Source organism: Aerococcus sanguinicola, assembly GCF_001543145.1.
GTDB classification, from domain to species: Bacteria; Bacillota; Bacilli; order Lactobacillales; family Aerococcaceae; genus Aerococcus; species Aerococcus sanguinicola.
The window spans coordinates 576,714-807,399 of sequence record NZ_CP014160.1 but is presented as its reverse complement, the minus strand read 5'-3'; the positions used below and the strand labels follow the sequence as shown (position 1 = coordinate 807,399).

General features: G+C 47.3%; 221 protein-coding genes, 3 rRNA genes, 1 CRISPR repeat array and 1 riboswitch. Of the genes, 179 read left to right on the top strand and 45 right to left on the bottom strand.

Annotated features, from left to right (window positions below; genetic code table 11):
* The first annotated feature begins 306 nt into the window (after positions 1-306).
* Positions 307-744 (top strand): HIT family protein, encoded by a 438-nt coding sequence (locus AWM72_RS03670; protein WP_067973340.1) that lies wholly within the window; start codon positions 307-309, stop codon positions 742-744.
* Positions 745-1,089: 345 nt separating this feature from the next.
* On the opposite strand, the gene AWM72_RS03665 is transcribed toward AWM72_RS03670, so the two are convergent.
* Complete coding sequence (locus tag AWM72_RS03665; RefSeq protein ID WP_067973334.1) at positions 1,090-2,373, bottom strand: HlyC/CorC family transporter; 1,284 nt, start codon at positions 2,371-2,373, stop codon at positions 1,090-1,092.
* Positions 2,374-2,639: 266 nt separating this feature from the next.
* On the opposite strand from AWM72_RS03665, the gene AWM72_RS03660 reads away from it, so the two are divergent.
* The 8 genes from AWM72_RS03660 to AWM72_RS03625 all read left to right on the top strand — a co-directional run bounded on the left by AWM72_RS03660 (position 2,640) and on the right by AWM72_RS03625 (position 11,064).
* The gene (locus AWM72_RS03660; protein ID WP_067973331.1) at positions 2,640-3,404 is read left to right on the top strand and encodes a DeoR/GlpR family DNA-binding transcription regulator; all 765 of its coding nucleotides are present in this window, start codon (positions 2,640-2,642) and stop codon (positions 3,402-3,404) included.
* Positions 3,405-3,417: 13 nt separating this feature from the next.
* On the top strand, positions 3,418-4,431 hold the full coding sequence (pdxA, locus tag AWM72_RS03655; protein WP_144435175.1) for a 4-hydroxythreonine-4-phosphate dehydrogenase PdxA: 1,014 nt from the start codon (positions 3,418-3,420) through the stop codon (positions 4,429-4,431).
* 92 nt (positions 4,432-4,523) lie between these two features.
* A complete protein-coding gene (locus tag AWM72_RS03650) occupies positions 4,524-5,852 on the top strand; it encodes a four-carbon acid sugar kinase family protein (protein WP_067973325.1) in 1,329 nt (442 codons plus the stop codon).
* On the top strand, positions 5,842-7,218 hold the full coding sequence (locus AWM72_RS03645) for a GntP family permease (RefSeq protein ID WP_067973320.1): 1,377 nt from the start codon (positions 5,842-5,844) through the stop codon (positions 7,216-7,218). The genes AWM72_RS03650 and AWM72_RS03645 overlap by 11 nt, the downstream gene beginning before the upstream one ends.
* 177 nt (positions 7,219-7,395) lie before the next feature.
* Entirely contained in the window at positions 7,396-8,259 is an 864-nt protein-coding gene (locus tag AWM72_RS03640) for a MetQ/NlpA family ABC transporter substrate-binding protein (RefSeq protein WP_083272334.1), read from the top strand.
* Between the two features lie 149 nt (positions 8,260-8,408).
* On the top strand, positions 8,409-9,173 hold the full coding sequence (locus AWM72_RS03635; RefSeq protein WP_067973310.1) for a response regulator transcription factor: 765 nt from the start codon (positions 8,409-8,411) through the stop codon (positions 9,171-9,173).
* A 100-nt stretch (positions 9,174-9,273) separates the two neighbouring features.
* On the top strand, positions 9,274-10,311 hold the full coding sequence (locus AWM72_RS03630) for an ABC transporter ATP-binding protein (RefSeq protein ID WP_083272335.1): 1,038 nt from the start codon (positions 9,274-9,276) through the stop codon (positions 10,309-10,311).
* The gene (locus AWM72_RS03625; protein ID WP_067973303.1) at positions 10,312-11,064 is read left to right on the top strand and encodes a hypothetical protein; all 753 of its coding nucleotides are present in this window, start codon (positions 10,312-10,314) and stop codon (positions 11,062-11,064) included.
* Positions 11,065-11,132: 68 nt separating this feature from the next.
* Here the strand turns inward: AWM72_RS03625 and AWM72_RS03620 are convergent, their stop codons facing one another.
* Together AWM72_RS03620 and AWM72_RS03615 are read right to left on the bottom strand one after the other, a co-directional pair.
* Entirely contained in the window at positions 11,133-11,999 is an 867-nt protein-coding gene (locus AWM72_RS03620; protein WP_067973299.1) for an ROK family protein, read from the bottom strand.
* Positions 12,000-12,493: 494 nt separating this feature from the next.
* A complete protein-coding gene (locus AWM72_RS03615) occupies positions 12,494-14,476 on the bottom strand; it encodes a sucrose-specific PTS transporter subunit IIBC (protein ID WP_067973294.1) in 1,983 nt (660 codons plus the stop codon).
* A 198-nt stretch (positions 14,477-14,674) separates the two neighbouring features.
* On the opposite strand from AWM72_RS03615, the gene AWM72_RS03610 reads away from it, so the two are divergent.
* The 4 genes from AWM72_RS03610 (at position 14,675) to AWM72_RS03595 (ending at position 21,797) form a co-directional block, all read left to right on the top strand.
* A complete protein-coding gene (locus tag AWM72_RS03610) occupies positions 14,675-16,192 on the top strand; it encodes a sucrose-6-phosphate hydrolase (protein WP_067973290.1) in 1,518 nt (505 codons plus the stop codon).
* 172 nt (positions 16,193-16,364) lie between these two features.
* Complete coding sequence (locus AWM72_RS03605; protein WP_067973287.1) at positions 16,365-17,351, top strand: LacI family DNA-binding transcriptional regulator; 987 nt, start codon at positions 16,365-16,367, stop codon at positions 17,349-17,351.
* A 1,086-nt stretch (positions 17,352-18,437) separates the two neighbouring features.
* Positions 18,438-20,348 carry a purple acid phosphatase family protein gene (locus AWM72_RS03600; RefSeq protein WP_067973285.1) on the top strand — a complete coding sequence of 637 codons (1,911 nt, stop codon included), beginning with the start codon at positions 18,438-18,440 and terminating at the stop codon, positions 20,346-20,348.
* Between the two features lie 123 nt (positions 20,349-20,471).
* Positions 20,472-21,797 (top strand): M18 family aminopeptidase, encoded by a 1,326-nt coding sequence (locus tag AWM72_RS03595; protein ID WP_067973283.1) that lies wholly within the window; start codon positions 20,472-20,474, stop codon positions 21,795-21,797.
* 2 nt (positions 21,798-21,799) lie between these two features.
* On the opposite strand, the gene AWM72_RS03590 is transcribed toward AWM72_RS03595, so the two are convergent.
* Entirely contained in the window at positions 21,800-22,663 is an 864-nt protein-coding gene (locus AWM72_RS03590; protein ID WP_067973280.1) for a Cof-type HAD-IIB family hydrolase, read from the bottom strand.
* Positions 22,664-23,140: 477 nt separating this feature from the next.
* Here AWM72_RS03590 and AWM72_RS03585 point away from each other — a divergent pair, with 477 nt between their 5' ends.
* The 16 genes from AWM72_RS03585 to AWM72_RS03510 all read left to right on the top strand — a co-directional run bounded on the left by AWM72_RS03585 (position 23,141) and on the right by AWM72_RS03510 (position 40,368).
* Positions 23,141-23,830 (top strand): hypothetical protein, encoded by a 690-nt coding sequence (locus AWM72_RS03585; RefSeq protein WP_067973278.1) that lies wholly within the window; start codon positions 23,141-23,143, stop codon positions 23,828-23,830.
* Positions 23,831-23,840: 10 nt separating this feature from the next.
* Positions 23,841-24,062 carry a DUF2829 domain-containing protein gene (locus AWM72_RS03580; protein ID WP_067973273.1) on the top strand — a complete coding sequence of 74 codons (222 nt, stop codon included), beginning with the start codon at positions 23,841-23,843 and terminating at the stop codon, positions 24,060-24,062.
* Position 24,063: 1 nt separating this feature from the next.
* Positions 24,064-24,828 (top strand): 3-oxoacyl-ACP reductase, encoded by a 765-nt coding sequence (locus AWM72_RS03575; protein WP_067973269.1) that lies wholly within the window; start codon positions 24,064-24,066, stop codon positions 24,826-24,828.
* 376 nt (positions 24,829-25,204) lie between these two features.
* The gene (locus AWM72_RS03570; protein WP_067973259.1) at positions 25,205-27,667 is read left to right on the top strand and encodes a heavy metal translocating P-type ATPase; all 2,463 of its coding nucleotides are present in this window, start codon (positions 25,205-25,207) and stop codon (positions 27,665-27,667) included.
* Positions 27,667-27,864, top strand: a complete 198-nt coding sequence (locus AWM72_RS03565) for a heavy-metal-associated domain-containing protein (protein WP_067973256.1) — start codon at positions 27,667-27,669, stop codon at positions 27,862-27,864. Before AWM72_RS03570 ends, AWM72_RS03565 begins: the two co-directional genes overlap by 1 nt.
* Before the next feature lie 575 nt (positions 27,865-28,439).
* Positions 28,440-29,369 carry a TDT family transporter gene (locus AWM72_RS03560; RefSeq protein WP_067973253.1) on the top strand — a complete coding sequence of 310 codons (930 nt, stop codon included), beginning with the start codon at positions 28,440-28,442 and terminating at the stop codon, positions 29,367-29,369.
* 112 nt (positions 29,370-29,481) lie between these two features.
* The gene (locus AWM72_RS03555) at positions 29,482-30,231 is read left to right on the top strand and encodes a PepSY domain-containing protein (RefSeq protein ID WP_067973251.1); all 750 of its coding nucleotides are present in this window, start codon (positions 29,482-29,484) and stop codon (positions 30,229-30,231) included.
* A 63-nt stretch (positions 30,232-30,294) separates the two neighbouring features.
* A complete protein-coding gene (locus AWM72_RS03550; RefSeq protein WP_067973246.1) occupies positions 30,295-31,254 on the top strand; it encodes a nucleoside hydrolase in 960 nt (319 codons plus the stop codon).
* Positions 31,255-31,432: 178 nt separating this feature from the next.
* Positions 31,433-32,581 carry an ArgE/DapE family deacylase gene (locus tag AWM72_RS03545; protein WP_067973244.1) on the top strand — a complete coding sequence of 383 codons (1,149 nt, stop codon included), beginning with the start codon at positions 31,433-31,435 and terminating at the stop codon, positions 32,579-32,581.
* A gap of 156 nt (positions 32,582-32,737) precedes the next feature.
* On the top strand, positions 32,738-33,463 hold the full coding sequence (locus AWM72_RS03540; protein WP_070485757.1) for a DUF5058 family protein: 726 nt from the start codon (positions 32,738-32,740) through the stop codon (positions 33,461-33,463).
* An 11-nt stretch (positions 33,464-33,474) separates the two neighbouring features.
* The gene (locus tag AWM72_RS03535) at positions 33,475-34,176 is read left to right on the top strand and encodes a hypothetical protein (protein ID WP_067973238.1); all 702 of its coding nucleotides are present in this window, start codon (positions 33,475-33,477) and stop codon (positions 34,174-34,176) included.
* Between the two features lie 498 nt (positions 34,177-34,674).
* Complete coding sequence (gene tkt, locus AWM72_RS03530) at positions 34,675-36,681, top strand: transketolase (protein ID WP_067973236.1); 2,007 nt, start codon at positions 34,675-34,677, stop codon at positions 36,679-36,681.
* Positions 36,682-37,094: 413 nt separating this feature from the next.
* Positions 37,095-38,087 carry a PTS sugar transporter subunit IIB gene (locus AWM72_RS03525; RefSeq protein WP_067973231.1) on the top strand — a complete coding sequence of 331 codons (993 nt, stop codon included), beginning with the start codon at positions 37,095-37,097 and terminating at the stop codon, positions 38,085-38,087.
* 28 nt (positions 38,088-38,115) lie between these two features.
* The gene (locus AWM72_RS03520; RefSeq protein ID WP_067973229.1) at positions 38,116-38,928 is read left to right on the top strand and encodes a PTS mannose/fructose/sorbose transporter subunit IIC; all 813 of its coding nucleotides are present in this window, start codon (positions 38,116-38,118) and stop codon (positions 38,926-38,928) included.
* Between the two features lie 17 nt (positions 38,929-38,945).
* Positions 38,946-39,857: a PTS system mannose/fructose/sorbose family transporter subunit IID gene (locus tag AWM72_RS03515; RefSeq protein ID WP_067973227.1), complete on the top strand. Its 912-nt coding sequence runs from the start codon at positions 38,946-38,948 to the stop codon at positions 39,855-39,857.
* A 139-nt stretch (positions 39,858-39,996) separates the two neighbouring features.
* Complete coding sequence (locus AWM72_RS03510; RefSeq protein ID WP_067973217.1) at positions 39,997-40,368, top strand: DUF956 family protein; 372 nt, start codon at positions 39,997-39,999, stop codon at positions 40,366-40,368.
* On the opposite strand, the gene manA is transcribed toward AWM72_RS03510, so the two are convergent.
* Entirely contained in the window at positions 40,365-41,333 is a 969-nt protein-coding gene (manA, locus tag AWM72_RS03505; protein ID WP_067973215.1) for a mannose-6-phosphate isomerase, class I, read from the bottom strand. The two genes, AWM72_RS03510 and manA, sit on opposite strands and share 4 nt — an antisense overlap.
* 110 nt (positions 41,334-41,443) lie before the next feature.
* Here manA and AWM72_RS09660 point away from each other — a divergent pair, with 110 nt between their 5' ends.
* Entirely contained in the window at positions 41,444-41,827 is a 384-nt protein-coding gene (locus AWM72_RS09660) for a DeoR family transcriptional regulator (RefSeq protein WP_335338827.1), read from the top strand.
* A complete protein-coding gene (locus tag AWM72_RS09655) occupies positions 41,824-42,195 on the top strand; it encodes a DeoR/GlpR family DNA-binding transcription regulator (RefSeq protein ID WP_335338826.1) in 372 nt (123 codons plus the stop codon). Before AWM72_RS09660 ends, AWM72_RS09655 begins: the two co-directional genes overlap by 4 nt.
* A 580-nt stretch (positions 42,196-42,775) precedes the next feature.
* Here the strand turns inward: AWM72_RS09655 and AWM72_RS03495 are convergent.
* Positions 42,776-43,558: an alpha/beta hydrolase gene (locus AWM72_RS03495; protein ID WP_067973214.1), complete on the bottom strand. Its 783-nt coding sequence runs from the start codon at positions 43,556-43,558 to the stop codon at positions 42,776-42,778.
* A gap of 584 nt (positions 43,559-44,142) precedes the next feature.
* Between AWM72_RS03495 and AWM72_RS03490 the strand changes: the two genes are divergently transcribed.
* The 6 genes from AWM72_RS03490 to AWM72_RS03465 all read left to right on the top strand — a co-directional run bounded on the left by AWM72_RS03490 (position 44,143) and on the right by AWM72_RS03465 (position 49,782).
* Positions 44,143-44,460, top strand: a complete 318-nt coding sequence (locus tag AWM72_RS03490; RefSeq protein WP_067976547.1) for a metal-sulfur cluster assembly factor — start codon at positions 44,143-44,145, stop codon at positions 44,458-44,460.
* A gap of 711 nt (positions 44,461-45,171) precedes the next feature.
* Complete coding sequence (locus AWM72_RS03485; RefSeq protein WP_067973212.1) at positions 45,172-46,461, top strand: sugar ABC transporter substrate-binding protein; 1,290 nt, start codon at positions 45,172-45,174, stop codon at positions 46,459-46,461.
* Positions 46,462-46,782: 321 nt separating this feature from the next.
* On the top strand, positions 46,783-47,430 hold the full coding sequence (locus AWM72_RS03480; RefSeq protein WP_067973209.1) for an amino acid ABC transporter permease: 648 nt from the start codon (positions 46,783-46,785) through the stop codon (positions 47,428-47,430).
* Positions 47,423-48,109: an amino acid ABC transporter permease gene (locus AWM72_RS03475; RefSeq protein WP_067973206.1), complete on the top strand. Its 687-nt coding sequence runs from the start codon at positions 47,423-47,425 to the stop codon at positions 48,107-48,109. The genes AWM72_RS03480 and AWM72_RS03475 overlap by 8 nt, the downstream gene beginning before the upstream one ends.
* Complete coding sequence (locus tag AWM72_RS03470) at positions 48,109-48,858, top strand: amino acid ABC transporter ATP-binding protein (protein WP_067973202.1); 750 nt, start codon at positions 48,109-48,111, stop codon at positions 48,856-48,858. The genes AWM72_RS03475 and AWM72_RS03470 overlap by 1 nt, the downstream gene beginning before the upstream one ends.
* A gap of 15 nt (positions 48,859-48,873) precedes the next feature.
* A complete protein-coding gene (locus AWM72_RS03465) occupies positions 48,874-49,782 on the top strand; it encodes a cysteine ABC transporter substrate-binding protein (RefSeq protein ID WP_067973199.1) in 909 nt (302 codons plus the stop codon).
* Between the two features lie 99 nt (positions 49,783-49,881).
* Here AWM72_RS03465 and cbpA read toward each other — a convergent pair whose 3' ends face one another.
* Complete coding sequence (gene cbpA, locus AWM72_RS03460) at positions 49,882-50,547, bottom strand: cyclic di-AMP binding protein CbpA (protein WP_067973194.1); 666 nt, start codon at positions 50,545-50,547, stop codon at positions 49,882-49,884.
* Positions 50,548-50,858: 311 nt separating this feature from the next.
* Between cbpA and AWM72_RS03455 the strand changes: the two genes are divergently transcribed.
* From AWM72_RS03455 to AWM72_RS03445, 3 genes are all read left to right on the top strand, one after another.
* Positions 50,859-52,679 carry a glycoside hydrolase family 3 protein gene (locus tag AWM72_RS03455; RefSeq protein WP_067976545.1) on the top strand — a complete coding sequence of 607 codons (1,821 nt, stop codon included), beginning with the start codon at positions 50,859-50,861 and terminating at the stop codon, positions 52,677-52,679.
* Positions 52,680-52,859: 180 nt separating this feature from the next.
* Positions 52,860-54,206 (top strand): hemolysin family protein, encoded by a 1,347-nt coding sequence (locus tag AWM72_RS03450; protein ID WP_067973191.1) that lies wholly within the window; start codon positions 52,860-52,862, stop codon positions 54,204-54,206.
* A 76-nt stretch (positions 54,207-54,282) separates the two neighbouring features.
* The gene (locus AWM72_RS03445) at positions 54,283-54,987 is read left to right on the top strand and encodes an O-methyltransferase (RefSeq protein WP_067973189.1); all 705 of its coding nucleotides are present in this window, start codon (positions 54,283-54,285) and stop codon (positions 54,985-54,987) included.
* Positions 54,988-55,041: 54 nt separating this feature from the next.
* Here the strand turns inward: AWM72_RS03445 and AWM72_RS03440 are convergent, their stop codons facing one another.
* Positions 55,042-55,398, bottom strand: a complete 357-nt coding sequence (locus AWM72_RS03440; protein WP_067973186.1) for a thioesterase family protein — start codon at positions 55,396-55,398, stop codon at positions 55,042-55,044.
* 513 nt (positions 55,399-55,911) lie between these two features.
* Between AWM72_RS03440 and AWM72_RS03435 the strand changes: the two genes are divergently transcribed.
* The 4 genes from AWM72_RS03435 to AWM72_RS03420 all read left to right on the top strand — a co-directional run bounded on the left by AWM72_RS03435 (position 55,912) and on the right by AWM72_RS03420 (position 61,197).
* Positions 55,912-57,461, top strand: a 16S ribosomal RNA gene (locus AWM72_RS03435).
* A gap of 214 nt (positions 57,462-57,675) precedes the next feature.
* Positions 57,676-60,582, top strand: a 23S ribosomal RNA gene (locus AWM72_RS03430).
* 84 nt (positions 60,583-60,666) lie between these two features.
* Positions 60,667-60,782: ribosomal RNA gene (gene rrf / locus AWM72_RS03425) — 5S ribosomal RNA — on the top strand.
* The 16S, 23S and 5S rRNA genes sit together here, the layout of an rRNA operon.
* Before the next feature lie 127 nt (positions 60,783-60,909).
* Positions 60,910-61,197: a YkvA family protein gene (locus tag AWM72_RS03420; RefSeq protein ID WP_067973183.1), complete on the top strand. Its 288-nt coding sequence runs from the start codon at positions 60,910-60,912 to the stop codon at positions 61,195-61,197.
* 76 nt (positions 61,198-61,273) lie between these two features.
* On the opposite strand, the gene AWM72_RS03415 is transcribed toward AWM72_RS03420, so the two are convergent.
* From AWM72_RS03415 to AWM72_RS03405, 3 genes are read right to left on the bottom strand one after another with little or no spacing between them, the layout of a single operon-like run.
* On the bottom strand, positions 61,274-61,798 hold the full coding sequence (locus tag AWM72_RS03415) for a metallophosphoesterase family protein (RefSeq protein ID WP_067973180.1): 525 nt from the start codon (positions 61,796-61,798) through the stop codon (positions 61,274-61,276).
* Positions 61,799-61,837: 39 nt separating this feature from the next.
* Positions 61,838-62,104 carry a metallophosphoesterase gene (locus AWM72_RS03410; RefSeq protein WP_158444734.1) on the bottom strand — a complete coding sequence of 89 codons (267 nt, stop codon included), beginning with the start codon at positions 62,102-62,104 and terminating at the stop codon, positions 61,838-61,840.
* Between the two features lies 1 nt (position 62,105).
* Entirely contained in the window at positions 62,106-63,065 is a 960-nt protein-coding gene (locus AWM72_RS03405; protein ID WP_067973173.1) for a glycosyltransferase family 2 protein, read from the bottom strand.
* A gap of 137 nt (positions 63,066-63,202) precedes the next feature.
* Here AWM72_RS03405 and AWM72_RS03400 point away from each other — a divergent pair, with 137 nt between their 5' ends.
* Both AWM72_RS03400 and AWM72_RS03395 read left to right on the top strand, forming a co-directional pair.
* Positions 63,203-63,556: a DUF6568 family protein gene (locus AWM72_RS03400; protein ID WP_067973172.1), complete on the top strand. Its 354-nt coding sequence runs from the start codon at positions 63,203-63,205 to the stop codon at positions 63,554-63,556.
* A gap of 233 nt (positions 63,557-63,789) precedes the next feature.
* Positions 63,790-64,245 (top strand): hypothetical protein, encoded by a 456-nt coding sequence (locus tag AWM72_RS03395; RefSeq protein ID WP_144435174.1) that lies wholly within the window; start codon positions 63,790-63,792, stop codon positions 64,243-64,245.
* A gap of 192 nt (positions 64,246-64,437) precedes the next feature.
* Here the strand turns inward: AWM72_RS03395 and AWM72_RS03390 are convergent, their stop codons facing one another.
* Positions 64,438-64,812 carry a RidA family protein gene (locus AWM72_RS03390; protein WP_067973168.1) on the bottom strand — a complete coding sequence of 125 codons (375 nt, stop codon included), beginning with the start codon at positions 64,810-64,812 and terminating at the stop codon, positions 64,438-64,440.
* 156 nt (positions 64,813-64,968) lie between these two features.
* Between AWM72_RS03390 and AWM72_RS03385 the strand changes: the two genes are divergently transcribed.
* The 4 genes from AWM72_RS03385 to AWM72_RS03370 all read left to right on the top strand — a co-directional run bounded on the left by AWM72_RS03385 (position 64,969) and on the right by AWM72_RS03370 (position 68,048).
* Complete coding sequence (locus AWM72_RS03385) at positions 64,969-65,481, top strand: ribonuclease domain-containing protein (protein WP_067973166.1); 513 nt, start codon at positions 64,969-64,971, stop codon at positions 65,479-65,481.
* 1 nt (position 65,482) lies between these two features.
* Entirely contained in the window at positions 65,483-65,791 is a 309-nt protein-coding gene (locus AWM72_RS03380) for a barstar family protein (RefSeq protein WP_067973163.1), read from the top strand.
* Positions 65,775-66,581, top strand: coding sequence for a hypothetical protein (locus AWM72_RS03375; protein WP_148130127.1), 807 nt, complete (start codon positions 65,775-65,777; stop codon positions 66,579-66,581). The genes AWM72_RS03380 and AWM72_RS03375 overlap by 17 nt, the downstream gene beginning before the upstream one ends.
* Before the next feature lie 66 nt (positions 66,582-66,647).
* On the top strand, positions 66,648-68,048 hold the full coding sequence (locus tag AWM72_RS03370) for a hypothetical protein (RefSeq protein ID WP_143485090.1): 1,401 nt from the start codon (positions 66,648-66,650) through the stop codon (positions 68,046-68,048).
* A gap of 100 nt (positions 68,049-68,148) precedes the next feature.
* On the opposite strand, the gene uvrC is transcribed toward AWM72_RS03370, so the two are convergent.
* On the bottom strand, positions 68,149-69,978 hold the full coding sequence (uvrC, locus tag AWM72_RS03365; RefSeq protein WP_067973154.1) for an excinuclease ABC subunit UvrC: 1,830 nt from the start codon (positions 69,976-69,978) through the stop codon (positions 68,149-68,151).
* Positions 69,979-70,197: 219 nt separating this feature from the next.
* Between uvrC and AWM72_RS03360 the strand changes: the two genes are divergently transcribed.
* From AWM72_RS03360 to AWM72_RS03340, 5 genes are all read left to right on the top strand, one after another.
* On the top strand, positions 70,198-71,355 hold the full coding sequence (locus AWM72_RS03360) for a metallophosphoesterase (protein WP_067973151.1): 1,158 nt from the start codon (positions 70,198-70,200) through the stop codon (positions 71,353-71,355).
* A gap of 15 nt (positions 71,356-71,370) precedes the next feature.
* Positions 71,371-72,612, top strand: coding sequence for a DEAD/DEAH box helicase (locus AWM72_RS03355; protein ID WP_067973148.1), 1,242 nt, complete (start codon positions 71,371-71,373; stop codon positions 72,610-72,612).
* A 13-nt stretch (positions 72,613-72,625) separates the two neighbouring features.
* A complete protein-coding gene (glmU, locus tag AWM72_RS03350; protein WP_067973142.1) occupies positions 72,626-74,008 on the top strand; it encodes a bifunctional UDP-N-acetylglucosamine diphosphorylase/glucosamine-1-phosphate N-acetyltransferase GlmU in 1,383 nt (460 codons plus the stop codon).
* 71 nt (positions 74,009-74,079) lie between these two features.
* On the top strand, positions 74,080-75,078 hold the full coding sequence (locus AWM72_RS03345) for a ribose-phosphate diphosphokinase (protein ID WP_067973136.1): 999 nt from the start codon (positions 74,080-74,082) through the stop codon (positions 75,076-75,078).
* Between the two features lie 458 nt (positions 75,079-75,536).
* Complete coding sequence (locus AWM72_RS03340; RefSeq protein ID WP_067973134.1) at positions 75,537-76,475, top strand: AEC family transporter; 939 nt, start codon at positions 75,537-75,539, stop codon at positions 76,473-76,475.
* A gap of 606 nt (positions 76,476-77,081) precedes the next feature.
* On the opposite strand, the gene AWM72_RS03335 is transcribed toward AWM72_RS03340, so the two are convergent.
* Positions 77,082-78,044 (bottom strand): L-lactate dehydrogenase, encoded by a 963-nt coding sequence (locus AWM72_RS03335; protein WP_067973132.1) that lies wholly within the window; start codon positions 78,042-78,044, stop codon positions 77,082-77,084.
* Between the two features lie 416 nt (positions 78,045-78,460).
* On the opposite strand from AWM72_RS03335, the gene pth reads away from it, so the two are divergent.
* From pth to lysS, 13 genes are all read left to right on the top strand, one after another.
* Positions 78,461-79,024, top strand: coding sequence for an aminoacyl-tRNA hydrolase (pth, locus tag AWM72_RS03330; RefSeq protein ID WP_067973127.1), 564 nt, complete (start codon positions 78,461-78,463; stop codon positions 79,022-79,024).
* A gap of 33 nt (positions 79,025-79,057) precedes the next feature.
* Positions 79,058-82,579, top strand: coding sequence for a transcription-repair coupling factor (mfd, locus tag AWM72_RS03325; protein WP_067976543.1), 3,522 nt, complete (start codon positions 79,058-79,060; stop codon positions 82,577-82,579).
* Positions 82,580-82,588: 9 nt separating this feature from the next.
* Positions 82,589-84,211 carry a putative polysaccharide biosynthesis protein gene (locus AWM72_RS03320; RefSeq protein ID WP_067973124.1) on the top strand — a complete coding sequence of 541 codons (1,623 nt, stop codon included), beginning with the start codon at positions 82,589-82,591 and terminating at the stop codon, positions 84,209-84,211.
* A gap of 12 nt (positions 84,212-84,223) precedes the next feature.
* Positions 84,224-84,502 (top strand): RNA-binding S4 domain-containing protein, encoded by a 279-nt coding sequence (locus AWM72_RS03315; RefSeq protein WP_067973121.1) that lies wholly within the window; start codon positions 84,224-84,226, stop codon positions 84,500-84,502.
* Positions 84,503-84,638: 136 nt separating this feature from the next.
* Positions 84,639-85,094: an FtsB family cell division protein gene (locus AWM72_RS03310; RefSeq protein WP_067973118.1), complete on the top strand. Its 456-nt coding sequence runs from the start codon at positions 84,639-84,641 to the stop codon at positions 85,092-85,094.
* A gap of 31 nt (positions 85,095-85,125) precedes the next feature.
* The gene (locus AWM72_RS03305; RefSeq protein WP_067973116.1) at positions 85,126-85,569 is read left to right on the top strand and encodes a S1 domain-containing RNA-binding protein; all 444 of its coding nucleotides are present in this window, start codon (positions 85,126-85,128) and stop codon (positions 85,567-85,569) included.
* Positions 85,570-85,908: 339 nt separating this feature from the next.
* The gene (tilS, locus tag AWM72_RS03300) at positions 85,909-87,288 is read left to right on the top strand and encodes a tRNA lysidine(34) synthetase TilS (RefSeq protein ID WP_067973113.1); all 1,380 of its coding nucleotides are present in this window, start codon (positions 85,909-85,911) and stop codon (positions 87,286-87,288) included.
* 136 nt (positions 87,289-87,424) lie between these two features.
* On the top strand, positions 87,425-87,970 hold the full coding sequence (gene hpt, locus AWM72_RS03295) for a hypoxanthine phosphoribosyltransferase (RefSeq protein ID WP_067973109.1): 546 nt from the start codon (positions 87,425-87,427) through the stop codon (positions 87,968-87,970).
* A 45-nt stretch (positions 87,971-88,015) separates the two neighbouring features.
* Positions 88,016-90,157 carry an ATP-dependent zinc metalloprotease FtsH gene (ftsH, locus tag AWM72_RS03290; RefSeq protein ID WP_067973107.1) on the top strand — a complete coding sequence of 714 codons (2,142 nt, stop codon included), beginning with the start codon at positions 88,016-88,018 and terminating at the stop codon, positions 90,155-90,157.
* Positions 90,158-90,340: 183 nt separating this feature from the next.
* Positions 90,341-91,222: an Hsp33 family molecular chaperone HslO gene (gene hslO / locus AWM72_RS03285; RefSeq protein WP_067976541.1), complete on the top strand. Its 882-nt coding sequence runs from the start codon at positions 90,341-90,343 to the stop codon at positions 91,220-91,222.
* A gap of 14 nt (positions 91,223-91,236) precedes the next feature.
* Positions 91,237-92,133, top strand: coding sequence for a pyridoxal-phosphate dependent enzyme (locus AWM72_RS03280; RefSeq protein WP_067973104.1), 897 nt, complete (start codon positions 91,237-91,239; stop codon positions 92,131-92,133).
* 75 nt (positions 92,134-92,208) lie between these two features.
* Positions 92,209-93,204 (top strand): tRNA dihydrouridine synthase DusB, encoded by a 996-nt coding sequence (gene dusB, locus AWM72_RS03275; RefSeq protein WP_067973102.1) that lies wholly within the window; start codon positions 92,209-92,211, stop codon positions 93,202-93,204.
* 88 nt (positions 93,205-93,292) lie between these two features.
* On the top strand, positions 93,293-94,801 hold the full coding sequence (lysS, locus tag AWM72_RS03270; RefSeq protein ID WP_067973099.1) for a lysine--tRNA ligase: 1,509 nt from the start codon (positions 93,293-93,295) through the stop codon (positions 94,799-94,801).
* 163 nt (positions 94,802-94,964) lie between these two features.
* Here lysS and AWM72_RS03265 read toward each other — a convergent pair whose 3' ends face one another.
* Together AWM72_RS03265 and AWM72_RS03260 are read right to left on the bottom strand one after the other, a co-directional pair.
* Positions 94,965-95,660 (bottom strand): ABC transporter permease, encoded by a 696-nt coding sequence (locus tag AWM72_RS03265; RefSeq protein ID WP_067973094.1) that lies wholly within the window; start codon positions 95,658-95,660, stop codon positions 94,965-94,967.
* On the bottom strand, positions 95,653-96,501 hold the full coding sequence (locus AWM72_RS03260) for an ABC transporter ATP-binding protein (protein ID WP_067973091.1): 849 nt from the start codon (positions 96,499-96,501) through the stop codon (positions 95,653-95,655). The genes AWM72_RS03265 and AWM72_RS03260 overlap by 8 nt, the downstream gene beginning before the upstream one ends.
* Positions 96,502-96,782: 281 nt before the next feature.
* Here AWM72_RS03260 and AWM72_RS03255 point away from each other — a divergent pair, with 281 nt between their 5' ends.
* The 47 genes from AWM72_RS03255 to truA all read left to right on the top strand — a co-directional run bounded on the left by AWM72_RS03255 (position 96,783) and on the right by truA (position 132,091).
* The gene (locus AWM72_RS03255) at positions 96,783-99,488 is read left to right on the top strand and encodes a GW dipeptide domain-containing protein (RefSeq protein WP_067973089.1); all 2,706 of its coding nucleotides are present in this window, start codon (positions 96,783-96,785) and stop codon (positions 99,486-99,488) included.
* Between the two features lie 464 nt (positions 99,489-99,952).
* Positions 99,953-100,366, top strand: coding sequence for a 30S ribosomal protein S12 (gene rpsL / locus AWM72_RS03250; RefSeq protein WP_067973086.1), 414 nt, complete (start codon positions 99,953-99,955; stop codon positions 100,364-100,366).
* 24 nt (positions 100,367-100,390) lie between these two features.
* Positions 100,391-100,861, top strand: a complete 471-nt coding sequence (rpsG, locus tag AWM72_RS03245) for a 30S ribosomal protein S7 (protein ID WP_067973083.1) — start codon at positions 100,391-100,393, stop codon at positions 100,859-100,861.
* 208 nt (positions 100,862-101,069) lie between these two features.
* Entirely contained in the window at positions 101,070-103,160 is a 2,091-nt protein-coding gene (fusA, locus tag AWM72_RS03240) for an elongation factor G (protein WP_067973080.1), read from the top strand.
* Between the two features lie 163 nt (positions 103,161-103,323).
* Positions 103,324-104,511 (top strand): elongation factor Tu, encoded by a 1,188-nt coding sequence (tuf, locus tag AWM72_RS03235; protein WP_067973078.1) that lies wholly within the window; start codon positions 103,324-103,326, stop codon positions 104,509-104,511.
* A gap of 561 nt (positions 104,512-105,072) precedes the next feature.
* Positions 105,073-105,465, top strand: coding sequence for an SseB family protein (locus AWM72_RS03230; protein ID WP_067973075.1), 393 nt, complete (start codon positions 105,073-105,075; stop codon positions 105,463-105,465).
* Positions 105,466-105,574: 109 nt separating this feature from the next.
* The gene (locus tag AWM72_RS03225; RefSeq protein ID WP_067973071.1) at positions 105,575-106,255 is read left to right on the top strand and encodes a 2,3-bisphosphoglycerate-dependent phosphoglycerate mutase; all 681 of its coding nucleotides are present in this window, start codon (positions 105,575-105,577) and stop codon (positions 106,253-106,255) included.
* 211 nt (positions 106,256-106,466) lie between these two features.
* A complete protein-coding gene (locus AWM72_RS03220) occupies positions 106,467-107,015 on the top strand; it encodes a carboxymuconolactone decarboxylase family protein (RefSeq protein ID WP_067973067.1) in 549 nt (182 codons plus the stop codon).
* A 12-nt stretch (positions 107,016-107,027) separates the two neighbouring features.
* Entirely contained in the window at positions 107,028-108,092 is a 1,065-nt protein-coding gene (locus tag AWM72_RS03215) for an acyl-CoA dehydrogenase family protein (protein ID WP_067973064.1), read from the top strand.
* A gap of 134 nt (positions 108,093-108,226) precedes the next feature.
* Positions 108,227-108,589 (top strand): YbaN family protein, encoded by a 363-nt coding sequence (locus tag AWM72_RS09185; RefSeq protein ID WP_083272383.1) that lies wholly within the window; start codon positions 108,227-108,229, stop codon positions 108,587-108,589.
* A gap of 44 nt (positions 108,590-108,633) precedes the next feature.
* On the top strand, positions 108,634-109,545 hold the full coding sequence (locus AWM72_RS03210; RefSeq protein ID WP_067976538.1) for an FAD:protein FMN transferase: 912 nt from the start codon (positions 108,634-108,636) through the stop codon (positions 109,543-109,545).
* A 23-nt stretch (positions 109,546-109,568) separates the two neighbouring features.
* Complete coding sequence (locus AWM72_RS03205) at positions 109,569-110,195, top strand: NADPH-dependent FMN reductase (protein ID WP_067973061.1); 627 nt, start codon at positions 109,569-109,571, stop codon at positions 110,193-110,195.
* Positions 110,195-111,478 (top strand): NADPH-dependent oxidoreductase, encoded by a 1,284-nt coding sequence (locus AWM72_RS03200; RefSeq protein WP_067973058.1) that lies wholly within the window; start codon positions 110,195-110,197, stop codon positions 111,476-111,478. The genes AWM72_RS03205 and AWM72_RS03200 overlap by 1 nt, the downstream gene beginning before the upstream one ends.
* Before the next feature lie 344 nt (positions 111,479-111,822).
* Entirely contained in the window at positions 111,823-112,131 is a 309-nt protein-coding gene (gene rpsJ / locus AWM72_RS03195) for a 30S ribosomal protein S10 (RefSeq protein ID WP_067973054.1), read from the top strand.
* Positions 112,132-112,208: 77 nt separating this feature from the next.
* Positions 112,209-112,844, top strand: coding sequence for a 50S ribosomal protein L3 (gene rplC / locus AWM72_RS03190; RefSeq protein ID WP_067973051.1), 636 nt, complete (start codon positions 112,209-112,211; stop codon positions 112,842-112,844).
* Positions 112,845-112,870: 26 nt separating this feature from the next.
* Positions 112,871-113,494, top strand: coding sequence for a 50S ribosomal protein L4 (gene rplD / locus AWM72_RS03185; RefSeq protein ID WP_067973048.1), 624 nt, complete (start codon positions 112,871-112,873; stop codon positions 113,492-113,494).
* The gene (gene rplW, locus AWM72_RS03180; protein WP_067973045.1) at positions 113,494-113,787 is read left to right on the top strand and encodes a 50S ribosomal protein L23; all 294 of its coding nucleotides are present in this window, start codon (positions 113,494-113,496) and stop codon (positions 113,785-113,787) included. Before rplD ends, rplW begins: the two co-directional genes overlap by 1 nt.
* 18 nt (positions 113,788-113,805) lie before the next feature.
* Positions 113,806-114,636: a 50S ribosomal protein L2 gene (rplB, locus tag AWM72_RS03175; RefSeq protein WP_067973042.1), complete on the top strand. Its 831-nt coding sequence runs from the start codon at positions 113,806-113,808 to the stop codon at positions 114,634-114,636.
* A gap of 39 nt (positions 114,637-114,675) precedes the next feature.
* Complete coding sequence (gene rpsS / locus AWM72_RS03170) at positions 114,676-114,954, top strand: 30S ribosomal protein S19 (RefSeq protein WP_067973039.1); 279 nt, start codon at positions 114,676-114,678, stop codon at positions 114,952-114,954.
* 21 nt (positions 114,955-114,975) lie between these two features.
* Positions 114,976-115,329, top strand: coding sequence for a 50S ribosomal protein L22 (gene rplV / locus AWM72_RS03165; RefSeq protein WP_067973036.1), 354 nt, complete (start codon positions 114,976-114,978; stop codon positions 115,327-115,329).
* 3 nt (positions 115,330-115,332) lie between these two features.
* Positions 115,333-115,983, top strand: a complete 651-nt coding sequence (rpsC, locus tag AWM72_RS03160) for a 30S ribosomal protein S3 (protein ID WP_067973033.1) — start codon at positions 115,333-115,335, stop codon at positions 115,981-115,983.
* A gap of 1 nt (position 115,984) precedes the next feature.
* A complete protein-coding gene (rplP, locus tag AWM72_RS03155) occupies positions 115,985-116,413 on the top strand; it encodes a 50S ribosomal protein L16 (protein WP_067973029.1) in 429 nt (142 codons plus the stop codon).
* A complete protein-coding gene (gene rpmC / locus AWM72_RS03150; protein ID WP_067973027.1) occupies positions 116,406-116,603 on the top strand; it encodes a 50S ribosomal protein L29 in 198 nt (65 codons plus the stop codon). Before rplP ends, rpmC begins: the two co-directional genes overlap by 8 nt.
* Before the next feature lie 28 nt (positions 116,604-116,631).
* On the top strand, positions 116,632-116,895 hold the full coding sequence (gene rpsQ / locus AWM72_RS03145; RefSeq protein ID WP_067973024.1) for a 30S ribosomal protein S17: 264 nt from the start codon (positions 116,632-116,634) through the stop codon (positions 116,893-116,895).
* Positions 116,896-116,923: 28 nt separating this feature from the next.
* The gene (gene rplN / locus AWM72_RS03140) at positions 116,924-117,292 is read left to right on the top strand and encodes a 50S ribosomal protein L14 (RefSeq protein WP_067973021.1); all 369 of its coding nucleotides are present in this window, start codon (positions 116,924-116,926) and stop codon (positions 117,290-117,292) included.
* A gap of 29 nt (positions 117,293-117,321) precedes the next feature.
* Complete coding sequence (gene rplX / locus AWM72_RS03135; RefSeq protein ID WP_067973017.1) at positions 117,322-117,630, top strand: 50S ribosomal protein L24; 309 nt, start codon at positions 117,322-117,324, stop codon at positions 117,628-117,630.
* Positions 117,631-117,653: 23 nt separating this feature from the next.
* The gene (rplE, locus tag AWM72_RS03130) at positions 117,654-118,196 is read left to right on the top strand and encodes a 50S ribosomal protein L5 (RefSeq protein WP_067973015.1); all 543 of its coding nucleotides are present in this window, start codon (positions 117,654-117,656) and stop codon (positions 118,194-118,196) included.
* A gap of 18 nt (positions 118,197-118,214) precedes the next feature.
* Complete coding sequence (locus AWM72_RS09180) at positions 118,215-118,400, top strand: type Z 30S ribosomal protein S14 (RefSeq protein WP_083272384.1); 186 nt, start codon at positions 118,215-118,217, stop codon at positions 118,398-118,400.
* Between the two features lie 34 nt (positions 118,401-118,434).
* A complete protein-coding gene (gene rpsH, locus AWM72_RS03125; protein ID WP_067973014.1) occupies positions 118,435-118,833 on the top strand; it encodes a 30S ribosomal protein S8 in 399 nt (132 codons plus the stop codon).
* A 36-nt stretch (positions 118,834-118,869) separates the two neighbouring features.
* Positions 118,870-119,406, top strand: coding sequence for a 50S ribosomal protein L6 (gene rplF / locus AWM72_RS03120; RefSeq protein WP_067973011.1), 537 nt, complete (start codon positions 118,870-118,872; stop codon positions 119,404-119,406).
* Positions 119,407-119,461: 55 nt separating this feature from the next.
* Positions 119,462-119,809, top strand: a complete 348-nt coding sequence (gene rplR, locus AWM72_RS03115; protein WP_067973008.1) for a 50S ribosomal protein L18 — start codon at positions 119,462-119,464, stop codon at positions 119,807-119,809.
* 20 nt (positions 119,810-119,829) lie between these two features.
* On the top strand, positions 119,830-120,336 hold the full coding sequence (gene rpsE, locus AWM72_RS03110; RefSeq protein WP_067973005.1) for a 30S ribosomal protein S5: 507 nt from the start codon (positions 119,830-119,832) through the stop codon (positions 120,334-120,336).
* 13 nt (positions 120,337-120,349) lie between these two features.
* Positions 120,350-120,532 carry a 50S ribosomal protein L30 gene (rpmD, locus tag AWM72_RS03105; protein ID WP_067973002.1) on the top strand — a complete coding sequence of 61 codons (183 nt, stop codon included), beginning with the start codon at positions 120,350-120,352 and terminating at the stop codon, positions 120,530-120,532.
* A gap of 33 nt (positions 120,533-120,565) precedes the next feature.
* Positions 120,566-121,006, top strand: a complete 441-nt coding sequence (gene rplO / locus AWM72_RS03100) for a 50S ribosomal protein L15 (protein WP_067972999.1) — start codon at positions 120,566-120,568, stop codon at positions 121,004-121,006.
* A complete protein-coding gene (gene secY, locus AWM72_RS03095) occupies positions 121,006-122,304 on the top strand; it encodes a preprotein translocase subunit SecY (RefSeq protein WP_067972997.1) in 1,299 nt (432 codons plus the stop codon). Before rplO ends, secY begins: the two co-directional genes overlap by 1 nt.
* A gap of 27 nt (positions 122,305-122,331) precedes the next feature.
* Entirely contained in the window at positions 122,332-122,979 is a 648-nt protein-coding gene (locus tag AWM72_RS03090; protein ID WP_067972994.1) for an adenylate kinase, read from the top strand.
* 120 nt (positions 122,980-123,099) lie between these two features.
* A complete protein-coding gene (gene infA / locus AWM72_RS03085) occupies positions 123,100-123,318 on the top strand; it encodes a translation initiation factor IF-1 (protein WP_067972992.1) in 219 nt (72 codons plus the stop codon).
* Between the two features lie 27 nt (positions 123,319-123,345).
* Entirely contained in the window at positions 123,346-123,459 is a 114-nt protein-coding gene (rpmJ, locus tag AWM72_RS09175) for a 50S ribosomal protein L36 (protein ID WP_083272385.1), read from the top strand.
* Positions 123,460-123,478: 19 nt separating this feature from the next.
* Positions 123,479-123,844 carry a 30S ribosomal protein S13 gene (rpsM, locus tag AWM72_RS03080; protein WP_067972988.1) on the top strand — a complete coding sequence of 122 codons (366 nt, stop codon included), beginning with the start codon at positions 123,479-123,481 and terminating at the stop codon, positions 123,842-123,844.
* A gap of 32 nt (positions 123,845-123,876) precedes the next feature.
* Complete coding sequence (gene rpsK / locus AWM72_RS03075; RefSeq protein ID WP_067972985.1) at positions 123,877-124,269, top strand: 30S ribosomal protein S11; 393 nt, start codon at positions 123,877-123,879, stop codon at positions 124,267-124,269.
* Positions 124,270-124,356: 87 nt separating this feature from the next.
* Complete coding sequence (locus AWM72_RS03070) at positions 124,357-125,301, top strand: DNA-directed RNA polymerase subunit alpha (protein WP_067972982.1); 945 nt, start codon at positions 124,357-124,359, stop codon at positions 125,299-125,301.
* Between the two features lie 26 nt (positions 125,302-125,327).
* Positions 125,328-125,708, top strand: a complete 381-nt coding sequence (rplQ, locus tag AWM72_RS03065; RefSeq protein ID WP_067972980.1) for a 50S ribosomal protein L17 — start codon at positions 125,328-125,330, stop codon at positions 125,706-125,708.
* A 945-nt stretch (positions 125,709-126,653) separates the two neighbouring features.
* Complete coding sequence (locus AWM72_RS03060) at positions 126,654-128,597, top strand: acyltransferase family protein (RefSeq protein ID WP_067972976.1); 1,944 nt, start codon at positions 126,654-126,656, stop codon at positions 128,595-128,597.
* Between the two features lie 185 nt (positions 128,598-128,782).
* The gene (locus AWM72_RS03055; RefSeq protein ID WP_067972973.1) at positions 128,783-129,625 is read left to right on the top strand and encodes an energy-coupling factor ABC transporter ATP-binding protein; all 843 of its coding nucleotides are present in this window, start codon (positions 128,783-128,785) and stop codon (positions 129,623-129,625) included.
* Positions 129,601-130,479 (top strand): energy-coupling factor ABC transporter ATP-binding protein, encoded by an 879-nt coding sequence (locus AWM72_RS03050; protein WP_067972970.1) that lies wholly within the window; start codon positions 129,601-129,603, stop codon positions 130,477-130,479. Before AWM72_RS03055 ends, AWM72_RS03050 begins: the two co-directional genes overlap by 25 nt.
* Positions 130,469-131,263: an energy-coupling factor transporter transmembrane component T family protein gene (locus AWM72_RS03045; RefSeq protein WP_067972967.1), complete on the top strand. Its 795-nt coding sequence runs from the start codon at positions 130,469-130,471 to the stop codon at positions 131,261-131,263. Before AWM72_RS03050 ends, AWM72_RS03045 begins: the two co-directional genes overlap by 11 nt.
* A gap of 12 nt (positions 131,264-131,275) precedes the next feature.
* Positions 131,276-132,091 carry a tRNA pseudouridine(38-40) synthase TruA gene (gene truA, locus AWM72_RS03040; protein WP_067972964.1) on the top strand — a complete coding sequence of 272 codons (816 nt, stop codon included), beginning with the start codon at positions 131,276-131,278 and terminating at the stop codon, positions 132,089-132,091.
* 274 nt (positions 132,092-132,365) lie between these two features.
* Here the strand turns inward: truA and AWM72_RS03035 are convergent, their stop codons facing one another.
* The gene (locus AWM72_RS03035) at positions 132,366-133,718 is read right to left on the bottom strand and encodes an FAD-dependent oxidoreductase (protein WP_067972961.1); all 1,353 of its coding nucleotides are present in this window, start codon (positions 133,716-133,718) and stop codon (positions 132,366-132,368) included.
* A gap of 395 nt (positions 133,719-134,113) precedes the next feature.
* On the opposite strand from AWM72_RS03035, the gene AWM72_RS03030 reads away from it, so the two are divergent.
* The 7 genes from AWM72_RS03030 to AWM72_RS03000 all read left to right on the top strand — a co-directional run bounded on the left by AWM72_RS03030 (position 134,114) and on the right by AWM72_RS03000 (position 139,559).
* Positions 134,114-135,217, top strand: coding sequence for an alcohol dehydrogenase catalytic domain-containing protein (locus tag AWM72_RS03030; protein ID WP_067972958.1), 1,104 nt, complete (start codon positions 134,114-134,116; stop codon positions 135,215-135,217).
* Between the two features lie 11 nt (positions 135,218-135,228).
* Entirely contained in the window at positions 135,229-136,056 is an 828-nt protein-coding gene (fghA, locus tag AWM72_RS03025) for an S-formylglutathione hydrolase (protein ID WP_067972955.1), read from the top strand.
* Between the two features lie 717 nt (positions 136,057-136,773).
* Positions 136,774-137,217, top strand: a complete 444-nt coding sequence (gene rplM, locus AWM72_RS03020; protein ID WP_067972952.1) for a 50S ribosomal protein L13 — start codon at positions 136,774-136,776, stop codon at positions 137,215-137,217.
* A 14-nt stretch (positions 137,218-137,231) separates the two neighbouring features.
* Positions 137,232-137,624 carry a 30S ribosomal protein S9 gene (gene rpsI, locus AWM72_RS03015; protein WP_067972949.1) on the top strand — a complete coding sequence of 131 codons (393 nt, stop codon included), beginning with the start codon at positions 137,232-137,234 and terminating at the stop codon, positions 137,622-137,624.
* A gap of 146 nt (positions 137,625-137,770) precedes the next feature.
* A complete protein-coding gene (locus AWM72_RS03010; RefSeq protein WP_067972946.1) occupies positions 137,771-138,694 on the top strand; it encodes a diacylglycerol/lipid kinase family protein in 924 nt (307 codons plus the stop codon).
* Between the two features lie 166 nt (positions 138,695-138,860).
* Entirely contained in the window at positions 138,861-139,058 is a 198-nt protein-coding gene (locus tag AWM72_RS03005) for a helix-turn-helix transcriptional regulator (RefSeq protein WP_067972943.1), read from the top strand.
* Entirely contained in the window at positions 139,059-139,559 is a 501-nt protein-coding gene (locus tag AWM72_RS03000; protein ID WP_067972941.1) for a DUF3278 domain-containing protein, read from the top strand. It abuts the gene before it with no gap.
* A gap of 143 nt (positions 139,560-139,702) precedes the next feature.
* Here the strand turns inward: AWM72_RS03000 and AWM72_RS02995 are convergent, their stop codons facing one another.
* Both AWM72_RS02995 and AWM72_RS02990 read right to left on the bottom strand, forming a co-directional pair.
* Positions 139,703-141,394, bottom strand: a complete 1,692-nt coding sequence (locus AWM72_RS02995) for a sulfatase family protein (protein ID WP_067972937.1) — start codon at positions 141,392-141,394, stop codon at positions 139,703-139,705.
* A 32-nt stretch (positions 141,395-141,426) separates the two neighbouring features.
* Positions 141,427-142,713: a cation:proton antiporter gene (locus tag AWM72_RS02990; RefSeq protein WP_067972934.1), complete on the bottom strand. Its 1,287-nt coding sequence runs from the start codon at positions 142,711-142,713 to the stop codon at positions 141,427-141,429.
* A 277-nt stretch (positions 142,714-142,990) separates the two neighbouring features.
* On the opposite strand from AWM72_RS02990, the gene AWM72_RS02985 reads away from it, so the two are divergent.
* From AWM72_RS02985 to AWM72_RS02970, 4 genes are all read left to right on the top strand, one after another.
* A complete protein-coding gene (locus tag AWM72_RS02985) occupies positions 142,991-143,995 on the top strand; it encodes an alpha/beta hydrolase (protein ID WP_067972932.1) in 1,005 nt (334 codons plus the stop codon).
* A gap of 156 nt (positions 143,996-144,151) precedes the next feature.
* Positions 144,152-145,081: an ABC transporter ATP-binding protein gene (locus tag AWM72_RS02980; RefSeq protein WP_067972929.1), complete on the top strand. Its 930-nt coding sequence runs from the start codon at positions 144,152-144,154 to the stop codon at positions 145,079-145,081.
* Positions 145,074-145,961: an ABC transporter permease gene (locus AWM72_RS02975; protein ID WP_067972927.1), complete on the top strand. Its 888-nt coding sequence runs from the start codon at positions 145,074-145,076 to the stop codon at positions 145,959-145,961. Before AWM72_RS02980 ends, AWM72_RS02975 begins: the two co-directional genes overlap by 8 nt.
* A gap of 109 nt (positions 145,962-146,070) precedes the next feature.
* Entirely contained in the window at positions 146,071-146,640 is a 570-nt protein-coding gene (locus AWM72_RS02970; protein ID WP_067972924.1) for a YdcF family protein, read from the top strand.
* Positions 146,641-146,717: 77 nt separating this feature from the next.
* Here the strand turns inward: AWM72_RS02970 and AWM72_RS02965 are convergent, their stop codons facing one another.
* Positions 146,718-147,320 (bottom strand): SOS response-associated peptidase, encoded by a 603-nt coding sequence (locus tag AWM72_RS02965; RefSeq protein WP_067972919.1) that lies wholly within the window; start codon positions 147,318-147,320, stop codon positions 146,718-146,720.
* 116 nt (positions 147,321-147,436) lie between these two features.
* Here AWM72_RS02965 and AWM72_RS02960 point away from each other — a divergent pair, with 116 nt between their 5' ends.
* From AWM72_RS02960 to AWM72_RS02930, 7 genes are all read left to right on the top strand, one after another.
* Positions 147,437-147,964, top strand: a complete 528-nt coding sequence (locus tag AWM72_RS02960) for a hypothetical protein (protein WP_067972917.1) — start codon at positions 147,437-147,439, stop codon at positions 147,962-147,964.
* A 279-nt stretch (positions 147,965-148,243) separates the two neighbouring features.
* The gene (locus AWM72_RS02955) at positions 148,244-149,494 is read left to right on the top strand and encodes a YkvI family membrane protein (protein ID WP_067972914.1); all 1,251 of its coding nucleotides are present in this window, start codon (positions 148,244-148,246) and stop codon (positions 149,492-149,494) included.
* Between the two features lie 435 nt (positions 149,495-149,929).
* Positions 149,930-150,775, top strand: coding sequence for a MetQ/NlpA family ABC transporter substrate-binding protein (locus AWM72_RS02950; protein ID WP_067972911.1), 846 nt, complete (start codon positions 149,930-149,932; stop codon positions 150,773-150,775).
* Positions 150,776-151,214: 439 nt separating this feature from the next.
* Positions 151,215-152,051, top strand: a complete 837-nt coding sequence (locus AWM72_RS02945) for a MetQ/NlpA family ABC transporter substrate-binding protein (protein ID WP_067972908.1) — start codon at positions 151,215-151,217, stop codon at positions 152,049-152,051.
* A gap of 27 nt (positions 152,052-152,078) precedes the next feature.
* Positions 152,079-152,915 (top strand): MetQ/NlpA family ABC transporter substrate-binding protein, encoded by an 837-nt coding sequence (locus tag AWM72_RS02940; protein ID WP_067972905.1) that lies wholly within the window; start codon positions 152,079-152,081, stop codon positions 152,913-152,915.
* A 16-nt stretch (positions 152,916-152,931) separates the two neighbouring features.
* The gene (locus tag AWM72_RS02935; protein ID WP_067972903.1) at positions 152,932-154,140 is read left to right on the top strand and encodes a M20 family metallopeptidase; all 1,209 of its coding nucleotides are present in this window, start codon (positions 152,932-152,934) and stop codon (positions 154,138-154,140) included.
* Between the two features lie 12 nt (positions 154,141-154,152).
* Positions 154,153-154,725 (top strand): glycosyltransferase, encoded by a 573-nt coding sequence (locus AWM72_RS02930; RefSeq protein WP_067972900.1) that lies wholly within the window; start codon positions 154,153-154,155, stop codon positions 154,723-154,725.
* Between the two features lie 57 nt (positions 154,726-154,782).
* Here the strand turns inward: AWM72_RS02930 and AWM72_RS02925 are convergent, their stop codons facing one another.
* Positions 154,783-155,931 (bottom strand): M20 family metallopeptidase, encoded by a 1,149-nt coding sequence (locus tag AWM72_RS02925; protein WP_067972897.1) that lies wholly within the window; start codon positions 155,929-155,931, stop codon positions 154,783-154,785.
* Positions 155,932-155,945: 14 nt separating this feature from the next.
* Positions 155,946-156,584, bottom strand: coding sequence for an endonuclease III (gene nth / locus AWM72_RS02920; protein WP_067972892.1), 639 nt, complete (start codon positions 156,582-156,584; stop codon positions 155,946-155,948).
* 115 nt (positions 156,585-156,699) lie between these two features.
* Here nth and AWM72_RS02915 point away from each other — a divergent pair, with 115 nt between their 5' ends.
* Positions 156,700-157,641, top strand: a complete 942-nt coding sequence (locus AWM72_RS02915; protein ID WP_067972889.1) for a CPBP family intramembrane glutamic endopeptidase — start codon at positions 156,700-156,702, stop codon at positions 157,639-157,641.
* A 9-nt stretch (positions 157,642-157,650) separates the two neighbouring features.
* Positions 157,651-158,607, top strand: a complete 957-nt coding sequence (locus AWM72_RS02910) for a nucleoside hydrolase (RefSeq protein WP_067972885.1) — start codon at positions 157,651-157,653, stop codon at positions 158,605-158,607.
* A 348-nt stretch (positions 158,608-158,955) separates the two neighbouring features.
* Here AWM72_RS02910 and AWM72_RS02905 read toward each other — a convergent pair whose 3' ends face one another.
* Complete coding sequence (locus tag AWM72_RS02905; RefSeq protein ID WP_067972882.1) at positions 158,956-159,486, bottom strand: QueT transporter family protein; 531 nt, start codon at positions 159,484-159,486, stop codon at positions 158,956-158,958.
* 280 nt (positions 159,487-159,766) lie between these two features.
* Between AWM72_RS02905 and AWM72_RS02900 the strand changes: the two genes are divergently transcribed.
* Together AWM72_RS02900 and gdhA are read left to right on the top strand one after the other, a co-directional pair.
* The gene (locus tag AWM72_RS02900; protein WP_067972880.1) at positions 159,767-160,375 is read left to right on the top strand and encodes a nitroreductase family protein; all 609 of its coding nucleotides are present in this window, start codon (positions 159,767-159,769) and stop codon (positions 160,373-160,375) included.
* 434 nt (positions 160,376-160,809) lie between these two features.
* Positions 160,810-162,159 carry an NADP-specific glutamate dehydrogenase gene (gene gdhA / locus AWM72_RS02895; protein WP_067972877.1) on the top strand — a complete coding sequence of 450 codons (1,350 nt, stop codon included), beginning with the start codon at positions 160,810-160,812 and terminating at the stop codon, positions 162,157-162,159.
* A 107-nt stretch (positions 162,160-162,266) separates the two neighbouring features.
* On the opposite strand, the gene AWM72_RS02890 is transcribed toward gdhA, so the two are convergent.
* A complete protein-coding gene (locus AWM72_RS02890) occupies positions 162,267-162,989 on the bottom strand; it encodes an RluA family pseudouridine synthase (protein WP_067972874.1) in 723 nt (240 codons plus the stop codon).
* Between the two features lie 121 nt (positions 162,990-163,110).
* Between AWM72_RS02890 and galE the strand changes: the two genes are divergently transcribed.
* The 9 genes from galE to AWM72_RS02850 all read left to right on the top strand — a co-directional run bounded on the left by galE (position 163,111) and on the right by AWM72_RS02850 (position 169,927).
* On the top strand, positions 163,111-164,127 hold the full coding sequence (gene galE / locus AWM72_RS02885) for a UDP-glucose 4-epimerase GalE (protein WP_067972871.1): 1,017 nt from the start codon (positions 163,111-163,113) through the stop codon (positions 164,125-164,127).
* 33 nt (positions 164,128-164,160) lie between these two features.
* Entirely contained in the window at positions 164,161-164,529 is a 369-nt protein-coding gene (locus AWM72_RS02880) for a hypothetical protein (protein ID WP_067972869.1), read from the top strand.
* Positions 164,530-164,653: 124 nt separating this feature from the next.
* Positions 164,654-164,821, top strand: coding sequence for a hypothetical protein (locus tag AWM72_RS09365; RefSeq protein ID WP_158444732.1), 168 nt, complete (start codon positions 164,654-164,656; stop codon positions 164,819-164,821).
* Between the two features lie 3 nt (positions 164,822-164,824).
* On the top strand, positions 164,825-165,322 hold the full coding sequence (locus tag AWM72_RS02875; RefSeq protein WP_067972865.1) for a GNAT family N-acetyltransferase: 498 nt from the start codon (positions 164,825-164,827) through the stop codon (positions 165,320-165,322).
* 177 nt (positions 165,323-165,499) lie between these two features.
* Complete coding sequence (locus AWM72_RS02870; RefSeq protein WP_067972861.1) at positions 165,500-166,438, top strand: metal ABC transporter solute-binding protein, Zn/Mn family; 939 nt, start codon at positions 165,500-165,502, stop codon at positions 166,436-166,438.
* 87 nt (positions 166,439-166,525) lie between these two features.
* Positions 166,526-167,266: a metal ABC transporter ATP-binding protein gene (locus AWM72_RS02865; protein ID WP_067972858.1), complete on the top strand. Its 741-nt coding sequence runs from the start codon at positions 166,526-166,528 to the stop codon at positions 167,264-167,266.
* On the top strand, positions 167,259-168,137 hold the full coding sequence (locus AWM72_RS02860) for a metal ABC transporter permease (protein WP_067972855.1): 879 nt from the start codon (positions 167,259-167,261) through the stop codon (positions 168,135-168,137). Before AWM72_RS02865 ends, AWM72_RS02860 begins: the two co-directional genes overlap by 8 nt.
* Positions 168,137-169,228, top strand: coding sequence for a metal ABC transporter permease (locus AWM72_RS02855; protein ID WP_067972851.1), 1,092 nt, complete (start codon positions 168,137-168,139; stop codon positions 169,226-169,228). The genes AWM72_RS02860 and AWM72_RS02855 overlap by 1 nt, the downstream gene beginning before the upstream one ends.
* Positions 169,229-169,330: 102 nt before the next feature.
* Positions 169,331-169,927, top strand: a complete 597-nt coding sequence (locus AWM72_RS02850) for a DUF4230 domain-containing protein (protein WP_067972848.1) — start codon at positions 169,331-169,333, stop codon at positions 169,925-169,927.
* Positions 169,928-169,999: 72 nt separating this feature from the next.
* On the opposite strand, the gene gcvPB is transcribed toward AWM72_RS02850, so the two are convergent.
* The 6 genes from gcvPB to AWM72_RS02820 form a co-directional block, all read right to left on the bottom strand.
* Positions 170,000-171,490 (bottom strand): aminomethyl-transferring glycine dehydrogenase subunit GcvPB, encoded by a 1,491-nt coding sequence (gene gcvPB / locus AWM72_RS02845; RefSeq protein WP_067972845.1) that lies wholly within the window; start codon positions 171,488-171,490, stop codon positions 170,000-170,002.
* Positions 171,490-172,854, bottom strand: coding sequence for an aminomethyl-transferring glycine dehydrogenase subunit GcvPA (gene gcvPA / locus AWM72_RS02840; RefSeq protein ID WP_083272388.1), 1,365 nt, complete (start codon positions 172,852-172,854; stop codon positions 171,490-171,492). Before gcvPA ends, gcvPB begins: the two co-directional genes overlap by 1 nt.
* An 88-nt stretch (positions 172,855-172,942) precedes the next feature.
* On the bottom strand, positions 172,943-173,308 hold the full coding sequence (gene gcvH, locus AWM72_RS02835) for a glycine cleavage system protein GcvH (RefSeq protein ID WP_067972842.1): 366 nt from the start codon (positions 173,306-173,308) through the stop codon (positions 172,943-172,945).
* Between the two features lie 93 nt (positions 173,309-173,401).
* Complete coding sequence (gene gcvT, locus AWM72_RS02830; protein ID WP_067972839.1) at positions 173,402-174,514, bottom strand: glycine cleavage system aminomethyltransferase GcvT; 1,113 nt, start codon at positions 174,512-174,514, stop codon at positions 173,402-173,404.
* Positions 174,515-174,762: 248 nt separating this feature from the next.
* Positions 174,763-176,055: a putative glycoside hydrolase gene (locus tag AWM72_RS02825; RefSeq protein WP_083505574.1), complete on the bottom strand. Its 1,293-nt coding sequence runs from the start codon at positions 176,053-176,055 to the stop codon at positions 174,763-174,765.
* On the bottom strand, positions 176,045-176,662 hold the full coding sequence (locus AWM72_RS02820; RefSeq protein WP_067972836.1) for a YkyA family protein: 618 nt from the start codon (positions 176,660-176,662) through the stop codon (positions 176,045-176,047). Before AWM72_RS02820 ends, AWM72_RS02825 begins: the two co-directional genes overlap by 11 nt.
* Positions 176,663-176,857: 195 nt before the next feature.
* On the opposite strand from AWM72_RS02820, the gene AWM72_RS02815 reads away from it, so the two are divergent.
* The 3 genes from AWM72_RS02815 to AWM72_RS02805 all read left to right on the top strand — a co-directional run bounded on the left by AWM72_RS02815 (position 176,858) and on the right by AWM72_RS02805 (position 179,348).
* Positions 176,858-177,787, top strand: coding sequence for an alpha/beta hydrolase family protein (locus tag AWM72_RS02815; RefSeq protein ID WP_067972833.1), 930 nt, complete (start codon positions 176,858-176,860; stop codon positions 177,785-177,787).
* 63 nt (positions 177,788-177,850) lie between these two features.
* Positions 177,851-178,546 carry a zinc metallopeptidase gene (locus AWM72_RS02810; RefSeq protein ID WP_067972831.1) on the top strand — a complete coding sequence of 232 codons (696 nt, stop codon included), beginning with the start codon at positions 177,851-177,853 and terminating at the stop codon, positions 178,544-178,546.
* A gap of 85 nt (positions 178,547-178,631) precedes the next feature.
* Positions 178,632-179,348, top strand: a complete 717-nt coding sequence (locus tag AWM72_RS02805) for a DUF975 family protein (RefSeq protein WP_067972828.1) — start codon at positions 178,632-178,634, stop codon at positions 179,346-179,348.
* A gap of 89 nt (positions 179,349-179,437) precedes the next feature.
* Here AWM72_RS02805 and AWM72_RS02800 read toward each other — a convergent pair whose 3' ends face one another.
* On the bottom strand, positions 179,438-180,781 hold the full coding sequence (locus AWM72_RS02800) for a glutamine synthetase family protein (RefSeq protein ID WP_305781704.1): 1,344 nt from the start codon (positions 180,779-180,781) through the stop codon (positions 179,438-179,440).
* Between the two features lie 265 nt (positions 180,782-181,046).
* Here AWM72_RS02800 and AWM72_RS02795 point away from each other — a divergent pair, with 265 nt between their 5' ends.
* Positions 181,047-181,658, top strand: coding sequence for a cyclodeaminase/cyclohydrolase family protein (locus AWM72_RS02795; protein WP_067972822.1), 612 nt, complete (start codon positions 181,047-181,049; stop codon positions 181,656-181,658).
* A 92-nt stretch (positions 181,659-181,750) separates the two neighbouring features.
* On the opposite strand, the gene glnA is transcribed toward AWM72_RS02795, so the two are convergent.
* Entirely contained in the window at positions 181,751-183,091 is a 1,341-nt protein-coding gene (gene glnA / locus AWM72_RS02790; protein WP_067972819.1) for a type I glutamate--ammonia ligase, read from the bottom strand.
* Positions 183,092-183,319: 228 nt separating this feature from the next.
* Positions 183,320-184,486 (bottom strand): pyridoxal phosphate-dependent aminotransferase, encoded by a 1,167-nt coding sequence (locus AWM72_RS02785; RefSeq protein WP_067972816.1) that lies wholly within the window; start codon positions 184,484-184,486, stop codon positions 183,320-183,322.
* A gap of 423 nt (positions 184,487-184,909) precedes the next feature.
* Between AWM72_RS02785 and tyrS the strand changes: the two genes are divergently transcribed.
* The 17 genes from tyrS (at position 184,910) to secA (ending at position 204,333) form a co-directional block, all read left to right on the top strand.
* On the top strand, positions 184,910-186,172 hold the full coding sequence (tyrS, locus tag AWM72_RS02780) for a tyrosine--tRNA ligase (protein WP_067972812.1): 1,263 nt from the start codon (positions 184,910-184,912) through the stop codon (positions 186,170-186,172).
* 170 nt (positions 186,173-186,342) lie between these two features.
* Complete coding sequence (locus AWM72_RS02775) at positions 186,343-186,882, top strand: C40 family peptidase (RefSeq protein WP_067972810.1); 540 nt, start codon at positions 186,343-186,345, stop codon at positions 186,880-186,882.
* A gap of 230 nt (positions 186,883-187,112) precedes the next feature.
* Positions 187,113-189,116, top strand: coding sequence for a methionine--tRNA ligase (gene metG, locus AWM72_RS02770; protein ID WP_067972805.1), 2,004 nt, complete (start codon positions 187,113-187,115; stop codon positions 189,114-189,116).
* A gap of 119 nt (positions 189,117-189,235) precedes the next feature.
* Positions 189,236-190,045, top strand: a complete 810-nt coding sequence (locus AWM72_RS02765; protein WP_067972803.1) for a TatD family hydrolase — start codon at positions 189,236-189,238, stop codon at positions 190,043-190,045.
* A complete protein-coding gene (gene rnmV, locus AWM72_RS02760) occupies positions 190,038-190,622 on the top strand; it encodes a ribonuclease M5 (protein ID WP_067972800.1) in 585 nt (194 codons plus the stop codon). The genes AWM72_RS02765 and rnmV overlap by 8 nt, the downstream gene beginning before the upstream one ends.
* Entirely contained in the window at positions 190,619-191,503 is an 885-nt protein-coding gene (gene rsmA / locus AWM72_RS02755) for a 16S rRNA (adenine(1518)-N(6)/adenine(1519)-N(6))-dimethyltransferase RsmA (protein WP_067972796.1), read from the top strand. The genes rnmV and rsmA overlap by 4 nt, the downstream gene beginning before the upstream one ends.
* A 100-nt stretch (positions 191,504-191,603) precedes the next feature.
* A complete protein-coding gene (gene asnB, locus AWM72_RS02750; protein WP_067972793.1) occupies positions 191,604-193,523 on the top strand; it encodes an asparagine synthase (glutamine-hydrolyzing) in 1,920 nt (639 codons plus the stop codon).
* Between the two features lie 13 nt (positions 193,524-193,536).
* Positions 193,537-194,754, top strand: coding sequence for a carboxylate--amine ligase (locus AWM72_RS02745; protein ID WP_067972790.1), 1,218 nt, complete (start codon positions 193,537-193,539; stop codon positions 194,752-194,754).
* 23 nt (positions 194,755-194,777) lie between these two features.
* The gene (locus AWM72_RS02740) at positions 194,778-195,491 is read left to right on the top strand and encodes an aspartate/glutamate racemase family protein (protein ID WP_067972788.1); all 714 of its coding nucleotides are present in this window, start codon (positions 194,778-194,780) and stop codon (positions 195,489-195,491) included.
* 110 nt (positions 195,492-195,601) lie between these two features.
* Entirely contained in the window at positions 195,602-195,838 is a 237-nt protein-coding gene (locus AWM72_RS02735) for a Veg family protein (protein WP_067972785.1), read from the top strand.
* A 144-nt stretch (positions 195,839-195,982) separates the two neighbouring features.
* Positions 195,983-196,852, top strand: a complete 870-nt coding sequence (gene ispE / locus AWM72_RS02730; protein WP_067972783.1) for a 4-(cytidine 5'-diphospho)-2-C-methyl-D-erythritol kinase — start codon at positions 195,983-195,985, stop codon at positions 196,850-196,852.
* Positions 196,853-196,976: 124 nt separating this feature from the next.
* Positions 196,977-197,969: a metal ABC transporter solute-binding protein, Zn/Mn family gene (locus tag AWM72_RS02725; protein ID WP_067972781.1), complete on the top strand. Its 993-nt coding sequence runs from the start codon at positions 196,977-196,979 to the stop codon at positions 197,967-197,969.
* 11 nt (positions 197,970-197,980) lie between these two features.
* Entirely contained in the window at positions 197,981-198,676 is a 696-nt protein-coding gene (locus AWM72_RS02720) for a metal ABC transporter ATP-binding protein (RefSeq protein ID WP_067972778.1), read from the top strand.
* The gene (locus tag AWM72_RS02715; protein WP_067972775.1) at positions 198,634-199,431 is read left to right on the top strand and encodes a metal ABC transporter permease; all 798 of its coding nucleotides are present in this window, start codon (positions 198,634-198,636) and stop codon (positions 199,429-199,431) included. Before AWM72_RS02720 ends, AWM72_RS02715 begins: the two co-directional genes overlap by 43 nt.
* A gap of 176 nt (positions 199,432-199,607) precedes the next feature.
* Complete coding sequence (locus tag AWM72_RS02710; RefSeq protein ID WP_067972774.1) at positions 199,608-200,648, top strand: YeiH family protein; 1,041 nt, start codon at positions 199,608-199,610, stop codon at positions 200,646-200,648.
* Between the two features lie 732 nt (positions 200,649-201,380).
* On the top strand, positions 201,381-201,662 hold the full coding sequence (locus tag AWM72_RS02705; RefSeq protein WP_067972771.1) for a type II toxin-antitoxin system HicB family antitoxin: 282 nt from the start codon (positions 201,381-201,383) through the stop codon (positions 201,660-201,662).
* Positions 201,663-201,951: 289 nt separating this feature from the next.
* Positions 201,952-204,333, top strand: coding sequence for a preprotein translocase subunit SecA (gene secA, locus AWM72_RS02700; RefSeq protein WP_067972768.1), 2,382 nt, complete (start codon positions 201,952-201,954; stop codon positions 204,331-204,333).
* A 590-nt stretch (positions 204,334-204,923) separates the two neighbouring features.
* On the opposite strand, the gene AWM72_RS02695 is transcribed toward secA, so the two are convergent.
* On the bottom strand, positions 204,924-206,429 hold the full coding sequence (locus AWM72_RS02695; RefSeq protein WP_067972767.1) for an ABC transporter substrate-binding protein/permease: 1,506 nt from the start codon (positions 206,427-206,429) through the stop codon (positions 204,924-204,926).
* A gap of 416 nt (positions 206,430-206,845) precedes the next feature.
* On the opposite strand from AWM72_RS02695, the gene AWM72_RS02690 reads away from it, so the two are divergent.
* Positions 206,846-208,327 carry an aldehyde dehydrogenase family protein gene (locus tag AWM72_RS02690; protein WP_067972763.1) on the top strand — a complete coding sequence of 494 codons (1,482 nt, stop codon included), beginning with the start codon at positions 206,846-206,848 and terminating at the stop codon, positions 208,325-208,327.
* Between the two features lie 134 nt (positions 208,328-208,461).
* Positions 208,462-209,379 (top strand): ribonucleoside hydrolase RihC, encoded by a 918-nt coding sequence (gene rihC, locus AWM72_RS02685; protein WP_067972760.1) that lies wholly within the window; start codon positions 208,462-208,464, stop codon positions 209,377-209,379.
* A 63-nt stretch (positions 209,380-209,442) separates the two neighbouring features.
* Here the strand turns inward: rihC and AWM72_RS02680 are convergent, their stop codons facing one another.
* The 3 genes from AWM72_RS02680 to AWM72_RS02670 form a co-directional block, all read right to left on the bottom strand.
* Positions 209,443-211,203 (bottom strand): hypothetical protein, encoded by a 1,761-nt coding sequence (locus tag AWM72_RS02680; RefSeq protein WP_067972756.1) that lies wholly within the window; start codon positions 211,201-211,203, stop codon positions 209,443-209,445.
* On the bottom strand, positions 211,193-212,266 hold the full coding sequence (locus tag AWM72_RS02675) for a bifunctional glycosyltransferase family 2/GtrA family protein (protein ID WP_070486103.1): 1,074 nt from the start codon (positions 212,264-212,266) through the stop codon (positions 211,193-211,195). The genes AWM72_RS02680 and AWM72_RS02675 overlap by 11 nt, the downstream gene beginning before the upstream one ends.
* 81 nt (positions 212,267-212,347) lie before the next feature.
* On the bottom strand, positions 212,348-214,900 hold the full coding sequence (locus tag AWM72_RS02670) for a YfhO family protein (RefSeq protein ID WP_067972753.1): 2,553 nt from the start codon (positions 214,898-214,900) through the stop codon (positions 212,348-212,350).
* Positions 214,901-215,038: 138 nt separating this feature from the next.
* On the opposite strand from AWM72_RS02670, the gene AWM72_RS02665 reads away from it, so the two are divergent.
* The 4 genes from AWM72_RS02665 (at position 215,039) to thiT (ending at position 218,639) form a co-directional block, all read left to right on the top strand.
* Positions 215,039-215,422, top strand: a complete 384-nt coding sequence (locus AWM72_RS02665; protein WP_067972750.1) for a GtrA family protein — start codon at positions 215,039-215,041, stop codon at positions 215,420-215,422.
* 126 nt (positions 215,423-215,548) lie between these two features.
* A CRISPR array of direct repeats spans positions 215,549-216,860; the repeat unit is 29 nt; unit sequence CTTCTTCCCGCACACGCGGGGGTGATCCC.
* Positions 216,861-217,109: 249 nt separating this feature from the next.
* Entirely contained in the window at positions 217,110-217,274 is a 165-nt protein-coding gene (locus AWM72_RS09725) for a hypothetical protein (protein ID WP_476726639.1), read from the top strand.
* 95 nt (positions 217,275-217,369) lie between these two features.
* Positions 217,370-217,837 (top strand): hypothetical protein, encoded by a 468-nt coding sequence (locus AWM72_RS02655; RefSeq protein ID WP_067972743.1) that lies wholly within the window; start codon positions 217,370-217,372, stop codon positions 217,835-217,837.
* Between the two features lie 37 nt (positions 217,838-217,874).
* A riboswitch (TPP riboswitch) is annotated at positions 217,875-217,971 on the top strand.
* A gap of 107 nt (positions 217,972-218,078) precedes the next feature.
* Positions 218,079-218,639 (top strand): energy-coupled thiamine transporter ThiT, encoded by a 561-nt coding sequence (gene thiT, locus AWM72_RS02650; protein ID WP_067972740.1) that lies wholly within the window; start codon positions 218,079-218,081, stop codon positions 218,637-218,639.
* 134 nt (positions 218,640-218,773) lie between these two features.
* Here the strand turns inward: thiT and AWM72_RS02645 are convergent, their stop codons facing one another.
* The 4 genes from AWM72_RS02645 to AWM72_RS02630 form a co-directional block, all read right to left on the bottom strand.
* Positions 218,774-219,334 carry a threonine/serine exporter family protein gene (locus AWM72_RS02645; RefSeq protein WP_067972737.1) on the bottom strand — a complete coding sequence of 187 codons (561 nt, stop codon included), beginning with the start codon at positions 219,332-219,334 and terminating at the stop codon, positions 218,774-218,776.
* 12 nt (positions 219,335-219,346) lie between these two features.
* Positions 219,347-220,111 carry a threonine/serine exporter family protein gene (locus AWM72_RS02640; protein ID WP_067972734.1) on the bottom strand — a complete coding sequence of 255 codons (765 nt, stop codon included), beginning with the start codon at positions 220,109-220,111 and terminating at the stop codon, positions 219,347-219,349.
* Between the two features lie 25 nt (positions 220,112-220,136).
* A complete protein-coding gene (locus tag AWM72_RS02635; RefSeq protein ID WP_158444728.1) occupies positions 220,137-221,066 on the bottom strand; it encodes an AEC family transporter in 930 nt (309 codons plus the stop codon).
* Between the two features lie 241 nt (positions 221,067-221,307).
* Positions 221,308-222,150, bottom strand: coding sequence for an aldo/keto reductase (locus AWM72_RS02630; protein WP_067972728.1), 843 nt, complete (start codon positions 222,148-222,150; stop codon positions 221,308-221,310).
* A gap of 191 nt (positions 222,151-222,341) precedes the next feature.
* Between AWM72_RS02630 and AWM72_RS02625 the strand changes: the two genes are divergently transcribed.
* The gene (locus tag AWM72_RS02625; protein WP_067972725.1) at positions 222,342-222,824 is read left to right on the top strand and encodes an S-ribosylhomocysteine lyase; all 483 of its coding nucleotides are present in this window, start codon (positions 222,342-222,344) and stop codon (positions 222,822-222,824) included.
* Between the two features lie 81 nt (positions 222,825-222,905).
* Here the strand turns inward: AWM72_RS02625 and AWM72_RS02620 are convergent, their stop codons facing one another.
* Positions 222,906-223,646, bottom strand: a complete 741-nt coding sequence (locus AWM72_RS02620) for an alpha/beta fold hydrolase (protein WP_067972722.1) — start codon at positions 223,644-223,646, stop codon at positions 222,906-222,908.
* A gap of 290 nt (positions 223,647-223,936) precedes the next feature.
* A complete protein-coding gene (locus AWM72_RS02615; protein ID WP_067972719.1) occupies positions 223,937-224,494 on the bottom strand; it encodes a nitroreductase family protein in 558 nt (185 codons plus the stop codon).
* A 180-nt stretch (positions 224,495-224,674) separates the two neighbouring features.
* Here AWM72_RS02615 and rlmD point away from each other — a divergent pair, with 180 nt between their 5' ends.
* The 3 genes from rlmD to AWM72_RS02600 all read left to right on the top strand — a co-directional run bounded on the left by rlmD (position 224,675) and on the right by AWM72_RS02600 (position 227,759).
* Complete coding sequence (gene rlmD / locus AWM72_RS02610; RefSeq protein ID WP_067972717.1) at positions 224,675-226,060, top strand: 23S rRNA (uracil(1939)-C(5))-methyltransferase RlmD; 1,386 nt, start codon at positions 224,675-224,677, stop codon at positions 226,058-226,060.
* A 337-nt stretch (positions 226,061-226,397) separates the two neighbouring features.
* Complete coding sequence (locus tag AWM72_RS02605; protein WP_067972714.1) at positions 226,398-226,697, top strand: hypothetical protein; 300 nt, start codon at positions 226,398-226,400, stop codon at positions 226,695-226,697.
* A gap of 21 nt (positions 226,698-226,718) precedes the next feature.
* The gene (locus AWM72_RS02600; RefSeq protein ID WP_101603718.1) at positions 226,719-227,759 is read left to right on the top strand and encodes a virulence RhuM family protein; all 1,041 of its coding nucleotides are present in this window, start codon (positions 226,719-226,721) and stop codon (positions 227,757-227,759) included.
* A 510-nt stretch (positions 227,760-228,269) separates the two neighbouring features.
* Here the strand turns inward: AWM72_RS02600 and AWM72_RS02595 are convergent.
* Together AWM72_RS02595 and AWM72_RS02590 are read right to left on the bottom strand one after the other, a co-directional pair.
* Entirely contained in the window at positions 228,270-228,584 is a 315-nt protein-coding gene (locus AWM72_RS02595) for a type II toxin-antitoxin system RelE/ParE family toxin (RefSeq protein ID WP_067972708.1), read from the bottom strand.
* A 3-nt stretch (positions 228,585-228,587) separates the two neighbouring features.
* Positions 228,588-228,842, bottom strand: a complete 255-nt coding sequence (locus tag AWM72_RS02590) for a prevent-host-death protein (RefSeq protein ID WP_067972706.1) — start codon at positions 228,840-228,842, stop codon at positions 228,588-228,590.
* A gap of 206 nt (positions 228,843-229,048) precedes the next feature.
* On the opposite strand from AWM72_RS02590, the gene AWM72_RS02585 reads away from it, so the two are divergent.
* Both AWM72_RS02585 and AWM72_RS02580 read left to right on the top strand, forming a co-directional pair.
* The gene (locus tag AWM72_RS02585; RefSeq protein WP_067972702.1) at positions 229,049-230,086 is read left to right on the top strand and encodes an acyl-CoA thioester hydrolase/BAAT C-terminal domain-containing protein; all 1,038 of its coding nucleotides are present in this window, start codon (positions 229,049-229,051) and stop codon (positions 230,084-230,086) included.
* Positions 230,087-230,291: 205 nt separating this feature from the next.
* Positions 230,292-230,597, top strand: coding sequence for a type II toxin-antitoxin system RelB/DinJ family antitoxin (locus AWM72_RS02580; RefSeq protein WP_067972700.1), 306 nt, complete (start codon positions 230,292-230,294; stop codon positions 230,595-230,597).
* The last annotated feature ends 89 nt before the right edge of the window (positions 230,598-230,686 follow it).

Below are 230,686 nucleotides of genomic sequence, written 5' to 3'. Positions count from 1 at the left end.
CGTACGGCTAGCGCCTACGATACGTAATTCGCTTCTAGTCGGGTTCGGTCTGGACCTTGCTTGGTCACGGCTAACGATCACTTTCAAACTCCACTCCTGCTCATGAAACGAATCGCTAAGCAATCCCCCAACGCTATAAGAACGAAAAATACTAAGTGGTGCTTATGAGTATGCGTTCCGGTATTGCTCAAAGTGAGCTGATAGAGTGAGTATTCTTTTTTCTAGTGCCTTTTCCAAAATATATAATTGCTCTATTTTGGGAGAATTAGTGATAAAATAGAGTTAAATTAAAGGAGGATGATTCTTATGACAGAAACTGTTAAAGATCCAAATTGTGGCTACTGTGTCCAAGGCGAGCCGCTCGCTCAATTCGGCTATTTAGTGGGCGAATTGCCCCATAGCCTGGTGATTATCTTCAAGGAGCAGTCCCATCCTGGCCGCTTGATTGTGGCTTACAAGGAACATGTCAGTGAATTGGTGGATATTTCTGATGAAGAGCGTGATGCTTACTTCGCTGAGATTGCCCAAGTGGCTAAGGTTATGCACCAGCTTTACAAGCCAGACAAGATTAACTACGGGGCTTACGGAGATGGTGGGTCCCACCTCCACTTCCACTTGGTGCCTAAGTATGAAGGCGAAGTGGAATGGGGGACGCCATTTGCGATGAACTTGGACCAAAAATACTTGTCAGATGATGAGTATGAGGCGATGGCAGAGGACTTGCGTCAAGCTTTGGCTTTATAAGCTGATTTAGTGCACTAAGACCAAAAGAAGGCAGTGAATGAAGGGATGGCCTTGCATTCACTGCCTATTCTTATATGTATTTTTCGATTGTAATGAGCATACGCTACGCTTTTGAATTTGGTCCTTAAGAGCCATGGCACCGGCTCGAGCCAAGGTCTCTCGCCTAGCGAGACTCAAACGGACCCTACGGCTGACGCCTACGTTCCGTAATTCGCTTCGCTTGCTTGGTCATGGCTAAGGACCAACTTCAATGCTTCGCTCCTGCTCATAATTAGATAGCTAAAGAAAAAGCATTTAATTAGCATTTTTATTAAAAAATAAAGAAACTTAAGTGCTGATGCTCACTTAGTCTTCTTCCTCTTCTTCCGAGTTTTCTTGGTGGATGGCGTCGAGGATGGAGACGCGTTGGCGGTCTTCTTCGAGGACCTTGAATTGCCAGTCGCCGACGCTGAAGCGGTCGCCTTTTTCTGGAAGCTTGCCGATGTGGTGGACCACAAAGCCATTGACGGTATGGAAGAGTTCGGGTTCTTCTAGGGGCAGGTTAAGGATTGGCATAGCCTTGTCGATGGCGCAGCCCCCGCTAAATTGATAGTGTTCTTGGGGGATGAGCACGTCGATGTCATTGAAGACCACGTCATCTTCGTCCCAAATCTCGCCAACTAGTTCTTCCAGGACGTCTTCCATGGTAGCAATCCCCATGACGCCCCCGTGTTCGTCGCGGACAACAGCCATATGAACCTTCTGCTTCTGCATCTTGCGCAGGAGGTTGGCTAATTTAATCGAAGGCGGAATGAAGAGGACATCAGAGAGAATGCTCTGGAGGACCACTTTTTGTCCGCGCTCACGCTTGGCCCGCAGATAGCGGTTGAAGTCCCGCTCGTGGAGGGCACCTAGGACATTATCGATATTCTCGTCATAAATCACCAAGCGCGAATAAGGATGTTCCATGAAGGCCTGGTCAATGCTTTCGTCGCTGTCATGGACGTCCGCGGCAACCAGGTCAATCCGAGGGGTTAGAATAGAAGAAACGGTTCGGTCGTCGAAGTTAATGGCGGCCTTGACCAAGCGCTGTTCATCGTATTCAATCGAGCCACCCACCCGGGCTTCATCCACCAGGGAAAGCAATTCTTCCTCACTGATTCCTTCCTGGCTTTCGATGGGGATGATGCGTTGGACGAGCTTCTGCCAGAGGTTAATCAACCAAACAAGAGGCGTCATTAGCCACATGACCACCCGCAAAATAGGGGTTGAGAACTTGGCAAATTGTTCCGGCATCAATTTGGCAATTAACTTGGGCGTAATCTCTGAGCAGAGCAAGAGGATCACCGTTGTCGCAATGGTCGAAATGGTCGCCCCATAGCGAGGGAACCAGACCAAGAGGACCACCGTTGCGATAGCTGACGCCCCGATGTTCACAATATTATTGCCAATCAAGATTGTCGATAGTAAGGATTCAAAGTCTTCCTGTAAATTGAGGGCTTGTTGGGCACGCTTATCGCCATTCTCTGCCTCATTTTGCAAACGAATGCGATTCAAAGACGTAAAAGCTGTCTCCGAAGCAGAAAAATAAGCGGATAAAATCACACATAAGATAAATAAGGCGATCGACCCGACGTAACTCTCATCCATTCTAAAATTCCTCCTATAAATTGTAAGATAAACACTACCCGAGTCCCAGTCGAAAAGGGGGCTTGGATAGTGTTTGCTTAAGTGTATACTTTCCTAGAATTATTGTATCATGAAATTATGGGAAAACCTATTTATCGAAAGGTAAAGAAATTATAAAATAAATCTAGATGAATAAAGCAAAGATAAAAAATAAATAAAAGAAAACAAAAGAAATAACTTGAAAGTAAATGAACTTTCGTCTACAATATGAATTAGGAGGACAAGAAATGTTAGCACAGGAGCGTTTAGACCGGATAGCTGATTATCTGAAACTGAGCCAATCGGCAACCGTTAAAGAATTATCTCAAGAATTCGGGGTTTCAGAAGTAACTATTCGAAAGGACTTAAACGAACTCGAAAGTAAAGGTTTGATTGAGAAGGTCTTCGGCGGTGCCATCTGGTTGGGGCCTGATCAGTTGATTCGCACCGAGATAAAACCGGATGTGAAGCAAGATACCCGCCAAGAAGATAAAGCCCGCTTAGTGGAAGAAGTTTTAGAAAATATTTCGCTTGGTGACAGTCTCTTCTTAGATAATGGGACAACCAATCGTTTGTTGGTCGCAAAATGTCGCCAGTATTATGATGTTTTAACAATCATTACTTGTGATTTAACCATTGCACTTGAAGCGACCCAAGCCCCTAATTATCGGGTGATTCTATTAGCGGGAGAGTTATCTAACCTATCGAAAACAAGCCGCGATTTTGCTGCAGTCGATCGTTTACGTTCCTACCGTGTAGACACGGCGATTATGGGTTGCGATTCTTTCTCTAAAGAGGGGGTCTATACGACTTCAAATGAGAAGGCGGCACTCAAGTCCTCGGCATTAGAAATCGCCAACCATCGTATCTTACTGGCAACAGGCGAAAAAAGTCGTCGGCGCAGCCTCTTGCGTTATGCGCCTATGACAGACTTCGATAAGTTGTATACCAGTCAGGATGCTGACTTGGATGGTTTGCATGATATCAGTCACTTAGAAATCAAAATTTGTTAAGGAGTGTATGATAATGACTAAAGAATATGTTGTATTGACCATGGGCGACCCAGCAGGTATTGGTCCTGAAATTGTATGTAAGTCTTTTGCCAAAGAGGAGGTCTTCGCTGAGGCTAATGTAGCGGTTGTTGGCGATGCTGATATCCTAAAATTGGCAGATGAAATTTGTCAGACGGGCTTGACCATCCACCCGATTACTTCTTTTGAAGAAGGCAAGTATGAGCCAGGAACCTTAGATGTTTTTGACCTCGATAATGTCAATATGGATACCTTCGAATGGGGTAAAGTATCTGCCGAATGTGGCCAAGCGTCTTACGATTATATCAAGAAAGCCTACGAATTGGCCAAAGATGGGCAAGCAGCCGCTATGGTAACGACAACGATCAATAAGGAGTCATTATCTGAAGCAGGAATTAAACAACTCGGCCATACGGATATCTTGCAGGACCTAACAGGTGTCGAAGAACCCTTAACCATGTTCGAGGTCAAAGGCCTGCGCGTGACCTTCTATTCTAAGCACGTGTCTTTAAAAGAAGTCTGTGACTTAATCTCCAAAGAAGGAATTAAGCATTATACCAAACGAACCATGGATGCCCTTAAAACATTGGGAGTCGAAGATCCTTCCGTTGCGATTGCTGGTTTAAATCCGCACTGTGGGGATGGAGGTCTCTTCGGTAGTGAAGAAATTGAATCCATTATACCTGCTGTGGAAGAGATGCAGGCTGAAGGGATCAAAGTTTATGGCCCAATCGGAGCTGATTCCGTCTTCCACCAAGCCTTAATGGGTAAGTATGATGGGGTTCTTTCTCTCTACCATGACCAAGGCCACATCGCGACGAAGATGGTTGACTTTGACCGGACGATTTCTATTACCCATGGTTTGCCTTTCTTAAGAACTTCAGTTGACCACGGGACGGCTTTTGATATTGCGGGGACAGGTGTGGCTGATGAGATTAGCTTGGATGAAGCGATTCGTCTGGCTTGCCACTATTCTGGACGCTTCAAAGCAGCACATGAAGGTGCATAGACTTGTATAGAGGATGGGCCGCGGTCTTTACCCAGGACCATCCTTTTCTATTCTAATAAAATGTAAACGCTTTAATTATAAGGGGGATATTTATGCGGACTTTAATTATTGCGGACGATATGACGGGGGCTAATGTCTCGAATTCATCGCTCGCTAAAAACGGCTATAAAGTTGGAACAATTAATAATGCTGATTATATTGCAGACTATGAGAACTATGATGCTTTAGGTGTTCATACGGATTCACGAGGCATGGAAGCTGAAGCGGCCTACCAAGCTGTGGTGGACAAGATGGCCTCTGTTAAAGGCCTCCAGGTTGATTTCTACAATAAACGAATTGATTCCACCATGCGTGGGAATTGTGGGGCAGAGCTCGATGCGATCTTAGACCAGCTCGATGAGGATACCCTGGCGATCGTCGTGGCTTCTTATCCCGATTCAGGAAAGATTGTGATCGGGAATTACATGTTAGTGGATGGAGTGCCCTTAGAACTCACGGATGTGCGGAACGATCCGACAGCACCCGTTGACTCTTCCAAAATTTCAACAATCTTTAGGGAACAGACCGACCGTGAAATTGGCGTGATTACGGTTGAAACGATTATGCAGGGTCAAGAAGCAATTACTGATACCATGCTGGCTCTCAAGGACAATGGGGCAGAGATCATTGTCGTCGATGCCTTCACGAATGAAGATATTGAGACCATCGCCCAGGCTACCCTAGCTATGGACCTTCCCTTTGTTGCTGTTGATCCCGGTCCTTTTACTTACTACCTAGTTAAGAACTCCGACCAAACAACGGGGATTAAGACCAAGCAGAAGATGCTCTTTACCATTGGCTCGGTCTCGACCATTGCGATTGCTCAAATTGCGCGTTTCCGGGCGGAGCTGGCGCCCTATGTGGTCAAAATCCAAGCTGAAGACTTGCTCTATGACGGCCCTGATCAAGCAGAAATTGATCGCGTGAAAAACAAAGTCCTCCAACACTTAGATGATAATCAAATGTTTCTCGTGGCTACGATGATGCAAAAAGAAGATAAGTTGAATCTAAAGGAAGCGGCTAAGAAATCCGGATTGACAGTTCGCCAGGCTTCCGAACGCATCAGCGATAAGGTAGCAGAAATTGGGTCCCAAATTGCCCTAGCCATGGGCGACCAGCTCGGGGGCGTCTATACGTCAGGTGGGGACATCACCAAGGCCTTCCTAGAAAAGACGGAAACAACGGGGATTCAAATCAAAGATGAAGTCATTCCCTTAGCAGTCTACGGCACCATCATGGGTGGAGCCCTGGACCACAAGAGCATCATTACCAAGGGTGGTTTAATTGGCGATGAATATACCCTCTATGAATGTGCGGATTTCTTAGCGACCAAGATTGCCAGCAATTACTATGTAGAAGAAGGTGTTCACCATGTCAGCTAGTACACAGATTATCCTCGCCTTAATCTTTGCCATGGTCCTCTTGATCTTCATGCTCACTAAGACCAAGATCCATGTCTTTCTCGCTTTGATTATTACGAGTTTACTCACGGGTATCCTAGGTGGAATGGATCCCATTGAAACAGTGAATACAATTAAGGAAGGTTTCGGGACGACCCTAGGGAACTTAGGGATCCTCATCAGTTTCGGTGTTATGATGGGGAAATTACTAGAAAAATCGGGGGCTGCTGAGCGAATTGCTCGTAGTTTCCTCAAAGTTTTCGGTAATGGTAAGGAAGAAATGGCTGTTAATGTCACGGGTTATATCACCTCCATGTCTATCTTTTGCGTGCCTGGCTTCGTTATTCTCTTCCCCCTACTTAAGGTAATTTCGCGTGCTAAACGTAAGTCTATTGTCTCTTTAGCCATTGCGACAGCAGGTGGCCTTGTTCTCACCCACTCCATTGTGGTTCCCGCGACGGGGCCGATTGGGACAGCGGGAATCTTTGGTGCGGACCTCGCTCAGATGATGTTCTGGGGGATTGTGATTACCATTCCTATGGCTATTGCCCTTGTGATCTACGCCCGCTATATGGGCAAGCAGATTTACCGCTTGCCCGATGAAAGTGGAGAAGGCTGGCTTGAAGGCGACCAAGCCCGTGCTTTAACGGGTCATGACATCGCCGAAGAACAAACGGACCAAGAGGAATTACCTGGCACTCTGGTATCTTTTGCTCCAATTATTGTGCCTATTCTCTTGATTCTCGCTGGCACCTTTGCGACCCAAGCAGAGTCTTCTTCCTTCATCGTTCAAAGTATCGCCTTTCTCGGCCAACCCGTCTGTGCCTTGGGGATTAGCTTACTGATAGCCATTATCTTCCTCAGCCGGTCCATGACCCGGGACCAAGCCTTGGCCTTCATGGACGAAGGCATTGCTGGTGGGGCTAAGATCCTCCTAATAGTGGGAGCTGGGGGCGCTCTAGGAACGATTGTAAATGCTTCTGGCGCTGGTGATGTGATCGCAAATTACATTGCTGGCACAGCCATCCCACCAATTCTCTTGCCGCTAATTATTTCAACCCTGGTCCGTTTCATTCAGGGCTCGGGGAATGTGGCAGCCATGACAGCCGCTTCGATTACGGCCCCTATCATGGCGACACTGGGCGTAAGTCCTGTCTTTGCTGCCTTGGCCGCTTGTGTGGGTTCTATGTTCTTCTCTTACTTCAATGATTCTTACTTCTGGACAATTAATGAATTAATCGGTAATGAGAAGGTTAAGGACCAGATCCGTACTTGGTCTATCCCGACAACCATTTGTTGGGCGATTGGGGCAGTAATGATCCTTGTCCTAAACGCTTTCTTTGGCTAAAGATGCAACCACCTGAGCATGAAAAGTCAGGTGGTTTTTCTTTTCGATGATAATTTTTTATCATTGACGCTACTAGAAAGGAATATTTACCTAATTCTTTGAAAGAGAGGAGGATTCTTCAAGTCTTTCCTACCCATCCCACCCCCTAGTCTATATAATAGGTAGAGAGGTGATAATATGCGAAAGATACGAATGATTCTACTGGCTCTGATCTGCTTGTTGCTCCTCGGGGGCTGTAAATCGGGGCAGAAGGACCAGGAGACTTATAAGATTGGGGTAGCGACGGACCGGGCGGCGGAGATTTTCCGCCATGTGGGAGACCGCCTGGAAGCGGAGGAAGGGATCCGGATTGAGCCGGTGGTTTTCAGCGACTTTGTCCAACCTAATGTGGCCCTGGCGGAGGGAGATATTGCGGCCAATGCCTACCAATATGCGCCCTTCCTGGCAGACTTCAACCAGTCCCACCAGACAGACCTGGTTCCCCTGGGTTATTTGTCCGTTGAACCGATGGGGATCTGGGCCAAGTCAGGGATCGAGAGTCTGGACCAGGTGCCGGAAGGGGCGCGGATTGCGGTGACTAATGATCCCATCAATACGGGCAATGCCCTCATCCAGTTGGAGAAGGCGGGGCTTTTGACCCTCAAAGATTCAGCTGGTCCTGTACCGACTAAGGAAGACATCGCCAGCAATCCCAAAAAGCTAGACTTTGTCGAGATGGACGGGGGCCAGGTGCCGAGAGCTTTAGGCGACACAGAGTTGATCCTGACCGGGATAACCATCGCCAGTGAAGCGGGCTTGGACAAGGAGGCTGCCATCTACTTCGAAGACACCACCAACACGTCCAAGCTCTTCCGTTTGAATTTCGTCGTTCGCCACGAAGACTTAGATGATCCCATCCTAAGAAAGATTCTTGACTACTACCAAACAGAAGATACCGTCCGCTATGCCCAAGAAACTGGCTCAGGCACCTTCTATCCCGGCTGGGGGCCAGGCGAAGATGCGACCAAGGACTATGAAGATTTCGCCCAAGCAAGCTCTTAAATATCAGCCCATTAACGAGGCCTAGCCGCTCTGGCTAGGCCTTTAATAGTAACTGCAAAATATTTTCATTGAGCCCTTACATAAATTTAGTTATTGTTTGAATATAGCTTAATAATATGATAAGTTTTTCTTAAAAGGAGGAAGAAGTCATGCTAAAAATTGCGGTATTTATTAAAGATCCTGTTTTCAGGGAAAAACTTGTTGAGATAATTAAAGGCTATATTATGATTAACGCTTGGGACATCGAAATTACAGTACAAGAAGATGTTATAGAAAATTTTTTAACAAACTGCTCTGAAGAAGCATTATCTTCTTCCCTTTATTTTTTTGATTTAGATGCTGTAGATACTCTATCCGAACAATTGGACTCATTAATAAAAGTTAGAAAACAGGACCCACATGGCTATATTGTCTGTATGGGGGAAGATGATAGTAATCTAGATAAGATCATTAAGCATCATATAGAACCTTTAGATTTTATTTTAAAATCAGGTTCAGAGATAGATGTGAAGCAGTATTATGGATGTTTAGAGAGCTATTATTTGAGGCAATTTGATGGGGAGGATACAGAAAGAGAACCAGTTTACCTAAAAACATTAGATCAAGTCATTTTTTTACACCCCGCACAAGTCTTATTTTTTGAAACCTCAGATCGATCGCGGAAAATCAAGTGTCATTTTATTGAAAATAAAGAAGAAAGAATTGTCGAATTTACAGGAAAATTGAAAGATATTGAAACATGGTCTAAACATTTTTTTCGGACGCATCGGTCTTATGTGGTTAACTTAAATTATATCCACAGTTACCAAGAAGAGGATAAGCTGATTAAGTTAGTAAATGATGTATGGATTCCTATTAGTTATAAAAATCTGGGTCATTTGAAAAATATTTTTGATGATAGGAATATATTATAAAGAGACTAAGTAAACGATCAGTGCATGGGCAAATTTCTAACTGAAAATTTGTCCATGCACTTTTAAGTGACTAGGATAAGGACGCTTTTAAGGAAATTGAATGCAAGTTTTAGGGCTTACGATGCAGTGGGGGGTTATTCCAGCTAGTTCACTGCAGACTAGGTCTATTCACTGCATTTATAAGGATTTGATAAGGATTTATGCTAACATGAAAGTAAAGAAAGCGCTTAATATTTTTGTTGAGAAAGGAGAACTTATGGAAGTCGAAATTAAACATCTGAGTAAGCGTTACAAAGGAAATGATTTCTATTCCCTTAAAGATGTCAACTTATCGATACAGGATGGCGATATCTTAGGTCTCATTGGTAAGAATGGGTCCGGCAAGTCAACCCTCCTTAAGATTTTGGCCAAGGCACTTCGTCCGAGTGAAGGCCAAGTTATATTGGATGGGGAAGATTTATTTGCTCGACATGGACGTTTAGACCGTTGTGGACTCCTGATTGAAACGGTCTTCTACCCCCAACTGACCGTTGAGGAAAATTTGAATTTCTTGATTGAACTTCACCATGATGAGGTCTATCGAAAGAATGTGCGTCCTTTGTTAGAATTGGTTGATTTGTGGGAGCGCCGTGAGGACAAACCCTCGAGTTTTTCTTTTGGGATGAAACAGCGCTTAGCCTTGGTTATGGCCTTGGTGAATGAACCAGACTTTATTATTCTAGATGAACCTTTTGTGGGTTTAGATCCTTTAGGGGTTGAGAAGTTGATTGAAGTCCTACAAAAAGCAGCGATCCAAAAAGAGACAAGTATGATTATTTCCAGCCACCAGCTCAATGAATTGAAGGCCATTTGCAATCGCTATGTTTATATCGATGAGGGTCAATTAACGCAAAGCTTTGGCCAGGAAAGTGATGGCTTGCATTTAATCTTGAATCGAGAAATTGATTTGAATGATTATTTAAGCTCAGAATTGCTGTCGGTAGCAGAGCTTTCGGATGACAGACGAACCCTTACCATTCAGGTCCAGGCGACTGGCGACCAACGCAATGCCATTATCGCACGTTTAGCCCAAGACCAACTGATCCAGGACATGCAGCAAGGAAGCGGCTTAGATTCTTATTTTAAGGAGGGACGCTAAATGGGACACTTAATGAAAGGCCAGGCACATTTATTTGCTAAGGAGAAGGAGACCTGGTTATTTGTTGCTTTTGCAGCTTTCCCTCTGTTATTACTCATTGTCCGACTATTCAATACTAATTTTATGCAACTTTCAGCTGATCCAGGATCGATGGACTTTATGACTTTTTTTGAGGCAGTTGTCTATGTGCAGTATAATTTTGGCCTTCCTACCATCGCTTTGATTTACTTGGTAGCAGTTAATGTCGGGGATGAGATTCGAAATAAGATTCTCTACCTCTATAAGGATATGCCTAAAGGCAAGCTATTATCGGCCAAGCATCTGACTCTAGTCGGTGTCTATGGCCTTTATGTACTCCTCACCTTCCTAGCCTGTCTGATCACTTACTACACGACTTTGATTCGAGAGGACTATGCTAGCGGAGCATTTATTGGAGAGGTTTTTTGGACGGAAGATGCTTTGAATGCGGTAGGGATTTTCTTGATGAGTATTATCATCATCTATCTGGCTAGCTACCTTTCCATTCACTTTGGCAATGGTTTGACGATGACTATCGGTGTGCTTTTCTATCTATTTTCTTTAGTTGCCTCTGGTATTGACTTTACCCGATTTTTCTTTCCTACAGGCTTTGTTGCCTTTTTTGATAAACAGAATGCAGGTTTTGTCCTCCTCTTAATGTTCCTTTGCTTCTTTATTTGGATAGCAATCCTAATATTTTTAGCAGGAAAAGCTTATCGGAAAGCCGAATATTAGTCATAGATAAGATAAAACAACCGCCAAACTCGGTCTTAAGCGATCGAAGTTTAGCGGTTGTTTTGCTTTTATTTGACCAGGTCCTTGGCTAGTTCAAAGCAGCCGATGGTGGCGGCGTTGTCTTCTAAGCCAGGGGTTTGTATGTAGTCTGTGAGGTCTGGGGTTTGTATGTAGTCGTTGACTAAGGTCTTGAAGTGGCGGTGGATGCGGTCAAGGAGGTGGGCTTGTTTCATGACGCCTCCGCCTAGGATAATCTTCTCAGGGCTTAGGATTAGGCTGGTGTTGTAGACGCACTGGGCCAGGTAATAGGCTTCGATTTCCCAGTAGGGGTCATTTTCAGGGATTTCAGACCCTGGTAAGCCAATCCGGTCTTCGATGGCGGGACCGGCTGCCATACCTTCTAAGCAATAGTGGTGGAAGGGGCACTTGCCGGGGTAGGGGTCATCAGCGTGGGACCGGACCAGCATGTGGCCCATTTCGGGATGGCTGAAGCCCTGGATGAAGTGGCCGTCCTGGATGGCCCCTCCGCCGATGCCGGTGCCGATGGTGTAGTAGACCAGGCTTTGGCTGCCTTGGCCTGCGCCGGCCTTGTATTCCCCGTAGGCTGCGGCATTGACGTCCGTGGTCCAAGCGATGGGGAGCTTGAAGTCTTGCTGGATGCGGCCGACGAAGTCATAGTTTTGCCAGGCTAGTTTAGGGGTAGAGCTAATATAGCCGTAAGTGGGCGATTCGGGATGGATATCGATCGGTCCGAACGACCCGATCCCGATGGCTTGGAGGTCCTGGCTATGTGTGTGGAAGAAGTCAGAGACCTGGGCTAGGGTTTCTTCTGGTTCAGTGGTAGGGAAGCTTACCTGGTCTAGGATCTGGCCCTGGTCATCGCCGACTGAGCAGACGAACTTAGTCCCGCCGGCTTCGATTGCTGCATAAGTCATGTCATCGCACCTTTCTCTTCTGGATTAACTTTATTCTAACATTATTTATTTTAAGAGGTATAGATAACAATTCTGCCTCCATATGAAATACGAATTTTTATCGAAACCCGTTGGTGAGCATCCGTTTCGCTTTTGAATTTGGTCCTTAAAGAGCCATGGCATCGGTTCGGGCCAAGGTCCCTCACCTAGCGAGCTTCAAAGGGCTAGTAACGGCTTACGCCGACTATCCCTAATTCACATCGCTTGCTTGTTCATGGCTAAGGACCAACTTCAACGCTCCACTCCTGCTCAAAAATAGTCGGTAAAAGAGAATAACTAGTAATTACTAGACGTGAATACTACGAAGAAAGAGTAGAAATTGCGATTTTTTTAATGCTTTAACAAGCAAAATTAACATTCCCTTTTATGAATTATGCTGAAGTCCTAAAAATCCTCCTTCGTACCTAAGTACTGATTCCTATCTTTTCTTCTATTTGAGATTGATCTGATACTTTTTATTTTTGAATACTAAGTACCTCTTGGTCGAGGGTGATTTTGCCTTCCTTTACCACTTGGATGTCTTGGTAGTCTGCGGTATTAGTAATGATTTCCATAACGGTGGGGTCGTAGCCGGCTGCTTTGATGGCTTCGATGTCGAAGTGGCCGAGTTCTTGACCCTTGCTTACTTGGTCGCCTTGTTCGACTAGGCTTTCGAAGCCTTGGCCTTCTAGGTTGACGGTGTCGATACCGATATGGATGAGGATTTCAACGCCTTCCTGGGTCTTGATGCCGTAAGCGTGCTGGCTGTCATAGGCAACCGTGATTTCCCCATCTGCGGGGGCGTAGACGGTCCCCTTGTCGGCATCAATAGCCAAGCCGTCGCCCATCATTTTCTGTGAGAAGACGGGGTCGTTGACATTCTCTAGGGCAATGAACTGGCCGCTAGCTGCTGGGCCGATACTGATGACAGACGAGCCTTCTTTTGAAGAGCTGTCTTCCTGGCTTTGACTCTCTGCCTCAGTTGCTACTGCGGCTTCTTCTTGGGCGGCGCTTGCGCCCACTGCTGCGGTTTCAGCTGCAGGCTGGGCTAGTTTTTTCCGGCCGTAGAGGTAGGTGAAGGTGAAGGAGAGGACGAGGCTCAGGACCATACCGATGAGGAAGGGACCCCAGGAGTCGGAACGGATGGAGATGAAACCGATCAAGCCGGCAGATCCCATAGCGCTCGCCAGGACATGGAAGAAGCCGATGAAAGCGCTGGCGATCCCTGAAGCGATCATGGCGCAGAAGAAGGGGAAGCGGAGCTTGAGGTTGACTCCGAAGATAGCGGGTTCCGTGATGCCCAACATGGCAGAAACACTGGAAGCTGAGGCCAAGTTTTTCACCTTGTCGTCCTTGGTCATCAACATGACCGCAAAGCAGGCGCCACCTTGAGCTAGGTTAGCCATACAAGCGACGGGGAAGATGAAGGATCCTCCTGTCTGGGCAATGTTGGCGATGAGGGTGGTTTCGATAGCGGGGAAGCTCTGGTGGAGTCCAGTAATGACGATGGGGGAGTAGAAGGTCCCGAAGATTCCTAAGCCGATTGCCCCTGTGGTTTGGTAGAGCCAGACTAGGCCATTAGTTAGGCCGTCCGAAACGGTCCGCATGATGGGGCCGACCAAGACGAAGGTGAGGAAGCCGGTGATGATGAGGGTGAGCATAGGGGTGAAGGTGAAGTCAAAGGCCGCTGGAATCTTCTTATGGAAGAATTTTTCCAATTGAGCGAGGATCCAGGCGACGGCTAGGACGGGAATAACGGATCCCTGGTAGCCAGCTTGGGCCACATTCAGGCCGAAGATATTCCAGAAGGGCATCTCACCTGCTGCAGCTACATTGGCGACGTCATAACCATTGACCAATTGGGGCATGACCATGGCCATCCCCATAGCGGCTCCCAGGTAGCCATTGCCGCCGAAGCGTTTGGTGGCGGAGAAGCCGATCAGGACGGGCAGGAAGGCGAAGGGGGCAGAGGCAATGAGGTTGACCATGTCCACCAAGTCGGCCAGGGCGGGGTAAGTCTCGATAACGGACTTGGCCCCGAAGAGGCCTTCTGCCGTGAGCACATTGTTGAGGGCCATGAGCAGGGCACCACCAACCAGGGCAGGGAGGACCGGGACAAAGATATCCGACAGCACTTTGACGAAGTCCATCAGCGGGTTGGAAGCCCCCTTGTCTTGGGCCACCGCCTTGAGTTCTTCGGTCGAGGTTTCCTTGGCATTAGTTAATTGGGCGAGTTCGGCGTAGACCTTGTCGACATCCCCCGCTCCGATAATAATTTGGTACTGGCCATTGACAGAGAAGGTTCCCTTGACCCCGGGATTATTATCCAGGGCCCCCTGGTCGATTTTATCTTCGTCTTTGAGCACCAAGCGTAGACGGGTAGCACAGTGGGCGGCCGCTTGGATATTATCCGTCCCCAGTGCCTTCACAACATCTTCAGCAACTTTTCTATGGTCCATAAGTAATCTCCTTCCTTGAAAACGTTTTACTTGCCTTATATGATACGCGGAATTTATAAAATGTCAAACGTTTATCATAAAAAAGTTGAATTATTTTAAATGGTTAAAAAAACAGCTTTAAATACTCAATTAGAGTCTGTTAAATGATTGACAGGGTAAGCGATTTCAGCTATGCTTATCTAAAAAAGAAAGCGAGTGATGGGAATGGAATGGATCACAGACTGGACACGAGAATTGCGCTATACCCCTTATGCGGACTGGCCCGAGGGTTACCAAGAGTCCTTGCGCAAGTCCCAAGCGGCTTCGGATTGGCGGGCAGCCTATCATATCCAACCAGCCGGGGGGCTCTTGAATGATCCCAATGGCTTTTCGTATTTTAACGGGCAATGGCAGCTCTTCTACCAATATTACCCCTATGGCCCGGTTCATGGCCTGAAGTCCTGGTACCAGATGACGTCGGATAACTTGGTCGACTGGCAAGACCAGGGCCTGGCCCTGCAACCGGATACGCCATACGATTCCCACGGGGTCTATTCGGGCTCAGCCCTGCCGGTGGGTGACAAGCTCTTCTTAATGTATACCGGCAATGTCCGAGATGTTGATGGGGACCGGGAGACCTATCAGATGGGGGCCTGGCTTGCCCAAGATGGTCAGATTGAAAAGATCGACCAGGTCTTGATCCACCAACCCCAGGGCTACACGGCTGACTTCCGCGATCCTCAAATCTTCCGTCGCGCTGGCCAGTACTGGATCTGTATCGGGGCCCAGACGGTCAACAGAGAAGGCCGAGTCCTCATGTACAAGAGTGATGACCTTCTCAACTGGGAGATGGCTGGGGAATTGGACCTGGGCCAAGCTGACCTGGGCTACATGGTGGAGTGCCCCAACCTAGTCTTTATCGACGACCAGCCTGTTCTTATCTTTTGTCCCCAAGGCCTGGACCAGGAAACGGCGGCTTACGCTAATATCTATCCCAATATGTATATCGTGGGTCGGGCCTTTGACTGGGATAAGCTGGCCTTTGTCGACCCTAGCCCCATGCAGCTAGTTGACCAGGGCTTTGACCTCTATGCTAGCCAGGCCATCCAAGCCCCAGACGGTCGGGTCCTGGCGGTGTCCTGGTTGGGCCTTCCGGATATGCCAGCGGTAACGGCTGAGGAAGGCTGGGCCCATTCCCTGAGCCTGGTTAAGGAGCTGACCCTAGTGGACGGGCGTCTCTACCAGCGACCTGTTGACGAGCTGCATGTCTTGCGCCAAGACTCGAGCGACTTTAGCTTGGATCTGGCGGAAGGCCGCCAGTCCTTGCCGTCTCTATGCGCGGGCCAAGAAGAGATCCAAATCCACCTAGCGCCAGGAAGTAAGGGACGTTTAGAGCTCTTTGCTGCGGCTGATGCTGAGGGAGCGGTCGTCTTAGCTTTTGATTTAGAGGCTGGCCAGTTGACCCTGGAACAAACGGCAGCGGGCGTGCGGATGGCATCTGATTATGGCTACCAACGGGCCCTTGACTTGCCAGCTGGCCAGGCCCTGAATCTGACCCTCTACCTCGACCATTCCTTGCTGGAGATTTTTGTCAACGGCGGGGAAGAGACGCTGACGACTCCGGTCTATCCGCGGTCTAAGGAGGCTGGCCAGACCTATATCCAGGGAAGCGGCCAGGTTTCGGGTCAGGTCTGGGCCTTGCGCGCTATGGAAGAGAGTGTGACAAAAGTCGATTAGGCCTGAATCACTGGAGCGAACTATGTCCAATCGTTGGCCAACGATTGGACATAGTTCGTGAAGTGGATGTCAGGACTGACTTTTGGAACAGGTTTTTGAAAAATGTTCGTTGTTTAAAAAGAGTCTAGAGATTTCGTTCCAACCTCTAATTTAAAGAGAAAGAAGTGACAAGATGGCGGTGAAATTAACAGATGTGGCTGAGCGGGCGGGGGTGTCTGCCACCACAGTTTCGCGGGTGATCAACAATTATGGCTACCTGAGCCAGAAGACTATCGATAAGGTCCACCAAGCCATGGCCGACTTGAACTACCAGCCCAACCAGCTGGCCCGGTCCCTCCAAGGTAAGGGGACCCAGCTGATCGGGGTGATTATGCCCAGCGTGGCTCACCCCTTCTATGGTGACTTGGTGGACCGGATTGAAAACCTCCTATCCCAACGCGACTACCGGATGATTCTCTGCGACAGTGCCGACGACCCCGACAAGGAGAAGGCCTATCTGCGTATGTTGGTCGCTAACCAGGTGGACGGCATTATTGCGGGCGCCCATAACCTGGGCATTGAGGAGTACCAGACCATCCAGGCGCCGGTCGTCTCCTTCGACCGTTACTTGTCCGACCGCATCCCTATTGTAGGGAGCGACAACTACCAAGGGGGCGAATTGGCAAGCCGTCTCTTGGTGGACAAGGGCTGCCAAAAGATCGCCTGTTTGACTGGGTCCCTAGCCTCGGATTCCCCAACCAACGACCGGCTGGCCGCCTATGAAGCCGTGATGGCGGAGGCGGGCCTAGTCAAGCAGGTCTATTCCTTCTTGCCCAGCCAGTCGCCCCTGGTCAAGCGGTCTGAAATCAAGCGCCTGCTTAGTCAAGAGGACTGGGATGGTGTTTTTTGTACCGATGACTTGACCGCGCTCTTGGTCTACCAAGAAGCCCAAGCCCTAGGACTGCGCCTGCCGGCTGACCTGAAGTTGGTCGGCTATGACGGCAGCCGATTGATGCGGGATTATTTCCCCTACCTGACCACCATCGTCCAACCCATCGCCGCCTGTGCGGAACAATTGGTCCACCTAGTTTTGGACCAGCCGGATCGGCATCGGGGAGGTGCGGATACGGTTTCTAATTACAAGTATCCCGTTTCAGTTTGGACTGGGTCAACAGTCTAGCTGGGTATGAGAGTACTAAATTATCAGAAGGCATCAAAACAAGTTGTGAGAGCTTGTTCTGATGCCTTTTCTCTTCTTTATTGGATATCGGCTTGGTGGGGCTTTCGAATGGGGGATAGGTTAGCGAGTAGGTCCGCTGCTAAGTAAGATGATTTTGCTCAGCATAATGAAAAAAGCTAGCGAGGGCCTTGCTAGCTTTTACATTTATCCTATTAAAAATTATTTGGAGATAGTTTTAATGTCGGGTGTCATTAATCCGCATTTGCGGCCTTCGAGTGTGGGTTAGGTAATGTTAAGCTACACCCGGAAGTCTCGAGTGTGGTTTCCTTACTTTTAACTCACAATTGGAGGTCTTAATTGTGGCTTGATCCTTACGAACCTAGACAAGGGGCCTCCAATTGTGGATTGGCCGGTGCTAAGCCACACTCGGAGCTTTTGATTGCAGATTAACCTGATTGTGCAGGGCCTTTCTCACACCCTGTAGTCGGGTTCGAGGATGCAGAAAGGGCTCCTCTTCACAAAAGGACGTCGAAGGCTTACAGCCTTCTCTGGCCTTTTGCCTCCAGAGGTCTATTTCTCCCGCCAGCCCTCACACCCTTCCTAGTCGGGTTCGCAAAGGCAGAAAAGGAGTGACTTCAGCAAAAGGGAACGATCGGCTAAAACCGCTCTTATCCCTTTTGCCTCCAATCATTTAAGTCTGGACGCTCTTGCTCGCCCCCTTCCTAGTTGGGTTCGGCCTGGCAGAAATAGCTCCTCTTCACCAAAAGCCGCCGAAGACTTTCAGTCTTCTCTGGCTTTTGCCTCCAGAGGTCTATTTCTCCCGCCAGCCCTCACACCCTTCCTAGTCGGGTTCGCAAAGGCAGAAAAGGAGTGACTTCAGCAAAAGGGAACGATCGGCTAAAGCCGCTCTTATCCCTTTTGCCTCCAGTCATCCTTTTCTAACCGCCTTTGCTCACACCCTGTATACATTTACTTAATCCTTACCGAATGTTTACAGAGTATTTACATGCTTCTGTTATAGTTAGTCTTAGTTAGGTTTTTAGTAATAATAAAAGACCGATTAATTTGAAGGAGGAATCAGACCAGGTGAATTGGGATAGTAAGTTCAAGAAAGTTGGCCTCTTGCTGACGTCTGTGTTTGTGTTAGGGGCATGTGCCGAATCTGGGAATATTGCAGAGGAAGCGCCGGCTAAGGATGCGGTTGAGGAGAGTGTGGCTTCTAGTGAGTCCGCTTCGTCAGACCAAGCTTCTGAAAGCTCTGCGGCGTCTTCAGAGTCTAAGGAAGGCGAAGAGTCCGAGGAAGTTGATCCTGTCTATGGGGAAGAGAATGGCTTGGATTTAATTGAACTCCAGAATGAGAAGCCAGAAGTGGCCCCTGTTCCTGTCAATAATGAACCCAACCGGATCGCGACCAACCTTTTAGAAGAAACCAACGATGCCATGGGCTTCAACTGGTATACAACAGACCAGATGCCAGATGCTAAGGTCAAGGTATCTAAGTCAGAAGATATGTCCAATCCGCTTGAATTCGCTGCGGAAGCGACGGAAGTAACTTCTGAATATGCGGAACGCGACAAGGATGGCTACTATATCTATGCGGCAGCCACTAAGGATGAAGACGGTAACTTTATTGTCGACGAGAACGGTGAGCCGGAAGAAGTTGAAGGTTACTTCACCGACGAACAAATCACGACCGACAATACCGAATGGACTTCTGAAGGGAGCTCCTTGGGTTACTTGGAACTCCAAGATGTGACCGAATACTCCTACAAGGCTGAAGCGGATGACCTGGAGCCAGATACCCAATACTACTACCAAGTGGGTTCTGACGAGGGTGGCTATTCTAAGGTTGGTTCCTTCAGAACTTCTGGTGAAAAGGGCGAAGCTTTCCAATTTATCCACTATACTGATACCCAGAATGCTTATTGGAATGCCAATGTCAATAATGAGGCCGCTTACGGGGCAGACACCCTTGCCCATGCCCTAGAAGTTGCACCTGACGCTGACTTTGCTCTCCACACTGGGGACTTCGTTGAAGTGGCAGAAGTTGAAGACGAATGGGTAGATAACTTGGATATGTCCCAAGACCAAAACCTCCACTTGCCTCATGCCTACACCCCAGGTAACCACGATGAATATACCGTTCTAGGGGACGAAAAGGACTTAACCGCCTTTAACGAACATACCAATGTGCCGATTACCAATGACGCCATGACCGGGGGCTCCTACTATTCCTACGACTACAACGGCGCTCACTTTGTGGTCTTAAACACTAACGACAACAAGGAATCGGAAGATAATCCTGAACAAGGTGCTATCGGTAAGGAACAGATGGAATGGGCTAAGCAAGACATTCAAGAAGCCCGCGATAATGGGGCTAACTGGATCATCTTGGCCTACCATAAACCCATCTACTCGGCTTCCTACCACGCCCTCCAAGATGAGGACGTTCAAGTGACCCGGGAAGAATTCGCTAAATTAGCGGATGAACTCGATGTCGATGTGGTTCTCCAAGGGCACGACCACAACTTAACCCGGACCAAGTCTCTGGTTTATACTTCCGATAACTTCTCTTACGGTGAAGTTGAAGACACCGAAAAGACAGAAAAAGACGGCGTGGAATACCATGTGAATCCGGAAGGGGTAACCTATATCATCCCGAACACCTCAGGGACTAAGGCTTATGACGCCATCTACATGAAGGGTGCTGACCATGTTCACAAGGTCCGTCCAAAATTAGACTGGATGACCGAAGAAGATGTGGAACTTTGGAACGGCCTCTTCGATGTAGCCAAACAACCAGATGACTCACCTAAATTCGACCACAAACACGAAAACTACCGTCAATCCCAAAACCAAAACTTCGCGGTTTACACCGTCACCGAAGATGAATTTTTGATTGAATTCTATGAAATGAGCGGTAACCTCCACGAAGGGGAAGAACGGACGGTTGAACTGGTTGATTCTTACGGGATTAAGAAAGACCAGAATGCCTAAATTGATGAACTTATAACAAGAAAAGGATGCCGCGATGAACGTGGCATCCTTTTCTACTTTCTTTGCCTGGATGAATGGGGTATGCTAGTAATAATCAAGTTTTGAAATGAAGGAGAGATGGTTATGTCCCTAGATTTGACGGAAGAGTTGATTGATTTTATTGAGAAGTCTCCGACGGCTTTTCATGCGGTGGCGGAGATCCGGCGCCGGCTTTTGGACCAAGGCTTCCAGGAGCTGACGGAGGCAGAGGCTTGGCACTTGGCGCCTGGTCAAACTTACTTCACCACCCGCAACCAGTCCAGCCTGATTGCCTTTAAAGTGGCTGAAGATACGCATGACTATAGCTTTAATCTGGTAGCTTCACACTCAGATTCGCCCCACTACCGTTTGAAGGAGCGGGCAGAGTTGAAGGATGATAAGTATTTGCGCTTAAATACGGAGCCTTACGGAGGGATGATTGCCCAGTCCTGGCTTGACCGCCCCCTGTCTTTGGCGGGCCGTGTCTTGGTCGAGGAAGAGGGAGGAATCAGCAGTCGGCTCTTGGCCTTTGACCGCGACCTGGTCCTTATTCCGAACTTGGCTATCCACATGAACCGGAAGATGAACCAGGGGGTGGCCTTGAATCCGCAAGTGGATATGATCCCCCTCCTCGCTGGTAAGAAAGCGCAAAAGGGTGACCTCAAAGCTCTGGTGGCTGAGGAATTGGACCTGCCAGCTGACGCCATCCTGGATATGGAGCTGAGTCTCTACCACCGGATGCCTGGGCGGATTTGGGGTGCCCACAAGGAATTCTTCTCGGCTCCCCAATTGGATAACTTGGCCTCTGCTTTTACTACTTTGGCTGGTTTTCTCGAGGGGGAAGCTCACCATCCCCAAACAACCAGTGTCTACGCCTGCTTTGATAATGAAGAGGTGGGGAGCGGAACCAAGCAAGGAGCCTTGTCGACCTTCCTTAAAGATGTCCTGCGCCGGATCCACTTTAATCTAGGAGGCGATGAGGTTTCTTACTACCAGCGCTTGGCTTCGAGTTTCCTCATCAGCGCGGACAATGCCCATGCCATCCATCCTAACCACCCTGAAGTGATGGATGAAAGCAATTATCCAGAGCTGAATGCTGGGGTAGTGGTGAAGACCCATGCTGGTCAGAAATATACCTCGGATGGGGTCAGCCGGGCCCTTATCAAAGTCATTGCTAAAGAGGCCGGCGTCCCCCTTCAATTCTTTGCTAATCGTTCGGACCAGGCTGGCGGGTCTACTTTAGGTAACCTGGCCATGCAGCAGGTTTCGGTGAATGCGGTAGATATTGGCCTGGCCCAGCTTGCCATGCATTCGAGCTATGAAAGCGCGGGGGTCGATGATCCAGCCTACATGCGCGATCTCATCGTGGACTTCTTCCAGTACCGCCTCCGCCAAGATGATCAATCTGGCTTTAAACTTGACCGTAAGTAGACTTAGCCAATCCGACCAGCTAAGAGCTCTTGGATCATCCAAGCCGCTCCGTCCTCTTGGTTGCTAGGGGCTAGGGCCCTGGCCTGGGCTTGGACAGCGGGCTCAGCATTGCCCATGGCATAGCTATGTCCCGTGACGGCGAACATGGACAAGTCATTGTAGGAGTCACCGATGCTCAGGACCTCATCTCTTTGGTAACCGGCTTCCTCTAGGTACTTGGTTAAAGCCTGGCCCTTGCTCGCCTTGGCCTGGGTGATTTCTACATTATGGCGGCCTGAAGACGACAGGGTGAGGAGCTTGTCCCCAGCAAAATGCTCGCGGAAGCTTTGGCGGATGTCTTCCTGGTCTGTGAAGAAGATTAGCTTGAGGAAGTCCTGCTGGGGCAGCTCCTTAAGTCTGCCTATGTCTTGGATGAAGGCCTTGGCTTGGTCAATGTCGATAGCAGGTGTTGGGATACCTGCTTGCTGGTGGCTGGCCGCTTGATCTTTGAGAAAGCGGCTGATGCCTGCTTGGTAGCGGTCGGGATCGGTGGTGTAATAGCAATCCTGGCTGACGAGGGAATAGCGAACGCCTGCCTGGTCGAGGAAGTCGCGCATGGCGAGGACCTGGTCCTGGGGCAGGGGCAATTGGCTTAAGGCTTGGCCTTGGGCGGAGGAGACCAGGGCCCCGTTGAGGTTAATCATAGGGACCTGGAGCCCCTGCATGCCGATAATATTCTGGGCCGCCGCATAGCCCCGCCCTGTCACCGGCAAGAATTCGATCCCCTCTGCGATGGCTTGGTGAATAGCCTGGTGGGTTTGGGGACTCATAATACCTTGGTCTGTGAGCAGGGTGCCGTCAATATCAGAAGCAATCAGTTTTATCATCGAATCCTATCCTTTCTGAAGACTGTGTGATAAAGGGATATTTTATTAAGAGTCTGGTCTTCTTTTCCAGTTCTATCTTAAGATAAACTGTCTATCTTGTCAGCAAAAACTACTGGATCCGAGAAAGATTTGAACTTTCTTTCTCGGAACTTTAGGCCTAAACTAGGGGAGACTTGAACGAGGTCTAGGGGGCAAGTGCATACAAGGATAATGATACCTTTTCTCAGTACAAACGACATTCATCAGCTTCCTTAGCCCCTTTGAGATTTTCTTTTTAAGTTAAGCGTTAGTCTAATGGGAGACTGGCAGCTAGTAAGGGAGGCTATGGCCTGCCTTATACGAAAAAGTCGAGTAAGCGCTCGACTTTTTTGTTTTTTGATGGAGGATAAGGGCCTTTGTTTTAACTTTTGTCGGAGGCTTGCTATAATGAAGTTATAAGTAAGCGCTATAGTATTTGTTAGAATAGGAGAGATCATGATGAAAATGACAAAATTTGCTAGCAAGTTACTCTTGGCTTCCAGTGTGTTCCTCTTGGCCGCTTGTAGCCAGGATAGTGCACAGAATAATGAAGCAGGAAGCGTTAGCCAGGCCAATACGACTAGTCAAGCAGGGGAGGCAGCAGCCGATAGCCAAGCCGATGCAGCCAAAAGCCAAGACGGCAAAGATGATGCTTCATCAGCGAGCTCAAAAGATGCTGAGGAGGGGTCGAGCGACCAGTCCAGCCAGGCTTCTGACCAAGAATCTGCAGACGGCGAAGATGTAACAGTTCAAGGTTCTGCCCAGGGGGATGATTATCCTTATGGTGTCTCCGCTGAGAATGTCGGTGCTATCAGCTTTGTGATTCCCCATACCGTAGCCAATGCGCCACAGAATATTAACTTGGATAACAATGAAGGCTATGTGAATATTCCAGGCCAAGGAAATTTTGCTATGCAGATCAAGCAGGTTCCAACCAAGACTATCCAAGTCTTCTCTGCCCAATTGCCTGGTCAAATCCGCGACATTAAGGTGAATACGGTTGTTGAAGTGGATAATGACCAAGCGGACTTCCCTAAAGAATGGTATCTCTATTATAATGAACAAGGTGGTATTTCCTTAGCAGCCCCTAACTTTGCTGGGAACACGACCGCTGACCAAGCCAATACCATGCAAGAATATTTGAATTAGGAGATGTTGAATGACTTTTGAAGCAATTTTACCCCAATTAAAAGACGGCGCCCACATTATCCGTGAGGGCTGGTCGGGGGCCGAAGAGTATGTGTGTTATGTTGCCGGTCAGGAATATGAGGGCCGTCCAGTGACCCCTTATTTCTTGATTGCGGTGGCGGGAGAAGGTTTTAGTGTCTTCCAACCGACTGTTTGCGATCTTTTAGCTGAAGACTGGCGTTTGGTTGACTAAGATGGAATCTTTTCAAGCCTTTAGCCAAAGACAATCACTCAGGCGGCCGCTTAAGGTTCTGGTAACGGGCGCAGCTTCTGGGATTGGCCAGGCCCAAGCCCAGGCCTTTCTTGAAGCTGGCCACCAGGTCCTAGCTGTCGACCGAGCACCGATGGATTGGGCGGAAGGGCAAGACCAAGTGAGAACCTGCCAGCTGGACTTAAGCCAGGCTGAAGCCCAGACAGTTATCGCTGAACTTTTGGCGGACTGGGGGGCTCTGGATGTCCTCTGCAATACGGCGGGCATCTTAGACGACTACCTGCCCCTAGCTGAAAGTAGTCATGAGCTCTGGCAGGAAGTCTTTCGGACTAATGTGGACAGTCTCTTCTATGTGACCCAAGCGGCCCTGCCTTACTTGCTAGCGGCGCCCAGTTCGCGGGTGATCAACATGGCTTCGATTGCAGGTCTGACTGCTGGTGGCGGAGGCATTGCCTATACGGCGGCCAAGCACGCCATCGTGGGTTTCACCAAGCAGCTGGCCTATGATTATGCCAGCCAGGGACTTCGGGCCAATGCTATTGCGCCAGGTGCGGTGGCCACACCGATGAACGCCAAGGACTTCCAAGATGACGCTGAAATGGCCCAGTGGGTAGCGGATCAAACGCCCGTTAAGCGTTGGGCCGGTCCGGAAGAGGTTGCCTCCTTGACCCTGTTCTTAGCCAGTGATGGGGCCGACTATATCCAAGGCGCCGTGCTCCCCGTTGACGGAGGTTGGCTGATTCGCTAGTTTTAGTTTTATGATTTTTACTAAATGATATTGCTGAGCATCCGTTCCGCTTTTGAATTTGGTCGTTGAAGAGCCATGGCACCGGCTCGAGCCAAGGTCTCTCGCCTAGCGAGCTTCAAATGGCTCGTACGGCTAATCGCCTACGATCCATAATTCACATCGCTTGCTTTTTCATGGCTAACGATCAAATTCAAAGTTCCACTGCTGCTCAAAACTAGCTGATATAACAATTGTCAATTAATTACTAGTTATTAACACTAAGAACTAGAGAATTATTTTATGATAAGAAGTGTGAGGGGTTGACAAGTGTAGATCAACCCCTTATACTTTAGATAGATAGTTTACAAATGTAGACAGAAGAAAGGAGCAGGATTGAATGACCAAAACAACTTACCCCATCACGGGCATGTCCTGCGCTTCCTGTGCTCAAACCATTGAGCGGGCAGTCAGCGGGATGGCTGGCGTGGATGAAGCCAATGTCAACCTCGCGACAGAGCAATTGACGGTGACTTATGATGAAGAGCGTTTAAAGCCCCAGGATATCGCAGCAGAGGTGACCGATGCCGGCTATCATTTAGAATTAGCTGAAGACAAGGAGACATTTGCGATTACGGGCATGTCCTGTGCCTCTTGTGCCCAAAGCATTGAAAGGGCGGTGTCGGCCTTAGACGGGGTCGAAGCGGCCAATGTCAACTTAGCCACTGAAGAGATGCAGGTGGTCTATGATAGTGGCCAAGTTTCTTCCCAGGCTATTGTCCAAGCGGTTGAAGAAACCGGCTACCAGGCCCAGACCAAGTCGACCGTTAAGCGGGCAGACAAGCAAGAAGCAAAGGATACCCAAATCCAAGGGCTCTGGCGGCGTTTTATCTGGTCAGCGGTCTTTGCGCTGCCCCTGCTTTATTTAGCTATGGGGGATATGGTCGGCCTACCTGTGCCAAGCTTCCTCGACCCCATGGCCCATCCTTTAGCTTTTGCCTTGACTCAACTCGCCTTAGTGCTGCCAGTTCTGATTTTGAACCGTGAATTCTTTACCACAGGCTTCAAGGCACTCTTTAAGGGCCATCCGAATATGGATTCCTTGGTCGCTTTAGGGACCAGTGCCGCCGTGCTTTACAGTTTGTTTAGCACCTGGCAAATTAGCCAAGGGGACGGTTCTTACGCCATGCGGCTCTACTATGAATCCGCTGGGGTGATCCTTACCCTGATTACCCTGGGCCGCTATTTTGAGAATGTGTCCAAGGGGAAGACTTCCGAAGCCATCCAGAAGCTGATGGACCTAGCACCAGAAACGGCTCGTCTGGTCCGTGATGGTCAAGTCGTTGAAGTCAGTGTTGACCAATTGCAGCCCGGTGATATCTTGCAGGTGCGTCCGGGTGAAAAGATTCCAGTCGATGGTGAGATCATTAAGGGTCAATCAGCGGTGGACGAATCCATGATTACGGGTGAAAGCATGCCAGTCGACAAGCAAGTCGGGGATTCGGTTGTCGGCGCTTCGATTAACAGTAATGGGAGCTTCCAAATGAAGGCCAGCAAGGTCGGCAAAGATACCAGCCTGGCCCAAATTGTTCGCTTAGTCGAAGAAGCTCAGGGCTCTAAAGCGCCAATTGCCCGCCTAGCTGATAAGGTGTCTGGCGTTTTTGTCCCCGTTGTCATTGTTTTGGCGGTGGTTTCAGCCTTGGCTTGGTGGTTAATCGGTGGGGAATCTTGGAACTTCGCCATCACCATCCTAGTGTCTGTTTTGATTATTGCCTGTCCTTGTGCCCTGGGCTTGGCCACGCCAACTGCGATCATGGTCGGTACCGGCAAGGGAGCAGAGAATGGCGTCCTCTTCAAGAGCGGGGATGCCCTGGAAACTGCTCAAGAAGTGACGACGATTGTGTTCGATAAGACGGGGACGATTACGGAAGGCAAGCCGGTCTTGACCGACTTAGAAACTTACAGTGAGCTCAGCCCTGAGGACGTGCTCCGCTTGAGTGCCTCAGCTGAACAAGGCTCGGAGCACCCGCTCGCCCAAGCCATTATTGAAGGGGCTCAGGAAGCGGACCTGACTCTGGAAGAGAGTGACGACTTCGAGGCCTTAAGTGGACGCGGGATCCGTGTTCGCTTGGATGGACAAGCCCTCTACCTGGGTAATGCCCAATTGATGGCAGAGCAGGGCGTTGACACTGAGGCAGCAGCGGAACAAATGGACCGTCTGGCTGCTGAAGGTAAGACTCCCATGCTTTTGGCTCGTAACCAGGAGCTTTTAGGCTTGGTGGCTGTGGCAGATACAGTCAAGGAAGATAGCCAGGCTGCCATCCAAGCCCTCCATGAGATGGGGCTCAAGGTCGTGATGCTGACAGGGGACAACCGTCGAACTGCGGAAGCCATCGGTCGCCAGGTCGGCATTGACCAAGTGATTTCTGAGGTCCTGCCTGAAGATAAGACCCAGCAGGTGGCCAAACTCCAAGGCCAAGACCATAAAGTTGCTATGGTCGGGGACGGGATCAATGACGCCCCCGCCTTGGCCCAAGCGGATGTTGGGATTGCCATTGGTTCGGGGACAGATGTAGCCATCGAATCAGCAGATATTGTGCTCATGCGTTCCAGCCTGCTCGATGTCCCAACCTCTATCGAACTGAGCCGGGCCACCATCAAGAATATCAAGGAGAACCTCTTCTGGGCCTTTGCCTACAATGTTCTAGGCATTCCAGTGGCCATGGGCGTCCTCCATATCTTCGGTGGGCCACTCCTCAACCCGATGATCGCTGGGGCCGCCATGAGCTTTAGTTCCATCTCAGTCCTACTAAATGCCCTTCGTTTGAAAGGCTTTAAACCATCGAGTCAGGAGATGAAATGATGACTAAGACTTACCCTGTCTCTGGGCTCAAGTGCCAAGGATGTAAAGAAAATGTTGAACAAGCACTCAGCCAAGTCTTCGGCGTAGAAAGTGCCGAAGTCGACCTCGACCAAAAACAAGTCACAGTAAGTGGTGACTACGAAGTCGAAGACTTAAAACAAGCCCTAGCTGGGACCAACTACCAGTTGGAAGACTAGTGCCATTAAAAAATAAGCGCCAGACGCTGTTATGATTCCTAAACTTTGGATCCTTCATCCAAACTTTTAGGGGCAGGGCAGTCGTGCTGGTGCTTTTTTGTTGGGCTTGCTGGGGTGGCTTGGCCCAATCATCCTGATGTAGTCGAGGGCGTTCGGGGTGTGGACCCACAATCAGAAGGCTTGTGTGGGGGTTAGTTATCGTCAAGCCACACTCAGGGGACTTGTTTGTGTGTTGCTCATCGTCAAGCCACAATAGGAAGCTCTGTTTGGGTGTTGAATAGCGTCAACTCACAATCGTAACTTTTGATTGAATGTTGATCAATTTAACCGCCAGCCTTCACACTCTGTGTAGTCGGGTTCGAGGGTGCAGAAAGGGCTCCTCTTCATAAAAGCCCGTCGAAGGCTTTCAGCCTTCTCTGGTCTTTTACTCCAGAGGTCCCTTTCTCCCGCATCCTCTCACACCCTGATTCAATTTTCCCATATCCTTTGACCGAAAACTGCTCATTAAAGTTGTCTGCTTCTTTGCTATAATTCAAAAAAAGGCAAGCATGTCTTTAGATTTAGGAGGATAGTTTATGACTTATTTGAAGAGGCAACCTTTTGCTATGTCAGGTTTGATTTTAGCACTGGCGACTTCGGGCAACTTGCTTCAGTCCTATAGCCAGTCCCTGCGCCTTATTCTTGGTGGGCTCGCTTTAGTCTTATGGTTGACTTATACTTTGAATTTACTTGTTAATTATGCAACTTTTAAAAAGGAAATGCAGGATCCTTTGCCAGCTTCTGTTTTTCCAACCTATGCAATGGCCATAATAATCTTGACAACTTACTTAAGGCCACTTCTGGGCCTCCCTCCTGGTCTTGCTGAAGGAATTTGGTACTTGGCCCTTGCTTTTAATTTATATCTTTCTATCCGCTATGCTTTTCGCTATCTTCCGCAGAGGCAGATACAGCAAGTTTTTCCTTCTTGGGGAGTGGTTTTTGTGGGCTTTGTCGTTGCAAGTGTGACGGCTCCAGTATATGGCAACTTGCTCTTAGGACAAATTCTATTTTATCTAGGTTTATTGGGAGGGATTCTGGTGATGCCTTTCATGCTCTACCGGGTCTATGTTTTACATGATCTCTCCCAACCTGCCCAGCTAACAACCGCCATTCTCTGTGCGCCTTTCTCACTCTTAGTCGCTGCCTATGTGAGTAGTTTTCCACATCCTTCACACTTACTCTTGGCCCTTCTTCTGCTAGTTGCTCAGGGTCTCTATGTCAGTATCTTGGTCCAGCTGCCCCGTCTGCTTGCTTTAGGCTTCTTTTCAACGTCGGCCGCTTTGACCTTTCCACTCGTTATTTCTGCTCTTTCCTTAAAATTAGCCCTGCCTGTTCTGACTTGCCAGCTAGGTGCTGCCAGCTTGCTGGTCCATTTGGAAACTTTTATCGCTGTAGCTATACTGGTCGATGTGACTTACGGCTATTTGAAAGATATTTTTCATTCTCGAGAAAGCGCTAGGGCCTAGGTCTTATTTTTCTTTCTTTAGCTTGTCCTGAAGGGCTTTTGAGTGCTTCTTAGAGGCAGATGTGCTAAGCTAAATTTATGACATGTGATATGCTTTTAAGGAGGAATATCGAATGAAAAAATGGATTAAACGGACTTCAACTGTTTTGCTGGCTTCTACTTTCTTGGTGGCCTGCCAGGCTCAACCGAGCGAGGAAGCCAAACGGGTGGATCCTTTAACACAAACAGAAACGAGCCAGGATAGCCAGGACCAAGGCCAAGAGAGCCAGTCTTCAAGCGCATCCAAGGAAAGCAACAAGTCTAGCCGCAATGAAGCTAGTCAAAATGATCAAGAGGATAAAGGCGACCGAGATGACCGAGAAGAAAGCTCTCGTCGGACTTCGTCAGAGTCTAGCCGGTCCCAGTCCGACCGCCGCGGGGCTAAAGTTGACGTTGCAAGAATTAGCGAGGACTTAGAAGAAGCTGTTGCGAGCTTCGAAGACCAGTTCCCAAGTGCTGAATTGACTAGCATTGAAGTGGAAGCGGAAGGCGATTCTCGTTTTGAAATTGAAGGGGAAGATGACGACAAGGATTACAGCTTGACCTTGGCGGATGACTTGGCCATTGTTGAGAAGAAGGAAGAAGTGGGCAGTGCCAATGATCCTAAAGACCGCTTCCAATTAGACCAAGTGATTAGTTTAGAAGAGGCTACTGAAATTGCCCTTAAGGAAGCGCGTGCTGACCAAGCCACGCAATGGGAACTTGAGCGCGACAGCGATGGCAAGTTCTACTGGAAGGTGGACCTCCGCGATGGCCGCCAAAGCAAGGGCGAAGTGAAGATTGATGCTGAATCTGGAGAAGTTGTTGCCTACGACCAAGATTAGTTTAGAGATTTGACCGTCCAGTAAGGCCTCGTGCCGGAACCGTGTGAATAAGGAGTAAGAACCATGACGAAAAAAATTATTCTCGATTTGGATACAGGGATCGATGATGCCCTGGCCATTGCCTACGCTGTTGCTTCAAATGAAGTTGAATTGATCGGCATTACAGGAACTTATGGGAACGTCTTGATGGCGGATGGCCTTCGCAATGCCTTGAAGCTCTTGGATCTTTTTGGTCAGGACCAGGTGCCTGTTTTTCCTGGCCTAGCCCATGCTAGCGACAAGTCTGACTTTGAAGTCTTAGAGGTTTCAGCCCTCATCCATGGTGAGGATGGGATTGGCAATGTCGACTTGGCAGATTCAGCCCGCCAGCCTAGCCAAGAATCCGCTGTTGATTTTATCCTGTCGGCTTGCGACCAGTATGGCGAAGACTTAATCATTGTGGCTACGGGTCCCATGACTAACCTCGATGCGGCCTTGGCCCAAGATGAAGCGACCCTCAAGAAGGCCGGTAAGATTGTCATTATGGGTGGGGCCTTAACGGTCTGCGGCAATGTGACCCCTTATACGGAAGCTAACATCAACCAAGATCCAGCGGCAGCTGACCGCTTGTTCAGAAGTGATGTCCATGTGACCATGGTTGGCTTGGATGTGACCCTCCGCACCCTTCTGACCTATGAGGATACCGCGAAGTGGCGAGCCCTAGGGACAGAAGCCGGCCGGGTTTTGGCTGATATTGTCGACTACTATATCAAAGCCTATGAAATCACCTCACCCCATCTGAAGGGTTGTGCCCTCCACGATCCCCTGGCCGTTGCGGTAGCCGTCCAAGAAGATCTGGTGGACTACCTGCCCCTCAATATGAAGGTGGAAACAGAAGGTGCCAGCCGGGGCCGGACTATTGGCGATAACGAGCGCTTGAATGATCCAGACCCTAGCATGTCAGTTGCCATCCAGGTGGATACGGACCGCTTCCTCGAAGAATTCATGACCCGGATTACCACCATGCTAGCCCAAGAAGCTTAAATATAAGTGACTAAGATCCAGCTTTGTCTGGATCTTTTTTCTTACATTGAACGTTATATAATATAACGCAAAAAGAACTAATAATTGCCAAAAGCACTAAAATCAGATAAAATATAAGTAGCTTTTAATCTTTTTTGACATAATATATGACATTTACTGAGAAGAAAGGTAGATTAGGATGAATAAAGAAGAACGTATCAAAGTCTTACAGGACATTATTCAGATTCCAAGTGAAAATGACCATGAAGAAGAAGTGGCTAAGTATATTGCTGATCTTTTGCAAGAACATGGTATTGACAGTCAATTGGTAGAATATGCCCCAGGACGGAGCAGCTTAGTGGCTGAAATTAAGGGCCAAGAAGAAGGTAAGGTCTTGGTTTATAGTGGCCACCTGGATGTGGTGTCAGCCGGTGACCATGAGGAATGGAGCCATGATCCTTTTGGGGCTGAAATTGTGGACGGCAAGATGTACGGACGCGGGACAACAGATATGAAATCGGGCCTGGCCGCTATCGTGATTGCTCTGATTGAATTGAAGGAAGCCAATGCGGACCTCAAGGGGACCCTGCGCCTAGCCTTAACGGTTGGGGAAGAAATCGGCATGTTAGGTTCGGAACAATTGGTTGATGAAGGTTACCTCGATGATGCTGACGCCTTCTTGATTGCTGAACCGAGCGGGAATGAAGCTATTATTAATGCCCACAAAGGCTCTATCCAGTATGAAGTGATTTCCCATGGGGAGAGTGCCCACAGCTCCATGCCGGAAGAAGGGATCGACGCCATCCAGCTCTTGGTGGACTACATCAATATCATGAATGACAAATTCGACCAAGCCTTTAATACGGATGAAGCCTATAATGACCAACTGGGCCGTTCGCTCAATGTGAACACCGTGATTGAAGCGGGAACCCAGATCAATAGTGTCGCCAGCAAGGCAGTCATGAAGGCTAATACTCGGGTGGTGCCAGAAGCTGGCAATGACTTAGTGGTTAAGATGATGCAAGACACCATGGATGAACTGAACGAGAAGAATGACGGTCGTCTGGAATTGAATCTCTTACAAAACAATCCAGCCGCTGAATCAAGTCCAGACAATGCCTTAGTCAAGGCTATCCAAGCTTCAGCTGATTGGGAAGTGGGGACCCAAACCCTAGCTGGCGCAACCGACGCTTCCAACTTTGGCCGGATTAGTGATGACTATGACTTGGCAGTCTTTGGCCCAGGGGAAACCTCCCGTGCCCACAAGCTCGATGAGTATGTAGAAGTAGCAGACTACTTGAAATTTATTGACCTCTATATAGAAACAGCTAAAACTTACTTAGCCTAAAAATGACGGGCCTCTATCGGAGGATAGCTGGCGATCTGTCGTACTCTTGCTTAAGCGATGAGTCAATCATTAGCTAGCAAGGCAAAAAATCTAAATAACGAAGAGGGGACTGGGATGAGCTCCTAGCCTCCTTTTTTATCAAAGGAGATGAAAATAATGAGTGACTATTTAAAAGTTGCCAATAGTCCGGTGGTCTTTGCTCTCTGTGCCTTGGTTATTGCAATTGTTGTCATCCAATCCCTGCTCTTTATTCGTAAAGCTTGGAAGCGGGGTTTGGAACTTGACATGGAAAAAGAGGTACTGAAACGGGCTATGACCAATAGTGCGCTTCTATCCATTGTGCCTTCTCTTCCTATTATTGTCATGATGCTCGCCCTGTCGGTGCCCCTGGGAAAATATTTCCCATGGTTGCGCTTGTCCATTGTCGGCTCTGCCGTCTACGAGGGGTCAGCGGCTAATATTGCCGCCCAAAGTCAAGGGTTAACGGATATTTCCGACCCGGGCCTAACGCCAAAGGTCTATGTGATTATTATGTTTGTGATGACGATTGGAATTATCTGGGGAATTCTTTTTAACATTCTCTTCATGGGACAATTGGATAAGATGTCTCAGAAAATGCGGGAAAATCCTAAGAGTAAGGCTTTTGTAGGGATCTTCTCTGCAGCCCTCTTTACCGCTATGCTGATTACCCTATCCACGCCTTATGTGGCCAATGTAGCCAATATTTCGTCGATCATAGCTTTTGTGGCGGCTGGCTTGTGTACCCTGGTCCTCAATGCCTTATCCAAACGTTACGACCAGCGGCTCTTGAGTGACTTCTCGATGCCCATTTCCATGATTGTGGGTATGTTGGCCGTCATTATCTACGCTAATGTCTTTTAGGAGGTGCTTGTATGGCAGAGAATAAGAGAAAAATTGAATCCGATACCCAATATAGCCGGGAGATTAACCGCTTGGGGCGGATCACGAGTATTATTGCCTTAATGGGGATGTTCATGGTGCCTCTAGGAACGGCTTACTGGTTAGGTGTCGGTCTTGATTTTGGCAAAGCCCTGGCCGCTGCTTCAGGGCTGATCGCGATCTTCCTTCCCACAGCGGTAGTTGAGAATATTTCCTTCTATCCCATCCTCGGAGCAGGCGCTATGTATCTCAGTTCGATTACCGGGAATATCACAAACTTGAAGATTCCGGTAACTGTTGCCGGTCAAAAGATTGCTGGTGTGGAACCAGGCACGGATAAGGGGAATGTGATCGCCATTATCTGTGTAGGGATTTCTTCCATTGTGACTATAATTATTTTGATCCTAGGGGCCTTCTTGATCGGTTCCTGGTTGGTTCCTATCCTGAACCACCCCTTCCTGAAGCCAGGTTTTGACCAAATCATTCCGGCTCTCTACGGTGCCATTACGGTACCTCAGATCCTCAACCACAAGAAGTTATCCCTAGCTCCTATCTTATTTGCGGTCGGGATCTTCTTAATCCTAGGACCCCAGGGCTTCGCCCAATACCAGTCCTATATTCTCATTTCTTGCATGATCATTTCGGTAGCTACCGCTTACTTCATGTATAAGAAGGGGCATTTAAGTGAATATTAAAGTGTATGTTTGTACTTAAAGTTAGCTAATTCTGAAATACTGGAGTGAAATCCCCCTTGAATAGATTTCAAAAATAAAAATCTATTCAGGGGGGATTTTTATGTCTTTCAATAGAATAATTCTTTTGCGGAACGCTCTTGTGACAGCTGGCCTTGTGAAAGGAGATGTTTTATGACTAATTTTATAAGGATTTCAGACTTTTAATTTAAGCAATCAATGTTCGAATAATATATTTAAAATGAGCAGTAGTGAAGCTTTAATTATGGTTGTTAGCCATGAACAAGCGAGGCAAGGCTGTAAAGGCTAGCGGGAGAAATAGATCTTTGTGAAGTGGTTCAGAGCTTAACGATTTTTGTCGCACTCTCACTTCCTACTTGCTGGAAATCGGATGAAAATTTAATTTAAACATTGCATATCCCGGGCGCTTCTAGGATAATAGAAGTGATAGACTGTAACCGGGTCCAAGGACCTAGAAATAATAATTTAGAGGTGAAGTAATTGTTCGATAAAGTTGATGAGCTCGGCGTAAACACGATTCGTACCCTCAGTATGGACATGATTGAGAAGGCTAATTCTGGCCACCCCGGCTTACCCATGGGTGCAGCGCCAATGGCTTACGTGCTCTGGACGAAACACTTAAAAGTGAACCCTAAAACGTCAACAAACTGGGTTGACCGTGACCGTTTTATTCTTTCTGCTGGTCATGGATCAGCTATGCTTTATTCGCTCTTGCACTTGGCAGGTTATGACGTGACTATTGATGATCTCAAGGCATTCCGCCAATGGGAAAGTCGGACACCAGGCCACCCCGAAGTGAACCATACAGACGGGGTTGAAGCGACCACTGGACCACTCGGCCAAGGGATTGCGATGGCTGTTGGGATGGCCATGGCTGAAGCCCATTTAGCCGCCCGTTATAACCAAGCCGACCACAAGATTGTGGACCACTATACCTATGCCCTTTGCGGGGATGGGGACCTGATGGAAGGGATCTCCCAAGAAGCAGCTTCCTTAGCTGGTCACCTAGGTCTCGGCAAGTTAGTGGTGCTCTACGATTCGAACGATATTTCCCTAGATGGTCCGACCTCTAAGGCCTTCACAGAGAATATCCAGCAACGTTTTGAAGCGAATAATTGGCAGTATCTCCGGGTAGAAGATGGTAACGATATGGCAGCCATTGACCAAGCCATTAAAGAAGCCAAGGCTCACACGGACCAACCGACTCTGATCGAAGTGAAGACAGTGATTGGTTACGGGGCACCTAATGCTGGCAGTTCAGCTGTCCACGGGGCACCCCTAGGTAAGGAAGGCATCCTAGCAGCCAAGGCTATCTACCAGTGGGAAAACGATGATTTCTTCGTTCCTGAAGAAGTTAAGGTTCGCTTCCAGGAAGAAATGGTAGAAGCTGGCGCTCAGGCTGAAGCTGATTGGGAAGCAAGCTTTGAGGCTTACCGCCAAGCTTATCCAGACTTAGCCCGCGACTTTGAGCTGGGCTTCAGCCAAGAATTACCGAGTGACTGGGCAGAAGACCTGCCAGTCTATGATACAGATTCCAAGTTGGCTTCACGCCAATCCAGCCATGAAGTCCTCCAAGCCCTCTCAGAGAAATTGCCTTATCTCTGGGGTGGGGCAGCTGACCTGGCGTCTTCTAATAAGACCATGGTCAATGCCGAAGAAGATTTCACAGCTGACAACTATGCTGGACGCAATGTCTGGTTCGGTGTGCGTGAGTTCGCTATGGCAGCGGCGATGAATGGGATCCAACTCCACGGCGGCAGCAAGGTCTACGGGGGGACCTTCTTCTCCTTTGTTGACTATCTCCGCCCAGCCCTCCGCTTGGCTGCTATTCAAGGGACAGCGCCTGTCTTCGTGATGACTCACGACTCCGTAGCGGTTGGGGAAGATGGCCCAACCCACGAGCCTATCGAACAATTAGCCAGCATCCGCTGCATTCCTAATGTGCAAGTCATCCGTCCAGCAGATGCCAACGAAACTGTTGCGGCTTGGAAGCAAGCGATTGAAAGCCAAGATCAACCAACTGTTCTTGTTCTTAGTCGTCAAGGACTTCCAAGTCTAGAAGCGACTGTTCACGCACCGATTGATAAGGGAGCCTATGTAGTGTCACCCGCTCAAGGAGCCCACGACCAAGCAGCCGGCCTCCTCTTAGCAACTGGCTCAGAAGTTGCCCTAGCTATCCAAGCCCAAGCTAAATTAGCTGAAGATGGGGTGGACGTAGCGGTTGTCTCCATGCCAAGCTGGGACCGTTTTGAAGCCCAAGATGAAGCTTACAAGGAAAGCATCCTCCCAAGCCAAGTCACCGCCCGTCTGGCTGTTGAAATGAGCGCCTCCTTTGGTTGGGAACGTTATACTGGCAGCCAAGGCGCCAGCCTGACTATTGACCAGTTCGGTTTCTCTGCCCCAGGCGACTTGATCCAGGAAAAACTAGGTTTCACTGCTGACAATGTAGCAGACAAGATGCGCCAAGTGATTGATAAGCAAAAATAAATCCATTAAAGGATAAGGCTGTGCCAATTGAAGGCACAGCCTTTTTCTTATTTAGCTTCTTTATTACATGGTCTTGGTGAGCAGACGTTACGCTTTTGAATTTGATTATTAAATATTAATAGAAAGCCTTTAAACACTGACCACTAACATGAAAAATAATAAAACCGTTATTAATTGCTTAGCCTTACTAGAACTCTGTTACACTATATTTAAATAAAAAATAAATAACGAAGGGCCTGCTCACTTGCGGTGTCGATTAAGGATTGTTTCTTTTGTAAGCCAACAGACTTACGAAATCCTGGTAAACGAAAGGGATTTGACCTTGAAAGGAAAGTTTAAAAAAGGTATAATAGATTAGTAATCGTTTTCATTAACTTTTTATATTTATACTAATTGACCAAGGAGGTATTGAGATGGTTGGAATTATCCTCGCCAGTCACGGTGAGTTTGCGAATGGTATTTTGCAATCGGGTGCCATGATCTTTGGCGACCAAGAAGATGTAGCGGCAGTGACTCTGCTTCCTTCTGAAGGCCCCGACGATGTGCGGGCCAAAATGGAAGAAGCTATCGCATCGTTTTCTGATCCTGACCAGGTATTATTTTTAGTTGATTTGTGGGGAGGGACGCCCTTCAACCAGGCCAGCAATCTCTTTGAAGGCCACGAAGACAGCTGGGCCATTGTGTCCGGGATGAACCTGCCTATGGTGATCGAGGCTTACGCTTCACGCTTTTCGATGACAACTGCCCAGGAGATTGCCGGGCATATCCTAGCAACAGCTAAAGAAGGCGTCAAGCCCCTACCGGAAGGCTTGGCGAAAGATGAAGCAGAGACAGAGCAAGTCCAAGCTGAAGAAGCTCCCGCCAGCAGTGGTCAGGTGGGGAGTCCTGGACAGATGGATTTTGTCCTGGCTCGGATCGATTCCCGGCTCTTGCACGGTCAGGTCGCGACAGGCTGGACCCGGGCTACTCATCCCACGCGGATTATTGTAGTATCGGATGCGGTAGCTAAGGATGAGCTGCGCACCCAACTGATCAAGCAGGCGGCCCCATCTGGAATTAAGGCCCACGTGATTCCGATTGACCAGATGATTAAGATCGGTAAAGACCAAGAACACTTCGGTAAGGAACGGGCGCTCTTGCTCTTTGAAAATCCCCAAGATGTCTTGCGGGTAGTTGAAGGCGGCGTCCCACTGGAAGAAATTAATGTGGGTTCTATGGCCCACAGCAAGGGGAAGGTCCAACCCAACAAAGTCTTGGCCTTCAGCCAAGAGGATATTGACACCTTTAAAGCCTTGAAAGAGCAAGGCCTACGTTTCGATGTCCGCAAGGTTCCGGCTGACCAAGGCGACAATATGGACAGTATCTTACAGCAAGCTCAGAAAGAACTCGACAAGCAGAACGCATAGAAATATCGCTTAAGGAGGAAGCAGTCTTATGGATTTAAATATTATCCAAATTATCTTAATTATCTTTATTGCCTTCTTAGCTGGTACCGAGGGGATCTTGGATGCCTGGCATTTTCACCAACCTGTGATTGCCTGCACTTTGATTGGTCTCGTAAGTGGCCAGCTAGGACCCTGTCTGATGCTGGGTGGTTCCTTACAGATGATCGCCTTGGGTTGGGCTAATATTGGGGCAGCGGTTGCTCCGGATGCGGCCCTAGCCGCTGTGGCATCAGCTATTATCTTGGTCTTAGGGGGGCAGGGGCAAGCCGGAATTGGTTCAGCCATTGCCTTGGCCGTCCCTCTAGCTGTGGCGGGTCTACTTTTGACCATTATCTGCCGGACCCTAGCAACTGGGATTGTCCATATTATGGACGGGGCCGCTGCTGAAGGGAACGTTCGTAAGGTAGAAATCTGGCATATGATCGCGATTGTCATGCAAGGGGTGCGGATCGCCATCCCTGCTGCTCTGATCCTAGCTATCGGGGCAGGTCCTGTGCGTGAACTTCTCTTGGCTATGCCCGACTGGTTGACAGATGGTCTGTCCATTGGCGGGGGCATGGTGGTTGCTGTGGGTTATGCCATGGTGATCAATATGATGGCTACCCGGGAAGTTTGGCCTTTCTTTGCCATCGGTTTCGTTCTTGCTACGATCCAGGAGCTGACCTTGATTGGACTTGGGGCAATTGGTATCGCGCTCGCTTTACTTTACCTCCAACTCTCTAAAATGGGCGGGTCGTCGAACGGCCAATCCGGACCTAAACATACCGGGGACCCTGTCGGCGACTTGATTGATGACTATTAAAGAAAGGAGAATTCGTAATGGCAGAAGGCGTTAAACTATCGAAACGTGACCGGATTTCCGTCTGGCTACGTTCCACCTATCTCCAAGGTTCTTGGAACTATGAACGGATGCAGAATGGTGGCTGGGTCTTCTCGATGATCCCAGCTATCCGTAAACTCTATAAGACGAAAGACGAACAAGCAAAAGCCTTACAGCGGCACTTGGAATTCTTTAATACCCACCCTTATGTGGCTTCACCGATCCTTGGGGTAACCCTGGCCTTAGAAGAAGAACGGGCTAATGGGGCACCTGTCGATGATGTCGCTATCCAAGGGGTTAAAGTTGGGATGATGGGTCCTTTAGCAGGGATCGGAGACCCGGTCTTTTGGTTCACTGTGAAGCCGATTATTGGGGCCCTAGCCGCATCACTGGCCATGGGGGGCAATATCCTAGGCCCAATCATTTATTTTGTGGCTTGGAATGCTATTCGTTTGGGCTTCATGTGGTATACCCAAGAGTTTGGCTATAAAGCAGGGTCTAAGATTACCGAAGACTTGTCAGGAGGCCTGCTCCAGGACATTACCAAGGGAGCTTCCATTTTGGGGATGTTTATCCTCGGCTCCCTAGTTAACCGCTGGGTGGCCATCTCCTTCACCCCTGTCGTTTCAGAGGTTCCGCTAGACAAGGGGGCTTACATCGAATGGGATAAACTCCCTGCCGGTGCAGAAGGCATTAAGGTCGCTTTAGAACAACAGGCTCAAGGCCTATCGCTCGATCCGACTAAGGTAACCACCCTCCAAGATAACTTGGATAGCTTGATTCCTGGTTTGGCGGGGCTCTTACTGACCCTCTTCTGTATGTGGTTACTGAATAAGAAGGTCTCACCAATCGTGATTATCCTGGGTCTTTTCGCAGCGGGGGTTATCCTTCATGTGGTTGGGCTCATGTAGTTAAAAAAATTTCAACAGTTAGTCCTGGCCTCCACGCTACAAACTGAGGGCATGCCTTTGCCTGGCTCCTCCTTTGTTTCAGTGATCCAGGGCTTTCTTAATTTTTGTGCCTGCTGTTGAGTATCGGAAAGGAGTTTCTATGGTACAGTCTTTGAACCAAGAGGTCGTCTATGTGACCAAGGCAACATCGTTTTTAGGGATGACAGATTATGGTAAGATTCTCTTAGGTAATGCAGCTTTTGAATTCTATGACGACCGCAATCCTGCCAACTTTATCCAGATTCCCTGGGAGGAGATTGATTATGTGGTGGTTTCCATCCTCTTCTCTGGTCGCTGGATCCCCCGCTTTGCCATTCAGACAAAAAAAGCCGGCAGCTTCAGCTTTGCGGCTAAAGATGCCAAGGCTTTGTTGCGCCAAGTGCGCGAGTATGTACCAGCCGACCGGATTGTCCGCTCGCTTTCTTTCTTTGAAGTGGTTAAGCAGGCTTTGGGCTGGGGGAAGAAATCTTAGTTCTGCTTTGGATTAGGATGCGAGCAGATCAGACTTGCCTCTCCTCGGACTTTAACGCTGTGGATAGCATGCGGGATGATGAAGGACTGGCCGGCTACGATGTCGTAGGTCTTACCATCGGCTTCGATTTGGGCCTGGCCCTGGATGAGGCTGACCAGGCTGTAAGGATGGTTCGACGTGTCGACTTGGATTTCCTCCTTGACTTGCCAGTGGTAGACGGTGAAGTGGGTATTGGCCCAAAGCTCCGTGATTTGTCCGCCTGCCTGGGTTTCTGTGTGGGCTTGGGCCAGGGTATCTTGACTAGGAAAATGTGTCACATCGGCCGCTTGGTCCAGGTGGAGTTGCCGCTTCTGCCCATCCTTATCTTTGCGGTCATAATCATAGACCCGGTAGGTAGTGTCAGAGCTTTGCTGGGTCTCTAAGATAAGGGCCCCGCCTCCGATGGCATGGATGGTTCCGGCTGGTACAGGGAAGAAGTCGCCGGCTTTAATCGGAAGGCGTTTGAGGAGCTTATCCCATTGGCCTTCGCCAGCCATTTGTAGAAATTCTTCACGGCTCTTGGCGCAGTGGCCATAGACAATCTCCGTTCCTTCATCCGCAGCGATGACATACCAACATTCGGTTTTGCCGAGTTCGCCTTCATGGGTCCAGGCGTAGGCGTCATCGGGGTGGACTTGGACAGAGAGGTCCTCCTTGGCATCGAGAATCTTCACCAGGAGGGGGAAGTTAGTATCCTCAGGCTGGCCGAAGCCGAAGAGTTCTGGCTGGTCTTGGTAAAGCTCAGCTAAGGTCATACCAGCATAGGCTTGGGGTGAATGAACACGCGACGGGCCGTGGGGGTGGCCGGAGATAATCCAGGCCTCCCCGGTATGGTCAGAAGGCAGTTGGAAATGATAGATATCTTTTAATTTTTGCCCGCCCCAGATCTTTTCTTGGAGGTAGGCGTCGAGAAATATGAGGTCCATGCTAAGACTCCTTTCAAAGGCTTGTGTCTCCTATTATACGTACTTTAAGGAGGGAATGAAAGGGTGTCTAAGCTGGCAAAATAGAAAAGCGATAGAAGGAGGAAGAAGCAATGAAGAGACAAGATGCGATTGTGGAATGGGTGAGCCAGAAACGCAAGGTATCTGTGAATGAATTAGCAGACCATTTCCAAGTCTCCAAGGTAACCATTCGGAAAGACTTGGATCGTTTGGAAGAGCGGGGGATCCTGAGCCGCCAGCACGGCTATGCGGTGGTCAGCTCTAGCGCGGATATGAATTACCGTCTGGCAGTGAACTATGACCTCAAGCACCGGATCGCCAAGCGGGCAGCGACAGCCATCCACGATGGGGATACCGTGATGATTGAATCGGGAGGCACCTGCGCTCTTCTAGCAGAAATTCTTGCCTTTGAAAACCGCGACATATTACCAACTCGACCTTTATTGCTTCCTTTGTCCGCAAGTCTGCCACTGTGAAGTTGATTCTCCTGGGTGGGGAATACCAGAAGGACTCCCAGGTCTGTGTGGGCCCCTTCCTGCGTGAAATTGCTTCCTACTTTCAGGTCCACCATTTCTTTATGGGCATGGACGGTTTTGATTTAAAGAAAGGCTTTACAGGCGTTGACGTTGCACGAATCGATGCGGCCCGGACCCTGGCTGAGTCTGCCCAAGAGCTTAATGTGCTGATGGATTCCTCTAAATTTACTAACAGCCAAGGCATCCTACAATTTCGCTTGGAGGAGGTTGACCGGGTCTACACGGACACCGGGATCCCCCAAAATATTTCCCAGGCCCTAGACCAGGCCGGGGTAGATTTGGTCCAAGTGCCGGCTGAAGAGGAATAGCTTAGCTAAAATAATAATAAAAAGCAAGAGCTGCCACTTCTAGTCTAAGAAGGGCTAGCTCTTGCTTATTTGTTTTATCTTAGATTGTATTAAAGAACACCATTCCACTTTGATGGTGGTCGTTAAAGAGAGACATGGCATGAGCTCGAGTGGAGCGACTTAGAGATGAAGTTAGAGGCTGTGTTTGCAGCGTTGCTAGCTTCTTCTCATCTAGTAAGATTCTGAGTTAGAGCAGACTTGAAGTGATTTCACCCAATCGGAACGATCGGCTAAAGCCGCTCTTTTCCGTTTGGGCTCCAATCATTCAAGTCTAAGCGCTCTTGCTCACACCCTGCTTTAGTCGGGTTCGCAAGAGCAGCTTTGGAGTGCTTTCGCAAGTCGGGAACGTGCAAGCAGGGCTTGCCCTTATCCCGACTTACTCCAAGCATCCAAATCTAAGCGCTCTTGCTCACACCCTGTAGTCGGGTTCGGTCTGGCAGAAATAGCTCCTCTTCACCAAAATCCGCCGAAGACTTTCAGTCTTCTCTGGCTTTTGGCTCCAGAGGTCTATTTCTCCCGCCAGCCCTCTCACCCTGTTTGTTTAATCGTCTAGGCCCGGGAGCCAGTCGAGGACGTCTTGGATGTGGGTGTCCCAGTAGTCCCAACCGTGGCCGCCGTCTGCTTCTTGGAAGCTGAGTTGGAGTTGGTCTTGGTAGCGGTCTTTGAAATCATGGTTTTGTTCAATGAGTTCATCTTCGCGACCGCAAGTGAGGAAGACCTTAGGCAGGTCGATATCGGCTTCTATAGCTTGGTCCACCAGCTGGTAGATGTCTTTGTCAGTGCCCTTGGGATCTTGGCCGCCGTAGAGGAGGTCGAATTCAAAGGGCGACTTTGGATCAGGACCTTCTTGGTAGCGGGCGGAAAGGTCGGTGACGCCAGATAAGGAGGCCACATAGCCGTATTGCTCGGGATAAGTGAAGGCCGCCTTGAGGGCACCATAACCGCCCATAGAAGCCCCTGCGATGAAGGTGTCCTCCCGCTTGCTGGAAACGTGCAGTAGGTTTTGGATATAGGCAGGTAGTTCCAGGCTGATGAAGTCGCTATAGGCATAGGACTTAGCTGTATTCATGTAGAAGCCGCGGTGGGTAGTCGGCATCACGATCACTAGGTCCAGATCACGGGCATAGCGTTCAAGCGAGGTGAAGCGTAACCAGCCGTCCTCATTGCTGGATAGGCCGTGTAAGAGGTAGAGGACACGGTAAGGGGGACGGCGCTTTTGCCGGATGGCTTCAGGGGTGCGCTCACAGTTTTGCGGGACAAGGATATTGAGGTGCATATCCATGCGTAGGGTATCGGAATAGAAGCTAGCGTGTAGTCGGGTCATATATTTTCCTCCTTTAGTTTGCTTTGACTTCATTATAACAAAATCTATTAGACCGGTCCCTCTCCTTGTTTTTCGCACGCTTTTAGCTTGCTAAATCCATTAAACTATTGTATATTGTTAATAGTATCACTAGATAAGAGTGGGGGTATTTACATGGTTAGGCTATGACTATAGATGAATGACGCTAGTTTAGCAAGCACGTGTAAATGCGCCTTTTTAATGAGCTTTAGGTCTAGGTCTTGAGGCTGTCAGGTTTTTTATGCCTATTTTTAGCCTCGTCTCAAGCCCTTAGAAAAACTAACTCGTATCTACTAAGCGCTCGCATTTGTTTGCGAGCGTTTTTTTCTATCCAACTTGAAAATCTCGCTAAGCTCGCGTAAACTGTCTACTTAGCTGAATAAGAATTGGAGGCGATTCCTTTGACCATCGATAAAGATAAACTAGAAATGGGGAATGAAGAGGCCCTCCCCCTCTCGATTAAGGAAGAAATTGAAGAGCAATTGGCCGAAAACCAGGATTGGAATGAGAACTATGCGGCAGCGACGAATTCGGAACGCTTCGCAGACCCTAACCAGTTCACTGAACTGAGCTTGCGCGACCCTGAGCTCTATGAAGACGTATTGGCTGCTTGCCAGGAAGTGATCGACCCGGAGCTTGGGATTGATATTTATAATTTAGGTTTGATCTATGACTTGCTCTATGACGGGGACGGGCACTTGTGGGTGCGGATGACGCTTACCATGCCAGGCTGTCCCTTAGCTGATGTGATCTTCCAGACCCTGATGGACAAACTCCGAGAGATTGAAGTAATTCAGGATGTTAAAGTGGAATTAGTTTGGCAGCCCATTTGGAGCCCGGATCGTTTAACGCGTTATGCGCGGATTGCACTGGGACTCCGTTAGAGCCAACGACCGAGGTCGTCAGTTCCATTCAGTAAAGAAGCTCTCTAACAGGTACTTGATTACTACCATCACAAATTAAAAGACCGTTTTAGGATGATAAAAGTTTTCTCCAACTTTGATAGTCGATTTCCTTGCGCTTCCTACTTGTTAGCCTGTTCTTTACTGAAAGAGCTGGCGACTGCGCCAGGCCCTCATATCGGATCCCCCCCATTACCGATCCGATTGAGGGCTTTTCTTAACCTAAGATAAGGAAAAGCTAAAGAGAAGAAATGTTTTTATTATGGAGCCGAAATAATACGCTATAATAGGTAACAATAGTTGTTTTTTATTTGGGCTTATGGTAACGTTTGAGTGAATACATTAAAAAGACATGCGAATAAAGAATTGGTCAAAGAAGCCCTTGTTGAGGAGTTCTGAGAGCAAGTCTATAGCTGCATTTGGCTTTTTAATGGGGATATAGAGAGCTTGCTTGTGGGGCGTAGTTAACTGATGATTCATTTGCTTAGCTATGCGAAGGGGCTTTTACGCCGCATCATTCAACAAATTACCGGCGGAGTATCCATTATTCAAAGAGAGCTGGCTACTGCTAGCTCTTTTTTATAACATTAAAACTAGGAAAAGTTAACGAGTGAAGCTTTAAATAGAGTTGAAATGAAGGTTCTGTACGGTTAAACTGTTAATTATGATCATGTAATTTAATGGAGGAAAACGATGGGGAGATTAAAGCAGTATTTAACCTTTATAATGTTGGCCCTTATTTACCTGACGGGATGTTCAAACGCTGGCATGGGAACTGGAGAAGAGACCTCTAGCTCTAGCCAAGAGCCAGAAGCTATCCAAGCTAGCTTGAAAGAAGAAAAACCAGAGATTTCTTTTATAGTTCCTGAAGATTATTGTCCAGATGCGGCATTGCTTGATCAATTCGAAAATGAAACTGGGGTCCGAGTGAAGCTAGTGCCTAGTTCTTGGGACACCATCTACAAAGAAATCTCACAGAAAGCTGTGGGAAAAGAGGCAGGAGCTGATATCTTTGCCATTGACTGGTCCTGGCTAGGGGAATTCAAGACAGCTGGTTGGCTGGCCCCCTTAGAGCTAGACGAAGAGACAATTAAAGATATACCTACAGTTAAGAATTTTCACGTGGGTAATGCCTATTACGCCTTGCCTTATGCCAATGATTACTGGTTGGCCTATTATCAGCCTGAAGCCTTTGCTCAATTAGGTCGGGCACCGCAAAACTGGTCAGAAGTTAGCCAGTTTGCAGAAGCTGTGCAGAGAGAAGCTAGCCAGACTCAACCTCTAGCCCTCCCTCTAAGTGGGGATGAGGCGACGAGTCGCTTTTTCTTTACCATGAATAAGGCATTGACGGGAGAGGTCTTCTCTAAGGACTACCGGCTAAACCGCGACAATGCTCTAGCGACCCTAGAAGTTTTGAATACTCTCAAGCAAAAAGGACTAGTTGAACCAGGCCAGCGGTCCCAAGCTAATCTTTTTGTTGAAAGTTTGAAAGAGGGAACAGCTGCTTATAGTTTGGGGCCAGTTGCACCTTATTTCCAGAGCCAGACCAAAGGACAAAATGAGCCCCGCTTAGCCCTTCTTCCTGGTGATAACCAAGCATCTAAAGCTAGTCTCTTTTTTGGGCCAGGGCTAGCTATTTCTTCTTACAGTGACCATCCAGAAGCGGCTCAATTATTTGTTGAGTGGTATACTTCGGAAGAGAGACAAGTAGCAGCTTTTGAAAAATTTGGGCTTCTACCTACCCGGCAATCAGCTCTCAACCAGGTCTTATCTTCAGGTCAAGTAGTGGGGGCAGATACTATTGGGCGCGTGTCAGAGGGGGCGGGGGCACTCTTTAGCAATGGTGCTCCTAGCTATTATCGTGAACTGAGTCATACCCTTGCTCGAAGTATCCATGAGATGCTAGAAGGAAGGCTCAGTCCAGAAGAGGCTGCTGACCAAATGACAGAAGAGGTCGACGCGATTGTTGAGCGCAACCTTTAATAGTCTGCGCTTTCTATTTGGCCGACGTCTAACATCGAGAAATAGCAGTTTTTTAGTAAGTTCCACACTTGCTAAGAAACTGCTTTTTTGTATTTATATTGTTCTTTTTTTGTTTATATTTTAAGCTTAAGTTTTATCCTTTCCATATCGTTAGTTATCGCCCCTCCCTATCAGCTATCTGAAAAATTCAAGAATATTAAGCTTTCGGGCCATTTTTGTTTTTCTGCTGATTCAGAACGCCTTTGATTTGGAATTGACAGGGGCTGGCTGACCGGCTATGATTTAGCTCGTAAAAAATAAGTGCTTGAAAGGAGTGAGGGAATGGATTGGGAATTCATAGGGGCGGTCTTACCGGAATACCTCAAAGCAGCAGGGCTCACCTTTGCCCTGGGCGGTTTGGGTGTTGTCCTATCGCTGCTTTGTGGTCTAGTTTGTGCTTTGGTCCGCTATTGGCGCCTGCCTGTCCTAACTTACCTCGTCCAAATTTATATCGAACTGTCTCGCAATACCCCTTTGGTCATCCAGCTGTTCTTTTTGTATTATGCCTTACCCAAACTCGGTGTGGTCTGGCCATCTTCAGTCTGTGCTATTGTCGGCTTGACCTTTTTGGGATCCTCTTACATGGCTGAAGCTTTTCGATCAGGTCTCGAGGCGGTTCCTGAGAGTCAGTTGGAAGGGGCCTACAGCCTGGCTTTAACCCGCCAGCAAGCCTTTCGCTATGTTATTTTGCCCCAAGCCTTGGCGACTTCGGTACCGGCCCTCATGACGAATGTGGTCTTTTTGATTAAGGAAACCTCCATGTTCAGTATTGTGGCTCTGGCGGACCTCATGTATGTGGCCAAGGAACATATTGGCCTCTATTACAAGACAGATGAGACCCTCCTACTCCTGGTTCTGGCCTACACCGCCTTGCTCTTGCCGCTCTCGCTTCTGGGACATGCCCTAGAAAGGAGACTCCAGCATGGCTAATTCAGGTCTAGAAATTCTCTTTGAGGGGAATAATTTCCTACGCTTACTAGAAGGACTTTGGGTGACGCTCAAATTGGCCCTGATTTCCATGGGCCTCTCCTTAGTCCTGGGCCTCTTCCTAGGGGTCCTGATGACGAGTCGCTACCGGGTCATCAAAGCCATCTTGCGGGTCTATGTTGAATTTGTCCGCGTGATGCCGCAATTGGTCCTAGTCTTCTTGGTGTATTTTGGAGCGGCTAAGCAGCTGAACTTAAATTTCTCTGCTGAGGGAGCAGCAATCCTCGCTTTTACTTTCTGGGGGACGGCGGAATTGGCAGAACTGGTGCGGTCAGCGATTGAAGCCCTGCCCCGGCAACAGACGGAGAGCGGCTTGGCCCTGGCTTTGAGCCGCAGCCAAGTCTACCGCTATATTATTATGCCGCAGATCATCCGCCGCCTCCTTCCCTCCATCACGAGTCTGATGACCCGGATGATTAAGACGACAGCTATTGTGGTCCTTGTTGGGGTGGTCGAAGTGATCGCAGTGGGTAAGCAGATAATTGATATGAACCGCTTCGACTATCCAGATGGAGCCATCTGGATCTATGGGGCAATCTTTTTCTTATATTTTGCTGCCTGCTATCCTTTCTCAAAGATCAGCCAGTATTTGGAAAAGAAGATGCAAGAAGGAGGTCGCTAATGGCAGACTTATTGATTGAAGTTGATAATTTACACAAATCCTATGACGGACAGACAGAAGTGCTCAAGGGTATCTCCTTAGCTGTTGAGCGGGGTGAGGTGACGGTCATCATTGGCCCTTCAGGCTGTGGCAAGTCGACCTTCCTGCGCTGTCTCAATGCCCTCGAAGCAATCGATGCCGGTGAGATTCGCTTTAATGGCCAGCCCATGGGCCAGTCGGAAAGTGAAATCCGGGCGCTGCGAGAACAGGTGGGGATGGTCTTTCAATCCTATGATCTCTTCCCCCATCTTTCCGTTATTGATAATCTGACCCTGGCTCCTTGCAAGGTCCAGCAGCGTGACCGATTAGAGGCTGAAGCGGAGGCCCGTGAGCTCTTAGCCAAGGTTGGATTGGAGGACAAGGCAGCAGCCTATCCCCGCCAGCTTTCTGGTGGCCAGAAGCAGCGGGTGGCGATTGTCCGAGCTTTGATGATGCATCCCGAGGTGCTTTTGTTGGATGAAATCACCGCTGCCCTGGACCCTGAGCTCGTCCGAGAGGTTTTAGATGTCGTTTTAGAACTCGCCAAAGAGGGGCTAACCATGGTGATTGTGACCCATGAAATGGCCTTTGCCCAAGCAGTGGCTGACCAATTGCTCTTCTTCGATGGGGGAGAGATTGTCGAGCGCAGTCGCGATCCCCAAGCCTTCTTCCAGCTGCCCACGACCCAGCGTGCCCAGCAATTTTTAGACCGTTTAACATTTGACCGATAAAAGGAGAAAAAGAAAATGAAGAAAAAAATATTCGCGCTCTTAGCACTAGTCGCTTTATTCCTTACCGCTTGTCAATCTGGCCAGCAAACCGACAAAGAGCCTGCCGCGACGGCTGGTAAGCAGGCGGCGGCCCGCAGTCTCGCGGAGATTAAAGACTCAGGCAAAATCCGCATCGGTGTCTTTGCGGATAAGATGCCCTTTGGCTATGTCGATGATAAAGGCCAGCCTCAGGGTTATGATATCGAACTCGCTAAGAAAATTGGGGAAGACCTCTTAGGGAGTGCCGACAAGGTAGAATTTGTTCCCATGGATGCAGCTAGCCGGGCTGAATTCTTGAAGTCCGGGAAAGTTGACATTACCCTGGCCAACTTCACGGTGACCGACGAACGCCGCGAGCAAGTGGACTTCGCCCTCCCTTACATGAAGGTAGCTATCGGAGTCGTTTCACCAGAGAAAGCCCTCGTTACCGATATTAACCAGCTTAAGGATAAGAAATTAATCCTGGTCAAGGGCACGACGGCAGAGAACTACTTCCAAAAAGAAGCGCCTGAGATCAAAAATATCGATAAATATGACGCCTACCAAGAGGCTTATGATGCCCTAAGAGATGGCCGGGGTGACGCCTTCTCCACGGATAACACAGAGGTCCTGGCCTGGGCCAATGAAAATCCAGGCTTCAAGGTAGGCATTGAATCCCTAGGTCAAGAAGATACCATTGCCCCAGCCGTTCAAAAGGGAAATCAGGAATTAAAAGATTACTTGGATGACTTGATTGTCCGTTTAGGTCAAGACCACTTCTTCACCAAGGCTTATGACAAGACCTGCCTGCCCGTTTATGGCAAGGATGTTGATCCTAAGCAGATTGTCCTTGAAGGCGATGACCTTAAAGCTTACTATGATGCCTTTAACTACGCTAAAAAATAAAATGCCAAATCAAAAATCCCGCCAGCTTGCTTGCTAGCGGGATTTTTGATGGATAGGCTGGCGGTCAATGATCGACTGTTGTCGCAGGCGCCAGACCTCTTATAGGCTTCCCATTTTATACTCGAAAAGTTTATCTGGTTCTTCAAGGCCAATATTTCTTAAGCCGCGGCGTTTGAGCCGGGCAACAATTTTTTGAAGTTCAGGATAAGAACAAGTATCGGAAAGGAAGAATGTCAGGTGGCAGAGACTGGGGTCTTCGAGATCGGTCAAAGTAATCATGCTATTGATCGAGCAGACCCGGCTAATAATCTTCGTCACCTTGGACATGGTCCCCCTTGATTCTTGAGGAACCGTAACGGTTAAGATATAGCTGCTGTCATTTAACTTCCAAGAATGACTGAGCATGCGCTCGAATTGATGGTGGGTGAGCAAGCCGAAGAAGCGGTTGTCCTGGTCGAGAACTGCGATATAGGGCAAGTCACGGATGTTAAAGAGCACACGGTAGAAGGAACTATCTACACTCACATATTTAGTGGCGTTCTTGAGCAAGAGGGTGACCGGTTCGTCGAGTGATTGGCCCTCCGCTAGCCTTTGATAGAGATGTGAGCGGTAGATATTACCTCTAAAAATCTTCTCATTGTCATCTAGGATGGGAATGCAGCGGAATTGGTGATCTTCTAAAATGATCAAGGCATCACGCATCGTTGTAGATGCCGTAACATAAACCACATCTTTCTTTTGAATGGTAAAAGATGAGATATTCATTGCTAGGATACCATCCTTTCTGTTGACCGTATACAAGTATAACACACCCCCTCAGATAATGAGAAGGATTTAAGTTTTATTGGAGCTAAGAATAGAAAAATTTAATCTAAAACCTCCTTTTTCTTAGTGAAAAACCAAAATTGTACCACAAAATAGACTTTAAAAAGGCTTTTTAAGACTTAGACCCCGATTCAAGTGTTAACCCCTTACATTTTCTAAGAACTTTGCTATAATAAAATAAAGGTCATAAGCCTTTATAATATCATGTGGACTTAATGAAAGGAGAGATGCAATCGATGGCAGAAGTAAAAATGCAAAAAGTCGATTTAACAAAAGCACCCTATAATTTAGATGAAAAAGGTGTTCAATGGGTTGAAGACACCATCAAAAACATGTCAATTGATGAAAAAATTGGCCAATTATTCTTTAATATGGGGGCTAGCGCAGAAGAAGATTACTTAAAGAGCGTCCTTGATACTTATCATATCGCAGGGGTTCGCTATAATAAATCTGATGCGGATACCGTCTACAATCAAAACAAGATTCTCCAAGAAAACTCTAAGATTCCTGTTTTAATCGCAGCGAATACAGAAGCAGGTGGGGACGGCGCTTGTACTGACGGGACCTATGTTGGACATGAAGTGAAGTTAGCCGCTACTAATGATCCAAAATATGGTTATGAAATGGGCCGAATTGCAGGGGACGAAGCAGCAGCTATCGGCTGTAACATGTCATTTGCACCAATCGTTGACTTACAAAGCAACTGGCGCAACCCAATTATCTCTGTTCGTACCTGGTCAAGTGATGTTCAAAAAGTCATTGATTTCTCTCTAAACTATCTCAAGGGAATCTCTGAAAAGGGCATCATTGCAACCGCTAAACACTTCCCAGGGGACGGGAATGACGAACGTGACCACCACTTATCATTTGCAACCAACCATTGTTCAACTGAAGAATGGGATAATTCATATGGTAAGATTTATTCTTCACTCTTTGATGCAGGCCTACCAGCTATTATGGCAGGACACATTGGCTTACCATCTTATGCTAAAGCCATTAACCCTGACATCTCAGAATCAGAAGCAATGTTACCAGCTACCCTATCTCGTGAAATCCTCCTTGGCTTATTGAAAGACAAGATGGGCTTCAACGGGGCAGTTATCACTGACGCTTCTCACATGGTAGCGATGACTGGTGCTTTATCACGTCGCGACATCTTACCAACAGCTATTGCTTCTGGTTGTGACCTCTTCTTATTCTTCAATGATCCAGACGAAGACTTCCAATGGATGAAGGAAGGTTACGAAAACGGAACAATTACTGATGAACGTTTAGAAGATGCCCTTCGTCGTACCCTTGGCTTGAAAGCTTCAATTGGTCTTCACGAAAAAGATCCTAAGAGCTTGTTAGCACCTAAGGAAGAAGCCTTGGCTCATATCAACACTGAAGAAAACCAAGCAATGGCTCGCGAAGTAGCTGACCAAGCCATTACCTTAGTGAAGAACAACCAAGAAGATGTCTTCCCTGTAACACCTGAACGTTACAAGAATGTTCTTCTTGTTATGAATGAAGGCGTTAAAGGCGGCTTCGGTCAATTGATCGCTTCAAAAGAATCCCCAGCTGATATCATGAAAGAAATCATGGAAAAACGTGGCTTCAATGTTGAAGTTTGGGAATCAACTGAAGATAAGATTATGAAGTTACCTAAGGAAGAACGTTCAGCTGCTGTTGCTAACGTTTATGCACAAAAACAACCAATCGCTAACCTTACTGACAAGTATGACTTAGTAATTAACTTAGCTAAGATTGCGGCTGGTACTGTTCAACGTGTAGCGTGGCCAGCTTCTAAGGGGACACCAGATAGCCCATTCTATGTGAATGAAATTCCAACCATTATGGTATCTGTTAACCACCCATTCCACCTTGTTGACGTGCCTCAAGTACAAACTTACATCAACGCTTACGATGATAAGCCATTCAACTTAGAAATCTTGATGGACAAATTACAAGAAGGGCCAGAAGCCTTCAAGGGTGTTGACCCAGTAGATTCATTCTGTGGTAAAGAAGACACTTACTATAATGTCAAAGAGGTTTACGAAAACCGTATCAACCCAGCTAAAACAAAAGCATAGATTCTGCGCAATAAATCGATGCATAAAGAGAGGGAGTTTATTAGCTTCCTCTTTTTTATCTCCGCCTAACTTAGCCCTGGTGCTTGCAATTTATGGAGGCAAAAGCTATACTTGAAAGTAATAGTGAGTATTTTCTCATTAATGAAATTAAAGATATGGAACAAAGGAGTAATGTCATAAATGGAAGGTCCCGGTGCCGAGACGGCAATTGTTAGTCAACTGTTAATTATCTTAGTTTTGACGCTGATCAACGCTTTTTTAGCAGGTGCTGAAATGGCTTTTGTATCAGTCAACCACCAAAAGATTGGTCGCTTAGCTGATGAAGGAAATAAGGCAGCTAAGAGAGTTCAAGCCTTGCTTGATGATTCGGATGCCTTTCTATCAACCATCCAGGTGGGAATAACTTTTGCAGGTTTCTTCTCCTCTGCCCAGGCAGCCACGACTTTTGTGGGCTATATCCGCCCTTATTTGGGCCAATTGCCAGGTGCAGATATTCTGGCTTCAGCCTTGGTGACCCTGGTCCTCTCTTATATTTCCTTGGTTTTTGGTGAACTTTTCCCCAAACAGGTTGCCATTCAATTCCCCGAGAAATATAGCATGATGGCTTCGGGAGCAATTGTTTTCTTGAAGCGCCTCTTTACACCTTTTGTCTGGTTGCTTACGGCCTCGACGAATTTATTGAAACGGATTGTGCCCATTGACTTCACTAAGAAGGATGAGCACTTGACCCGCGAAGAGATGCGCGCTTTGATTGAGAGCAGCCAGACAGACGGGGCTATCGATATGACGGAATTCCGCATGATGCAAGGGGTTCTCTCCTTGGATAGCAAGTTAGCTCGTGAAGTGATGGTACCCCGAACAGATACTTTTATGCTAGATATTGATGACCCAGATTCTTTTAATGTTCAAGAGACACTGAGTTCCCAATATTCACGCGTTCCTGTTTTTGCAGATGATAAGGATGATATTCTAGGCGTCGTCCATGTAAAAGATATCTTGCGCCAGGCCCACAAGAAAGGTTTCGACCAAGTCCGCATTAAAGATGTGATCAAACCGGCCTACTTTGCTCCAGAAACGATTTTTATCGATGACTTGATGCTGCAATTTAAGAAGGACCACCAACATATGGCGATCTTAAAGGATGAGTACGGTGGCGTAGTAGGGATTGTTACCTTAGAAGACCTGCTGGAAGAAATCGTTGGCGAAATTGAAGACGAATATGATGAAGCCAATAGTGAATACCGTCAGTTGGATGAGTCAAATTATGCGATCGACGGCATGCTACCTATCTACAAGTTCAATCAGATTTTCCAAACGGATATTCAATCGGATGAATCGGATACCATAGCCGGCTATATGATCGAACAACTAGGTCATTTCCCTGAAGATGGGGCAGCTGAACATTTACAAATTGAAAACTATGAACTGTTAACTACACTTGTTGAGGAGGGGCGGATCCGCGGCATCCGAGTGACCCGCCTAGCAGAAGACGCTAGCCAAGACAATGAAAACAAAGAAGATGACTAATAAAGAAGGTGGACAAGCGGGCAGGTTGATTGCCCTGACCTTGCCCACTCTCTTTTTTTGGGGAAGGAAGATTGGAATGCACAAGTTAAATGAAATGATGGACCGAGCAATCGTCAAGGAAGAGGTACTTGACTTTATGCGCCAGGGGCAAACGGAATTTCCGGCTCCGCTCAAGGCCATTGAAGAGGATGCCCATGAACGCCGGGTCCCCATCATCCCCCATGAAACAGCTGTCTTTCTTGACTTCTTCCTTAGCGTGAGCCAGGCAAAGGAAATCTTAGAGATTGGTACAGCTATTGCCTTCTCTGCTTCTCTTATGACTTACGGTTATCCCGATCGTCATGTAGATACGATTGATCGTTACGATCTGATGATCCAGGAAGCCCAGCAGAATATTGGCAAACTTGTCCTAGAAGACCAGATCCAAATTCTCCAGGGGGAAGCTGCGGAGATCTTGCCTCAATTAACCAAAAACTATGACTTTATCTTTATGGATTCTGCCAAGTCCAAGTACTATGAATTCTTTCCCTACTGCTTAGACCGGCTCAAACTAGGTGGTGTCCTCATGATCGACGATATTTTCCAAGGAGGAACGATCTTTAAGGACCCCAAAGAAGTACCTCGGCGAAACCGTGGAATGAATGCTAAGCTGAACCGTCTCTTAGAAGCCTGTCTGGGGCGACCGGAATTAAAAACCTCGCTACTTCCCCTAGGTGACGGGGTCCTCATGGTGCAGAAACTCCAAGATACGGACCACTTTGATTATATGAAGGAAGGCTAGTAAAAAGGCGCTGATCTGTTGAAGAGATCAGCGCCTTTTCTATCGATAAGTTTGCTATTTTAATTTGGCCATAAATTTTTCTGTGTTAACAATGGCTCGTTTGTGCTTAGCTTCCCCGACTGTCTGGCCATTTTGGTCACTTGCTTGAATGACTAAACTGATAACATTCTTTTTAATTTTTTTGATATCAGCATCAATAGTAATTTCACTGCCGACAGCAGAGGGGGCTAAGTGTTTGAAGTCAACCTCAATGCCAACGGTCGTTTCGCTGCCTTGGCAATGACTTAAACAAATTTCAGAAGCAACATTTTCCATATAAGCCAAGAGGACAGGGCTAGCAAGAACCTCTAATTCCCCTGAACCAACCTGTTTGGCACTTTGCTCTGGACGTACTGTAAAAACTTTTTTCATAAAATCCTCCCCGATAGACTTGACAATACAACACTTCTCTTGTTATTATATCAAAGTTGCTTGTCGGCGCACAGTCTAAAGGCAACTTAATTATTTTAGTAAAAAGGCTTGACCTTTAAACTGAAATGAGATATACTTGAGATCCGCTTGAGAGAGCGGTGAGAAAAAAGTTAAAAACTTTTTCAAAAAATATGTTGACAAGTCCAAAAGACTTCGTTATAATGAATGAGTCGTTAAGTTAGCGCTTACATAAAGCCAACAAAACGATCGGTCATCAAAAAACTTCCGAAACTTTTTCAAAAAAAGTCTTGACAAGTTTTTGAAAAAGATGATATAATGATCGAGTCGCTCCAATAAGGCGACGAGATAGACCTTTGAAAACTGAACAAAGAAGACGAACCAATTGTGTAGGGCATCAACTTCGAGTTGATGAACCAACAATTCAAACAATAAATAGTTGAGCAAACAACTATAAAAAGTCAGCAATAACGAGCTTATCAAAGCTCATGAATCTTTCATGAGAGTTTGATCCTGGCTCAGGACGAACGCTGGCGGCATGCCTAATACATGCAAGTCGAGCGAACCGACGAAGTGCTTGCACTTCTGACGTTAGCGGCGGACGGGTGAGTAACACGTAAGGAACCTACCTATGAGCGGGGGACAACATCCGGAAACGGGTGCTAATACCGCATAGTAATTTGTCAGGCATCTGACAAATTGGAAAGACGGCTTTTGCTGTCACTCATAGATGGTCTTGCGGTGCATTAGCTAGTTGGTGGGATAAAAGCTTACCAAGGCCATGATGCATAGCCGACCTGAGAGGGTAATCGGCCACACTGGGACTGAGACACGGCCCAGACTCCTACGGGAGGCAGCAGTAGGGAATCTTCCGCAATGGGCGCAAGCCTGACGGAGCAATGCCGCGTGAGTGAAGAAGGTTTTCGGATCGTAAAACTCTGTTGTAAGAGAAGAACAAATTGTAGAGTAACTGCTACAGTCTTGACGGTATCTTACCAGAAAGCCACGGCTAACTACGTGCCAGCAGCCGCGGTAATACGTAGGTGGCAAGCGTTGTCCGGATTTATTGGGCGTAAAGGGAGCGCAGGTGGTTTCTTAAGTCTGATGTGAAAGCCCACGGCTTAACCGTGGAGGGTCATTGGAAACTGGGAAACTTGAGTGCAGAAGAGGAAAGTGGAACTCCATGTGTAGCGGTGGAATGCGTAGATATATGGAAGAACACCAGTGGCGAAGGCGACTTTCTGGTCTGTAACTGACACTGAGGCTCGAAAGCGTGGGTAGCAAACAGGATTAGATACCCTGGTAGTCCACGCCGTAAACGATGAGTGCTAGGTGTTGGAGGGTTTCCGCCCTTCAGTGCCGCAGTTAACGCATTAAGCACTCCGCCTGGGGAGTACGGCCGCAAGGCTGAAACTCAAAGGAATTGACGGGGACCCGCACAAGCGGTGGAGCATGTGGTTTAATTCGAAGCAACGCGAAGAACCTTACCAAGTCTTGACATCCTTTGACCACTCTAGAGATAGAGCTTTCCCTTCGGGGACAAAGTGACAGGTGGTGCATGGTTGTCGTCAGCTCGTGTCGTGAGATGTTGGGTTAAGTCCCGCAACGAGCGCAACCCTTATTGTTAGTTGCCAGCATTTAGTTGGGCACTCTAGCGAGACTGCCGGTGACAAACCGGAGGAAGGCGGGGATGACGTCAAATCATCATGCCCCTTATGACTTGGGCTACACACGTGCTACAATGGATGGTACAACGGGTTGCGAACTCGCGAGAGTCAGCGAATCCCTTAAAGCCATTCTCAGTTCGGATTGCAGGCTGCAACTCGCCTGCATGAAGCCGGAATCGCTAGTAATCGCGGATCAGCACGCCGCGGTGAATACGTTCCCGGGTCTTGTACACACCGCCCGTCACACCACGAGAGTTTGTAACACCCGAAGTCGGTGAGGTAACCTTTTGGAGCCAGCCGCCGAAGGTGGGACAGATGATTGGGGTGAAGTCGTAACAAGGTAGCCGTATCGGAAGGTGCGGCTGGATCACCTCCTTTCTAAGGATATAACGGAATACACAATCGTCACTTTGTTCAGTTTTGAGAGGTCTAACTCTCAAACTTGTTCTTTGAAAACTGAATACTGCAAGTAATAACCATATTTTTAACTGTGACCACCAGGAAGCAGTTAAGGATATAAACCAATTTTACCAAGAGTAAAAAACCGAAAGAGTTTAATTAAACTTTTCGCACATCATACAACTTAACCAACGGTTAAGTGAATAAGGGCGTACGGTGAATGCCTTGGCACTAGGAGCCGATGAAGGACGGGACGAACACCGATATGCTTCGGGGAGCTGTAAGTAAGCTTTGATCCGGAGATTTCCGAATGGGGGAACCCCATCATCTTGATCGATGATGACTTTCAAGTGAATACATAGCTTGTTAGAGGTAGACGCAGGGAACTGAAACATCTCAGTACCTGTAGGAAGAGAAAGAAAAATCGATTTCCTGAGTAGCGGCGAGCGAAACGGAAAGAGCCCAAACCAAAGAGCTTGCTCTTTGGGGTTGTAGGACTGGGACCTATGATTTAGGCGGGTTAGTCGAATGGCATGGGAAGGCCAATCAGAGAAGGTGAGAATCCTGTAGACGAAAACCCAACTAACATTACCAGTATCCTGAGTACGACGGACCACGTGAAATTCCGTCGGAATCCGCCGGGACCATCCGGCAAGGCTAAATACTACCTAGTGACCGATAGTGAACCAGTACCGTGAGGGAAAGGTGAAAAGCACCCCGGGAGGGGAGTGAAAGAGTATCTGAAACCGTATGCCTACAAGCAGTCAGAGCCCGTTAATGGGTGATGGCGTACTTTTTGTAGAACGGACCGGCGAGTTACGATAGCATGCAAGGTTAAGACGAAGAGTCGGAGCCACAGCGAAAGCGAGTCTGAAGTGGGCGTTGAGTATGTTGTCGTAGACCCGAAACCAGGTGATCTACCCATGTCCAGGCTGAAGGTGCGGTAAAACGCACTGGAGGGCCGAACCCACGTCTGTTGAAAAAGGCGGGGATGAGGTGTGGGTAGCGGTGAAATTCCAATCGAACCTGGAGATAGCTGGTTCTCTCCGAAATAGCTTTAGGGCTAGCCTCGGATGATGAATATTGGAGGTAGAGCACTGTTTGTTCTAGGGGTCCAACAAGGATTACCGAAAACTGATAAACTCCGAATGCCAAATATTTTAATCCGGGAGTCACACTGCGAGTGATAAGATCCGTAGTGGAAAGGGAAACAGCCCAGACCACCAGCTAAGGTCCCAAAGTTTCAGTTAAGTGGAAAAGGATGTGGGGTTGCACAGACAACTAGGATGTTGGCTTAGAAGCAGCCATCATTCAAAGAGTGCGTAATAGCTCACTAGTCGAGTGACCCTGCGCCGAAAATGTACCGGGGCTAAACTGAACACCGAAGCTGTGGATGTCTAAGGACATGGTAGGAGAGCGTTCTAAGGACGGCGAAGCATGATCGTGAGGACATGTGGAGTGCTTAGAAGTGAGAATGCCGGTATGAGTAGCGAAAGACGGGTGAGAATCCCGTCCACCGAATAACTAAGGTTTCCTGGGGAAGGCTCGTCCTCCCAGGGTTAGTCGGGACCTAAGCCGAGACCGAAAGGTGTAGGCGATGGCCAACAGGTTGAGATTCCTGTACTTGTCTGATTTGTTTGAGCAATGGAAGGACACAGGAGGCTAAGCAGAGCGCGGAGATGGAAAAACGCGTCCAAGCAACAAGTCTGATGTTGAGTAAAAGGCTTAACATCCTAAGGATGAGTTGTGACGGGGAGGGAAGTTTAGTACCGAAGCTGCTGATGTCACACTGTCAAGAAAAGTTTCTAGTGAGAATCAGACAACCCGTACCGCAAACCGACACAGGTAGTTGAGGAGAGAATCCTAAGGTGAGCGAGCGAACTCTCGTTAAGGAACTCGGCAAAATGACCCCGTAACTTCGGGAGAAGGGGTGCTGGCCGCAAGGCCAGCCGCAGTGAATAGGCCCAAGCGACTGTTTATCAAAAACATAGGTCTCTGCCAAATCGAAAGATGACGTATAGAGGCTGACGCCTGCCCGGTGCTGGAAGGTTAAGAGGAAGGGTTAGCGTATGCGAAGCTCTGAATTGAAGCCCCAGTAAACGGCGGCCGTAACTATAACGGTCCTAAGGTAGCGAAATTCCTTGTCAGGTAAGTTCTGACCCGCACGAAAGGCGTAACGATTTGGGCACTGTCTCAACGAGAGACTCGGTGAAATTGTAGTACCAGTGAAGATGCTGGTTACCCGCGACAGGACGGAAAGACCCCATGGAGCTTCACTGCAGGTTGATATTGAGTGTTTGTGTGACATGTACAGGATAGGTAGGAGCCATTGAAACCGGGACGCTAGTCTCGGTGGAGGCACAAGTGGGATACTACCCTTGTGACATGACCACTCTAACCCGCGACCATAGATCTGGTCGGGAGACAGTGTCAGTCGGGCAGTTTGACTGGGGCGGTCGCCTCCTAAAGTGTAACGGAGGCGCCCAAAGGTTCCCTCAGAATGGTTGGAAATCATTCGCAGAGTGTAAAGGCAGAAGGGAGCTTGACTGCGAGACCTACAAGTCGAGCAGGGACGAAAGTCGGGCTTAGTGATCCGGTGGTTCCGCATGGAAGGGCCATCGCTCAACGGATAAAAGCTACCCTGGGGATAACAGGCTTATCTCCCCCAAGAGTTCACATCGACGGGGAGGTTTGGCACCTCGATGTCGGCTCATCGCATCCTGGGGCTGAAGTCGGTCCCAAGGGTTGGGCTGTTCGCCCATTAAAGCGGTACGCGAGCTGGGTTCAGAACGTCGTGAGACAGTTCGGTCCCTATCCGTCGCGGGCGTTGGAAATTTGAGAGGAGCTGTCCTTAGTACGAGAGGACCGGGATGGACGCACCGCTGGTGTACCAGTTGTTCCACCAGGAGCAGAGCTGGGTAGCTATGTGCGGCAGGGATAAGCGCTGAAAGCATCTAAGCGTGAAGCCCCCCTCGAGATGAGATTTCCCATACTTTTAAAGTAGTAAGACCCCTGAGAGATGATCAGGTAGATAGGCTGGAAGTGGAAGTATAGCGATATATGGAGCGGACCAGTACTAATCGGTCGAGGACTTATCCAAAGGATAAGATTGTATGAGTGGTTGGGTCATTACGAGCAGATTCAGTTTTGAGAGAACAAGCTTTTCTCAATTAAATAGAAATTGTGCGGTGGTAATGGCAAGAAGGTCACACCTGTTCCCATGCCGAACACAGCAGTTAAGCTTCTTAGCGCCGAATGTAGTTGGGGGTTGCCCCCTGTGAGACTAGGACGCTGCCGTGCAAATGAAAAAGCGATCCTTTTGGGTCGCTTTTTTGTATTCCAGATTGGAAATTGTAGAATCCGTCTAAGGTAGGATGTCTTGGGCGAAGACTCCTCCTATAATAAGGGTGTATAGGAGGATGATGGAATGAAAAAGAATGCATTAACTAATTCCAAAACAACCCTGGCACAGTTCGTACGTGCCCTCTTTAAAAAAGAAACCCCTACCCACATCAAAGTTATTATGGGCATCGCTATCGCTTATGCGGTCATTCCAACAGATCTGTTACCAGACATCTTTGGACCGATTGGCTTTGCCGATGATGCGGTGATTGTATCTGTCTTAACGACTCTAGCAATGTCTTTACTGTCTAAAAATGATGAAGTCAACGACTCTAAACCTGAAATAAAGGAAGCAGAAAAGGTTGAGGCCTAGGCGAAGTTTGCTTGCTAACATAAACAAATAAAAATTCCTCCTCCCGGCTTACTTAAAAAGTCGAGAGGAGGAATTTTTATCTTTCGTCCAGATCAAGGATAAAACAAGCTGATCGGAGTTCTTGGTCGAGCTGGTCTGTTCGCCATTCTTTGGGATAGCCTAGTGAATTCGCAATAAAATGCGTGCCATTTTTGTAAATTTGGTAGCGGATATGGACATGGCCCATGATGCTGTAACGGATAGGAAAATTCTGGTAGAGGCTGTTGAGATCATCCGTTGCTAGAAAGGCGTTGAAAAAGTCGAAAGCTGGATGGGGCATAGGTACTGTGAATTCAGGGATGGTTAGGATATGACTGACAAAGATGTAGTTAGGACTTGGCGCCTGCTGGAAGTCGGTCCAGATTTCTTGGCTAAAGGCTTGCGATACTTCGCGGTCGGTCATGTCCCAGTCGATAAATTTCTTATCTTGCCAGGTCGCTAACTTGAAGCGCCCTCTTTCGATTTGTTCAGGACTAAAACGCTCATCATGGACAGCATGGTTGTACCAGGCAGGGTGGCCAATGATCCGCCAATTGGCTAAGGGCTGCAGGGCTTTACCCATGAGGCACTGGGGATGCTGGCGAAATAGTTGGTGGATTGCCTAAGGGTCTGTTTTGGGAGCTTGGCGTTGCCAGTAATCATGGTTGCCGGGGATAAAGTAAATAGCTGCTGGTGAGGAGGTTTGGAGTTCTTCAACAAAGGCGAGGCTTGTTTGCCAGTTATTGCTGATGTCGCCTCCAATGATGAAGTAATCGATGTGGTCTTGGGTAATTAATGCTTGGCAAGCCTCTAAATAGTCTTGACTTGACCAGGTCTGGCTATGGTCGATATGAAGGTCAGACACAAAGGCTAAGCGGCAGCTTGTCATCTTAGCGTTCATCGGGGATAGGGGCCAGGTCTTGGTCCGTTTCCTTAATGATGTATTGGGGCCGGTGTTTGACTTCTAGGAAGGTCTTGCCCACATACTTGCCGACCACACCCAGGCAGAGCAATTGGAGACCACCCATAGCCAGGATAATCACGCTTAAAGAGGTCCAGCCGGATGTGGGATTACCAAAGATCAGGGTTCGTCCGGCAAAGAAGATCGCCAGCAGGATAGCAGCTAGAAAGGAGAAAAAGCCTAGGATAGAAATAATATCGAGCGGTACTTCGGAGAAGGCGACAATCCCATCAATGGAATAGGTAAAGAGGCTCCAAAAACTCCAACTCGTCTGGCCCGCACTGCGTTCGATATTTTCATATTCTAGATACTTGGTCTTAAAGCCTACCCAAGCAAAAATCCCCTTGGAAAAGCGATTATATTCGGTCATTTCAAGAATGGCATTGACCATCTGCCGGGTCATCAAACGAAAGTCTCTAGCTCCACTGACAATTTCAGTCTTGGAGATGTGTTGCATAAGTCGGTAGTAAAGGTTGGCAAAGAAAGAACGGATAGGGGGCTCCCCCTCGCGACTTACCCGGCGCGTTCCTACACAATCATAAGCTTGGTCTTGGATAATAGTGTACATTTCAGGGAGGAGCTCGGGGGGATCTTGGAGGTCAACATCCATAATAGCAACATAGTCTCCCTTGGCGTGTTGGAGGCCCGCATAGATACCCGCTTCCTTGCCGAAGTTGCGTGAAAAAGATAGGTAGTGGACCCGTTGATCCTGGCGGGCTAGGTCAGCAAGGATATCCCGGGTATGGTCGGAAGAACCGTCATCAACAAAGACATATTCTAGTTCAATATAGTTTGGAAATTGGGGACGGACGTCTTCAACCGCTTGATAAAAAAGATTAATTGCTTCTTCTTCGTTAAAACAAGGAACAATAAGTGAAATAGTTTCCATAAAATCCTCCTTGTATCGATGGAAATTCATAATATCATTATACTATACTTTCCTTATCTAACCCTTAAATTCTCCTAAAACAATCTATTTGCTTTAAGCTTTAGCTTTCGCTAAGATAGCCTTGAGAGGGTGATTCGATGACAGACTATACATTTCAAGATTTTGTAGATCGAGCGGAGGAGTGGCAAGCGGGACAAGCCCTCGATGCTATTCATAGCGATCAAAGCTATTATGTTTTCTTAGGGCGGCCCACTTGCGGTTTTTGCCGGCGTTTTGTGCCTAAGTTGACGGCTGCTATGGAAAGGACGGGACAGGCTGTTTACTATGTGGACTCTTCTAATGGCCTAGATCCAGCCCTCAGGAACTTGCGCGAACGTGGGGAAGTTTATACGGTTCCTAGCCTGGTCAAATTAGGGCAGGGGCAGATCTATAATTTCCGTGCAGATTCCTCGGATAGCCAAGAGAGTATTGAAGGCTATTTAGAGTCTTAAAAATTAAATTATCTTAAAATTACTCTGAAATACCGACTAAAACTTGTTATCAGCCGTTATTGTGACTATAATAAGACTAGCAATGAAGGGTGGGAGAAATAAAATGAAAAAGAAAGTATATGCAGCCTTAGCCGTTGTGGCAACATTAGGTGTGGGGAGTCTCACATGGAATTACTTGCCAACTGAGGCCAAAGAAGCCAGTGTCGGCTTATTCCAACCAGCCAAAGAAGACAATGGTAAGTCAGCTGAAGCTGACAGTAAATCTGCTCCAGAAGGTCAAAAAGAAGCTAAAGTGGTTTCCGAAGACCAAGGAGGAGATAAAGAAGCGACGCAAACAAGCCGTACAAAAAAAATCAGCACGTGTTGTCGAAGATAATTCACCCCAAGAAGAAACTGACAAGGCTCAAGCTAAATCAGCATCAAGTAAACAAGCTCTTGCTGACCAAGCAGAAGCCCCTCAAGCTAGCCAAGCTGAAACAACAACCAAGGAACCAGCATCAAAGACCCCTGTAACTATTACAGATCCAGTTCAAGCACGTCAAATTATCATTGATGTGATGGGATTAGATGCGCATGCCTTAGATGGTTACACTGATGAACAAATCCTTGAATCAGTCGCAGCAGCTGAAGAGTTAGGTTCAGACCCCGGTTACTCTTACCGTTACCTGCAAGAACACTTCGGCAAGTAAAGTTGAATTAAGTTGATAATAAAAAGGCGGGAGCAAGTATTGCTTCCGCTTTTTTTCTTTGTTCCTTCACGTTTTAGTTGGGTTCAGGCTAGCAGAAATAGCTCTTCTTCACCAAAATCCGTCGAAGACTTATAGCCTTCTCTGGCTTTTGGCTCCAGAGGTCTATTTCTCCCGCATCCTCTCACACCCTGATTATTTTACTGCGATGGCGTCGACTTCGATTTGAACGCCTTTTGGTAGGGCGGCGACTTGGACACAGCTTCTTGATGGGAAAGGTTCCTCTAGGAAAGAGCCATAGATCTCATTGACCGCTTGGAAATTAGCCAAATCCGTTAAGAAGATGGTGCAGCGAACGATATCGCTCACTTGGTAGCCGGCTTCTTCAATAATAGCTTTCAAGTTGGTCATGGATTGTTTGGCTTGGCTTTCAATATCTTCAGCAATTTCACCAGTGCTTGGGTCGACAGGAATTTGCCCAGAGACATAGAGGCTATTATTAATCTCTACAGCTTGGGAATAAGGACCGATAGCAGCTGGGGCTTGCTTAGTTTCAATGACTTTTTTCATATGAGAAAACTCCTTTCAAAAAATAAAGCGTTTCAACTAGCTTTATTATAGCAGAAAAATGAGGAATAGCTAGTTTTAGCTGGCAGTGAATCAGGCCAAACCATGACCCCTTTCCTAAAATCAGTTATAATAAGGGTAAAAGGATGGAGGATAAGGATGAAGGGATTAAAGAATAATAAACTACTGCAAAGCTTGCTCGCCTTGCTTGTCCTAGGCCTAGCGCTGTGGACGGGTCAAGATTTGGGTCAAGGAGGTCTAGAGACGGGGCCGGATGAGCCGGCTACTAGCCAATCAAGCGCTACTTCTCAGTCTTCTCCAGCCGTCGTTGAAGGCGAGGCCTACTCAAGTCCAGAAGAGGTGGCGGCCTATATCGATCAATTCGGTGACCTGCCTAAGAATTATATCAGCAAGGCTGAGGCCAAGGCGGCTGGCTGGATTCCTGAAGAGGGTAATCTTTGGGAAGTGACCGACCATAAATCGATTGGCGGCGATCGTTTTGGTAATTACGAGGGACAGCTGCCGGAAGATGAGGCTTACCGGGAAGCCGATGTCAATTACCAGGGTGGACCGCGGGGGCCAGAGCGCCTGGTTTATTCTGAAGATGGGGATAAAATCTACTACACCAAGGACCACTATGATAGCTTTAAAGCATTAAAGGAGGCGAATTAGGGTGCAAGACCAAGTACATGATCCAATCCAGATTGACTGCCGACACTTAGCGAAATCAGCTGAGGCTTATGCCTATCTTTATGAGCAGATTTTGGCTGGGAGACCGACCCAAGCCTCCTATAATCTCGATGCCTTGTATGATGTCTTGAGCCAGCTGCCTCCTGGCCAACCAATTGTTGTCAGCCATTATGCTGACCTCCAAGCTCGGGAAGGGCGCTGGGCTAAGCGTTGGCGGCGGGTATTGGTTGAAGCTGCGAGAGACTGGGCCTTGGACTTAACTTGGGAGGAGAACGATGATGCCAAGCATTAGTGTCTTACAATTAGCTTGCGGGGATTTGTCTATCAATGATCCGCTCTGGCTCACGGCCCAAGCTTTTGTCCGCGAATGGTTTAAACCAGGCTTGCTTATGAGCCCACCGTCGGGAGACTTGATATTTAAACATTCTGCCGCTGCCTTCTTGGCCTACCGGATTTTCAACCAGCTGCTTTTTCCCCTGCGTGTGGATGGGGGGATCGGCCTGGCGAGTGTGACAGAAGACCTGTCCTTGGACCAGGAGCGCGCACGGGCCTATGCCGAAACGGTCCTAGAACAGAGCCAGCGTTTTGCTTCGTCGACGGTCCTCTATAATGCGGATTTCTTGGAAGATGCCATCGTCAATACCCAGCTTCTCCACTGGGCAGACCTCAAGGCCAATCAGTCGGAGATCCAGGCTTTGTTGACCTTGCTATATGAACTCCACTATCCCCTCTACCTGGCAGAGGATATGCAGGAAGAAAAACATTTGGTGCGGGGGATCCAGCGCATCTGGCAAGCCAAGAGTAAGTACCTAGTCCAGGATGAGAAACTAGCGGCTTACCAGATCCTCGACCTTTCTGCTCCTAAGGCTGTTCGCTACCGGGATATCCATGAAGAACTGGACCGGTCACACTATTATGTGACTGGCTTCTTTAAGAAGGGTTATGCAGCATCTATCGCTCGAATCGCCCAAACTAGCCGGCAAAATATTGATTATCATTTGCAGAATGGCCGCTTTGCCTGGGAGCGGGACACGGCCGCGGCTTTAGTCTTGCAGCTGGCGCGCGAAGAAGCGGCCCTTTAATTTTTTACAAGAGGGCGCGAGATGCGGTATAATAGGAAACAAGATGCCTAGTGAATGGAGGAGAAGATGATGAAATACAAATTGAGTGTCGCGAACCGTGATATTCGCGAGCAGGCTGGCTACGCCCAGAGAGGCAACAGCTGGCGAATTATCCTAGCCTTTGTCTTAGCTGTGATTATTCTCAGTGCCATGGGGATTCTCGGGACAACAGGCCTGATTTATCTGAGCCAGCAAGAAGTGGCGGGATGGATTCTAGGACTTGTGGGCCTTGTTTTTGTTTTAATTTATTTATATGTCATTATTCAAATGATGGTGTTCGGCTTCCCCTGGTCTTTCTTGGATATGGTGGATACCGGCCGCTACCAGATTAAGACGATCTTCCGTCCCTTTAGACGGCGGCCAGGACGGAATGTGCTTACCTATATTTTCTTTGAACTGCTTTTAGCCTTGGTTAGTCTCTTGCTGAGCTTGGTGTCAGGCGTTCTCTTTGGCTTGACCAGCTATAATCTCTTACCTAATCAAGCTTGGAGCCTGACTGCCCAAATGCCCGATCTGGCAGCAGGTCAAGAATTGACCCAGGGACTTCTGGCAGGGGACACGCGCCTCTTGATCTTAGCAGGGATTAGCTTCGCTCTATGGCTGGTTCTGACTTTGATTTATTTAGTCTTTATCTATGGCTTTGCTTTTACCCCCTTCCTGCCCTATGATAGTGAAACGGCCTCAGCCTCAGCTCTCTTGGGGATTAGCCGGCAGATGATGCGGGGGAATAAGTTCAAACTCTTCCGTATCCACTTCTTCTATATGGTGGTTCCCTATCTCTTGGCCTTTCTCTTTGGCCTCGTGCTGATGGCAACGAGCTTGCTCTTCAATCTCGATGCGGGTCTCTTTGGTCTCCTGGCAGGGGTGATTGCCTTTATCTTGGTGGTTGTTTATGTGGTCTTTGGCCTCCGTGCCTTCACCGCAACAGCCGTTTTCTACCGGAACTATATTAAGCAATACCGCTTGGAATTGAATGAGGCTTTCCCTGAATTGAACCTCACAACTTGGGGGCAAGGCAGCGAGACGGAGATTTACCAACAAGAGGACCGTCCCCAAGTGCCTGAAGAAACCATGGCCTTCGCTGTTCCAGATGAGCTGAAGGGGGACGAAGCAAGCGAGGAAGACCTGAGTCCAAGTGAACGTGCGGGGGCTGCAGCAGTCTTTACCGAAGCAGAGTCAAGGTCAGATGCAGATCCTAGCGTAGAAGAGGACCTGCCTGAGACGACCCAAGTGGTGGATCCCCAACATGATCCGGAACTCTTTGACCACATGGACCAATCTTTCTCCGATGATATTCGCGGGGAGGATGAAGAGGCCCAGGCTATCTTTGATCCTGAAGATGACTTGACCTATGACGAGAAGACCCAATTGCGTGATAATCCGACCCTCTATGTGGACCAGTCGGATGATCAATCGTCCAAGGACTAGGCAAGCGAGTCTAAGGATTCGTCAGTAGCTCATTCAAAAATAAAAAGCCTCCGCCCAACTGCCAATCTTAGGAGATGCAGTGGGCGGGGGCTTTTTGTTTTTATTCGGATTTTTGAGCCTTTGCTTCCTTTTGGTAAGGATTATCCGGCTGGCCTTCCCAGGCGGCTTTGTGGATTTCCAGGGCGACTTGGGCGGGGATGGAGAGTTCCTGGATGTCTTCTGGGCTGGCGGCGCGAATATTCTTTAGCGTCTTGAAATGGCGCATGACCTTGGTCCGTGTCTTGGGCCCAACCCCTTTAATGGCATCTAGGCGTGAGGTAAAGGAGTTCTTGCTATGGACATTGCGGTGGAAGCTCTTGGCATAGCGGTCGACCTCGGTTTGGATGCGTTGGATCAGGTGGAAGGCTTGGGACTTGGGGTCCAAGTCCACAATTTCAGGGGGCTGGCCATAGATCAGGTGGGCCGTCCGGTGTTTATCGTCCTTAACCATGCCAGCTACGGGCAGGTCCTCTAAGCCGAGCTCATTATCCAGGACATCGCGGGCGGCATTGACTTCAATAATCCCACCGTCCATGAGAATAATATTGGGTAGGGGCTGGCCTTCCTTGAGCAAGCGCGAATAGCGGCGGCGGATGACCTCCTGGCTGGAAGCATATTCGTCAGCGCCTTCGAAGCTTTTGATCCGGTACTTCCGGTATTTCTTCTTGTTGGGCTTGCCATCTTCATAGCAGACCATCCCCGACACATTGTCTGCTCCTTGGTGGTTGGAATGGTCGAAGCTTTCAATAACCCGCAAGTAGGGCAGCTTGAGGGCTTGGCTGAGTTCTTCTACTGCTCCCGTGGTCTTTTGTTCATTCATGGCTAGGAGGCGGAATTTTTGTTGGTGGGCCAGTTCGGCATTGGACCTGGCCAAGTCGAGCATCTTGCGCTTGTCCCCGCGCTGGGGTGTGGCAACGGAGATGCCTAGGGTCTCTTCCAATAAGTTATTATCCAGGCCTTTTGGCACCAGGATTTCTTTGGGCAGGGTGTGGTTCTTATCTTGGTAGAATTGGACAATATAGGAGGTGAGCTCCTCTTCCGGTTCCGTGTAGCAGGGAAAAAGAGCCGAGTCCCGCTTAATAATGGAGAACTGGCGGAGCATGAAGGTTTGGATGCTGATCCAGCCCTTATCCATGTAGAAGGCGAAGACGTCTCGGTTGTTGTATTGCTTACTCATGACATTCTGCGGTTCGACGGTTTGCTCGATATAGTAGATTTGGTCCCGGTAGTCCGCGGCCCGCTCGTAGTGCATATTTTCCGCTGCCTGGGCCATCTTCTTTTTCAAGTCGTTTTTGATTTTTTTGACATTGCCGTTGAGGAAGCGGGTGATATTTCGGATTTGCTTGTCATAAGTTTCTTTACTGACAGGGTGGTCACAACAACCGATGCACTGGCCCAGGTGGTAGTAGAAGCAGGCCCGCTTTTCGTTTTTGCCACAGCGACGCAAAGGATAGGTCTTCTGCAGGAGGTCGCGGGTGGCATTGGCAGCATTAACGTTAGGGTAGGGGCCGAAGTAGTGCCCACCGTCATTTTCAACTACTGAACTGATGATTAATTGGGGGTCTTTTTCATTGGTGATCTTGAGATAAGGGTACATGGTGCCTTGCTTGAGTTTGATATTATAGTGAGGCTGGTACTTTTGGATCAGGTTGATCTCTAAGAGCAGGCTTTCCTTATCGGTCGTCGTGATGATGATTTCGAAATCGTGGATTTCACTGACTAATTGGGCCGTCTTTCCGGTATGAGAGCTCTTGAAATAGGAGCGAACCCGGTTTTTAAGATTTTTTGCCTTGCCAATATAAATAATATGGTTATTGCGGTCCCGCATAATATAGCAGCCGGGATCGTTAGGCAGTAATTTTAATTTATTTTCAATTAATTCGCTCGCCATAAAAAGGCTCCTTTCTAGCTTCTTGAATTCAATTCTTTATTATAACACGCAGAGTAGGAAAGCGATAAAGAATTGCCCCTTAAGTCCTTATCCTTTAAATTTTCTTTGGACTCGGTCAAAATTTCTCAAAGCCCGGTACATTATGATAAAATAGGAGTAAATGATTAAGAAAGACCCCAGTAAGACCGACCAGGGGCAACAGAATGAGGAGGCTTTCCTATGACTCAATCCCATTTTAAAAAAATACTCTGGCGGGGGGGCTGCTTAGCGGCTCTCGCGCTCTATACATATGTCCAAAATTACCGCTTAAAACGCCAAGATTATCTCTTAGAGAGTCCGCGTTATGGGGGTGCCTTAGATGGTTTTTCCATTGCCGTCTTGTCTGATTTGAACTTCCCCAAGCACCGGGTGGACCTAAAAGATCTCTTGAAGCAGACCAAGGCTAGCCAGGTGGATATGATTGCGCTCACGGGGAATATTCTCAACCAGGAAGGGAGCCTTAACCTGAGCGAGCTAGCGGCTTTTGCCCGTGAACTGACGACCCTTGCACCGACCTTTGCGGTTTATGGCCCTAACGAATTAAAACATCCCCAGGCACCGCAAATGGAGCGGCTCTTCCGCGAATATGGCGTCCAATTCTTGCACGACCAAGCCGTCGACTTGACCTATAAAGGCCAGGCTATTACCATCATGGGCCTTATGGAGAAGGGCAACCGCTCTTTCCTCAAAGGAGACGCCTTACGCCATGTGGACCTGACGCCTAAGCAGACCCAGCAGGTTAAGATTTTGTTGGCCAGCCATCCGGAAGCTTTCCTGCGTTACCATGAAGACCTCAGCAAGTCACCAGACCTGGTCCTCTCAGGCTTGGCTACTGGGGGCAGCATCCATTTAGGACCGCTGGGTGGTCTCTATGCACCAAGCCAGGGCTACCTGCCTAAGTATACGGAGGGTATCTTCCGCCTGCCCGGTAACCCTTACAAGTCTCTCTTGATTTCGCGGGGGATTGGCCGGGCCAGTCTGGGCGTCCGGGTGAATAACCGGCCTGAATTGGTCCGTGTCCAATTGACGGCCTCACGCGAGGACCAGCTCAAGGATTGGGCCTGCGATCTAGGGGAGGAGACGGACCAGTCAGAATATAGCCAGCCTGGCCCAGATAGACAGGAAAACTTAAACGAAGGGATTATGGTTTATGATGACCGGCCTAGTCAACACTACAGCCAGCCTGACCATGTCCTCATCCAGGACCAGGGTGGAGACTATCTGTTAGAGCCTTTACCGGAAGAGAAAGTAGGGGCTGAGGACCTGCCCTTAGCAGTCGATCCCAGCCATCCTGCTAGTCCGATCCGGCCCCTGCCAGACCTTGAAGAAGACAATTAGCGAGGAGCAAGACCTGTGTGGAATAATTTATCAGAAGAAGTCCGTGACTTAGTGGAAGCAGCCGGCTTCCAAGCGCCCACTGAGGTGCAAAAGGCAGCCTGGGAGCCCATGCTTGCGGGAGAAAATTTTTATATGGTTTCTCCTACTGGGACGGGCAAAACCCTGGCCTATCTCTTACCGCTATTAGAAAAACTTGAGGCCAATGGGCAAGTGCAAGCTGTGATTCTTGCCCCTTCTCAGGACCTGGCCGCTCAGATTGCGGACGTGGCTAGGCATTGGGCCAAGGCCAAGGGCATCAAAGTCCAGTCCTTAGTTGGCGGGGCAAATATTAAACGTCAAATTGAAAAATTAAAAAGAAAACCAGAGCTGGTGATTGGGACGGCTGGCCGCTTAAATGAATTGGCTCAGAGCCGCAAGCTCAAGCTCCACCAAGTGAACCGCCTGGTCTTGGATGAGTGCGACCGCCTCTTTAGCCAGGAGCAAGCGGCAACAACCCAAGCCTTCATCGACCGGGTCCAACAATCGGTAAGTCTGGCTGCCTTTTCAGCAACGGCTAATGCGGAAGCTTGGGCCCAGTTCGAAGGCTTGCGCGAAGAGGTTTTCTTCCTCGATTGCAGCCAGGCTTCCCAAGCATTGACGGCTAAGCGCCAACACCTCTACTTGCAAGTATCTAGCCGTAAGCGGGATGATGCCCTGCGACGCTTGGCCCAGGTGGAGGGGATGCAGGCCTTGGTTTTTGTCCGGAGTATTGCCGAACTTGACCGGCTCAAGGAGAAGTTGACCTATCGCCAGGTGCCGGTGGCTGTTCTCCATAGTGAGATGACCAGCCAGGACCGGCAAAATGCCCTGCAAGGCTTCCGCCAGGGGCGCTATGTCTATCTTTTAACCACGGATGTGGCGGCACGGGGGATGGATATTCCAGATTTGCCCTATGTGATTCAGTATGACCAGGCAGAAGACCGGGCCACTTATACCCATCGCAGCGGACGGACTGGCCGGATGGGAGCTGAGGGGAGTGTGCTAAGCTTTGTGACTGATCGCAGCTTACGCGAGCTTAAGAAGCAGGTCCCCGACCAAGCTAAGCTGGAAGAAGTCTTTCTCAGCCAGGGGCAAGTCAGCAAAGAAGCCCCTGTCCACCGCGACCAAGGGACAAGCAAGTCAAAGCGGGGCCAATCGCAAACACAGAAATCAAAAAACAAAAATAAAAAGCGCAAGCGCCAACAGAAGAACAAGGGCGCACGTCGCCAGAAGAAGTAAACTGGAGGGAACTATGGGAAAGAAATTTGCAATTATCCTAGCAGCAGGTAAGGGAACACGGATGAAGTCCAAGCTCTACAAGGTCTTGCACCCGGTCGCTGGTAAGTCCATGGTAGAACATGTGGTGGATAATATCAGCCAGGCAGGCTTTGATGAGAAGATTACCGTGGTTGGTCATGGGGCAGACCAGGTGAAGGAACGCCTCGGTGACCGGTCCCTCTACTGCTTACAAGAAGAACAATTGGGAACGGCTCATGCGGTCATGCAGGCAGAATCCCTATTAGCTGATAAGGAAGGCCTTACCTTGGTCGTAGCCGGGGACACCCCTTTAATCCGCGCTGAAACCTTTGAAGCGCTAGTTGACTACCATGAAGCGGAAGGCGCTAAGGCAACGATCCTCACAGCCCATGCCGATAATCCTTATGGCTATGGACGAATTATCCGCCGAGCTGATGGGGCGGTAGACCGCAGTGTCGAAGAGAAGGATGCCACAGAGGAAGAACGCCAGGTCCAAGAAATTAACACAGGGACCTATGTTTTCGACAACCAATGGCTCTTCAAGATGCTCCATGAGGTCAACAATGACAATGCCCAGGGTGAGTATTACTTGCCAGATGTTCTCGAATTGCTCAAGGACCGGGGCCAGCATATTGCTGCCTACCAGATTTCCGATATGTCAGAGGCTCTAGGTGTTAATGACCGCCTGGCTTTGGCGGAAGCTAACCGTCTCTTCTTTAAGCGGCAAAATGAACAATTCATGCGCCAAGGGGTCAGCTTCGTCGATCCGACCACGGTCTATATTGAAGCAGGGGTATCGATAGCTAGCGATACCCTGATTGAAGCCAATGTCCAGCTCAAGGGCCAGACCAGCATTGGTCACGATTGTGTCATCGGTAGCCAGACCTGCATTCGTGATAGCCAGATCGGTGATGGGGTTAAGATCCGATCTTCAGAAATTGAAGAAGCTGAAGTGGGCTCCAAATCAGATATTGGCCCCCATGCCCACCTGCGCCCCAAGGCTAAGCTGGCTAGCCATGTCCACATTGGTAACTATGTTGAAGTGAAGAACGCGACTATCGGCCAAGGGACCAAGGTTGGTCACTTGACCTATATTGGCGATGCTGACCTGGGAGCGGATATTAATGTCAGCTGTGGTGTTATTTTCTGTAACTATGATGGAGTCAATAAGGCCCGGTCGGTGGTCGGTGACCATAGCTTTATTGGTTCCAATGTGAATATCGTAGCCCCCGTTCAAGTTGCTGCCAATGCCTTCCTAGCAGCAGGGTCCACTATTACCGATGATGTGCCTGAAAAGAGCTTAGCCATTGCCCGGGCTCGGCAGTCTAATAAAGAAAACTATTGGGATAAGCTGGCAATTGGCAAAAAGAATCACTAGTTTGTAAAAAATATGTTAAGATATGTGTGTAGCAAATTTTAAATGACCAATAGTAGGAGGAATATCAGGAAATGTCTCAACATAAGCCGAATAATCTTAAGGTGTTTTCTCTCAATTCGAACCCAGAATTAGCTGAAAAGATCGCTAAAGCTATGGATAGTGAACTAGGGGAATGTTCTGTTACTCACTTTAGCGACGGCGAAATCTATATCAGTATCGATGAATCAATTCGTGGGGATGATGTTTATATTGTGCAATCAACATCAGAACCTGTTAACGACCACCTCATGGAACTCTTAATTATGATTGATGCCTGCCGCCGGGCGAGTGCGGCGACGATTACAGTTGTGATTCCTTACTTCGGCTATGCCCGTCAAGACCGTAAAGCCAAACCGCGTGAACCCATCACAGCTAAGCTTGTTTCAAACATGATTGAAAAGACTGGTGCTGACCGAGTGGTAGCCCTTGACTTGCACGCTGCCCAAATCCAAGGTTTCTTCGATATTCCAGTGGACCACCTGCTTGGCTCTCCTCTCCTGGCTAACTATTTCATCGAAAACCCAGACTATAGTTTGGAAGATGTTGTAGTTGTTTCACCAGACCACGGTGGGGTGACCCGGGCACGTAAATTGGCGGAGTTCTTGAAGGCACCAATTGCTATTATTGACAAACGTCGGCCTAAAGCCAACGTGGCAGAAGTGATGAATATTGTCGGTAATGTTGAAGGCAAGCACGCCCTGATCATTGACGATATGATCGATACTGCAGGGACAATTACGGCAGCGGCTAAAGCCTTGGGCGAAGCAGGCGCTATTTCGGTAGCGGTTTGCTGTACCCACCCTGTTCTTTCAGGCCCAGCAGTTGAACGTCTGGCTAACTCCAACATCTCAGAAGTTGTCGTCACAGACTCCATCTACCTGCCAGAAGAAAAACGGATCGATAAGATCAAGCAAGTGACCGTTTCTGAACTGATTGCAGAAGCTATCCTCCGTATCCACGACAAGCGTTCGGTAAGTCCTTTATTTGTTGAAGAATTCAAGGGCATGGATAATGGCCATAACGAGGACTAGAAGAAAAAATTTAGCAAATTGTGTTGATGAGCATTCGTTTCACTTTTGAATTTGCCCCTTAAAGAGCCATGGCACCGGTTCGGGCCAAGGTCCCTCACCTAGCGAGCTTCAAACGTCTAGTACGGCTATCGCCTACTAGACGTAATTCACATCGCTTGCTTGTTCATGGCTAAGGGTCAACTTCAAAGCTCTACTCCTGCTCGGAACTAATCGCTATAATTTTTTTGATGACTAGTCATTAAGACTAAAAAGTAGAGAGGCTTAAAAATTAAGACTGGGATGAGCTTTCCAGTCTTTTTTAGTGTTTAATTTTTTAGCATAGGCGATCATCTCATTCAGCTTTATCTGGAGCTTCGGACCAGGAGAGTCAAAAGGCTGAGCCAGTCTCTTGCTCGAACGGTTGACGGCAGGAGGGATTTATGCTTGAATACTTCTATCAGAAAGTGAGGAATGGATGAATGACGAATTTTATGATTGGCTTCAATGCGGTAATGCCTGTCCTGCTCTATATCTTGATCGGACAGCTGATCCACCGCATTGGTTGGATGTCCCGCAAGTCCCTTAGCGAGATGAATAAGGCGCTCTTTGCCTTTTTCCTGCCCTTGAACTTATTTAACAATGTCTATCACATGGATCTGGATAAGAACTTTAATCCCCGGACCCTGGCCTTTGTGATTATCTATGCGATTGCTATTTTTATTGTCTATGCCCTGATTATTCCTATTTTTCAGAAACGTAATGACCGACGAGGAGTAATGCTCCAAGGATCCATTCGTTCGAACGCCATTCTTTTTGGCTTACCTCTGGGGACAGCCTTGCTCGGTAAAGAAAACTTGGGCATGGTCAGCATTGCCCTAGCGATTATTGTGCCGGTGAATAATATCCTGTCGGTAATTGCTCTGTCTATTTATACGGATGAAGACTTCTCCTTCAAGGATTTGATGCACAAAATCATCAGCAATCCCATGGTGATCGCTACGGCTTCGGGGATTGTGGTAGCTGCCCTCGGTTTGCGCTTGCCCCAGTCCGTAGAAGTAGCCTTTGATAACCTGAGTGCCATGACCTCGCCCCTGGCCCTCACCGTGATGGGCGGTCTCTTTAAATTTGATAAGATTAAAGATGCCGATTGGTCGCTCTACTTTACGGTAATCAATAAGCTCCTGGTGAATCCTGCCATTGCTCTAAGCTTGGCTGTCATCTTCGGCCTTCGTGATGACAATATTATCAGTGTCCTGATTGCGACTGCTGGACCGACCGCCGTTTCTTCCTATGCCCAAGCCGTGATGGCAGGGGGCGATGAGGACTTGGCCAATCAGATTGTCGTCTTCACCACTTGCTTTGCCATGTTTACCCTGGTTTTTTGGATCTGGCTTTTGAAGAGCCTAGCTCTCTTCTAAAAATCGGACTGACCGCTAAGCAATATATTTGAACTCAAAAAAGCCGCTTGCCTCTAATGCTTGCCCACTAGGCAAACGGCTTTCCTTGAGATTTCGTACGATTCAGTGCTGGTGGCTCCCAATTAAAGTATAATGTTCATACCGTCTACTTGTGAGCAGTAGTGGAGCTTTGAATTTGATCGTTAGCCATGAACAAGCAAGCGATGTGAATTATGGATAGTCGGCGTAAGCCGTTACTAGCCAAAACCTGCTCCAAAAGTCAGCTCTGACTCCACTTCACAAAGGCTGGCCGAGCCTCCGCAAAGCTCTTCTAGCCTTTGCTCCAGTGGTTCAGAGCTTAACGACTTTTGTCGCACTCTAACTTTGAAGCTCGCTAGGCGAGAGACCGAGGCTCGAACCGGTGCTGCTTTAGCCGTAGGAACGAAGCGACGTACGGATAAAGTACAAGACGGCGCTAGCCGTTCTTGAACCTTTGAAATTCAACGATCAAATTCAAAAGTGCAACGGATGCTCACCAATACAACTTGTTAAAGACACATTAAAAAAGCCGTCCCAGCTAGCGCATGAGCGTTAGCTGGGACGGCAATTTTTATGACTTTAGAGAGCTTATTTATTTTCTAATTCAGCAAAGGCTGAATCAATAACTTCTTTCATTTGACCAGCAGACTTGTCCATTAAGTTTTGTTCGTGGTCGCTGAGTGGTAATTCGATGACGCTACGAACGCCTTCGCTGGTTAGGACAGCAGGGGCACCGATATAGATGTCCTCTTGATTGTACTCACCATCAAGGTAAACAGAGATAGGGAGGATGGCTCCTTCATTGTTGAGGATAGCCTTCACGATCCGGGCTAGGGAAGCAGCGATACCGTAGAATGTTGCACCCTTGTTTTCGATAATGCGGTAAGCTTTATCGCGAACATCGTAATAGATTTCTGTCAAGCGTTCTTCATTGATTTCGGGGTGAACCTTAACCCAGTCTTCCATTGGGAGTCCCCCAATATTAGCGTGAGACCAGACGGCAAATTCACTGTCGCCGTGTTCCCCCATGATGAGGGCGTGGACACTACGGGAGTCAACATTGGTTAAAGCACCAATTTCTTGGCGGAAACGAGCACTGTCGAGGGCAGTCCCTGAACCGATAACCCGGGAAGATGGGAAGCCAGAGAATTTCCATGTGGCATAGGTCAGGATGTCTACAGGGTTGGTGGCTACCAGGAAGATCCCGTCGAAACCACTAGCGACAACTTGGTCAACCATGTCTTTGAAGATTACCAAGTTCTTGCTGACAAGGTCGAGACGCGTTTCACCTTCTTTTTGAGCCATGCCTGCGCAGAGAACCACGATGTCGGCATCCTTACAATCGCTATATTCAGCAGCAAAAATCTTCTTAGGGCTAGAATAAACTAGGGCGTCTTTTAAGTCTTCGACGTCACCAATCACACGTTTTTTATTAATATCAATGATACCAAGTTCGTGGCCGATGCCTTGCAATACAGTAGAGAAAGCGAAGCTAGAGCCAACTGCACCATCACCAATTAAAATAATTTTATGTGTTTTATCTTTTGCCATCAATAAGACCTCTCATTTCTATTGTATCAATATGCTTATACTAGCCATTATAGTGATTAGCTAGGGGGATTTCAATGCTTTCCTAGAAATTGTGAAATGATAAACGAAGTTAGAAAAAAACAGCAAGCGTTATCATATGTGATTTAACAAAAAAGGAAAGAAATTTAAGGGGATGAAATAAATACAAAAAATGTATTCGATAGATAATTGTGATTGTTTTTACAATTATGATAGCTAAGATTTAAGCCTTAAAAGATAGTCTTGGTCCTAGTTTAACTGCAAGCTGAGAACTTGTTTGCGCTGGGGGTCTAAGGTACAATAAGTATGATTAGAAGCTACTTGCGCTTCGCAATCAGAGCAGCAGTATAGGATGCTTAGAAGAGAAGGGCTCCGCCCTTAAATAAAGGAGTATGACGATGAAATTAGTAGCAGGCTTGGGAAATCCAGGCCCTAAATATGAACGATCCCGCCACAATATTGGTTTTATTACTTTGGATGAATGGGCTTACCAGCACCATCTGACCTTTGACCAGGAGAAATTCAAGGCCAAATATGTGGAATACCGTATCCAAGGGGAGAAGGTTTTCTTTATCAAGCCACAGACTTTTATGAACCTATCGGGTGAGAGTTTGATTGGCTTTGTGAATTATTTCGATATTGAATTAGAGGACCTCCTAGTGATCTATGATGATATGGATATGGATGTGGGTCGCTTGCGTATGCGGCGCAAGGGCAGTTCTGGTGGCCATAATGGGATGAAGAGTATTATCCAACACTTAGGGACTGACCAAGTCCAACGTTTAAAACTAGGCGTGGGCCGGCCACAAGCAGGCGTGAGTGTGGTGAACCATGTCTTAGGGAACTTCCCCAAAGAAGACCATACCGCCATGCTCGAGAGCACTCGCCAGGCGGTAGCAGCCATTGATTATTGGCTAGCCGGCCATTCTTTTGAAGAAACCATGACCAAGTATAACCATTAGAGAGCAGGTGTTTTCTTGCAATTAGATCAATATATGACTGAAGCGCTCGATACGGATGCCCGTCAAGCTCTGGCTGAAGGGCAGAGCGTTCTCTTTCTAGGCTTACAGGGCTTATCCAAGGCCTATATCGCCCAACTCGCCTACAAGCAGGCGGTGGGTCAAAAATATTTAATTGTGACTAATAATTTACTTGAAGCTGAACGCTATTTGGATGATTTAGCCAACTTCATTCCCGAAGACCGGCTCTATCTCTTTAATACCGCAGAGAGTGTGGCAGCCGACCTAGCTGTAGCCAGTCCAGAAGCCTTGGCTGACCGCTTGGCTGTGATGAAATTCTTAAGAGAAAGTGAAGAAGGGGGAATTATTCTTGCCCCGCTTTTTGCTTTGAAGAAGCGTCTGATGCCTGCTGCACTCTGGGACAGTCTGCACTTAGAATTAAGCTTGGGGGATGACTTGCCTGCCCCCCAACTGGCCAAGGACCTCTTAGCGCGGGGCTATAAGAGGCGGCCAATTGTCGCAAGTCCGGGTGAGATGAGTTTACGGGGAGATATTGTGGATTGCTTTCCTCTTGACCGGGACCAGCCCGTCCGCTTCTCTCTGGCCTTTGATGAACTGGAACGGATTTCAAGCTTTGATCCAGACAATCAGAAAAGTCTAGAGGACCTAGACCAAGTCCAGATCATCCCGGCTGATGACTTCCTCTTTCAGCCTGAACAAATGAAAGCCCAAGCGGACCGGCTCCAAGAAGCAGTCAAGCAAGAAGTTGGGGGCATGGCGGATGCTGACTTAGCCCAAGAAATCAAGGGAAATATGGCAGAAGAGGTCAACTTATGGCGGACCGGGGAGAGTTCGGAACTGACCGCTTACTTTAGCCAATACCTCTATGAGAGTGAGGACAACTTGCTCAGTTACTTAGGGGATGAGAGTCTTCTAATAATCGATGACTATCCTCGCCTCCAAGAATCTGCTGCTAGCATTGACGAGAATGCAGCAGCCTTCCTCCAAGCTAAAACGGAGCAAGGCCAGCTCCCGCCGCAAATCGCTTATTATACTTCCTTTAAGGAGAGTTTAGAGGCCTACAAGGGGCGGTGCTTGTACTTGGGCATCTTCCAGAGGGGCTATGGCCAGATGAAGTTTGACTATCTCCATGAATTCCAAACCCGGCCGGTCGTTCAATTTTATGAACAGATGGACGCCCTCAAGATGGAGATCCAGGCCTGGCAGAAGACCAAGCGCCAAGTGGTTATTGCCCTGTCGACCGCTGACCGCCGGCGCAAATTAGAGGAAATCCTCCAAGCTGAAGGCCTGGCGGTGGTGTCTTCGGACTTAGGCCGGCTCCAAGAAGATGCCGTGAACTTAGTTTTGGCTAATTTCACGTCTGGGATTGAGTTCGTCAATGAGCGCTTGGTCCTAGTCTCGGAGGCAGATATCTACCAGCAGGTCAAGAAGAAGAAACGCCCTAAAGCTAACAAGCAGCTCTCGAATGCGGAGCGCCTTAAGAACTACCAGCAATTAGAGGTGGGCGATTATGTCGTTCATATCAACCATGGGATTGGGCAATTCACAGGGATTGAGACCATTGAAGTGGCCGGGTCGCACCGGGACTATTTGACCATTGTCTATGCCGACCAGGCCGCTATCCATGTGCCTGTGGAGCAGATTGACTTGGTACAAAAATATGTCTCTAGTGAAGGCAAGACACCTAAGCTCAATAAGATGGGCGGCAGCGAATGGGCTAAGACTAAGCGTAAGGTGAGCGGGCAGATCGAGGATATCGCAGATGACCTGATCGAAATCTATGCCAACCGGGAAGCCCAGGAAGGCTATGCTTTCGGCCCCGATACCCCGGAACAAGCAGACTTTGAAGCAGCCTTTCCTTACAGTGAAACGGAAGACCAGTTGCGATCCATTGACGAGATTAAGACGGATATGGAGAAGTCCAAAGCGATGGACCGTTTACTCGTGGGAGATGTCGGCTTTGGGAAGACGGAAGTTGCCATGCGGGCTATTTTTAAGGCGCTAATGGAAGGGAAACAGGCTGCCTTCCTAGTGCCCACTACCGTGCTCGCCCAGCAGCATTATGAAACGCTCCTGGAACGTTTCCAAGACTGGCCCTTTGAAATTGCTCTCTTGAGTCGTTTTAGGACTAAGGCCCAGCAGGATGAAACCATTGAGGGCCTCGCTTCTGGCAGGGTCAACTTAGTTGTTGGTACCCACCGACTCTTGTCCAAGGATGTCAGTTTCCTAGACCTGGGCCTCCTCGTTGTCGATGAGGAGCAGCGCTTCGGGGTCAAGGCCAAGGAACGACTCAAGCAGCTCAAGGCCAATGTAGATGTGCTGACCCTGACGGCGACACCGATTCCACGGACCCTCCACCTATCGATTTTAGGGGCCCGCGACTTGAGTGTGATTGAGACGCCACCAGCCAACCGCTATCCAGTTCAGACTTATATTCTCGAGCAGAATCCGGAAGCTATCCGCGAAGCTATTGAGCGCGAGCTCGGCCGGTCGGGTCAAGTTTTTTATCTCTTTAATAATGTGCAAAAAATCGAAGAGAAGGCCTTGGCTATCTCGGGTCTGGTACCCGAAGCCCGGGTTGGGATTGCCCATGGTCAGATGTCGGTGAACCAGCTGGAAGAGGTCTTGATGGCCTTTATCGAGGGGGACTACGATGTCCTCGTAACGACCACGATCATTGAGACAGGCGTGGATATTCCTAATGTCAATACCCTTCTCGTTGAATCGGCTGACCGCATGGGGCTCTCAACCCTCTACCAATTGCGCGGCCGGGTAGGGCGGAGCAACCGGGTAGCCTATGCCTACTTCATGTACCAGCCGGACAAGATGCTCAGTGAAGTCTCTGAAAAACGCTTGGCGGCCTTGCGTGATTTCACTGACTTGGGCAGCGGCTTCAAGATTGCCATGCGAGACTTGGCCATCCGGGGTGCCGGTAATCTCTTAGGCAAGCAGCAGCACGGCTTCGTGAATTCGGTCGGCTTCGACCTCTATTCGCAAATGCTCAGTGAAGCGGTGGCTAAGAAGCGGGGCCAAGCGCCAAGCCAACCTGAAGAGCCGGTCGAACTCGAGATGAATATCAATGCCTATATTCCTTCGACTTATATTGCTGATGAGAAGCAGAAGTTGGAAATTTATAAGCGGATCAACCTATTAGAAGATACGGAAGCCATGTGGGACTTGGACGAAGAATTGATGGACCGTTTCGGCGAACCGCCGCTTGAAGTCCAACTCCTCTTGAATGTGGGTGCGCTTAAGGCCAATGCTAAGAAAGTTGGCATCAACCATATCCAGACTCGAAATAATGGGGTAGAGTTACACTTCCATGCCAGTCTGGACCAGCAGACGGCTGTACCTAAGATATTTGAGGCCTTGGATAAGATTCCTATGCGCCTACAAATGAAAGAAGACAAGGAAGGCCAACTTACCCTCTTCCTGCAGATTGGAAAGTTAGAGCCAGTAGAATGGCTCGACTACTTGCTCCAATTTGTGAGTCAACTCGCTGACCAGATCGATAGCCCGTCTGATGAGGAGAGCTAGGAGGCTAAAATGAAAGACCCAAGGAAAAATATTGCCAAAGGAGCCTTCCTCTTGACCCTAGCCGGTATCATTGCCAAGATTTTGAGTGCAGTCTACCGGGTGCCCTTCCAAAATATTGTGGGCGACGAGGGCTTCTATGTTTACCAGCAAGTCTATCCCATCTATGGGATAGGCATGACCTTTAGCCTGTCCGGTTTGCCTAATTTTATTGGCCGGCAGATTGCCTTCCAAGCCAAGCTGAGTCAGCGGCGTCTCTTTGTTCAACGTTACAGTCTGATGATGTTGGTTTTTGCTGGCTTATGTTTTGGCCTGACTTACTTTGGGGCTGGAGTCTTGGCCCAGGCCATGGGTGATCCCCTCTTGGCACCGGTCATCCGCTCGGTTAGCTTTATGTTCCTCTTTATGCCGGTGCTGATGATCTTACGGGGAAGTTTTCAAGCTTATCAAGTGATGCTACCCGTCGCCCTCTCCCAGATCATTGAACAAGTAGTCCGGGTAGGGGTGATTCTCCTAGCCGCCTTCCATTTTGTCAGCCTGAGTGCTGAAGGAAGAAATTATTACCAAATGGGAGCCCAGGCCATGCAGGGGGCTTGGCTTGCGGCCCTGGCTGCTAGTCTTGTCCTAGTTTGGGCCTTGGCTCAGAGCCGGAGCTTGCGCCGTTTTATTACCTGGCCGAAGCCCCAGCAGCAGGTAGAAAAGACCCCCTACCATCTGCGCTGGTCATATCTCATTAAGGAATTTCTCAGCGAAGGCCTGCTCTTGTGCTGCTTTGCCTCGCTCTTGGTCTTCTTCCAATTGGTGGATTCTTTCACCCTCTATGAGGCTCTGCTAGGGAGCGGTTGGTCGGATTTAAGCGCCAAGTTGGCTAAGGGGGTCTATGATCGAGGCCAGCCCCTCGTTCAACTGGGCATGGTCCTAGCCGTTGCTTTCTCCAGCTCCTATTTACCGGCCTTGACCCGGTCCTATATCCGTCGGCAAGAATCTGCCTTTATCCAGAATAGCCGGGTCTACCTCCGCCTGACCACTTTCGTTAGTCTGTTAGTGACGGCGGGTCTAATTAGCATCATGCCCCAGATCAACCACCTGCTCTTTAGCGACCGGGAAGGGGCTCTGGTTCTGGCCCAATATGTCCTGATGATTATCTTCGCCAGCCTGGTGACAGGTTTAGCCAACATCTACCAGGCCCAGGGGCGGAGCCTCTACGTTGCCTTTAGCTTTATCCTAGGTATTACGATCAAGATGGCGGTCAACTCCCTCCTGGTAAGCTGGGCGGGGAGTCAGGGGGCCGTCTGGGCGAGCTTGCTGGCCCTAGCTGCCATGCTGACCTCGCTCTATAGCCTCTTAAAGGCCAAGATTCGGTGCAAGCTAGGACTTGCTGATTTGGTGTTAAGGACCCTGCCTCTCTGCTTGCTCATGCTTAGCATCAATTATTTCGCCCTGACCAGCTTTGAAGCAATCTTCGGCGCTAGCCGCTTCTTGGATAGCCTAGCTGTCCTCCTGGGCGTGGGGATGGGCCTTCTTGTAACAGCGGTCTACATGCACCAAGTGGCCGTTCTCAGTGAAGAGGAGCTTTTAAGCTTGCCTCTAGGTCGGGCTCTGTTAAAATGGATAAAAGTAAGAAAAACACAGTAAAGGAGTGCTCTTATGCGTTTAGATAAGTTTCTCAAAGTCTCCCGGGTGATTAAACGGCGGACGGTTGCTAAGGACATTGCCGACAAGGGGCGGATCCAAGTGAATGGGAATCCAGCTAAGTCGGGGACCAAACTCAAGATTGGGGATGAAGTCAGCATTGAATTTGGTAATAAGACACTGAAAATCCGTGTCGACGACCTCAAAGAATCGACCCGTAAAGCAGATGCGACCTCCATGTATACGATTCTGGAAGAAGACTTCAAGTCGCGCGACCTACCTGAATTTTATTAAAAAATAATAAAAATGGCGCTATACTTTCTGACTTAAGATGGGTATACTGTATTAATAAGCTATCAGATAGAAGTTATGCTATAATAGATGCTGATAGATAAGAGCTGGGAATTTAGGCGGCTTTTAATCCTAGGTGATGAAGGTAGGTGTCAGTGTGCGGCCTAAGAAACGAAATAAAAAAGTAACCCCCCTCTATGCAAAAAGCTCCTCAAAGAAGCGTCCCCATCATTCTAAGCAGTCTGCCCGCCAGTGGTTAGTGCGGGGTCTCTTAGTAATTATGGGAGTGATTTGCTTGACGAGTCTCTTCCAGATCCGGCGCACCCAGCAAGCGACTGCTTCGGTTAAGGAAGAAATGAAGGCAGCGGAGGCTGCCTTGCTTAGTGAGGAGAATAATCTGGCTTACTTGAAGGACCAGGAGACCCTGCTTGAGAATGAAGACTATGTGGCTAAGCTAGCCCGCAGCCGCTTCTACTTAAGCAAGGACGATGAGATTATCTTTAGCCTGCCTGAAGATAATGATTCCAAACAAGCTAAAGCCTTCAATAAAGCCTATCTTAAGGAACAAGAGAATGCACAAAATCAAAAACAATAAGTAAGAGCTGAAGGGAGAAAGAAATTAGTTCATGGCAATTGAAATCGGAAGCAAACTGACTGGCAAGGTCACAGGCATTACAAATTTTGGTGCCTTTGTTGACCTTGGAGACGGTAAGAGCGGATTAGTACATATTTCTGAAATTTCAAATGAATATGTCAAAAATATTAATGACTTTTTAAGTGTAGGGGATGAGGTGAAAGTCCTCGTTACCAATATTGATCAATCAGGTAAGATTGCCTTGTCAATGCGGAAGGCGGAAGATTCTGCCCCAGCAAAAGCCCCTAAGGCAGCGCGTGACAACAAACCACGCCGGTCCAAACCCGCCCCTAATTTTAAGCGGCAACAAAGTTCGCGGAGTTCGGATTTCGATACCATGATGAGTAATTTCTTGAAAGACAGTGATGACCGCTTAGCATCGCTGAAGAAGAATACAGAAGGTAAGCGCGGTGGCCGTGGAGGTCGTCGTAGCTAGCAAGTGATGGAGAAGAGGCCTAGGAAGTAATTTCAAGCCTCTTTTTTCGTCGTTAATCGACATTTTACCAAATAGCGGCAGCATCCGTTCCACTTTTGAATTTGATCGTTGAAGAGCCGTGGCACCGGTTCGGGCCAAGGCCCCTCACCTAGCGAGCTTCAAAGGGCTAGTAACGGCTGACGCCGACTATCCCTAATTCACATCGCTTGCTTAGTCACGGCTAACGATCAAATTCAAAGCTCCACTGCTGCTCAAAAGAAGCTGATGTATCCGATATAAAACTATTTGTGACTAGCTATCAATATTAAAAATAGAGAACTGTTAAAGCAGGAGGTTGTGATGTTATTTAAAGAACTGGTTGAGCAAGTGGAAGCGTTTTTGCGACGGGAGGCGGCGGAAGTTTTTGAAGAGGGGGCGCCCTTATTGCTGGCGGTTTCTTATGGGGTGGACTCTATGGTTTTGCTGCGGGTGGCTGAGTATTTAGGGAAAACAAGGGGATTGAAATTTGCGGTGGCCCATATTAACCACCGCTTGCGTTCTGAGTCAGATGCTGAGCAGGAAGCGCTAGTGGCCTACTGCCAGAACCGGGATATTCCAATCTCTGTTCGCATCTGGGCCCATCCAGATTTTGGCCAAGCTTCTTATGAGGAGGCGGCCCGGCACTTTCGCTATGCCAATTTTGGTCAAATTTTGGAGCAGAAAGGCTGGTCCTACTTGCTGACTGCCCACCATCTAAATGACCAGGCGGAGACGGTACTCATGCGGCTCATCCAAGGCAGCCAGCTCCAAGCCCTAGCAGGCATGCGGCCAGTCAGCGCACTATATAGCTATTCTGAGGCCCAAGTCCTCCGTCCCTTCTTGGATGTTCCTAAGGCAGATCTCTATGCCATCGCCCAGGAAGAGGGACTTCCTTATGCGGAGGACGCCTCTAACCAAGAGCGAGCGGCTCTGAGAAACCGCTTGCGCTTAGACTATTTGCCCGCCTTAGAGGAGCTCAATCCTAATGTTCAGGACCAGCTAGCTACTTTTGCTAAGGACCTGGGAGCGGGTTGGCAATTGATGGAAGAGGCCCTAGAAGCGAAGACAAGGGGCCTCATGACAGGGTCAAAGGACCACTGGCAGTTAGCTATCGACCAGCTTGACCACTTGCCTAGGAACCAGCGCCTTTTGGCCTTGCAGTACGCTTTTCAAGGAAGTCGGGTGGAAGCCTTGGCTGCCTTCCCTCGCCAGGGCCTAGAGAAGCTGCTGGATTTTTTATTAGAAGGCAAGGCTCAGGGCCTGTGGAGCTTACCGGGTGGCTACCAATTAGCTAAGGTCTACCGCCAAGCTTACATCTACCCTGCTGGTCAAGAAAAGCTCAGTCCTAGTCTCAGCCTGACTTACTCGCTAAAGATCGGCCAGTCTTTAACTTTGGAAGATGGAAGTCAAATCAGTCTAAAAGTACAAAATTACGGCTACGGCTTCTTGCCTCGATCAGCTAGCCGTGACGCGCTCCAAGTGCGCCACCGTCAGGCTGGAGATTATCTGCTTTTGAGCCAAGGCCAGCATAAGAAAATTCGGCGCTGGTTTATTGATCAAAAACTTCCTCAAGCGGACCGCGACCGGGCCTGGCTGGTCGCTTTAGCCGACCAACATATCCTAGCCATCTTCTTAGATGGCGACTTTCTCTACCTGGAACGGCACGAGAACAGCCCCTTCCATTTGTTTCTTGAAAAATAAGCATTAAATTTTATATAATTAAGCGGCAATTGGTTTTAAATTATTAAAGTTATGATAGAATGAAGGAGTTCAGAATATTTGCTGATTCTGTAATTATTTTGTTAGAATAGAAAGCGTGTGGAGGATTATTAAAGCTATGACACATCCTAATGATGATATCCAAGAAGTGCTGCTGTCTCAGGAAGAAATTGCCGAGACAGTTGATCGCTTAGGGCAAGAACTAACTGAGGACTACCGGGGGAAGAATCCCCTTGTAATTGGTATCCTCAAGGGTTCTGTCGTATTTATGACGGACCTGGTACGCCGTATGGACTGTCCTTTAGAGATGGACTTTATGTCTGTTTCCAGCTACGGCTCAGGTACGGAATCCTCCGGTCAGGTTAAGATACTCAAAGACCTAGACCAAAGCGTTGAAGGGCGTCACATCTTAATTGTCGAAGATATTATCGATACAGGACGCACCCTCAAGAAGGTCTGTGAACTGATGGCCCACCGCAAGGCAGCCTCCGTTAAGGTCTGCGCCTTGCTGAACAAGCCTGAGCGCCGGGTGGTGGACATGACTTGCGACTATACTGGCCGTGATGTTCCAGATGAATTCGTAGTCGGCTATGGCCTCGACTATAACGAGAAGTACCGCGCCTTACCTTATATAGGTATCCTTAAGGCTGAGGTTTACAGTTAATCAGCATAACTATCAGATCAAAATTAAGCAGATAGGAGAAACTACATGCAGAGAAAAGGACCAAATAAGAGTTTTCTGACAAGTGGTCTTCTTTGGATTATTATCTTCTTCGCCCTAATTGGCTTGGTCAATTATATTGCAGGTGGTGGAGATGATGGATCAACCGAAGAAATCACGCAAACGGAATTTATGCAGGAATTATCGGATGAAAATCTGCAAAATATCGCCATTCAACCGCAAGCTGGAGCCTATCAGATAACTGGGGACTATCGGGCCTCGCGGGACAAGCAAGAGAGCCAGAGTGAAAACAACCTGCCTATCTTTAACAATGCTAAAACAGGCCAGGCTAAGAAGTTCTTCACGCGTGTCCTCCCCAACAATGACACCCTAGCTAAGATTAGCCAGACAGCTGAAGAGACCGATACCTCGCTCAAGGCTCTCAAGGAAGATAGCTCCGGGGTCTGGGTTAACCTCCTCTTCAGTGCCTTGCCATTAGTTATCTTTATTGGTTTTATGTACTTTATGACCCAGCGTGCCCAAGGCGGTGGCCGGGGGAACCCCATGTCTATGGGCAAGTCCAACGCCAAGGACCAATCCCAACAGTCTAAGGTACGCTTTGCCGATGTAGCTGGAGCCGATGAGGAAAAGCAAGAACTTGTTGAAGTGGTTGAATTCCTCAAAGACCCACGCAAGTACCACCAATTAGGGGCACGGATTCCTAAAGGGGTCCTCCTCGAAGGCCCTCCAGGGACCGGGAAGACCTTGCTAGCTAAGGCCGTAGCTGGGGAAGCCCAGGTGCCTTTCTACTCGATTTCAGGGTCTGAATTCGTTGAGATGTTCGTTGGGGTCGGTGCTAGCCGGGTCCGCGACCTCTTCGATACCGCCAAGAAGAATTCACCGGCTATTATCTTCATCGATGAAATCGATGCGGTCGGACGTAAGCGTGGATCTGGTATGGGTGGCGGCCACGATGAACGGGAGCAAACCCTCAACCAATTGCTGGTTGAATTAGACGGCTTTACCGAGCAGGATAATGTGATCGTTATTGCGGCAACCAACCGTTCCGATGTACTCGACCCAGCCTTGCTCCGTCCAGGTCGTTTTGACCGTCAAATCTTAGTTGGTCGCCCTGACGTTAAGGGCCGGGAAGCCATCCTCAAGGTCCATGCCCGCAATAAGAAGTTAGGGCCTGATGTGGATCTTAAGGTTTTAGCCCGTCAGACCCCAGGCTTTACGGGGGCAGAACTTGAGAATGTCTTGAATGAAGCAGCACTCTTAGCAGCCCGCTTGGACAAGGCAGCTATCGACATGGTGGATGTGGATGAAGCCCAAGACCGGGTGATTGCTGGGCCAGCTAAGCCAGACCGGCAAGTGAGTGAGAAAGAAAGACGGGTCACAGCCTTCCACGAAGCGGGCCATACCGTCTGTGGTCTGGTCCTCAATGAAGCTCGGATTGTCCATAAGGTGACCATCGTTCCCCGGGGCAAGGCTGGCGGTTATGCTATTATGCTGCCACGCGAAGACCAGAACATGTACAATGCTAAGGACTTGCGCGAACAGATTGTTGGCTTACTCGGGGGTCGGGCAGCTGAAGAAGTCTTCTTCAATACCCAAACCTCTGGGGCTTCCAACGACTTTGAACAAGCTACCTCACTAGGACGCAGCATGATCACCGAATATGGGATGAGCAAAACTTTGGGCCCTATCTCTTATGAAGGGAACCACAGCATGCGGGGCGCACAAAGTTATGGTGAGAAGACCTACTCTGCTCAAACGGCAGCCAAGATTGACCAAGAACTCCTCCAATTGATGGAAGACTGCTTGGCTGAAGCTAAACAAATTCTCAGCGACCACCGTGAACAAGTGACGATTATCGCTGAAAAACTCTTGGAACTTGAAACCTTGGATGCCCGCACCATCAAGAGTCTCTTTGAAACAGGTGAAATGCCGGCTGAAACTGTAACAGAAGTCGAAGAAGAAGCCCGTCCTAAGACTTATGATGAAGTCAAAGAGAAGATGCAGCGCGAAGGTCAAAAGAAACAGGAAGAATCTAAAGAACAGTTAGAAGAACGCCAAGGTCTAGACGCTTCTGAATCTGATTCAGAAGACCAAGAACCTGGTCGGCGAAATGAACATATTCAAGAAGAAATTGCTCAACGCCGGCAGGACGAAAAGGATGAGGACTAAGGCTCATCACTGGCTTGAAGATTAAGCAGGGAGCGCTTCGGCGCCCTGCTTTTCTGCTTTTTAATTTACTTATATCATTAAATCGTATTGGGGAGCATGCCTTCCGCTTTTGAAGCAAATTATTTGGCAAGGCCAAGAAAACAACGTAATCTGTAAGAAAAGATGAAAAAAGGACGTGAAGAAGTGACAGATCAATTAGTTAAAGCCACAGCCTTCGACGGGCAGATCCGTGTACGTGCAGTAGATGCTAGCCAGGTGGTTGCTAGCGCCCAAGAAAAACACGATTCTTGGAGCGCTTCTAGTGCAGCTCTGGGACGAACCCTTGCAGGAACCCTTCTCCTAGCTGCGGATATTAAAGACGATGCCAAGATGACGGTGCAAATCGCCGGAAATGGACCAGCGGGTAAGATTGTTGTGTCTGCAGATGGCCAAGGCCATGTTAAGGGCTATATTGACCAGCCCCATGTCAGCCTCGATTCCAATGCCCAAGGCAAGATTGATGTCCGCGGGGCAGTTGGAAGGGAAGGAACTTTTTCTGTCATCAAAGATCTCGGTTTAAAAGAACCTTTCCAGGGTCAAGTGCCCCTGGTTTCGGGCGAGATTGCCGAAGACTTCACCTATTATTTAACAGTTTCTGAACAGGTGCCTTCTGCTGTTGGACTGGGCGTTCTTGTGAACCCAGATGAGTCGATTGCTTGTGCGGGCGGCTGGATGATTCAAGTTTTGCCAGGCTGCTCCGAAGAAGTTATCGATCAACTTGAGGCAAGTATCGCTGACATGCCCCAAGTGACGGACTTGCTCAGCCAGGGCTTGACGCCAGAAGAGATGATTTATCGCTTGCTGGGTCAAGACCAGGTCAAGATCTTGAGTCAGGAAGAAGTCAGCTTTAAGTGTGACTGTTCCAAGGAACGTTTTGCCCAAGGCCTAGCTGCAATCGGCAGTCAAGAATTAGAAACGATTATTGAAGAAGATGGTGGCGCTGAAACGGTCTGCCACTTCTGTAACAAAACCTATGAATTTACGGCGGATGAACTGAGAGCCATTGCGGCCCAGGCACGAGCCTAGAAGAGGAGGAGAGCATGTCAGCTGTAGAGCGAGATTTGAGTCAATTAATTATGGGGACGCCCTTGGTTAAATTGCAGCGGTCGACCCCCTACCGTGCAGCGGATGTCTATGTCAAACTTGAAAACCGCAATTTGACAGGCAGCGGGCGCGACCGGGCAGCCTTGAACATGCTGGAGGTCAAAGAAGCGGAAGGAGCCTTCGATGAGAAACGTGCCTTCGTTGCTATCGATGATGGTTACTTTGGTCTCAGCCTGGCTAGCCTGGCTGCCATCCGTGGCTTCGATGCGGTAATCTTTCGCAGTCAGGCTTGGCGGCCGGAAGTGACAGAAAAGATTCAGGCCCTAGGTGCCCAGGTTGAGAGTCTGGATGGTCAGCTAAGTTTCAGCGAGCAAGTGGAAGCTGCTAGGACCTATGCTCTGGCCCATGACCTGCCTTTCCTAGATCCCTTCTCTGACCTAGCAAATCCAAGCATCCATGCAGTAACGACAGGTCCTGAGATTATTGAAGCCCTGGGCCGGGTACCGGATGCCTTTGTGGCGGGGGTCGGAACGGGTGGTACCCTGACTGGAGTTGCCCAGGCCTTGTGTGAGCAGAAGGAAGATGTTGGTATTTATGCTGTGGAACCCGCTCAAGCCGCTGTCCTATCGGGGGAAAGCGCCGGCCAACATCACTTATCGGGGATTGGCTACGGCTTTATCCCTGCTAGCCTGGACCGGACCTGCTTCGACCAGACTATCGTCGTGGACGAGGTCAAAGCTTTGCACTGCCAGCGTTCCTTAGCCATTAACGAAGGCTTGATCGTAGACTCTGGAAGTGGAGCAGCCGTCGCTGGAGCCCTCGCCCTAGCTGAACGCTTAGGCCAGGACCGTCAAGTAGTGGTAAGTGTGACTGCTGTTTATGAGGCTGTGTAGGCATAAATATGAGTAGAAGCTGGGGGATGCCCGGCTTCTTTGCACGAAGAAACGAATCGAGAAAAAGGTGACTGAATGATAAAAATAGGAAATATTGACATCTCCAATCCGATCGCTGTTGCCCCCATGGCTGGTATTTCGAATGCGGCTTTCCGGGTGATGGTGAAGGAGATGGGCGCGGGACTGGTGGTTTGTGAGATGATCTCCGACCAAGGCATCCACTACCGCAATAAAAAGACCCTGTCCATGCTCCATATTGAAGAGAGCGAATGGCCTCTCTCTGTTCAGATCTTCGGTGGGTCTGAAGAGTCTCTAGCTGAGGCCGCTCGCTTTGTCCAAGACAATACCCAGGCAGCGATCATTGACATTAATATGGGCTGCCCCGTCAATAAGGTTGTGAAGACTGATGCGGGCGCCCGCTGCCTCTTGGATCCTGAAGAAGTCCACTGCCGGATTAAGGCAGTCGTCGATGCAGTCGACCTGCCTGTTTCGGTGAAGATGCGGACAGGCTGGGACGCCGACCACATTCTGGCCAAGGAGAATGCTCGAGCTGCCGAGGAAGCAGGCGTCTCTATGATTGCCATGCACGGCCGGACCCGCGAGCAGATGTACCGTGGCCATGCCGACTGGGACATTATTGCTGAAGTTGCCCAGGAATTGACCGTACCTTTCTACGGCAATGGCGATATCCGGACCCCTGAAGAAGCCAAGGCGGCCCTAGATAATTATGGCGTCGACGGCGTCATGGTCGGCCGGGCCTGTCTGGGGGATCCTTTCATCATCCAACGCATGGTCCACTACTTAGAGACTGGTGAACTCCTGCCAGAGAAGAAGGGATCTGAACGAATCGATGAGGCCCTAGACCACTTGCGACGCCTAGTTAATCTCAAGGGAGAAGTCATCGGTGTCAAAGAATTCCGTGGCCTGGTGAGCTACTATCTCAAAGGAATTTCCCGGGCCTCTAAGGTGAAACTAGCCTGCACCCAAGCGGACACTTATGACGAAGTGCTGGGCCTACTCAGCCAGTTCCAAGAACAAGTCTTAGAACGCGAAGCAAAAGAAGGGCGCTAGGCCCAAATAGACCTTGCAATTTCGGCTAGAAATTGGCAAGATAGTAGGAGATAATAGAAATAGCGATAAAAGTATGGGAGTGAGAAGTTTGACGAAGGAAAATGTCAACCAAACAGCAGAATCGAGCACTGACCAATTGCAGGTTCGCCGTGCCAAAGTTGATGAATTAAGAGAGCATGGGATTAACCCCTTCGCTTCAGGTTATCAACGCGAAAACACAGCAGGTGAATTGCACGAGGGCTACGAAGCCTTCGACAAGGAAGAGCTTGCTGAGAAGGACTTAGATGTTGCCATTGCGGGGCGTTTGATGACCAAACGCGGCAAGGGGAAAGTTGGTTTTGGTCATGTCCAAGACATGAGCGGCCAAATCCAAATCTATGTCCGTAAAGACGAAATCGGAGAAGAAGCCTATAATACGATTTGGAAGAAGTCAGACCTGGGGGATATTCTAGGCATCCGCGGAAAATTAATGCGGACCAATACCGGTGAATTATCCGTTCAAGCCAAGGAATTGATCCACCTAACCAAGGCCCTCCGTCCCCTACCGGACAAGTACCATGGCTTACAAGACAAGGAACAGATCTACCGCCAACGCCACCTGGATTTAATTACCAATCCAGAAAGCATGGATCGCTTTGTCAAACGGTCTAAGATTGTCCGTGAAGTTCGTCGCTTCTTGGATGACCAAGGCTATTTGGAAGTGGAAACACCAACCCTCCATAACTTGGCTGGGGGAGCGAGCGCACGTCCCTTTATCACCCACCACAATGCCTTAGATATTGACCTCTACCTCCGCATCGCCCTGGAACTCCACCTCAAACGTTTAGTAGTTGGGGGCTTTGAGAAGGTTTACGAGGTGGGCCGGGTCTTCCGTAATGAGGGGATTGACCATACCCACAACCCAGAATTTACCCTACTTGAAGTCTACACAGCCTTTAGTGATATGGCGGGCGTGATGGACTTGGTGGAAGGCCTCTACCAACATGTGGCCCAGGAAGTACTGGGAACCACCCAGGTCACTTATGGCGACTATGAATTAGAGTTCGGTGGCAAATGGGCCCGCATCCATATGGTAGACGCCATTAAAGAGGCCTGCGGTGTGGACTTCTGGCAAGAAATGTCTGACCAAGAAGCTCGCGACCTGGCTAAAGAACATGGGGTTCCCGTGGAAGATAATCATACGGTAGGTCATGTGATCAATGAATTCTTCGAACACTTTGTTGAAGATACCTTGATTCAGCCAACCTTTGTCTATGGCCATCCTAAGGCCATCTCCCCATTGGCTCGGACCAATGAAGAAGATCCTCGCTTCACCGACCGCTTCGAAGCCTTCATTGCAGGAGCTGAAGCTGGGAATGCCTTTACCGAGTTAACCGATCCAATCGACCAGCGCGAACGCTTCGCGGCCCAAGCGGCTGAGAAGGAAGCGGGCAACGATGAAGCCCATCCTTATGATGAAGACTTTATCGAAGCTCTGGAAAGCGGGATGCCACCAACAGGGGGATTGGGTATCGGGATCGACCGGATGGTAATGATCATGACCAATGCCTCATCCATCCGCGACGTCTTGCTCTTCCCAACCATGCGGAATAAGTAATTGATAGTAAAGAAAAAGACCAGCACGCCTTTTGCGCGGCTGGTCTTTTTTGATTGAGGGAGATGGTGCGGGGGATTATTCGTTGTTTCGAATAAAAATCTCTGCTGAGCCCACTTGGTTAGAAAAGTTGTGAGCTACATGTTGTACACCCGGAAGTTTATAGCTAAGCTTTCTTCCGATAGAAGAAGATATTGGCAATAAACAGGCTGATGATCCAAATGACTAAGCCAATGAAACTACTATCAGCTATTTGGACTTGTTTTTGTTCGGACAAGAGCTGGGTTAAGGCCGCCATGAAGGAATATTCATTGATAGATTGTAAAGTTTCATTCATTTGGGAGAACATGGGAACGAGAGTAATCAGGACCATGGCCAAGATACTATTGATCTGCCCTTGAGACTGAGTGGATGAAAGCCAGGCAATCAGGAAATAGAATAGGATACAGGCTAGGGCAGTGAGGGCGCTGATGACGAAGTAGTTAAGCGACATCTCTCTCAAATTGCAACCGTCAATTAAGACGGGATATAAGATAATCGCTAAAAGACTAATTACACTAGGATAAAAGATAGTAGCTAATATATATTCACTACTCTTAACACCAATTAAGCGTAAGGAACGCAAACTGTTTTTCTCTTTTTCTTCCCCGATTGTGCTAGTAATCAGAGTTCCGATCGAGAGGCCAAAAGTAAAGGTCAAGCTAATAAAGAGGATTTCACTGCCATTTTCTCCATTATTATTTAACATCCCGTTATAAAGCAGAGAAAAGCCGAGGGGCATTAGAAGAAGGACAAGTGTATTTGGTGTTTTAACAATTAATTTTGATCTAAGTTTAATGAGAGACGAAATGGTATTAATCATATAAAGATTCTCCTGTCACTTGAATAAAGATGTCTTCGAGAGTCGGTTCACATGAATGGATAGCGACGACGTTCTGCTTGGTCAGATTCGGATCACAGTCATCGAAGGATAATTGTTGACTGCTTTTATCGGCATAAGTTAAACGAACTTGGCGGTCTGTCGTGTGCGCCATAATAATATCTTTCGGGGCACCCTCTTCAACAATCTCTCCCTTGTTCAATAAGACTAGGTTGTCGCATAACTTTTCAGCTTCGTCCATATCATGGGTGGTAAAGAAGATACTCGTTCCTTGGTCTTTTAAGCGGGCAAGTAAGCGGTGGACTTTCCTTGAAGTGCTAGGGTCTAAGCCGCTAGTGGGTTCATCAAGGAAGAGCAAGTCTGGCTTATTCAGAAGGGCGCGGATGAGCAACATTCTTTTTTTCATCCCTGTCGATAATTTCTCAGCTGGCTTATCGCGGTCTTCATAGAGGTCTAGTTCCTTCAATAGCGAATCAACATAGCTGTAGTCAGCCTTTAAGATATCCGCATAAGTTCTCAGGTTATCCAATAGGGAAAGCTTTTCATAGTAACCACTGGTGTCACTCATAATGCCAATATTCTTGAAATCATTAGAACTTAAGTGTTCAACAGGCTTGCCTAGGATGTAGATATCTCCCTGGTCTGGCGCCAGTTGCTTGGTGAGGATATTGATAGTTGTTGTCTTGCCTGAACCGGAAGGCCCTAGGAAACCTAAGATTTCGCCTTCCTGGATAGAAAAACTAATCTGGTCAAGAGCCACTGTATCCTTAAAGCGCTTGGATAGGTTTTTAACACTTATAATGTTGTCTTTTTTTGATGTCATAACTGTCCCTTCTAGAGGCTAAATGCCGATAGGTTTTTAAAATTTTATTAAGTAAATCCATAGTAACATAAGTCGTTTTCATTTGTCTAGTTTAAGCATTATATACTTTAAAGCTATGGAAATGTGCGAAAATCATTTTCCGTAAGTAGCGTAAACTTCTTTAAAATTGTCAAGAAAAGATTACAATTTGTTAACAAATACTTTAATAGCCCTAATCTTCTTTCGAATTCGATATAATAAGTGTACGCAAGAATATTAATAAGAATTAGGAGAGTTAAAGTATGAAGAAAAGATCCTATTTATTTTTAGCGTCACACCTGGCCCTAGCCAGCTTTATTGTGACCGCTCAAAATGTTCAGGCGGAAGAAGTGCCGGCTGAAGAGGGAAGCAATGCCTTAGAAGTTAAGGCGCCTGTAGAAGAAAACACCCAAGTCAATGAAGAAACACCTGCAGTAGAAGCAGCTGCCCAAGACCAAGACCAGGTCAAGGCGACCTACCAAGCGGGGAAGACGGATCAAGGCCCTAAAGTTGTTTATGAGGAACCCGGCCAAGCTTCTGAAACTACTAAGACTGAAGAAAGCCAGCCTAAAAATGAAGCAAACAAGGGCGATGCCTACACGGTTGAACCCCACAAAGTATCTTATGATGGCACTATTGTCCGTACCCAACATACCTTAGATACCAAGCCATGGGGCGTGCAAGGCTTTGAAACAATTCTGAATAATTTGAAATCCTATGATGGTCAAGCCGCCAAGGTAGATGCTGAAGCAGCGACCAAGCGGGCAGACTGGATCCGCGTGTCCTTTGCTGATGGCCAAGAAGGCTGGACCGATCGTCGGGCCCTCCGCAAGGGTGAGCGTTACACCAGCCCTGTTAAGGAAGTGAATGAAAGCATGACCCTGGCCAGTGGGAACCATACCCTGGACAGCCTACCTTGGGGGACTGCTGGTTTCAAGACTTTGAAGACCAACTTGAATGACCGCCAAGGCGAAGTGGTAAGGGTCAGCAAACTCGTTTCAACTGAACGGGCGAACTGGGCCTATGTGACCTTCCAGGATAGCTTAGCTGGTTGGGTGGACCGCAATGCCCTATCTAAGAAATTACCTGGGGACAAGTATCTGACGGAACCTGAATCGCTTAAGGCTTATGGCCGGATCACAGGTAAGAGCCACACCATCGACTCCAAGCCATGGGGGATTTACGGCTATCAGACTCTAGTGACCCGTCAACAATACCCGAACTACCGCAACAAAGCGGTCAAGATTGACCAAGCTGTCTCAACGACACGCGGGGACTGGCTCCATATTGAAGCAGTCGATGGGTCGGTTTCCGGTTGGATTGATCGCAAGGGGATTACTTTCTCTGGCGATGCCTACACTAGCCCAATTAAAGAAGTCAACTATACTGCCCATATTAAGAATGGCAACCACACCTTAGACTCCAAACCATGGGGTGCTCCTGGTTATGAAACCTTACGCAGCCGTGGTCAGATGAAGGCTTACCAAGGTCAGGATGTGAAGGTCACCAAGGAAGTGTCAACCACACGGGCTGACTGGGTCTATGTGAACTTCGCAGATGGTTTAGCCGGTTGGTTCGACAAGGCTGGTATTCAGTCAGGGGCTAACCCAGCGCCTAAGCAAAAGGGCGACCGCTATACCACAGCTGAAAGACAGGTCAACTATACGGCAACCATCGTCCAAGGGAACCATACCCTCGATTCGAAACCATGGGGGATTGATGGCTTCGAGACTTTAAGAAGCCGTCAACAAATGAAAGGCCACCAAGGCGAGTACGTTAAGGTCACTAAGGAAGTTTCCACCAACCGTGCCAACTGGGCCTACATTACTTTAGCGGATGGGACCAGCGGCTGGTTCGACCGGGCAGGCCTCGTTATCGGTAAGGAAGATGCCTACACCAGTCCGATGAAGGATGTTAACTACACCGCCTATATTAAGAACGGCAACCATACCGTGGACTCTAAGCCATGGGGGATCCCAGGCTACCAAACCATCAAGAGCCGTCAAGAGACTAAGGCTTACCAAGGTCAATCTGTTCAAGTAGACAAGGAAGTTTCTACCAACCGTGCCGACTGGGCCCATGTTCGCTTCAATGATGGGACCAAGGGCTGGATTGATGCAGCAGCCTTGACCCGTCAAGCCCCTCAAACCAAGCAAAAGCCAAGCACTTCCAAGGGTGTTAAAGTGCGTGATGTGGCCTATGCGGTCCAACACGGGGATACCTTGAATTCCATTGCTCGTGACTTCGGTATTAGTGTGGAAGCCCTTCAAAACTATAATAAGCATGTTTCGCCAAGTAATCTCTACTCAGGCCAACGCATCTGGATCCCCGAAGCCGTGGCTCAGCCAATGGACCTCGCCCGCTCACGTGATGGGCGCAAGGTCATCTACCTAGATGCTGGACACGGTGGGGCAGAGACAGGGGCCGCAGCTTATGGTTACTTAGAGAAGAACCTGAACCTCAACTTCACCAACCAATTAGCAACTGACCTCCGCCAACGCGGCTATGAATTGATCCTCAGCCGGACGGGCGACCAGTATGTGTCACTCACTGGCCGGTCAGCCGATGCCAACCAATCCAATGCGGACCTCTTCCTATCTATCCACCACAATGCGTCAGCTAACGGGGCCCAAAGCGGGATCGAAACCTTCTATTATGAATACACAACAGGTTACCCATCCACCATTAATGGTAACTACCACAATGATGCCCAACGCCTGACCAACAGCCGCTATATTGCTGGCTTGGTTCAAAACAACTTGATCAATGCCACAGGGGCTATTAACCGTGGGGTAAAACGGAACACCTTCGCTGTCGTTCGTGAAACTATGGTGCCAGCCGTCTTAATTGAACTCGGCTTCATTGATAACTATAACGAACTCCAAAAAGTCGCTACGCCTTCCTACCAACAAAAGATGGTCAAAGCCATCGGTAGCGCCGTAGACACCTACTTCAAGACCCTTTATTAAAGAAGAGTGCGCCAAAAGTCGCTTAGGCCTGCTTACACTGGAGTAAAGGCTAGGAGAGCCTTGCTAGAGGCTCGGATATCGTTTATGAAGTGGAAGCCTGGACTGACTTTTGAAGCAGGTTTCCAGTAGAGTGCGACAGAAGTCTTTAAGGCTTATTTGATTTATCTAAAGAGACCGGGACATAGCTTCCGGTCTCTTTTTATCTATATGAAACTTCAAAAGAAAATCTTGCGAAAAAGTTTGACAATGAAATGGCAACGTGGTATTCTATCAAAGGTGCTTTTTGTATACAGATTCCTGTTATTAGTGATACAGTCGTGCTGACTGCCATACATTAATGCACAGAAGTAGGAAAGTTAATCGATCATGGATCGGTTATTTCTTTTTTACAGTAAAATGACACACCAGGGTGTGTGGACTTAAAAAGAATCTCCCAATTATTGGGAAAGGAGGAGCAGTAGTAAATGCCTACTATTAATCAGCTAGTACGTAAACCACGTAAATCAAGCACAGAAAAATCAAAATCTCCTGCTTTAGGACGTGGTTATAACTCAATGAAGAAGAAACCAACACATAACAACTCTCCACAAAAACGTGGGGTATGTACCCGTGTTGGGACAATGACACCTAAGAAACCTAACTCCGCTTTACGTAAGTATGCGCGTGTTCGTCTTTCTAACCTTATCGAAGTAACTGCCTACATCCCAGGTATCGGCCACAACCTACAAGAACACAGCGTTGTGCTTATTCGTGGGGGCCGGGTAAAAGACTTACCAGGGGTTCGTTACCACATCGTTCGTGGCGCACTCGACACTGCCGGTGTTGACGGTCGTCGCCAAAGCCGTTCTAAATACGGTACGAAGAAACCTAAGGAATAAGAAAAGGCGAAAGGAGGAGTTTAAATGGCACGTAAAGGACATATCGCAAAACGTGATGTATTACCAGATCCAATTTACAATTCAAAAGTAGTAACTCGCTTGATCAACCGTTTGATGATCGATGGTAAACGGGGTAAAGCAGCTTCTATCTTATACAAAGCATTCGACAGCATTAAAGAACAAACTGGTCGTGAAGCAATGGAAGTCTTCGAAGAAGCACTTGAAAACATCAAACCATTGCTTGAAGTTAAAGCTCGCCGTATCGGTGGGGCTAACTACCAAGTTCCAGTTGAAGTGCGCCCAGACCGTGGACAAACTTTAGCTCTACGTTGGTTAGTTGGTGCAGCTCGCGACCGTGGTGAAGGTACCATGGAAGTTCGTTTAGCGCGTGAAATCATGGACGCTGCTAACAACACAGGGGCTGCTGTTCGTAAACGCGAAACTGCCCACAACATGGCAGAAGCCAACAAGGCCTTCGCACACTTCCGCTGGTAAGAGAGGAGCGAGTGGGGCCTGCCTCCACTTGGCTGCTTTATTTATTGGCTATATCATCAGCATTCACTCAATGCTCCGTAACTTTTATACGGAAATGCAAAAAGTGGTAGATTTTCAAGTCTGACGCTATCACTTTAGTATAATTAACGTTATAATATAAGTAGCAGAGCCAGCCTCTGTTGACTAAATTGAAAAGGAGTTAGAATAAATGGCTAAAAGAGAATTCCCTCTTGAGAAAACAAGAAATATCGGAATCATGGCCCATATCGATGCTGGTAAGACCACAACGACTGAACGTATCTTGTACTATACTGGTAAGATCCATAAAATCGGTGAAACTCACGAAGGGGCTTCACAAATGGACTGGATGGAACAAGAACAAGAACGTGGGATTACCATCACCTCAGCGGCTACAACCGCTCAATGGAAGGGTTACCGTGTAAACATCATCGATACGCCAGGGCACGTGGACTTCACAGTTGAAGTTGAACGTTCTCTACGTGTATTGGACGGTGCGGTAACAGTACTTGACGCGCAATCAGGGGTAGAACCTCAAACTGAAACTGTATGGCGTCAAGCAGATACTTACCATGTTCCACGTATCGTTTTCGCTAACAAGATGGATAAGCTAGGCGCAGACTTCTTATATGCTGTAAGCACAATTAGAGACCGCCTAGGTGCAAATGCACACCCTATCCAATTACCAATTGGTGCTGAAGATAACTTCACTGGCATCATTGACTTGGTAACCATGAAGGCTGAAATCTACAAAGATGACCTTGGTACTGAAATTGAAGAAACTGAAATTCCAGAAGAATACCAAGAACAAGCCGAAGAATGGCGTACAGACCTCGTTGAAGCTATCGCTGATACAGATGAAGATTTAATGATGGCTTACCTCGAAGGCGAAGAAATCTCTGAAGACCAATTAAAGGCTGCTATCCGTAAAGCAACCTTAGCTTTAGACTTCTTCCCAGTAATGTGTGGGTCTGCCTTCAAGAACAAGGGTGTTCAAATGATGTTGGATGCGGTAATTGACTACTTACCAGCACCAACTGATGTACCACCAATCGAAGCAGAAATGGCTAATGATCCAGAACATACCTTCGAAGTTCGTGCAAATGATGACGCACCATTCTCAGCCTTAGCTTTCAAGGTCATGACTGACCCTTATGTTGGTCGTCTAACTTTCTTCCGCGTGTACTCAGGTACGCTTGAAGCTGGTTCTTACGTTCTAAACGCGACATCAGACACACGTGAACGTGTTGGTCGTATCCTCTTCATGCACGCTAACTCACGTTCTGAAGTTGATGAAGTCTTCTCTGGTGATATCGCAGCAGCTGTTGGTTTGAAGAATACGACGACGGGGGATACTTTGTGTGATACTAAGACACCAATTATTCTCGAACGTATGGAATTCCCAGAACCTGTTATCGAAGTTGCGATTGAACCAAATACCAAGGCTGACCAAGATAAGATGCAATTAGCGCTTGCTAAGTTAGCTGAAGAAGACCCTACCTTCCGTGCGACAACTGACCAAGAAACTGGTCAGACCATTATCGCCGGGATGGGTGAATTGCACTTGGACATCATCGTTGACCGTTTGAAACGTGAATTCAACGTTGAAGCTTCTGTAGGTGCACCACAAGTTTCTTACCGTGAAACCTTCACTAAAGAAACTAAGGCTCAAGGTAAGTTCGTACGTCAGTCTGGTGGTAAAGGTCAATACGGTGATGTATGGATCGAATTCACACCTAATGAAGAAGGCGCTGGCTTCGAATTCGAAGACGCTATCGTCGGTGGGGTTGTTCCTCGTGAATACATCCCTTCAGTTGAAGCTGGTTTGAAAGACGCTATGGAAAATGGTGTTCTTGCAGGCTTCCCATTAGTTGACGTGAAGGCGAAACTTTACGATGGTTCTTACCACGATGTCGACTCTAGTGAGTCTGCCTTCAAGGTTGCTGCTTCTCTTGCATTACGTAATGCAGCTAAAGACGCTGGGGCCGTTATCCTTGAACCAATGATGAAGGTTGACGTGGTTGTTCCTGATGAATACCTAGGGGATGTTATGGGACACGTTTCTGCTCGTCGTGGCCGTATTGAAGGTCAAGAACCACGCGGAAACGCTATCCAAATTCACTCCATGGTACCACTTTCAGAAATGTTCGGTTATGCAACAACCCTACGTTCTGCAACTCAAGGTCGCGGTACCTTCACTATGGCTTTTGACCACTATGAACCAGTTCCTAAATCCGTTGGTGACGAAATTGTCGCTAAATACGGTAAGGGCGGCGAATAGTCTTAAAGCCTAAGACTTAACCCTTGACAAAGTAAGAGTTGACGGGGCAAATTGAGCAAGTTTTCTTGACTTTAGCCCCTGTCCCTCTTATAATATAATCATTCAATCTATAGTAGATTATTATGGATAATATTGCTTAAATTCTGAGGAGGAAATTTAAAAAATGGCAAAAGAACATTTTGATCGTTCAAAACCACACGTTAATATCGGTACTATTGGTCACGTTGACCACGGTAAAACTACTTTATCAGCAGCTATCGCTACTGTATTAGCTAAAAAAGGCTTTGGTGAAGCTAAAGACTACGCTGCAATCGATAACGCTCCAGAAGAGCAAGAACGTGGTATTACAATCAATACTTCACACATCGAATACGAAACAGCTAACCGTCACTATGCTCACGTTGACTGCCCAGGGCACGCGGACTACGTTAAGAACATGATCACTGGTGCTGCTCAAATGGACGGCGCGATTTTAGTAGTTGCTGCAACTGACGGCCCAATGGCTCAAACTCGTGAACACATCTTGTTAGCTCGTCAAGTAGGGGTTCCTTACATCGTTGTATTCTTAAACAAATGCGACATGGTTGACGACGAAGAATTACTAGAATTAGTAGAACTTGAAGTTCGTGACCTCTTATCAGAATACGACTTCCCAGGTGACGATACACCAATCATCGCTGGTTCTGCTCTTAAAGCCCTTGAAGGCGACGAAAAATACGAAGACAAGATCATGGAATTAATGGATGCTGTTGATGAATACATCCCAACTCCAGAACGTGACACTGATAAACCATTCATGATGCCAGTTGAAGACGTGTTCTCAATCACTGGTCGTGGTACAGTTGCTACTGGCCGTGTTGAACGTGGTAAAGTTGAAGTTGGTAACGAAGTTGAAATCGTTGGTATCAACCCAGATATCACTAAGACAACTGTTACTGGTCTTGAAATGTTCCGTAAGACTCTTGACTACGCAGAAGCTGGTGACAACGTTGGTGCCTTACTACGTGGGGTAACTCGTGAAAACATCGAACGTGGTCAAGTATTAGCTGCACCAGGAACTATCACACCACATACTAAGTTCGAAGCAGAAGTATACGTGTTGACTAAAGAAGAAGGTGGCCGTCATACGCCATTCCTATCTAACTACCGTCCACAATTCTACTTCCGTACAACAGACATCACTGGTGTTATCACTCTTCCAGAAGATACACCAATGGTTATGCCTGGTGACAACGTTACAATGTCAGTTGAATTGATCAACCCAGTTGCGATCGAAGAAGGTACAAACTTCTCTATTCGTGAAGGTGGCCACACTGTTGGTGCCGGCGTTGTATCAAAAATTGATGCTTAATTAAAGTATTCATTTCCTGACACTTAAGTTAAATATGATCAGACGAAAAAGGGGGCTTCGGCCCTCTTTTTATTTATTCTTTGAGATCTTTACCACACTTTGTTCGTGAGCATCCGTTTTGCTTTTGAATTTAATCGTTAAATATTTAGAGGATCAACACTGGCTAAAGCCGTCTTGTACTTTATCCGTAAGTCGCTAAAGCTCCAACGGCTAAAGCATGGCATCGGTTCGAGCCTTGGTCTCTCGCCTAGCGAGCTTCAAAGGGCTAGTAAGGCTAAAGCCAACTATCCCTAATTCACATCGCTTGCTTGTTCATGGCTAACGATTAAATTCAAAGCTCCACTCCTGCTCATAAATAAAAAGCAAATTTTAATCTCAATGAATTAAAAATTAAATCCAAATATATAAGCGCTGTAAGCATTTTTAAAATTCGCTAATATTCTTTAAATTCTATAGATAATTTAAAGAAAATAAAGGCTTATCTTGACGATAACCCCTTTAAATATTTGTCCTCGCTAGTAAATCATGCTATATTTTATGGAGAGAAAAGGGGGCCTATTGATGACAAAGGATATTGAAGCTGTAATTGATCGCTATAAGGAAGAGAAGACGGGGGCTAATACCCTAGCCTTACTCCAAGCTGTTCAAAAAAGTCAGTTCCAGGTTCTGCTTGCCAAAGACCAAGATGGCGCACGAGCTGGAGAACAAGAACGTTTGATTACGGTGAAGAGCCCAGATGCTTTAACCTACTTGGCGGTTTTTACACCGCGCGGTTTGGAAGCGGTCTTGGCTGATTTGGGTCCTTTAAACACTAAAGACCTCGCTTACGCTGACCTAGCCGCCATGTTTATGGATGAGAAAGATAATCCCCAACTGGCAGGCTTTATGATCAATAATAATACAGACCATATCAAATTTACCCGCGAGCTGATTCAAAAGATTGCCCGGACTTAGCTTCCTTCCAGCGGTCCTTTTCAGGCCAATTGGATTGGTGTAAAATAAAGGCTAAGGGGCTAGCCCTGGCAATGAAGGGTTGGCTTGATTTTAAACAAGATGAGGGATTATGATGAAACTAATCTTAATACGACATGGGCAGAGTGAAGCCAACCTAGCGAATCTCTTTACTGGTTGGTATGATTCGCCCTTAACCGACCAAGGCAAGGCAGATGCCTACCAAGCCGGCTGCCTCCTAAAAGCAGCGAATATACACGTGGATGTGGCTTACAGTTCCTTACTCAGCCGGGCTATCCAGACCAGCTACTTTGTCCTATCTGCTATGGACCAGCTCTATGTGCCCTACCAGAAGAACTGGCGGCTGAATGGTCGACATTATGGGGCTTTGGAAGGCCACAATAAAAGCGCGATGAAAGAAAAATACGGGGAAGACCAGGTCCATGCCTGGCGTCGGACTTACGATGTGCGCCCACCAGTCGATCCGGCGGGCATCCAAGACCCACGCTACGCCCACTTGGACCAAGGATCGCTCCGGGCAGGGGAATCGCTCAAGGATACCTTAGAGCGCCTTGCTCCCTACTGGCAGGATGAGCTGGCTCCAGCCCTTAAATCAGGGAAAAATGTCCTGATTGTCGGTCACGGCAACGGCTTGCGGGCCCTGGTTAAATATATCGAAAATATTTCGGACGATGCCATTGAAGGTGTTGAAATACCCAACGCCCAACCTATCGTCTATGATCTAAACTCCGATTTAGAAATTCGATCACGCCAGATCTTGAAATCAGAATAAACTAATAAATCCAATAAAAGCAGCCTTTAGGGGCTGTTTTTATTGTTGCTTTAGCTGGCACCAGCTTATAAATAGTAAGGAAAATGATTAGCCTTGATCGTTAATTCATCATTTTCAATAGGCGATCAGTTTTGAGCTAAAGACAGTATTATCCAAGAGCAAGTCACTATGATAAAGTAAGTATAATCCAAAGAGAAAGAGTGTGATTTGCATGTCAGAATTTACCATCCATACCATTGAAAGTGCTCCAGAAAAATCGAAAAAAGTTTTAGAAACGGTCTATAAGGAAAACAAAGGCTATATTCCTAACTTGATTGGACTCTTAGCGAATGCTCCAGCTAGTTTGGAAGCCTACCGTAAAGTAGGGGCCATTAATCACAAGACCAGCCTATCTCCCCTGGAACGCGAAGTGGTACAGATTACAGCCGCCCGCCGCAACGGTTGCGATTTTTGTGTGGCAGGTCACACTGCCCTTGCAGTTAAGCAGCTAGATATTGATCCGAAGCTCCTAAAAGAATTAAAAGACCAAAGTCCCATTGTGAGTGACCAGAAGTTAGACGCCTTGGCTAACTTTACGCGGGCCCTTATCCAAGATCGGGGCAAGGTGAGCGACCAAGACTTGGCCAATTTTTTTGCAGCTGGCTATGACCAACAAGCTGCCTTAGAAGTCGTATTAGGGGTCAGTTTGGCTACACTCTGCAATTATGCGAATAATCTGGCGAAGACACCGATTAATCCAGAACTTCAGGAATACGCTTAAGGAGGGCTTGTCATGTCATTTTTCTCAGATGAATTCATTAGCTATTTAGACGCGCACGCTGATCTTATTGACCAGGAATCTGGACGCTACGGCGATGACCTCTTGGAACGCATTGCGGCTGAAGGGGCCTTCCGGGTTGGGGTTCCTGAAGCATTCGGCGGGACTGGGGGCAAGCTCCAAGACGTGGTTGAAGTGCTAGCTGAATTAGCTCAACATTCCTTAACCGCAGCCTTTATCTCCTGGGGCCACCGCACCTTCATTGACAATATCCTCCATAGTGACAATGCCTTCTTCCGCGATCGCTATTTAGACCGTCTGTTGACAGGAGAATATGCAGGGGCTACGGCCTTATCCAATGCGGTTAAACATCTATCAGAATTAGAAGACCTGAACGTGACCATTCGTAAGGAAGGGGAGGCTTACAAGCTATACGGCCGTCTGCCCTGGGTCACCAATGCCCGTGCCCGCGACTTTATTACGATTTTCGTGGCTGGCTTTGAAGAGGAAGAACGGTCGCCGATTGTCCTGGCCATTCCATCCAATGCAGCTAACTTCCACCGGTCGCGGGACTTAGAATTTGTTTCCCTCCAAGGCTCCAATACGGCAGCCTTGACCTTCGACGGCGTGGTTTTGGATAAGAACTGGGTCCTTGCGGATGATGCTGGTGACTTTCTTAAAGAGAACCGTCCGGCCTTCCTTGGCTTCCAATTTGGACTAGCATTTGGCTTAGCTGAGAAGTCCCTGTCTGAAGTGGAAGACAATCTCGACCGGCGCTGGGTGCTTGAAGAGGAATACCATGACGCCTTGTCTGAGCTCAACCGCATTAAAGATGAGCTTTACCAAGGCCTAGAGAATCCCCATTACTTTGTTGAGCGGCCGCGTGAACTCTTCCAATTGCGGATTGATATTGTGGATGTGGTCGCCCAAAGCCTCTTGCTCGAACTTCAAGCGGGCGGTGGAGCAACTTATTTCAAAGCAGCCGAGTCAGGTTTTATCCGCCGTTGGAATGAGGGGGCCTTCCTACCCATTGTTTCTCCAAGTGCGGTGCAATTGCGCCATATCCTCCAAGTCAATTAATTAGTCAAATAGAACCTTCGATAGACGGGAGTTTCCACTCTCGTCTTTTTTGCTTGGCTTCTCAGTAGGTTAAGTTCCCGTCTTATGATAAACTAGGGATAAAGACCAAAATTATATAGAGAGGAGAGGATCGCATTAAAAGAAGACTTTATATCGTTCTGGGTTTTCTTTCCTTCATAATTGGAGCCATCGGAGTCGTCCTGCCAGTCCTGCCGACAACGCCCCTCTTGCTGCTTTCAGCCTGGTTCTTTGCCAGAAGTTCTGAGCGTTTTCGTGCATGGTTGGAGAGCACCCGGCTTTACCAGATTTATGTGGGAGAATATCAGCGAACGGGTGGAATTCGCTGGCGGAAGAAATGGCAGATTCTAATCTTTACTTACTTGGTCATGGGAATTTCGATTTACTTCGTTCCCCTGTGGCCAGTACGGGTTTTCATCATCATCTGTGGCTTGTGTTTTGGCTACTTCCTCTTCTTCCGTATTAAGACCATTCGTTAAGAGGAGGGATAACAGTGAAAGAAGAGAAGACAAGGATTCGCCTGATGGGTACCTGGATTGATCTCTATGTCCGCCATGACCAAGCTAAGGCTCTTCTAGCGCGGGCGGTCCAAAAGCTCTATGATTATAATGAGCGTTTCTCGGCCAATGATCCCAATTCACAATTGATGCAGGTCAACCAGAGGGCAGGCCGCTCTGCTCGGGCAGTCGATCCAGATCTCTTTGAATTGATTAAGCTAGGTAAGGCAGAGAGCATTGCTTCTAAGGGCCGCTTAAATATTGCCATTGGCCCCTTAGTCAAGCTTTGGGGGATAGGTTTTGAAGGAGCTCATAAGCCTAGTCACCAAGCAATCGAAGCTTGTTTGGAAAGGATTGACCCCAGGCAAATTGCGTTGAATGAGGCCAGCCATGAAGTTTACCTCGCTAGGCAAGGGATGGAGATCGACCTAGGGGCACTGGCCAAGGGCTATTTTGCGGACCAGATTATGGACGATTTTATCCAAGCTGGTGCCCAGTCGGCCATGATTAACCTGGGAGGCAATGTCAAGGTTTATGGCCCTCCACCCAAACGGCCGGAGCTTAGGGATTGGCGGATTGGCATCCAAGACCCCCGCAAGCCAAGAGGTCAGAACTGTGCTGTCCTCCAGGTCCACAACCAATCTGTGGTCACTTCAGGAGGCTATGAGCGCAAGTTGGACGTCGATGGCCATTCTTACCAGCATATTTTTGACAGCCGGACGGGTTACCCCGTGGAGAATGAACTGGCGAGTGTGAGTGTGCTGGCTGACCAGTCGGTGATGGCAGAGGTTTGGACCACCCGGCTCTACCCACTAAGCTTGACCGAAATCCAAGCAGAATTAGCCCAAGCCAAAGACTATCAGGCCCTCGTTATCGATAAGCAAGGTCGTCTCCTTGCTAGCCGCGGCCTCTTAGATCATTTACAAGTTTTGAAATAAGCTATATAGAAAGGAAGGCAGTTATGAAAAAAATTGCAGCCATTGTTGGCACTAATTCGAAGCAATCAACCAACCGGGATCTTTTAAACTATATGAAGGACCACTTCAAAGACCAGGCCCAATTCGATATCATTGAGATCGATGGTCTGCCCCTCTTTGCTAAAAATGAGGAGGGCAAGGTGCCAGAACTCGCCCTTAAGATTGGCGAGCGAATCGACCAAGCCGATGGGGTGGTCATCAGTACGCCGGAGTATAATCATTCGATTACCTCAGCCCTAACCAATGCCTTGCACTGGTTGTCCTACCACCAATACCCACTGGCTGATAAACCGGTGATGATCACTGGCGCTTCATATGGTCGATTGGGCTCTTCCCGGGCTCAGATGCACCTGCGTCAGATCCTGGATTCGCCAGATATTCGGTCGCGTGTTATGCCGAATGAAGAATTCTTACTTGGTTTCTCCTTGCAAGCCTTCGATGAAGATGGCGCTTTGAAGGATCCTGGGGAGGTTAAGCAGCTGGAAGAGATGTTTGATTCTTTCCTTAGATATATTGATAATACGAATGAATTTGTAGCGAATAATGCAGATGTTAAGGCAGAAGTGAAGAACTTCTCCTGGCAAGATGAAGCAGAGAAAGGAGACGCCTAATGAGAATAGTAGGAATTGTTGGATCAGCAGGTGATAAGTCATATAATCGCCAATTACTTCATTATATTCAATCCGAATTTGATGACCTATTTGATTTGGAAATTGTAGAGATTAAACACCTCCCCCTCTTCAACCAAGACCATCCAGAACTTATGGTGGAAGGCCCTCTGCACACTATCAATCGTAAAATTCTCCAAGCAGATGGGGTAATTATCGCAGTGCCAGAGCATAACCATACCATCCCTGGGCCCTTGAAGAGCTTATTGGAATGGCTATCCTTTACCGTTCATCCGCTTAAGAATAAGCCGGTTAAGATTGTGGGGGCCTCTTATTTAGACCAGGGGACTTCTCGGTCTCAGCTCCACCTCCGTCAAATTTTAGAAGCGCCAGGCATCGACGCCCTGGTTATGCCGGGTCAAGAATTCCTCTTGGGGAATTGCCAAACAGCTTTTGATGCCGAAGGACGCTTGAAGGACCAAGAAACGGCTAATTTCCTTCGTGAATCCTTAAAGAAATTTATCAAGTATGTCGATGCCCTCAAACCACTGGAATACACCCACAGCTTCCCAGATGAGGACCTAACCGCTCAGAAGGGAACGGATACAACAATTGAGGGGGTCGATATGACCGACCCAGAATGGGTGGAGAAAGCAGCGGAGAAAGTGGGCGCAGTGTCAGGGGACACCTATGTGAAATTAGACCGCGGTCTACTGACAGTCGACCAACTCAATTGGTTCCTGAAAACCATCCCTCTAGAATTAACCTATGCGGATGAAAATAACCAATACCTCTATTACAACCGGAACAAGCCAGGTGAAGAGATGTTCGCCTCTCGCTTTGAACCGGATGTTGGGAAACCTCTAGGCAACGTTCACCCGCCACGGACCTATAAGAATGTTTCCTGGGTCATCTCCCAACTCCGTTCAGGGAACCTGGATGGGGTCCATGTCCATGTGCCAATCCACAAAGATCATTATGTGGTCCACAACTATGTGGCCATGCATGACGAAGACGGCAAGTATCGGGGGATCAACGAACACGTCCTCGACTTACAACCTGTGATTGATTGGTACTTAGAACAAACTGGCCAAGAGCTAGTGGGTTCAACTGATGCAGATTCTGGTGCTTCCATGGGTGGTGCTTGGGGCACAGACGACGCAAAAGATTCAGATGCCGATAGTGGAGCTAGTGACAGTGAAGAGACAACCGATCTTTCTTCAGGTGCTAGTGAAGCACAAGCAAGTGGTGAAACGGATATTGATTCTGGTGCTTCAGAAGTATAAGCATATCATCGGGCTAAGCCTCCCTGGGAAACTGGGGAGGTTTTTTCTTATTTAGATCACTCAAAAGTCATTGCGACTCACTAGGTAGCGTTGCCTACAAATACTTGGTTTTTAAGTCTTAGAAAGAAATATAAAAAAATCGCGAAAAAGCTTGAAATATCCATTAAGTATCTGTATAATATTACGAGTGCCCACCAGAAAGGGCGCAAACCCATATAAATCAATGGGTTGAGGAGCTTTGATGCGTAAGGTTGCGACACGCCCGGACGCTTTGCCATAGAGGGCGGGCCGGTCATTTACGCGGAGCAAGTCAATTTATAAAAACTGACGAGGAGGAAACAAACATGGCAAAACAAAAAATTCGTATCCGCTTAAAAGCTTACGAACACCGTGCACTTGATCAATCAGCACAAAAAATCGTAGAAACAGCAAAACGTACAGGGGCAGAGGTTGCTGGACCAGTTCCACTTCCAACTGAACGTTCATTATTCACCGTAATCCGTGCGACTCACAAGTACAAAGATTCCCGTGAACAATTCGAACTACGTACCCACAAACGTTTAGTGGATATCGTAAACCCAACACCTAAGACGGTTGATGCGCTAATGAAATTAGACTTACCGTCAGGCGTTAACATTGAAATTAAACTTTAATTCCATTATCCTAGAGAAGTTGTATAACTTCGCATTCATATAGTTATCAAAATTAAAAAAATTACGGAGGTGTAATCATGACTAAAGGAATCTTAGGTAAAAAAGTAGGGATGACGCAATACTTCACTGAGTCAGGTGAATTAGTTCCTGTAACTGTTGTCGAAGTAACTCCTAACGTTGTGTTGCAAGTAAAATCTAATGAAACAGATGGTTACGAAGCAGTGCAATTAGGTTTCGACGATAAACGTGAAGTATTAGCTAACAAACCTGAAAAAGGTCATGTAGCAAAAGCAGAAACTACTCCTAAGCGCTTCATTCGCGAATTTCGTAATGTTGAGCTTGGAGAGTACGAAGTAGGTAAAGAAGTAACGGTGGATATCTTCCAAGCAGGCGACATTGTCGATGTAACCGGAACCTCTAAAGGTAAAGGTTTCCAAGGCGCGATCAAACGTCATGGTCAACAACGTGGTCCAATGTCACACGGTTCACATTACCACCGCGCAGCTGGTTCAATGGGTATGGCTTCTGATGCTTCTAAAGTATTCAAAGGCAAAGCTCTTCCAGGCCGCATGGGTGGCAACACCGTAACAATCCAAAACCTAGAAATCGTTAAAGTCTTAGTTGACCAAAACGCTATCTTAATTAAAGGTAACGTACCAGGTGCTAAGAAATCATTAGTAGAAATCAAAACTGCTAACAGCGCACAAGCCTAATAATTGAGGAAGGGAGGAATTTCAGAATGGCTAATGTAACAGTATTTAAACAAGATGGTTCACAAGCAGGCGAAATCACATTAAACGACAACGTGTTCGCAATTGAACCTAACGAAAACGCAATCTATGATGTTGTAATTATGCAACAAGCTTCTTTACGCCAAGGGACCCACGATGTGAAATCACGTGGTGAAGTAAGCGGCGGTGGCCGTAAACCATGGCGTCAAAAAGGGACTGGCCGTGCACGTCAAGGCTCAATCCGTTCTCCTCAATGGGTAGGCGGTGGCCGCGCATTCGGACCAACTCCACGCTCTTACCAATATAAATTACCTCGCAAGGTACGTCGTTTAGCACTTAAATCTGTGTTATCACAAAAAGTTGCTGAAGGTAATTTAATCGTTGTGGACGCTTTAAACTTCGAACAAGCGAAAACTAAAGAATTCAAAGCCGTATTAAACAACTTAAATGTTGACAGCAAAGTGCTTGCCGTAATCGATGCCGACAACCAAGAAGCAGCTCGTGCTGCCCGTAACTTGGCTAAGGTAACCGTTGTAGACGAAAAGAACGTGAACGTTTATGACCTCGTAAATAACGAAAAAGTTATCATTACGCAATCTGCACTTTCTGATCTAGAGGAGGTACTTGCATAATGACAGCACATGACATTATCAAACGTCCAGTCATCACTGAAGCATCTATGGATGCCATGGACGAAAACAAATATACCTTCGAAGTTGATGTAAACGCCAATAAAGCAGCAGTTAAACATGCCATCGAAGAAATCTTTGACGTAACTGTTGTTAAAGTAAACATCATGAACGTGAAAGGTAAATTAAAACGTATGGGTCGTTACGCTGGTTACACGCGTAAAACCCGTAAAGCAATCGTAACTTTAGCTGAAGGCGACGCAATCGAAATCTTCGGCGCAGAAGACGCAGAATAAGAATAGGAGGAAACGAACGTGGCGATTAAAAAATATAAAGCTACTTCTAATGGTCGTCGTAACATGTCAGGTTATGACTTCTCAGAAATCACCAAATCGACTCCTGAGAAAACACTCTTAGAAAAACAAAGCAAGCGCGCAGGTCGTAACAACCGTGGTAGCATCACAGTTCGTCACCACGGAGGCGGCCACAAGCAAGCTTACCGTATTATCGACTTCAAACGTAATAAAGATGATATCGAAGGTGTAGTTAAAGCAATCGAATACGATCCAAACCGTTCAGCAAACATTGCTTTAATCCACTACACTGACGGTGTGAAAGCCTACATCATTGCACCTAAGGGCCTTAAAGTAGGGACCCGCATCATGTCTGGTGAAAATGCCGACATCAAAGTAGGTAACGCACTTCCATTACGCTCTATCCCAGTGGGTACTGTTATCCACAACATCGAAACTAAGCCAGGTAAAGGTGGCCAATTAGTTCGTGCAGCTGGGACTAGCGCTCAAGTATTGGGTAAAGAAGACAAATACGTATTAGTTAAATTAAGCTCAGGCGAAGTTCGTATGATCTTAGGCACTTGCCGGGCAACAGTTGGTTCAGTTGGTAATGAACAACACGAACTAGTAACTGTTGGTAAAGCAGGTCGCTCACGCTGGTTAGGCAAACGCCCAACTGTTCGTGGTTCTGTAATGAACCCTAACGATCACCCTCACGGTGGTGGTGAAGGTCGTGCACCAATCGGACGTAAGGTTCAAATGACACCTTGGGGCAAACCTGCTCGTGGGATCAAGACTCGTGATAAGAACGCACGCAGCAATAAACTTATTGTTCGTCGTCGCAACAAATAGCACTTCCATTAAATAGGAGATACGAAAGGAGCCAAATATATGAGCCGTAGTATTAAGAAAGGGCCTTTCTGTGACGACCATTTAATGAAAAAAGTGGAAGCACAGCAAGATGCCGATAAAAAATCAGTAATCAAAACCTGGTCACGTCGTTCAACAATTTTCCCTAACTTCATCGGGTTAACCATCGCTGTTTATGATGGACGCAAACACGTACCAGTTTACATTCAAGAAGACATGGTTGGCCACAAATTAGGTGAATTTGTACCAACACGTACTTATCGTGGACATGCGAAAGACGATAAAGCAACACGTCGTTAAGATGAGGGGAGGAAATAAATAATGGCAGAACAAACAACTGCAAAAGCAACTGCAAGAACAGTTCGCATCTCTGCTCGCAAAGCACGCTTAGTTATTGATTTAATCCGTAACAAGACAGTCGGCGAAGCAATTGCTATTCTAAAGAACACTCCTCGTGCAGCATCGCCTGTAATCGAGAAAGTGTTGAACTCTGCAATCGCAAATGCAGAACACAACTATGACTTAGATGTTAGCAAATTATTTATCAGTGAAGCATATGTGAACGAAGGGCCTACAATGAAACGTTTCCGCCCTCGTGCAAAAGGTGGCGCATCAAGAATTAACAAGCGTACTAGTCACATCACTGTTGTGGTAAAAGAAGCAGGGGAGGAATAATTAGTGGGTCAAAAAATTAATCCTACCGGTTTGCGTATCGGAGTTATCAAAGACTGGGACGCACGCTGGTATGCAGAAAAAGATTACGCAGATACTTTGCATGAAGACTTAAGCATCCGTGAATACATCGACAAAGCCCTTAGCGAAGCTTCAGTTTCCAACGTAGAAATCGAACGTGCAGCTAACAAGGTTAACGTGAACATCCACACTGCTAAACCAGGTATGGTTATCGGTAAAGGTGGTTCAGAAGTTGATGCTTTACGTAAGAGCTTAAATAACTTAACAGGTAAACGTGTACACATCAATGTGGTTGAAATCAAGAACCCAGACTTAGATGCACGCTTAGTTGCTAAGAATATTTGCGAACAACTTGAAAACCGTGTGGCCTTCCGCCGTGCGCAAAAACAAGCTGTTCAACGTACAATGAAAGCTGGCGCTCAAGGGATCAAAGTTATGGTTTCCGGCCGTTTAAACGGTGCAGATATGGCGCGTTCAGAAACAACTGACGAAGGAACTGTTCCATTACATACTTTACGTGCAGATATTGACTATGCATGGGAAGAAGCAGATACAACTTACGGTAAGATCGGTGTCAAAGTATGGATTTGTCGTGGTGAAGTCCTTCCTACAGTAAATAATCAAGAGGAGGAATAGCATGTTAGTACCAAAACGTGTAAAACATAGACGTGAATTCCGCGGTAAAATGCGCGGCGAAGCTAAAGGCGGAAAAGAAATTGCTTACGGCGAATACGGTCTACAAGCCTTAGATTCAAAATGGATTACTAACCGTCAAATTGAATCTGCGCGTATCGCCATGACACGTTTCATGAAACGTGGCGGGAAAGTTTGGATCAAAATCTTCCCTCATAAATCATATACCGCAAAAGCTATTGGTGTTCGGATGGGTTCTGGTAAAGGTGCTCCTGAAGGATGGGTTGCTCCCGTTAAACGTGGGAAAATCATGTTCGAAGTAGGTGGCGTTCCTGAAGAAGTAGCAAAAGAAGCGCTTCGTTTAGCAATGCATAAATTACCAGTTCGTTGCAAAATCGTAAAACGTGAAATTGGTGGTGAACTGAATGACTAAATTTGAAGAAATTAAAAATTTATCCGCTGCTGAACTTGAAGCAAAGGAAAAAGAATACAGACAAGAGTTGTTCAATCTCAGATTCCAATTGGCAACAGGTCAGTTAGAAAATACAGCACGCATCAAACAAGTGCGCAAAGAAATTGCTCGTATTAAAACTGCTCTACGCCAGGAAGAATTAGCTAAGTAATCATCAGTGAAGGAGGGAACCCAGTAGTATGGCAGAACGTAAAAATCGTAAAGTATACCAAGGACGTGTCGTTTCTGACAAAATGGAAAAGACCATTGTTGTCCAAGTAGATACTTTTAAATTCCATCCAACTTATGGAAAACGTATTAAATACTCTAAGAAATATAAAGCACATGATGAAAACAATTCAGCAAAAATGGGTGATATTGTACGAATTATGGAAACACGTCCATTATCCAAAGATAAGCACTTCCGTCTTGTTGAAATCGTTGAAGAATCAGTTATCATTTAACAATTAACTGGAAGGAGGATACTTTAGGATGATTCAAACAGAAACTCGTATGAAAGTGGCTGATAACTCAGGCGCTCGTGAAGTTTTAACTATTAGTGTACTCGGCGGATCAGGCCGTAAAACCGCTAATATTGGTGACGTCGTAGTTTGTTCAGTGAAGAACGCTACACCAGGTGGCGTTGTTAAGAAGGGTGACGTTGTCAAAGCTGTTATCGTTCGTAGCAAGAGCGGGGCTCGCCGTGCAGATGGTTCATACATCAAGTTTGACGAAAATGCATGCGTGATTATCCGCGACGACAAGACACCTCGTGGTACACGTATCTTTGGCCCAGTTGCTCGGGAATTGCGCGAAAACAATTTCATGAAGATTGTTTCCCTAGCTCCGGAAGTATTATAATAAATAGATCAAAAAGGAGGTGCCCATCGATGCGTATTAAAACAGGTGATACTGTAATTGTGATTGCAGGTAAAGATAAAGGAACGCAAGCAACTGTTAAGCAAACTTTACCAAAACAAGATAAAGTCATTGTCGAAGGCGTAAACATTGTTAAGAAACACCAAAAACCTTCACAAGTTAACCCACAAGGCGGTATTGTGGAAGAAGAAGCGCCAATCCATGTTTCTAACGTTCAATTAGTAGATCCAAAAACGGGCGAAAAAACACGCGTAGGTATCGAAGAAAAAGATGGCAAACGTGTACGTGTAGCTCGTAAATCTGGCGAAGTAATTGACTAATACGGGAAGGAGGACAATAGAACATGACTAATCGTTTAAAAGAAAAATACTCAAACGAGATCGTACCAGCATTAATTGAAAAATTTAATTATAGCTCTCCAATGCAAACCCCTAAGATTGACAAAATTGTGATCAACATGGGTGTTGGTGACGCTGTAACCAACTCTAAGAACTTAGACAAAGCAGTTGAAGAGTTAACTTTAATTTCAGGTCAAAAACCAGTTATTACTCACGCTAAGAAATCAATCGCTGGCTTCCGCTTACGTGAAGGAATGCCTATCGGTGCAAAAGTAACCCTACGTGGTGAACGCATGTATGACTTCTTAGACAAGTTAATCACTGTTTCATTGCCACGTGTACGTGACTTCCGCGGGATCAGCAAACGTTCATTCGATGGCCGTGGGAACTACACTTTAGGTATCCGTGAACAATTAATCTTCCCTGAAATCGACTTTGACAACGTTGACAAAGTACGCGGGATGGATATCGTTATCGTTACAACTGCGAACACTGATGAAGAATCAAAAGAGTTATTAACTCAAATTGGAATGCCGTTCCAAAAATAATAGGAGGAGGGAATCGATTTGGCTAAAAAATCAATGATTGCGAAAAATAAACGCAAAGCAAAATATTCAACACAAGAATACACACGCTGCGAACGCTGCGGCCGTCCACACTCTGTTTACCGTAAATTCAAGTTATGCCGTATCTGCCTCCGTGAACTTGCCTATAAAGGACAAATTCCTGGTGTCAGAAAAGCTAGTTGGTAATCGAGAGTAATAAGTAAAGGAGGGTGAACAGGTAATGGTCATGACAGATCCAATCGCTGATTTCTTAACACGCGTGCGTAACGCTAATATGGTACGCCACGAGTCTTTTGAAGTTCCAGCATCAGCAATGAAAGTTGCAATCACAAAGATTCTTAAAGAAGAAGGTTACATCAAAGATTTCGAAGTCATTGAAGATGACAAGCAAGGTATCATCCGTGTCTTCATGAAATATGGTAAGAATAACGAACGTGTTATCACAAACTTAAAACGTATTTCTAAACCAGGTTTACGTGTATATGCGAAAACTGATGAAGTCCCTAAAGTCTTGAACGGTTTAGGAATTGCCATCATTTCAACTTCTGAAGGTGTTATCACTGATAAAGAAGCTCGCGCTAAAAACGTTGGTGGCGAAGTCTTAGCTTACGTATGGTAGGCCCTAAAAAATAAAATTGAAAGAGGTGCAGTCTAGATGAGTCGTGTTGGTAATAAACCAGTAACAATTCCTAGTAACGTAACCATCGATGTACAAGACCACACTTTAACCGTTAAAGGCCCTAAAGGTGAACTAACTCGTACATTCGATCCACAAATTACAATCAATGTAGAAGAAAACGAAATCACTTTCGAACGTCCTAACAACCAAAAGAATGTTCGCGCTTTACACGGGACAACTCGTGCTTTAGTTAATAACATGGTTCTAGGGGTTAGCGAAGGTTTCAAGAAAACCTTACTCTTACAAGGGGTAGGTTACCGTGCACAAGCCCAAGGTAACAAATTAACGCTGAGCGTTGGTCTTTCCCACCCAGCAGAGTTTGACATTCCTGAAGGCATCGAAGTTGATTTACCATCAAATACTGAAATTAACATTTCAGGTGCAGATAAAGACTTAGTAGGCCAATTCGCCGCTAACGTTCGTGAAATTCGTCGTCCAGAACCTTACAAAGGTAAAGGGGTACGTTACTCTGACGAACACATTATCCGCAAAGAAGGTAAAACCGGTAAATAATCTTAGGATTATCCTTACCTATCAAATTAAAGTAGAAAATAAGAGGTGAACCATTTTGATTAGCAAACCAGATAAAAATGTCTTACGTAAAAAACGTCACGCACGTGTACGTCGTCACATTTCTGGAACAGCAGAGTGCCCACGCTTGAGCGTTTTCCGCTCAAATAAACACATCTACGCTCAATTAATTGATGACGTAGCGGGTGTTACGCTTGCAAGTGCCTCTGATGGTGAAGAAACTGGGACAAAAGTTGAAAAAGCTGCAGCCGTTGGTAAGAAAATTGCCCAAGCTGCATCTGAACAAAATGTCAAAACCGTTGTCTTTGACCGTGGCGGTTACCAATATCATGGCCGCGTACAAGCTTTAGCTGACGCTGCACGTGAAAACGGACTAGAATTTTAGGAAAAGGAGGAAGCCATAACATGACAAACAAATTTGTACAAGTTAACGACCGTGAAATCGAAGATCGCGTTGTTGCTATCAATCGTGTCACTAAAGTAGTTAAAGGTGGCCGTCGCATGAACTTCTCCGCGCTTGTAGTAGTAGGCGACAAAGATGGACACGTTGGATTCGGTACAGGTAAGGCTGCTGAAGTTCCTGAAGCAATCCGTAAAGCGGTTGAAGCTGCTAAGAAGAACATGATCGAAGTTCCTCGCGCAGGAACCACTATCCCTCATGAAGTATTAGGTATTTTTAACGGGGGCAAAGTCCTCTTGAAACCAGCTAAGAATGGTTCGGGGGTTGCTGCTGGTGGTCCAGTTCGTGCCGTTGTCGAATTAGCAGGTATTGCAGATATCACTTCTAAGTCACTCGGATCAAACACTCCAATTAACATTGTGCGTGCAACCATCCAAGGGCTTAAAGAATTGAAATCTCCTGAAGAAATCGCTGAATTACGTGGTAAGTCAGTCGAAGAAATTTTAGGTTAAGGAGGCTTACAACATGGCAAAAGTTCAAATAACTTTAAAACGCAGTGTTATCGGTCGTCCAGTTGACCAAATCAAAACCTGTGAAGCACTGGGCCTAACCCGGACTGGTCGCACAGTTGAAAAAGAAACAAATGCAGCAATCGACGGAATGATCAAGAAGATTGCCCATTTAGTTGAAGTTAAAGAAGTAAAATAATACAATAAGAAATAAGGAGGTGCCTTGAAGATTATGAAATTACACGAGTTAAAAGCAAGTGAAGGATCACGTCATGTCCGTAACCGTTTAGGACGTGGGTCTGGATCAGGTAACGGTAAGACTTCAGGTCGCGGCCAAAAAGGTCAAAAAGCTCGTTCAGGCGGTAAAGTACGTTTAGGTTTTGAAGGTGGGCAAACCCCATTGTACCGTCGTATCCCTAAACGTGGTTTTACAAACATTAACCGCAAAGAATACGCCATCGTTAATATCGACGATTTAAACGTTTTTGAAGATGGGGCTGAAGTAACGCCAGAAGCTTTAGTTGAAGCTGGTCTTGTTAAGAATACCAAGAAAGCTATTAAAGTTTTAGGTGCTGGTGAATTAGAACGCAAACTAACCGTTAAAGCAGCTAAATTCTCAGCTACAGCTAAAGAAGCAATTGAAGCAGCTGGGGGCACAATCGAGGTGATCTAATGTTCACTACTCTGAAAGCTGTATTTCAGGATAAAGACGTTAGAAGTCGCATCCTCTTTACTTTGGGAATGTTAATTGTGTTCCGTCTCGGGACACATATAACAGTTCCAGGTGTGAATGCACAAGCGATAAATACGCTCGTTAATTCAGGGCTCTTTGGTCTGTTGAATACCTTTGGCGGCGGGGCCTTGCACAACTACTCAATCTTTTCCTTAGGGGTCTCCCCTTATATCACGGCTCAGATTGTGGTACAGCTTTTGCAGATGGACATTGTGCCAGCCTTTACAGAATGGTCGAAACAAGGTGAAGTGGGACGGCGTAAGCTGAATAAGTGGACACGCTATCTCTCTGTTCTTGTTTCTTTCTTCCAAGCCATTGCGATTTCGGTTGGCTTTAACTCCCTCTCGCAATTCGGCCTGATCAAGGATCCAGGAATGCTCACTTACTGCATTATTGCCTTGGTCATGACAGCTGGGTCCATGCTCGTTGTATGGATCGGGGAGCAAATCACCCAATTCGGTATCGGGAATGGGGTTTCTCTGATTATCTTCTCGGGGATTGTTGCTCGGATTCCCGGCGAAGTCCTCACCGCTGTTAAGAAAGGCTTAATTGATGTGACTGACCAAGCTCAGCTCACTCAAAATGCCATCTTTGGGGGTATTTTTGCCCTTGTTGCATTACTTCTAATTATCTTAGTTGTTTACGTCAACCAAGCTGAACGGCGTATTCCGGTACGCTATTCCAAACGGGCGAGCACAGTAGTGGAACAATCCCATATGCCGCTGAAGATTAACTCAGCCGGGGTTATTCCAGTTATCTTTGCCAGCTCCATCATCATGGTGCCACAAACGGTTCTCAGCCTCTTGTCGGCCCAGTTCTCAGATGCCGCTTGGTTCAAAACAGCAGAGACAGTCTTTAATCTCGAACAACCAATCGGGATGACCATATATGCGGTAACGATTGTACTCTTTACATTCTTCTATGCGCATATCCAAATTAATCCTGAACGCGTTGCCGAGAACTTCCAAAAATCAGGCGCTTATATCCCTAGTGTGCGTCCTGGTTTACCAACAGAACGTTATATTTCCAAGATGCTCAATCGTTTAAGCAGTGTGGGCTCATTATTCTTAATGATGATTGCCATCCTACCTCTAATGGGGTCCTATTTCTTTGATCTTCCACGAACGATTGGTCTTGGAGGGACAAGTTTACTCATCGTTGTCGGTGTCGCACTCGATACAGCTAAACAAATTGAAGGTCGCTTAATCAAGCGTCGCTATGTAGGCTTTATTCGCTAGTCAAGAATTGAAGTTCGGAGGATGGAAATGAATATTATTTTGATGGGGCTGCCAGGTGCTGGTAAGGGTACCCAAGCAGAAAAAATTGTGGCAACTTATGACATTCCACATATTTCAACAGGAGATATGTTCCGTCAAGCCATCAAAGACCAAACCCCACTCGGTAAAGAAGCTAAATCATACATGGACAAGGGTGGCCTTGTGCCAGATGAAGTAACGAATGGGATTGTTAAAGAACGTTTACAACAAGCAGACACAGAAGCTAAGGGTTTCATGTTAGATGGCTTCCCACGGACGCTCAACCAAGCTAAGGCCTTGGAAGAAATCCTGGAAGACATTAACAAGACCATTGATGCTGTCATTTATATCGATGTTGATCCTGAAGTCCTAGAAAAACGCCTAAGTGGTCGGATTATCTGTGGCAATTGTGGGGCAACCTTCAATGTCAACTTTAACCCTCCGAAAGAAGAAGGCGTCTGTGATCGCTGTGGGGCAGAAGAATTCTATACCCGCGACGATGATAAGGCTGAAGTGGTTAAGAATCGGATCGAAGTTAACCAAGAGCAACAAGCCCCAATCCTCGACTTCTACGAAAGTCAAGGTAAGGTTTACCGGGTGCCTGGTGACATCGGAATCGATAATGTCTTTAACGAAATCAAAAAGATCATTGAATAAAGTCTTGCATTAGATGTTCTTTAATGGTATAATGTTCAGGTTAATCCTATTGAGAACTTTTGAGATGAGTTTTTCTTCATGTTGTCGTGTCGCACATATGTGTAACGAGGAGGAAATATAGTGTCTAAAGAAGATATGATCGAAGTAGAAGGTACAGTCACTGAGACTTTACCTAATGCAATGTTCAAAGTCGAACTTGAAAACGGCGTAGAGATTCTTGCCCATGTGTCTGGGAAGATTCGTGTGAATTATATTCGAATTCTACCGGGTGACCGTGTAAAAGTCGAAATGTCTCCATATGATCTGACCAAGGGACGGATTACATATCGTTTCAAGTAATTTCTAAATGATATAAGGAGGTCAATCGTGAAAGTTAGAGCGTCTGTTAAACCAATTTGCGACAAATGCAAAGTGATTCGTCGTAATGGCAAAGTCATGGTAATTTGCCAAAACCCTAAACATAAACAACGCCAAGGTTAATAAAGGAGGTGCCAATCGAATGGCTCGTATTGCAGGTGTAGATATTCCACGTAACAAACGTATTGTCATTGCCTTAACTTACATTTATGGGATCGGGAACACAACAGCTAAAAAGATCTTAGCTGATGCTGGCGTTTCTGAAGATATCCGTGTGAATGATTTAAGCAATGATGAATTAGATAAGATTCGTGCAGAAGTTGATAAGATCAAGGTTGAAGGTGACTTACGTCGTGATGTCAACATGGACATCAAACGTTTACAAGAAATCGGTTCCTACCGTGGTATGCGTCACCGTCGTAACCTACCAGTTCGCGGTCAAAATACTAAGAACAATGCTCGTACCCGTAAAGGTCGCGGTGTAGCGATCCCAGGTAAGAAGAAATAATTAATTTAAAGTAAAGGAGGCAAGTTAATCAAATGGCTAAAGCAAAACGTCAAACACGTAAACGTCGCGTGAAAAAGAATGTTGAAGTTGGTGTTGCTCATATCCACTCAACTTTCAATAATACTATTGTTATGATTACTGATGAACATGGTAATGCAATTTCATGGTCATCCGCAGGTGCACTTGGTTTCAAGGGTTCCCGTAAATCAACACCTTATGCTGCCCAAATGGCTTCAGAAGCTGCTTCTAAGACTGCTATGGACCAAGGCATGAAGACTGTTGAAGTATCTGTTAAAGGCCCAGGACCTGGTCGTGAATCTGCAATTCGTGCTTTACAAGCTGCTGGTTTGGAAGTTACCTCAATTCGTGACGTAACCCCAATCCCACACAACGGTTGCCGTCCTCCAAAACGTCGTCGTGTATAGTACTGTTTTTCAAACAGCTTGCCGAAAACTTTTTGGAAGCAGTAGTGGTGCAAAATTCACGTTTTGAAAGGGGAATACTTGTAGATTATGATCGAAATTGAAAAACCAACTATTGAAACGATTGAGATCAGCGATGATAACAAATTTGGTAAATTTGCGATTGAACCATTAGAACGTGGTTACGGAACAACCTTAGGCAATTCCCTGCGTCGTATTTTACTCTCATCATTGCCTGGTACAGCGGTAACATCAGTTCAGATTGATGATGTTTTACATGAATATTCTACAATCCCAGGTGTCCGCGAAGATGTCACTCAAATTGTATTGAACATCAAGAAGCTTTCCTTGAAACTTTATGATGTTGAAGAAAAACAAGTCGAAATTGATGTAGTTGGCCCAGCAGAGGTCACTGCAGCGGATATTACGGCCGATGCTGATTTTGATATCATGAATCCAGACTTGCACATTTGCAGCCTCGAAGATGGAGCCCGTTTCCATATGCTGATGAATGTTCAAAATGGTCGTGGTTTTGTTCGCTCTGAACATAACAAATCAGAAAATATGCCAATTGGCGTAATTCCAGTAGATTCAATCTACACACCAATCGAAAAAGTTAACTACCAAGTTGAAAATATCCGTATTGGTGAAATTAACCAGTTCGATAAGTTGACTTATGATATCTGGACTGACGGGACGATAGCCCCTCATGAAGCGTTGAGTTTAGCTGCTAAGATTCTAACGGAACACTTGGCGATCTTCGTTGATATGACCAATGAAGCAAAATCTGCTGAAATCATGGTCGAAAAAGAAGAAACTCAGAAAGAAAAAATGCTCGAAATGTCAATCGAAGAATTGGATCTTTCTGTTCGCTCATACAACTGTTTGAAACGTGCAGGTATCAATACTGTGGATGAATTAACTGACCGAACTGAACAAGAAATGATGAAAGTTCGTAACTTAGGCCGTAAGTCACTCGATGAAGTCAAGAATAAGTTGGCTGCCCTCGATTTAAGCTTGCGCCAAGAAGATTAATTATAAAGTGAAGGAGGAATTCTCTGATGAGTTACCGTAAATTAGGTCGCACCAGCTCACAACGTAAAGCTCTATTACGTGATTTGACGACTGATTTAATTATCAATGAACGTATCGAAACTACCGAATCTCGTGCTAAAGAAATCCGTAAATCTACTGAAAAAATGATTACTTTAGGCAAGAAAGGTGACCTTAGCGCACGTCGTCAAGCTGCTAAATTTGTTCGTAACGAAATCGCTGATGTTCGTGCGGAAGATGATGACATCGTTATTGAAACAGCCTTACAAAAATTATTCAACGAGTTAGGCCCTCGCTATGCTGATCGTCAAGGCGGCTATACCCGTATTCTTAAGACTGAACCTCGTCGTGGTGACGGTTCTAAGATGGCGATTATTGAATTAGTGTAAGCCAGATGTATGTAGAGCGTTATGATGATGGGGTAACCCAAGTCTAGCTCTTTCACTTCCGGGGCAGGTGCTCCGGAAGTGAAAATATATCCTAATTCCAAAACACGAGCATCCATGTTATTGCATGAATGCTTTTTTTGTTATCAGGGTGTGAGCAGTTGCGTCCAGACTTGAATGACTGGAGCCCAAACGGAAAAGAGCGGCTTTAGCCGTTCGTTCCGATTGGGTGAAGTCACTTCAAGTCTGCAACTGCGAACCCGACTATATCAGGGTGTGAGCAAAGGCGGTTAGAAAAGGATGACTGGAGGCAAAAGGGATAAGAGCGGCTTCAGCCGGTCGTTTCCTTTTGCTGAAGTCACTCCTTTTCTGCCTTTGCAAGCCCGACTATACCAGGGTGTGAGAGGATGCGGGAGAAAGGGACCTCTGGAGTAAAAAGACAGAGAAGGCTGCAAGCCTTCGACGTCCTTTTACGAAGAGGAGCCCTTTCTGCATCCTCGAACCCGACTACAGGGTGTGAGGGCTGGCGAGAGTACAATAGCAGCTAGTTCTTGTCTATGTTCTCGCCCTAGCCATAGTCAAGCACGACGAGTGTGGCTTAATCAAGGTGAAGCCACAATAAAAGGTTAGGAATGTGTGTAAATCCTTGCCAAGCCACAAGCAAGTACTGCGAATGTGGGTGACTGAGTTCTAGCCCACAATCGAGAAGGGCAACTGTGGCTTAACAGGAAGCCAGCCACAGTTAAGTCCCCTAAGTGTGGCTGGCAGCGTCTTAGTTCGATCTGGAGGGGAAGTCAATACGCCTTGCCGCTTTTTAAGCTAACTTGAATGTGTCATAAGTTCAACTGGTCGCTTATTTATAAAATTAAGGAAAATAATCTGGAATTTTGAAGACAGTCAGGCGCTTTAGTGCTATTATTGGATTATTATCGATGAGGAGGGGCAACTTTGTCCAAACGTAAATATTTTAGACCCTTTGATAGCCTACGCTTTCTGTCGATGCTGGCTATTATTTTCTATCATTATACAAAACACCTCCTACCAGGGGGCTTTTTAGCTGTAGACATCTTCTTTATCCTCTCGGCCTTCTTAATTAGCGGGCGGATGGAGAAGGGCTATCAGATGACGGGAGAATTCCCGCGTTTTTGGTCGACTTTTTTCAGGCGGCTGGGACGACTCTTCCGGCCCATGCTCTTCGTCCTGGTGGTGGGGACTTGCTATCTCTTGGTCTTTCGTTTTGACCTCTTGACTAATCTGCCACGCATGTTCTTCTCCAGCTTGGTCTTTGTCAATAACTGGTCGCAGATCCTAGCGGGAGGGTCGTATTTTGCTGATTTCGCTCATCCTTCGATCTTCACCCATCTCTGGTACTTGAGCATGTATGCCCAGTTTCTCTTCTTGTGGCCGGCCCTGGTTCGTTTGGTCAGGCCCCATTTAAAGTCTGCCAAAGAGGCTTCCTTTTTGTACTTCATCCTAGCTGTTCTGAGTGCTATTCTGATGGCGGTACTTTTTGATCCGGGGAAGGACCCGAGTCGCGTCTATTACGGGACGGATACCCGACTCTTCAGTTTTGCCTTAGGGGCCGCAGCTGGAACAATGATGCAGACGGATAAATTCCGTCAGATCATCAAGAAGGGGGCCACTTGGTTGACTTCGCTCTTGACCTTGGGCATCGGGGGCCTCATTTTCTTCATGATGCGCTATTTAACGGATTCCTGGAGTCTGACCTACTATGGCGGGATGTTTGTCTTTGACCTCTTAGTGCTTGCCTTTCTGGTCCTCTTAACCCTGCCAGGCAACTTGATCACTAGGGTCTTGCGCTTCCGTCCCTTATCTTGGTTAGGTCAGATGACTTATGGGATGTATCTCTTCTACTATCCTGTCTTTATCATCTTCCGTTCAGCGCCTAAGTCGTCTAACTTCTTCGTCTCTTCGATTGCTTGGCAGCTGGCTCTCATTATTCTGCTTGGGGCCCTGACCCATATTGTGGTGGTCCACCGGAAGGCCTATGTTCCTATCTTCAACCGGCCTAAGGGAGTCCCCCTCCAGTTAAAATCAGGCTTCAGAGCGGCCTTGTCCTCTCAGACTCCTCTAGCTAGCCGGATCGCCTTCTGGGCCTATCTCGCGATGCTAGTGGGGACTGGAGTCGCGCTCGCCCTGGCACCGATTGAACATGAAACGGCCGACCAGATCCGCCAGGCCGAAGAGCAAAAGGCTGCGCTGAAGAAGCAAAACCAAGCTATCGCCCAGGGTAATGTATCGGATCCGGCCAGCGAAGAAGAAATAAAAGCCTATATCGACCAATTGCCAGCCGACCAACAGGGCTTCCTCTCCTCGCTTCCTAAAGAACAGGTGCAGATGGCCCATAACCTCCAGGCGACTTTTATCGGCGATTCCTTGCTCTTAGGAGCTTCTGAAGTCCTGTCGATTACTTATCCTAATTCCTATATCAGTGCGGAAGTGGGCCGGCAAGTCTATGCCATTGCGCCGGTGATTGAACAGCTTAAAGCCAACCAGGCCCTCTTTAATCCAGTGGTCATTAACTTGGGAGCTAATGGCGGCTTTTCCAGCCAGCAAATCGTGGATATGGTGGAACAGATCGGCAAGGACCGGACGATTTACTTGGTCAATACCCATGTTAACCGGCCTTGGTGCGACGAGGTGAATGCCAATCTCAAGACTGCCGCTGATCAATTAGGGGATAAGGTTCACTACCTGGATTGGAATGCCTACTTCAATAGTCAGGAGGCCGCACCGAGCTGGCTAGGCGACGATGGGGTCCACTTCAATGATGAAGGCCGTAAGCAGTGGGTGGCCTTTGTGACCCGGGCTATCTATGAATCGGAGCACCAAGAACTACCTGAAGATAAGGAAAAGAAGAGCCAAGATTGACCCTCGCTTCATAAGTTTATGATTGCAGTCTTAAGCATTTTAGCGTAAACTGTAAGTATCACCTTAATATGTGGCAGGGTTGACCATTCAGCCTTTAGAGGCGGTTTGGCAACTCAACTGATTAAACAAAGAATAATGGACTCTGCCGGACTTGCGGTAGGGTCCTTTTAATTAAGGAGGCAGCTATGGAAGATACGATCGTTCGTGTCGAGGACTTAATCTTTGCCTATCAAGAAGACCAAGAAAGGCCCACTATCCAGGGAGTATCCTTTGAAATTAAACGGGGCGATTGGCTAGCCGTTATTGGCCATAATGGGTCAGGGAAATCGACCTTGGCTAAGCTCATCGATGGGCTCCTGGAGGCCCAATCCGGCCATATTTATGTGGACGGTCAAGAACTTTCCGAAGAGACGGTGTGGGAGATCCGCCAAAAGATTGGCTTTGTCTTCCAGAATCCGGATAACCAGTTTGTCGGGGCGACAGTAGAAGACGATGTGGCCTTTGCTTTAGAGAATGCAGGCATTCCTAGAGACGAGATGGTTGAACGGGTCAATCGGGCCTTAGACCAGGTCAATATGACCCAGTACAAGGACCGGGAGCCTTCTAGCCTATCTGGTGGACAGAAGCAGCGGGTGGCTATTGCGGGCGTCCTCGCCTTACAACCAGAAGTGATTATCTTGGATGAAGCGACGGCCATGCTAGATCCAGAAGGCCGACATGAGGTCGTCTCTTTGATGCAGGACATTAAGGAGAGTCAGGAGATGACGGTCCTATCCATTACTCACGACCTCAATGAAGCTGCTATGGCAGATCAAATCTTTGTCGTGAACCGGGGGCAAATCGTCAAAAAGGGCCGCCCGGAAGAAATCTTTAAGGAAGGCCAGGCCCTGGTTGAGATGGGCTTGGATGTTCCCTTTGCCGAACAATTAAAGGAGGCCCTCCAAGCACGGGGGCTTGACATGCCAGAAGCTTATTTAACGGAAGAAGGGTTGGTGGACTATCTATGCAAATTGAATTCGACCAGGTAGGCTTTGCTTATGGCGCAGGGACAGCCTTTGAGATGCAGGCCCTGCATGATGTCAGCTTAACCATCCCAGATAAGAGCTTTACAGCCTTGGTTGGCCATACAGGTTCAGGCAAGTCGACAGTGATCCAACATCTCAATGCCTTGCTCCTTCCTAGCTCTGGAGAGGTCCGTTTGGGCCATTTTGTTCTAAACTCGGAAAGTAAGGGTAAGGGATTGAAGGACTTGCGTGCTAAAGTCGGCATGGTCTTTCAATTTCCGGAATCCCAACTCTTTGAAGAAACCCTTTTGGCCGACGTTATGTTCGGGCCTAAGAACTATGGTGCTAGCGAAGAAGAGGCTCGGGAACGGGCCTTGGAAGCCTTAGATTTAGTGGGCATTGCTCCTGAGCTCCATGACCGGTCTCCCTTTGAATTATCGGGCGGCCAGATGCGCCGGGTGGCTATTGCCGGGATCCTCGCCATGCAACCGGAAGTGCTCGTCTTGGATGAGCCGACTGCCGGTCTGGACCCTAAAGGCCAAAAAGAAATGCTGGAAATGTTCTACCAGCTCTACCAGGACAAGGGCTTGACAGTGGTTTTGGTCTCCCACCATATGAATGACGTGGCTAAGTATGCCAACCATGTCATCGTTATGGAGGGCGGTACTTGTATCCGCTCAGGTCGTCCTGAAGAGATTTTTCAGGATCCTGACTGGCTCCACCAGCACCAGTTGGACTTGCCGGATAGCCTGCACTTTGCCCGGACTTATGAAGCTCAAACGGGCAGGGCCTTAAGCGGGACAGCTCTGACAGTGGACCACTTAGCCGATGCTATCCTGACAGATTTAGGAAGGGGGCTAGACTCCAATGAAGGATAAATTTATCCTAGGGCGTTATTTACCGGGGAATTCCTTCATCCACCGCTTAGACCCGCGTGCTAAGTTGCTGGCTATGGTTCTTCTCCTGATCTTTATTTTCTTTGCTAATAATGTTTGGTCCTATGCCCTCTTATTTGCCTTTGTCATGTTTATGGTGGCTTTGACGAATATTTCCCTGTCGGTCTTTATCAAGGGCTTACGTCCCATGGTGGTCTTGATTCTCTTTACGGTGATCTTGCAGCTCTTCTTCACCCGGACAGGGGAGGTTATTTGGCAGTGGGGCTTCCTAGTTTTGACCAAGGATGGCTTGATGAATGCGGCCTTTATCTTCTTGCGCTTTGTCTTGATTATCTTTATTTCAACCTTGCTCACCCTGACCACCCAGCCCTTAGCCATAACCGACGCTCTCGAAAGTTTATTTTCACCTTTCCGTAAGGTCTTACCTGTCCACGAGATGGCGCTTATGCTCTCCATCGCTCTGCGCTTCGTTCCGACCTTAATTGATGAGACGGATAAAATTATGAATGCCCAGCGCGCACGGGGCGTGGACTTTAATGAAGGCAATCTTTTTGAACGGGTGAAAGCCTTTATTCCAATCTTAATCCCGCTCTTTGTCAATGCCTTTAACCGGGCTTATGACCTAGCTACGGCTATGGAGGCGCGGGGCTATCGCGGGGCAGAAGGACGAACCAAGTACCGGGAATTGACCTGGCAGGGCCGAGATACCCTATCGCTTGTCGTGGTAGGTCTGGTCTGCCTAGGGCTTCTTTTCCTTAAAGATTAAGGAGGCGATTCTTTGCAACGTTACAAGGTGACTTTGGCCTATGATGGCAGTCCCTATGTCGGCTTTCAAGTGCAGCCCAATGGACCTAGTGTCCAGGGGGAGCTACAGCGGGCTTTAAAATTGATGACCAAGGGCCAGGCGATTAATGTTCATGGCTCTGGACGGACAGATTCTGGGGTCCATGCTTATGGTCAGGTGGTCCACTTCGATTACCCAACGCCGATAGCTGAAGAGGCGCTCCTGCGTGCCCTGAATAGTATCTGTGACGATAGCATCTGTATTCAAAAGGTCGAAGCGGTGGAAGACACTTTCCACGCTCGCTACCATACCTCGGGCAAGCGCTATATTTACCGGGTGGAAGGGGCGCCTTTCATGTCCCCCTTCAAGCGCCACTATGCCCTCCACCATCCCTATCGGACAGACCTTGACCGTATGGCCCAAGCCTTGAGCTATGTTAAGGGCCAGCATGATTTTGAAAGCTTTTGTTCAACTCATACCGATAAGACGAATTTTGTGCGTACCATTTACCGGGCAGAAGTACATCCAGGAGCAGACCCTTCTAGCTATTACTTCCTCTTTGAGGGGGATGGCTTCTTGTACAATATGGTCCGTATCTTGGTGGGCACCCTGCTCCAAATCGGCGACGGGCTTAAACCGATTGAGGAGATGCCCCGTTTGCTTGAAGTCCGAGACCGCAATGAAGCGGGCCCCACTGCAGCCGCTCATGGCCTCTACCTGGATGAAGTTTTCTATTTATCAGCAGAAGACCGGGCTCAAAAGACCGCCCAGTGGTTGAACTTTAAGAAGGAAGCAGATTTTGATGCATAGGAAGAGGAGGCGTTTGTTCTGTTACTTGTTATTTTTCTTGGCATTGTGGTGTCACTCTTGCTGGTAGGATCGTCCTTTTATTTATACAAACGGTCGCGCAATAAGTGGTACTTGCTCTTTATTGGCATTGGCCTCTTCTTTTGGGTCTTTGCGACGGCCATGCTCTTTATGACGATCTCTGCTTAGTATCATGTTTTATAGGCTTAAATCAACTTTGGAAGGCAAAAAAACTCCCAGCCACAGATGGACTGGGAGTTTTTTCTTATCCTGTGAATTATTCAGCTAACTTAGCTTCTTGGTCTAGGGCCGCTTGGGCTAGGATGTTGAGATAGTGCCATGGGCGGTCAAAGTGAGGTTGGAAGAGGAAGTCGACATAGGCTAAATCTTCAATGGTCATATGGTTTTGGATGGCCAAGGAGAGGGTGTTGGCGGATTGGGTGATGTCATACTTGGACATTAATTGGCCCCCAACGATCCGACCGGTGCCCACTTCGTAAACAAGTTTCATATGAACGACTTCATTGGTTGGCATGAATTCGGGACGGTAGAAGTCCTTGACATAGACAGAACGAGTGTCTAGGCCGAATGATTCAGCTGAGCCATCGTTAACCCCTGTCGAGCCAATGTTCCAGCCAAAGAGTTTCAAGCCAGAAGTAGATTGGGTACCACGATATTCGACACGGTCCTCTTTAATGTTCTTACCTACTAAGTTCCCCATACGAACGGCATTAGTAGCCAATGGAATGTAGGCATGGCCGTCATTAGGGTTGTAGTTCACGGCGCAAGAGTCGCCACAAGCGTAAATATCTGGGTCAGAGGTATGCATGAAGTCATCGACGATTAAGGCACCGTTGTCGAAGGTCTTGAGGTCGCCGAAGAGTTCATTGTTAGGTTTGAAGCCGACACATAGGATGGCCATGTCACATTCATATTCACCCTTATTGGTCCGAACAGCTTTGACAGCACCATTTTCATCTGCAACGAAGCCATCAGCAAGTTCTGACATGTGGATTTCAACCCCATGTTCTTGGATGGTTTCTTCTAAGATATCGGTCATTTCGCTATCGAGATACTTGCTCAGTGGGTGAGGCATGCCGTCGATGAGGACAACTTCCTTGCCGGTTTCAGCGAAGGCTTCAACAAGTTCAATCCCGATATAACCCCCACCAACAACAGCTACCCGTTTCTTATCGTCTTTCTTAGCGATAATTTCTTGGGCATGGTTAAAGTTCTTGCAGAGAAGAACATTGTCAAGGTCTAAGCCATCAATTGGAGGAATAATTGGCCAAGAACCTGAAGAAAGCACTAACTTATCATAGCTATCTTCAAAGACTTCGCCTGTCTTCAAGTCTTTCACTTGAACTTTCTTGTTGGCTTGGTCAAGTTCTAAGACATCGTGTTCCATCTTCACATTGGCGCCGAGTTCAGCTAAGGCATCTGGGCTAGAGTAGAAGAGGCCGTCAACATCCTTAACAACGCCACCAACATAGAGGGCAATCCCACATGAGAGGAAGGATACATTATCGTTCCGTTCATAAATGGTAACATCGATGTCATCATTTTCATTTAACATAGTGGTTACTGCAGCAGTTCCGGCATGGGTACAGCCAATTACAATAACTTTCATTTGACATTCTCCTTTATTATTAAAGTAAAATTTATTACTAACTCTTTCACAATCTTATTATACATGATGATACCGATTTCACAAGCTATTAACTTTCAAAAATATACAAAAAATGTTCTATTAATAGAACTATCATTAAATTTATATCTTGTTAAGAAGGCTAAAAAGCTACTATGAAAGCCTTATTATATCCTTTTTTGCCTTTTTCAGGTCTCCTTATTCTAAGAAAAAACTAATCAAATTTCGCTTTATAATAAACAATAAATGTATTTGTCTTCTAGCTCTTGCTCAATAATTATGAAAGGGCTTTTAATTGTAGTTTGGATGGCTTTATGTCATGATAGAATCAGTAATAATGGCGCAAACTAGCAAGCGATAACAGAAAGAGGGATAGCATGAAAAGCAAAGCAGCAGTGGCTTTTGGGCCCAATGATTTAAGAATGGTTGAAGTAGATGTTGAGGATCCGCATCCAGGTGAGGTAATGGTTAAGATTGCCCACACCTCGGTTTGTCATACGGATATTTATAGCTTATCAGGTGATGACCCATCGGCTATTTTCCCTTGTATCTTGGGGCATGAGGCCGCGGGGGAAGTGGTAAAAGTTGGGGAGGGCGTTGAGAGCGTTGAAGTAGGCGACCATGTGATCCCCCTCTGGAAGCCAGAATGTGGGAAATGTGACTATTGCCAGAAAGGCTTGAACTTCTGCTCGGCGATCAGTGAAACCCAGGGCCAAGGCGTGATGCCCGATGGAACGCCGCGCTTCTCTTATGAAGGTAAGCCAATCTATCATTTCATGGGGACTTCAACTTTCAGTGAATATACCGTCCTACCTGAGATTGCCTTGACTAAGATTGATCCCGAAGTGCCCATGGATGAAGTCTGCCTCTTAGGCTGTGGGGTAACCACTGGAATTGGGGCTGTCCGCAATGATGCTGCCGTTTATGAGAAGGCAACTGCGGCTGTCTTTGGTATCGGGACGCTGGGTCTAGCTGCCATCCAAGAACTCAAGCGGACGCAAGCCGAACGCATTATTGCAGTCGATATCGATTCCAACAAAGAAGAAGTAGCCCGCGACTTCGGGGCGACGGACTTCATCAATTCGAGCGAATTGGACCGCCCTGTTCAGGAAGAAATTATCGAATTGACCGATGGCGGGGTTGACTTCAGCTTTGTTTGTGTGGGCAATACCGACGTGATGAATGCCGGTCTTGAAGCTACGCACAAGGGCTGGGGTGAAAGTGTCATCATGGGCGTTGCTGCCGGCAATGACAAGATCTCAACCCGTCCCTTCCAATTGATTACCGGTCGGACCTGGCTAGGAACTTCCTTTGGTGGGGTCACTGGACGTACGGGACTCAGCGAATTAGTGGAAGAATACTCTGAGGGTGGCATTGACCTCAAGCCCTTCATCAGTCACCGCATTGCCTTTGACGATATTGAACAAGCCATTGAATGGCAAGAGAACGGTGAATCCCTGCGAGATATTCTGACTTTCTAGGAGGTTTAACCATGGAATTAATTGAAAGTAAGAAAATTTTTGGCGGAGACCAGGTCCGCTACAAGCACGACTCCAAGGTCCTTGGTTGTGAGATGGTCTTTAGCCTCTTTCTGCCAAAAGAAGCCCAGGAGCATCCGGTACCCCTGGTCTGGTTCTTGTCGGGGCTGACCTGCGATGACCAGAACTTTTCCACCAAGTCAGGCTTCCAGCGCTATGCAGCAGACTTGGGATTAGCGGTCTTAATTCCGGATACCTCTCCACGCGGATCAGAAGTCGCCGATGACGAGGCCTATGACCTGGGCCAAGGCGCTGGCTTCTACCTCAATGCCAGCCAGGAACCCTGGGCTAGCCACTATCGGATGTATGATTATCTATTGGAAGAGCTCGCTGAGCTCGTTGAAGACTGCCTCCCTCATGGCTCTAGCCAACAAGCCATCATGGGGCATTCCATGGGCGGTTACGGCGCTTTGATGATGGGGCTTAAAAATCCCCAACGCTTCCAAAGCATCTCGGCCTTTGCTCCCATTTCAAATCCGACCCAAGTGCCTTGGGGACAGAAAGCCTTCAGTGCCTATCTCGGACCTGACGAAAGTGCTTGGGCTGACTGGGATCCTGTCCACTTGATCAAGGAAGCCAAAGATGAAATTCCTATCTTCATTAGCCAAGGCACAGCAGATGAATTTTACCCTGAGCAATTGGCTGAAAGTGCCTTCCTGGAAGCAGCAGAGGGCGCTGACTACCCCGTCCGCTATCAAAAGGAAGAAGGCTATGACCATTCCTATTACACCATTTCAACCTTTATTGGCAAGCACTTGAAATTTCATAAAGGGTATTTATAAGATCTGAGTGATTGCGTTTAGATTTAAATAGGACCACAAAAAAAGAAACTGGGCCTTGTTTCCAGTTTCTTTTCGTTTATAGTCAATTATTTTAGTTTTCTATTTCTTATTAATTAGTCATTGAGTAAGATATAGTTTCAATATCAGCTAGTTTTCGAGCAGGAGTGGAGCTTTGAATTTGATCGTTAGCCATGAATAAGCAAGCGAAGCGAATTATGGAGCGTAGGCTTTAGCCGTACGGTCCGTTTGAGTCTCGCTAGGCGAGAGACCTTGGCTCGAGCCGGTGCTATGCTTTAGCCGTTGAAGCTTCAGCGACTTACGGATAAAGTACAAGACGGCTTCAGCCGTTGTTGATCCTCTGAATATTCAACGATCAAATTCAAAAGTGAAACGGATGCTCCACCACACCATTTGTTAAAGAAACATTATTCTGCAGACGACTCCTTATCTTTCTTGCGGAAAAGATGGGAGAGAACTAGGCCGGTAAGGGTCAGGATCGGGATGCCTTCGACGAGGAAGGCTAGAGCGTTAGTTTTTTTCATAGGGCACCTCCTTACTGATATTATAACAAGATTTCCAAAGAAAATTAAGCTTAGGGATTGACTTCTCTTGACGGATAAGGTATGATATTAAACGGTATTGTTTGCCCCACGATTGCCCCGGAAATCAATTGTGAATTGCAACAATCAGTCAAGAAAAACGGAGGAAAAGTAGATAATGCGTACAACATATATGGCAAAAGCTAACGAAGTTGAACGCCAATGGGTTATCTTAGACGCAACAGATATTCCATTAGGTCGTCTTTCAACAGTTGCAGCATCAATGCTGCGCGGTAAAAACAAAGCAACTTTCACCCCTAACGTAGACACTGGTGACCAAGTAATTATCATCAACGCTGAAAAAGTTAAATTAACTGGTAAAAAAGCATCTGATAAGAAATACTACCACCACTCAGGTTACCCAGGTGGCATCTACGAAACAACTGCAGGGACTTTACGTGCGGAAAAACCAGAACGTTTAATTGAATTATCAATTAAAGGCATGCTTCCTAAGAACAAATTAGGTCGTCAACAATTCACGCACTTACATGTTTATGCTGGCGCGGAACATCCACACCAAGCACAACAACCTGAAACTGTAGACATCAAGGACTTAATTTAAGGAGGGAACAGCTAGTGGCACAAGCACAATATCAAGCAACTGGACGTCGTAAGAACTCATCTGCCCGTGTACGCTTAGTACCTGGTAATGGGAAGATCGTCTTCAACGGCAAAGAAATGGAAGACTACCTTCCATACGCATCTCTATTCGTTATCGTAAAACAACCTTTAGCAGTTACTCAAACTGAAGGTCAATACGATGTATACATTAACGTTCACGGCGGCGGTTATGCTGGTCAATCAGGTGCAGCTCGTCACGGTATCGCCCGTGCCTTACTGCAAGTTGATCCAGACTTCCGTAAACCATTAAAAGACGCTGGCTTGCTCACACGTGACCCACGTATGAAAGAACGTAAAAAACCAGGTCTTAAGAAAGCTCGTAAAGCGCCTCAATTCTCAAAACGTTAAGAATTGGCGACCAAGAACTTTTCCAGCACTTGCCCATGGCAGGTGCTTTTTTTATGCTTGTTTTAGCTTATCAATTTGATAAAATAGGACAAATGGTTCAGATTCTAAATCTGGAGAAGTAAAGGAGTTAATGGCTTGTGGAATGCATGCATATTATCTGTAATCCGAAGTCTGGGATGGGCAAGGGAAGGAAACGCTTGAATGAAGTCACCAGCTATTTAGAGAGTTGGGGAACGGATTATCAGATTTACCTGACCCAGTACCCTGGCCATATGGGAGAGCTCTTAGTAAGTTGCTTGTCCCAATTTAAAGAAGAGGATCGGTTAATCCTGGTTGGTGGGGATGGGAGCCTGCATGAATTGGTGAATCTTTTGGCCGATCGGGGCCTCGACCTGCCTCTTGCCTTTGTTTCAGCCGGGACGGGCAATGATTTTAGCCGCTACTACCAAGCGGACAAAGAGAGCATAGAAGACCTGCTTGCTCCCATGTTTAAAGGCCAGGTTCGCCGGCTTAAAATTGGCCGGGTTGGTCCAACTTTAGATAAGGCTGGAGGCGTCTTTGTCAATAGCCTAGGCTTTGGCTTCGATGGCCAGGTGATCCATGAGAGCGAGACCCTAAAAGCAAAGGGCGGTTTTTGGCAAGTGCCCGGGGCAAACCAGGTCCGCTATCTGGTGAGTCTTTTCCGGTCCTTGCGCCGGGTTCCTAAGTTTGCCCTTGATGTAAAGCTAGGCGACCACAGCCAACATTTTTCTGATGTTAGCTTGGTGGCAGTCATGTTGAATCCTTACTTTGGTGGGGGCATCCAGCTCGATCCCCGGATAGCCGAACTAGAGGACGACCTGGCCCTTGTAGTGATCCATGACCTGGATTGGCAGGCGATTCCAGGCTTGCTCTACCAGATTCTATGGCGTAAGGGCCAGGGTGATTCCAAACACCTGGCCTTCTACAGGGGCCCGAGCTGTAACCTAAGCCTGACGCCAGCTATTCCAGGTCAGGTGGATGGGGAAGCGATTTTTTCACCCGCTAGGTCTTTTAGCTGCCGGCTTGGCCAACAAGCCTTTTATCTTTAACCCTGGTTGATCGATATGTTCGTTTATAGCGAAAGGGAAGCTTAGCTTAGGCTAGCTGGTCCTTTCGCCTTTCTTTTTTTGAATATGTCATTTATATTTGACACTTCTTCGACTTTAAGTTAGACTGGGAGTGTGTCATATATAGATGACAGAAGGAGGGGAGGCCATGAACCATGTGCGATCTTACCGTCAGAAGCTAGGCATTTCTCAGGCGGAACTCGCTCGGCGGGTGGAGGTGGCTCGGCAGACCATTAATTTAATTGAGAATGATAAGTATAATCCGTCGCTCGACCTTTGTCTGCGCTTAGCCCATGCTTTGGGAACTGATTTAAACCAATTGTTTTGGAATGAGGAGGAATCTTAAATGAAAAAACGTATTATCCAACACTACCTCGGCTTCATCGGCCACCGTGATGAATACCAAGAGAAGAAGCTCAATGAAGTCCTGGCCTTTGCCAATATCGTGACCCAGTATGCCATTTCCATCTTGATTTTAATCAGCTTGCTTTGGGACCTCAACCAGGGACAGGTCAGCTTGGGGACCATCTTTCTCTTTCTTCTCTTGATGGGCAATTCCCTCTATATCCTGGCCAAGACGCGCAAGTACCGGCTGGCCGATACCGAATTCTATGATGCCAAAGATTATAAAAAAGCCGTCCGCCAACTCCGCCAGCAAATGCTCCGCGCTGGTCTTTTGTGGACCCTAGGCATGATCTTCTGGATGGAAGTGGTCTTTCCTTATATGGACGGCCGGGCTTTGGAATTCAGTGGGGCCAAACTAGCCATCTATCTTGTCGGAGGTCTGGCCTTTACAGTTACAACGTATCTCATCACCAAGTCCAAACTCCACCTGGTCAAAGATTAAAGCTAGCGTCTCCATTTATTAATCAGTAAATAAAGAACTAAAAAAGCAGCCTAGGGCATCGATTATGATGTGACCGACTAGGCTGCTTTTATCTATTTATCTCTAAACTTGCCAATTACAGCTAGTGAGCTACTCTAACTGACTTAGTCTTCTTTCTTAAATGCAGAGTTCTTATCGAGCTCTTCCTGGCTGATTTGGCCAGCTTCAACGGCGGCTTGGTTGAGGCCTTGGACATAGTCTTCGTAGTCTGGCATAAAGGCAACTTGTTCCCAGTCACCTGTTGGCAGGTCGGCTTGGTTGGCTTGGGCTTGGCCAGGGGTTGATCGGCCTTCTTTAATGTAGTCGACCAAGACTTGGCTTAATTCATCAACCACATCGGGATGGTCTGTAATGACATTGTGGCTTTCGGAGAGGTCATCACGCAGGTCATAGAGTTCCGTTGCTTGGAAGGTTTCCTTATAGCTGTCGACGTTACGCTCATAGCCGCCTAGGCCGCCATCCTTAACCATGATGAGCTTCCAGAAGTCGCGGCGGATGGAGAAGCCCCCGTTACCGGCAGAGTGGATGATGTCTTCGCGGACAGCCTGGTCCTTGCCCTGCCAGAGGGGAAGGTTGGAGTAGCTATCTTCAGCCACGTCATCGCGTTTCTCTTCGCCCAGGATATCGGCGATGGTATTGTAGAAGTCGGAGTGGGAGACCATGTGATTAGAGACGGTATTGGCTTCAATCAGTCGTGGATAGCTGACGATGGTAGGTTCCCGGTGACCGCCTTCCCAGATGTGCATCTTATGGCCGCGGAGCCCATTGCTTGGGTCGTGGTCTTCTTCTTCCTTCAAGCGGTCAATATCAACGATTGGTGAAGCGCCGTTATCTGAAGTAAAGATGAAGAGGGTATCCTCATAGATGCCGGCTTCCTTGAGCTTATTGGCAATTTCACCCACATAGGAGTCAAGCTGGAGCACGAAGTCACCGTAGTCACCGATTCCTGATTTACCGCGGAAACGTTCTTGGGGGATAATCGGACCGTGGACGAGGTGGTTAGGGTAGTAGAGGAAGAAGGGGTCATCCGCTTCAATCATCTCGTCTAAAACCTCGAGCGCCTTGGCCTGCATTTGGTCTGGGACATGGTAGGGGCTGTGCTCAGGAGCCATCACGCCGGCTTCAATTGAGCGGTTGGTATCCGACTTGATCCGAGAGATATTGTGGTCACCGGCCATGTATTCAGGTTGGTAGAGGGCTCGGTCATTTTCGATAATGGTGAAGGGAGCTTGGTCCAGGCTGGCTGCTGTCCCATAGAAGTAGTCGAAGCCATAGTTGAGAGGGCCGAATTTAATCGGTTGGCTGTAGTCGATGTCGGTGCCCCGGAAGATCGGTTCATCCGTCGTATTCCCAAAATAAGGCCGGCCTTTTTGGTAGTTGGCTTCTTGGTCGCGGTACTTGTCCCCGTCAACCCCGTAGCGTTCATAGTCCTTGTGGTCCTTTAGGGTCCATTCCATCCCCAAATGCCATTTACCGATAGCAGCGGTTTGGTAGCCATGGTCTTTAAGCATTTGTGGGAGGGTACGCCGGTCTTTCTCGATCAAGGTCTGAGAGTCTCCAGGGATGACTGAGCTTTTAAGCCGGGACCGCCAATTATAACGGCCAGTTAAGAGGCCGTAGCGGGAAGGGGTGCAGAGGGCACTGGTGGCGTGGGAATCTGTGAAACGCATCCCGTCCTTGGCTAGGGCATCGATATGTTCCGTATGGATTTTGGATTCGGGGTTAAAGGCAGAAACGTCGCCCATCCCCAAGTCGTCTGCAAAAATTAAAACAATATTTGGTTTCTTTTGACTCATTAAGAAGTCCTCCTTTAAATTAAATGTCAGTGCTAATTATTGTAGTAGCGGGCATCCCGGCTCTGAGTGGCATAGGATGTGTCTTGGTTCACATAGTCATCGTCATCATCAGCTTGGCCAATTTCACCGGCCCATTCGTAGGCCTTCTTGGCGATAAGAACGGCGATGATCTCATTGATGAGAGCGGCTGCCGGAATGATGATCTGGATGCTGGCGCCGAGGTCACTTGCAACAAGACCGATGACCTGGGCAGCCATGGAAGAGAAGACCAGGGAGATCCCGGAGTGGGGCATCATGGTGAAGGCCAAGTATTTTTGGACTGTGGAGTCGGCCCCGATGCGTTTGCCTCCGAGATTAGACCCGATAAAGCTCCCTAGTAAACGGAAGGCGATATAGGCGAGACTCCAGATACCAGCTTGGACCAGCAAGCTAGGGTCGAGAGGAGCAGCCAGATTCAAGATGATGAGCAGGAGCCCAGCCGATTGTACCGGACTAAAGCCATCGCTCAGCGCCTCACGCTGGTCGTCTGAAATCACATTGACCAGGGCAGCTGAGAAGGTAGCCCCTAGGATAATGTAATTGGCCATGGGAGTAGGATAAAGCCAATAGTCAACAGCTAACATAATGGCAGTCGTTAAGACAATACTGGTGAGGAAACGTCCCAAGCCACTCCCTTCAGCGTTTTCGATGAAGCGGCCAGCCAGGTATCCGAGTCCGACCCCAATCAAGATAGGGACGACCATCATGAGCCCGAGATTGACCAGGGCAGAAGTGGATGCCTCGCTGAATTGGGATTGGAGGACGGAGATGAAGAGGTAGAAGATAATATTCACCAAGAGGGTATTCATCACCGTCATGGACACCGTCGCCCGCGAGAGCGGACCATCTGTCTTGTATTCGTTAATCACCGATAAGACAGGGGCTGGTGCCGTTGCCATGGCAATGACAGCGAAGATGATCGCAATCAGGAAAGGAACATCCAACCAAGCAAAGATCAGGCCAAAAGCCAGAGTCACGGTGAGGAAGATTCCGAGCATCTGCCAGATGGCGAGTTCGAAGATGGAGCTACCGACCTTCTTGATCTTAGACACAATCAAGTTGGAACCAATCATGATCCCCACGATCACTTGGGCGAGCGTGGCCAGTAATTGGAAGGCGGGATGGCCTGTGATCCCTTCATGGAAGAGATTGAGCATGTTGGGCCCAACCAGCATGCCGCACAGGAGCCAGCCGAGAATCGCAGGCAGTTTCACTTTTTGGATCAGGCGTCCTGCCGCGTAGACGAGGGCAATGGCTAACACAAATTGTATGAAAGGCATACAAAACCTCCTTTTTCGATTTAAATTTTAAAAATAGCCTATCTTAACTCTAACATTAATCTCATGAAAATTCTGACATGACCCCTTGATAATTAGCGATTCTTTCTAATACTGCTAGGCAAGTCATCCTGCGCTTTGTGACGAGTTGGGCAACGTCTGATGCCGGCCTGGCAGAACTCCGGGAGGTCCTAAAGCAAGTAGGTGTCCATAAAAAGCTTGAAGCGCGCGCCTTGATTGTTTAAAATATAGGTTATTAAACAATATAAGGAGTAGTCAGGTGAAGCAAAAAAGGAAGAAGGGCTGTTTGTACGGCCTCATTATATTGCTAGTTTTCTTTGGCTTAGTGAGTTATGGTGTCGGCTCTTATTTCGTGAATTATGCCCTCGTTCCCCAACAAGGAGCAGAAAAGCGAGAGGCAGCTGTTGATGTCTCAGCAGACCAGCTCGCGATTGACCAGGCTAGGGCCAAGGAAGAACAGGCCAGGCAGGATTGGTTGGCTGGACTGGGGGACCGGCGTCAAGCGTTAAGTATCCAGTCAACAGACGGCTTGAAGCTCTATGGCCACCAGATTAAGCAGTACCGCCCGAGCCATCGCTGGGTAATTATCGTCCACGGTTATCAGTCCAGTGAAGACGAATCCAATCTCTTAGCCAGGCATTTCGCTGAGGCTGGCTACAATGTCTTGACCTACAGTCAACGTGCCCACGCACCCAGCCAAGGCAAGTATATTGGGATGGGCTACTTTGAAAAGGATGACCTCCTAGCTTGGACCAAGTGGCTGGTCAAAGAAGACCCGAAAGCGGAGGTTGTCTACCATGGCACCTCCATGGGTGGGGCCACCGTCCTGATGGCATCAGGTCTGGACCTGCCCAAGCAAGTAAAGGCCATTATCTCAGACTGTGCCTATAGCTCAACTTGGGATATCTTTGCTTCAGAATTGAAATGGCGCTTTAATCTTCCAGCCTTCCCCGTTCTCTATATGGCAGAAGGCGTGGGCCGCTTGCAGGCGGGTTACGATATCCGCTGGGCGGAGCCAAAGAATGAAGTCGCCAAAACTGACTTACCCATCCTCTTTATCCATACCGAAAAGGATGATTTCGTCCCCGTTGACATGGCCCGCGAACTCTATGCCAGTAAAAAGCAGGGACCCAAGGAACTGTTCCTCTTGCCCAATGGTGGGCACGCCGAAGCCAAATACCAGCCGGGCTACTATGAGCGGATTGCGGATTTCTTGACTGATTATCTAAGTTCAAGTGGTATTAAGAAGGCCTTGGAGAGCTGAAAAGTAAAACAACATTATTTTTAATACTACCTAGCTAACAAATAGTTTTCTAGTCTCTACATATTCAGTAGAAAGAGTCTATAATATTGACAGAAGGGGAGCGTTGTTGATTATAATGCTCCTCTTTTTTATAAAGAAGGATGCTGGTCTCAGAAAATGAAAATAAAATTACAGAATATTCGCAAAAGCTACGGCTCTTTTGAGGCCCTTAAAGGGATTGATTTAGTTTTTGAAGAGGGAAAATTTTATGGTTTACTTGGCCCTAATGGAGCTGGGAAAACGACTCTCTTTAACCTTTTGATTAAAAATTTCAAGCCAAATTCAGGTGAAATATCTTGGGAAATTGAGGGTAAAGCTTTAAGCGACAGGGAATTGTATCGACATATTGGTATTGTTTTTCAAAGTAATCGCTTGGATAATAATTTGACGGTGGAAGAGAATTTGATTGCTAGAGCTGCTTTGTATAACTTGTCAAAAGCACAGGTTCGAAAACGCCTCGAAGACTTACAAGACTATTTGAATCTTTGTGAAATTAAAAAGAAAAAATATGGGCAATTATCAGGCGGGCAGAAGCGTAAAGTAGACATTGCACGCGCCCTGTTATCTAATCCTTCTTTGCTTTTACTGGATGAGCCCACAACTGGTTTAGATCCCCAAACAAGACGTGATTTGTGGGAAGCGATTAAGCATTTAAATAAGGAAGCTCATATGACAGTTATTTTGATCACGCATTATCTTGAAGAGATGGCAAGCTGTGATGTTTTGAATGTCTTAATTGCTGGAAAACTTTATTATTCAGGAAATGTTTCAGGTTTTATCAAAGAACATTCAACAACCAATCTCCAAATATTGTTAAAAGAAAGCTATTCAGTCCAAGCGTTAGAAATTGCTCCATTTATAAATAAAAGTACGGTTGTTAGTAATAGAGAAATTTTAATTTCTGATGTCACAGTAGATGAGATCATGCAGATTATTTCTGATAATCATGAAAAATCAATAATCGAAAGTTTTAACGTAGCTTATTCTAATTTGGAAACAGCCTATCTAAATTTGCTTAAGGAAAAAGATGGAGAGAGTAATGTTTGAATTCATTTCTAGAAATTTTAAGGTTTATACGCGTGATCGTATGGCTTTCTTGATGTCATTTTTATCGATCATTATTCTTATTTTGATTTACCAAATCTTCTTGGGAGAAATTCAGGTTGATGCCATCAAGTTAGCTCTCAACAGTAAGACGGCTTCGACAGATACGATTCAAATGGTTAATTATTGGTTGATTGCAGGATTAACGACTATTATTTCAATGACGGGGACCTTGGGTGCTTTTGGGGTTATGGTAGCAGACCGTGAAAATAAATTGACTGAGGATTTTAAAGTTAGTCCGACTTCTCCCATACTGATTGAATTATCTTACGCGATCTTTGCTATTCTTTTTGGCATTACTTTAACCCTATTTTCTTGTATTTTTGCTATTGGAATTTTTAATGGCTTTTCTTCTATATTTGATTTTACAGCCATGGATTATGTCAAGATATTCGGTATTGTTTGTCTAGCTACAATTTTGTCGGCAACGATTATTCTACCCATTTTGACTTTTATTCAGTCAAGCTCAGCTTTTACAAGCCTAAGTACAATTGTAGGAACTTTTATCGGATTTATTTCAGGAGTCTATTTGTCAATTGGCTCAGTTGGGAAGACTTTGCAACAAATCATGACTTGGTTTCCTTTAACGCAAATTAATTCCCTATTAAAGCAGGTCTTGATGAAATCTTCAATGGATAGGGTGTTTGCTCAGGCAGATAGTGCTGTGATGACTGATTACAAGCAAGCCTATGGAGTGATTTTAAAAAATGCTGATGAAATCGTTTTGACGAATCGCTTTATATTGATTTATTGTTCGGGCCTTGTTTTGTCTTTTCTTTTGCTTCATCTTGTCATTAGAAAGCTCAAAAATTCTGGTAGATAATCCATTAAAAATCATCAATCGTAGGGATTAAGAGGCCCTTGGAGAGCTAAAGCAAGCAAAGTCTCCGGAAACTTGCTAGAATAGGGCAAGTGCTGAAAGGAGGGCTTACATGTTTTATCTCGGGCTTGGGCTTGTGGCAATTCTTTTGCTTCTCGCTCGTCTGATCTATCTTTATTATCATCTGGACACCGGCCAGGCGCCCCAGCTGGCTGATATTATCCTAGTGGCTGAAGGGCCGGCTCCGGAACGTAGTGACCAGGCTGTGGCTCTCTTAGAGGCGGGCTATAGTCAGACGGGCTATCTCTTGGTGGCGCCCCGCCCTGCCCACAAAGATTGGGATATCTTTCCGACTTATGTGAAGAAGGGGGCACCGCCTCAGAGTCTAGTGGCTGAAGACCAGGCCACTTCGACCTGGACCAATGCGGTGAACAGCCTAGCTATTATGGCCGAGCGGGGCTGGACCAGTGCCAATGTTGTGACCAGCGATTATCACATGCGCCGGACCATGCTCACCTTCCGCCGGGCCAACCGCCAGTACGGCTTTGACCTGACTTTCGTAAGTGCCCACCGGGATGGTCACGGCTACCGGGCCACCCCCAATGGACGTCGCATGGCTCGGATGGAGGTCCTGAAGTGGATCGGTTACCGGCTTTATCTTTACCATTGGATTGATTGGTAGGCAATGTGAAGCATTAATAATAAGAAAAGCAACTGGGGTCATCAGTCCAGTTGCTTTTTGTGATTACTTATTTTCTCTTATTCTAAGTCCAGGGTGACCAAGTGGCTGAGCCGGTCGGGACTGTCCTTTTGCATGGCAAGTTCAGGCGCCTGGCCCTGGTAGTTGGAGGCGTAGTGCCAGTCGCTAAGCCAGTTGCGGAGGTCTTCTTTGTGGACGAAATAAGGCATGCGCTGGTGAACGCGGCCGACGACCTGGTCAGCAGCCCGAGTCATGAGGACAGCCTGGGCTTGGCTTTGGCCGTCTGCTTGCACAGTGACCTGGTAGCAGCCACCGACGAAGAGGACCTGGCTGGCTGAGAAGAGGAAGCGGGTCTTGTCGGCCGACCACTCGTAGAAGGCGGACATGGGGAAGATGCAACGGCGGTAGCGGAAGGACTGGGCAAAGGCCAGCTTATCGTTGATGCTTTCCGACCGGGCATTGATTAGGTATTGCTTCTTCTTGAAACCGTCAAAACCCCAGCGCATACTGGCTACCCGGACCTTGGCGTTTGGGTCTAAGCCCAAGCAGACCACCTCTTGGCCAGGATAGATGGTGCCGCTAGCCGCCTTGTTTTGGCCCAATTTGCGGTAGAAGTGGGCCAAGAGGGGGTCCTTGAGCTGGTATTCATAGCGTCCGCACATGGAATCGCTCCTTTCCTTTTATCCTAATGATAACACAGCTTTTCTTTTACATAATAATTAACAAAATGTTACAAGTGTGTTACAATAAAGGTAAGAAGGACAGAGGAGGGATCCCCATGAAAAAGAGTGTTATTGCCAGTGTTGGACTCGCCGCTTTACTGGTGGCCCTCAATGCGCCAAGTGCAACGGCTAGTCAATCGCTTGTAGAAATGAATCCGAACGAAGCCAGTCAAGCCTTCATTAAAGAAATTCCAGCCATCAATCAGTTGACTGCAGCTCCACACATTGTAGATATTCGAACCAGTGTCCAAGATGTCGCACCGGTTCAAGCCCGTCAAAAGCAGGAGACTACAGCTATCCAAGCAAGAAGAGCTCCTGAAGAAGACCTACAGCCCAATAAACAATCCCCAGCAGGTCAAAGGGAAGCTGAGCCGATGGAAGAACAAGCTCCAGCAAGTCAAAAGAGCTACCTGATGGGCCCAAGCCAAGATCCTGAGACCGGACGGACCCAGTACGACTACCGGGTCGATAGCCCCGATGGTCGGGTCGCCCATCTCGATGCCCTCTACCAAGTAGACGAGGCAACAGGTCAAGTCTATCAGATGGACATGCTCACTGGACAATGGGTATTGCTTGGGGAATAGGATTAGCTCTGCTAGATTGAAAGGTTAGGGACTCAAGATTAAAAGCTCATTTTTTTGAAATTTAGATCGATAACTAAGGATTTGACTAATAACGGTTAATTAAGGAGTACAATGATTGTACTCCTTTTTATTTTGGGCAAGGCTTAAGATAAGCTTAATAATAGGCTTTATTATTCCCTTATAAGCTCAAATCGCATTTGACTATCAATAAAAAACATAAAACATGCATCCTTATTATTTTTCCTTATAATGGAAGACAGTGTAAGGAAAGGAAGGAATATGAATACATTTAAAAGTATGGTAAAAATTGGTCTCGCCTATCTCGGCGTGATCATCGGAGCAGGTTTTGCTAGTGGGCAAGAAATGTTCCAGTATTTTGTAAGTTTTGGTAAAATGGGGATTTGGGGTTTGGTTATCTCCTCCATTCTCTTTATTGTCGGAGGAATCGTCCTCTTGCAATTCGGGAGCTACTACAAGGTCCAGGAGCACAGTGAGGTATTTAACCACATCTCATCACCATTTATTTCCAAAGTGATTGATTTCTTAATCAATATGACACTCTTTTGTACCGGTTTTATTATGATTGCTGGGGCAGGGACCAACCTCAACCAGCAATTCAACTGGCCAATCTGGGCCGGGGCGCTCCTAGTCTCAGCCCTGGTTATTGTGACTGGTTTTATGGATGTGGATAAGGTGACAGGTTTAATTGGGATGGTGACGCCCTTCGTCATTGTTTTCTTGATCGGGATCTTCATTCATACCCTTAACACCATGCCTATCCCTTATGAAGAAGCCATGGCGACAGCGGCAGCCCAAACGACAACCCTGCCCAACTGGTTGATCTCTACTTTGAACTATACCAGCTTGGCTCTGATGCTAGCCATTTCTATGGCTGTGGTCATTGGGGGCGAGGAATATAGTCCTAAGCAAGCAGGGCTCGGTGGCCTCTTTGGTGGGGTCCTCGTCGGCGGCTTACTTTTTGCTTCTTTCTTCTCAATCAGTTTGAATATCGACGGGGTCCTCGGCTCTTCCATGCCGCTACTCACTCTCTTCGATAATTTAGATCCAAGATTGGGCGTTGCTATGGCCATTATCATCTTCGGGATGATCTACAATACGGCTATCGGGATGTACTACGCCTTAGCCAAACGGGTTTCCCGGTCCAAGCCAGAAAACTTCAGTCGGAATATGATTATCTTGGTTGGAATCGGCTTCGTGCTTTCCTTCGCTGGTTTCGATACCTTGGTGGCTTATCTCTACCCCTTCATCGGCTATTGCGGTTTCTTCGTGATTGCCCTCCTGATTATCCAGTGGGCCATTCGTTACCGTCATATCCACCGGGAAATCCAGGTGCGTGATGAGTTGATCAAGATGGAAGTGAATCGCCAAGATGACGATTATGAATTTGGTCGTGAGGAGGCTGCAGATATGCGGGCCCTCTATGACGAGTCAAGGGTAGATAATAAGGAACTCTATGATGAAGTGACCGAACTCGGTCAGACGATGACAGATGACGCAGAGGATAACTAATACTTACACGCAAGAGAAGTCCCAGTGTGGGCTTCTTTTTGTTTATTATTGATTTAATTTATATACTGCTATATTAAATTGTGCTGGTGAGCATCCGTTTCGCTTTTGAATTTGGCCCTTAAAGAGCCATGGCATCGGCTCGAGCCAAGGTCTCTCGCCTAGCGAGCTTCAAACGTCTAGTACGGCTATCGCCTACTATACGTAATTCACATCGCTTGCTTGGTCATGGCTAAGGGCCAACTTCAACGCTCCACTCCTGCTCAAAAAATAAATAGTTATTAAGAATTGTATAAGTATTCTTCACTAGTCATGAAGTTAGAGGAATAGTGGGGGTAGGCTATCTTGTTCCCAGGGCCTGGTCGTGCTAAGATATTCCTAGCAAAATGCGCTGTCTAGCCTAAAGAAGGGGCTGGGGAGTTAATGAGGAGGAAGACAATGAAGGGGTATAAAGCACTCTTGATGCTGTTTCTGCTTGCTTTAATCACTTTGACCGGCTGTAGAAGTCTGAACCTGGAAAGCGGGGAGCAGTCGTCCAGCTCTGCTGAGGATGACCAGACAAGGATTCGCCTAGGGATCATGGGGGATGATACCCGCTTGTGGGAGCCCGTCCAAAAGCGTCTCAAGGCGGAAGGGATTGAGCTCGACCTGGTTAAGATAATGACCTATGACCAAGCCAACAAGGACCTATTAGCTGGCCGTATCGATGCGAATGCTAGTCAAACGCTAGCCTATCTGGAAGACTTTAATGGGAACCGCAAGTCCAAACTGGTTCCTATTGCCCATACGATGATCAGCCCCCTTGGCCTCTATTCCCACGAGGTCGACAACTTGGATGATCTCAGGGACAAGGCGCGGATTGTTATTCCCAAGGACCCGACCAATGCCGGGAGGGCTCTGAACTTGTTGGAAGCTGCTGGTTTAATTACCCTCAAGGAGACCGTAGAAACTTATCCTACTTTAAAAGACATCCAGGACAACCCTAAGGCATTCAAGATTGAACAAGTAGAAGCTTCGAAGACACCGCCTAAATTGACCGATGCCGATGCGGTAGTCATTAATACTAACTTCGCCTTGGATGCCAAGATGGACCCAGTTAAAGAGGCCTTGGTCCGTGAAGACCTCGACGAAGAAGAGGCGGCAGCCTATGTCCAGGTCCTCGCCGTCAAGGAGGAAGATGCCGACGATCCAATCTATCAAAAGCTGGTGGACGCCTTCCAAGCCCCTGATATGAAAGCCTTGATTAAAGAGACCAGCAAGGGAGCAAGCCAAGCCGCCTGGTAAATGGACTTAAGACGGGGTGTCCGATCTAGGGGATTACTAACAGCCTGATATCGGAATAAGCGATCACTGCTGATGATATTTTAGTATCGTGGCCGGTCTTGTCCCGACTTAAAAGCTTATGTTAGACTAAGGCTATCATCAATAAAAAGATCTCGTTGATAAGGAGAGTAGATCTTTCGAACTTTGTAGAGAGGCCTTGGGGGTGGAAGGGGCTAAGTGGCGAAAGATTGAAGATGGCCTTGGAGAGAGGAAGTGCAATCGGAGTTCTTCCCGGCTTGGCTCAGTCGTTACTTGGAGCACCATTCACTGATTCGAGTGGCTGGGTTAAGGGAGCTAAGGCTCTGAATTAAAGGTGGTAACACGATACGTCGTCCTTTGTCTGGTGAGAACCGGGCAGGGGACTTTTTTTATTATAAAGACAAGAGAAGGAGCGATTCGCATGAAGAAATGGACAAAAGCACTGGTGATTGGGGCAACTGCCCTCCTCGGACTGACCGCTTGCGGCAACGAAAGCCAAAGCGCGCAGAAGGAAACAGAGACGGTCAAATTAGGCCTGGTCGGCGACGATACCAGAGAGTGGGATGTTGCCAAGGACAAGTTGGCTGACCAAGGGATTAAGCTGGAGTACGTGAAATTCTCAGACTATAACCAACCCAACCAGGCTCTGGCCCAGGGGGAAGTGGACCTCAACGCCTTCCAGACCAAGGTTTACTTGAATAACTTCAATGAGCAATATGGGGCTGACCTAGTTGGAATCGGGAATACGGTGGTCACCCCACTGGCTATCTATTCCGACAAGTATGACAAGGTTGAGGACCTCCCGGATGGGGCCAAGGTGTCGATCCCTAACGATGTGACCATGGGCGGTCGGTCACTCATCCTCCTCGAATCAGCGGGTCTGATCGAAGTGGATGATGCAGCCGGGATTACGCCAACCCTCAGTGACATCACCAAGAATGACAAAAACCTTCAGATCGAAGAGATGGATGCCTCACAGACCCCACGCTCTTTAGGGGATGTGGATATTGCCCTGATTAATTCCAACTATGCCGTCGAAGCAGGGCTCAATCCTAAGATCGACGGGATTTTCACGGAGCCGATCAATGATAAGTCAGAGCCCTATGTCAATGTGGTCGCAGCTCGCAAGGAAGACGCGGATAACACAACCTATGCCAAGGTCGTGGACGCCTACCAAACCGATGAAGTCGCCAAAGTCATCGATGAAATTGGGAAGGGCGTTAATATTGCGGCCTGGAAAGAATTCGGTAGAAAATAAAGGATGAAGAAAAAGGAGTGTTTCGCTATGAAAAAATGGACAAAAACTATCGTTCTGGGCCTAGTTGCCCTCTTAGGCCTGACTGCTTGTGGCAATAACAGCCAAGAGGCAGAGAAGGAGACGCAAACCGTCAAATTAGGAGTGATTGGTGACGATACCAGAGACTGGGACAGTGTGCGCGACCGACTAGAGAATGAAGGCATTAAGTTGGAATACGTCAAGTTCTCCGACTATAACCAACCTAACCAGGCTCTAGCTCAAGGTGAGATTGACCTCAATGCCTTCCAGCACCAAGTCTTCCTCGATAAATTCAATGAACAATTTGGGACCGACCTCGTTTCTATCGGGAATACAGTGGTAGCCCCTCTCGCTATCTATTCCGATAAGATCGATAAGCTAGAGGACTTGCCAGATGGGGCCAAGGTGGCCATCCCTAATGACGTGACTAATGGCGGCCGGGCAATTATTCTCCTCGAATCCGCTGGCTTGATTGAAGTGGATGATGCAGCCGGCATTACCCCAACTCCTAAAGATATCACTAAGAATGACAAGAACTTACAGATCGAAGAAATGGATGCTTCACAGACAGCCCGTGCCCTGGGTGATGTAGACATTGCCCTAGTCAATTCAGGCTTTGCGGTGGACGCTGGTTTAGATCCAAAAACGGATGCGCTTTTCACAGAGCCTGTTGATGAACGGTCCAAACCCTACGTCAATATTGTAGCGGCTCGCAAGGAAGACGAAGATAATCCAGTCTATGCCAAGGTTGTCGATGCCTATCAAACAGATGAAACCAAGCGAATTATTGATGAGAAGAGTAAGGGTGCCAACCAGCCAGCTTGGGAACAATTCGGCAAGAAATAAGAAAGGAGCCTAGCAGATGTCAGTCGAAACATTGAAAGAAGAAATTGTAAATTTTGTTGACCAGAACTTAAGTACTTACCAGGAGAATGCCCTGCGTATCCATAGCCAGCCGGAGACTTCTAACCACGAATACTTTGCCCAGGATGTCTTGACTAAGCAGCTAGAAGCAGAAGGCTTTACGGTGAAGCGGGATGTGGCCGGCCATCCCACCGGTTTCGATGCCCGCTACAAGGCAGACAAGGAAGGCCCCGTTTTGGCTTTCCTTGCCGAATTCGATGCCTTAGAGGGCTTGGGACACGGTTGTGGGCACAATCTTTTTGGCAACTATTCCAGCCTAGCCGCTGCTGCTCTTAAGTCGGTCATTGACCAAGTCGGCGGTGAGATCCGCGTCTATGGGACCCCAGGGGAAGAAGGCGGTGAGAATGGGTCCGCCAAGGAAAGCTTTGTTCGCGAAGGCTTCTTTGACGATGTGGATGCAGCTCTCTGCGCCCACCCAGGATCGGGCAAGCATATCCCTACCAGCCATCTCTTAGCCAACGACCCGGTGGATATTGAGTTCTTCGGCAAGTCTTCCCACGCGACCGCTGCACCGGAAGAGGGGATCTCTGCCCTGACGCCCTTGATCCAGACCTTTGTCGGTATTGATGCCCTCCGCTTCCACCTGCCCAAGGATGTCAGTATCCACGGGGTGATCCTAGATGGTGGCCAGGCGGCTAATGTGGTGCCGGACTATAGCCGGGGTCGCTTTTACATCCGGGCTAAGAACCGGAAGACCCTGGATGAAGTCCGTGAGAAGGTGAAACGGATTGCGGAAGGCGCTGCCCATGGTACAGGAGCCGAGCTCAAGTTCGGCCTCTTCCAGAACAAGGTGGACGATATGATCATCACGGAGAGCTTCGACCAGCTCTTCTTCAAGCAGATTGACTGGGCTGGACTGACAGCAGACGAGATCGGAGAAGCCGACAGCCAGGCTCATGGTTCGTCTGACGTGGGCAATGTCAGCTATGCCGTCCCAACCATCCAACCCTTCCTTGCTATCTCCAAAGAAAACATTCCTGGACATTCCCAAGCTCTGGTGGATGCTGCAGGATCGGAAGAAGGCCTGGACTCCATCCGTATTGCGGCCATCCTCCTCGCCTGCACTGCCCTCGATTTAATCCTTGAACCAGATACCCTAGCCCAAATCCAAGCCGACCACCAGGAAAGCTTGGCACGGGGCAATTAAGACCTGTCATTAGTGGATCAATATGTCGTCCAGGAAATGTGGGACCATCCGATTGATTTAGACCTAGATCGTCCAGACTTTATTCGCCAATTTCATTTTGCAGGCGATGTGAATAAGTTTAGTTTTGCTAAGAATTGGCAAAGTGATCTTCCATTACGGGTCTACTCGAGAGAAGCTGAGACTGCTTTACCAGATCAAGTGATTCCTTGTGGTTTTATGCGAGATACAGAATTAATCGTTAACCTCGCTAAGGGAGGTTTCGGATTAGTTTGGGCAGATGGGGACCAGATTAATGACTATTTCAAATTATGTATTACGCATAAATTGGGGACCTACCTTGCAGCTGGGATTCCTGTAGTGGTCCCTAAACACCTCTCCAATCATAATATTATTGAAGCTAATCACTTAGGCTTTGTGGCAGACTCCCTTGAAGAAGCTCAAGACTATGTCGCAAACATTTCAGCAGAGGACTATGAAGACTTGGTCGATCACGTCGCCCGCTACCGTCCTTTAATTACCCAAGGCTTTTACACCAAACGTGTTCTTACAGAAGCAATTTTCAAGTGTTTGGATGTGAGGAGCTAGTTATATTAGCAAAAAAGCGTTAGCTCCTACAGCTCGTAGGAAAGCTAACGCTTATTTTTATTTGAGATAGCTCCCAATCACCTCCTCAAAGAAGGCGATGGTCTGGTAAAAGTCATCCAGGGCTAGGTGTTCGTCAACCTGGTGCTGGGTCTTGCCGGGGCCAAAGATGACCACTTCTAGGCCGGGATTCTGGCTAGCGATGTCGACACAGTCTGTGCCCCCGAAGAAGGGAGAGAGTTCAGCAGCTTGGCCGAAAGTTTTCTGGTAGGCAGCCTGGCAGGCTTGGATGATTGGGGCTGATTTTGAGGTCTGGAGGGCTGCCATATTGGCAGTGACAGTGAATTGGGCTTTGAATTGGGGGTCTTTGCTGTGGAAGTGCTCGATCATGGTTTGGTAGCTGTTGAGAATGTGTTCATTGTTTTCCTGGGGCAGGGTCCGCCGGTCGACGGTCATCCAAGCGTAGTCAGGGACGAGGTTGGCTTTTTCCCCGGCGTGGAGGCAGGAGATCTGAAGTGAGGGCTGGCCCAGGATGGGATGGGCCAGGTCAGCTGCCTCTGCTTGGAAGTCTTGGCGGATGGCCTGGGCGAGGTCTAACATTTGGTTGAGGGCATTTTGGCTGGGTTGGGCGGTGGCGGCATGTCCAGCTTGGCCGAAGCTTTCGAACTTGAGGGAGAGGCCGCCGCGGTGGCCGGTGCAGACTTTGAGATCGGTGGGCTCGGCGCAGATGAGGGCGTCAAGTTTTGGGATAAGACCAGCCTGGGCCAGGGCTTCGGCTCCCTTGCCGCCCGACTCTTCATCGGCTGTAATGATGAAGTAGAGGCTGCCAGAGGAGAGCGTTTGGGCTTGGATGAGCCGGCTAGCGGCGGCGATGAGGGCAACGAGGCCACCCTTCATGTCGGAGGCGCCCCGCCCATAAATCTGGCCGTCAACGACTTGCCCTTCAAAGGGAGGATAGGTCCAAGTGTCTTCTTGGCCAGTAGGGACCACATCCAAGTGGCCCGTGAGTCCGAGTTGGGGGCCCGACTTGCCTGAGGACCAGGAGGCGATTAATTGGTCGCGACCGGGCGCATAGGAAGTGGTCTGGCAGTCGAAGCCTAGGCCTTCAAGGTAGGGAATAAGAAGCTCTAAGGCTTGGTCTTCCTGACCTTCGACGGTGTTGGTTTGGATCAGTTCTTGGAGAAGTTTAAGGGCGTCTTCAGATGTCATGCTTGCTTTCCTTTCTAATGTGTGGGGATCTGGTCAGCGCAGGCCCAGAGTTCGGGGATGTTTTTACATTTAGGATTTTTAGGGGTACAAATTTCGCGACCGAATGCCCCCATGGCTTGGTGGGCATGGAGCCAGTCGCTCTCGGGGAGGAGTTGGGTGACCCGGTCTTCAATTTCTAGGGTAGAGGCTGTAGGAGCGACAATTTCGTGGCGCTTGCAGATCCGGATGACATGGGTATCCACTGCGAAGGCAGGAATTTGGAAGGCGTTAGAGAGGACAACATTGGCGCATTTACGGCCAATGCCAGGGAGGCTTTCCAATTCTTTTTGCGTCTGGGGCACCTGGCCATCGAAGTCTTTGAGGAGTTTTTGAGCACAAGCAATCATATACTTGGACCGATTATTATAGAGACCCAGACTTTTGATATAGGGAATGACCTCTTCTTGGCTGGCTCGGGCTAGGGCTTGGGTCTCAGGGAAGGCTGCGAAGAGGTCGGGTGTGATGTCATTCACCTTGGCGTCGGTCGTTTGGGCGCTCAGCATGGCGGCGATGAGGAGTTGGTAGGGAGTGTCGAAGTTGAGGGCAGATTGGGTATGGGGGTAGAGTGCCATGATCACATCAATCACTTGGCGGGCACATTGGTCAGATAGCATGGTAATTTCCTCCTTAAGCTATATCTTCTAAAAAACTTCTATGCTAAAATTATAGCTAAAGTTCACCGCTAAAGCACGGAAATCCCTCGCTTAGGGGGATCAAGGAGGAAAACATTTGAAGGAAAAACACCTTAGCGTCAGAGAAAATATGGTCCGAAGTATCGGTGTCGCCTTTGCTTATTCTGCCATGATGTTTATTGGCGTCTTTATTTATATGATTCTCTATCTCTTGGTCAGAGCCTGGCTGATTGGCGACTTTAGCGTCGACCAAGCCACCACGGATACCATGGAAACAGGCTGGCCCTATCTCATCGCTTGCGGCTTGAGCTTCTTGCTTCTGACTTATCTCCACCGCAAGCAACCCATTGTCTGGAAGCGAGCCGATGCGCCTCAAATGACGGGCAAACGTTTTGGCCAATTGTTGGCTGTCTTTATGATGGGGCAGTTGGTCTTTACGGCCTTGGCTAATCTAGGGGAGTCCCTAGCCAATGTCCTGGGCTATACCATCCTGCCTGAAGTTGAGATGGCATCAGCTGGTAGCCCAAGCCTGTCCATGTTCTTCTATGCGAGTTTCGTTGGTCCTATCTTAGAAGAGATGGCCTTCCGGGGGACCATCATGCCTTATTTGGTCAAGCACGGCCGTCTCTTTGCGATTACAATTTCGGCCTTTTTCTTCGGTTTAATGCACTTGAATATCATCCAGTCTCCTTTCGCCTTCCTCATTGGCCTAGTGCTCGGCTATGTCAGCTTGACTTACGGGCTCTTCTGGGCGGTGGTCCTCCATATCGTGAACAACTTTGTCTTCGGCGACTTACTTTTCCAACTGTTGTCGCCATTCTCGCCAGCTGTCCAAGATGGGGTCAACCAAGCCATTTCGGTGGTTTTCTTCATTCTGGGGGCCTGGGTCCTCTACCAGCACCGGGAGGCGATTAAGGACTACCTGCAGACTTATCGGACAGCTCCTGGGACTTACCGCCGGGCCCTTGACTACTGGCCCTTCATACTCTACACGGCTTTAGCCCTCTTCCAAATGATAACGAGTTTACAGCAAATTTAGGAGGTTACGATGGCAAGAAAGATTATTTTAGACCTTGATCCTGGGATTGATGATAGTCTAGCCTTGATCTATACGGCCCTCAATTCAGACTGTGATATCTTAGGGGTTACGACAGTCTCTGGCAATGTCGACGCCAACCAGGGCGCCCGAAATGCCAGCTATCTCTGTGATTTTCTGGGTATGGACCAGGTGCCTATCTATGAGGGGGCAGGACAGCCGCTCCAACGCCCCTACCGTGATGCCCGGGATACCCATGGTGAGGATGGGCTAGGCGAAGCCGTTTGGGCTAAGGAAAAGCGGGTCCAGGACCAGTCTGCTCTTGACTTCATCCAGGCAGCCCTCGAAAACTATCCAGGAGAGCTTGAGATCCTTGCGCTAGGGCCCTTGACCAACCTGGCCCAAGTGGAAGAGGCCCGGCCCGGTCTTTTAAGCCAAGCTAAGGCCCTGCGCATCATGGGCGGGGCCTACCAGGTCCAAGGTAACTGTTCGCCCTATGCGGAGTATAATTTCTGGTGCGATCCAGAGGCTGCTCGCCTGGTCTTTAATAGTGACTTGCCAGAGACCTACCTCTACCCCCTGGATGTGACCTATCAGATCCTGATGACGCCCAATTGCCGGGAGTTGATCCGGCAATTCGATACGGAAGTCGGGCGCTTGGTCTATGCCATCACCCGTTTCTATGTGGACTTCCACTGGCAGGCCGAGCGGACCCTAGGCTGTGTGATCAATGATCCCCTGGTTCCGGTCGATATGCTGGCCGGGATTTGTGATTTTATCCAAGCAGATATTGAGATTGTGACTAGCGGCGAACGGGATGCCCAGTCTGTTGTTAAAGCCCGTCCAGACGGCAAAGTAGCTGTCGCCCAAGCTGTCGATGCCAAGGCTTTCTTTAAGCTCTTCTTAGGGCAAATCTTCCCCGACCAGAAACAAGAAATCCAACGTGCCCAAGACAAGGGCTGGCTGTAATAGGAATTTAATACAGAAACACAAAAACGCACGCTAAGTAAGTTTGTACAAACTTACTTAGCGTGCGTACTTTATTTAAATATAAATTATTAATTTCTTATTGCTAATAATTAAGTTAATTGTTCAATCATGGTTATTTAATTGTGAGCAGGAGTGAAGCGTTGAAGTTGGCCCTTAGCCATGAAGCAGCAAGTAAAGCGAATTACGGAGCGTAGGCTTTAGCCGTACGGTCCGTTTGAGATTTGCTAGGCGAGAGACCTTGGCTCGAGCCGGTGCCATGGCTGTTGAAGGGCCAAATTCAAAAGCGAAACGGATGCTCCTCATACAAATTGTCGTTGATAAGCTTGATTAGTCATAGAAATTAATCCGCTTGCTGATGGGGTAGATGATAAAGCCACCTACGATCATAGCTAAGGCTTCCGTTCCTGCCATGTTAAGGTAGAGCGGCCAAATTGGACCGTCAAAACCTAGGAAGACCACCGAGAAAGTAATTGTGAACATGGATAGGGAGAAGACAATGGTCAAAACGATGTATTTAATAATCATCGGGTCGATCTTGAAATTGCTGTGTTTAACCAGCTGTTCACCGAGCCAGCGCCCAACCCAGAGGAAGATAAAGGTAGAAATACTGCCTACAATCATATCCCAGATCCCATAACTAAAGTAGTTGACAATGAAGACACCTACTGTGATAGCGTAGATATAACGCTTATGGTAGAGGCCTAGAAAGTTGAGCCCCTCCGATAAGCGGATCCCAATTGGCCCAAAAGTTAAGGGTGCGAGTAATAAGGACATGGCCACATAGAGGGCGGCAATGATGGCAGCCTTGGTCAGGTCTAAAGTGCGGGCCGAGGAAGCCCCGTGTGTATTTTTTTGCATGATATCGTCTCCTTTATAGTGGCGGCAAACCGCCCTAGTGATAACTACGACCAAAGGACAAAGAGTAGCTGAATCTACTGAAGAATCGTAGTGTTGGCTTTCCTCAAAGCCAACAGACTTATTCTAGCGAAGATTATTTTAAAAGACAATATAAAAATGCTTTTTATGGGTTAAAAGCAAGAAATTTAATAGCTGAGACTTATTGCTTTACAATGGTAAGTGAACAATTTAAGATGGCATTAAGGAATAAATAATATTAACACTTAAGGAGGACGTTTGTATGCAATCTACATTTAATGATTTAATTCAAAAACGCCGCTCAATTTATGGTCTAGGTAAGGACGTTGAGGCATCGAACGAGGAAATTACAGCCCTCGTTAAAGATATTATCCAACACAGCCCTTCTGCCTTCAATAACCAAACAACCCGCGCGGTCGTTTTATTTGAAGGTTCCCATGATAAATTATGGGAAATTGTTTGGGACCATGTGAAGGACGCTAACCCTAACGCAACAGAAGAAGATGTAGAAAATACCCGCCAAAAGATTGCTTCTTTCCAAGCAGCTTACGGGACCATCTTGTTCTTTGAAGACCAAGAAATTGTGCGTGAGTATGAGGAACAATTCGCACTCTATGCGGACAACTTCCAACCTTGGTCTGAACAAGCCAATGGGGCGGCAACCATGAATGTGTGGACTGCCTTAGCTGAACAAGGGATTGGAGCTTCTCTCCAACATTACAATCCCCTTATTGATGAAGACGTTCGTCAAACTTGGGACTTACCAGAAACCTGGAAGCTGAGAAGCCAAATGCCATTCGGTTCGATTGAAGCAGCTCCTGGCGACAAGGACTTCTATCCAATCGATGCACGGGTACTGGCTTTCAACTAATAGGCAATGAGCAAAGAGACTGGGAGATAACTCCTAGTCTCTTTTTTAGCAGGCTATCCTCATGAGCCTAGCTTCTTCTAAAGACCGAGTTTCGCCCCCCTTTAGTTGGGTTCGCAAGAGCAGCTTTGGCGTGCTTTCGCAAGTTGGAAACGTGCAAGCCTTGCTTGCCCTTATTCCAACTTACTCCAAGCAACCAAAGCTAAGCGCTCTTGCTCTCATCCTTATTAGTCGGGTTCGGTCGCGCAGCTTCCTCTCACCCTTATTCCCTATAATGATTATAGTTAAGAAGTATCGTGCTTGGGTGGAAAACTTATGTGCAATTATGACAAGTTCATGAGAAACTGTTATAATAAAAAGTAGAGAATATTCGTTCAGAAGATAGGGCGAACTAATTACTCAATTGAAAATCATAAACATGAATGGAGTGGAATGTTATGTCAGAATACATTGATCGTGTACTCAAAGAGACAGAAGAGAAAAATAGCCACGAACCAGAATTTATTCAGGCTGTGGAAGAATTACTATCAACAATCGAGCCTGTGATTGAGGCCCATCCTGAATATGAAGCGAATGGTATCCTTGAGCGTATGGTGGAACCAGACCGTGTCATTGAATTCCGTGTTTCTTGGGTAGACGACGAAGGCAAGGTCCAAGTCAACCGGGGTTACCGTGTCCAATTCAACAGTGCGATTGGGCCTTACAAAGGTGGCCTACGCTTCCATCCATCCGTGAACTTATCTGTGGTTAAGTTCTTAGGTTTTGAACAAACCTTCAAGAACTCTCTAACAACCTTAGCCCTAGGTGGGGGTAAGGGGGGATCAGACTTTGACCCACGCGGCAAGTCCGATACCGAAATTATGCGTTTCTGCCAAGCCTTCATGACTGAGTTATACCGTCACATTGGTCCAAACACAGACGTTCCTGCCGGGGATATCGGTGTTGGGGGTCGTGAAATTGGTTACCTCTTTGGCCAATACAAACGCATCGTTGGCGCCTTTGAAAATGGTGTCCTAACAGGCAAAGGCCTGGAATACGGCGGGAGCTTGATCCGTCCTGAAGCAACTGGTTTCGGTGCGGTTTACTTCGCTAATGAAATCTTCAAACACCAAGGCGAAAGCATTGAAGGCAAGACCTTCCTTGTTTCTGGTTTCGGTAACGTGGCTTGGGGGACCTGTACCAAGGTCGCTGAACTCGGCGGTAAGGTTGTGACCCTATCTGGCCCTGATGGCTACATCTACGACGAAGATGGGATCAATACCCAAGAAAAATTAGACTTCATGCTTGAAATGCGTAATAGCGGGAATGACCGTGTCCAAGACTATGCGGATAAGTTCGGTGTACCATTCTACGCTGGTGAAAAACCATGGGGCGTGAAAGCTGACGTTGCCATGCCATGTGCCACTCAAAATGATATTGACCTAGAAGAAGCTAAGCAATTAGCTGAAAACAATGTGAAATATCTGATTGAAGTCGCCAACATGCCATCTACCAAGGCAGCTATTGACTATCTCAAGGAAAATACCGATACCATTATTGCACCATCTAAGGCAGTTAATGCAGGTGGGGTAGCTGTGTCTGGTCTTGAAATGGCTCAAAATAGTGCCAAACGTGCTTGGAAGGCTGAAGAAGTGGATGCGGAATTACACCGTATTATGGAAAATATCCACCATGCGGCAGCAAGCGCAGCTGAAGAAGCAGGCTTAGGCTATGACTTGATTGCTGGGGCTAACATCGCTGGCTTCAAGAAAGTTGCTTCTGCCATGATGCAAGAAGGCGTCTACTAAAAATAAAATATAGTGATTCTAAAAGGCCTCTCTATCGCTTGAATAGGGAGGCCTTTATTAATTTTACTATTGTTAATGTTGGTAACTTAGTTATTGAAGAGTAAATTTTAAATCTTACTGAGGTCAAATTGTGTCCAAATCCCATTTGAAGGTGGGAGGGCTTGGATGCTGAGAGGCTCTTTTTTGACGGGGTGGATGAATTGGACTTGGTAGGCCCAGAGTGCGATCTGTTGGCCCACTTGGTTGACAGCCGCCCCGTATTTTTGGTCACCGTAGAGGGGGTGGCCCAGGTGCTGCATCTGGACGCGGATCTGGTGGGACCGCCCCGTCTGTAGCTGGATGCGTACTAGGCTGAAGTCTCGGCTCTGGTCGAGGACCTGGTAGTTGAGTTGGGCTTTCTTGGCTTGTTTGTGTTGGGGGGAGACGACATAGGATTGGTTCTTCTTCTTATCCTTCCACAAGTAATCGGTCAATTGCCCGGAATCTTTCCTGGGATGGCCATGAACGACAGCGAGGTAAGACCGGTCGATAGCTCGGCGTCTGAGGGCGTCCGATAGTCGACTGGCCGCTTTGGAAGTCTTAGCGAAGATAATCAGTCCTGCTACCGGCCGGTCCAAGCGGTGGACTAAGCCTAGGTAGACGTTGCCCGGTTTCTCATCTCTTTCTTTGATAAATTGTTTGTAGAAGGTCAGTAAGTCGAGGTCTTGGCTGTTATCTGCCTGGACGGGCATATTGGCGGGCTTCTCCACAATGAGTAGGTGGTTATCTTCGTAGTAAATTTTGGCTTGCACACGCGTTCTCCTTTCTTGACATTTATTCCATTGTACCATTAGCTTCCTGTAAAAAGCTAAGGGCAAGTCCTTGATAGGAAATGAAAAGCTTAGGGCTTCTTTAAAGCTGTCATGTGTTATACTTACTAGTAAGAATAAGCGATAAGGAGTGACGAATAAGATGGCAATCTTAGTGACAGGTGGGACAGGCTATATCGGGTCTCACACCAGTATTGAATTGATCCAAGCGGGTTATGAGGTCGTAATTGTTGATGACTATTCCAATTCCAAGCCAACTGTCTTGGACCGGATTGAGGCTTTAGCTGGTCAGCGCCCAAGTTTTTATCGCATTAATGTCTTAGACCAGGAAGCTTTGAATCAGGTTTTTGACCAGCATGAGATTGAGGCAGTGATTCACTTTGCAGCCTTTAAGGCGGTTGGGGAGTCTGTAGCTAAACCACTGGAATACTATGAGAATAACCTGGGTGGCCTGCTATCGGTACTTCAAGTGATGCGCCAACACGATGTGAAGCGGATTGTCTTTTCTTCCAGTGCGACCGTTTACGGGATGACCAATCCTTCGCCTCTAACAGAGGACCTGCCCGTTTCTGCCACTAATCCCTATGGCTATACCAAGGTCATGAATGAGCAAATCTTGAGTGACCTCTATACGTCTGATGCCGAGTGGTCGATCCTCCGCCTGCGCTACTTCAATCCCATCGGTGCCCACGAGTCGGGTATGATTGGGGAAGATCCTCAAGGGGTGCCTAATAATATCATGCCTTATATCACCCAAGTGGCCATTGGAAAATTAGACCAAGTCCATGTCTTCGGTGATGATTATGATACCCCAGATGGGACAGGCGTCCGCGACTATATCCATGTGGTGGACCTGGCTAAGGGACACGTTGCAGCCGTTGCCTATGCCCTGGGCCATACTGGCTTGGAGACCGTCAACTTAGGCCGGGGACAGGGTTATTCCGTGCTGGATTTGATCCATACCTTCAAAGAGGTCAACCAAGTCGATATTCCTTATACGATTGATGAACGCCGCCCTGGCGATGTGGCGACCTGCTACGCTGATGCGAGCTATGCCAAGGAGCTCTTTAATTGGGTAGCAGAGAAGGACTTGGCAGATATGTGTCGGGACTCTTGGCGCTGGCAAGAAAAGAATCCCCAAGGTTTTGGTCAAGATTAAAGCGGAAGTTTGTGATAGAAAGTAGGCCGGCTGATGTCAGAAGAAAATTCCCCTAAAAAGAAGACCTTGCTTTACCTAGGCGGGTCCCTGCTGGCTTTGCTTGGTCTGTATCTTTTCTTCCAAGGGACAACGCCTGACCTGACTTCTGATCCCGGTAACCCCTTGGGCCTGACCAAGGGAGCGGATGCCATTAAGCCTCGGTCAAGTTATTCAGCCGCGCCTATCATCGATCCCTCAGCCCTGACGCCTGAACTCGACCTCAAGCAGTTGGACCCAGACCAGGCGGATCAGCAAGAAGAAGCCGCCATCCCTCCTGAGCTTCCGCCGACGATTGATCAGCTTGATAAGCCTAATTTAGACCAATTAGAAGCAGACTATGAAGCCAAATTTGGTCAGTTTTGATTGAAAACTTGTTAATCCGCTTCCAATGTGGTCAAATCAATCAAATAAGGTATTGTTTTGCCATAAAAATTTTGTCAGTTTGTGATTTTGTTGGTAAAATATAAGTAGAAAAGGAGATGATTAGATGTCAACTGATCAAGAAAAGAAGTATGAAGAAATGCCAATCGAAGAACCGGATAAACAGGAAGGTTTAGAGTGTGGCGTTTGTGCAGATACTAAGTACCAGGCAGTGACGAGTGAGGAAGATTTCCAAGCTTTGCTCAAGGCCTTAAATGTCGATAAGGACGCCTAAGTCATGTCCGACATACAGATCCGTCCAGCTTGCCTAGCAGATTGTGAACGTTTGGCGGCTATCTATCGTCCCTATGTCGAAGAGACGACTATCAGCTTTGAATATGAGGCACCTGATAAGGAAGAAATGATTCGGCGTTATCAGGCCATCAAAGCAGCTGACTATCCTTATTTGGTTGCTGAGTATGAGGGTAAAATTTGGGGCTATGCCTATGCCCACCAGTTAGGAGAGCGTGAGGCTTTCAAGCACAGTGCGGAATTGAGTATTTATGCGGACCGTCAAGCTCCTATTAAAGGGCTTGGCTACCGCTTATATCAGGTGCTTGAAGCGACCCTTAAGGAGAAAGGAATTGTGAGCTTAGTGGCTGTCATTACGGCTTCTAATAAGCGGAGCCTGGCCTTCCATGAACGCCAGGGCTTCCGCCAGGTAGGCCTCTTGCCCAAAGTAGGCTACAAGTTCCAAGAGTGGTTAGATACAGCATATTTATATAAGGAACTCTAAGCTTAGAGTTCAGTGAAACAGGCTCAATAATGGGCCTGTTTTTTTGTCTGATCGGTTGAATCTCTTTTCATGTATTTATCCGCAAAAAGAGCTTGACAATTAATCTCAATTACATTATAATGTTCCTATAAACTTTATTTTAGATTAACCTAAAAATATAAAAAGGGGGACTTTATTTTGTCTAAATGGTTAAAAACACTGGGGCTCCTAGTGGTCGGTGTCTTTGTCTTAAGCGCTTGCTCCAAGGGCTCAGACCAGCAAAAGAGCCAGGCTGAAGATGGCAAGTTGAATGTTGTCGTCACCACATCTTTCTTAAATGATATGGTCCAGCAATTAGCCGGGGACTATGTGTCGAGCGATATGATTATCCCAGCTGGGGAGGACCCACACTTGTATGAGGCTAAACCGCAAGACTTAGAGAAGCTCAAAGGAGCAGAACTCTTGATCTACCATGGCTTACACTTTGAAGGGAAGATGGTGGATGTCTTAGAGCAACGCGGCAAAGCAGTGACTGCTGACTTCGATGAGAAGGCCTTAGGGAATATGGACCAGGATGGCGAAACCATTGTTGACCCACACTTCTGGTTCGATATTGACCTATACAAGCAGGCCACAGAGAAATGCTCGGCCTATCTAATCGAAGCCCTACCTGAACATAAGGAAGCCATCGAAAAGAATACCGCGGCTTATCTCAAACAATTGGATGACTTAGATCAAGAAAACAAGGAAAAAATTGCGGGAATTCCAGAATCGCAACGCTATTTAATTACACCGCATGATGCCTTTAACTACTTCTCCCGCCGCTACAATATCCCAGTGAAAGCGCCACAGGGTGTGTCAACGGATACTGAAGTGGCCAATAAGGATATCGAAGATACGGTGAACTTCATTGTGGACCATAAGATTAAGGCTATTTTCTCGGAATCAACGACGGACCCTGCCCGGATGAAGAAACTACAGGAAGCCTGCAAGGCGAAGGGCTTTGATGTGAAGGTAGTCAGCGGCGAAGGCCAAGAGCTCTTCTCTGACTCATTGGCACCAGTCGGTCAGACCGGCGATAACTTCATCGATATGTACCGCCATAATGTCGATTTAATTACTAATAACCTAAAATAAAACCACTAAAGGCTGGAAATAGGAGAATGTTAAGTTTCTCCTCAAACTCCAGCCTTTTTATCCAAGGATATATGAGGAGGAATTTGAATGAGTCAAGCAATTATAAGTGTTAACCACCTAACCATGGCCTACCATGAGAAGCCGGTGCTATGGGATGTCAACCTAGATATTATGGAAAATTCAATTACAGCCATCATTGGGCCGAACGGGGCTGGTAAGTCGACTTTGATTAAAGGTATCTTGGACTTAGAGAAAACCTTGTCAGGTCAGGTGAAGATTATGGGCCAGGACTTCAAGGATGTCCACAAAAAAATCGCTTATATCCCGCAGACCTCTTCCGTCAACTGGGACTTTCCAACAACTGTTGAGGATGTGGTCTTGATGGGGCGCTATGTCCACCTGGGCTGGTTAAAACGGCCAAGCCAAGCGGACCGCAAAAAAGCTGACCAAGCTCTGGCTATGATAGGACTATCAGACTATAAGAAACGGCAGATCTCCCAGTTATCGGGCGGCCAGCGTCAGCGGGTCTTTATCGCCCGGGCCATTGCCCAGGATGCGGATATTTACTTTATGGATGAACCTTTAGCAGGAGTCGACAAGCGGACGGAAAAAATTATTATTGATTTCCTCCGGGATGCCCAGAGCCAAGGTAAGACCAGTATCGTTGTCCACCATGACCTGAATACCATCCGTGACTACTTCGACCACCTGGTTATTTTAAACAAGAAAGTGATTGCCCAAGGGCCAGTTGACAGCAGCTTTACGGCGGAGAACTTAGTCAAGGCAGACATGTTGGCTAGGGAAGTGGCAGGTGTTTACCATGCTTAATTGGGAAATTTTAAGCTCTTATTCTTTCTTGCTAATTGCGACGGGAACTTTCTTGCTAGCTAGTGCCGCTGGTGTTGTCGGCTCCATCTCTGTACTCAAGGGCCAATCCCTGATTGGGGATGCTATTGGCCACGCTGCCTATCCGGGTATTGTCCTCGCCTTTATGATCTTTATGGTGCGCGACCCTCTAATCCTTCTCTTAGGGGCGATGGGGACAGGAATTTTAGCCTTTGTTTTAATCCAATTGGTTAACCGCCAGTCCAAATTGCGTCTGGATGCCGCCCTGGCCGTCACCTTGTCCTCTTTCTTTGGCTTGGGCATGGTCTTAAAGAGTTATATCCAAGGTCATCCCGAGTATGCCTCGGCTTCCCAGGCGGGCTTGAAGAATTATATCTTCGGCCAGGCCGCCTATATCATGGAAGATGACATCAAGTTGATCTTGGTGATTGCCATTTTATCTCTCCTCCTTTTTGCCCTCTTTTATAAGGAAATCAAAGTCTTTATTTTTGATGAGGTCTATGCTAAGACGATCGGCTACCGGACTTCGCTTATGTATGGGGTGATTATGGTGATGACTATGTCGATTATTGGGGTAGGGCTCAAGTTAGTGGGGACGATTCTGATTGCCTCTCTCTTAATTATTCCGACCATTACCGCCACCATGTGGTCTGACCGCTTCCATGTTGTCCTCCTTTTAGCGGGTTTCTTTGGGGGCTTGTCGGCTGTGGTGGGGACCTATTTCTCAACCCTCTACAACGGATTGTCGACCGGTCCAACCATCATTGTGGTCATGACCTTATTTTCCATGTTCTCGATGGTTTTTGGCCGGAAGGGAATGCTACGTCAAGCCATTGAAAGGAGTAAATATTAATGTCCAGTCTTGAAAACTTTATCTCCCTATTGCTGGCTAATCAGGCCAGTCTCTGGGTTCTAATTGTTACAGCAGTGGCCTGTGCCTTGATTGGTGCTTTCCTCGTTTTAAGACAGTTATCCATGGTCTCAGACGCCATTTCCCACTCGGTGCTCTTAGGGATTGTCTTGGCCTTCTTTATTACCGGAGATCTCCGGTCCCCACTCTTAATTGTAGGAGCGGCTAGCTTCGGCCTCCTCATGGTCTGGTTAACGGAGCTCTTGGCCCAGTCACCCTACATCAAGGGGGATGATGCGGTAGGGATCATCTATCCTTTCTTCTTCGCACTCGCTGTTATTTTGATCACTCGTTATGCGGGCAATGTCCACTTGGATACCGATATGGTCTTGATGGGTGAGGTGATCCTAGCCCCCCTCAATACCATTTCAGTTTTTAATTTCGAAATGCCCAAAGCCTTGTTCGAAATGGGCATCCTTATCGTCCTCAACCTGGCCTTTATTGTCATCTTCTTCAAGGAGTTAAAAATCACGACTTTCGACAAGCAGTTTGCCCATATTGCAGGTTTTTCAGCGGGTATACTGTCTTATAGTCTCATGGCCCTGTGCTCCTTGACAACAGTTGTGGCCTTTGACGCAGTAGGGGCTATCCTAGTGGTTTCCTTCCTGATTGCACCTGGTGCTTCGGCCTATCTGATTGCTAAGGATCTCAAGGTGATGCTAGCCCTGTCAGCAGGCTATGGGGTTATGAACGCTGTCTTGGGTTATGTCCTATCGCTCTACTTCAATGTCTCTATGTCTGGGATGACGGCGACTGTTGCCGGCTTAACCTTCCTCCTGACCTTCTTACTGAATCGAAAGGGTCTGATCACCTCTTTGGTCTTAGCTTACAGCCAACGAAAGGAAATCAAGCGGGCCATCCTCTTACAGGGGGTCAAGAGCTCTCAGTCCATTAATCCCGCCTTGCCGACTGAACAAGTGGATTACCTGGTTCAAGCCGGTTATATCACTGCAGAAGCGGGTGGTAAGTATCGGCTTAAAGGCCAAGGACGGGACTATCTGGCTGACTTAGAAAGAAAATATGGAATCAGCTAGGTCCTAGGACTGATTTTTACTGGAATGAGGATTTTTTGCTTGGGCCAGCTCTAAAAAGAGTGATAGAATGAATGCAAAACTATCAAGCAAAAGAGGTGGCATATGCGCTTAAGCAAAAAAACGATAGGAGCTTCCCTCCTTGCGGTGCTTGTCTTGCTAGGGCTAGCTTTTGGCCTAGGTCGGCACTTTAGTGTAGCCGGGGATGAAGATATTACGTCTGAACTTGTCGGCAACCGCTTAGAGGAAGCCAAAGAGCTAACGACTAGTAAATATTTCTATACCAATACGGGTGCTTATGAGAATGACCGTGAATTTTACGGCCTAAAACTTCCTTTTACCAATAAGAAATTTATTGTTTCTTATGATGGGATTATCCATGCTGGGGTGGACTTAGCGGAAGCGGATATTTCTATCAATGGAGATAAAATTCAAGTCAAACTGCCCAAGGCTAAAATCCTGTCTCATGAAATTGACTCGGATTCGGTCAAGGTCTTTGACGAGGAAGCGAGCATCTTCAACCAAGTTAAGGTCGAAGACTACAGCAAGTTCTCCAATGAACAAAAGAAAACAGCCGAGAAAAAGGCTGTTGACAAGGGCTTACTTGAGGAAGCAGAAAAGCAGGCTCAACAGGCCGTTGAAGACTTGCTCAATATGGATCCTGAAATTCATGAAAATTACCAAGTAGAAGTTCGCTTTTAAAATGAAAAGTCAATAAAAAGGAGCCTGGCCTAAGCCAAGCTCCTTTTTTCGATGGTCATTTGCTCATCGTCTTTATTTATCTTCTGTTTCTAATTGGTCGAAATCGTAAGTCACGACAATCTTCCGGGCTGCCAGCGCTTCGTCTAAACGGGCAACAGGGGTATTGTGTGGGGCAGTGTTTACAATTTCAGCGTCTTCTTCAACTTCCTTAGCAATCTTAATCATGACGTCGCAGAAGTGATCGAGTGATTCCTTGTGTTCGGTTTCGGTTGGTTCGATCATTAAGCACTCATGAACGATTAATGGGAAGTAAGTCGTTGGGGCGTGGATGTTGTGGTCTAAGAGACGTTTGGCAACATCTTTCGCATTGGCGCCCAATTTCTTCTGAGGTGTACAGTCAATAACGAATTCGTGCTTACAATGCTGTTTGAAAGGTACATAGTAGTAATCTTCCAGACGGGCTTTCAGATAGTTGGCGTTGAGCACCGCATCTTCCGAAACTTGGGTTAAGCCCTCGCCGCCGTAAGATAGGATATAGGCCCAAGCCTTCAAGTTAACACCGAAGTTACCGAAGTAGGCTTTCAAGCGGCCATAGGAATCTGGACAGTTACTGTTAAGCACATATTGGTCGCCTTCTTTTTCGATCCGAGGAACGGGCAGGAAGGGAGCCAATTCTTTCTTAACCCCGATTGGGCCAGAACCTGGACCACCGCCCCCGTGAGGACCTGAGAAGGTCTTGTGGAGGTTTAAGTGGACAATATCGAAGTTCATATCTCCTGGACGGGTATGGCCTAAGATGGCGTTAGAGTTGGCGCCATCATAATAGAGTAGGCCGCCAGCTTCATGGATAATTTCTGCGATTTCAAGAATATCGTGTTCAAATAAACCAGCGGTACTTGGGTTAGTAATCATCATCCCAGCGGTATCTGGTCCCACTGCAGCTCGTACAGCATCGACGTCAATGGTCCCTTCAGGATTTGATTTAACTTCAATCACGTTGAAGCCGCCAATCGCAGCTGTAGCAGGGTTGGTCCCGTGGGCAGAGTCAGGGATTAAGATATTGCGGCGCTGCTCCAATTCGCCATTATGGTCATGATAGGCCTTGATGGTTAACATCCCAGCCCATTCGCCGTGGGCACCGGCACAAGGTTGCATGGTCACTTCATCCATACCAGTGATGAGCTTGATCATTTCTTGGAGTTGATAAAGGACTTCAAGAGAACCTTGGGCAGTTTCACTTGGCTGGAGTGGGTGGACTTGTGCAAAACCTGGTAAAGCGGCAAGAACTTCATTAATCTTGGGGTTGTATTTCATAGTACAAGAGCCCAGTGGATAGAAACCAGTTTCCAGACCAAAGTTACGGTTAGAAAGTAGGGTGTAGTGTCGTAATAATTGGAGTTCTGAAACTTCAGGTAAGCGTGCTGCTTCTTTACGGACGAGATGGTCAGGAATATCCTGGCTTAAATCATAGTCCTCAACGTCATTTTTAGGGAGGCTGATGGCCCGACGTCCTGGACGAGAAATTTCAAAAATAGTTTGATTGTATTCAGTAGATGCAGTCATTATTTCGTCACCTCCACGAGAGCTTCAACAAAAGCATCGATCTCTTCTTTTGTTCTCTTTTCAGTAGCGCATAGAAGGACGGTATTATCTTGGCCGTAAACGTCAGAGACGTCATAGCCCCCAACAAAACCTTTGTCTAGGAGGGCCTTATTGACTTCTGCAACGGGTTGTTTTAAGTCAACAATGAACTCATTAAAGAATGCGCTTTCATTTAAAACGTCAAAACCCTTTTCTTTGAGTGCTTTAGCCAGATAGTGAGCTTTGTTGATATTACGTTTGGCCATTTCGATAATGCCTTCCTTACCGACAGCTGACATGAAGACTGCTGAAGTGAGGGCCATAAGACCTTGGTTAGAAGACATGTTAGAAGTAGCTTTTTCACGGCGGATATGTTGCTCGCGTGTCTGCATGGTCATGGCATAACCGCGTTGACCATTGGCATCAACTGTTTGACCAATGATCCGGCTTGGCAATTTACGCATGTATTTTTTAGTAGTTGCAATGTAACCGGCATGGGGACCACCAAAGGACATTGGAATCCCGAATGGTTGGGTATCTCCAACTACGATGTCTGCTCCAAGAGCGCCTGGGCTTTCTAATACACCTAGAGCTAAGGGATTAGCAGAAACAATCAAGAGGGCTTTAGAACCTTCCATAAGATCTTTAATGGCTTTAAGGTCTTCGATTGAGCCGAGGAAGTTTGGATATTGGACAACAATAGCACCCACTTCGTCAGCAGAGAAGGCTTCTTTTAACTTATCGAAGTCAGTCACATCGCCCTTAAGCGGGATGTCTTCAACTTCGTAATCCATACCGTAGCCGTATGTGTGAAGGACTTCACGACCTTGGGGGTGGACGCCCATGGAAAGTAAGACTTTATTGCGCTTAGATTGTTTGGTTGCTAAGTTACAAGCTTCACCTAAGGAAACAAAGCCATCATAGGTAGAGTCATTGGTGACATACATTCCGGTAAGTTCAGCCAGCATGGTTTGGTATTCAAAGAGCGCTTGGAGCTCCCCTTGACTAGCTTCTGGTTGGTAGGGAGTGTAGGCGGTTAAGAATTCTTGGCGCTGTGTAATCGAGCTAACAACAGCAGGAATGAAATGGTCATAAACGCCTGCACCGAGGAAGTAAGCATAGTCATCAGCGTTCACATTTTTAGCGGCAATTTCTACTGCGTGTTTCTTTAATTCACTTTCAGTGAGCGCTTCTGGTAATTGCTTAAAAGCTTCTTTGACAGAATCTCTAACGGAGGCTGGAATATCGTCAAAAAGCTCATCAACGCTCTGAACGCCGATGGTTTCAAGCATTTCTTTCCGGTCCTCTTCGGTAACCGGTAAGTAGCGGTGTTTGTAATCTGACACTAGATTCACATCCTTTGTTTATAAATTATAGCTTTTTATTTAAGAAAACGGGCTCAGAAACGCTGAACCCGTTAGCTTTTAAAGGGGCTTATTCAGCAGAAAATTCTTTATAGGCTGCTTCATCCATGAAGTCAGAAGGATCAATTTCTTCTTCTGTTTCAATAACAGCAATCCAAGCATCTGCTGGTGATTCATTCATAAATTCAGGTTCATCTTCTAAGCGTTCATTCACTTCGACGATTTTACCATCTGCAGGAGCATAAACTTCTGAGGTTGATTTAACAGATTCTACAGATGAGAAGTCTTCTTCAGCTTCAACTTCATCATCAACATCAGGAAGTTCCACGTAAACAATTTCCCCTAATTGTTCAACAGCATAGTCGGTTAAACCAATGCGAACTTTCTTACCATCAACTTCAATCCATTCGTGTTCTTCAGTGAAATATTTAGCCATTTTCCTTGCCTCTTTCTATAATTTATTTGTCACAAATTAGGTGACATTTATATTGTATAATAAAATTCTAATCTTCTCAATAAAACGCTTTAATTAGCGACGTAACCAGTCTTTCTTGCAGACAAGAGCAGGGACTTGCTTCTTACGCACTTGGATGAGTACTTCGTCTCCGAATTCAGTGGCGCCTTTGTCGACAATCATATAGCCGATAGCCTTGCCGAAAGTAGGTGACTTGGTACCAGATGTCACAAAGCCAATTTCTTCGCCGTCTTTGTTATATACTTTGTAGCCTTCACGGGCAATCCCTTTACCTGTTAATTCGAAGCCGCGTGATTGACGTTTTTGTTCGCCTTCTTTTTGGGCTTTCAGGTAGTCTTGACCGATGAAGGGAACTTCTTTATCTACTTTAACAGCGAAGCCGATACCACCTTCAAGAGGGTTGATATCTTCTGTTAGGTCTTGGCCATACAAGCACATGCCACCTTCTAAGCGAAGGGTATCCCGGGCACCGAGGCCGCATTCTTGAATGCCATATTCTTCACCGGCTTCAAGTAAGGCCTTCCAGAGGTCAGCTGTGTCTTCCCATTTGAGGTAAAGTTCAAAACCGTCTTCCCCTGTATAACCTGTTCGTGAAATCATGACATGGTCAATTCCAGCAACTGTTTGATCATCTAAGAAGTGGAAAGGTTTAATGCTATCGAGGTCTGTATCAGTTAGTTTTTCTAATACAGCTTGCGCTTTTGGACCTTGGATAGGAATCAAACCGACTTGATCAGAAATATCAGTGATTTCAACTTGACCGTCATTGTGTTCGTTTAACCAAGCTAGGATTTTTTCCTTGTTGGCACCGTTAGGAGTGACCATGAATTCATCTTCAGCTTTACGATAGTTAATGAGGTCGTCTAGGGTGCCCCCATCTTCCTTAACCACAGCTGTATATTGGGCTTGGTTTACCGCACACTTGCTGATATCATTTGTGATCAGGGAATTGAGGAAGTTTTCTGCTTCTTCACCCTTGACGATGATTTCTCCCATGTGTGAGGTTTCAAATAAGCCAACCTTATTCCGTACAGCGTGGTGTTCATCGATTTGGGAGGTAAATTGGATAGGCAAAGCCCAACCCCCAAAATCGGTGAGGTTTAACCCTTTTTCCACATAATAATCGAAGAGTGGACTATGTTTAAGTCCTTCTAAATTAACGCTCACTATACGTTTCCCTCCTTAAATTTATTAACCAATTAAAAGTTACAAGCTAATACTATCATAAAATAAAACGCTTTCAAAGCTTTTTGTCCTGAAAGATGAGAAAGTAATTAATAGCAAATGTGAGAAAAGACTGAGCCTACAAGCTTTTCCCTTTCAAATTTATTTGAAAAAAGAAATGAAAATACTCCAGTCATTCTTGGAAAAGAAGTTTGACTGGAGCATTTTCATTGTTTCGATTTCTTAGTTGCCTATTTATAATCGACATTAGGATTATATTCGTTAGCAGCATTCCAGAAGAGGTATTCATTGACCCCGTGTTTGGCAAGGGCGTCGATTTGGTCTTGGTAAGCTTGAGCGTCGTATTCTTTATAATTGCCTGAACCTAGGTAGGAAGCGGTAAAGGCTTGCAGCCATGGACGGACAATTGGTTTATCTTGGACAGCTTCCAATTGGTCCAATTCTGCTTGGGTATAGATGTCTACGACCTTATAGGGTTCTAAGTCAGGAGCAGCTAGACCGAAGTCGCCATTGTTCCAGTGGCTGGGATAAATCATAGCCGAGATTGCATCGACTTGTTCGGCAATATCGTGGTAGTTTTGACCGATACCTGGGGCACTCCCAGTGGTTGTTACATAGCCAAAGATATCAGCTGATACATTGACGCCATAAGGTTGGAGGGCGTCATGAGCATAGGCTAGGAAGTCTGTGATGGCCTTTTGCCGGGCTTCAATACTGTCCTTGCCGTATTCCGCATAGTCCCCCATATCGTATTCTAATGAGGTGCCAAATGTTTCAAAGCCTTCAGGGAAGCGAACATAGTCGAATTGGATGTCCTTGAAGCCAGCCTTGGCTGCGGCCTGAGCGACATCCACAATGTAGTCCCAGGTTTCCTTATTGTAAGGGTTCAGGAAGGTTTGCCCGCTGGCGTCCTTCCAAATCTCACCGTTAGATCGTTTGAAACTCCATTCAGGGTGTTCTTCAGCTGCAAAGGTGTCCTTGAAGGTGGTGATCCGAGCAATGGGATAGATTTGCTTCTCTTCAAAAATTTTCATCATTTCTTTGACATCGAAGGTTTGGTCAAGGAATTTACCAATCAAAGGATTATCGGATTCCAGAGGGGTTGTGATTGAGCCCCAGTCTGATTTGACATCAATAACGACGGAATTTAAACCGCTATTGTCGATTAAGTTAATATTGTCTTGGAGGAGCTGGGGCGTCCCCATGCCAGTTGCTGACAGGTAGATCCCTTTCACCCCTTCTTTAGGATAGGCAATGTCAACGCCACTATCCACATAGAAACGGGAGGGGAGGGTAGCTGGACGTCCAATCAGCTTTTGGTCATAAATTTCTAGATCAGTTGTGCTGACATCTGCCTTCTGATAGTCGGTGTTACCAGCAGAGGAGAAGACATTGCGGAAGAAAAAGATCCCTAAGAGGGCGACGACAACCAGTCCTAAAAGACCAGCTGTGATGATCTTCCAGGTGCTGCTTTTGCTTTTTCTGACTTGTTTTTTCTTATTTTGTGGGCCTCTATTTGCCATTGTCGGCCTCCTTTCTTTGTTCGCTTAATTGGTTGAGGGCTTCTAAGGCATCTTCGCTAGCCCTTAGCTTGTCTTGGGCCTGGCTGTGGAATTGATTAATTTCCTTCATTCCGCCCTGGAAGGTCTCAAAATTGGCGTCTTCAGATTTTAGCGACTGGTAATAGTCCGTCTCCTTATCGAGCATCTGCCGGTAGCTGTCGAGATAGGCGGATAGGTTGTCAATGACAGTCTGGGCAGGTTCGGCCACATCGGTATGGGCATAGGCCGCCTCATCAGATGAATTCTTGCCTTCTTCTAAGGCCTGCATGCTTTGGCTAAAATCATCGAAGGCTGCTTTCAATTGCTCATAGTTTTTCTCCCGATAGGCTAGGTTTTGTTGAGTCTCACTTCCACGCTGGCTTAGTGTTTTTAGACTTTCATCAGCTGCAATATCATGGTCGAAGGCTTCCTGCAACTTGTCTTCACCTACTTGGAGATGGTTAAGCGAGCTAGTCATTTCACCTGCTGAATCGTACAGTTTTTCAACGCTTGCTTCTGGGCTGTTGGAGCAAGCACCTAAGAAGAAGAGGCTAGAAGCTGCTAGCACCCATTTCAATCGTTTCTTCAAAATCTTCACCTCATTAAAATTTTATAAAAATGCATATCAGTTATTAAGTATATAAGAAATTCCAGTCATTTAAAAGTGAAAAGTGTATTCTGCTAGCTTTCTCCTGTTCGATACTCAAAAATCCGTCTTAGGACGGTAGAAGGTGATAGAAAAGATCCTTATAATTGAGTCAAAATATGCAAAGGAGTTAAAATTATGGGAAAACAGTCAGCCAATCAAAAACGTTTGTGGCGTCTGGCCTATGCCGCAGCTTTGGCGGGCCTCGGTTATGCCTACCATGCTCTGAGTCAAGGGCGGAGTGTGCGCAGTAAATTGCTGCATGATGGCCATAAGCTTGCCCAGCTTAAAGATTATTGGCAGGATGGCGACCAAATTAAAGAAGAGCTCATCCGAGAGGCTAAGGCCTTAGGGGCTGGCCTGCTAAGTTCAGACCAAGCGGCGCGTTACAATATGGACCTGAAGCAGACGTCGGCTGGGGCTTATTATGAAATGATTAGTCCAGCTAGGCAAAAGGGCCCTGCCCTTATCTATTGGCACGGTGGAAAGCGGGTCCAGGCTGTTTCTGATCGGGAGTGGTATTTCTTAAAGCAGCTGGTTGATCGCTTGCAAGTGCCCTGCTATATTCCAGTCATCCAGCCTCTGACACTAAGCACATTGGACGAAGAGGCAGACCGCTTGGCGGACCTCGTCCAGGAAATCTTAGTGAACGAAGACTTGCCCTCTTTTAACTTTCTTGCCAGCGATTCTGGTGCCCTTTTCTCGCTAGCTCTGGCTCCACGCTTTAGGGGCTCCTTACAAGGTCAGGTCCTCTTGTCTCCTTGGCTAGCGGGTCCCAGTGAGAGCCCAGAAGAAAGTCTAGAGAACCAGGCAATCAAATCCCTCTTCGAAACACAAGCAGCGAGTCTTCTCCTTGACCAGACCGATTTCAGCCAAGTCGCACCAACGCGTTTTATTGTAGGCACAGCGGATAGTGAGCAAGCGAGCAGTCTGAAGACCTACCAGCGTTTGCGGGCTAAAGCTGTGCCAAGTCAGTTCTACCGTTTTGACTTGATGGCGGCCGATTTCTATCTTTATCCCATGCCTGAACAGGAGGAAGTCATGGAATTGCTAGAAGAGAGTTTGTAAGAGTCGTTATATGGCTCAAAATTCGTTATACTAGTAGAGAGATTGATGAAGGAGTGATTGCGGATGTTTTTTCCATTTTTTGACCGAACGATTATTCTTGTCCTGATTGGGATGGGGATTGCAGCTTTAGCCAGCGCTAATGTGAATCGGACTTTTCGTAAGTACAGCAAGTATCAGAATGAACGGGGCTTTACAGGACGTGAAGTTGCAGAGTATATTCTCCAAGAGTCAGGGATCCAGGATGTCCAAGTCGAAGGGGTGGCTGGAGAACTGACAGACCACTATGATCCGAGAGGCAAGGTGCTTCGCTTGTCAGAACCGGTCTATAATCAAAGCTCGGTGACGGCTATCGGGGTTGCCGCCCATGAATGTGGCCATGCTGTCCAGGACGCCAAGGATTATGGCTTCATGCGTTTTAGGGAGCGCTTAGTCCCAGTGGTTAATTTTGGTTCGAGCGCTTCCTTTCCCATTCTGATGTTAGGTGTCCTATTTGGGATGAATGGCTTTTTGATTAAATTAGGGATAGCGCTCTTTGCTTTGACCTTGGTCTTCCACCTGGTGACCCTACCTGTTGAGTTCAATGCCTCTAACCGGGCTTTGACTATCTTAGAGGAGGGGCAGATTCTGTCGTCAGCTGAGTTGCCTTATGTGAAGAAGACCCTTCGTGCCGCAGCTTATACCTATGTAGCTGCGACCCTGGCCAGTGCCCTCTCCCTCTTACGGGTGGTTCTCTTATTCGGGGGCAGCCGCGATGATTAGGAATGTTTAGTCTTAGAAATAAGCCTTAAGGCGGAAGCCATCAGGGGGTGAATTTGCTATAGTAAGTTAAAAAGGAGGTTCTAGAGTGGAAACAGCTGATATTAAAGACCAGGCTAAAGCGATTATGCAGGCGGACTGGCCGCGTTATGTCATGATTACCATCGCCTATATGCTCTTGACAACTTTTTTAAGTTCAGCCCCTGCTATTTTTTGGCCCTTTGGCTTAATTTTTTCATTTTTCTTATACTTGCTGGTTCAAGCATCTTCCATCGTCTACCGGCAGATTTTTTTAAATGATTGGCGAGATGAGGAGATTAAGCTAGGGCAGACCCTATTGAATCCCTTGATTCAGAATTTTTGGCGGTACGGGATGACCAAACTCTTACAGTATATGTATATCTTTTTCTGGTCTTGCTTACTGGTCTTGCCTGGGATTTACAAGGCCCTTTCTTACAGTATGGTGACCTTTGTTTTGACGGACCAGGCTGATCTCGCTTATAATGATGCCATTCGCGAAAGTGAGCGGCTGATGCAAGGGCATAAGTGGGCTTATCTATGCCTGAATTTGCGCTTTTTAGGCTGGGATGTGGCTAACCTTCTCTGTGCGGGTTTGCTGACGGTTTATGTGCTGCCTTATCGCAGCTTGGCCCAGAGCCAATTCTATTTGACTTTAGTTGAAGTTAAGGGGCGGACGGGGCAAGCAGATCGTGCGCAATTTGCTAAGGCAGCTGATCCAGATTCAGGCCCTAGCTTTCGCTCGAGAGCTAACAGGGTGCACGAAGAGGACTGGGACGATTTTTAAAAACTAAAAGAGTACAATGAAAAGCCATCAACACTGGGGAACAGTCCCTTTTGTTGATGGCTTTTTACGAGTTTTAAAATTTCTGAGCTCTAATAGGCTTGGAAGTAGTGGTCCAATTCCCACTGCGAAACTTGCATGGCATATTCGTTACATTCCAAGCGTTTGCTAGAAATAAAATTATCGGTAATGTGCTGGCCAAGTGAAGCCTTAACCACGTCATCGATTTCCAGTTCATCAAGGGCATAGTCGAGGGTCATCGGTAGTTGCTCGATACCTGCTTCAGCTAGTTCGCTCTCGGTCATGCTGTAGATGTTGCGGTCGGTTGGAGCGTCAGGTTGGAGTTCGCGGTCAATTCCGTCCAGTCCTGCCCCAATTAAGCTGGCCATGATTAAGTAAGGGTTGGCTGAGGGGTCAACTGACCGTAATTCAATCCGGGTAGAATTTCCACGAGCGGATGGGATGCGGACTAGGGGGGAGCGATTTTGCTGGGACCAAGCGATGTAGACAGGCGCTTCATAGCCAGGAACCAAGCGTTTATAGGAGTTAACGATAGGGTTGCCTACCGCCGTAATGGCTTTGGCGTGGTCGAGGATACCGGCCATAAATTGGTAGGCCGTCTCTGAAAGACCAAGTTCATCGTTGGCATCATAGAAGGCATTGCCCTGGTCGTTAAAAAGAGACATGTTGCAGTGCATACCTGACCCCGCGATGTTAGCAACTGGTTTAGGCATAAAAGTTGCATGCATATTGTGTTTGCGAGCGATACTCTTAACGATTAGTTTGAACATTTGGATCCGGTCACAGGCTGTTACCACGCTGTCGTACATAAAGTCGATTTCATGTTGACCGATCGCTCCTTCATGGTGGGAGGCTTCTACTTCAAAGCCCATTTCTTCAAGGGTTAGAACAATATCGCGCCGGCAATTCTCGCCAAGGTCGACGGGAGCTAGGTCGAAGTAGCCGCCATGGTCGTTGACCTGGGTAATCGGTAGGCCGTTTTCGTCGCGCTTAAAGAGGAAAAACTCAGCTTCTGGGCCCAGGTTGAAGTCGGTAAAGCCCTTAGCGTTCATCTTAGCTACCATGCGTTTTAAGTTGCCGCGTGGATCACCGGGGAAGGGGCTGCCATCGGGGAGGAAGATGTCACAGATTAAGATGCCGATGTGCTTACCCGATTCGGTGGTCCAAGGAAAGATCATCCAGGTATCCAGGTCAGGAATCAGGTACATGTCGGACTCCTCGATACGGACAAAACCCTCAATGGAAGACCCATCGAACATCATCTTGTTACTCAAGACCTTCTCTAACTGGCTGATTGGGACTTCAACGTTTTTTAAGACGCCGTTGACATCGGAGAAGGCGAGGCGGAGGAAGTGCACATCTTTTGCTTCGGCTTCTTCACGAATTTGGTCAGCTGTAATCTTTGCCATAAAAATACTCCTATCTCTTGTTTGTTCCTTTTTACCACTAACAATAAACTCATTATGAAAGATAAGAGAAAAGAATGCAATGGATAATTTACATATTTTGTTAGGAAATATTACATGCGAGGAGTACTAAAATAACTTTTAATTTATAAATCTTTTTTGGCAAACTTAAATGCATTAAATGTAATATAAAGTAACAAATAATTAGAGTTGTAAGAAAGCGCTTTTATGGTAAAATGAGTGTAAGTTGATTATAAGAAAGGGGTTCGTTTTTATGGATTTAAATACTTATATTGCTGATGTGGCTTCATCCAAGTCTGCGCCTGGAGGAGGCTCTGTCATTCCCTTGACGGGGGCTTTAGGAACCGCTTTGGGGTGTATGGTCCTCGAAATTACAAAAGAAAAGGTAAAAGATGCGGATCTTGACCGGATAGATCAAATCTTAAGTCAAGGCCATGCCTACATTGACCAGTTGAAGGACTTGAGCCAAAAAGACGCTGAAGTTTCTGGTAAGATGTTTGCCCAATATGCCTTGCCCCGGGAGACAGAAGAGGAGAAAGCAAGGCGGACAGCTGCCATCCAAGAGGCGCTGCTGGGAGCAACTGAAGTTCCTTTGCAAGTGATGGAAACTAGCCTCAAAGCCATGCGCTTGCTTGAGGAAATTGCGGAAATTGGTCGGAAATCAGTCCTAGCTGACGTCGAGGTTGGGGTCCAGCACCTCTATACAGCCTTGCAGTGTGCCAAATACAATGTTCTTGAGAATGTCAAGCTGATTAAGGATGAAGAAAAAGCCCAGGCCTACCAGGACCGGGCAGATCAAGCGCTCCGAGGGTCGGAAGAGGTTAAAACTGCTGTATTAGCTGCTGTCGATAACCGTCGTAGCTAGAATTGAGATGAGTCGCCTAACCTGTTAGCAAATCAAAAGAAAAGCTCCGAATGAGTCATCAGACTCATTCGGAGCTTTCTTAATGCTACTTGTTAATAGCTTCTAAAATAATGGTCGAGTTCCCACTGGGAGATCTGTAAGGCGTACTCATTACATTCCAAACGCTTGCTAGAGATGAAGTTTTCTGTAATATGGTGACCAAGCGCTTCTTGGATTTTACTATCTTGTTCAAATTCATCTAGAGCATGGTCGAGTGAATTTGGTAATTGTTCAATACCCGCTTGGCGCAGTTCATTTTCTGTCATGCTGTAGATGTTGCGGTCGGTCGCCTTAGCTGGTTGGAGTTCTTTTTCAATGCCTTCCAGGCCAGCGCCAATCAAGGCCGCCATAATAAGATAAGGATTAGCAGAGGGGTCTACTGACCGCAGCTCAATCCGGGTCGAGTTCCCACGGGCAGAGGGGATCCGAATGAGAGGTGAGCGGTTTTGGGCTGACCAAGCGATATAGACAGGCGCTTCATAGCCGGGTACGAGACGCTTGTAAGAGTTAACCAGGGGATTACCGATGGCGGTAAGGGCCTTGGCGTGTTTGAGAATGCCGGCCATGAATTGATAGGCAGTCGTTGAAAGACCAGTCGGACTATCAGCTTCATAGAAGGCATTGCCTTCTGCGGTGAAGAGGGACATGTTGCAGTGCATGCCAGAGCCTGCGATATTGGCAACGGGTTTAGGCATGAAGGTGGCGTGGAGATTGTGCTTGCGGGCGATACTCTTAACGATCAGTTTGAACATTTGGATGCGGTCACAGGCGGTTACCACGTCATCATATTTGAAGTCGATCTCATGTTGGCCGATCGCACATTCATGGTGGGAGGCTTCCACTTCAAAGCCTAACTTTTCAAGGGTTAAGACGATGTCGCGTCGGCAGTTTTCTCCCAGGTCGACGGGGGCTAAGTCGAAGTAGCCCCCATGGTCGTTAACTTGAGTTGTTGGCTGGCCGTTCTCGTCGCGCTTGAAAAGGAAGAATTCAGCTTCGGGTCCAAGGTTGAAGGCGGTAAAGCCTTTAGCATTCATCTTGGCTACCATGCGTTTCAAGTTACCGCGGGGATCTCCAGGGAAGGGGTCGCCATTAGGTAAGAAAATATCACAAATTAAGATGGCAATGCGCTTGCCTTCGTCCGCAGTCCAAGGAAAAATCATCCAGGTATCGAGATCAGGGACCAGGTACATATCGGACTCTTCAATGCGGACAAAACCTTCAATAGAAGAGCCATCGAACATCATTTTATTGTCGAGCACCTTATCGAGCTGACTGATAGGGACCTCAACGTTTTTTAGGATGCCGTTGACATCAGAGAAGGCTAGGCGTAAGAAGTGGACATCTTTATCGACAACCTCTTGGCGAATGAATTCAGCGGTTATTTGATTAGCCATGTGTGGTTCCTCTTTCTAATTCCGAGTCATTTGATGTTTTCATTATGACTTAAGGCAAAGATAAAAACAAAAAAATCTTCACGCAAGGTGTCATATTATATAACTTACATAATAGCGCTTACATTGCCTTTTGATTAAGCTTCCATTCAAAAAGAGCAAAAATAAGCAAAGAAAAATCGTCATTTTAATCCAAAATGACGATAATATTTGAAACCTATGTCAATAAATCTAACTCATATGCCGTTTGGAAAAGGATCGAAGACCGGTTAGAAGTTTTTCTAATTTAGTCTGGCTGGCAGCGAAGGAGATGCGGATAAAACCCTCTCCGGCTGATCCAAAACTTGAACCAGGAATGACGGCCAAGCCCTCTTCGGCAATGAGCTGGGTGACGAATTCCCAGGATGTGAAAGGAAATTCAGAGACGTCAGCAAAGGCATAGAAGGCGCCCTGGGTGTCGGCGCAATGGATGCCCTTGATTTGGTTGAGCTGGGGGATCAGATACTGGCGTCTCTGATCATAGGCCTGGCGCATGTCTTCAGTGACGGCTTGGCCTTCCTCGAGGGCGGCCTGACAAGCGTCTTGGATAAATTGAGGAACAGCAAAGCCGATGCCTTCCTTGAATTCAGCCATTACCTGGGCCATTGCGGGATCGGGGCAGAGGGCAAAACCGCAGCGGTAGCCCGTCATGGAGAAAGACTTGGAGAAACTATCGACGACGATGGTTTGGTCTGCGTTGGGCAAGTCAGGGTTGGCGAAACTGCTATGGGCGGCTTGAGGATAGGTAAGGGTGTGGTAAACTTCATCAGCTAGGATGAAGAGGTCGTGGTCGAGGGCGACTTGACTGATGGCTTGAACCTTGTCTGCATCGATGACTGTGCCCAAGGGATTATTCGGGGTGTTTACAATAATAAGTTTTGTCCGCTCGGTGATCGCCGCTTCCAAGGCTTCGATTTGAGGCTGGAAGTGGTAACGGGCTTCTAAGGGAACGAGGACCGTCTTAGCCCGCATAGCTTCCACTTGGCCCAGGTAATTGGGGTAGTGGGGAGTGAAGATAATGACTTCATCTCCGGGATTGAGAGTCGCCATGATGGTCAGTAGGCAGGCCTCTGTTGCACCAAAGGAGACCACAACTTGCTCGGCCTGGTAGTGGCTGTGGTAGTGATGGTTATAATAGCTAGCGATAGCTTCCTGGAGGCCGGGCTCGCCGATATTGGGGCCGTAGTAGGTCCGGTTGGCGTCAATTTGTTTCTTAGCGGTTTCTTTAACCAAGTGGGGGGGAGGGAAGTCTGGCTCGCCCATGGTGAAATAGTCAACATCTGGGAATTGTTGAGCATAGCGAGCTAGCTTCCGAATCGTTGATGCGGGGTAATTTTGTGCAAGATATGATAGGTCCATGGAATCCTCCTTTTTCTTCAAGCTTACTACAGGGTCCGGCTTTTGACAAAGGCTTTTAAAGCAGGAGCTAAAATATTTTTATTTGGTTTGACTTTTCCGACTTGGTCGCTTATACTAGGCCCACATAGATAAAATATCGAATTGCAGTAGCCTTGACAGACGCGATAGTAGAGAGCTAGTGGTTGGTGAAAATTAGCCCGTTGTCAAGTGTGAATTACGGTTCCTCAGTCTAAGATATTAGGTTCATGCCCTTTAACGCATGTCGAGTGGCTAGTGTTCTAGCAAACTGGGTGGTAACACGGCAAGGTCGTCCCTAGGCTTCACAAGGAGTGAGGCTTAGGGGCTTTTTTGTTACTTTAGGGTCTTAGGCGGGGCTAATCGATGAATATTGCCTGCATATGAATCAACTTAAGGAGGTTTATCATGAATATTATTGATGAATTGGAATGGCGGGGAGCTATTAACCAGCAGACGGATGAAGAGGGCTTAAGAGATTATGTTGAAAACCATAAGATCAGTCTCTATTGTGGGGTCGATCCAACGGGGGACTCCTTGCATATTGGCCACTTAATTCCTTTTATTATGCTGAAACGTTTCCAACTGGCTGGGCATCGACCAGTGATCTTGATTGGTGGGGCGACCGGGACAATTGGGGATCCTTCAGGTAAGTCTGAAGAACGTCAGCTCCAATCTCTTGACAAAGTAAATGAAAATGCGCGTAAGTTGAGCGAACAGATGAAGAAGCTCTTCCTCAAGGACCCAGATGCTGATTTCCGCATGGTCAATAACTATGACTGGACCAAGGACATTAGCTTACTTGACTTCTTGCGGACGGCCGGCAAGCGCTTCAATGTCAATACCATGTTGGCTAAGGATATCGTTGCTTCTCGCCTAGAAGTTGGGATTTCCTTTACTGAATTTGCCTACCAAATTCTTCAATCCATGGACTTCCTCCATCTCTACCAAGAAGAGGACGTTCGCCTGCAAATTGGTGGGGCCGACCAATGGGGGAATATTACCTCAGGCTTGGACTACATCCGCAAGGTGGAAGGACCGGAAGCCCAAGCCTTTGGACTAACCATTCCTTTAATGCTGAAAGCTGACGGCACCAAATTCGGTAAGACTGCTGGTGGGGCTGTTTGGTTAGATCCTGAGAAAACCTCGCCATATGAATTCTACCAATTCTGGGTCAACCAACAAGATGCCGACGTCATTAAATACCTCAAATACTTCACTTTCTTGACTCAAGAAGAGATCGCAGACTATGCTGAAAAAGTTGCTAATGAACCTGAAAAGCGTGAAGCTCAGAAGGCCTTAGCAGAGGAAATGACCCGCTTCGTCCATGGCGAAGAAGGCTTGCAAGATGCTTTAGCCATTACGGACGCCTTATTCAAAGGCGATATCAAACAGCTGACTGCCCAACAAATCGAGCAGGGCTTTGGCAAGATGCCAGGTAAAACCATGCCTAAGGAAGCTGCTAACCTAGCCGTTTGGTTGGTGGATGCGGAGGTTGAGAAGTCTCGCCGCCAATCCCGCGAAGATATCCAAAATGGCGCAATTTATATTAACGGTGAACGGGTTCAAGATTTGGATTATGAAATTTCTGAAGCCGATGCCATTGAAGGTCGTTATATTGTCGTGCGCCGGGGCAAGAAGAAATATTTCTTGATTACATTGGCCGACTAGTCATTCAAATATCTAGGAGAAAAGTTCCCAGTCATGACACCACGCTTATGACTGGGGACTTTTAATTATAGGCAAAATATTCTTTACAAGACTTTTACAGGAATTTAATATGCTTGTGTTAAACTGAATATGGTTCAGGGTGGAATACTTAAGAAGTGAGGATTTCATCCATGAAGAAAATAATTAGTGTTGTTTTTGTTGCGTTAACGATCTTTTTCTACCAAAGCCAGACCGTTCATGCGGGGCAGCTTCCGGCAAAGGCAGTGGGCCAGGATTTTGAACCCTGTCCTCGACCTTGTTGCCAGCTAGGGGATCCGATCAATTGGGAGAATGATCTGAGCCGAGACTTACCGACTTCCGAGCTCGGCGCGGAAATTATTGCTTCAGCTGAGGCCTATTTAGGCGTGCCCTATGTTTGGGGAGGGGCGACACCGGCAGGCTTTGATTGTTCTGGCTTGGTCCACCAGGTTTACTTGGAGAACGGTCTCCAGATTGGCCGGACGACTTATGCCCAGGAATTAATTGGCCCGCACGAAGCAGTTGAAGCGGCAAGACCTGGTGGCCTTTATTTTTGGGAGGGAGCCGGTGGGGCTTACCATGTAGCGATTGCTTTGGGGGATGGGACTTATATCCATGCCCCTCAGCCCGGTCAGACGGTGACTTACGGCCATGTGGACCACTTCCGTCCTTCCTTTGTGATTAACCTATAGCTATTGGTATGATTTAGAGGTTAGGGATTTTCCCTAGCCTTTTTCTGCATCCGCCTTTCAAATTATCGTTTACTTTGGATTCGGGTTCACTCAGGCCCGGTTTTTATGTTTCTTCGGTGTTTGTCCAGGTCGAACAGGGGCGATCATTTATCCAGTCACTTACTTTAAAGTCAGGGCTTATCTATGCTATACTATTAAGGAAAATCAATTAAATTAGGAGGCACTCATTCGTGGCTGAAGAAAAGAAAACATTTTATTTAACAACTCCCATCTACTATCCAAGTGGGAAATTACATATCGGCAATTCCTATTCAACCATCGTGGCGGATACACTGGCCCGTTATAAGCGTTTGATGGGATTTGACGTTTTCTTCCTGACAGGGTCTGATGAGCACGGCTTAAAGATCCAACAAAAGGCGGAAGAAGAAGGGATTAGTCCCCAAGCCTATGTGGACCGGATGGCCCAAGGTATGCAAGATTTATGGAAGCGTCTGGATATTTCTAATGATAAGTTTATCCGTACAACAGATGACTACCATGAAAAAGCCATCCAAAAAATCTTCGAGCGCTTACTTGAACAAGGCGATATCTACCTAGGTGAATATGAAGGTTGGTATTCGGTTTCTGACGAAGAGTACTTTACCGAAACGCAATTGGCTGAAGTTTATCGCGATGATGAAGGCAAGGTAATCGGCGGTAAGGCTCCTTCAGGCCATGAAGTCGAATTGGTTAAGGAAGAATCTTACTTCTTCAAGATGAGCAAGTATGCGGACCGTCTACTCCAATACTATGAAGACCACCCAGACTTCATCCAACCGGAGTCACGGAAGAATGAAATGATTAATAACTTCATCAAACCAGGTCTAGAAGACTTGGCGGTGACACGGACCTCCTTTGACTGGGGGATTGAAGTCCCTTCCAATCCTAAGCACGTGGTCTATGTTTGGATCGATGCGCTAGCCAACTACATTACAGCTCTGGGTTATGGGACAGATGATGATGGCAACTTCCAGAAGTATTGGCCTGCTGACATCCATATCGTAGGTAAGGAAATTGTTCGTTTCCACACGATTTATTGGCCAATTATGTTGATGGCTTTGGACCTGCCACTGCCTAAGAAGGTCTTCGGCCACGGCTGGCTCTTGATGCAAGACGGGAAGATGTCTAAGTCCAAGGGTAATGTGGTTTATCCCGATATGTTAGTAGACCGCTATGGCCTCGATGCCCTGCGCTATTACCTCATGCGCGAAGTTCATTTTGGCTCAGATGGGGTCTTCACACCAGAAAACTTCATCAATCGGATTAATTATGACTTAGCCAATGACTTAGGTAATCTTTTGAACCGGACAATTTCTATGGTTAATAAATACTTGGATGGCCAAGTCGGTTCTTATCCAGGCCACGTGACGGTTTACGATGAAGCCCTTGAAGAAACCATCAAGAAGGGGATCGCCAGCTACCACGACAATATGGACCATTTGAAATTTAGCGTTGCTTTAGATAATGTCTGGGAAATCATCTCCCGTACCAATAAGTACATTGATGAAACCATGCCATGGCTCCTCGCTAAAGAAGAAGCTAAGGCAGATGAGCTCCAATCGGTGATGTACCACTTGGTGGATACCCTGCGGATGATCGCGATCCTGATTCAACCAGTGATGACACGGACGCCTGCTAAGATCTTTGACCAATTAGGTATCTCTGAGGAAAACCACCAGTATGATGCGCTAGAAATTGGTGGCTATCCTGAAACCGCCCGCGTTGTGGCTAAGGGTGAACCTATCTTCCCACGCTTGGATAAAGATGAAGAAGTGGCTTATATCCAGTCGCAAATGTCGACGACCGGTTCAGATGAAGAAGAGGATTGGGATCCTGAAGAAGTGACCTTGACGTCAGCCAAGGATAAGGCCATTAAATTTGACCAGTTTGACCGGGTGGAATTAAAGGTAGCTGAAGTCATTGCTTGCGACTTTGTTGAAGGGGCCGATAAGTTACTCAAGTTCCGTCTGGATGCTGGCGATGAAGGCCACCGGCAAATCCTATCGGGTATCCGGGAATTCTATCCTGATCCCCAAGCCTTAGTCGGTAAAAAAGTCATCATTGTGGCTAACTTGAAGGCTCGTAAGATGCGCGGTGAGATTTCGCAAGGTATGATTCTTTCGGCCGAACACGATGGCGACTTGTCCCTTGTTTTTGTGTCTGATCATATCCCAAATGGCAGTTTAATTGGCTAGTTCCCAGGCTGCGTAATGATTGAGAAAAAATAAAGGTTGGGCTTTGGTCTCCAACCTTTATTTATTACTTGGACGGGAAAGGCGTATTTTTGTAAGCTTGAGAGAAAGAAGGAAAAGAGATGCTATTTGATTCGCATACCCACTTGAATGCGAGTGAATTTGATGAGGACCGCGACCAGGCCTTAGCTAAGGCTAGAGCGGCAGGTGTCAAGGGGATGACCTTGATTGGCTCGGACAGGGAAAGTATTGACCGGGCGAATGAGATGCTGGTCCAAAACGATGACCTATTGGCAGTCTTTGGCTGGCACCCTGTGGATGCGATTGACTTTGGCCCAGAGGAGGAAGCCCTCCTGCGCCAACAGTTGACCCATCCCAAGGCAGTCGGTGTGGGCGAAATTGGCCTGGACTTTCATTGGGACAAGAGCCCTCGAAAGGTCCAAGAGCGTGTCCTCCGCCAGCAATTAGCCATAGCCCGTGAATATGAACTGCCAGTAGTTATCCATTCGCGCGATGCCCAGGAAGCCACTTACCAAATTCTTAAAGAAGAAAAGATTGGTGAAATTGGTGGGGTCATCCATAACTTTGGAGATGGCCCAGACCTGGCTCAGGCTTACCTAGACCTAGGCATGTACCTTTCTTTCAGTGGCGTTTCGACCTTCAAGAAGTCGAAAGAAGTGCGAGAAGCGGTGCGCCTCTGCCCTAAAGAGCGCATCCTAATTGAAACGGATTCGCCCTATCTAACGCCTGAACCTAAGCGCGGGCAAAAGAATGGCAGTCACTTGGTGCGCTATGTCTGCAACCGGCTAGCTGATGAATTAGATATGTCTTATGAAGACTTTGCTCAGTTGACCTTTGACAATGCTTGCCGCTTCTTTAATCGGACTTATGATGGCCAAACTTTCCAGAAGAAAGGGCAAGCAGATGGCTAAGGACAAGATAAAAGAAGTGATCGTGGTCGAGGGCCGCGATGATACGCGGCGGCTCCAAGAAATTTTTGATGTCTATACGATTGAGACAGGAGGCTCGGCCCTCAATGAGACCATCCTCGATCAGATCCGCCAGGCTCAAGCGGTCAAGGGGGTTATTGTCTTTACAGACCCGGATATTTCGGGAACGAAAATCCGTCAGGCCATTCAGACGGCTGTGCCGGGCGTCCAACATGCCTTTATTTCAAGAGAAGATGCTCGGTCGTCATCGCTTCGGGCCAGCCTGGGGGTTGAGCATGCTTCTGAAGCAGCCATCCGCCAGGCCCTAGACCGGGTTTACACGGTGGTGGACCAAGACGCAGGCGTCCAGGCGGTTGACCGCTCAGCCCTCCTTGACCTGGGTCTGTTAGGAGGGAAGGACGCCCAGCAGCGCCGGGACTATCTGGCCGAACAACTCTATATCGGCCACAGCAATGGTAAACAATTAGCCAAACGCTTGCAGATGTTCCAGATTCCCATTGAACGTGTCAAAGAAGTCATGGCCGACTATGAAGCGGACCAAGCTGAGGAGGACCTATGAAAAAGAAATTAATCGCAACACCTTCGCGTACTAATGAAATACTCAAACGCTACCACTTGGAAGCCAAGAAGAGCCTGGGGCAAAACTTCCTAATGGAGCCCCAAGTCTTAGCGGATATGGTAGCCACAGGAGAAATTGACAAAGCAACGAATGTGATCGAGATCGGTCCCGGTATCGGGGCTTTAACAGAGGTCCTGGCCCAGGAAGGCAAAGAAGTTCTGGCCTTCGAATTGGACCAACGCTTGCTGCCGGTTTTGGCTAATGAGCTGAGCGACTATGACAATATCCATGTCCTTCACGCTGATATCTTGGAAGTGGATATTGCAGAGACGGTCAGTCAGTATTTCTCAGCAGATGACCGCTTGCTAGTAGTGGCCAACCTGCCTTACTACATCACGACGCCAATTATCTTTAAGCTCTTAGAATCCGGCCTGCGTTTTGACGGATTTGTCCTTATGATGCAAAAAGAAGTAGCGGAACGATTGACCGCTGCCCCGCATTCCAAGGCTTACGGGTCCTTAACGATCGCTATCGATTATTACTGCGAGGCTGAGATTGCCTTCACAGTGCCCCGTACGGTCTTTAAACCGCGTCCGAATGTGGACTCGGCCATTCTCTACCTGAAGCGCCGTCCTCAAGCCAAGGTCTCTGTCCAAGATGAAGACTTCTTCTTCCGCCTGGTGCGGGCCAGCTTCAAGCAGCGGCGTAAGACCTTGTGGAATAATCTTCGTCAATTCTTTGGCAAGGATCCTCAAGTCTTGGGCCGGGTAGAGGAAGCCTTGGCACAGGCTGAAATTGATCCCAAGCGCCGGGCTGAGACTCTGAGTATTGAAGAGTTTGCTCGCTTGAGTGATGCTTTGAATGAAGCGGGATGTTCTTAATTTTTACAAATCTTTTAGACTTAAAGGACCGAGCATTCGTTATAATAAAGAGATAGAAGATAGAGAAATGCGAAAAAATTAAAAAAATGAGGTAATAATTATGTGTGGTTTTGTCGGATATATCTATGGTGCCGACCGTAAACTTGAAAATGATAAAGAAATACTAGATGCCATGATGGAACGAATTGTCCACCGGGGGCCTAATAGTGCAGGTGTCTACACAGATGATGATATCTCCCTAGGCTTTCGTCGCTTGTCGATTATTGACCTGAGCGATTGTGGGAACCAACCTTTCTACAGCAGAGATGGCCGTTACGTCATGGTCTTTAATGGTGAAATCTATAACTACAAGACCTTGCGCAAGGACCTTAAGGCAAAAGGTTATGAATTTATTTCAGAGACAGATAGTGAAGTCATTATCCGTGGTTTTGAAGAATACGGCGAAGATATTGTGGGTAAATTACGGGGGATGTTCGCCTTCTGTATCTGGGATACCCAAGAAAAACGTGCCCTCTTAGCCCGTGACGGTTTTGGGATTAAGCCCCTCTACTATACGGACTATACAACAGATGGCAGCTTGCTCTTCGGCTCCGAAATCAAGAGCTTCCTCGACCATCCGAACTTCATCAAGGCCTTGAATAAGGAAGCCATCCAACCTTTCTTGACCTTCCAGTACAATCCTTTAGATGAAACTTTCTTTAAGGGGGTCTACAAGTTAGAACCCGCCCACTATATGCTCTACCAAAATGGCAAAATGAAGACTGTGAAATATTGGGACAAGGCCTTCCATGATGAAACGAGTGAGCCTGCCCAAGAAGATATCGATTACTATGTGGAAAAAATCAAGGCATCGATCGATGAATCAGTGGAACTCCATGCTATGTCCGATGTTAAAGTGGGCTCCTTCCTATCCGGTGGGGTAGACTCAAGCTTGGTTACCGCCTTACTTGAGCCCCAACAGTCCTTCTCAGTGGGCTTTAAAGAATATGAAGATATGTTTAATGAAACCGTCCATGCCCAAAAATTATCAGAACAACTCGGAATCGAAAACAAGAGCCGCTATATCTCAGGACAACAAGCCTTCGACAACTTGGAAGATATCATCTACTACTTGGATGAACCAGATGCCAACTACTCTATTGTTCCCCTCTACTTCCTCAATCAATTAGCTGCTGAAAATGTGACCGTTGTCCTATCTGGTGAGGGAGCCGATGAACTCTTTGGGGGCTATGAATGGTACCAACCTTCCCATATTGAGAAGGATTACTACAACAAACTGCCTCTAGGCATGCGCCGCTTCATCAACCGCCTCCTACCATCGGGGCAAAAACCTTCCCGTCTCAAACAATTGGCGGAACGGTCAGTGACTCCAGTGGAAGAGAAATTTATCGGCCAGGCCCTGGTCTTCCCAGATGCCCAAGCCCATGCTATCCTCAATGAAAAATACCGGTCCAATCAGACCTCGACGGACATCTGTGCCCCTTACTATGCCCAAGTGGCGGGCCAAAGTGACCTACAAAAGATGCAGTATCTGGACTTGAATGTTTGGATGCCAGGCGATATCTTGCTCAAGGCAGACAAGATGAGTATGGCCCATTCCCTCGAACTCCGCGTGCCTTTCTTGGATAAGGAAGTCATGGAGATGGCTAAGGGAATTCCAGACGAATACCGGACAACGGCTAAGCAAACCAAGGTCGCCCTTCGTAAAGCAGCTGAAGATGTCTTGCCTGAAGAATGGGCCAAACGGAAGAAACTCGGCTTCCCAACCCCTATCCGTCACTGGTTACGGGAAGAACCTTTCTATTCCAATATTAAGGCTATGTTTGAAAGTGACTTAGCGGCTGAATTCTTTGACCAAGAAACCCTCCTCCAATTACTCGAGGACCACCGCCAAGAGAAGGCTGACTTAGGCCACCAAATTTATGCGGTCTATGTCTTCCTCTTATGGTATACCATCTACTTCATCAAAGATCAGGGGGCTTGCAAGACCCTGGCCCCTGAAACAGCCGATATCGCGTAAAAGGAGCCAAGCTATGTCCAATTTACCAGCATTTGTTCCTGTTCTCTTCTTGGGGAATAAGGGAGCCTATAGCATTGCACGGGCCTTCCATGAGCAGTACGGGATCAAAACAGAATTGAATGTGACCATGGATGCCGGCCCCGTTGCCCATTCCAAAATTGTCAACAAGCATATTTATCCTGATTTAACCGATAATTTGCGCGAGCATTTCATTGAAATTAGAGACCGGGTAGACCGGGACTATCCAGAAGCGGCTAAGATTGTTCTGGCTTCTGAAGATACCTTCACGGAGCATTTGATTAGCCACCGCGATATTTTTGAGGAAGCCGGCTGGACCGTTCCTTATGTCGACCTGGCAACCCTGGAAGAAGCAACTGATAAAGCCAAATTCTATGCCAAGTGTGAGGAAGTAGGAGTCCCTTACCCCCATACTTGGCAAGTTGCTGACGACCAAGTGCCGGCTGCAGCGAGTGGGAAGTTAGTGGTTAAACCAGCAATCACTCCAAGCTACCAGGTCCTGCATTTTGAAGGGAAGCGGAAGATTTATTTCTGCGATAATCCCGAGGAAGCCCAGACAGCCATCCAGCTCATGCGCCAGGGAGGCTATCCAGACCCTATCATTGTCCAAGACTTCATCGAAGGGGCAGATACCGATCAAGCTGTGGTGACCGCCTACCGCTCACCTCATGATAAGCAGATTAAGCTGACAGCTTTTGGACGGGTCATGGTTGAAGACCGGTCGGCCAGCGCAGCGGGGAACCATCTGGCTATTCTGAGTGAGAATGGACATGAGGAGGTTTACCGCCATGTGGAGGCCTTAATGACAGCCTATGATTTTACAGGTTATGCTAATTTCGACTTAATCTACGATCATGACCGGGAGGCTTTTGTCTTCTTTGAATTGAATCCACGCTTGGGCCTGTCCAATTATTATGTGACGGCAGGTGGGCAAAACCCTGTCTACTATTACATTGAAGACTATCTCTTTGGGCGACCAGTGCCTGATAGTTTCGAGGCGACACCGGCCTTATTTACGGTCCTGCCTCGGGGCTTGGTTAAGCGCCGCCTCTTAGGCACAGCATATGCTGACCAGGTGAAGGGCCTCTACCAAGAGAGACAGGTCTTTAATCCCCTAGCTTATCCTTATGACAACCACTGGCGGCGCAAGCTCTATGTGAAAGCATCGGAGCTCAATTACTACCGCAAATTTAAAGAAACAGGCCAGCTTTAACCGGCTCTGTAGAGGGAGGTACTATGAAACATTTCTTTGGCATTATAGGAGGGATGGGGACTGTTGCGACCACGAACTTTTTAGAAGAAATGAATAAGCTATATCGTCCAGAAAGCGACCAGGCTTATTTGAACTATATCCTCTTTAACCATGCAACGGTTCCCGATCGGACCGCCTATATCTTAGACCACGACCAGGCGAGCCCTGTTGAGCCTCTAATAGAAGATATTAAACAAATCGAAAGTTTAGGGCCAGATTTCTTGGCTATCCCTTGTAATACGGCCCATTATTTCTTCGATGACCTGCAGGCAGCAACAGAACTGCCTATTATAAATATGTTGACACTCGTTGAAGAAGCTTTGGCTGACCACCAAGGGGAGAAAATTGGTATCTGTGCGACCAAGGGGACGAGCCAGAGCGGACTCTACCACCGGACCATTGAGCGAGCAGGTTGCCAGCCCTTGGCCCCAGACGAAGCCCTGCAAGAGAAGATCATGACCTTGATTTATGACCAGGTCAAGAACCAAGCGCTTGCTGACCTTAGTCTCTATGAGGAAATTCTTTCTGATTTTATGGACCAGGGCGCATCAGCCGTAATCCTGGGTTGTACGGAAGTTTCCTATGTCAATAGTCATGATCCGAAGAAGGCTTTTCCCATCATTGATGCGGAGAAATTATTAGTGGCTGAAGTCGTCCGCCAGGGTATTCAAAGTCAGGGGAAAGAAGTTAATAGCTAAGTAAAAAATAGCTAAGAAAATAAGGTCAAGTCTTGACTCTATCGCTCATTTGTGCTATTGCATAAAGTCAACGTATGTGTTATAATAGTTAACATTAGAGGAGTGATAGAATGTCAGGGAACTTAGCAGCGATCAAAGCAGCTTTGGATGAGAAGCTTGGGCGCCGTATCCAGGTCACTCAACAAACTGGACGTAAACGGATTACCGTTCGCGAAGGGATTTTGAGTGACACTTTTCCAGCTGTTTTTGTTGTTGAACTTGACCAGGATCAAAATCAATTTGAACGTGTCTGTTACAGTTACACGGATGTCTTAACAGAAAGCGTTGAAATTGAATTTAATAATTAGAGAAGTTGAGGCTAGGCATGGTGTCCTAGCCTTTTTCTCATTGGAGGATTAAAGGTCTTGGAGAAAAGCGGCTTTGCTTTATTTAAAGGGCAGGTCATGCTAAAATTCAAGATAATAAGTAAACTATAATGAGGGGGTGGCAGTGTGTCGATTATTGAGAAAGCAGCAGCCAAGATTAACCTATCCCAGGACTTGATCTACCAGGCGGATAAGGGGCAGTGGCACTATGACATGGTGATGGCCTCGGTTGATCTTTCGGACCGTCTGACCATCCAAGAACGCTCCGACCAAGAAATTGTGGTGCGGACTAGCCGGAGCTTCCTCCCTAATGATGCCAGGAACCATGCTTATCGTGCGGCGGACTTGATTAAGGAAGCTAGCCAAGTAGACCGTGGCTTAGATATTATTATTGAGAAACGGATTCCCGTCTCTGCTGGCCTGGGCGGAGGAAGTTCCGATGCAGCAGCTGTTTTGCGGGCTGTTAATAAACTCTGGGACTTGCATTATTCGACAGATGAGCTCTTGCAATTGGCTTTGCAGATTGATGCGGATGCACCTTATTGTTTGCTCGGCGGCATCCAACATGTGACAGGGCAGGGAGATCAGCTCCAGGCCCTTCCAGCTCTTCCAGCTTCTTGGTTAGTCCTAGCCAAGCCACCGCTTTCTGTATCAACAGATAAGATCTTACAAGACCTGGATCCTAATGACTTGCCGGATCAAGGAAATACACCGGCAGTCCTTCAAGCCATTCATAAGCAATCTTACCAAGACTTAGTCCAAGCGACAGGAAATATGCTCGAAGATTTGGTCTTTTGGAATTATCCGATTTTGAATAAGTTAAAGGCCAAGATGCAGAAATTTGGGGCGGAGGGCGTGACCATGACCGGAACAGGCTCGACGGTGATTGGTTTTGCCCCAACATCGAACCGGGCTAAACATGTGTATAATGCCTTGCGTGGCTTCTGCAAAGAAGTCTATGTGGTCCCTGTCTTGCAGCAGGGGACCGGGCTTTAAGGCTTGGAGAAAGGAAAAGTTGAGGAAACTCAACTTTTTTTATTGCAGCGACTTAAGTTTTGTGCTATCTTATAATGTATTAAATCGTAACAATTCCGACTAACCTTGATGAAAGGAGTCAGCTATGAAGAAAAAATATATTTACCTCTTGCTTTTGCCCCTGGCCTTCCTGGTCTCTGCCTGCCAATCGCCCCAGCAAAGTGCCGGGTCGGGGGATAAGTTGCAAGTAATGACGAGTTTTTACCCCATCCAGGCCTTGACCCAGGAGGTGGCGGGGGACCATGCAGACGTTCAGGTCATGATTGCTAATGGTCAAGAAGTCCATGACTACGAGCCTAGCGCTAAAAATTTAGCCGATTTAGAGCAAGCGGACCTCTTTGTCTATAACAGTAAGGAGATGGAGACCTGGGTTCCTGCCATGCTCGATAGCCTCAACCAAGACCAGGTTGCAGTCCATGAGGCGGCGGGTCAGCTGGATCTGATGGACGGTCAGGTGACAACCATCGATGGGGTCCACCACCAAGGCCATGACCACGACCATGAGGAAGAAGGGGAAGATGCCCACGACCACGCAGAGGGCGACCTCCATGTCCATGCCAAGGATCCACATACTTGGTTGGACCCAGTCCTCGCCCAGCAAGAAGTTCAGGGCATTGCCGATGCCCTGTCAGACCGTGACCCGGACCACCGAGCAGACTACCAGGCCAATGCCAAGGCTTTTATCGAAGAATTGGACCAGTTGGACCAGGACTTTAACCAGGCCTTAGCTGATAAAAAAGACCGGCACTTTGTGGTTGACCACGCGGCCTTTAATTACCTGGCTTCCCGCTATGACTTGGAGCAGATTGCCTTGACCAGTGTCGATTCAACAGCTAGCCTGTCTCCTGCGAAATTAGCTCAATTGGAAGACTTCATCCGCCAGCGTGGCATCGAAGTGATCTTCTTCCAGCAGGGCGGCTCTTCTAAATTAGCCGATACCATTGCCCACGATACAGGCATTGAAACCAGCAGCCTGACTTCGATGGAGTCTCCTGATGCGTCAGTAGAAGCTAATGGCAAAGGCTATCTCAGCTTGATGCGGCAGAATTTAAGCAATCTTGAGGCCGGACTGAAGTAAAGGAGTGGATTATGCATTATATTGAAGTAGATGACTTGCGCTTCTCTTACAATGAGGAGCCAGTCTTAAATAATATTAGTTTTACCGTGGATCCCGGCGAATTTGTCATTTTAACTGGGGAAAATGGGGCGGCTAAGACCACCTTGTTGAAGAATATCCTGGGCCTACTCGAACCCGAAAAAGGCCATTGCCGGATTGCCAAGACGAATTTTCAAGGCAAAAAATTACAAGTCGGCTATGTGCCCCAAAGTATTTCTTCCTTCAATGCGGGCTTTCCGTCGACGGTCTATGAATTTGTACAGTCCGGGCGCTACCAACAGAATCGTTGGTTTAAGCGCCTCGACCAGGAGGATGAAGACCATATCCGCCGCGCCTTTGACTCCGTTGGCATGTGGGAACAGCGCAATGAGCGGATCGGCGACTTGTCAGGCGGGCAGAAGCAGCGAATCTGCCTGGCCCGGGTTTTTGCAACGGATCCCGATCTCTTCATCCTGGATGAACCGACAACAGGGATGGATATTGAGTCGCGCAAGAATTTCTATGACTTGCTCCGCCACAATACCCGCAACCACGCTAAGGCAATCCTTATGGTAACCCATGAGGACCTATCCCTAAAAGATTACTTCGACAAACAGATTCACTTAGTCAGAGAGGAGGGCACCCCATGGAGATGCTTCAGTATGACTTCATGCAAAGAGCCGTCATAGCCTGTCTAGCTATGGCACTCTTCACGCCAATTTTAGGGCTCTTCTTAATCCTCCGTAAGCAGTCTCTAATGGCGGATACCTTGGCCCATATTTCCCTAGCTGGCGTGGCCTTGGGTTATTTGCTTGGCTTGGAACCGACTTTGACCACGATTGCTTTGGTTATCCTGGCTGCCTTGTTGTTAGAATACCTCAGACGGGTCTACAGTAATTATTCAGATATCTCGATCGCTATGCTGATGTCAGGCGGTATGGCCTTGGCCCTACTCCTTTTGTCCCGGGTCGATTCGGCAGCCAGTATCGAATCCTATCTCTTCGGTTCAATTGTTGCTATCTCCCCCTTGCAGATTGGCTTATTGATTGGCCTAGCTGTTATTGTTGGTCTGGCCTACCTGGTCAACCAGCGGATCTTGTATGTCCTATCTTTTGATGAGGACACCGCCTATACGGCAGGCCTGCCTACCCGCTTAATTTCTGTTCTTTTCTCTGTGGTGACAGGGATAGCCATTTCCATTATGATGCCGATTGCGGGCTCCCTCTTGGTTTCTGCTATTATCATCATGCCAGCAGCGATTGCTATGCGGATAGCCCGCCACTTCAACCAGGTGATTTACCTGGCGGTTATCCTGTCCCTCATTGGCATGCTGGGTGGGTTGACGGTATCCTATTACTTCGACACCCCACCTGGCGCTACAATTGCCGCTTTATTCATTGTGATCTTCATGGCCCAAAGCCTTTACCTCAAGCTTAAAGATTAGACCAAGCGAGCCCTCCTTCGACAGAAGAGGGCTTTTTATATGACTTGGCGGATAAAATAAGTACTAGTGATCATTAGGAAAATAAAATTGATTGGAAAAAAGGGCCGTCCTGTGATTTAATGAGAAAAAAGTGACGGTTTTAGACCGTCCTTTATGATTTAGAAAGAAGGCATCTTATGAAAATTAATCGTCAATTGTTGCCAGGGCTGATTTTATCTTTAGCTATTGCAGTCCCAGCACATTTTTTGGGACAGGCTTTTCCTATCATTGGGGGACCTGTTTTTGCTATTTTAATGGGAATGATTATAGCTCTATTTTGGACTGCTGGAGCAGCTTTTCAACCAGGAATTCGTTTTTCGAGTAAGGTCTTATTACAAGCTGCTGTTGTCTTACTAGGTTTTGGCCTTAATCTTTCGGTGGTGATTGAAACCGGCTTGAGCTCCTTACCCATTATTCTCTCAACAATTTCAATTGCCCTCTTGGTAGCCTTTATTTTTAGCTGTTATTTGAATATTGATACGAAGACGGCTACCTTGGTTGGGGTAGGGTCGTCTATTTGTGGCGGGTCAGCCATAGCTGCAACCGCACCTGTCATCGAAGCCGAAGAAGAGGAAGTCGCCCAGGCGATTTCCGTGATTTTCTTCTTCAACGTCCTAGCAGCCTTGATTTTTCCAAGTCTAGGTCAATGGCTGGGCTTCGATACCACGACTGGGGAAGCCTTTGGTATCTTTGCAGGGACAGCGGTCAATGATACCTCATCTGTGACAGCGGCGGCTTCCACCTGGGATAGCCTCTTTAACTTAGGGACCGAAACCCTAGACAAGGCTATTACTGTGAAATTGACTCGGACCCTGGCCATTATTCCAATCACGCTCGGTCTGAGTTTCTGGCGCAGCCGTCACGGGGAAGAAACGCCTACTAACTTGACCTGGGGCCAAAAAATTAAAGCCAGCCTCCCTCAATTTATTATTTATTTCGTTCTGGCTTCGCTCCTCACAACCATCTGCCTGGCTATCGGCTTACCAGAAAGTCTTTTCGCTCCCTTCAAATGGGCCAGTAAGTTTCTGATCGTTTGGGCCATGGCAGCCATTGGTTTGAATACCGACTTGGTCAAGCTCTTACGCTCGGGTGCTAGTGCCCTGGGTTTAGGGGCCGCTTGTTGGATTGCTATTACTCTGGTGAGCTTAGGGCTCCAATATGTGCTAGGCTTCTGGTAGGATGGTGGAGGAATACTGCTATCGAGCAGGGGGATTGCTTGTCGACTAGCTTGTGGTAAGTGAGGCTGGTATCTACATGCCCTGTCCCAATACTGTTTAAAAAATCAAAAAAGCATTTGCCTTTTTCTGTGGACTGGGCAGATGCTTTTTTATATTAGAAATTCTTGGCCGACTCCAATGGCCATATTGTACCAGATCGAGTATTTTCAGTTCTTAGAGTGGAGGAACGACTTATGCAATACGGGTTTGAATAAGCTGAGGTGCCCGTCGATTCAAGCTAAAGATTAAGAGTGTCCATTAGTAACTTTTCGTCTCCACCTATGTTTTCAATTCTATTGCTGTCGAAAAAGGAGACAGCTACTGTTAAATGTTGGCCTGTATTTCTACTTATGTTATCATTAGATTGCGTTATACGAAGTTATCCTTTCATTACTTGGGCTAAGTAAATGATATTATGAAACTTACATGGCATTATTTTTGCCTATCTAGGTGCCTAGCTTAATTCTAAAATGTACTGTATCAAAAATATGGGGGCTTATACTATGTCAGCGACTACATGTGTCTTGTTAATCTTATTGACTGTAACTACCATTGTCGGTTTAGGCTTGACGGTCTACACAACGGTAAAAGATGAACAAAAATATGGGAAGAAATAAAACTTTCGCATCTTCTCACGATAGAAAAGCTGGTTTTTGCTAGTCCAGCACATTTAGAGAGAAAGGACATGTACGGATGTATTTGTACTATGCTATTTTTACTCCATCAGCTGGCCAGTTTGCTATTGAATTTCCTGACTTGGAGGGTGCCTTTTCGTGCGGCGAGGATATGGACGAGGCCTTATATATGGCTAAAGATCTCCTCGAAGGCTGGTTAATTACCGCTGAAGAAGAAGGAGACCCTATCCCCGCACCCTCCTTGCCTGATGATTTATTAGTTCCTGAAGATGCCCTACTTCTTCCGATTGAAGTCGACCTCGACCAGGCCAAAGAGAAGCATTTTCTATCAGGCGAGTGAGTTTGACTCTTTCTTGAACAGGACAAGTACATACTTAGCATTTAACCAACAGTGACTCTTCCAAGTAAGAGTCATTTTTTAATTTTTCCCTATTTTAACAGGGCATTTTTCACTATCTTCCATTTAAGGCGCTAACTGTGTTAAAATAGAAATAAGTGTGCCTTTGCCCTTTATAAGCGGGCTCTAAGGTTCAATTTTAGGATAAAGCATGATAAAATAATGAGATATATGAAGATAATCAATTGGGTTAACAAGCGATAGCCGCAATTGACCAGATAAGGAGAATAGAATGGCTAGCTTTTTGAAATCAATATTTGAAAATGACCGGAAAGAATTGCGTCGCTTCAACAAACAAGCGAAGAAAGTTGAGGCCTTAGGGGATAAGTTCGCTGAGTATTCAGATGACCAGCTCCGGGCAAAGACGGAATCCTTTAAGGAACGTTTGCAGAACGGTGAGACCGAGGAAGATGTGCTGGTTGAAGCCTTCGCAACCGTCCGCGAAGGGGCGCGTCGGGTGCTCGGACTCTACCCTTTCCATGTCCAAATTATGGGCGGGCTTGCCCTACACTATGGGAACATTGCCGAAATGAAGACTGGGGAAGGTAAGACCTTGACGGAAACCATGCCTGTCTATCTGAATGCCTTATCAGGCAAGGGCGTCCATGTGGTAACGGTTAATGATTATTTGGCGCGCCGGGACTCAGTTGAGATGGGTGAGCTTTACGAATTCTTAGGGCTAACAGTTGGTTTGAATACCAATGACATGTCTTCCGACCAAAAACGTGAAGCCTATAACTGTGACATTACCTATTCGACCAATAATGAATTGGGCTTTGACTACCTCCGCGATAACATGGTGGTCTACAAGAGTCAAATGGTCCAACGTCCGCTCCACTACGCGGTTGTCGATGAGGTAGACTCCATCTTGATCGATGAGGCGCGGACACCTTTGATTATTTCTGGCCAAGCTGAACAGTCTACGGCGCTCTACCAACGGGCGGACTACTTTGTGAAGAGCCTGCAAGAAGATGAAGACTATGTGATCGATGTCAGTTCCAAGACGATCAGCCTGACTGAAGAGGGGATTGAGAAGGCAGAAGATGTCTTCCACTTGGATAATCTCTATGATGTGGAGAATGGGCGTTTGATCCACCATATCGATACGGCCTTACGTGCTAACTATATTATGCTTCTGGATATTGACTATGTGGTCCAAGAGGGTGAAGTTAAGATCGTTGACGGCTTTACCGGTCGGATTATGGATGGCCGTCGTTATTCGGATGGTCTCCACCAAGCCATTGAAGCTAAAGAAAATGTCGAAATTCAAAACGAATCGAAGACTATGGCAACGATCACCTTCCAGAATTATTTCCGGATGTACGATAAATTAGCGGGGATGACCGGTACTGCTAAGACGGAGGAAGAAGAATTCCGTGAAATCTACAATATGAACGTGATTCAGATTCCAACCAACCGCCCTGTGCAACGGATCGATGCCCCAGATATTATTTACCCTAACTTGGAATCTAAGTTTGAAGCGGTTGCCGATGAAATCCAAGAACGCTACCAAGATGGCCAACCTGTCCTGGTCGGGACGGTAGCGGTCGAAACCTCGGAATTACTCTCCAATCTTCTCAGCAAACGTGGGGTGCCACACAATATCTTGAATGCGAAGAACCACGCTAAAGAAGCTGAAATCGTCGCCCAAGCCGGCCAAAAAGGGGCCGTAACGATCGCAACCAATATGGCCGGCCGGGGGACTGACATTAAGTTGGGGCCCGGGGTTAAGGAAGCTGGCGGCTTAGCGGTTATCGGGACCGAACGCCATGAATCGCGGCGGATCGATGACCAGTTGCGTGGACGGTCAGGCCGTCAAGGGGACCCTGGTTATTCACGATTCTACCTGTCCCTAGAGGATGACCTCATGCGCCGCTTCGGTTCAGACCGGGTTAAAGCGGTTTGGGAAAGTTTAAATATTGATGGCGACGGCGAAGATGATGTTGCCATTGAAAGCCGGATGATCTCCAAACAAGTGGAATCTGCCCAAAAACGTGTGGAAGGGAACAACTACGATACCCGGAAGAACGTACTGGAATACGATGAAGTGATGCGTGAACAACGGGAGATTATCTATGACCAGCGTCAACAAATTATCGAGGAAGAAGATTCCCTCGATGACATTATGTGGCAAATGATTGACCGAACCATTGACCGTGTCGTTGACCAATATACAGCTGGCGATGAATCGGATTGGAATTACGAAGCCCTAACCGACTTCGTTCAAACCGTTCTCTTGACAGAAAATGACATGTCCCAACGTGACTTGGAAGACTTGGACCCTGATGAGATGAAAGAAGAACTCAAAGACCGGGCCCAGGACCGCTTCCAAAGTAAGTTAAACGACATCTCAAACCCAGACCTGATCTTGGAATTTGAGAAAGTGGTTATTCTACGCGCTGTTGACAGCCGCTGGACCGACCATATCGATGCCATGGACCAATTGCGCCAAGGGGTAGGTTTACGTGCATATGCTCAAAACAACCCACTCGTCGAATACCAAACAGAAGGCTTTGAACGCTTCAACGAAATGGTAGCAGGCATCGAATACGACGCCAGCCTCCTCTTCATGAACTCACAAATCCGCCAAAACCTCCAACGCCAACAAGTATAATAAGGGTGTGAGACTTGGCGCTTAGACTCGGATGATTGGAGCAAGTTAGAATAAGAGTGAGGCATTCGCTCGTTTCTGACTTGTGAAATCACTCCGAGTCTGCCAAGTCGAACCCGACTAGACAGGGTGTGAGCAAGAGTATTTAGCTTTGGATGCTTGGAGTAAGTCGGCATAAGGGCAAGCACCGCTTGCACGTTTCCGACTTGCGAAAGCACTCCAAAGCTGCTCTTGTGAACCCGACTAATAAGGGTGTGAGGGCTGATGCTTAGCTTTCCTTCACTGGAGCAAGTCAGCAGAGCCAGTCTGAAAGACTGCATCGGAGACTTGTGAAGTGACAGGAAAGCTGCCAGCCTGAACCCGACTATAGGGTGTGAGGGCTAGCGGGAGAAATAGACCTCTGGAGGCAAAAGTCAGAGAAGACTGAAAGTCTTCGGCGACTTTTGGTGAAGAGGAGCTATTTCTGCTAGCCTGAACCCAACTAGGGTGTGAGCAAGCAGCTAGCTTTACCCACTCTTATGATTAAATAGACAATACCAAAAAAGCGTCTCCAACCGATGAGGGTTGGGGACGCTTTTTGTGTCGCATAAAATTTAATACTTAGCCTGCATTTTCTTTTCATAATAGTTGAGCAGCTTACTGAGGGCAAAGGTGAGGATAAAGTAGATCACCATGGAGATAAAGAGGGGGATGATGCCTTGGTAAGTTTGACTGGTGACGGCCCGGGTTTGGAAGGTCAGTTCAGCTACCCCAATGGTTGAGACAATGGAAGATTCCTTGATCAGGGTGATGAATTCATTGCCCAGTGATGGCCAGATTGCTCGCAAGGATTGGGGGAAGATGACTTTTTTCATGGTGGTACCATAGCTTAGGCCGAGGGAACGAGCGGCTTCCATTTGCCCCTTGGGAACCGATTGGAGTCCACCCCGGATGATTTCGCAAATATAGGCACCAGAGTTGAGAGAGACAGCAATCAGACCGGCTGCTAGGGGCCCAATACCTAAGAGGCCACCGATCCCTAAGAAGATAAAGAGGACTTGAATCATGAGCGGAGTCCCCCGGAGAAATTCGACATAGGCGGTTGCTAGCGAATTCAAGACCGCAAAGTTGGAAATCCGCATTAGGGCAAGTATGGCACCCAAAATCAGACCACAGACAATCGCAACAGCTGAGATTAAGAGGGTGAGCTTGATACCATCCCAGTAGAAGGGCCAGTAAGATAACCAGTTAATGGATTCCCCTTCAATAAGGAGAGGAGCCAGTTCATCTGTCCATTTTTCTACTAAGTTTTGGTCTTTGACTTCAGCGACGCTTTGGTTGATGGCTTTTTGTAGACTGGGTTGTCTTTCAGGAATGACGACCGCCTTGCCATCCTTATCTCCACTTGGTAAGCCGGCGTCCACGTAAGAGATATCGGCTTGGGCATTGGCATGGCTGTAGGCAACTAATTCATCGACTAGGATGCCGTCAATCTGCTTAGTGGTCAGGGCACCGAGCAGGTCAGGTACCCGTTGCATGGTCAGCATCTTGGCTTGGGGCATGAATTCTTTGGCTAGGTCCTCTTGGTAGGTCGCTTGTTGGACACCAATCGTCATCTGATCGGTGAAGCTATCCTTATCCTTAATCTTTCCCTCGTCTTCTTTCCGGAACATGATGGCTTGCCGGTCATTCTCATAAGGGTCAGAGAAATCTACCGACTTGTCCCGTTCTTCCGTATAGGTCATCCCTGAAATGATCATATCAATATTGCCGGCCTCGAGCGAGGACATGAGGCTGGTAAATTCCATGTTGACCACTTCGAGTTTAACGCCAAGGTCCTCGGCAATCTTCTCGCCTAGGGAGATATCGACCCCAACCGTTTTGTTTTGGCCATTTTCCCGGGTTAAGAACTCAAAAGGCGGGTAGTGGGGGTTGACGCCCATTCGAATCACGCCACGTTCCTTGATTTCTTTGAGCAGTTGGTCATCTCCAACAGTGCTGGTTTGCGTTTGGCTGGCTTGAACCGGACTCACTTTTGGGGCAAAGACTGGAGCCATTAAAATTAAGAGCATCAGACAGACTTTAAGGCTCCATTTGAGCCAATGACTTCTTTCCTTCATTATTCCTTCCTCCTAACACATTAAAAAATCCGCCTCTCAAAAAAAGAGGCGGAGCTAATCCACGGTACCACTCTATTGACCAAGCCAGGGCCTGGTCAGCTTAAACAGATAACGCTCTGAGGCGGGCCCTTTATCTTATGAGCCAATAATTTCAGGCGCGTTCAGCCTTCTTAAGGACAGGACTTCCACCAACTCCTGCTCGCTTGAACCTCTAAAAGACTTACTCTCCCTAAAATGATAAAATAATTAGAAATTTTATATTTTTTAATATTATAGGGGCAGATTTCTAATTTGTCAATCCCAACTGGCAAGAAATTGGGGATAAATCTCCCTCTAGGCATTTAGATTGAAAGGAAAGCGTTTTTATTTTATACTAAATTTAGCTTGTTACTTAAATTTGAAGATGGAGGTAGCCAATGGAAATTAAAGATTTAAACTTAGAAAAAGATTACAGTTTACTCATTAATGGCGAATGGACGAAGGGGGCAGGCTCGGATCGGATCGATGTGATTAGCCCTGCTAACGGGGAACATCTTGCGACCATCACGGATGCAGTCAATGAAGACGTTGACCGTGCTGTAGAGGCTGCCCAAGAAGCCTTTAAGACTTGGGGGCAAACAGATGTTAAAGAACGGGCATCTATCTTGAATCAAATTGCGGATTTAATTGATGAAAATGCTGAGCGTTTAGCCCTGATTGAAACCCTGGATAATGGGAAACCAATCCGTGAAACCTCTGGCGCTGATATCCCGCTCGCAGCTGACCACTTCCGTTACTTTGCTTCAGTTATCCGGAGCGAAGAAGACCAAGTGAAATTCCTGACCCATGACACCATGTCAATGATTATCCGCGAACCAATTGGGGTTGTTGGTCAAATTATTCCTTGGAACTTCCCCTTCTTGATGGCTGCTTGGAAACTAGCCCCTGCCTTAGCCGCAGGTTGTGTGGTTGTCATCAAACCGGCTTCTGATACCTCGCTTAGCTTACTAGAATTGGCCAAGTTAATTAACCCGATCTTGCCTAAGGGTGTCTTAAATGTTATTACTGGGCGCGGCTCTAAGGCTGGCGACTATCTCAAACACCACAAGGGCTTGGATAAATTAGCCTTCACAGGGTCAACCGCTGTTGGTCGTGATATTGGGATTGCAGCCGCGGAAAATCTTATCCCAGCTACCCTTGAACTCGGCGGGAAGTCTGCGAATATCTTCTTTGAGGACATGGATATGGAACAAGCCTTGGAAGGGGCTCAATTGGGTATTCTCTTCAACCAGGGTGAAGTTTGCTCAGCAGGGTCACGGATCCTTGTCCAAGAAAGCATTTACGACGAATTTATTGAACGCTTGATTGAAGAGTTCAAACAAGTTAAGATTGGTCTGCCATGGGACAAGGAAACTCAACTCGGCGCCCAAGCTAATCCTTCCCAACACAAGAAAGTCGATGAGTGTGTTCAAATCGGTCTAGATGAAGGGGCAGAACTCTTAACCGGTGGCCAGGCTGTGACTTCTGGTGACTTAGACAAGGGTTACTACTACGAGCCAACCCTCTTATTGGCCAAGAATGACATGCGGGTTGCTCAAGAAGAAATCTTCGGGCCAGTTGCCACAGTGATTAAATTTAAGGATGTGGACGAAGCCATCCAAATTGCTAACGAATCAGACTATGGCTTAGGGGGCGGCGTTTTCACCACTAATTTGAATACGGCCTTTAAGGTAGCTCGCGGTGTCCGGACCGGTCGGGTTTGGATTAACACCTACAACTCCTTTGAAGCAGGGGCGCCATTTGGTGGCTACAAGGATTCCGGTATTGGCCGTGAAACCCATAAGATGATCCTCAATGCCTATACCCAAGCTAAGAATATCTATGTTAACCTGGGTCAAGGACGGACTGGCATGTTCTAGAAATTAATTCAAAACGAATAAAGCAAAAAGCAGCTAAACTTTATTTGGAGTTTGGCTGCTTTTTATAGGCTAAGGGTGAAAGCGCTTCTATTTTGGGTTATAATGGGACTGAAATAAGTTAGAGGAGGTTTATCATGGTGAAACATGTGATTTTTGATACAGATCCGGGCATTGATGATGCCATTGCCTTGTCTATTTTACTCAATGCTGAGGAGGTCGAGGTGGACCTGATCACAACGGTGGGTGGTAATGTTGCTTGGGAGAAGACAGCTCGCAATGCCCTGAAATTGCTTCATTTCTTTGACCGGCAGATTCCCGTTGCAGCTGGTAATAAGGGGCCTTTGTTGACGGCCTTTAGTGATGCTTCTGAAGTCCACGGGGAATCGGGGATGGACGGTTACGATTTCCCTGAGGTAAGCTTGGATGAGCTAGTAGAGGGGCATGCGGTCCTGGCCATGCGCGACTGCTTATTGGCAGCTGAAGAACCTATGACCATTGTGGCAGTGGGTCCCCAGACCAATATGGCCCTGCTTTTGACGATGTTCCCTGAAGTCCGTGAAAAGATTGCCGAATTGATTATCATGGGCGGGTCTTTCACCCGAGGGAACAAGCATGTTATGGATGAATTCAATATTGGGACCGACCCTGAGGCGGCTCAGATTGTCTTCAATGCGCCGATCAAAAAGACTATGGTTGGTTTAGACATTGGCTATATCGCAACTATTGGGGTGGCAGAAGCCGAAGAATTAGCCCAGGTCAATGAAACCGGTCGGATGGTCTATGGCATGCTAAAAGCCTACCGGTCGCAGGAACGGGATGGCGAGTTGGCCATGTACGACCCAACCGCAGTGGCTTACCTACTCCAACCGGATATGTTTAAGACCGTAGACTGTAATGTGGAAGTGGAACTAGGAAGTTCGCTAACCTACGGACAGACTGTGGTGGACTTGGACCATAAGACGGACCGCCCCGTGAACTGCACGGTCCCTACCTGGATTGACCGCGACCGCTTCAAAGCTTGGTTCAAGGACAGCATTCGCGCTTGTCGTTAGCGAAGGCACAGACAATCAAAAAAGCATCTGCCTTTTTCTGTAGAAATGGCAGATGCTTTTCTTTTAGGTATTTTGGCGGGCTTGGATAAGTTCTTGACGGTTGTAGATCTGAGCTTTGGGTTGGAAACCGTAGACCTTGGTGAATTTTTCGCCAAAATGATCGGGGTCCGTGAGATAGATGACAGCTTCTGGCTCTTCAACCATTTGGATAAAGCTGGCTTCGTGGTCGGGATAGTCATAGGGCCGGCTAATTCCAGTTTGATTGCAGTAGAGATAGTAAGAGGTCATCAATTGTAAGTAGGTGGTGTCCTGCCGGTCATCAACTAGGAGGTAGTCGCCCTCGTGGTAGTGGCTTCCTTGGCCGACTACAGCAACCGTATCCGATACAAGCTGGTCGTCAAAGTCATAGATTTCTTTGAGTTTGTGGCCATGACTTAGGAGGGCTAGGAGGACTAGGATTAAACCCAGGCTTTTTGTGACAGGCTTGGCTAAAAGCTGGGGGTCTTGGTCCCATGTCGTTAGGACGCTGAAGCAGAGGAGGCCATAGAGGAAGCATAGGATGGTCCCCATATAGCGGTGGATACTGGCCAGGCGTATGGCTTCGGCTAGGGGCATAGAGAAGAGGTACATGGCATAGAGGCTGATGATATAAAAGATAAGGATTGCCAGCATAATCCCTACTGTCCGTTGCCTAGGCGTCCGCTTCAACCAGCCGAGCAAGATCCCCAGGGCGCAGAGGGCCAGGAAGAGATAGAGGGCTTGGTTGCTGGCGACTTCACTCTTTAAGAAGAAACGGAGGAAGCGGTTTGTAATGGCTTGGATATCAGTTAAGCTCTTCTCTCCAAGAATCTCTTCATAGGCGGCTAAATTGACGCTGTGCTTACTGACTTGGCTGAAGGTCTGGCCCACATAATGGTTCCATAAGCCGAGATGGAGGAAGGGGCAGAGGCAGGCAAGGAGTCCAAGTTTAAAGCGGGCCCGGTGCCTTGTCCAAACGAGGTAAGCATAGTAGAGGATAATGAGAATCACAAAGAAGATGCCGCTGTTTTTAATCAGGATAAGAAAACTGGTCATCGCAGCCGTAATCAGGCTCAATTGGCCAAAATGTTGGCGGTGGCGGTAAAGACTGGTCACAGCAGCCAAGGCCACTAGGGGAAGGAGGAAGTCCACCAAGAGGGAGGTATATAGGATATGGCCAGCGCCTCGGTCTAAGATATTCAAAAGGGCAATAAAAACTAGAGCTATACCGCTCGCAAGTCCCTGTTTTTTCTGAAAACCACTTGCCAGGCCGACCAGGGGCCAAACGCAGGCAAAATTGATCAGGTTTTGGCCGATGAGCATGAGGTCGTCACGGAGCGGGAGACCTTGCATCCAATAGCCCAGGTAGAGGGCGCTGCCAGGCGGATAGGAGGTGAAGCTGATGAACTGGTCCCCATCTTGAACTAGGCGCCCCTCTAAAGTAATAAATTTAACGATCCGTGCCCAGTGAGAGAAATTATCATAATGGGTAAAATGCGTTCCGACTAGGGCAAGGCTATAAATAAGAAAAAGCCCCCAAAAGATAAGCTGTGGGGCCCGGAGCCTCGGCCAAGTGATGGTTGGTTGGCGGAGATACTGGATCAGGTGAACCAGTAAAGCGAGGCAGCCGAGGATGCTGACCAGGTAGAAGCCGAGACTGAGCGCCTGGCAGAGAGCAAAGAGGAAGAACAGGCAGGTCTCCAAACTAACGGTTAAAATCAGCGTGCTTTCAAGGGCGAAGCCTGCCCAGCGTTTTAAACTGAGGCAGATCCCCACAGTCGCTAGGATAAAGAAACTAAAGACCATTCACGTCCTCCTTTGCAGGGAAAATAAAGTGCTTTTGGATGTGGTAATTAAGGATAAAGAGGAAAGAGTCCACAAAGACCTTAATTAACGTTGCTGGTAGGGCGGGGAGCCAGTCATTAAAGGTTGTTACTAGTAGACTAGACGACAGCATTTGGACGATGACGAGGAGGCCGTACTTAAGCAGACTCTGCCTTGAATTGGCTCGAAAAACTACTAACCGGTTCATCAAATAATTAGCTAGAGCGGAGATGCACCGGGCAATAACGGTCGCTGTTGTAATAGCGGTGAAATCCTGGTGTCCGATGACAGTCAAACAGAGCGCGAAGCAAGCCAGGTCAATCACAAAGGAGACCAGGGAAGCCGCAATATACTTCAAGAAAACAGAATAGATGGCAAAGGAATCCCTGAGCACCTTGAAGTGGGAGGAAGCATTGTCATCTAAATAAATGGTTGAAATGCCCACCTCGATAATAGTAATTTGGTGTTTCTTGGCGAAGAGAATCATATTCATTTCATATTCGAAGCGGTCGCCCTCCACATCGAGCAGCGGCTCAAAATACTGGCTAGGGATGACCCGAAGGCCAGTTTGGGTATCCTCTAGATTCATCCCTGTTAAAAAGCGGAGCAGTTTACGGGTCATAATATTACCAAATTTGCTTCTTAAGGGCACATCTTCACCAAAGTGACGGGCACCAAAAATAAAGGCTTCCGGGTGCTTTTGGGCCTCTTCTAGGCAAGCCATCATATCCTCAAAGGTGTGTTGACCGTCTGAATCAATCGTCACTGCGGAAGAGATTTGACTCTGCTCATCCAACAAGTAACGAAAGGCTGTCTTAAGGGCCCGACCTTTTCCGTAATTTTGCTCATGCTTTAAAACTTTAAGGCGGGGATAGTCCTTGAGCTGGTCAAAGTAGATGTCATAGGTGGCATCGCTTCCATCATTGACAATGACAATAAAGAGCTGGCTATCGTGGCCTTGGCGAATATTTGTGACCAAGTCTAATAAACGTTGGTCCGGATCAAGTGAGGGAATGATAATGGCTTGCTCGTGAGCATTTACCATGAATAAATCTCCTTCCATAAATACATTAAGCTTATTCTATTATACAATGAATGACTAGGATGAGTTAGTCATTTGATGTTTTTAATTTTTATTTTTCCCATGCAGGGTTTTCAAGAAGATCAGGAAGCTGACCAAGCTGCTGGTGGCACCTAAAATAAGGCCTCTCGGGATAAAAATCAGCTGCACGTCCTTGGAGCCTGCCGGCAGGTCGACACCTAAGAAGTAATGGGCTTCCTGGTGGACTGGTGTATAGCGGCCGTCGACAAAGGCATGCCAACCTTTATCAAAGGGAATACTGAGGAAGAGGCGGGAGCCTTCGTCTGAGTTTTTCCTTCGACCTCGGATGGCAGTGGGCGAAAAGGATTCAATTTCTAGTGCTCGACCTTGGGCAAGTTGGGCCATGGCTGCTGTGTTTTGCCGGCTAGAAAGATAAAAGTCAGGTTTAGGATCTGTAATTTGATCATCGTTGAAGCTGACTGTGATGACCACGTTGGTTGTTTCCTGGTCATAAGTGTGGAGCGTATGATTTTTCTTATCTAGGTTGATGTGGCTAAAGCTTCGGTCATGGTAGACTTCAAGGCCTTGGCCAGATTTACCCTTGAATTTGTAGTTCACCATTTGATCAGGGGTCTTGGTGATTTGGTAGTGGATCTTGCCGGGTTTATGAGAATTAATCCGGGAGTAGCTGACTTGGCCGTTTGCTTCAACAGCGTGTGCATTCTCCAAACGCACAGTCAATTGGCTGCCTGCTAAGGGTTGATAGTAGTCCTTAATTCCAGTGGTATAGGAAAAAAGCTCATTCTGAAAGGCGAAGGGTTGGCTCTGATTATGGAAAGTTCTTTGCTGATCGATTTCGTAAGCGAGAGGGAAGGCCTGAGGATTTTTATAGATAAGAATCTGGTCTAACTCTTTTCCCTGGCCTAGACTGGGCAAGGGGTAGTCGCTCAGTAAATAGCGCAAGCCTATCCACTGGTTAGCCGCCAAAGTTGAACCGTAAGCAAAACGAGCCCAGTTGCCGTTATCGTGGAAGCCAAGCTTACCCATGAGCTCGATAACCTCAGCTGTTTCATTGGAACTATAGTGGGAAAGGCCAGGATAATTGAGCAGGAGGGGATCATTGTTAGCATAGTGTTGGTTCTTTTCTAGGCGGTAAAGGCCGGTGTCCTGGGACTGAATGTATTGAATGGGCTCTTGATAGCGAGAAACAAAACGACTAAAACCCTGGACATCTTGGTAGGCCATCTTATTGAGTGTGTAATAACCATTACTGAAAGACTCATAAGCAACGAGCAGGACCAGCCCAAAACTGAAGAATAACTGACCTGGTTGGTAGCGCAGCCAAGCTTGACCTGAGAGAAGGACTAGTCCTATTCCTAGGCAGGTTAAGCTTGTTAAGATATCGCTCGGCTCTAGATAAGCGTAGCCCTGGCGGCTAATAAGAAGCCCAAGTCCAAGAAGGATGGTTGAGCTAGCGCCATAGCGTCGCCAAGAAAAGTTGCTGGCTTTAATTTCTTCAGCTGCCATTAAGATCAGGAGGCCAGTGAAGAGGAAGCTGTAGCGGAAGGGAAACCAAGTCGGCTCATTGAAGCCGTGCCAGATTAAGTTTAGATTGAAATATTTCATGGATAGGTAGAGGATGACGAGCAGGAGACTTCCTCTGGCTTTTTTAGAGCGGGCAATGGCCGGATTAAATAGTCCAGCTAAACCGACTAAGAGAATGAGGCTAGCTAGGAAAACATTGGCCAAGCCAGTCTTAGTATCGCCAGCTTGGAAAGCCCCGATAAAGAACTTGCTAGCAAAGTCTAAAAAAGAAAACTGACTATGAAAATCGAGCAGTTGACTAGGGTCTAGTCCTGCCTTACCTCCTTGGAGGGAGAAAAAACTCGGAATAAGTGTTAGACAGGATAAGCCGCCAGCTAGGAGAGAGGCTGATAAGAAAGCTTTAAAACGGACCTTGACTTCCTGCCAGCTTCCGAAGAAAGCAAGGTCGCTCAAAACGCGACAAATAAAATATAGGAGAGAAAAAAGGCAGAGCATGGCCCCCATATAATAGTTGTTTAGGATGGCCAGGGCTAAAATCAGAGCATAAAAGTGCCACTTGCCTTGCCTGAACAAACGGTCTAGACCATCAATTAATAGAGGGAAAAGGATGCAAGCCTCAAGCCACATAATATTTTGTTGGTAGACAATGAGGTAGCCCGATAGACTGTAAGCTAACCCTAAAGCAATAGCAGCCCAGGTTTGGAGCTTGCGCTTTGCCATCAGCCAAGTCATCGAGGCGCTAGCTGTCGCCATTTTTAAGCTCGTAATAAGAGTGATTGCCAGGGGAAAGCTCTTGAGCGGAAAGAGGAGGAAGAGGAGGTTGAACGGACTGAGCAGATAGTAATTAGTCAGACCAATCATATTGCCGGACATGGTCTTAGAGAAAGAATAGAGGAGGCTATCCTGGCCTAGTAAAGCATTCTTCAGATAGGCAAAATAAGCAATATACTGGCCATTCATATCCGTCACCAAGAGTGATTTATCACCAAAAGGCGTGATACCTAGACGGTAGTAAATCGCAAGTTGAACCAGCAAAGCCAAAGTAAAACTTAGGATGAGAGCTCTATGCTTTTTGAAAAAGGAAAGTATCATAAAAATCCTGCCTCCAACTTAATCTATAAGTTTAAGTATAACAAAATTTCCCTTAAGACTTTGGTAAATGTCATAAGAAATCAGAAACGATATGCTAAAATAATTCTATTGTAAAAGTTTGAGAAAAGAGGAGCTAACGTGCAAAAAATTATCCAACAAATCATTCGCTTTGGCTTGATCGGAGTCCTTGCCACAGTGATTGACTTCGCTCTATTAACGGCCCTCACCGAATGGGGCTATGTTCACTACCTATTATCAGCGGGAATTGCTTTTGTTGTCGCTACGATTTTTAATTATCTTGCTAGCATGCGCTATGTTTTCGTGAGTCGTTTCTCTAAAGAAGAGCGGCTTCAGGAATTACTCCTGTTTGTTAGCCTGTCAGTGGTAGGTTTGATTCTCAACCAGTTCTTTATGTGGGCCTTCGTCGAGAAACTTGGCATCTATTATCTCCTAGCCAAAGTCCTAGCTACCTTCCTTGTGATGGCGTGGAACTTTATCTCAAGAAAATTATGGATTGAATAAGGCATGAGGTTATCACTGGTTAAAGTGACCGAGATGGCTTATAGTAGCTATAGGGGATTTTTTTAAAGTGAATGAAAATGGCCGAGGGATCAAAAAAGAAGCCTGATTTGATGGGATTTCTTTAGTCTTCTTCCCGCACACGCGGGGGTGATCCCGCACGGAGAACGTCAAATAAAGAGGGGCTTATCTTCTTCCCGCACACGCGGGGGTGATCCTCACAGTGGAATGCCGTGTAAGGAACGCCACAGCTTCTTCCCGCACACGCGGGGGTGATCCTCCGGTCATCAAGGACATCGAACCCGTAGACAACTTCTTCCCGCACACGCGGGGGTGATCCTGTGGCAAGTGGATATTACAGGGGTGACAAAGGCTTCTTCCCGCACACGCGGGGGTGATCCTGGCTACGGCAATTTCAAAGATGGCCCGTAACGCTTCTTCCCGCACACGCGGGGGTGATCCTCAGCTAGACGAGACCACGCAACAATTAAAAGACTTCTTCCCGCACACGCGGGGGTGATCCTGGCTTTTTTTTGTTTTATGGATTTCAAATCCACTTCTTCCCGCACACGCGGGGGTGATCCCCTCATCTTCCACTTGTCCTAAAACTTCGAAAGCTTCTTCCCGCACACGCGGGGGTGATCCTACTGGTATTTTTCTTTCTTTCCGGTCTCTTTGCTTCTTCCCGCACACGCGGGGGTGATCCCACACGTTATAATGTATATAGAAAGTTAAAGAACTTCTTCCCGCACACGCGGGGGTGATCCCGCTCAAAAAGTTAGCCGAAGCACTGGACGCAGCTTCTTCCCGCACACGCGGGGGTGATCCTAAATGTTGTAAGCGGAAAGGAAAACCTTGCTACTTCTTCCCGCACACGCGGGGGTGATCCTGATGTCTTCGCTATCGTCAAAGATTTCTGATTCTTCTTCCCGCACACGCGGGGGTGATCCTGTAGGAGATAATCCATCTTTGGAATAGACTCTCTTCTTCCCGCACACGCGGGGGTGATCCCCGTTTGGCCCCACTGGTCGACATGATGTTCGCCTTCTTCCCGCACACGCGGGGGTGATCCCTGTTTGTATCATCTTCGGTCACCCATTTAATCCTTCTTCCCGCACACGCGGGGGTGATCCCCGATTACGAAAATGAACGAAGGAGTTAAGGAGCTTCTTCCCGCACACGCGGGGGTGATCCCATACCCTTGAACCTTATTTGGTTCTAAATCCTCTTCTTCCCGCACACGCGGGGGTGATCCCCAACTTATTTTTTGAACGTTCTACCACATCTACTTCTTCCCGCACACGCGGGGGTGATCTTGCTGAGTAGATAGTTAAAGGTAATCTGAACAGAACTTCTTCCCGCACACGCGGGGGTGATCCCTGTTATGCGCGGTATACAAAGAAGGATACTACCTTCTTCCCGCACACGCGGGGGTGATCCTATGCTAGCCGCCTACCCAGCCTTATTTTATTTCTTCTTCCCGCACACGCAGAGGTTCCTTTACTCAGTTAGAAAATCAAGGACATAATTATTACTAACTCTTTTCCGCCTAGACGGATACTTTTACTTCAGCCCAGATGAAAGCAATATTCCTTTTTTGATAATATTTCCCGATATCCCGAGGGCTATCACTCAGGGGAAGGATATAGTCGACGCGCTTTATATGGCCAGTGATTGTCTGGGGATCCATTTGGCAGATGCTTTAGAGCGTGGGCAAGCTTTGCCTGAGCCAAGTTCGATGTCTTCCTTGTCTTTAGATGATTTCCTTCCAGATGATGATGATTTCCATTTTGAGCGCAACCAATCCTTTATTTCTATGGTTTTAGTCGATCTCGATGATTATACCAGCAATTAAATCAGCTTTTCTAATCAGAAGCGAAGAGCTTTTATTTTAAAGCGTCCAAACTTTTGATACAATAAGATTAAAATAAGTAAGTGAAGGATGATATTATGGCCGGAAAAGTACGTGCAGCTTTGACCCATGCTCAAAATACCCAACTCCAAGAGTTAGATGTGCCGTTCGCTAAGAATGATGTGAATGAAGTGATGACGACCCTGCAAAATTTTGTTGACCAGTATGAAGCTTATTTTGAAGAAGGTTCTTTGAATATTTTTGCTTTGGAGGCTTATCCTAATCGGCGGACCAAGACGGCCCAAACGGCTTTCGCCCTGGTCAATATGACAGGCAAGACCATTACCGAGCTCAAGGCCAAATTGCAACTTAAGGTTTCTGACTTCAATGTGAACTTTGAGCCGATTGAATGGGAAGTCGACAGCGATTTTTTAGGCAATTGGGCGAATGATATTGCCATTATGATTGTCGATGAAGTCCCTATGGAAGGCATGGCAACCAAGCCATCTTATACTTTGAATGATTTAGAGCTTGAAGTCAGTGATGTAACCGTAATGGAGTACTAGACTTGCATTTTTGATAAAAAAACGTTAAGATGAACGCCTAGAACACTAGGGGAACCAAAAGGTTGAGATACGTCAGTAGACCCTTAAAACTTGATCTAGTTAAGACTAGCGTAAGGAAGTGTATAAGCAAGGCAGCTTTTTAGATTGCCAGCTGTTTATCTTACCGAATACAAGTTTTAAGCCCGTTTGTGTGATGCAAACGGGTTTTGTTTCTTTCTTAGTAAAGAAAGGAAAATGTTAAATGGCACAACGTCAGCAATTATTAGGGATGATCGAGGCTGCTTTAATGGCTGTCTTGGCTTTTGTTTTTGCCCTGATCCCTTTAGATGTCGGGAATATCTTTGAGATTGAGCTCGGGATGATTCCTATTATGATCTTTTCTTTCCGTAGGGGGCCTAAGCTAGGGATTCTAGCGGGTTTCCTCTGGGGGATTCTCAAGCTCGTTTCAGGGGATATTGTGGTGCTTTCCTTCCTCCAAGTTTTTGTGGAATATGTTTTTGCCTTTGCGGTGACAGGCCTGGCTGGCTTCGGCGCCCGAACCATCCAACAGAAGCTTGCCCAAAAGGAGAGCCTTTATGGGACCATCGCCTGGAGTGTTGCTCTAGCGGTCTTTGTTAAGTACTTTATCCACTTCATTGCAGGGGTGGTATATTGGTCGAGCTATGCGCCAGATGGGATGAATATTTATTGGTATTCCTTCCTGGTCAATGGCTCGAGCGCTTTGGCGACACTTATTGTTGATGGGCTTATTGTTGCCCTGATCTGCCGGGCTGCTCCCCACCTGTTACGGGTTAAGGAATAAGGACAGGGCGGCTTCCTCGTTTCCCCTAGCCCTCAACTGGGAAGCGGGGGAAGGCTCTCCCTCTCTAGAGCCTTAACTGTCCATCAAAAAAATACGCTCGATTCGGCTTAACTTGGCCGAAACGAGCGTATTTTTTAATCTTTGGAAGTCCTGTTCTTGATTTTGAATTTGGGTGTCTTGGGAAGGGGCAGGCGTTTCTTGCTTTGTTCATGTTGGGCAGCTTTGGCGGCTTTTTTCTTGAGCTGGCGGCGGGCACGTTCTTGGCGCTGGCGGCGGATCTGTTGCTCGGCCAAGCTGATGAACATGAAGCCAAAGACGATGGCCCCCGACACTTTGAAGACGGTCATGAGGTGCTGGACGCTAGCTACATAGTCACCTTCAACGGCATAGCGGACGAAGAGATAGGCCGCATTTCCTGGTACTAGGGGCAGGATAGCTGGGGTGTTTAAGATAATGACCGGAATCCTCAGACGGCGAGAGAGCTGCATGTAGAGGATCCCGATCACAATGGCAGCCATGAAGTTAGCCACAATTATTTCGTTGAAGAGGTACATGAAGAATTTATAGGTCATCCAACCACTGGTACCTGTCAAACCACAATAGATTAAGGCGCGCTTGGGAACGTTTAGGATGGTTGAGAAGGCCACGGTTCCGAAGAAACTTAAGCAAGCTTGTTCAAGGATACTAAGCAACATACTTCCTCCTTCCTAGCCCAACCACTGCAGGGTAAGGGCAATCCCGATACCGAGGACAATGGCAATCAGAATGGCATTCACAGCCTCCACCATGCCCGAGACTAATTGCCGGGCGAAGAGGTCGCGGAGGGCACCTGTGATGGCTAGGCCGGGGAGGAGGGGCATGATACAGCCCGTGATCATGGAGTCCAGGTGGCTGACCCAGCCCAAGCGATTGAAGGAGAGGGCGAGAACACCGATAACAGTTGAAGCAAAGAAATCACTGAGGAAGATTACCTCAAACTTTTCCTTGCATAATTCGGAGACGGAGAAGCCGATGGTCGCAATGATGAAAGCAAGCAGGATATCCCGGTAATTATTATTGTCTAGAAGCAACATGAAGGCGGCACTCGCAAAGCCAGCTGCTATGACCTGGATGGGGAAGCTAAAGTTCTTGGGTTCCTTGTCGACCCGCTGGAGTTCGCTTTTGAGTCCGGCCAGGTCTAACTTCCCAGCTTCATAGGCCCGGGAGAGTTCATTGGTTTCATCGATCTTGGCTAAATTAGTGGACAGTTTGCGGACCTGGGTCATTTGGGTTTTGGATCGTTGGTTCAGGCTCATAAAGATAGCAGTGTTGGTGACATAGGCTTCGGTGTCGAAGCGATGAGTATTTTGGGCAATCCGCTGCATGGTGTCCTCAACCCGGTAAGACTCGGACCCTGATTCCATCATGATCCGCCCGGCCAAAAGACAGGTTGACAGTAAAAGGTGATTTTGTTCTTCTTCGGTCATTGACATCTAATGCCTCCTTTTAATCACTGGGTTAACCGGCTAAATTAAGTAGGGAAATAATCAGTGGGATAATCAATACGGAAAAGAGTGTGGAAACAAAGACATAGCGAGTGGCCAAGGTAACATCCCCGTCAAAGATTGTGGCATAAGCCGTCGCTGAGGAGGGACCAGGCATAGCTGCTGTGACCACCAGGACGCTGATGATAATCGGATGGCTGAGGAAAGAGCCAAATAAATAATAAATGATGATGGGCAAGAGGACCATCTTAATCAGCATTAAGAGATAGATCCGCCAATCGTTGAAGCAGTCTCTGAACTTAATCTCTGTCATGGACATGCCGATCACGATCATGGCCAAGGGAGTGGTCATATTCCCTACTAAACTGAGAAAAGTTTCCGCGGCTTGGGGGATCTTCCAATCAAGAATAAAGAAGGCGAGGGCGATGAGCGAAGCCAGAAAGCCGGGAGACAAGAAGATCTTGCGCAAGCTCAACTGCCCCTCTTCCTTCTGGCTGTAGCGACTCATGACCCAGACCCCGAAGGAATAGACCAGGATATTGGAGGGCACATTCATCAGCGAGGCATAGAACATGGCCCCGGCCCCGTAGAGGGCTTGAATCACCGGGATGCCCATAAAGCCATTGTTCTGGAAGGTCATCAAGAATTGTAGGGTGCCTTCAGATTCCTTGGCAACAGGGATGAATTTAGGGACAATAAAAGAAAAGGCCATGTAAAAGAAATAAATAATGAAAGCGATGGCCAAAAAAGTCAGGGCCTCGTCCTTGGTCCCCAATTCTCCCGCACTATTGATAGTGGATAGGATCAGGGCAGGCGAGGAGATATAGGTAATCATGGTTGAAAAATCATACTGGGCAGATTTGGTAAAGAGTTTGACTTTCTGGCCCCAATAGCCTAGAAAAAGGGTGGCCAGTAAGATGAGCATGGGTATAATAGCTGACAATAGAATCCCTCCATCATGTGTACTTGTCCTCATTATAACATGAATTGGGGGAAGGGCAGCTTGACCGGCTGGCTAGCCCTTGCTTACTCAAATAAAGGCATGAATAGAGCGCATCTGCTGACTAGTTCAGTCAAGATGCGCTTGATTCTTATCAAATGGCGTTTTGAAATAAAAGTCTAGCTTCTGTAGAGGCTCAACTATTCCAGTGTTTTAGAGCTTTTGATTTTTCTTCCGCTCGCTGCTAGAAATCTTTAGTGTCCGGATCAGGAGCCTCTGTTAGGTCCTTGATTTGGTCGATTTGTTGAATTTCTTCTGGGCTGAGTTCGATATCAAAGACCTGGTAGTTGGCCAGGATATGCTCGGGGGACTTGGAGCGTGGAAGGGGGAGGAAGTCGTGGGCTAAGGACCAGGCCAGGGCAATTTGAGCGACGGAAGACGCATGCTTGTCGGCAATGGCTTGGAGTTCTTGGTTGTCAAAAATTTCCCCGCTCCCTAAAGGACTATAGGCTTCCAAGAGAATATCATGGTTCCGGCAATAGGCGACCAGGTCGTCCTGGCTCAGTCCAGGGGCGAGTTTGATTTGGTTGACTAGGGGTTTGATTTCAGCGGTTTGGAACAAGACGTCTAGATGTTTTTCCAGGAAGTTTGAGACACCAATCGCCTTGGCCTTGCCTTCGCGGTAGAGGGTCTCCAGAGCCCGCCAGACTTCGCGGTTACGCGCTTCGAAACCTGGCTCTTGGCGGAAAGCTTTTGGATTGGGCCAGTGGATGAGTAAGAGGTCCACATAGTTCGTTTGTAATTTATTGAGCGATTCTTCAAAGGAGGCCAGGGTATCTTCATAGCCGCCCTTGTCGTTCCAAATCTTAGTGGTGAGGAAGATCTCTTCGCGGGGGACATCGCTCTCTTGAATAGCTTGACCAACGCCTGCTTCATTGCCGTAAGTTTGGGCGGTATCGATGTGACGGTAGCCTGCGTTGAGGGCATTCTTGACGGCTCGGATGACTGGCTCGCCATCTTCTAGCTGCCAGGTACCGAAGCCGATTTTAGGGATAGATCGACCGTTTGCTAATTGATAAGTTTCCATTAGGGGTCACTCCTCTTCTGTCAGTATAAGCCTATGATAACAAGAAGACCCAGCTAAGGGTAGTGAAAGCCCTTCAAAACTTCTTGGCTAAGCTTGATCGCTTTTAGTCGAGGGCCTAAGCATTGAGTCTCTTCTCCAAATGTGGGATAATGGCTAGTGACGATAATGTATTTCGACAAGGAGGAAAGAAAATGGCAAAAGTTGAAAGTTTTGAACTCGACCATGATGCAGTCAAGGCCCCTTATGTCCGCCTCGCTGGACGGGAAGAAGGGGCCAAGGGAGATGTCATCACTAAATTTGATATCCGCTTGACCCAACCTAACCACGAAGCCGTACCAACCGCGGCCCTACACACTATTGAACACATGTCGGCAGGTCTCATCCGCGACTATGTAGACGGGGTGATCGACCTCTCGCCAATGGGGTGCCGGACAGGCTTCTACCTACTCGTTTGGGGGGGAAAGACGCCTGAAGAGATTGCGGTGGCCTTCACCAAGGTCCTCAGAGACATCGTGGATTCCACATGGGATGATGTCCAAGGGGTCGAACGTAAAGGCTGTGGCAACTACAAGGACCATTCCTTGTTCGGAGCTCAAGAATGGGCCAAGCATATCCTTGACCAAGGTTTCTCTAAGGATCCCTTTGAACGTCAAGTGGTTGAAGTGACCGAATAAAAGTGAGACGCTTTGCATTTGATCGTTAAAAAAGTCTGAAAGCCAGTATCTTAGGGCTTTCAGACTTTTCTTATGTGTGGATTAAAGGGGGAAATGGTCGGTAAAGAAGTTGACCATGCTTTTGATGGTTTCGACGCGAACGAGATGGCCTTCATCTTCGGCTTGGAAGTGCAGCTTTAATTGGGGGTTGGCTTGGACGAAAGTTGCTGCTTCCTGGAAGGGAATCCGGTCGTCTTGCCGGCCGTGCCAGATGAAGAGAGGGCGGTTGCCCAGCTGGTTGGCTTGGATGGACAGATCATAATCCTCGAGCCAGCCGAGTAAGGTCTTGGCGTCTTTGGGGAAATAGCGCCCAGCTTCCCTGGCATGGCGGGCAATGCCTTGGGCGTAGTGGACAGGCATGGGGCTTCCCATCAAGCAGGCAGCGGCTTGGATCTCGGGGTGCTGGCAGAGGAGGGCGCAGGTCGTGATGCCGCCCATGGAAACGCCGGCTACTGCTAAGCGGTCGTCAGCCAGCCCCAGCTGTTGGAAGTGGTCCACAATGAAGCCAAATTCAAAGAGGTTAGCCTGGATACTCTGCCAGAAGGTCATGGAGGGGATCTTGGAGTACTTACGGTAGCGTTCCCCGTGGTTCTCGGCGTCAGGCAAGAGAGCCCGGTAACCCGCTTTGGCCAGGCGCCGGCCAGCTGTCAGGTTGAGCTCTTTACGCGATTGCCAGCCGTGGTAGTAGACCACTAGGGGCAGGCAGTCGTTTTTGCGGTCTTCTTGGACGAGTTCTAGGAGGGGCACCTGGCCCAGGAGCCGACGTCGGATGGTAATCTTCACTAATATCGGTCCTTTCTATCGATTAGATGATTGACATGATGGAAGTAACAAAAAATTCATAAAGAAATAGAAAATAATGATGAGAAGTCATAAAAAAGTAACAATTAGGCGTTACAATATAGCCATACCCAAAAGGTTAGTTGAACTAACCATATTCTTCATACCTCTCCTTCTTATAAAACGAGAAGAGATGGAAAAAGTGCCGCATTTGCAGGCACTTTTTTTATTGAGTTCTGTAATTAACCATAATTGAAGAGCATCCGTTTCGCTTGTGAATTTGGACGCTAATCTTATTGGTAAACGCTGAAGCCTTTTTTGTCGTAAAGGCTGTCTTTGTCTTCGGAAACGCTGTCTTGGCCCTTGCCGAAGACTAAGGCACCCTTGAAGGTCCAGTGGTCTGGGATGGCCCACTTGCTGGTGTCTTGTTGGCGTGGGTGGTGGAGGCTAGCGTCTAAGCCGAGATCAGTCAGAGCAAGCCAGCTCAATACGGCAGCAATGCCATGGTTTTCACCGGAATAGCGGTCAGCTAAGGATTCGTCGATGGCATACTTATCGGTCAGGCTGTAGACATGGTTGCGGTCTTCGAAGAAGAGTACGGTGCCCTTAGCCTGGCCCAATTTTTCGTAGCGGTCGGCATAGTCAGGATTCAGGCGGGTGACAGCTTCCCAATAGGATTGGCTTTCCCCATCGAGGAGGACAGCGACACGAGGCGTCTGTTCGCCAAAAGCCATAGGAGCTTCGTCCAGGGCTGTCTTCAGGGCTTGGCTGATTTCATCGTTTGATACGTCAACATCCGCACTGAGTTCACGGTGGGAACGACGCTTGTGAAGTAAGTCTTGGTAAGTCATCTTAAAACATCCTTTCTCATCTGCAATATGAATTACCTTCATTGTAGCAAGGGGAAGGCAAAGAAGCAAAATTTAGGCCTTCATATTTTTTGATAAAAAACGCCCAAGCTTGTGAGTTCTAGGCGAAATTATGCTATGATGGGGTGGATTATTCCAATACTAGGAAGAAAGGAATCGATTATGGCTAAAGTAAAGCGACAAGCACCTGTCAAAAAGAATGCCAACTATGATTTAACCATTGAAGACTTGACCTATGAAGGCCTAGGAGTGGCTAAGGTCGATGGCTACCCCGTCTTCGTCCATGATGCCTTGCCTGGCGAAAAATGCTCAGCTCGGATTGTCAAGGTCCTTAAGAAATTCGCCTTTGCGATTGTGAAAGATCGCTACCAGACCTCTCCCGACCGCGTGCCCCTGCGCGATAAGGATGGCTTGCGGACGGGGACCATGCCCCTCCAACACCTGGCCTACCCTGCCCAACTGGCCTTCAAGCGCCAACAGGTCATTAACTCCCTCCATAAATTTGGCCTCGACCAAGGCCTCGAGGTGAAAGAAACTCTTGGGATGGAAGAGCCCTGGGCCTATCGCAATAAGGCTCAAGTCCCCGTAGCAGGCGAGCCAGGCCAGCTCTATACCGGCTTCTACAAACGCCGGTCCCATGAGATTGTGCCGATTAAGGATTATCAGATCCAACTCAAGGGGATTGATGAGACCCTGCAGGCCGTCATTCAGATCCTTAACCGCTATCAGATTACTGCCTACGACGAAAAAGCCCACCGTGGCCTCCTCCGCTTCCTGGGTGTCCGCCAGGGCGAGCATACGGGTGAAATCATGGTTATCCTCATTGTCAATGGCCAGTCCTTGCCCCATGAAGAAGCGATTGTCGAAGATATCCGCCGGGAAGTTCCCCACTTGGTTAGCCTAGTCCTCAACAGCAATCAAGAGCGCACCAATGTTATTATGGGGAAGGAGAGTCGAGTCCTCTATGGTGAAGACCGCTACCACGACCAGATCTTGGGCTTAGACTTTGCCATTTCTAGCCAGAGTTTCTTCCAGGTCAACACTAGCCAGGCCGAGAAACTCTACCAAGCCGCTCTTGATGCCGCCGAACTCCAGGGGGACGAACAGGTCATGGATGCCTATTGCGGGATTGGCTCCATCTCCCTCTGCCTCGCCCAAAAGGCCCAGCATGTCTATGGGGTCGAAATTGTTGAAGACGCGATCACCATGGCCCGGGAAAACGCAGCCGCCAATGGCCTCAACAATACCAGCTTCCAAGCCGGAGACGCAGGTGACGTCATGCCAGCCTGGGTCAAGGCCGGCATCCCTTGCGATGTCCTGGTCGTTGACCCGCCACGCAAGGGCTTGAGTGAAAGCTTCATTGAGTCTTCCCTAAAACTTGAAGCAGACCGGATCGTCTACGTCTCCTGCAATCCCGCCAGCCTAGCCCGCGACTTGGACAAATACACCCAGGCAGGTTATCAGATCCAATCTGTCCAACCCGTCGATCTCTTCCCACAGACTACCCATGTTGAGTGCGTGGTATTGATTGAAAAAGAGGGGCTATAAACAGCATAATATCGAGGTTTTTGAGGGGTTGCGCCTTCTTGGGGACCTCGCTTTTTGGTTTTTAGAGGAGAAAATGAGTGGAATCTGATAAAATGAAGGTGAGCGTATTGGAAAACTGGTCGACTAGAAAACGCTGTTGTGACGCCATTTTTATTTCTACACATAAGGCCGGCTTTATCCTCTATGATAACTAGCCTACTTAAATAGCTAGCGTAAAGCCAAAGAATAGATATTTATCCTTAAGTAAGTACTTTGAATGTTCGAAATTCAAAGAGAGACAGAGAAACTTTGATGGATGTGAAATGACTTTCTATACTTATCTTGCGAGGAGAAATAAATGATGCTGATGAAAAACAATCCAATATCATTTAAAAAGCGCATGAAAGAATTGTTTTTTGATTATTTACTTGTTCTTTTGTATTTATCATTATTATTTGGAGTAACCCTGGTGATTTATCACCTTTCTTATAACGGAATTCCGAAAATGAATGAGCTACAGACGCAAGTCATTGCTTTATTGACATCAGTTATTCCGATCATTTTGATTTTTTCTTATTTGGATTATTCAAAAGATGGTAGTATTGGTCAACGGCGCATACTCAAGTACAGAATCAATAGAAATCGATTGAAAAGATAAAAGCTGAAATTTAAAGGAGCGATTGATTTGGATAAAAATAAAAATGGGGTAAGTATTCGGTCAAGTGCCGCAGAATATTTGACTTATGTTGCTTCTGTTGGTGACCAAGAGGACAGCATTGAGATGCGCTATGAAGATGAGAATATCTGGCTGACACAAAAGATGATGGCAACGTTGTATGACGTGGATGTTCGAACAATAAATTATCATGTCAAAAAGGTATTTAGCGATAGCGAATTACAAGAGAATTCAGTTATCCGAAAATTTCGGATAACTGCTGCTGATGGGAAAAACTACAATACTAATCATTATTCTCTGGAGATGATTATTGCAGTAGGTTTTAAAGTCAATTCTGAGCGTGCGGTACAGTTTCGTAAATGGGTAAATCAGATTGCAAAAGACTACACCATCAAGGGCTGGGTTATGGATGATGAGCGATTGAAACGAGGCACCTATCTGACGGATAAGTACTTTGATGAGCAGTTAGAGCGAATTCGTGAAATCCGTGCAAGCGAGAGGAAATTCTATCAGAAAATAACGGATATTTATGCCACAGCAATCGATTATGACAAGACTTCCCAAAGAACAAAAAGGTTTTACGCAACGGTTCAGAATAAAATGCATTTTGCAGTCCATGGTCATACGGCTGCTGAATTGATTGTAGAACGTGCTGACCACCAAAAAGAACATATGGGACTTACAACTTGGGGAGATGGTCCGAACGGTAAAATTAAGAAAAGTGATGTGGCGGTTGCTAAAAACTATTTAAGTGAAAATGAGTTGCACCAGCTAAATCGTATGGTTACTGCCTATTTGGATTTCGCTGAGAATATGACTTTAAGACATATTCCTCTTACGATGGAAGATTGGGAAAAACGATTGAACACTTTTATAGAAATGTTTGATTATGGTATTTTGCAGGATGCAGGTAAAGTTTCTGCTGAAATTGCTAAGCTTCATGCAGAGACGGAGTTTGAGAAATATCGTGTCATTCAAGACAGATTGTTTATGTCAGATTTTGATAAATATCTGCTGGAATTAGAAGAAGACACAAATAAATAATGGATATGCGAAGATATATTAACTCTCTAAATGTTACTTATCCCCAAAATGCCCCACTACGTTTTGAAATCAGGGAACGTAGTGGAATCTGGTACTTTGAATATAACGGAAAATCATTTTAATACAAGAGCCGAGCTAAATTTTTGTTATTTCCAACCATACTTTAGTCCTGACACACCAAAATCAATCCATAGCTTATACCCGACACATGTGGAATCGGTTGTCTTATTGACGAAGGGGTAGAAAATCTTCTCTTCATGAAAGCCTGCGATGAGCTCCAGAAATGGGGCTTTTTTCTTAGATGGAGAAGATGGTGGAGAAATCAAAGTCAACAAGTCCAGTACATATACTCAAAGCAAGAAAGCATCTAAAAAGCGAACATTTTTCAAAAACGTGTTCCAAAAGTCAGGCCTGACATCCACTTCACGAACTATGTCCAATCGTTTACCAACGATTTCCCATAGTTCGTTCCAGTGGTTCAGGCCTGATCGACTTTTATCACACTCTCCATTAGATTAAATATTCCCATTGTCTTGATGCGTGTAGAATGCGATGAATAAATACGGTATGTCGACTGTCATCAATGCTATAGAAGATGCGATAGTTTTTGTAGCCTGTGTAAGGATAGCCCTTGCTAGCTAGGTAATCATCTCTGACGAGTTGAAATTTTTCAGGCATAAAAGCTAATTGTTCCATAGCTTCTTCAATACCGTTAAGAAATTTATTAGCTGTGTGAGGAGAAGTTAAGTCAGTTTGAATATAGCGAACGATTTCTTTGAGGTCAGCCTGGGCCGAAGCAGTGACCTCAATCCAATAATCAGTCATGGTCTAACTCTTTTTTAAATCATTCATGACATCCTTGAGCGGCTTCGTGCGTCCTGTGGCGACATCCTGCTCACTAGCTTTTAATGAGGTATAAAGTTCATGCTTGCCAACGACTTGTTCGTAAGCCTGAATACTCATCACAGCCAAATCGCCACGACCATTTTTAGTGATAAAAAACGGAGAATTGCTTTCCTTACAAAAGTTAGAAATATCATTGTCGTTATTTCTTAAATCAGTGCTCAATTGAATTTTTGGCATTTCGGTCATCCTTAGTTAAGGGATGGCTAAGATAATATGTTCTTGCTGACGGCCAAGCTCTCAAGAATATTTTAAAATTTTTGAGAAAAGATGAACGGGATATAGTAAAATTGAGGGAACTTTATGTTGAAGCTGGTTGTGGGCTTTAGGCCGATAGGAGCAGACAGATAGGGAGAGGATCCCTTATAAGAAAAGAGGCGAAATTGATGAAGCGATTAAAGAAGATAGGTCTCGGAGTTTTGATGAGTGTGATTGTTTTGTTTGCATTCATTCTGATCGTGAGAAAGTTTAATGATTATAGCTATAAAAACACAAGTACACCGTCAACAGGCCAGTACTACCGTGATGTCACTAATATTGACCTCTATCCGACAGCTATTAAGGGGGTAGATGTGAATTATATTGATGAAGGTCGATTACAGGGCTTTCGGTTGACGCCTCAACAAAAAAAGCACAAGGGTGTGGTGATATGTTTCGGGGGATCTGAAGGAAGTCCGAATTTTGAAATGGCCCAAAGACTCTCTCAAGAAGGCTATGAGACATTCGCTCTCTTTATGTATGGGATGAACAATCAAGAGAAATCATTGGTAAGAATTCCCTTGGAGCAATTTGAAGATGTGCTGGCTTATCTCGATAAGACTGTCATTGATAAAGGACCAATTAGTGTTATTGGGGCATCTAAAGGAGCTGAATATGCGCTTAACTTAGCCAGTAAATATCCTGAAATCTCCAACTTAGTCTTAATCGCCCCAGCGAGCTATAATTTTTCTGGATTAGACTTTGAAAATTATGGCTCATCTTGGACATATGAGGATGAAGAACTGCCCTACATTGATATTAGAAAGACTTCCTTCCGTTCATTTTTAACAAAAGTGATCCTTCCGTCTATTGTAAAAGCGCCTATCAGTTATAAAGAGACCTATACAAGTGCAGTAGAACAGGATCCTCTAAATAAGCAAAAAATGATTCCCGTTAAAGACGTGAAAGCCAACATCTTGATGATTGCTGGAGAAGAAGACGCTATGTGGGATAGCGCAAAAATGGCTAGTGAAATTAAACAACGGTGCCCTGGCGCTGAGTTAATCAGCTATAAAGATGCAGGCCATGTGTTTGCCGGTAATGGAATATTGGATACAGGGGCGATGAGAATTAGGACTGGCGGATCTCTTGAAGGAAATCAGCAAGCACAAAAGGATTCAGACCAAGCGATTGATAAATTCCTAACAGAGCACCATAGAAAGTAGTTTAGCCCAATGATGCAGCAATAGTGGATTAGCTAAGCTTTATAGCATTAATTGAAAAGATGAGCTCCTGAAATGGGGCTTTTTCATTTGGGAGCTTCCGAATCTAACACTGCTCCAGTTGTTTGTTATAAATGATTAAACAGAAAGTGACTTGCATATGCCAATACATTGTTATGAAATAGTTTTAAAAGAGAGGAGCGATTTTATGGCAAAGACAGCAAATTTGTATGTTCGAATGGACCCAGAATTAAAGGAGCAGGCAGAGTATATCTTGAATTCACTTGGCCTACCACCATCAAGTGCTTTTACCATGTTTTATAAACAAGTCGTTTTGCAACAAGGCTTACCTTTTGATGTCAAGCTTTCTTATAGAGCACCATTTGATAGTCATTCATTGACTAAAGATGAATTGCATAAAGAGCTAGAAAAGGGCTATCAGTCAATCTTAGCGGGTGATGTCAGACCGGTAGAAGCGTCCTTTGCTTCTCTGCATAAGGAATTTGATCAATGAGCTATTTAGTCTCTATTTCTCGCGAAGCAGAAGAAGATTTGCGAGGGATTTACGCTCATATTGCCTTCGATCTTTTATCATCAGAAAGT

Coding starts and splice junctions, on each gene's coding strand:
- AWM72_RS03670 (WP_067973340.1), top strand. CDS start 307: ATGACAGAAACTGTTAAAGATCCAAATTGTGGCTACTGTGTCCAAGGC.
- AWM72_RS03665 (WP_067973334.1), bottom strand. CDS start 2,373: ATGGATGAGAGTTACGTCGGGTCGATCGCCTTATTTATCTTATGTGTG.
- AWM72_RS03660 (WP_067973331.1), top strand. CDS start 2,640: ATGTTAGCACAGGAGCGTTTAGACCGGATAGCTGATTATCTGAAACTG.
- pdxA (WP_144435175.1), top strand. CDS start 3,418: ATGACTAAAGAATATGTTGTATTGACCATGGGCGACCCAGCAGGTATT.
- AWM72_RS03650 (WP_067973325.1), top strand. CDS start 4,524: ATGCGGACTTTAATTATTGCGGACGATATGACGGGGGCTAATGTCTCG.
- AWM72_RS03645 (WP_067973320.1), top strand. CDS start 5,842: ATGTCAGCTAGTACACAGATTATCCTCGCCTTAATCTTTGCCATGGTC.
- AWM72_RS03640 (WP_083272334.1), top strand. CDS start 7,396: ATGCGAAAGATACGAATGATTCTACTGGCTCTGATCTGCTTGTTGCTC.
- AWM72_RS03635 (WP_067973310.1), top strand. CDS start 8,409: ATGCTAAAAATTGCGGTATTTATTAAAGATCCTGTTTTCAGGGAAAAA.
- AWM72_RS03630 (WP_083272335.1), top strand. CDS start 9,274: ATGCAAGTTTTAGGGCTTACGATGCAGTGGGGGGTTATTCCAGCTAGT.
- AWM72_RS03625 (WP_067973303.1), top strand. CDS start 10,312: ATGGGACACTTAATGAAAGGCCAGGCACATTTATTTGCTAAGGAGAAG.
- AWM72_RS03620 (WP_067973299.1), bottom strand. CDS start 11,999: ATGACTTATGCAGCAATCGAAGCCGGCGGGACTAAGTTCGTCTGCTCA.
- AWM72_RS03615 (WP_067973294.1), bottom strand. CDS start 14,476: ATGGACCATAGAAAAGTTGCTGAAGATGTTGTGAAGGCACTGGGGACG.
- AWM72_RS03610 (WP_067973290.1), top strand. CDS start 14,675: ATGGGAATGGAATGGATCACAGACTGGACACGAGAATTGCGCTATACC.
- AWM72_RS03605 (WP_067973287.1), top strand. CDS start 16,365: ATGGCGGTGAAATTAACAGATGTGGCTGAGCGGGCGGGGGTGTCTGCC.
- AWM72_RS03595 (WP_067973283.1), top strand. CDS start 20,472: ATGTCCCTAGATTTGACGGAAGAGTTGATTGATTTTATTGAGAAGTCT.
- AWM72_RS03590 (WP_067973280.1), bottom strand. CDS start 22,663: ATGATAAAACTGATTGCTTCTGATATTGACGGCACCCTGCTCACAGAC.
- AWM72_RS03585 (WP_067973278.1), top strand. CDS start 23,141: ATGAAAATGACAAAATTTGCTAGCAAGTTACTCTTGGCTTCCAGTGTG.
- AWM72_RS03580 (WP_067973273.1), top strand. CDS start 23,841: ATGACTTTTGAAGCAATTTTACCCCAATTAAAAGACGGCGCCCACATT.
- AWM72_RS03575 (WP_067973269.1), top strand. CDS start 24,064: ATGGAATCTTTTCAAGCCTTTAGCCAAAGACAATCACTCAGGCGGCCG.
- AWM72_RS03570 (WP_067973259.1), top strand. CDS start 25,205: ATGACCAAAACAACTTACCCCATCACGGGCATGTCCTGCGCTTCCTGT.
- AWM72_RS03565 (WP_067973256.1), top strand. CDS start 27,667: ATGACTAAGACTTACCCTGTCTCTGGGCTCAAGTGCCAAGGATGTAAA.
- AWM72_RS03560 (WP_067973253.1), top strand. CDS start 28,440: ATGACTTATTTGAAGAGGCAACCTTTTGCTATGTCAGGTTTGATTTTA.
- AWM72_RS03555 (WP_067973251.1), top strand. CDS start 29,482: ATGAAAAAATGGATTAAACGGACTTCAACTGTTTTGCTGGCTTCTACT.
- AWM72_RS03550 (WP_067973246.1), top strand. CDS start 30,295: ATGACGAAAAAAATTATTCTCGATTTGGATACAGGGATCGATGATGCC.
- AWM72_RS03545 (WP_067973244.1), top strand. CDS start 31,433: ATGAATAAAGAAGAACGTATCAAAGTCTTACAGGACATTATTCAGATT.
- AWM72_RS03540 (WP_070485757.1), top strand. CDS start 32,738: ATGAGTGACTATTTAAAAGTTGCCAATAGTCCGGTGGTCTTTGCTCTC.
- AWM72_RS03535 (WP_067973238.1), top strand. CDS start 33,475: ATGGCAGAGAATAAGAGAAAAATTGAATCCGATACCCAATATAGCCGG.
- AWM72_RS03525 (WP_067973231.1), top strand. CDS start 37,095: ATGGTTGGAATTATCCTCGCCAGTCACGGTGAGTTTGCGAATGGTATT.
- AWM72_RS03520 (WP_067973229.1), top strand. CDS start 38,116: ATGGATTTAAATATTATCCAAATTATCTTAATTATCTTTATTGCCTTC.
- AWM72_RS03515 (WP_067973227.1), top strand. CDS start 38,946: ATGGCAGAAGGCGTTAAACTATCGAAACGTGACCGGATTTCCGTCTGG.
- AWM72_RS03510 (WP_067973217.1), top strand. CDS start 39,997: ATGGTACAGTCTTTGAACCAAGAGGTCGTCTATGTGACCAAGGCAACA.
- manA (WP_067973215.1), bottom strand. CDS start 41,333: ATGGACCTCATATTTCTCGACGCCTACCTCCAAGAAAAGATCTGGGGC.
- AWM72_RS09660 (WP_335338827.1), top strand. CDS start 41,444: ATGAAGAGACAAGATGCGATTGTGGAATGGGTGAGCCAGAAACGCAAG.
- AWM72_RS03495 (WP_067973214.1), bottom strand. CDS start 43,558: ATGACCCGACTACACGCTAGCTTCTATTCCGATACCCTACGCATGGAT.
- AWM72_RS03485 (WP_067973212.1), top strand. CDS start 45,172: ATGGGGAGATTAAAGCAGTATTTAACCTTTATAATGTTGGCCCTTATT.
- AWM72_RS03480 (WP_067973209.1), top strand. CDS start 46,783: ATGGATTGGGAATTCATAGGGGCGGTCTTACCGGAATACCTCAAAGCA.
- AWM72_RS03475 (WP_067973206.1), top strand. CDS start 47,423: ATGGCTAATTCAGGTCTAGAAATTCTCTTTGAGGGGAATAATTTCCTA.
- AWM72_RS03470 (WP_067973202.1), top strand. CDS start 48,109: ATGGCAGACTTATTGATTGAAGTTGATAATTTACACAAATCCTATGAC.
- AWM72_RS03465 (WP_067973199.1), top strand. CDS start 48,874: ATGAAGAAAAAAATATTCGCGCTCTTAGCACTAGTCGCTTTATTCCTT.
- cbpA (WP_067973194.1), bottom strand. CDS start 50,547: ATGAATATCTCATCTTTTACCATTCAAAAGAAAGATGTGGTTTATGTT.
- AWM72_RS03455 (WP_067976545.1), top strand. CDS start 50,859: ATGCAAAAAGTCGATTTAACAAAAGCACCCTATAATTTAGATGAAAAA.
- AWM72_RS03450 (WP_067973191.1), top strand. CDS start 52,860: ATGGAAGGTCCCGGTGCCGAGACGGCAATTGTTAGTCAACTGTTAATT.
- AWM72_RS03445 (WP_067973189.1), top strand. CDS start 54,283: ATGCACAAGTTAAATGAAATGATGGACCGAGCAATCGTCAAGGAAGAG.
- AWM72_RS03440 (WP_067973186.1), bottom strand. CDS start 55,398: ATGAAAAAAGTTTTTACAGTACGTCCAGAGCAAAGTGCCAAACAGGTT.
- AWM72_RS03420 (WP_067973183.1), top strand. CDS start 60,910: ATGAAAAAGAATGCATTAACTAATTCCAAAACAACCCTGGCACAGTTC.
- AWM72_RS03415 (WP_067973180.1), bottom strand. CDS start 61,798: ATGGGTAAAGCCCTGCAGCCCTTAGCCAATTGGCGGATCATTGGCCAC.
- AWM72_RS03410 (WP_158444734.1), bottom strand. CDS start 62,104: ATGACAAGCTGCCGCTTAGCCTTTGTGTCTGACCTTCATATCGACCAT.
- AWM72_RS03405 (WP_067973173.1), bottom strand. CDS start 63,065: ATGGAAACTATTTCACTTATTGTTCCTTGTTTTAACGAAGAAGAAGCA.
- AWM72_RS03400 (WP_067973172.1), top strand. CDS start 63,203: ATGACAGACTATACATTTCAAGATTTTGTAGATCGAGCGGAGGAGTGG.
- AWM72_RS03395 (WP_144435174.1), top strand. CDS start 63,790: ATGGTAAGTCAGCTGAAGCTGACAGTAAATCTGCTCCAGAAGGTCAAA.
- AWM72_RS03390 (WP_067973168.1), bottom strand. CDS start 64,812: ATGAAAAAAGTCATTGAAACTAAGCAAGCCCCAGCTGCTATCGGTCCT.
- AWM72_RS03385 (WP_067973166.1), top strand. CDS start 64,969: ATGAAGGGATTAAAGAATAATAAACTACTGCAAAGCTTGCTCGCCTTG.
- AWM72_RS03375 (WP_148130127.1), top strand. CDS start 65,775: ATGATGCCAAGCATTAGTGTCTTACAATTAGCTTGCGGGGATTTGTCT.
- AWM72_RS03370 (WP_143485090.1), top strand. CDS start 66,648: ATGATGAAATACAAATTGAGTGTCGCGAACCGTGATATTCGCGAGCAG.
- uvrC (WP_067973154.1), bottom strand. CDS start 69,978: ATGGCGAGCGAATTAATTGAAAATAAATTAAAATTACTGCCTAACGAT.
- AWM72_RS03360 (WP_067973151.1), top strand. CDS start 70,198: ATGACTCAATCCCATTTTAAAAAAATACTCTGGCGGGGGGGCTGCTTA.
- glmU (WP_067973142.1), top strand. CDS start 72,626: ATGGGAAAGAAATTTGCAATTATCCTAGCAGCAGGTAAGGGAACACGG.
- AWM72_RS03345 (WP_067973136.1), top strand. CDS start 74,080: ATGTCTCAACATAAGCCGAATAATCTTAAGGTGTTTTCTCTCAATTCG.
- AWM72_RS03340 (WP_067973134.1), top strand. CDS start 75,537: ATGACGAATTTTATGATTGGCTTCAATGCGGTAATGCCTGTCCTGCTC.
- AWM72_RS03335 (WP_067973132.1), bottom strand. CDS start 78,044: ATGGCAAAAGATAAAACACATAAAATTATTTTAATTGGTGATGGTGCA.
- pth (WP_067973127.1), top strand. CDS start 78,461: ATGAAATTAGTAGCAGGCTTGGGAAATCCAGGCCCTAAATATGAACGA.
- mfd (WP_067976543.1), top strand. CDS start 79,058: ATGACTGAAGCGCTCGATACGGATGCCCGTCAAGCTCTGGCTGAAGGG.
- AWM72_RS03320 (WP_067973124.1), top strand. CDS start 82,589: ATGAAAGACCCAAGGAAAAATATTGCCAAAGGAGCCTTCCTCTTGACC.
- AWM72_RS03315 (WP_067973121.1), top strand. CDS start 84,224: ATGCGTTTAGATAAGTTTCTCAAAGTCTCCCGGGTGATTAAACGGCGG.
- AWM72_RS03310 (WP_067973118.1), top strand. CDS start 84,639: ATGAAGGTAGGTGTCAGTGTGCGGCCTAAGAAACGAAATAAAAAAGTA.
- AWM72_RS03305 (WP_067973116.1), top strand. CDS start 85,126: ATGGCAATTGAAATCGGAAGCAAACTGACTGGCAAGGTCACAGGCATT.
- tilS (WP_067973113.1), top strand. CDS start 85,909: ATGTTATTTAAAGAACTGGTTGAGCAAGTGGAAGCGTTTTTGCGACGG.
- hpt (WP_067973109.1), top strand. CDS start 87,425: ATGACACATCCTAATGATGATATCCAAGAAGTGCTGCTGTCTCAGGAA.
- ftsH (WP_067973107.1), top strand. CDS start 88,016: ATGCAGAGAAAAGGACCAAATAAGAGTTTTCTGACAAGTGGTCTTCTT.
- AWM72_RS03280 (WP_067973104.1), top strand. CDS start 91,237: ATGTCAGCTGTAGAGCGAGATTTGAGTCAATTAATTATGGGGACGCCC.
- dusB (WP_067973102.1), top strand. CDS start 92,209: ATGATAAAAATAGGAAATATTGACATCTCCAATCCGATCGCTGTTGCC.
- AWM72_RS03265 (WP_067973094.1), bottom strand. CDS start 95,660: ATGATTAATACCATTTCGTCTCTCATTAAACTTAGATCAAAATTAATT.
- AWM72_RS03260 (WP_067973091.1), bottom strand. CDS start 96,501: ATGACATCAAAAAAAGACAACATTATAAGTGTTAAAAACCTATCCAAG.
- AWM72_RS03255 (WP_067973089.1), top strand. CDS start 96,783: ATGAAGAAAAGATCCTATTTATTTTTAGCGTCACACCTGGCCCTAGCC.
- rpsL (WP_067973086.1), top strand. CDS start 99,953: ATGCCTACTATTAATCAGCTAGTACGTAAACCACGTAAATCAAGCACA.
- rpsG (WP_067973083.1), top strand. CDS start 100,391: ATGGCACGTAAAGGACATATCGCAAAACGTGATGTATTACCAGATCCA.
- fusA (WP_067973080.1), top strand. CDS start 101,070: ATGGCTAAAAGAGAATTCCCTCTTGAGAAAACAAGAAATATCGGAATC.
- tuf (WP_067973078.1), top strand. CDS start 103,324: ATGGCAAAAGAACATTTTGATCGTTCAAAACCACACGTTAATATCGGT.
- AWM72_RS03230 (WP_067973075.1), top strand. CDS start 105,073: ATGACAAAGGATATTGAAGCTGTAATTGATCGCTATAAGGAAGAGAAG.
- AWM72_RS03225 (WP_067973071.1), top strand. CDS start 105,575: ATGATGAAACTAATCTTAATACGACATGGGCAGAGTGAAGCCAACCTA.
- AWM72_RS03220 (WP_067973067.1), top strand. CDS start 106,467: ATGTCAGAATTTACCATCCATACCATTGAAAGTGCTCCAGAAAAATCG.
- AWM72_RS03215 (WP_067973064.1), top strand. CDS start 107,028: ATGTCATTTTTCTCAGATGAATTCATTAGCTATTTAGACGCGCACGCT.
- AWM72_RS03210 (WP_067976538.1), top strand. CDS start 108,634: ATGGGTACCTGGATTGATCTCTATGTCCGCCATGACCAAGCTAAGGCT.
- AWM72_RS03205 (WP_067973061.1), top strand. CDS start 109,569: ATGAAAAAAATTGCAGCCATTGTTGGCACTAATTCGAAGCAATCAACC.
- AWM72_RS03200 (WP_067973058.1), top strand. CDS start 110,195: ATGAGAATAGTAGGAATTGTTGGATCAGCAGGTGATAAGTCATATAAT.
- rpsJ (WP_067973054.1), top strand. CDS start 111,823: ATGGCAAAACAAAAAATTCGTATCCGCTTAAAAGCTTACGAACACCGT.
- rplC (WP_067973051.1), top strand. CDS start 112,209: ATGACTAAAGGAATCTTAGGTAAAAAAGTAGGGATGACGCAATACTTC.
- rplD (WP_067973048.1), top strand. CDS start 112,871: ATGGCTAATGTAACAGTATTTAAACAAGATGGTTCACAAGCAGGCGAA.
- rplW (WP_067973045.1), top strand. CDS start 113,494: ATGACAGCACATGACATTATCAAACGTCCAGTCATCACTGAAGCATCT.
- rpsS (WP_067973039.1), top strand. CDS start 114,676: ATGAGCCGTAGTATTAAGAAAGGGCCTTTCTGTGACGACCATTTAATG.
- rplV (WP_067973036.1), top strand. CDS start 114,976: ATGGCAGAACAAACAACTGCAAAAGCAACTGCAAGAACAGTTCGCATC.
- rplP (WP_067973029.1), top strand. CDS start 115,985: ATGTTAGTACCAAAACGTGTAAAACATAGACGTGAATTCCGCGGTAAA.
- rpmC (WP_067973027.1), top strand. CDS start 116,406: ATGACTAAATTTGAAGAAATTAAAAATTTATCCGCTGCTGAACTTGAA.
- rpsQ (WP_067973024.1), top strand. CDS start 116,632: ATGGCAGAACGTAAAAATCGTAAAGTATACCAAGGACGTGTCGTTTCT.
- rplN (WP_067973021.1), top strand. CDS start 116,924: ATGATTCAAACAGAAACTCGTATGAAAGTGGCTGATAACTCAGGCGCT.
- rplX (WP_067973017.1), top strand. CDS start 117,322: ATGCGTATTAAAACAGGTGATACTGTAATTGTGATTGCAGGTAAAGAT.
- rplE (WP_067973015.1), top strand. CDS start 117,654: ATGACTAATCGTTTAAAAGAAAAATACTCAAACGAGATCGTACCAGCA.
- rpsH (WP_067973014.1), top strand. CDS start 118,435: ATGGTCATGACAGATCCAATCGCTGATTTCTTAACACGCGTGCGTAAC.
- rplF (WP_067973011.1), top strand. CDS start 118,870: ATGAGTCGTGTTGGTAATAAACCAGTAACAATTCCTAGTAACGTAACC.
- rpsE (WP_067973005.1), top strand. CDS start 119,830: ATGACAAACAAATTTGTACAAGTTAACGACCGTGAAATCGAAGATCGC.
- rpmD (WP_067973002.1), top strand. CDS start 120,350: ATGGCAAAAGTTCAAATAACTTTAAAACGCAGTGTTATCGGTCGTCCA.
- rplO (WP_067972999.1), top strand. CDS start 120,566: ATGAAATTACACGAGTTAAAAGCAAGTGAAGGATCACGTCATGTCCGT.
- secY (WP_067972997.1), top strand. CDS start 121,006: ATGTTCACTACTCTGAAAGCTGTATTTCAGGATAAAGACGTTAGAAGT.
- AWM72_RS03090 (WP_067972994.1), top strand. CDS start 122,332: ATGAATATTATTTTGATGGGGCTGCCAGGTGCTGGTAAGGGTACCCAA.
- rpsM (WP_067972988.1), top strand. CDS start 123,479: ATGGCTCGTATTGCAGGTGTAGATATTCCACGTAACAAACGTATTGTC.
- rpsK (WP_067972985.1), top strand. CDS start 123,877: ATGGCTAAAGCAAAACGTCAAACACGTAAACGTCGCGTGAAAAAGAAT.
- AWM72_RS03070 (WP_067972982.1), top strand. CDS start 124,357: ATGATCGAAATTGAAAAACCAACTATTGAAACGATTGAGATCAGCGAT.
- rplQ (WP_067972980.1), top strand. CDS start 125,328: ATGAGTTACCGTAAATTAGGTCGCACCAGCTCACAACGTAAAGCTCTA.
- AWM72_RS03055 (WP_067972973.1), top strand. CDS start 128,783: ATGGAAGATACGATCGTTCGTGTCGAGGACTTAATCTTTGCCTATCAA.
- AWM72_RS03050 (WP_067972970.1), top strand. CDS start 129,601: ATGCAAATTGAATTCGACCAGGTAGGCTTTGCTTATGGCGCAGGGACA.
- AWM72_RS03045 (WP_067972967.1), top strand. CDS start 130,469: ATGAAGGATAAATTTATCCTAGGGCGTTATTTACCGGGGAATTCCTTC.
- AWM72_RS03035 (WP_067972961.1), bottom strand. CDS start 133,718: ATGAAAGTTATTGTAATTGGCTGTACCCATGCCGGAACTGCTGCAGTA.
- AWM72_RS03030 (WP_067972958.1), top strand. CDS start 134,114: ATGAAAAGCAAAGCAGCAGTGGCTTTTGGGCCCAATGATTTAAGAATG.
- fghA (WP_067972955.1), top strand. CDS start 135,229: ATGGAATTAATTGAAAGTAAGAAAATTTTTGGCGGAGACCAGGTCCGC.
- rplM (WP_067972952.1), top strand. CDS start 136,774: ATGCGTACAACATATATGGCAAAAGCTAACGAAGTTGAACGCCAATGG.
- AWM72_RS03010 (WP_067972946.1), top strand. CDS start 137,771: ATGCATATTATCTGTAATCCGAAGTCTGGGATGGGCAAGGGAAGGAAA.
- AWM72_RS03005 (WP_067972943.1), top strand. CDS start 138,861: ATGAACCATGTGCGATCTTACCGTCAGAAGCTAGGCATTTCTCAGGCG.
- AWM72_RS03000 (WP_067972941.1), top strand. CDS start 139,059: ATGAAAAAACGTATTATCCAACACTACCTCGGCTTCATCGGCCACCGT.
- AWM72_RS02995 (WP_067972937.1), bottom strand. CDS start 141,394: ATGAGTCAAAAGAAACCAAATATTGTTTTAATTTTTGCAGACGACTTG.
- AWM72_RS02990 (WP_067972934.1), bottom strand. CDS start 142,713: ATGCCTTTCATACAATTTGTGTTAGCCATTGCCCTCGTCTACGCGGCA.
- AWM72_RS02980 (WP_067972929.1), top strand. CDS start 144,152: ATGAAAATAAAATTACAGAATATTCGCAAAAGCTACGGCTCTTTTGAG.
- AWM72_RS02975 (WP_067972927.1), top strand. CDS start 145,074: ATGTTTGAATTCATTTCTAGAAATTTTAAGGTTTATACGCGTGATCGT.
- AWM72_RS02970 (WP_067972924.1), top strand. CDS start 146,071: ATGTTTTATCTCGGGCTTGGGCTTGTGGCAATTCTTTTGCTTCTCGCT.
- AWM72_RS02965 (WP_067972919.1), bottom strand. CDS start 147,320: ATGTGCGGACGCTATGAATACCAGCTCAAGGACCCCCTCTTGGCCCAC.
- AWM72_RS02960 (WP_067972917.1), top strand. CDS start 147,437: ATGAAAAAGAGTGTTATTGCCAGTGTTGGACTCGCCGCTTTACTGGTG.
- AWM72_RS02955 (WP_067972914.1), top strand. CDS start 148,244: ATGAATACATTTAAAAGTATGGTAAAAATTGGTCTCGCCTATCTCGGC.
- AWM72_RS02950 (WP_067972911.1), top strand. CDS start 149,930: ATGAAGGGGTATAAAGCACTCTTGATGCTGTTTCTGCTTGCTTTAATC.
- AWM72_RS02945 (WP_067972908.1), top strand. CDS start 151,215: ATGAAGAAATGGACAAAAGCACTGGTGATTGGGGCAACTGCCCTCCTC.
- AWM72_RS02940 (WP_067972905.1), top strand. CDS start 152,079: ATGAAAAAATGGACAAAAACTATCGTTCTGGGCCTAGTTGCCCTCTTA.
- AWM72_RS02935 (WP_067972903.1), top strand. CDS start 152,932: ATGTCAGTCGAAACATTGAAAGAAGAAATTGTAAATTTTGTTGACCAG.
- AWM72_RS02925 (WP_067972897.1), bottom strand. CDS start 155,931: ATGACATCTGAAGACGCCCTTAAACTTCTCCAAGAACTGATCCAAACC.
- nth (WP_067972892.1), bottom strand. CDS start 156,584: ATGCTATCTGACCAATGTGCCCGCCAAGTGATTGATGTGATCATGGCA.
- AWM72_RS02910 (WP_067972885.1), top strand. CDS start 157,651: ATGGCAAGAAAGATTATTTTAGACCTTGATCCTGGGATTGATGATAGT.
- AWM72_RS02905 (WP_067972882.1), bottom strand. CDS start 159,486: ATGCAAAAAAATACACACGGGGCTTCCTCGGCCCGCACTTTAGACCTG.
- AWM72_RS02900 (WP_067972880.1), top strand. CDS start 159,767: ATGCAATCTACATTTAATGATTTAATTCAAAAACGCCGCTCAATTTAT.
- gdhA (WP_067972877.1), top strand. CDS start 160,810: ATGTCAGAATACATTGATCGTGTACTCAAAGAGACAGAAGAGAAAAAT.
- AWM72_RS02890 (WP_067972874.1), bottom strand. CDS start 162,989: ATGGTACAATGGAATAAATGTCAAGAAAGGAGAACGCGTGTGCAAGCC.
- galE (WP_067972871.1), top strand. CDS start 163,111: ATGGCAATCTTAGTGACAGGTGGGACAGGCTATATCGGGTCTCACACC.
- AWM72_RS02880 (WP_067972869.1), top strand. CDS start 164,161: ATGTCAGAAGAAAATTCCCCTAAAAAGAAGACCTTGCTTTACCTAGGC.
- AWM72_RS09365 (WP_158444732.1), top strand. CDS start 164,654: ATGTCAACTGATCAAGAAAAGAAGTATGAAGAAATGCCAATCGAAGAA.
- AWM72_RS02875 (WP_067972865.1), top strand. CDS start 164,825: ATGTCCGACATACAGATCCGTCCAGCTTGCCTAGCAGATTGTGAACGT.
- AWM72_RS02865 (WP_067972858.1), top strand. CDS start 166,526: ATGAGTCAAGCAATTATAAGTGTTAACCACCTAACCATGGCCTACCAT.
- AWM72_RS02860 (WP_067972855.1), top strand. CDS start 167,259: ATGCTTAATTGGGAAATTTTAAGCTCTTATTCTTTCTTGCTAATTGCG.
- AWM72_RS02855 (WP_067972851.1), top strand. CDS start 168,137: ATGTCCAGTCTTGAAAACTTTATCTCCCTATTGCTGGCTAATCAGGCC.
- AWM72_RS02850 (WP_067972848.1), top strand. CDS start 169,331: ATGCGCTTAAGCAAAAAAACGATAGGAGCTTCCCTCCTTGCGGTGCTT.
- gcvPB (WP_067972845.1), bottom strand. CDS start 171,490: ATGACTGCATCTACTGAATACAATCAAACTATTTTTGAAATTTCTCGT.
- gcvH (WP_067972842.1), bottom strand. CDS start 173,308: ATGGCTAAATATTTCACTGAAGAACACGAATGGATTGAAGTTGATGGT.
- AWM72_RS02825 (WP_083505574.1), bottom strand. CDS start 176,055: ATGGCAAATAGAGGCCCACAAAATAAGAAAAAACAAGTCAGAAAAAGC.
- AWM72_RS02815 (WP_067972833.1), top strand. CDS start 176,858: ATGGGAAAACAGTCAGCCAATCAAAAACGTTTGTGGCGTCTGGCCTAT.
- AWM72_RS02810 (WP_067972831.1), top strand. CDS start 177,851: ATGTTTTTTCCATTTTTTGACCGAACGATTATTCTTGTCCTGATTGGG.
- AWM72_RS02795 (WP_067972822.1), top strand. CDS start 181,047: ATGGATTTAAATACTTATATTGCTGATGTGGCTTCATCCAAGTCTGCG.
- glnA (WP_067972819.1), bottom strand. CDS start 183,091: ATGGCTAATCAAATAACCGCTGAATTCATTCGCCAAGAGGTTGTCGAT.
- AWM72_RS02785 (WP_067972816.1), bottom strand. CDS start 184,486: ATGGACCTATCATATCTTGCACAAAATTACCCCGCATCAACGATTCGG.
- tyrS (WP_067972812.1), top strand. CDS start 184,910: ATGAATATTATTGATGAATTGGAATGGCGGGGAGCTATTAACCAGCAG.
- AWM72_RS02775 (WP_067972810.1), top strand. CDS start 186,343: ATGAAGAAAATAATTAGTGTTGTTTTTGTTGCGTTAACGATCTTTTTC.
- AWM72_RS02765 (WP_067972803.1), top strand. CDS start 189,236: ATGCTATTTGATTCGCATACCCACTTGAATGCGAGTGAATTTGATGAG.
- rnmV (WP_067972800.1), top strand. CDS start 190,038: ATGGCTAAGGACAAGATAAAAGAAGTGATCGTGGTCGAGGGCCGCGAT.
- rsmA (WP_067972796.1), top strand. CDS start 190,619: ATGAAAAAGAAATTAATCGCAACACCTTCGCGTACTAATGAAATACTC.
- asnB (WP_067972793.1), top strand. CDS start 191,604: ATGTGTGGTTTTGTCGGATATATCTATGGTGCCGACCGTAAACTTGAA.
- AWM72_RS02745 (WP_067972790.1), top strand. CDS start 193,537: ATGTCCAATTTACCAGCATTTGTTCCTGTTCTCTTCTTGGGGAATAAG.
- AWM72_RS02740 (WP_067972788.1), top strand. CDS start 194,778: ATGAAACATTTCTTTGGCATTATAGGAGGGATGGGGACTGTTGCGACC.
- AWM72_RS02735 (WP_067972785.1), top strand. CDS start 195,602: ATGTCAGGGAACTTAGCAGCGATCAAAGCAGCTTTGGATGAGAAGCTT.
- AWM72_RS02725 (WP_067972781.1), top strand. CDS start 196,977: ATGAAGAAAAAATATATTTACCTCTTGCTTTTGCCCCTGGCCTTCCTG.
- AWM72_RS02720 (WP_067972778.1), top strand. CDS start 197,981: ATGCATTATATTGAAGTAGATGACTTGCGCTTCTCTTACAATGAGGAG.
- AWM72_RS02715 (WP_067972775.1), top strand. CDS start 198,634: ATGGAGATGCTTCAGTATGACTTCATGCAAAGAGCCGTCATAGCCTGT.
- AWM72_RS02710 (WP_067972774.1), top strand. CDS start 199,608: ATGAAAATTAATCGTCAATTGTTGCCAGGGCTGATTTTATCTTTAGCT.
- AWM72_RS02705 (WP_067972771.1), top strand. CDS start 201,381: ATGTATTTGTACTATGCTATTTTTACTCCATCAGCTGGCCAGTTTGCT.
- secA (WP_067972768.1), top strand. CDS start 201,952: ATGGCTAGCTTTTTGAAATCAATATTTGAAAATGACCGGAAAGAATTG.
- AWM72_RS02695 (WP_067972767.1), bottom strand. CDS start 206,429: ATGAAGGAAAGAAGTCATTGGCTCAAATGGAGCCTTAAAGTCTGTCTG.
- AWM72_RS02690 (WP_067972763.1), top strand. CDS start 206,846: ATGGAAATTAAAGATTTAAACTTAGAAAAAGATTACAGTTTACTCATT.
- rihC (WP_067972760.1), top strand. CDS start 208,462: ATGGTGAAACATGTGATTTTTGATACAGATCCGGGCATTGATGATGCC.
- AWM72_RS02680 (WP_067972756.1), bottom strand. CDS start 211,203: ATGGTCTTTAGTTTCTTTATCCTAGCGACTGTGGGGATCTGCCTCAGT.
- AWM72_RS02675 (WP_070486103.1), bottom strand. CDS start 212,266: ATGGTAAATGCTCACGAGCAAGCCATTATCATTCCCTCACTTGATCCG.
- AWM72_RS02670 (WP_067972753.1), bottom strand. CDS start 214,900: ATGATACTTTCCTTTTTCAAAAAGCATAGAGCTCTCATCCTAAGTTTT.
- AWM72_RS02655 (WP_067972743.1), top strand. CDS start 217,370: ATGGCCGGAAAAGTACGTGCAGCTTTGACCCATGCTCAAAATACCCAA.
- thiT (WP_067972740.1), top strand. CDS start 218,079: ATGGCACAACGTCAGCAATTATTAGGGATGATCGAGGCTGCTTTAATG.
- AWM72_RS02645 (WP_067972737.1), bottom strand. CDS start 219,334: ATGTTGCTTAGTATCCTTGAACAAGCTTGCTTAAGTTTCTTCGGAACC.
- AWM72_RS02640 (WP_067972734.1), bottom strand. CDS start 220,111: ATGTCAATGACCGAAGAAGAACAAAATCACCTTTTACTGTCAACCTGT.
- AWM72_RS02630 (WP_067972728.1), bottom strand. CDS start 222,150: ATGGAAACTTATCAATTAGCAAACGGTCGATCTATCCCTAAAATCGGC.
- AWM72_RS02625 (WP_067972725.1), top strand. CDS start 222,342: ATGGCAAAAGTTGAAAGTTTTGAACTCGACCATGATGCAGTCAAGGCC.
- AWM72_RS02615 (WP_067972719.1), bottom strand. CDS start 224,494: ATGACTTACCAAGACTTACTTCACAAGCGTCGTTCCCACCGTGAACTC.
- rlmD (WP_067972717.1), top strand. CDS start 224,675: ATGGCTAAAGTAAAGCGACAAGCACCTGTCAAAAAGAATGCCAACTAT.
- AWM72_RS02605 (WP_067972714.1), top strand. CDS start 226,398: ATGATGCTGATGAAAAACAATCCAATATCATTTAAAAAGCGCATGAAA.
- AWM72_RS02595 (WP_067972708.1), bottom strand. CDS start 228,584: ATGACTGATTATTGGATTGAGGTCACTGCTTCGGCCCAGGCTGACCTC.
- AWM72_RS02590 (WP_067972706.1), bottom strand. CDS start 228,842: ATGCCAAAAATTCAATTGAGCACTGATTTAAGAAATAACGACAATGAT.
- AWM72_RS02585 (WP_067972702.1), top strand. CDS start 229,049: ATGAAGCGATTAAAGAAGATAGGTCTCGGAGTTTTGATGAGTGTGATT.
- AWM72_RS02580 (WP_067972700.1), top strand. CDS start 230,292: ATGGCAAAGACAGCAAATTTGTATGTTCGAATGGACCCAGAATTAAAG.